Origin of the sequence: Maribacter huludaoensis (genome assembly GCF_029350945.1) — a bacterium.
GTDB lineage: Bacteria > Bacteroidota > Bacteroidia > Flavobacteriales > Flavobacteriaceae > Maribacter > Maribacter huludaoensis.
In genome coordinates this window covers 1-230,686 of record NZ_JARKMS010000004.1, presented here as the reverse complement: position 1 = coordinate 230,686, position 230,686 = coordinate 1, and the positions used below count along the sequence as shown (strand labels likewise).

Annotated in this window: 199 protein-coding genes, 2 tRNA genes and 1 other RNA gene (1 of these 202 cut by a window edge); 95 read left to right on the top strand and 107 right to left on the bottom strand. The window is 36.1% G+C overall.

Translation table 11 applies throughout. From position 1 onward, the window contains the following. The 3 genes in view from PXC01_RS13310 to PXC01_RS13300 are tightly spaced (at most 7 nt apart) and all read left to right on the top strand, a layout consistent with a single transcriptional unit that may run on beyond the window. Window positions 1–739, top strand: the 3' end of a protein-coding gene (locus tag PXC01_RS13310) for a VCBS repeat-containing protein (RefSeq protein ID WP_276472777.1). The gene continues 2,591 nt to the left of window position 1, outside the view; 739 of the gene's 3,330 nt are visible here — the last part of the coding sequence; its start codon lies off the left edge, out of view; it ends in the stop codon at window positions 737–739. A 6-nt stretch (window positions 740–745) separates the two neighbouring features. Further along, window positions 746–1,588 carry a family 16 glycosylhydrolase gene (locus tag PXC01_RS13305; protein ID WP_276472776.1) on the top strand — a complete coding sequence of 281 codons (843 nt, stop codon included), beginning with the start codon at window positions 746–748 and terminating at the stop codon, window positions 1,586–1,588. Between the two features lie 7 nt (window positions 1,589–1,595). After that, window positions 1,596–3,125: a sulfatase family protein gene (locus PXC01_RS13300; protein ID WP_276472775.1), complete on the top strand. Its 1,530-nt coding sequence runs from the start codon at window positions 1,596–1,598 to the stop codon at window positions 3,123–3,125. Window positions 3,126–3,154: 29 nt separating this feature from the next. Here PXC01_RS13300 and PXC01_RS13295 read toward each other — a convergent pair whose 3' ends face one another. The 12 genes from PXC01_RS13295 to PXC01_RS13240 form a co-directional block, all read right to left on the bottom strand. Beyond that, the gene (locus PXC01_RS13295; protein WP_276472774.1) at window positions 3,155–4,159 is read right to left on the bottom strand and encodes an L-rhamnose/proton symporter RhaT; all 1,005 of its coding nucleotides are present in this window, start codon (window positions 4,157–4,159) and stop codon (window positions 3,155–3,157) included. 33 nt (window positions 4,160–4,192) lie between these two features. Next, complete coding sequence (locus PXC01_RS13290; RefSeq protein WP_276472773.1) at window positions 4,193–5,236, bottom strand: aldose epimerase family protein; 1,044 nt, start codon at window positions 5,234–5,236, stop codon at window positions 4,193–4,195. Window positions 5,237–5,244: 8 nt separating this feature from the next. Next, window positions 5,245–6,690 (bottom strand): sulfatase-like hydrolase/transferase, encoded by a 1,446-nt coding sequence (locus tag PXC01_RS13285; protein WP_276472772.1) that lies wholly within the window; start codon window positions 6,688–6,690, stop codon window positions 5,245–5,247. A 16-nt stretch (window positions 6,691–6,706) separates the two neighbouring features. Continuing rightward, the gene (locus tag PXC01_RS13280) at window positions 6,707–7,909 is read right to left on the bottom strand and encodes a glycoside hydrolase family 117 protein (RefSeq protein WP_276472771.1); all 1,203 of its coding nucleotides are present in this window, start codon (window positions 7,907–7,909) and stop codon (window positions 6,707–6,709) included. Between the two features lie 238 nt (window positions 7,910–8,147). After that, entirely contained in the window at window positions 8,148–9,935 is a 1,788-nt protein-coding gene (locus PXC01_RS13275) for an arylsulfatase (RefSeq protein ID WP_276472770.1), read from the bottom strand. 8 nt (window positions 9,936–9,943) lie between these two features. After that, window positions 9,944–11,509, bottom strand: coding sequence for an alpha-L-fucosidase (locus PXC01_RS13270; RefSeq protein ID WP_276472769.1), 1,566 nt, complete (start codon window positions 11,507–11,509; stop codon window positions 9,944–9,946). 174 nt (window positions 11,510–11,683) lie between these two features. After that, entirely contained in the window at window positions 11,684–12,928 is a 1,245-nt protein-coding gene (locus PXC01_RS13265) for a family 16 glycosylhydrolase (RefSeq protein WP_276472768.1), read from the bottom strand. A gap of 47 nt (window positions 12,929–12,975) precedes the next feature. Next, window positions 12,976–15,897, bottom strand: coding sequence for a glycoside hydrolase family 2 protein (locus tag PXC01_RS13260; protein ID WP_276472767.1), 2,922 nt, complete (start codon window positions 15,895–15,897; stop codon window positions 12,976–12,978). Window positions 15,898–15,914: 17 nt separating this feature from the next. Further along, window positions 15,915–17,594 carry a sulfatase-like hydrolase/transferase gene (locus PXC01_RS13255; RefSeq protein ID WP_276472766.1) on the bottom strand — a complete coding sequence of 560 codons (1,680 nt, stop codon included), beginning with the start codon at window positions 17,592–17,594 and terminating at the stop codon, window positions 15,915–15,917. Between the two features lie 4 nt (window positions 17,595–17,598). Then, window positions 17,599–18,927 (bottom strand): sulfatase-like hydrolase/transferase, encoded by a 1,329-nt coding sequence (locus PXC01_RS13250; RefSeq protein ID WP_276472765.1) that lies wholly within the window; start codon window positions 18,925–18,927, stop codon window positions 17,599–17,601. A gap of 258 nt (window positions 18,928–19,185) precedes the next feature. Beyond that, entirely contained in the window at window positions 19,186–20,745 is a 1,560-nt protein-coding gene (locus PXC01_RS13245; protein WP_276472764.1) for a sulfatase family protein, read from the bottom strand. Between the two features lie 7 nt (window positions 20,746–20,752). Beyond that, window positions 20,753–22,183: a sulfatase-like hydrolase/transferase gene (locus PXC01_RS13240; protein ID WP_276472763.1), complete on the bottom strand. Its 1,431-nt coding sequence runs from the start codon at window positions 22,181–22,183 to the stop codon at window positions 20,753–20,755. 246 nt (window positions 22,184–22,429) lie between these two features. Between PXC01_RS13240 and PXC01_RS13235 the strand changes: the two genes are divergently transcribed. The 8 genes from PXC01_RS13235 to PXC01_RS13200 all read left to right on the top strand — a co-directional run bounded on the left by PXC01_RS13235 (window position 22,430) and on the right by PXC01_RS13200 (window position 31,628). Then, window positions 22,430–23,986, top strand: a complete 1,557-nt coding sequence (locus PXC01_RS13235; RefSeq protein ID WP_276472959.1) for an alpha-L-fucosidase — start codon at window positions 22,430–22,432, stop codon at window positions 23,984–23,986. Window positions 23,987–24,082: 96 nt separating this feature from the next. Beyond that, on the top strand, window positions 24,083–25,090 hold the full coding sequence (locus PXC01_RS13230) for a zinc-binding alcohol dehydrogenase family protein (RefSeq protein WP_276472762.1): 1,008 nt from the start codon (window positions 24,083–24,085) through the stop codon (window positions 25,088–25,090). Between the two features lie 69 nt (window positions 25,091–25,159). Then, window positions 25,160–26,812 (top strand): UxaA family hydrolase, encoded by a 1,653-nt coding sequence (locus tag PXC01_RS13225; protein ID WP_276472761.1) that lies wholly within the window; start codon window positions 25,160–25,162, stop codon window positions 26,810–26,812. Between the two features lie 8 nt (window positions 26,813–26,820). Continuing rightward, a complete protein-coding gene (locus PXC01_RS13220; protein WP_276472760.1) occupies window positions 26,821–28,272 on the top strand; it encodes a tagaturonate reductase in 1,452 nt (483 codons plus the stop codon). Window positions 28,273–28,294: 22 nt separating this feature from the next. Next, complete coding sequence (locus tag PXC01_RS13215; RefSeq protein ID WP_276472759.1) at window positions 28,295–29,122, top strand: amidohydrolase family protein; 828 nt, start codon at window positions 28,295–28,297, stop codon at window positions 29,120–29,122. 2 nt (window positions 29,123–29,124) lie between these two features. Next, on the top strand, window positions 29,125–29,919 hold the full coding sequence (locus tag PXC01_RS13210; RefSeq protein WP_276472758.1) for an SDR family oxidoreductase: 795 nt from the start codon (window positions 29,125–29,127) through the stop codon (window positions 29,917–29,919). A 23-nt stretch (window positions 29,920–29,942) separates the two neighbouring features. Continuing rightward, window positions 29,943–31,265, top strand: a complete 1,323-nt coding sequence (gene fucP, locus PXC01_RS13205; RefSeq protein ID WP_276472757.1) for an L-fucose:H+ symporter permease — start codon at window positions 29,943–29,945, stop codon at window positions 31,263–31,265. Between the two features lie 12 nt (window positions 31,266–31,277). Next, the gene (locus PXC01_RS13200; RefSeq protein ID WP_071339869.1) at window positions 31,278–31,628 is read left to right on the top strand and encodes an L-rhamnose mutarotase; all 351 of its coding nucleotides are present in this window, start codon (window positions 31,278–31,280) and stop codon (window positions 31,626–31,628) included. A gap of 119 nt (window positions 31,629–31,747) precedes the next feature. Here the strand turns inward: PXC01_RS13200 and PXC01_RS13195 are convergent, their stop codons facing one another. The 4 genes from PXC01_RS13195 to PXC01_RS13180 all read right to left on the bottom strand — a co-directional run bounded on the left by PXC01_RS13195 (window position 31,748) and on the right by PXC01_RS13180 (window position 40,856). Beyond that, the gene (locus tag PXC01_RS13195; protein ID WP_276472756.1) at window positions 31,748–33,391 is read right to left on the bottom strand and encodes a sulfatase family protein; all 1,644 of its coding nucleotides are present in this window, start codon (window positions 33,389–33,391) and stop codon (window positions 31,748–31,750) included. 53 nt (window positions 33,392–33,444) lie between these two features. Then, window positions 33,445–35,262, bottom strand: a complete 1,818-nt coding sequence (locus tag PXC01_RS13190; RefSeq protein WP_276472755.1) for an arylsulfatase — start codon at window positions 35,260–35,262, stop codon at window positions 33,445–33,447. A 17-nt stretch (window positions 35,263–35,279) separates the two neighbouring features. Further along, complete coding sequence (locus PXC01_RS13185) at window positions 35,280–39,545, bottom strand: hybrid sensor histidine kinase/response regulator transcription factor (protein ID WP_276472754.1); 4,266 nt, start codon at window positions 39,543–39,545, stop codon at window positions 35,280–35,282. A gap of 447 nt (window positions 39,546–39,992) precedes the next feature. After that, the gene (locus PXC01_RS13180; RefSeq protein WP_276472753.1) at window positions 39,993–40,856 is read right to left on the bottom strand and encodes an acyl-CoA thioesterase; all 864 of its coding nucleotides are present in this window, start codon (window positions 40,854–40,856) and stop codon (window positions 39,993–39,995) included. Between the two features lie 460 nt (window positions 40,857–41,316). On the opposite strand from PXC01_RS13180, the gene PXC01_RS13175 reads away from it, so the two are divergent. The 13 genes from PXC01_RS13175 to PXC01_RS13115 all read left to right on the top strand — a co-directional run bounded on the left by PXC01_RS13175 (window position 41,317) and on the right by PXC01_RS13115 (window position 54,469). After that, on the top strand, window positions 41,317–41,919 hold the full coding sequence (locus PXC01_RS13175; protein WP_276472752.1) for a Crp/Fnr family transcriptional regulator: 603 nt from the start codon (window positions 41,317–41,319) through the stop codon (window positions 41,917–41,919). Window positions 41,920–42,086: 167 nt separating this feature from the next. Continuing rightward, window positions 42,087–43,901, top strand: a complete 1,815-nt coding sequence (locus PXC01_RS13170) for an acyl-CoA dehydrogenase family protein (RefSeq protein WP_276472751.1) — start codon at window positions 42,087–42,089, stop codon at window positions 43,899–43,901. Window positions 43,902–44,007: 106 nt separating this feature from the next. Next, window positions 44,008–44,781, top strand: coding sequence for a glucose 1-dehydrogenase (locus PXC01_RS13165; protein ID WP_276472750.1), 774 nt, complete (start codon window positions 44,008–44,010; stop codon window positions 44,779–44,781). A 38-nt stretch (window positions 44,782–44,819) separates the two neighbouring features. Then, complete coding sequence (locus PXC01_RS13160) at window positions 44,820–46,034, top strand: acyl-CoA dehydrogenase family protein (protein WP_276472749.1); 1,215 nt, start codon at window positions 44,820–44,822, stop codon at window positions 46,032–46,034. A 58-nt stretch (window positions 46,035–46,092) separates the two neighbouring features. Beyond that, window positions 46,093–47,160: a phosphotransferase family protein gene (locus PXC01_RS13155; RefSeq protein WP_276472748.1), complete on the top strand. Its 1,068-nt coding sequence runs from the start codon at window positions 46,093–46,095 to the stop codon at window positions 47,158–47,160. Next, window positions 47,118–47,549 (top strand): hypothetical protein, encoded by a 432-nt coding sequence (locus tag PXC01_RS13150; RefSeq protein WP_276472967.1) that lies wholly within the window; start codon window positions 47,118–47,120, stop codon window positions 47,547–47,549. Before PXC01_RS13155 ends, PXC01_RS13150 begins: the two co-directional genes overlap by 43 nt. Window positions 47,550–47,599: 50 nt before the next feature. Then, the gene (locus tag PXC01_RS13145) at window positions 47,600–48,355 is read left to right on the top strand and encodes an SDR family NAD(P)-dependent oxidoreductase (protein ID WP_276472747.1); all 756 of its coding nucleotides are present in this window, start codon (window positions 47,600–47,602) and stop codon (window positions 48,353–48,355) included. 5 nt (window positions 48,356–48,360) lie between these two features. After that, window positions 48,361–49,131, top strand: a complete 771-nt coding sequence (locus PXC01_RS13140) for an enoyl-CoA hydratase/isomerase family protein (RefSeq protein WP_276472746.1) — start codon at window positions 48,361–48,363, stop codon at window positions 49,129–49,131. A gap of 65 nt (window positions 49,132–49,196) precedes the next feature. Then, window positions 49,197–50,201 (top strand): NADP-dependent oxidoreductase, encoded by a 1,005-nt coding sequence (locus PXC01_RS13135; RefSeq protein ID WP_276472745.1) that lies wholly within the window; start codon window positions 49,197–49,199, stop codon window positions 50,199–50,201. Window positions 50,202–50,309: 108 nt separating this feature from the next. Next, window positions 50,310–51,284, top strand: a complete 975-nt coding sequence (locus PXC01_RS13130; RefSeq protein ID WP_276472744.1) for an NADPH:quinone oxidoreductase family protein — start codon at window positions 50,310–50,312, stop codon at window positions 51,282–51,284. Window positions 51,285–51,362: 78 nt separating this feature from the next. Beyond that, complete coding sequence (locus PXC01_RS13125) at window positions 51,363–52,100, top strand: SDR family NAD(P)-dependent oxidoreductase (RefSeq protein WP_276472743.1); 738 nt, start codon at window positions 51,363–51,365, stop codon at window positions 52,098–52,100. A gap of 4 nt (window positions 52,101–52,104) precedes the next feature. Continuing rightward, window positions 52,105–52,569: a MaoC family dehydratase gene (locus PXC01_RS13120; RefSeq protein ID WP_276472742.1), complete on the top strand. Its 465-nt coding sequence runs from the start codon at window positions 52,105–52,107 to the stop codon at window positions 52,567–52,569. Window positions 52,570–52,648: 79 nt separating this feature from the next. Further along, window positions 52,649–54,469, top strand: a complete 1,821-nt coding sequence (locus tag PXC01_RS13115; RefSeq protein WP_276472741.1) for an AMP-dependent synthetase/ligase — start codon at window positions 52,649–52,651, stop codon at window positions 54,467–54,469. Between the two features lie 353 nt (window positions 54,470–54,822). Here PXC01_RS13115 and PXC01_RS13110 read toward each other — a convergent pair. From PXC01_RS13110 to PXC01_RS13100, 3 genes are all read right to left on the bottom strand, one after another. Next, window positions 54,823–54,900: transfer RNA gene (locus tag PXC01_RS13110), tRNA-Pro, on the bottom strand. Between the two features lie 39 nt (window positions 54,901–54,939). Continuing rightward, a tRNA-Ser gene (locus PXC01_RS13105) sits at window positions 54,940–55,028 on the bottom strand. 112 nt (window positions 55,029–55,140) lie between these two features. After that, entirely contained in the window at window positions 55,141–57,201 is a 2,061-nt protein-coding gene (locus tag PXC01_RS13100; protein ID WP_420828592.1) for an HD family phosphohydrolase, read from the bottom strand. A 96-nt stretch (window positions 57,202–57,297) separates the two neighbouring features. On the opposite strand from PXC01_RS13100, the gene PXC01_RS13095 reads away from it, so the two are divergent. Continuing rightward, window positions 57,298–58,473 carry an acetyl-CoA C-acyltransferase gene (locus tag PXC01_RS13095; RefSeq protein WP_276472740.1) on the top strand — a complete coding sequence of 392 codons (1,176 nt, stop codon included), beginning with the start codon at window positions 57,298–57,300 and terminating at the stop codon, window positions 58,471–58,473. A 17-nt stretch (window positions 58,474–58,490) separates the two neighbouring features. Beyond that, window positions 58,491–59,243 (top strand): C40 family peptidase, encoded by a 753-nt coding sequence (locus tag PXC01_RS13090; RefSeq protein ID WP_276472739.1) that lies wholly within the window; start codon window positions 58,491–58,493, stop codon window positions 59,241–59,243. A gap of 47 nt (window positions 59,244–59,290) precedes the next feature. Here PXC01_RS13090 and PXC01_RS13085 read toward each other — a convergent pair whose 3' ends face one another. Further along, a complete protein-coding gene (locus PXC01_RS13085; RefSeq protein ID WP_276472738.1) occupies window positions 59,291–60,553 on the bottom strand; it encodes a tetratricopeptide repeat protein in 1,263 nt (420 codons plus the stop codon). A 39-nt stretch (window positions 60,554–60,592) separates the two neighbouring features. Continuing rightward, window positions 60,593–63,151: a DNA gyrase subunit A gene (gene gyrA, locus PXC01_RS13080; RefSeq protein ID WP_276472737.1), complete on the bottom strand. Its 2,559-nt coding sequence runs from the start codon at window positions 63,149–63,151 to the stop codon at window positions 60,593–60,595. A 259-nt stretch (window positions 63,152–63,410) separates the two neighbouring features. On the opposite strand from gyrA, the gene PXC01_RS13075 reads away from it, so the two are divergent. Next, window positions 63,411–65,963, top strand: coding sequence for an ATP-dependent Clp protease ATP-binding subunit (locus PXC01_RS13075; RefSeq protein ID WP_276472736.1), 2,553 nt, complete (start codon window positions 63,411–63,413; stop codon window positions 65,961–65,963). Between the two features lie 206 nt (window positions 65,964–66,169). After that, window positions 66,170–66,568 carry a hypothetical protein gene (locus tag PXC01_RS13070; RefSeq protein ID WP_036155664.1) on the top strand — a complete coding sequence of 133 codons (399 nt, stop codon included), beginning with the start codon at window positions 66,170–66,172 and terminating at the stop codon, window positions 66,566–66,568. A gap of 6 nt (window positions 66,569–66,574) precedes the next feature. Here the strand turns inward: PXC01_RS13070 and PXC01_RS13065 are convergent, their stop codons facing one another. Continuing rightward, entirely contained in the window at window positions 66,575–68,122 is a 1,548-nt protein-coding gene (locus tag PXC01_RS13065) for an NAD(P)H-hydrate dehydratase (protein WP_276472735.1), read from the bottom strand. A 268-nt stretch (window positions 68,123–68,390) separates the two neighbouring features. Between PXC01_RS13065 and thrA the strand changes: the two genes are divergently transcribed. The 8 genes from thrA to PXC01_RS13025 all read left to right on the top strand — a co-directional run bounded on the left by thrA (window position 68,391) and on the right by PXC01_RS13025 (window position 77,155). Next, window positions 68,391–70,832 carry a bifunctional aspartate kinase/homoserine dehydrogenase I gene (thrA, locus tag PXC01_RS13060; RefSeq protein ID WP_276472734.1) on the top strand — a complete coding sequence of 814 codons (2,442 nt, stop codon included), beginning with the start codon at window positions 68,391–68,393 and terminating at the stop codon, window positions 70,830–70,832. Window positions 70,833–70,854: 22 nt separating this feature from the next. Further along, on the top strand, window positions 70,855–71,781 hold the full coding sequence (locus tag PXC01_RS13055; protein ID WP_276472733.1) for a homoserine kinase: 927 nt from the start codon (window positions 70,855–70,857) through the stop codon (window positions 71,779–71,781). 41 nt (window positions 71,782–71,822) lie between these two features. Next, complete coding sequence (gene thrC / locus PXC01_RS13050) at window positions 71,823–73,118, top strand: threonine synthase (RefSeq protein ID WP_276472732.1); 1,296 nt, start codon at window positions 71,823–71,825, stop codon at window positions 73,116–73,118. Between the two features lie 97 nt (window positions 73,119–73,215). Then, a complete protein-coding gene (gene gcvT / locus PXC01_RS13045) occupies window positions 73,216–74,301 on the top strand; it encodes a glycine cleavage system aminomethyltransferase GcvT (protein ID WP_276472731.1) in 1,086 nt (361 codons plus the stop codon). Beyond that, the gene (locus PXC01_RS13040) at window positions 74,302–75,216 is read left to right on the top strand and encodes a glutaminase (RefSeq protein WP_276472730.1); all 915 of its coding nucleotides are present in this window, start codon (window positions 74,302–74,304) and stop codon (window positions 75,214–75,216) included. After that, window positions 75,213–76,040, top strand: a complete 828-nt coding sequence (locus PXC01_RS13035; protein ID WP_276472729.1) for a sugar nucleotide-binding protein — start codon at window positions 75,213–75,215, stop codon at window positions 76,038–76,040. The genes PXC01_RS13040 and PXC01_RS13035 overlap by 4 nt, the downstream gene beginning before the upstream one ends. Window positions 76,041–76,057: 17 nt before the next feature. Then, on the top strand, window positions 76,058–76,348 hold the full coding sequence (locus PXC01_RS13030) for a 4a-hydroxytetrahydrobiopterin dehydratase (RefSeq protein WP_058105510.1): 291 nt from the start codon (window positions 76,058–76,060) through the stop codon (window positions 76,346–76,348). 96 nt (window positions 76,349–76,444) lie between these two features. After that, on the top strand, window positions 76,445–77,155 hold the full coding sequence (locus tag PXC01_RS13025) for a YebC/PmpR family DNA-binding transcriptional regulator (protein ID WP_276472728.1): 711 nt from the start codon (window positions 76,445–76,447) through the stop codon (window positions 77,153–77,155). 82 nt (window positions 77,156–77,237) lie between these two features. Here PXC01_RS13025 and PXC01_RS13020 read toward each other — a convergent pair whose 3' ends face one another. From PXC01_RS13020 to PXC01_RS12995, 6 genes are all read right to left on the bottom strand, one after another. Then, window positions 77,238–77,765 carry a 1-acyl-sn-glycerol-3-phosphate acyltransferase gene (locus PXC01_RS13020; protein WP_276472727.1) on the bottom strand — a complete coding sequence of 176 codons (528 nt, stop codon included), beginning with the start codon at window positions 77,763–77,765 and terminating at the stop codon, window positions 77,238–77,240. A gap of 60 nt (window positions 77,766–77,825) precedes the next feature. After that, window positions 77,826–78,935 carry an iron-containing alcohol dehydrogenase family protein gene (locus tag PXC01_RS13015; RefSeq protein ID WP_276472726.1) on the bottom strand — a complete coding sequence of 370 codons (1,110 nt, stop codon included), beginning with the start codon at window positions 78,933–78,935 and terminating at the stop codon, window positions 77,826–77,828. 23 nt (window positions 78,936–78,958) lie between these two features. Next, window positions 78,959–79,657: an HAD family hydrolase gene (locus PXC01_RS13010; RefSeq protein WP_276472725.1), complete on the bottom strand. Its 699-nt coding sequence runs from the start codon at window positions 79,655–79,657 to the stop codon at window positions 78,959–78,961. Continuing rightward, window positions 79,648–80,361, bottom strand: coding sequence for a 3-deoxy-manno-octulosonate cytidylyltransferase (gene kdsB, locus PXC01_RS13005; protein ID WP_291963504.1), 714 nt, complete (start codon window positions 80,359–80,361; stop codon window positions 79,648–79,650). Before kdsB ends, PXC01_RS13010 begins: the two co-directional genes overlap by 10 nt. A gap of 26 nt (window positions 80,362–80,387) precedes the next feature. After that, on the bottom strand, window positions 80,388–80,957 hold the full coding sequence (locus PXC01_RS13000) for a DUF4126 domain-containing protein (RefSeq protein ID WP_276472723.1): 570 nt from the start codon (window positions 80,955–80,957) through the stop codon (window positions 80,388–80,390). Window positions 80,958–81,019: 62 nt separating this feature from the next. Next, a complete protein-coding gene (locus tag PXC01_RS12995; protein ID WP_276472722.1) occupies window positions 81,020–82,453 on the bottom strand; it encodes an ATP-dependent DNA helicase in 1,434 nt (477 codons plus the stop codon). A 101-nt stretch (window positions 82,454–82,554) separates the two neighbouring features. On the opposite strand from PXC01_RS12995, the gene PXC01_RS12990 reads away from it, so the two are divergent. From PXC01_RS12990 to PXC01_RS12980, 3 genes are read left to right on the top strand one after another with little or no spacing between them, the layout of a single operon-like run. Further along, a complete protein-coding gene (locus PXC01_RS12990) occupies window positions 82,555–83,205 on the top strand; it encodes a hypothetical protein (protein ID WP_276472721.1) in 651 nt (216 codons plus the stop codon). After that, complete coding sequence (locus PXC01_RS12985; RefSeq protein ID WP_276472720.1) at window positions 83,183–84,019, top strand: DUF3822 family protein; 837 nt, start codon at window positions 83,183–83,185, stop codon at window positions 84,017–84,019. Before PXC01_RS12990 ends, PXC01_RS12985 begins: the two co-directional genes overlap by 23 nt. After that, window positions 84,019–84,555: an RsmD family RNA methyltransferase gene (locus PXC01_RS12980; RefSeq protein WP_276472719.1), complete on the top strand. Its 537-nt coding sequence runs from the start codon at window positions 84,019–84,021 to the stop codon at window positions 84,553–84,555. Before PXC01_RS12985 ends, PXC01_RS12980 begins: the two co-directional genes overlap by 1 nt. A 96-nt stretch (window positions 84,556–84,651) precedes the next feature. Here PXC01_RS12980 and rnpB read toward each other — a convergent pair. Further along, window positions 84,652–84,959: RNase P RNA component class A (rnpB, locus tag PXC01_RS12975), an RNA gene on the bottom strand. Window positions 84,960–85,068: 109 nt separating this feature from the next. On the opposite strand from rnpB, the gene PXC01_RS12970 reads away from it, so the two are divergent. Further along, window positions 85,069–86,928 carry a DNA polymerase III subunit gamma/tau gene (locus PXC01_RS12970; RefSeq protein ID WP_276472718.1) on the top strand — a complete coding sequence of 620 codons (1,860 nt, stop codon included), beginning with the start codon at window positions 85,069–85,071 and terminating at the stop codon, window positions 86,926–86,928. Here PXC01_RS12970 and PXC01_RS12965 read toward each other — a convergent pair. The 7 genes from PXC01_RS12965 to PXC01_RS12935 are packed head-to-tail and all read right to left on the bottom strand — an operon-like array spanning window position 86,917 to window position 93,685. Continuing rightward, window positions 86,917–87,270, bottom strand: a complete 354-nt coding sequence (locus PXC01_RS12965) for a transmembrane 220 family protein (protein WP_276472717.1) — start codon at window positions 87,268–87,270, stop codon at window positions 86,917–86,919. The two genes, PXC01_RS12970 and PXC01_RS12965, sit on opposite strands and share 12 nt — an antisense overlap. A gap of 6 nt (window positions 87,271–87,276) precedes the next feature. Beyond that, window positions 87,277–88,650, bottom strand: a complete 1,374-nt coding sequence (locus tag PXC01_RS12960; protein WP_276472716.1) for an alkaline phosphatase family protein — start codon at window positions 88,648–88,650, stop codon at window positions 87,277–87,279. A 3-nt stretch (window positions 88,651–88,653) separates the two neighbouring features. Further along, on the bottom strand, window positions 88,654–89,847 hold the full coding sequence (gene eboE / locus PXC01_RS12955; protein ID WP_276472715.1) for a metabolite traffic protein EboE: 1,194 nt from the start codon (window positions 89,845–89,847) through the stop codon (window positions 88,654–88,656). 5 nt (window positions 89,848–89,852) lie between these two features. After that, on the bottom strand, window positions 89,853–91,013 hold the full coding sequence (locus tag PXC01_RS12950; RefSeq protein WP_276472714.1) for a 3-dehydroquinate synthase: 1,161 nt from the start codon (window positions 91,011–91,013) through the stop codon (window positions 89,853–89,855). Between the two features lie 7 nt (window positions 91,014–91,020). Then, window positions 91,021–91,920, bottom strand: a complete 900-nt coding sequence (eboC, locus tag PXC01_RS12945) for a UbiA-like protein EboC (protein ID WP_276472713.1) — start codon at window positions 91,918–91,920, stop codon at window positions 91,021–91,023. 3 nt (window positions 91,921–91,923) lie between these two features. Next, window positions 91,924–92,832: a TatD family hydrolase gene (locus tag PXC01_RS12940; protein WP_276472712.1), complete on the bottom strand. Its 909-nt coding sequence runs from the start codon at window positions 92,830–92,832 to the stop codon at window positions 91,924–91,926. Window position 92,833: 1 nt separating this feature from the next. Further along, entirely contained in the window at window positions 92,834–93,685 is an 852-nt protein-coding gene (locus PXC01_RS12935; protein WP_276472711.1) for an EboA domain-containing protein, read from the bottom strand. Between the two features lie 119 nt (window positions 93,686–93,804). Between PXC01_RS12935 and PXC01_RS12930 the strand changes: the two genes are divergently transcribed. Beyond that, window positions 93,805–94,386, top strand: coding sequence for a MiaE family protein (locus PXC01_RS12930; RefSeq protein ID WP_276472710.1), 582 nt, complete (start codon window positions 93,805–93,807; stop codon window positions 94,384–94,386). Window positions 94,387–94,394: 8 nt separating this feature from the next. On the opposite strand, the gene PXC01_RS12925 is transcribed toward PXC01_RS12930, so the two are convergent. From PXC01_RS12925 to PXC01_RS12870, 12 genes are all read right to left on the bottom strand, one after another. Beyond that, window positions 94,395–95,285 (bottom strand): Ppx/GppA phosphatase family protein, encoded by an 891-nt coding sequence (locus tag PXC01_RS12925; RefSeq protein ID WP_276472709.1) that lies wholly within the window; start codon window positions 95,283–95,285, stop codon window positions 94,395–94,397. Between the two features lie 11 nt (window positions 95,286–95,296). Further along, window positions 95,297–97,363, bottom strand: coding sequence for a polyphosphate kinase 1 (gene ppk1, locus PXC01_RS12920; RefSeq protein ID WP_276472708.1), 2,067 nt, complete (start codon window positions 97,361–97,363; stop codon window positions 95,297–95,299). Then, complete coding sequence (locus PXC01_RS12915; protein ID WP_276472707.1) at window positions 97,360–97,848, bottom strand: SixA phosphatase family protein; 489 nt, start codon at window positions 97,846–97,848, stop codon at window positions 97,360–97,362. Before PXC01_RS12915 ends, ppk1 begins: the two co-directional genes overlap by 4 nt. Before the next feature lie 10 nt (window positions 97,849–97,858). Beyond that, complete coding sequence (pdxH, locus tag PXC01_RS12910; RefSeq protein ID WP_276472957.1) at window positions 97,859–98,506, bottom strand: pyridoxamine 5'-phosphate oxidase; 648 nt, start codon at window positions 98,504–98,506, stop codon at window positions 97,859–97,861. 78 nt (window positions 98,507–98,584) lie between these two features. After that, on the bottom strand, window positions 98,585–99,490 hold the full coding sequence (locus PXC01_RS12905) for a ribonuclease Z (protein ID WP_276472706.1): 906 nt from the start codon (window positions 99,488–99,490) through the stop codon (window positions 98,585–98,587). A 42-nt stretch (window positions 99,491–99,532) separates the two neighbouring features. Next, on the bottom strand, window positions 99,533–99,865 hold the full coding sequence (locus PXC01_RS12900; RefSeq protein ID WP_276472705.1) for a ribonuclease Z: 333 nt from the start codon (window positions 99,863–99,865) through the stop codon (window positions 99,533–99,535). A 1-nt stretch (window position 99,866) separates the two neighbouring features. Beyond that, window positions 99,867–100,793, bottom strand: coding sequence for an aspartate carbamoyltransferase catalytic subunit (locus PXC01_RS12895; RefSeq protein WP_058105770.1), 927 nt, complete (start codon window positions 100,791–100,793; stop codon window positions 99,867–99,869). A 4-nt stretch (window positions 100,794–100,797) separates the two neighbouring features. After that, window positions 100,798–101,337: a bifunctional pyr operon transcriptional regulator/uracil phosphoribosyltransferase PyrR gene (pyrR, locus tag PXC01_RS12890; RefSeq protein ID WP_058105769.1), complete on the bottom strand. Its 540-nt coding sequence runs from the start codon at window positions 101,335–101,337 to the stop codon at window positions 100,798–100,800. A 114-nt stretch (window positions 101,338–101,451) separates the two neighbouring features. Then, window positions 101,452–102,180, bottom strand: a complete 729-nt coding sequence (locus tag PXC01_RS12885; RefSeq protein WP_058105768.1) for a LytR/AlgR family response regulator transcription factor — start codon at window positions 102,178–102,180, stop codon at window positions 101,452–101,454. Beyond that, window positions 102,177–103,211: a sensor histidine kinase gene (locus PXC01_RS12880; protein WP_276472704.1), complete on the bottom strand. Its 1,035-nt coding sequence runs from the start codon at window positions 103,209–103,211 to the stop codon at window positions 102,177–102,179. The genes PXC01_RS12885 and PXC01_RS12880 overlap by 4 nt, the downstream gene beginning before the upstream one ends. 6 nt (window positions 103,212–103,217) lie before the next feature. After that, on the bottom strand, window positions 103,218–103,559 hold the full coding sequence (locus PXC01_RS12875) for a DUF4907 domain-containing protein (RefSeq protein ID WP_071339967.1): 342 nt from the start codon (window positions 103,557–103,559) through the stop codon (window positions 103,218–103,220). 74 nt (window positions 103,560–103,633) lie between these two features. Then, window positions 103,634–104,623: a Kelch repeat-containing protein gene (locus PXC01_RS12870; protein WP_215998385.1), complete on the bottom strand. Its 990-nt coding sequence runs from the start codon at window positions 104,621–104,623 to the stop codon at window positions 103,634–103,636. A 241-nt stretch (window positions 104,624–104,864) separates the two neighbouring features. On the opposite strand from PXC01_RS12870, the gene PXC01_RS12865 reads away from it, so the two are divergent. Together PXC01_RS12865 and bamG are read left to right on the top strand one after the other, a co-directional pair. Then, window positions 104,865–106,205, top strand: coding sequence for a DUF4270 family protein (locus tag PXC01_RS12865; protein ID WP_276472703.1), 1,341 nt, complete (start codon window positions 104,865–104,867; stop codon window positions 106,203–106,205). Further along, entirely contained in the window at window positions 106,195–107,445 is a 1,251-nt protein-coding gene (gene bamG, locus PXC01_RS12860) for a BamG family beta-barrel-assembly machinery protein (protein ID WP_276472702.1), read from the top strand. The genes PXC01_RS12865 and bamG overlap by 11 nt, the downstream gene beginning before the upstream one ends. 451 nt (window positions 107,446–107,896) lie before the next feature. On the opposite strand, the gene rpsA is transcribed toward bamG, so the two are convergent. After that, on the bottom strand, window positions 107,897–109,732 hold the full coding sequence (rpsA, locus tag PXC01_RS12855; protein ID WP_276472701.1) for a 30S ribosomal protein S1: 1,836 nt from the start codon (window positions 109,730–109,732) through the stop codon (window positions 107,897–107,899). 265 nt (window positions 109,733–109,997) lie between these two features. On the opposite strand from rpsA, the gene PXC01_RS12850 reads away from it, so the two are divergent. Further along, the gene (locus PXC01_RS12850) at window positions 109,998–110,378 is read left to right on the top strand and encodes a LysM peptidoglycan-binding domain-containing protein (RefSeq protein ID WP_276472700.1); all 381 of its coding nucleotides are present in this window, start codon (window positions 109,998–110,000) and stop codon (window positions 110,376–110,378) included. 51 nt (window positions 110,379–110,429) lie between these two features. Here PXC01_RS12850 and cmk read toward each other — a convergent pair whose 3' ends face one another. Both cmk and lon read right to left on the bottom strand, forming a co-directional pair. Then, window positions 110,430–111,125: a (d)CMP kinase gene (gene cmk, locus PXC01_RS12845; RefSeq protein ID WP_276472699.1), complete on the bottom strand. Its 696-nt coding sequence runs from the start codon at window positions 111,123–111,125 to the stop codon at window positions 110,430–110,432. Window positions 111,126–111,153: 28 nt separating this feature from the next. Further along, entirely contained in the window at window positions 111,154–113,604 is a 2,451-nt protein-coding gene (lon, locus tag PXC01_RS12840) for an endopeptidase La (RefSeq protein WP_276472956.1), read from the bottom strand. A gap of 262 nt (window positions 113,605–113,866) precedes the next feature. Here lon and PXC01_RS12835 point away from each other — a divergent pair, with 262 nt between their 5' ends. Genes PXC01_RS12835 through PXC01_RS12820 form a run of 4 tightly spaced genes read left to right on the top strand, consistent with a single transcriptional unit; the run spans window position 113,867 to window position 116,832 of the window. Further along, on the top strand, window positions 113,867–114,421 hold the full coding sequence (locus PXC01_RS12835) for an RNA polymerase sigma factor (protein WP_276472698.1): 555 nt from the start codon (window positions 113,867–113,869) through the stop codon (window positions 114,419–114,421). Then, the gene (locus PXC01_RS12830; RefSeq protein ID WP_276472697.1) at window positions 114,421–114,984 is read left to right on the top strand and encodes a hypothetical protein; all 564 of its coding nucleotides are present in this window, start codon (window positions 114,421–114,423) and stop codon (window positions 114,982–114,984) included. Before PXC01_RS12835 ends, PXC01_RS12830 begins: the two co-directional genes overlap by 1 nt. Beyond that, window positions 114,965–116,056 carry a DUF4097 family beta strand repeat-containing protein gene (locus PXC01_RS12825; protein WP_276472955.1) on the top strand — a complete coding sequence of 364 codons (1,092 nt, stop codon included), beginning with the start codon at window positions 114,965–114,967 and terminating at the stop codon, window positions 116,054–116,056. The genes PXC01_RS12830 and PXC01_RS12825 overlap by 20 nt, the downstream gene beginning before the upstream one ends. Before the next feature lie 50 nt (window positions 116,057–116,106). Next, the gene (locus PXC01_RS12820; RefSeq protein WP_276472696.1) at window positions 116,107–116,832 is read left to right on the top strand and encodes a head GIN domain-containing protein; all 726 of its coding nucleotides are present in this window, start codon (window positions 116,107–116,109) and stop codon (window positions 116,830–116,832) included. Window positions 116,833–116,980: 148 nt separating this feature from the next. On the opposite strand, the gene PXC01_RS12815 is transcribed toward PXC01_RS12820, so the two are convergent. Beyond that, window positions 116,981–118,507, bottom strand: a complete 1,527-nt coding sequence (locus tag PXC01_RS12815; protein WP_276472695.1) for a polyamine aminopropyltransferase — start codon at window positions 118,505–118,507, stop codon at window positions 116,981–116,983. A gap of 51 nt (window positions 118,508–118,558) precedes the next feature. On the opposite strand from PXC01_RS12815, the gene PXC01_RS12810 reads away from it, so the two are divergent. Continuing rightward, the gene (locus tag PXC01_RS12810) at window positions 118,559–119,125 is read left to right on the top strand and encodes a Cj0371 family chemotaxis-regulating polar lipoprotein (protein ID WP_276472694.1); all 567 of its coding nucleotides are present in this window, start codon (window positions 118,559–118,561) and stop codon (window positions 119,123–119,125) included. Further along, window positions 119,088–120,266, top strand: a complete 1,179-nt coding sequence (locus PXC01_RS12805; RefSeq protein ID WP_276472693.1) for a glutathionylspermidine synthase family protein — start codon at window positions 119,088–119,090, stop codon at window positions 120,264–120,266. The genes PXC01_RS12810 and PXC01_RS12805 overlap by 38 nt, the downstream gene beginning before the upstream one ends. On the opposite strand, the gene speD is transcribed toward PXC01_RS12805, so the two are convergent. The 6 genes from speD to glgB all read right to left on the bottom strand — a co-directional run bounded on the left by speD (window position 120,259) and on the right by glgB (window position 127,876). After that, window positions 120,259–120,633: an adenosylmethionine decarboxylase gene (gene speD, locus PXC01_RS12800; protein WP_276472692.1), complete on the bottom strand. Its 375-nt coding sequence runs from the start codon at window positions 120,631–120,633 to the stop codon at window positions 120,259–120,261. The two genes, PXC01_RS12805 and speD, sit on opposite strands and share 8 nt — an antisense overlap. Window positions 120,634–120,655: 22 nt before the next feature. Next, window positions 120,656–121,192 (bottom strand): hypothetical protein, encoded by a 537-nt coding sequence (locus tag PXC01_RS12795; RefSeq protein WP_276472691.1) that lies wholly within the window; start codon window positions 121,190–121,192, stop codon window positions 120,656–120,658. A 49-nt stretch (window positions 121,193–121,241) separates the two neighbouring features. Continuing rightward, window positions 121,242–122,588, bottom strand: coding sequence for an MFS transporter (locus PXC01_RS12790; RefSeq protein ID WP_276472690.1), 1,347 nt, complete (start codon window positions 122,586–122,588; stop codon window positions 121,242–121,244). 61 nt (window positions 122,589–122,649) lie between these two features. Further along, on the bottom strand, window positions 122,650–123,459 hold the full coding sequence (locus PXC01_RS12785) for a M48 family metallopeptidase (RefSeq protein ID WP_276472689.1): 810 nt from the start codon (window positions 123,457–123,459) through the stop codon (window positions 122,650–122,652). Between the two features lie 36 nt (window positions 123,460–123,495). Then, on the bottom strand, window positions 123,496–125,898 hold the full coding sequence (locus tag PXC01_RS12780) for a glycoside hydrolase family 31 protein (RefSeq protein WP_276472688.1): 2,403 nt from the start codon (window positions 125,896–125,898) through the stop codon (window positions 123,496–123,498). An 82-nt stretch (window positions 125,899–125,980) separates the two neighbouring features. Next, a complete protein-coding gene (glgB, locus tag PXC01_RS12775) occupies window positions 125,981–127,876 on the bottom strand; it encodes a 1,4-alpha-glucan branching protein GlgB (RefSeq protein ID WP_276472687.1) in 1,896 nt (631 codons plus the stop codon). Window positions 127,877–128,048: 172 nt separating this feature from the next. Here glgB and PXC01_RS12770 point away from each other — a divergent pair, with 172 nt between their 5' ends. The 4 genes from PXC01_RS12770 to PXC01_RS12755 all read left to right on the top strand — a co-directional run bounded on the left by PXC01_RS12770 (window position 128,049) and on the right by PXC01_RS12755 (window position 131,171). Further along, complete coding sequence (locus PXC01_RS12770; RefSeq protein ID WP_276472686.1) at window positions 128,049–128,621, top strand: collagen-like triple helix repeat-containing protein; 573 nt, start codon at window positions 128,049–128,051, stop codon at window positions 128,619–128,621. 159 nt (window positions 128,622–128,780) lie between these two features. Continuing rightward, a complete protein-coding gene (gene msrB, locus PXC01_RS12765) occupies window positions 128,781–129,278 on the top strand; it encodes a peptide-methionine (R)-S-oxide reductase MsrB (RefSeq protein ID WP_276472685.1) in 498 nt (165 codons plus the stop codon). 192 nt (window positions 129,279–129,470) lie between these two features. Beyond that, window positions 129,471–130,862 (top strand): dihydrolipoyl dehydrogenase, encoded by a 1,392-nt coding sequence (gene lpdA / locus PXC01_RS12760; RefSeq protein ID WP_276472684.1) that lies wholly within the window; start codon window positions 129,471–129,473, stop codon window positions 130,860–130,862. Window positions 130,863–130,883: 21 nt separating this feature from the next. After that, the gene (locus tag PXC01_RS12755; RefSeq protein WP_276472683.1) at window positions 130,884–131,171 is read left to right on the top strand and encodes a DUF3817 domain-containing protein; all 288 of its coding nucleotides are present in this window, start codon (window positions 130,884–130,886) and stop codon (window positions 131,169–131,171) included. A 119-nt stretch (window positions 131,172–131,290) separates the two neighbouring features. On the opposite strand, the gene aroQ is transcribed toward PXC01_RS12755, so the two are convergent. Next, window positions 131,291–131,707 (bottom strand): type II 3-dehydroquinate dehydratase, encoded by a 417-nt coding sequence (gene aroQ, locus PXC01_RS12750; protein ID WP_276472682.1) that lies wholly within the window; start codon window positions 131,705–131,707, stop codon window positions 131,291–131,293. A gap of 67 nt (window positions 131,708–131,774) precedes the next feature. Continuing rightward, a complete protein-coding gene (locus tag PXC01_RS12745; RefSeq protein WP_276472681.1) occupies window positions 131,775–132,293 on the bottom strand; it encodes an outer membrane beta-barrel protein in 519 nt (172 codons plus the stop codon). A 211-nt stretch (window positions 132,294–132,504) separates the two neighbouring features. Here PXC01_RS12745 and xerD point away from each other — a divergent pair, with 211 nt between their 5' ends. Further along, entirely contained in the window at window positions 132,505–133,407 is a 903-nt protein-coding gene (gene xerD, locus PXC01_RS12740; RefSeq protein ID WP_276472680.1) for a site-specific tyrosine recombinase XerD, read from the top strand. Here xerD and PXC01_RS12735 read toward each other — a convergent pair. Together PXC01_RS12735 and PXC01_RS12730 are read right to left on the bottom strand one after the other, a co-directional pair. Further along, window positions 133,404–133,919: a hypothetical protein gene (locus PXC01_RS12735; RefSeq protein ID WP_276472679.1), complete on the bottom strand. Its 516-nt coding sequence runs from the start codon at window positions 133,917–133,919 to the stop codon at window positions 133,404–133,406. The two genes, xerD and PXC01_RS12735, sit on opposite strands and share 4 nt — an antisense overlap. A gap of 137 nt (window positions 133,920–134,056) precedes the next feature. Continuing rightward, a complete protein-coding gene (locus PXC01_RS12730) occupies window positions 134,057–135,349 on the bottom strand; it encodes an NAD(P)/FAD-dependent oxidoreductase (RefSeq protein WP_276472678.1) in 1,293 nt (430 codons plus the stop codon). Between the two features lie 100 nt (window positions 135,350–135,449). Between PXC01_RS12730 and PXC01_RS12725 the strand changes: the two genes are divergently transcribed. From PXC01_RS12725 to PXC01_RS12715, 3 genes are all read left to right on the top strand, one after another. Further along, window positions 135,450–136,877 (top strand): amidohydrolase, encoded by a 1,428-nt coding sequence (locus tag PXC01_RS12725; protein WP_276472677.1) that lies wholly within the window; start codon window positions 135,450–135,452, stop codon window positions 136,875–136,877. A gap of 123 nt (window positions 136,878–137,000) precedes the next feature. Then, window positions 137,001–137,495, top strand: coding sequence for an RNA polymerase sigma factor (locus PXC01_RS12720; protein ID WP_036155776.1), 495 nt, complete (start codon window positions 137,001–137,003; stop codon window positions 137,493–137,495). Window positions 137,496–137,499: 4 nt separating this feature from the next. After that, window positions 137,500–138,150: a hypothetical protein gene (locus PXC01_RS12715; RefSeq protein ID WP_276472676.1), complete on the top strand. Its 651-nt coding sequence runs from the start codon at window positions 137,500–137,502 to the stop codon at window positions 138,148–138,150. Here PXC01_RS12715 and PXC01_RS12710 read toward each other — a convergent pair. Together PXC01_RS12710 and PXC01_RS12705 are read right to left on the bottom strand one after the other, a co-directional pair. Beyond that, window positions 138,147–138,953 (bottom strand): lysophospholipid acyltransferase family protein, encoded by an 807-nt coding sequence (locus PXC01_RS12710; protein WP_276472675.1) that lies wholly within the window; start codon window positions 138,951–138,953, stop codon window positions 138,147–138,149. The two genes, PXC01_RS12715 and PXC01_RS12710, sit on opposite strands and share 4 nt — an antisense overlap. A gap of 26 nt (window positions 138,954–138,979) precedes the next feature. Then, a complete protein-coding gene (locus PXC01_RS12705; protein WP_276472674.1) occupies window positions 138,980–139,621 on the bottom strand; it encodes an NUDIX hydrolase in 642 nt (213 codons plus the stop codon). On the opposite strand from PXC01_RS12705, the gene PXC01_RS12700 reads away from it, so the two are divergent. Beyond that, window positions 139,620–140,339, top strand: coding sequence for a peptidylprolyl isomerase (locus PXC01_RS12700; protein WP_276472673.1), 720 nt, complete (start codon window positions 139,620–139,622; stop codon window positions 140,337–140,339). The genes PXC01_RS12705 and PXC01_RS12700 overlap by 2 nt on opposite strands. Before the next feature lie 128 nt (window positions 140,340–140,467). Here PXC01_RS12700 and PXC01_RS12695 read toward each other — a convergent pair whose 3' ends face one another. Next, complete coding sequence (locus PXC01_RS12695) at window positions 140,468–141,079, bottom strand: trimeric intracellular cation channel family protein (RefSeq protein ID WP_276472672.1); 612 nt, start codon at window positions 141,077–141,079, stop codon at window positions 140,468–140,470. Between the two features lie 3 nt (window positions 141,080–141,082). After that, window positions 141,083–141,808: an RDD family protein gene (locus tag PXC01_RS12690; protein WP_276472671.1), complete on the bottom strand. Its 726-nt coding sequence runs from the start codon at window positions 141,806–141,808 to the stop codon at window positions 141,083–141,085. Between the two features lie 33 nt (window positions 141,809–141,841). On the opposite strand from PXC01_RS12690, the gene PXC01_RS12685 reads away from it, so the two are divergent. Genes PXC01_RS12685 through PXC01_RS12660 form a run of 6 tightly spaced genes read left to right on the top strand, consistent with a single transcriptional unit; the run spans window position 141,842 to window position 148,004 of the window. Beyond that, a complete protein-coding gene (locus PXC01_RS12685; protein ID WP_276472670.1) occupies window positions 141,842–142,828 on the top strand; it encodes a stage II sporulation protein M in 987 nt (328 codons plus the stop codon). Continuing rightward, window positions 142,791–143,729: a hypothetical protein gene (locus tag PXC01_RS12680; protein WP_276472669.1), complete on the top strand. Its 939-nt coding sequence runs from the start codon at window positions 142,791–142,793 to the stop codon at window positions 143,727–143,729. The genes PXC01_RS12685 and PXC01_RS12680 overlap by 38 nt, the downstream gene beginning before the upstream one ends. A gap of 1 nt (window position 143,730) precedes the next feature. Then, entirely contained in the window at window positions 143,731–144,453 is a 723-nt protein-coding gene (locus PXC01_RS12675) for a hypothetical protein (protein WP_276472668.1), read from the top strand. Window positions 144,454–144,496: 43 nt separating this feature from the next. Beyond that, window positions 144,497–145,675, top strand: a complete 1,179-nt coding sequence (locus PXC01_RS12670; protein ID WP_338089473.1) for a DUF4350 domain-containing protein — start codon at window positions 144,497–144,499, stop codon at window positions 145,673–145,675. Further along, window positions 145,665–146,663, top strand: a complete 999-nt coding sequence (locus PXC01_RS12665) for an AAA family ATPase (protein ID WP_276472666.1) — start codon at window positions 145,665–145,667, stop codon at window positions 146,661–146,663. Before PXC01_RS12670 ends, PXC01_RS12665 begins: the two co-directional genes overlap by 11 nt. A gap of 6 nt (window positions 146,664–146,669) precedes the next feature. Continuing rightward, the gene (locus PXC01_RS12660) at window positions 146,670–148,004 is read left to right on the top strand and encodes a DUF58 domain-containing protein (protein ID WP_276472665.1); all 1,335 of its coding nucleotides are present in this window, start codon (window positions 146,670–146,672) and stop codon (window positions 148,002–148,004) included. A 1-nt stretch (window position 148,005) separates the two neighbouring features. Here the strand turns inward: PXC01_RS12660 and PXC01_RS12655 are convergent, their stop codons facing one another. Then, window positions 148,006–148,476 carry a hypothetical protein gene (locus PXC01_RS12655; RefSeq protein WP_276472664.1) on the bottom strand — a complete coding sequence of 157 codons (471 nt, stop codon included), beginning with the start codon at window positions 148,474–148,476 and terminating at the stop codon, window positions 148,006–148,008. A 168-nt stretch (window positions 148,477–148,644) separates the two neighbouring features. On the opposite strand from PXC01_RS12655, the gene PXC01_RS12650 reads away from it, so the two are divergent. From PXC01_RS12650 to PXC01_RS12640, 3 genes are all read left to right on the top strand, one after another. Further along, the gene (locus PXC01_RS12650; protein ID WP_276472663.1) at window positions 148,645–149,358 is read left to right on the top strand and encodes a pirin family protein; all 714 of its coding nucleotides are present in this window, start codon (window positions 148,645–148,647) and stop codon (window positions 149,356–149,358) included. A 246-nt stretch (window positions 149,359–149,604) separates the two neighbouring features. Next, window positions 149,605–150,987 (top strand): sensor histidine kinase, encoded by a 1,383-nt coding sequence (locus PXC01_RS12645; RefSeq protein WP_276472662.1) that lies wholly within the window; start codon window positions 149,605–149,607, stop codon window positions 150,985–150,987. 65 nt (window positions 150,988–151,052) lie between these two features. Then, on the top strand, window positions 151,053–151,274 hold the full coding sequence (locus PXC01_RS12640) for a putative signal transducing protein (protein ID WP_276472661.1): 222 nt from the start codon (window positions 151,053–151,055) through the stop codon (window positions 151,272–151,274). Window positions 151,275–151,332: 58 nt separating this feature from the next. Here PXC01_RS12640 and PXC01_RS12635 read toward each other — a convergent pair whose 3' ends face one another. After that, window positions 151,333–152,268: a 3-keto-disaccharide hydrolase gene (locus PXC01_RS12635; RefSeq protein ID WP_276472660.1), complete on the bottom strand. Its 936-nt coding sequence runs from the start codon at window positions 152,266–152,268 to the stop codon at window positions 151,333–151,335. Between the two features lie 195 nt (window positions 152,269–152,463). Between PXC01_RS12635 and PXC01_RS12630 the strand changes: the two genes are divergently transcribed. Continuing rightward, window positions 152,464–155,892: a DUF7133 domain-containing protein gene (locus PXC01_RS12630; RefSeq protein ID WP_276472659.1), complete on the top strand. Its 3,429-nt coding sequence runs from the start codon at window positions 152,464–152,466 to the stop codon at window positions 155,890–155,892. A 1-nt stretch (window position 155,893) separates the two neighbouring features. On the opposite strand, the gene PXC01_RS12625 is transcribed toward PXC01_RS12630, so the two are convergent. Continuing rightward, window positions 155,894–156,835, bottom strand: a complete 942-nt coding sequence (locus tag PXC01_RS12625) for an NAD(P)H-dependent flavin oxidoreductase (protein ID WP_276472658.1) — start codon at window positions 156,833–156,835, stop codon at window positions 155,894–155,896. Between the two features lie 153 nt (window positions 156,836–156,988). After that, window positions 156,989–158,179, bottom strand: a complete 1,191-nt coding sequence (mnmA, locus tag PXC01_RS12620; protein WP_276472657.1) for a tRNA 2-thiouridine(34) synthase MnmA — start codon at window positions 158,177–158,179, stop codon at window positions 156,989–156,991. 305 nt (window positions 158,180–158,484) lie between these two features. Between mnmA and PXC01_RS12615 the strand changes: the two genes are divergently transcribed. Continuing rightward, on the top strand, window positions 158,485–160,512 hold the full coding sequence (locus PXC01_RS12615; protein ID WP_276472656.1) for a fasciclin domain-containing protein: 2,028 nt from the start codon (window positions 158,485–158,487) through the stop codon (window positions 160,510–160,512). Between the two features lie 247 nt (window positions 160,513–160,759). Here the strand turns inward: PXC01_RS12615 and yidC are convergent, their stop codons facing one another. The 3 genes from yidC to PXC01_RS12600 form a co-directional block, all read right to left on the bottom strand. After that, window positions 160,760–162,613 carry a membrane protein insertase YidC gene (gene yidC, locus PXC01_RS12610; protein ID WP_276472655.1) on the bottom strand — a complete coding sequence of 618 codons (1,854 nt, stop codon included), beginning with the start codon at window positions 162,611–162,613 and terminating at the stop codon, window positions 160,760–160,762. Between the two features lie 69 nt (window positions 162,614–162,682). Beyond that, window positions 162,683–164,320: a CTP synthase gene (locus PXC01_RS12605; protein WP_276472654.1), complete on the bottom strand. Its 1,638-nt coding sequence runs from the start codon at window positions 164,318–164,320 to the stop codon at window positions 162,683–162,685. A gap of 50 nt (window positions 164,321–164,370) precedes the next feature. Next, window positions 164,371–164,613, bottom strand: coding sequence for a DUF3820 family protein (locus PXC01_RS12600; RefSeq protein ID WP_276472653.1), 243 nt, complete (start codon window positions 164,611–164,613; stop codon window positions 164,371–164,373). A 48-nt stretch (window positions 164,614–164,661) separates the two neighbouring features. On the opposite strand from PXC01_RS12600, the gene PXC01_RS12595 reads away from it, so the two are divergent. Further along, entirely contained in the window at window positions 164,662–165,531 is an 870-nt protein-coding gene (locus tag PXC01_RS12595; protein ID WP_276472652.1) for a hydroxypyruvate isomerase family protein, read from the top strand. Window positions 165,532–165,710: 179 nt separating this feature from the next. On the opposite strand, the gene PXC01_RS12590 is transcribed toward PXC01_RS12595, so the two are convergent. Genes PXC01_RS12590 through guaA form a run of 4 tightly spaced genes read right to left on the bottom strand, consistent with a single transcriptional unit; the run spans window position 165,711 to window position 170,385 of the window. Then, entirely contained in the window at window positions 165,711–166,247 is a 537-nt protein-coding gene (locus PXC01_RS12590) for a DUF922 domain-containing protein (RefSeq protein WP_276472651.1), read from the bottom strand. Further along, window positions 166,235–166,639 (bottom strand): OsmC family protein, encoded by a 405-nt coding sequence (locus tag PXC01_RS12585; protein WP_276472650.1) that lies wholly within the window; start codon window positions 166,637–166,639, stop codon window positions 166,235–166,237. The genes PXC01_RS12590 and PXC01_RS12585 overlap by 13 nt, the downstream gene beginning before the upstream one ends. 1 nt (window position 166,640) lies before the next feature. Continuing rightward, complete coding sequence (locus PXC01_RS12580; protein WP_276472649.1) at window positions 166,641–168,842, bottom strand: LysM peptidoglycan-binding domain-containing protein; 2,202 nt, start codon at window positions 168,840–168,842, stop codon at window positions 166,641–166,643. A gap of 10 nt (window positions 168,843–168,852) precedes the next feature. Beyond that, window positions 168,853–170,385: a glutamine-hydrolyzing GMP synthase gene (gene guaA / locus PXC01_RS12575; RefSeq protein WP_276472648.1), complete on the bottom strand. Its 1,533-nt coding sequence runs from the start codon at window positions 170,383–170,385 to the stop codon at window positions 168,853–168,855. Window positions 170,386–170,576: 191 nt separating this feature from the next. On the opposite strand from guaA, the gene PXC01_RS12570 reads away from it, so the two are divergent. The 4 genes from PXC01_RS12570 to PXC01_RS12555 all read left to right on the top strand — a co-directional run bounded on the left by PXC01_RS12570 (window position 170,577) and on the right by PXC01_RS12555 (window position 175,551). After that, entirely contained in the window at window positions 170,577–173,009 is a 2,433-nt protein-coding gene (locus tag PXC01_RS12570; protein WP_276472647.1) for a TonB-dependent receptor, read from the top strand. A 3-nt stretch (window positions 173,010–173,012) separates the two neighbouring features. Then, the gene (locus PXC01_RS12565) at window positions 173,013–173,900 is read left to right on the top strand and encodes a DUF4249 family protein (RefSeq protein WP_276472646.1); all 888 of its coding nucleotides are present in this window, start codon (window positions 173,013–173,015) and stop codon (window positions 173,898–173,900) included. 78 nt (window positions 173,901–173,978) lie between these two features. Then, entirely contained in the window at window positions 173,979–174,704 is a 726-nt protein-coding gene (locus PXC01_RS12560; RefSeq protein WP_276472645.1) for an SIMPL domain-containing protein, read from the top strand. Between the two features lie 301 nt (window positions 174,705–175,005). Continuing rightward, window positions 175,006–175,551, top strand: a complete 546-nt coding sequence (locus PXC01_RS12555; protein ID WP_276472644.1) for a pyridoxamine 5'-phosphate oxidase family protein — start codon at window positions 175,006–175,008, stop codon at window positions 175,549–175,551. Here PXC01_RS12555 and PXC01_RS12550 read toward each other — a convergent pair. Both PXC01_RS12550 and bshC read right to left on the bottom strand, forming a co-directional pair. After that, window positions 175,548–176,924 (bottom strand): ArnT family glycosyltransferase, encoded by a 1,377-nt coding sequence (locus PXC01_RS12550; protein ID WP_276472643.1) that lies wholly within the window; start codon window positions 176,922–176,924, stop codon window positions 175,548–175,550. The two genes, PXC01_RS12555 and PXC01_RS12550, sit on opposite strands and share 4 nt — an antisense overlap. Then, window positions 176,925–178,529: a bacillithiol biosynthesis cysteine-adding enzyme BshC gene (gene bshC / locus PXC01_RS12545; protein WP_276472642.1), complete on the bottom strand. Its 1,605-nt coding sequence runs from the start codon at window positions 178,527–178,529 to the stop codon at window positions 176,925–176,927. A 171-nt stretch (window positions 178,530–178,700) separates the two neighbouring features. On the opposite strand from bshC, the gene PXC01_RS12540 reads away from it, so the two are divergent. The 5 genes from PXC01_RS12540 (at window position 178,701) to PXC01_RS12520 (ending at window position 186,264) form a co-directional block, all read left to right on the top strand. Then, window positions 178,701–181,154 carry a M14 metallopeptidase family protein gene (locus PXC01_RS12540; RefSeq protein ID WP_276472641.1) on the top strand — a complete coding sequence of 818 codons (2,454 nt, stop codon included), beginning with the start codon at window positions 178,701–178,703 and terminating at the stop codon, window positions 181,152–181,154. A 6-nt stretch (window positions 181,155–181,160) separates the two neighbouring features. Continuing rightward, a complete protein-coding gene (locus PXC01_RS12535) occupies window positions 181,161–181,355 on the top strand; it encodes a DUF4177 domain-containing protein (protein WP_276472640.1) in 195 nt (64 codons plus the stop codon). 157 nt (window positions 181,356–181,512) lie between these two features. Next, window positions 181,513–183,879 carry a DUF2339 domain-containing protein gene (locus PXC01_RS12530; protein ID WP_276472639.1) on the top strand — a complete coding sequence of 789 codons (2,367 nt, stop codon included), beginning with the start codon at window positions 181,513–181,515 and terminating at the stop codon, window positions 183,877–183,879. 49 nt (window positions 183,880–183,928) lie between these two features. Continuing rightward, window positions 183,929–185,089 (top strand): DUF3999 family protein, encoded by a 1,161-nt coding sequence (locus PXC01_RS12525; RefSeq protein WP_276472638.1) that lies wholly within the window; start codon window positions 183,929–183,931, stop codon window positions 185,087–185,089. A 218-nt stretch (window positions 185,090–185,307) separates the two neighbouring features. Then, complete coding sequence (locus tag PXC01_RS12520; RefSeq protein WP_276472637.1) at window positions 185,308–186,264, top strand: lipid A deacylase LpxR family protein; 957 nt, start codon at window positions 185,308–185,310, stop codon at window positions 186,262–186,264. Here the strand turns inward: PXC01_RS12520 and rimO are convergent, their stop codons facing one another. Continuing rightward, entirely contained in the window at window positions 186,265–187,569 is a 1,305-nt protein-coding gene (gene rimO, locus PXC01_RS12515; protein ID WP_276472636.1) for a 30S ribosomal protein S12 methylthiotransferase RimO, read from the bottom strand. Between the two features lie 51 nt (window positions 187,570–187,620). Between rimO and PXC01_RS12510 the strand changes: the two genes are divergently transcribed. Together PXC01_RS12510 and PXC01_RS12505 are read left to right on the top strand one after the other, a co-directional pair. After that, complete coding sequence (locus PXC01_RS12510) at window positions 187,621–188,811, top strand: serine hydrolase domain-containing protein (protein WP_276472635.1); 1,191 nt, start codon at window positions 187,621–187,623, stop codon at window positions 188,809–188,811. An 84-nt stretch (window positions 188,812–188,895) separates the two neighbouring features. Continuing rightward, window positions 188,896–189,498, top strand: a complete 603-nt coding sequence (locus PXC01_RS12505; RefSeq protein WP_276472634.1) for an NAD(P)H-dependent oxidoreductase — start codon at window positions 188,896–188,898, stop codon at window positions 189,496–189,498. A gap of 12 nt (window positions 189,499–189,510) precedes the next feature. On the opposite strand, the gene PXC01_RS12500 is transcribed toward PXC01_RS12505, so the two are convergent. The 14 genes from PXC01_RS12500 to recR form a co-directional block, all read right to left on the bottom strand. Beyond that, entirely contained in the window at window positions 189,511–190,356 is an 846-nt protein-coding gene (locus tag PXC01_RS12500; protein ID WP_276472633.1) for a metallophosphoesterase, read from the bottom strand. Between the two features lie 15 nt (window positions 190,357–190,371). After that, window positions 190,372–192,051 (bottom strand): amidase family protein, encoded by a 1,680-nt coding sequence (locus tag PXC01_RS12495; RefSeq protein ID WP_276472632.1) that lies wholly within the window; start codon window positions 192,049–192,051, stop codon window positions 190,372–190,374. A 4-nt stretch (window positions 192,052–192,055) separates the two neighbouring features. Then, a complete protein-coding gene (locus tag PXC01_RS12490) occupies window positions 192,056–192,880 on the bottom strand; it encodes a DUF2911 domain-containing protein (protein ID WP_276472631.1) in 825 nt (274 codons plus the stop codon). A gap of 59 nt (window positions 192,881–192,939) precedes the next feature. Further along, window positions 192,940–193,896, bottom strand: a complete 957-nt coding sequence (ftsY, locus tag PXC01_RS12485) for a signal recognition particle-docking protein FtsY (RefSeq protein ID WP_276472630.1) — start codon at window positions 193,894–193,896, stop codon at window positions 192,940–192,942. Between the two features lie 86 nt (window positions 193,897–193,982). Then, on the bottom strand, window positions 193,983–194,135 hold the full coding sequence (locus PXC01_RS12480) for a DUF4295 domain-containing protein (RefSeq protein WP_071340023.1): 153 nt from the start codon (window positions 194,133–194,135) through the stop codon (window positions 193,983–193,985). Window positions 194,136–194,171: 36 nt separating this feature from the next. Next, window positions 194,172–194,354 (bottom strand): 50S ribosomal protein L33, encoded by a 183-nt coding sequence (gene rpmG, locus PXC01_RS12475; protein WP_058105695.1) that lies wholly within the window; start codon window positions 194,352–194,354, stop codon window positions 194,172–194,174. Between the two features lie 21 nt (window positions 194,355–194,375). After that, window positions 194,376–194,615, bottom strand: coding sequence for a 50S ribosomal protein L28 (rpmB, locus tag PXC01_RS12470; protein ID WP_076549269.1), 240 nt, complete (start codon window positions 194,613–194,615; stop codon window positions 194,376–194,378). Between the two features lie 69 nt (window positions 194,616–194,684). Next, the gene (locus tag PXC01_RS12465; RefSeq protein ID WP_276472629.1) at window positions 194,685–195,935 is read right to left on the bottom strand and encodes a competence/damage-inducible protein A; all 1,251 of its coding nucleotides are present in this window, start codon (window positions 195,933–195,935) and stop codon (window positions 194,685–194,687) included. Further along, window positions 195,935–196,273, bottom strand: a complete 339-nt coding sequence (locus PXC01_RS12460) for an Hpt domain-containing protein (protein ID WP_276472628.1) — start codon at window positions 196,271–196,273, stop codon at window positions 195,935–195,937. Before PXC01_RS12460 ends, PXC01_RS12465 begins: the two co-directional genes overlap by 1 nt. After that, window positions 196,273–196,884, bottom strand: a complete 612-nt coding sequence (locus PXC01_RS12455) for a fumarylacetoacetate hydrolase family protein (protein WP_276472627.1) — start codon at window positions 196,882–196,884, stop codon at window positions 196,273–196,275. Before PXC01_RS12455 ends, PXC01_RS12460 begins: the two co-directional genes overlap by 1 nt. A 6-nt stretch (window positions 196,885–196,890) precedes the next feature. Then, complete coding sequence (locus PXC01_RS12450) at window positions 196,891–197,805, bottom strand: carboxypeptidase-like regulatory domain-containing protein (RefSeq protein WP_276472626.1); 915 nt, start codon at window positions 197,803–197,805, stop codon at window positions 196,891–196,893. 2 nt (window positions 197,806–197,807) lie between these two features. Beyond that, window positions 197,808–198,584, bottom strand: a complete 777-nt coding sequence (locus PXC01_RS12445) for a 3'-5' exonuclease (RefSeq protein WP_276472625.1) — start codon at window positions 198,582–198,584, stop codon at window positions 197,808–197,810. 240 nt (window positions 198,585–198,824) lie between these two features. Beyond that, entirely contained in the window at window positions 198,825–200,276 is a 1,452-nt protein-coding gene (locus PXC01_RS12440; protein WP_276472624.1) for a dihydrolipoamide acetyltransferase family protein, read from the bottom strand. A 90-nt stretch (window positions 200,277–200,366) separates the two neighbouring features. Next, complete coding sequence (recR, locus tag PXC01_RS12435; protein WP_276472623.1) at window positions 200,367–200,987, bottom strand: recombination mediator RecR; 621 nt, start codon at window positions 200,985–200,987, stop codon at window positions 200,367–200,369. A 202-nt stretch (window positions 200,988–201,189) separates the two neighbouring features. On the opposite strand from recR, the gene PXC01_RS12430 reads away from it, so the two are divergent. Continuing rightward, window positions 201,190–202,677 (top strand): sodium:solute symporter, encoded by a 1,488-nt coding sequence (locus PXC01_RS12430; RefSeq protein WP_276472622.1) that lies wholly within the window; start codon window positions 201,190–201,192, stop codon window positions 202,675–202,677. Here PXC01_RS12430 and PXC01_RS12425 read toward each other — a convergent pair. From PXC01_RS12425 to PXC01_RS12410, 4 genes are all read right to left on the bottom strand, one after another. Further along, entirely contained in the window at window positions 202,674–203,033 is a 360-nt protein-coding gene (locus tag PXC01_RS12425) for a CoA-binding protein (protein ID WP_276472621.1), read from the bottom strand. The genes PXC01_RS12430 and PXC01_RS12425 overlap by 4 nt on opposite strands. A 397-nt stretch (window positions 203,034–203,430) precedes the next feature. After that, the gene (locus tag PXC01_RS12420; RefSeq protein WP_276472620.1) at window positions 203,431–204,441 is read right to left on the bottom strand and encodes a 3-oxoacyl-ACP synthase III family protein; all 1,011 of its coding nucleotides are present in this window, start codon (window positions 204,439–204,441) and stop codon (window positions 203,431–203,433) included. A gap of 116 nt (window positions 204,442–204,557) precedes the next feature. Next, window positions 204,558–205,868, bottom strand: a complete 1,311-nt coding sequence (locus PXC01_RS12415; protein WP_276472619.1) for an ABC1 kinase family protein — start codon at window positions 205,866–205,868, stop codon at window positions 204,558–204,560. 15 nt (window positions 205,869–205,883) lie between these two features. Continuing rightward, window positions 205,884–206,537 (bottom strand): TetR family transcriptional regulator C-terminal domain-containing protein, encoded by a 654-nt coding sequence (locus tag PXC01_RS12410; protein ID WP_276472618.1) that lies wholly within the window; start codon window positions 206,535–206,537, stop codon window positions 205,884–205,886. Between the two features lie 370 nt (window positions 206,538–206,907). Between PXC01_RS12410 and htpG the strand changes: the two genes are divergently transcribed. The 5 genes from htpG (at window position 206,908) to PXC01_RS12385 (ending at window position 213,291) form a co-directional block, all read left to right on the top strand. After that, on the top strand, window positions 206,908–208,797 hold the full coding sequence (htpG, locus tag PXC01_RS12405; protein WP_276472617.1) for a molecular chaperone HtpG: 1,890 nt from the start codon (window positions 206,908–206,910) through the stop codon (window positions 208,795–208,797). 92 nt (window positions 208,798–208,889) lie between these two features. Then, the gene (locus PXC01_RS12400; RefSeq protein ID WP_276472616.1) at window positions 208,890–210,299 is read left to right on the top strand and encodes a hypothetical protein; all 1,410 of its coding nucleotides are present in this window, start codon (window positions 208,890–208,892) and stop codon (window positions 210,297–210,299) included. Window positions 210,300–210,462: 163 nt separating this feature from the next. Continuing rightward, the gene (locus tag PXC01_RS12395) at window positions 210,463–211,098 is read left to right on the top strand and encodes an MOSC domain-containing protein (RefSeq protein ID WP_276472615.1); all 636 of its coding nucleotides are present in this window, start codon (window positions 210,463–210,465) and stop codon (window positions 211,096–211,098) included. Between the two features lie 16 nt (window positions 211,099–211,114). Then, entirely contained in the window at window positions 211,115–212,908 is a 1,794-nt protein-coding gene (locus tag PXC01_RS12390) for a DUF885 domain-containing protein (protein WP_276472614.1), read from the top strand. Window positions 212,909–212,931: 23 nt separating this feature from the next. Then, window positions 212,932–213,291, top strand: coding sequence for a DoxX family protein (locus PXC01_RS12385; RefSeq protein ID WP_276472613.1), 360 nt, complete (start codon window positions 212,932–212,934; stop codon window positions 213,289–213,291). A gap of 52 nt (window positions 213,292–213,343) precedes the next feature. Here the strand turns inward: PXC01_RS12385 and PXC01_RS12380 are convergent, their stop codons facing one another. Beyond that, the gene (locus PXC01_RS12380) at window positions 213,344–213,928 is read right to left on the bottom strand and encodes a hypothetical protein (protein WP_276472612.1); all 585 of its coding nucleotides are present in this window, start codon (window positions 213,926–213,928) and stop codon (window positions 213,344–213,346) included. A 215-nt stretch (window positions 213,929–214,143) separates the two neighbouring features. Between PXC01_RS12380 and PXC01_RS12375 the strand changes: the two genes are divergently transcribed. Both PXC01_RS12375 and PXC01_RS12370 read left to right on the top strand, forming a co-directional pair. Further along, window positions 214,144–215,016, top strand: coding sequence for an AraC family transcriptional regulator (locus tag PXC01_RS12375; protein WP_276472611.1), 873 nt, complete (start codon window positions 214,144–214,146; stop codon window positions 215,014–215,016). A 154-nt stretch (window positions 215,017–215,170) separates the two neighbouring features. Beyond that, window positions 215,171–215,449, top strand: coding sequence for a TIGR03643 family protein (locus tag PXC01_RS12370; protein ID WP_276472610.1), 279 nt, complete (start codon window positions 215,171–215,173; stop codon window positions 215,447–215,449). Between the two features lie 12 nt (window positions 215,450–215,461). On the opposite strand, the gene PXC01_RS12365 is transcribed toward PXC01_RS12370, so the two are convergent. Continuing rightward, window positions 215,462–216,238 carry a S1/P1 nuclease gene (locus PXC01_RS12365; RefSeq protein ID WP_338089470.1) on the bottom strand — a complete coding sequence of 259 codons (777 nt, stop codon included), beginning with the start codon at window positions 216,236–216,238 and terminating at the stop codon, window positions 215,462–215,464. Window positions 216,239–216,322: 84 nt separating this feature from the next. Between PXC01_RS12365 and PXC01_RS12360 the strand changes: the two genes are divergently transcribed. The 5 genes from PXC01_RS12360 to PXC01_RS12340 all read left to right on the top strand — a co-directional run bounded on the left by PXC01_RS12360 (window position 216,323) and on the right by PXC01_RS12340 (window position 223,788). After that, on the top strand, window positions 216,323–218,584 hold the full coding sequence (locus tag PXC01_RS12360) for a transglycosylase domain-containing protein (RefSeq protein ID WP_276472609.1): 2,262 nt from the start codon (window positions 216,323–216,325) through the stop codon (window positions 218,582–218,584). A 113-nt stretch (window positions 218,585–218,697) separates the two neighbouring features. Next, window positions 218,698–220,896, top strand: a complete 2,199-nt coding sequence (locus tag PXC01_RS12355; protein WP_276472608.1) for a DUF5916 domain-containing protein — start codon at window positions 218,698–218,700, stop codon at window positions 220,894–220,896. A 1-nt stretch (window position 220,897) separates the two neighbouring features. Further along, window positions 220,898–221,701 (top strand): Cof-type HAD-IIB family hydrolase, encoded by an 804-nt coding sequence (locus PXC01_RS12350; protein WP_276472607.1) that lies wholly within the window; start codon window positions 220,898–220,900, stop codon window positions 221,699–221,701. A gap of 34 nt (window positions 221,702–221,735) precedes the next feature. Further along, complete coding sequence (locus PXC01_RS12345) at window positions 221,736–223,010, top strand: DUF819 family protein (RefSeq protein WP_276472606.1); 1,275 nt, start codon at window positions 221,736–221,738, stop codon at window positions 223,008–223,010. A gap of 82 nt (window positions 223,011–223,092) precedes the next feature. Then, window positions 223,093–223,788 carry a DUF4369 domain-containing protein gene (locus PXC01_RS12340; RefSeq protein ID WP_276472605.1) on the top strand — a complete coding sequence of 232 codons (696 nt, stop codon included), beginning with the start codon at window positions 223,093–223,095 and terminating at the stop codon, window positions 223,786–223,788. A 75-nt stretch (window positions 223,789–223,863) separates the two neighbouring features. Here PXC01_RS12340 and PXC01_RS12335 read toward each other — a convergent pair whose 3' ends face one another. From PXC01_RS12335 to PXC01_RS12305, 7 genes are all read right to left on the bottom strand, one after another. After that, on the bottom strand, window positions 223,864–224,133 hold the full coding sequence (locus PXC01_RS12335; RefSeq protein ID WP_276472604.1) for a hypothetical protein: 270 nt from the start codon (window positions 224,131–224,133) through the stop codon (window positions 223,864–223,866). Window positions 224,134–224,190: 57 nt separating this feature from the next. Then, the gene (locus tag PXC01_RS12330; RefSeq protein WP_276472953.1) at window positions 224,191–225,153 is read right to left on the bottom strand and encodes a type I phosphomannose isomerase catalytic subunit; all 963 of its coding nucleotides are present in this window, start codon (window positions 225,151–225,153) and stop codon (window positions 224,191–224,193) included. An 80-nt stretch (window positions 225,154–225,233) separates the two neighbouring features. Next, window positions 225,234–225,641 carry a 6-pyruvoyl trahydropterin synthase family protein gene (locus tag PXC01_RS12325; RefSeq protein WP_276472603.1) on the bottom strand — a complete coding sequence of 136 codons (408 nt, stop codon included), beginning with the start codon at window positions 225,639–225,641 and terminating at the stop codon, window positions 225,234–225,236. A gap of 2 nt (window positions 225,642–225,643) precedes the next feature. Then, the gene (gene idi, locus PXC01_RS12320) at window positions 225,644–226,171 is read right to left on the bottom strand and encodes an isopentenyl-diphosphate Delta-isomerase (protein ID WP_276472602.1); all 528 of its coding nucleotides are present in this window, start codon (window positions 226,169–226,171) and stop codon (window positions 225,644–225,646) included. 58 nt (window positions 226,172–226,229) lie between these two features. Continuing rightward, the gene (locus PXC01_RS12315) at window positions 226,230–227,123 is read right to left on the bottom strand and encodes a PorP/SprF family type IX secretion system membrane protein (RefSeq protein WP_276472952.1); all 894 of its coding nucleotides are present in this window, start codon (window positions 227,121–227,123) and stop codon (window positions 226,230–226,232) included. Between the two features lie 66 nt (window positions 227,124–227,189). Then, window positions 227,190–229,160 (bottom strand): T9SS type B sorting domain-containing protein, encoded by a 1,971-nt coding sequence (locus tag PXC01_RS12310; protein ID WP_276472601.1) that lies wholly within the window; start codon window positions 229,158–229,160, stop codon window positions 227,190–227,192. An 83-nt stretch (window positions 229,161–229,243) separates the two neighbouring features. Continuing rightward, the coding region (locus tag PXC01_RS12305; RefSeq protein WP_276472600.1) for a hypothetical protein at window positions 229,244–230,686 on the bottom strand (1,443 nt) is incomplete at its 5' end.

The following is a 230,686-nucleotide window of genomic DNA, read 5'->3' as shown; positions in this document are numbered from 1 at the left end:
ACAAAATGAAACTACCTCTTATGGTTTAGGCAAAACTAACGGCTGGTACAACTGCATTACTGTCGCAGACCTTGATCAAAATGGAATTAACGAGCTTTTAGTAGGTAACCTAGGTCTCAATTATAAGTTTACAGCAAGTGATAAAAAACCTTTTAAAGTTTTTGCAAGCGATTTTGATCAAAACGGAACCAATGATATTTTTCTGGCGAAAGACTACAAAGGCAGACAAGTACCGATCAGGGGGTTACAGTGTAGTTCAGAACAGCTCCCCGGATTGGATAGAAAATTTCAAACCTTTACTCAATTTTCCAAGTCCAACCTAAGACAAATTATAGGTGAAGGCATTGATAATGCCCTACAGCTTAATGCTTATGAATTTGCTTCGGTAATCGTTAGTTTCAATGATGGTAATGCCAAACTCACTCCTTTACCCTACCAAGCACAATTTTCTAGTATTAACGGCTTTGTTACAGGGGATTTCAATGCTGACGGAGTAACGGATATTGCTTTGGCAGGAAACAAATTTGAATCTGAAATTGAGACTACACGCGCAGATGCTTCAATCGGGTTGATACTCTTGGGCACAAAAGAGGGACACTTTACACCCCAAAATAGATTAACAAGCGGATTTTTTGCTCCAAAAAATGTAAAGGCATTAAAGTCCATAAACTTCGCAAATGGCAAAACTGGACTGCTAGTAGGCAATAACGATGACGAGATACAACTATTTAAAAATTAACGTAATATGAAATTTACAAGGACACCAATACTATTTATCACCTTTATTTTCTGCTCAATTTTATCTGCCCAGACCCCTGAACCTCCTGTGGGTTTTAAATGGGTGATAAATGAAAATTTTACCGATGAATTTGAAGGCAATGCATTGGATACCGGTAAATGGCATGCAAGATCCCCATATTGGGTAGATGGAAGACCTCCTGCTACATTTAGGGATTATTCCGTTTCTGTAAAAAATGGTAATCTGCAAATAAAAAATTCAGTTTTAAAAAACGATGAAAAATATACTATTGCTGGCGGAGCCGTGGCTTCTGTGGCAAAAGATGCCCTATATGGCTATTTTGAGACTAGAATGAAAGCTTCCAGTATAAGTATGTCCTCTACATTTTGGCTAAAGAATAAACCCGATACTAAAGAATGCCCGTTTGAAGTGCAGGAATTGGATATTGTAGAAGTTGTTGGACAACAAAAAAAAGGTGGTGATTTTAGAACAAAATTAAGATCCAATACACATACCTTTTATACGGATTGCGATGGAACAAAAACAGTGAAGTCACAAAAAGGTGTAGTATCTGAAATCAATCCTCCGGCAGATGAAGCTTACCACGTATACGGATGTTGGTGGGTAGATGCCAATACTATTAAAATCTATTTGGATGGGGAATATAGAACTACCATGCATCCTAGCACCTTTTTTAGGGACACACCTTTCAACAGACCTATGTACATGCATCTGGTAACGGAAACCTACAATTGGGAAACTGTACCAACACCGGAAGAATTGGCAGACGATAGTAGAAACACCTCCTATTATGATTGGGTAAGAGCTTACACTTTAATACCAAATTAATAAAAATATGTATCCATCATATCGTACAATTACCTTATTACTATTTCTTTTCACGGTAATTCTTAACGCACAAGAAAAGCCTAATGTAATCGTGGTTCTGGTGGACGATTTAGGTCTAGGCGACGTATCTTATTACAGAAAATTACATTCAGACAATATCATTGTAGAAACTCCCGCTTTAGATGCTTTAGCAGAAAATGGTACCGTTTTCACTAATGCACATGCTCCTGCAGCACTTTGTGCACCATCACGATATGCGATTATGACAGGAAACCACTGTTATAGAAGTGATGCACCGTGGGGAGTTTGGGGAAGTTATGAAAAAAGCCCTATTAAAGAAAACCAGCTAACACTTGCCAAATTAATGAAACAAGCGGGTTACCACACCGCCTTTTTTGGCAAATGGCATATTGGCGGCGATTTTCTTAGAAAAGATGATCCAAAAACTATTTATCGAGGTCCAAGAAACAAACCAGAATTAGATGTAGATATCAGAAAAATTGTAGGTGGCGGACCACGCTATCATGGATTTGATTATGCGCTTTCTTTCCAAGCCGGAATACAAGATGTACCCTATGCTATTTATGAGAATAGTATATTTAAACCTATTGCCAAAAATTCTAAGATCACTTTTATCACCCAAGCTAAAATGGATAAAATTGGTGTGAAATTGGATAAAGCCGAAGGTCTAGGCGATAGTCATTGGAACCCGACACATATGGGCCATATGCTTATTTACACCGCAAAAAACTATATTGAAGAAAACGCGAATAAAGACAAACCGTTCTTTATGTACTACTCTGCCCTAGCCGTTCATTTACCACATACTCCAACCGATGAATTAAATGGAATGAAAATAGCCGGCACCACACCATCCAAACATTTAGACTTAGTCAAAGAATTGGATGTACAAATACAAATGCTGATCAATACCTTGAAAGAGCAAGGTATTTATGATGACACCATCATTATGCTAACTTCTGATAATGGTGGACTTTTAAGAAAAAACACCTTGAAATGCGGTCATCAACCCAGTGATATATATCGCGGTGGAAAAAATCAAGCTTATGAAGGTGGTAATCGCGTACCTTTTATCATTTCTTGGAACAACCATCTAAAACACCAGTTAAATGGCAGTCCGGTTTTAGGTCTTGACATTATGGCGACATTGGCAGATTTAACCCAAATAGATTTACCAGATGACCAAGCTTTAGATTCTTCAAGTTTTTTGCCTATGCTTAAAAATGAAACGGAAGTTTTAAATAGGACCATCTATTCCCAAAGCGGAACTAGAAAAGAGGTAATGCTTATAAAAGATAATTTTAAACTCATCATGCAGGTAGATAAAACGGATTTAAGTAATAATACCCAATTACCTATTGCACTGTTCGACCTTAAAAATAATCCTACTGAAACAGAAGAAGGAAATTTAATTTTAAACAAAGAATATCAATCTAAAATAAAAGAATTGGCAACACTTTACCATACCACACGAAAAAGCGGAAGACCTACAGCCTCCCGCTTTTTGAACAATTAGCACTTAAGCTATTTAAAACAAAATCTTCACTAGTTTATTCCATTGGAATATGCAACTACCACAATACCCGTAATCATCAACGCCAGTCCTGCATATAGAAATCCTTTCGCTTTTGAAGAGGCATTGATCCATTCTTTGGTAATTAGACCGCTAACAATCGCCGTGGCCACTGAGGATGTATTAAAAATTGCATAACCTACGGTATTGCCTGAGCTACCCAATTTAAAAGCGGCGTACGCAAATAATGCCGATGCGGCATAATGGAAAACTGCCATGACCAAAATTAATACTACATTCTTACCGAATGCCGGAGTCTTAAAGTTGCCCCAAGCATTGTTCTTACTTAATTGCCATAAGAAATATGCGGTCATCACAATACCTCCACTTAAAAATATAGGGAACATTACCGCTACGGCAGTTATCCAATCTGCATTTCCTTGAGCTATACTTGCTTCATGTAAATAAGGTCTACCTGCTGCGTTTGCATAACTGAAACCGGTTGCCAATAACCCACCAACTACGGCAATCATAATACCGGTAACCATAGAACCTTTTTTATCACTGGTACCGGCTTCATCCTTTTCCCTTAAAATACCTGCCCTACCATTTAAGATAACGCCGACCAACACAATAAAAATTCCAATTAAAATAAACGTAAGTACATTGGTTGGCGGTAGACCGTCTTCTATAAAAGGTAATAATGAACCCACTAGAATTATGGTTCCTATAAAAATGGAAAAGCCTAATGAAAGCCCTATGTGATTAATTGCCTTGCTCCACATCATTACCCCTATTCCCCATAAGAAGCTGGTAAGTCCCATCTTTACCCATATGTCCATAGGCATATTGCCGAATATTTCACCAAATCCGTTAATGAGCGTTAACGAGGCTATTATTGGTACAACGAACATTGTGAGCAGAAAAAACAAACTCCAAGTGTTCTCATATTTAAAGTCTTTGGTAAACTTTTCTGGCAGGGCATAAAGACCCAGCATTAATCCGGCAAAAATTGCCAACGATACTCCTTCTATCATCTTAGTTAATTTTTGGTTTAGTTAATTTTATGGTTACCAGCCAAATTTGAAAATGGTCGTACTTTGGTAGGTTTCGTCTTTATCTAAAATAGATTTGGGGGCATTGTCAATATTTGGTCCGTTCGGGTATCTGTGTGTCTCTAGGCACAATCCCCTAAATTTTCCATATTGCAAGCCTGTCTCCCTATTTAAATCGTCTGAAGTATACTTACCGGTGTAAAAAAGCATACCAGGCTCGGTCGTATATACTTCCAAACTTCTACCGCTGTTTTCCTCTTTAATTTCAGCTACCTTACCTAGCTCAAAACCTTTTTCATCAAACAGGTAATAATGCTCAAAACCGTCTCCCATAGCGTCATGAACATCACCTATTTTCTTAGGTGTTCTTAAATCGTCCGGCTTGCCTAATACTGAAATATTATTGCCCGTTGCCGCTCCCGTATCGTCCCAAACTTGTTTTTTATCCGATGCTATTTCAACGGTGTGTTGCAAAACATCATCTTTAAATCCTGAAAGATTAAAGTAAGAATGATTGGTGATGGTAAACGGTGTATTCTGATCTGTAGTAGCTATATAATCTATCTGTAGTTCATTGGTATTGGATATGGTAAAAGTTACCCAGACAACCACATTGCCAGGAAAGCCTTCTTCTAAATGCCCACTTTCCAATTTCATGGTAACCAATGCCTTGTTTTCATCATAGGTATCCACGGTCCAAATTTTCTTATCGAACCCTTTTTTGCCTCCGTGAAGATTATTATCACCAACTATTTTATTTAATTGATAATCAACACCTTCCAATGTAAATTTTGAATCTTTAATTTGAGAACAATATCTCCCTACGGTACTTCCAAAGTATGGTGCGTTACTGGTATATGCCGGTGAAAAGTAACTATCTAAATCATCAAATCCGCACACTATTTCATCAATATTCCCTTCTTTATCCGGTACTTTAATAGAGGTTATGGTGGCTCCATAGTTTGAAATTTTAATTTCTACCCCATGGTCATTTCTCAATGTAACCAACTGTATTTCATTATCCTCAATAGTCCCAAAATGTTCTACGTTTGTTTTCATGTACTGTTTTAGTCTTTATTCATTCTTATTTTTGGAGCACTATACGCATCCATTCTTTCTGCGGCCTTTCCTTCAAACTTGCGCTGTAGTTGCCATTTTGGTCGTTCTAGACCTAGCTCCCACTGAAATAGCTTTTTGTACATTGCCCTAACTCTTTTTGGATATTGCAATGCCAAATCATATTCCTCTGCAGTATCTTTTGATACATCGTAGAGCTCTGCAGGTCTATCTGGATATCTAATTAATTTCCAGTCCAATTCTCTGATAGCAGCCCTAGTTTCCTTTTTCCAATACAAAGTTTTATGTGGGCGACCACTCTTATTTTTTTTCAAAAAAGGCAAAATATCAACTCCGTCCAACCCCTTTAAACCAGCTGCTTCAACACCGGCAATTGTGCTGAATGTTGGGTACATATCCAGCAAAGAAATAGGATAATCGTATGCTGTATTGCCCTGTAAAATTCCCTTCCAAGAAATTAAAAACGGAACCCTAATACCACCTTCTAAATGATTTGCCTTGGTGCCACTTAAGGGTTTATTCAATGACGCATTGGCATCACTTGGTCCTCCATTATCATTGGTAAATACAATGACGGTATTATCCAATAAATCTAGCTTCTTCAATTGATCAAACACCTTACCGCATGCCCGATCCATGGCCAAGGTCATTGCTGCCAGTTGTTTTCGCTTTCCGGTTAAATTTGGAAATTGATCTAAATCTTCATTTGTTGCCTGCATTGGCGTATGCACGGCATTAAAGGACAGATATATAAAAAATGGACGGTCTTTGTTTTGAGCTATAAATTGATTGGTTCTATCTGCCAGTACATCCGTTAAATATCCTTTGTGCTCTAGATAATTACCAAAACCTTCCTCTAATCTGTTTTTGTTCTTATCCATTTTATTGGTTTCATCATAAGGCATAAAACTACGAGCCCCTCCCCTAAATCCGTAAAACTCATCAAAACCTCTATTGGTGGGGTGAAACCTATCTGCGTTGCCCATGTGCCACTTGCCAAAAATGGCGGTAGTATAACCCTGTTGCCTTAATTCATCGGCAATGGTTCTTTGATTTAACGGTAAACCCATATCATAACCTGTTACTCCAGAAGTACTCATATAGCCGGGCACATTGTTTTCCTCAAAACCAAAGCGCTGTTGGTACTTACCTGTTAAAAAACCTGCTCTTGACGGACCGCAAACGGCAGCACTTACATAGGCTTGAGTGCAACGAACGCTCTCTTTGGCAAACTCATCTAAATATGGGGTTTTGAACTCTTTACTTCCTTGAAAACCAAAATCTGCATAACCGGCATCATCGGCAAGGATAAAAACGATATTGGGTTTGTTCTGCGCTGAACACCATTGCCCAACAACTAGAAATACCAATAGAATGAGCTTGTATCCATGAAGCGCTAATTCTTTATTAAAACCGTTACGGATTTTTACTACCATATAAAGTAAATAGATTCTAATATTTCTCTTTTTTACGAGAGGTAAAACGCATTATACTTTGATAGTCCCTACTATTATATACGTGTGTTAACCCCCACTTTAAAACCTCTGTAGGTTCTTTTTCACTATCTACCGCCCTGTTTAAACCTATAGCGTGCGGCGGACTTGGAATTGACGCCATGATGTTGAAGTTTACGCCGTCTTCCGCCCATTGAATGGTATTTTTCTCGGGTCCGTCCGTTGTGATCAGAGAGGCAATTCCTCCGTTGTACGGCCATACACAAATTTCATGTCCGCTATTACTAATTGGATTATATGGAGATTTCACATATGGTCCTTTTGGATTATCGGCAATGGCGACGCCGTGTCTTATTTGACGGCCTCCAAATGTAATGTCCTCGCCCATTTGCTCACCTTTATAATACAGGTAGAACTTACCTTTAAAAGGAAGAATACAGGGGTCATGAACTTTATGGCTATCAAAGTCTCCCTTTTTCTTAACCGAAAAGCGATCATTAGGATCATCACCTTCCCAAATACCATTGTCTGCAGGACTCAAAATTGGTTCTTTGCTCTTGATCCAAGGACCATTAGGAGATGTTGACCAAGCCAAACCTATTTGGTTCTTAACTCTTTTATTGTACGGTGATTTTACAGTTTGATAGGTTAAATAGTACATATCTTCATGCTTCATAATCTCTACCGTAAAAACAGATCGATCATCATAGGCGCCCTTTTCTCCTCTTGCAACGGCAATTCCTTCTTCTTTCCAAGTAATACCATCTGTAGAAGTTGCATACCAGATATCACAACGATCCCAAGGAAATACTTTTTCGTTTTCTATATCGCCATCAAAACCTTGCGTAGGTCCAACACCTTTAGAATACCAAACGTAGTATTTACCATCTTCTTTGACCATGGCACTTGGGTCTCTTCTAATCACCCCTTCTTCATATGCCAAATCGCCTTTTAATGGTTCTAGTTGATTAAATTCTAAAAACCACTCGTTTCCTAAATCGGTTGGCCAAGCTAATGCTCTTTTTGAAGCCGCACTTAAATGCTCAACATCCGTTATACCCAAGTGATCAATTTGCTCTTGTGTAATAGTCGAATTATCTTCTTCGCCCGTATTACTTTCAGTTGATTTTATAGCTTTTTCTTGGCAACCTATAAATACCAATACAACATAAATACCTAGTAATGTTTTAATTATTCTCATTTCTGAAATAAATATTTAGATTTAATTAAATTTTTTAGCGAAATTTTTATGTATCCTATAAAGATGGAATTTAAAATACCTTTCTCAAAGCCCATTATTTCACAACTAGACATTAACTGAACAAATAACTAACACATTCAACAGCAATTAGTTAAACAATACAATACCCAACCTTAAGGTATCTTAATTCACTACCCGTTTATGATAATTCTCTATTCTATCTTATTAATAAACCATATCAAATTTTATTGATATAGATGTAATAGACTCCGTAGGTTTCTGTAGCAGAAATAAAGTCCGCTACCAAAAATGTTTTACCTTTTTCCAAGAACACCTTAAAATCTGTTGACTGGTCATTTGAGTTAATAGTCTTTTCAAAAATTTGATTGGCTATCCGTAATCTTACCTTATCCGGAGAAATAGACACATACTCAAAATTTGATTTAGGAAATTTACTTGGCACCCCTAGAATAGGCCCAGGTACTTCTTTGGACCAGCGCATGCATGAAATAGTATACATACCTTCTTTTGCAACCTCTATAGCATGTGTATTATTTTTATTTTTTACACCCCCAGCCACTTGTTCGGTTTTCCAAATACCGTTATCGTCACCGATGGCGTGTTGAATAGTTAATTTTATTTCTTTTTGATGTTCCGTGCCTATAATAGCTACCGGTATTTCATTAATTACATCATTACCCAAAGCCGATGTATAAAAGGTTGCATTCTCACTTTGTAAATCTTTAACCAATTGCGGATGTTCTTTTGCTATGTTTTTCTTTTGCTTGGGGTCAGCAACTACATTGTAAAGCTCTTTGCCCTGTAGTAATCGCCATTCGTTACGTAAAACAAGTCCGTCAGATTCTTGTCTGGGCGGTCTCCAGTCTTGCCGATTATGTAGAAAAAGCGTTCGATCTTTTAAAATTGCATCTGTATTTTTTAATACGGGAGAAAAATCAACCCCCTCTAAACCCAATGTATCGGGCGTATCTAGTTTACATAAACTTGCCAGCGTTGGTATAAGGTCTATGTGAGCCGCCAACGTATTATTGTCTTTACCCCCATTAATTCTTGCTTCAGGATATCGAATAAAAAAAGGAACTCTATGTCCGCCTTCTTGTTTGCTACCTTTTATTCCGCTATAGCCTTTATTGTAGCCTAAATTATCAGCTTCTTGATACCCATAGCGTGTACCGTTATCTGACATAAAAATGACAATCGTATTCTTTTCTAATTTTTCCGCTTTTAAAAACTTGGTCAGCTTGCCAAAATTATGGTCAATATTGGCTATCATTCCATAAAGATTAGCACTAACTATTTCCTTGCCTTCTAAATGTCTGTACGGGGCAGCATATTTTTCATCCACATATAACGGATCATGAGGTGCATTCAATGGCAAATACACAAAAAACGGTTGATCCTTATTGTTCTTGATAAAGTTTATGGTCTCATTGAACCAAACATCGGTACAGTACCCTTTAAATTGTTTAGGTTGATTGTTTACATAGTATACATCATCAAAATAATCGTTTCCCCAATAATCGGACAATTCACCAATACCACCTGCCAAATGATGAATAGCCGTGTCAAAACCAGAATCTGTTGGTCTGTTGGGATAATTGTCCCCTAAATGCCATTTTCCGAACAAAGCGGTTTTGTAGCCATTTTTCTTAAATACATCTGCCATGGTCACCGGATTGGAAAGGGCATCTCTACCTTTGTATGTTGCCCACGCCCCATTGCTTATTGGATACTTACCGGTCATTATTGCGGCTCTAGTGGGCGTGCATAACGGAGACACATGAAAATTGGTCATTCTTACGGCATCATTATAAAAAGCATCAATTTCGGGTGTTTTTAACCACTTATTGCCATGCGCACCCAAATCGCCAATACCTTGGTCATCGGTTAGTACCAAGATAACATTTGGCCTTGACTGTGATTGCAAGGAAAATATACAGCCAAGACCTATACAGTATAGACCTATTAGCATCTTTTTGATAGTAAAGACCGAATATTTCATCATCGAAAAAATTAATCTATATGCGCCTCTACATCTCCACCAATATTATTCTCTTTGTAACCTTCTAAAGTAATTTTAAAAGCATGGGCATATTCCGTAGGAAAAGAGGATGGTTTTTGAATGACCAAACCTTTCTCATTGCGCTCCCATTTTAATTTCTCGGCACTACCAATTAGTTGCACCTCTAGAATAGCTGAATTCAATGCTCCAATATCAGTAGACAACGTTTTCATGATTACATCGCCTTTGGGCTCGTCTAATACAATGGCAAAAAATTCTTTATCGCCTTTCTTGGTATATCTTATGTCGTTCTCATTGTATTCTATTTTTAGCTTCTCCTCTACTTTATGCCCACCTTCTGGCAATCTAGTGGGCCCTTCACCAAAAACGGTCCATGGACGTGTATCATAAATTGCCTCGCCGTTAATTTCTAACCAAGCTCCCATATCTGTCAATAATTTTTGCATTTCCGGTGGAATGCTACCATCTGGGTTTGGTGGTACGTTCAACAACATTAATCCGTTTTTTGCTACTATATCCGCAAGTATATCTATGAGCTCATTGGCTGTTTTAAATTTGGCATTGGGTCTATAGAACCACGCTCCCGGTGAAGTATCCGTTAGCCATGCATTCTGTTTGGGTTGATTTGGTCTACCGCGTTCATAATCTTTGATAGCAACATCTTCGTTAAAGGTTGCTTCTTTATAACAAACGGCTACTTCCTTACCCCACTCCTTTCCCTTGTTATAGTAGTAAGCTAAAAACTTAAGTCGGTCTTCTTCCGGTAGATTCTCTAACCACCAATCGAACCAAATAATATCCGGTTGGTAATTATCAATATATTCCTTTAAGGCGGCCCACCATGCTGTCCTAAAAGCTTCATCTGGAGTGTCATTATCCAAACTGTGCGGGTTGGTATACAAATCATAATCTTTAGGATCAATGTTACCGTGTGCGTGTGCAGGACCAAAATATTTCCAGGTAAATGCGTGGTGAAAAGATCCTATAAATCGCATTCCTTTTTCATTTATTTCCTTTTTTAGTGCTGCAGACGGATCAATACCTCCATAATTCATAGCATTCCATCGGGTTACCTTACTATCCCACATCGCAAAATTATCATGGTGCATGGCTACAGGACCGGCAAACCTTGCCCCCGATTTTGCAAATAAATCTGCCCACTCCTTGGCGTCAAAAGCTGTTGGAGAAAAATCTTCTATGATTTCTATATATCCTTTTTTTGATGGTTTACCGTATTTCTTTTTATGATGGAGGTAATTGTTACTGGGTTTACCGTTTTTGGTTTCAACTATTTTACCATCATTATACATCATCATACCATGCCAACCTGCATAATGCTTGCTTGGTTCGGTTCCCTCAAAAGCACTTGATACCGGACCCCAATGTGCATAAATACCCAATTTGGCATCTAAAAACCAATCTGGCGTTGCATTTGCCTGGGCTATAGACTCCCAAGTTTCTGCATATTTATCGTTTTGTCCATATATATGTGATTGATAGCTTGCTCCTAATATTATAGCAATAATCCCTAGTTTTTTACCGATGTGTTTTATCATTTGAAATAGATTTAATCCTATGAACAATTAATCTCCTGTATCAGTCTAGCTATGAGACCTTAGCACTGATAACTAACTGATAGGTCTATAACAAGATTAGGATGATTTGCACGAAACCAGCACTACATATGACCCATTTAGGAATATAAATGGTTCTAAAAGACGATTATTAAGCTATTTAATCTTTAAAATAAGGTTGTTACGGTCTAAAATAGTATTATCATCGTCTTGAACAGGTTGTAATTTGGCAAGTAGACGATATTCTGTATCTGCATTCAACGTGTTGTTCAACTTTAATTTATGGCGAAAATGACCATAACCAGCAAGCAACTGTACCTTATCCGTAGCTATTTTTTCATCGGCCATATTATAAACTTCCAAAACCAATTGCCTTGGTTCGTTTGCTTTATAGGAAATCGGAATTTCCAAGTTAGACACCTTGCCTAAGGTAATTTCCGTAGTCTCAAAAATGACACTTTCATCATACAATTGTAATTCCTTTTCTAAAGAGCTATGAGATATCTTCTTTGAAATATCCTCTAATTTATACGCGCGTACCCAATCATAATAAACTACGTTTTTACTTGGATCGGACAACTCTTTTTCGTTTGGAAGTTCTATCCAAGGAAAAGGATAGGTTTCAGATACCAAACGCATGTACATGGGTTGATCAAATGGTTTTTCCTTTACCTTATCATAGAATTTTTGATGTTTTGGTTCTCTATGGTCATAATAGTAACTAGCGGAACTTTCATTACGCCACCAACCACCATATACATGAAAATTTTCTGAGGTTACCTCGTTATCTTCAAATCTTACCTGAGCAGCCCTGCGGTCATGTCGCTCGCCTTCGCAATCAGTATACCAAAAGTGACTGTTGGAGTGCATTCCACTTGCAAAATAGCTACCACTGTAATCGCCTGATCTACCAACCGATTCATGAATATCCCATTCTAGGCCATATGTATCACAACCGTTAGGTCCTTTAAAACTACCTACGGTAGAAAACCAAAATGTAGTAGACATGGTAGTTGCCGCGGCTTTTGCCTTTGTTTCAAAATACCCGAACTGTGTTTTCTTCTTGGAAACTACCGCAGCACCGGCAATTGAAAATGTTCTGTTGCTACCATAGGCATTTATTGTGGTGTCCTTTTTCATCATTTCGCCTTTCAGCTGTAAGTAACCATCACCAACGGATACTTGTGATTTCATAAATAGTCCCGGTTCTCTTCCTATCCAAGTAGGGTGATGATCCAACCATTTTGTAGTATCTAACGCTGTACCATTAAATTCATCTGAAAAATCCGGGTTCATGACCCATCTTTTTCCTAGTGGCGGTTTTGGCGGTCCAACCCGTACATCTTCGTTTTCTGGGCTATAACGTTGCCCATGCACTTCACCTATAAATAGAAAGAGCATGCAACACGTGATAATACATTGTATAATATTTCCCGACTTTCTACTGATTATTTGTTCCATTCTTGCAATTCTATTCCGTTTAACCAAATTCCTTTTCCTGCTGTTCCTTGAATATTAACTTTTGCAGTACCATCATCTTGTACATTAAATAGGATCGTACTTTTACCTGGTTCTTGAAACTGCATCATTTTACCTTCCGTGACTTTAACTTCTTTGGTATTCTCCCCGGTCGATATGGTTAATTTGCGTTCGTAGGGAATATTCAAAATTCGTATTTCTTTCAACTTATCCTTATTGGGATCCATTTCATCAGAATTACTTTGTGGTGCATGGTGGTACGTGGTCAACTTGTATTTTCCCTTTGATAGTCCTTTAAAGTTAATGCTTAACCCATTTTCATCTATACCAAGGACACCATCGCCATACACAAATCCGTATTTACCTATAACGTTCATTTCACCCAACCAGCGCAAAACACCATCAGTGCTGTTTGTTGCCAGGTTTACTTCGGCGTTTTTGAAAAGGGGTAGTTTATAGCTACTTTTTTCCTCGTCCTTACCATGCCAAAAATCCCATCCGAATTGAACTAACTGGTCATGGGCACCCATGTCTATTTTAACTTTCTTAAAATCATAAATAGCTTTTGCATGCGTTGCCAAAACATTTGGGTCATAGGCTGTTAATTGCACATTTGCATTGGCAGATTTTAAACCTTTGGCACTTGCCGTAATTTTGACCTCACCTGCCGTAGTACCTGCTCTAATCAATGCTGGTGCAATACCATATTCCGTGAACATAGGGTTGGCATTGATATTCGCATTATCACCTACCACCATGGCATTCTTACTTACAGAAAAAGTAACCTTACCATTGTACTCTTTAATTGCAGTGCCGTTCTTATCTACCACAGTAGCGTAGGCCATAAGAATATCAGCACCATCTGCCGTAAACTTTCTACCTACGGTATCTACCATTAATTCTATGGCATGGGGTTTTCCCGGAGTTTTATGAACTACTTCTTTGGTTTTTCCATCTTTAAAAATGGCTTTGGCCTTAACCTCACCATCGGCATATTTTAAATTTTTAAATATAAAAGGCGCATGGTGTAAACCATCATAAATAGTATCTTTTGAGGAGGTTTGGGTAGCTACCGTTTTACCGTTTACACTTAATTCTACGTTTTCTGCATTGCTATAGACCGTGATGGAATCCTGCCCTTTTTTCCAGTCTTCCAGCATATATATAAAAGGTTCTTTTCCGAGCTCTGCCTTATACCAATGTAACTCTGGTCTTGGATTTCTAAAAATGGTCATTCCGCCACTTCTTGTTCTGTCTATTTTGTTGGAAGCTTTATCGTGTGTTGGGTGAAAGGTATAATAGGCATGGGCCGTCCATGATATTAATCCTGTCATTAGGGAATCTTTTCTAAACGGTGCCAAGGCTTCCGGTCCATGATGCCCTTCCATAGCGAACATAGGTTCTGCACGGTCCCAGATAAATGGTCCGTAAAGCATATTTGCATTAATATCCGTTAGTCCAGATGTTTGCCAACCTGTCCACCGTGAACCCTGTGAGGCGGTAAGCCTTGTTGGATCTTCTTGTTTGGCGGTATTGTGCGCTACAGGCACATACCCTCTGTGGTTGATTCCTCCTCCCCAAATTACTACGGAAGGGTGATTTCTATGATTGCGGATCATAACGCGTTCCGATTGTTCAAAATTGTTCCACCACTCCTTATCCGTACTCATCGATATCCACGACGGTGCTTCTTCATATACCAAAATACCCAGCTTATCACAGGCGTCTAAAATGGCATTATCTTGCGGGTAATGAGCGGTTCTCATAATGTTAAAACCGAACTCTTTAAACTGCAACATATCTTTATAATGTAGGGCATCTGGTACCGCATCGCCTATATATGGAAAGTGCTGATGCCTATTGAAACCCATAAGTTCTATTGGTTTGCCGTTAAGCATAAATCCACGATCGGGATTCAATTCAAACTTTCTAATCCCCAAATTGTTCTCCACGACATCTACAGATTTGCCATTTACCAAAACCTCTGTATTTACGCGATACAAATAAGGATTCTCAACATCCCATAATTGAACATTATCTTCTAAACTTCCTATTTGGTCAAACTCATAGTTGCTATTTTGAGCAACGTTTGCATCATCGATCAACTTTAGCACCACCAGACCTTCAGCATCTATAACTCTTGTGATCACTGTCACATTTTCAGTTTTGCCACTGGTATTTTTTACGACGGATTTAATATCTATGGTCGCATTTTTGTTCACCACATCTACCGTTGGCGTAGTTATGGTTACCCCGGCACGCTTAGCTTCCCAATTAAAACCAATATGCACCGGATGCTTTTCTACCAAATACACATCTCTATACAGACCACTAAATTTTACATAATCAAAAGGACCTGGATCTGGCGGAACTACCATACTTCTTCTATTATCTGCCAAAACGGTTACTTGGTTTTCTTTTCCTTTATCCACATACCGCGTAATATCAAAATGAAATGGTGTATAACCACCTGTACCATGCTTACCAACATGTTTACCATTAACCCAAACATCGGTTACTTGATGTACCCCCTCAAATTCTAAAAAAACTTTATTGTTGTTCTCTGGTACCATTATATTCCTTCTGTACCAACCTACATTTCTATGAAACTTAAGCTGTGTTTTTTCATCTTGCAAACCATCTAAAGCCAAAGAGGTCAATGCCAAGGTATGTGGTACGTTCACGGTTTCCCAGGTGATATCATCCGTATTTTTTTCAAAATACGCTGCATCAGGATTCCCTAAGTGAAATTTCCAACCTTGATTGATACTTATTTTGGTACGCTCAGTATCTGGATAGCCAAAAGGTAGTTCTTGAGAGAAAGCCTGTGCCGTTAATAATAGTATGAATAAAAGACTATATAGGCTTTTGATGATATTTTGTTCGGTCATTGCTGGTAAATTATCTATTATTTTGGTTCTATGATTACACCACGTTCCGCTTCACTATCAGAGGTATACCGTAACACTTTTGGTGCCTCATTTCCTCTGGCAAAGGTTATTTTCTCTTTCCACACGGTTCTCAATTTTTCCAACATTGGAGCATGTTCCGATACCCCTGCTAAATTGGTAGTTTCATCTGGGTCATTTTCCAGATCGAACAGTTCTTCATAAACTGCTTTTTCGCCCTGTAATGGTCCCTCTACAAATGAGCGATATAGGGCGATATCCGGGTCATGGACTTTGTATAACATCGCCGTCATCTTAATGCCCATTTGCTTTGCTGTCTCAATCTTTTTTTGTGCCGAAAAATTTTCGTTCTTGTAGTATTTAATATATTTCCAGCGCTTGTCTTTAACAGCTTCGCATCTTGGATTCCCAAACTGGGTAGACCATAAATTTTCTGTGTATAAATAGTCTCTGACGTCGCTTACTTTTTGTGCCAATAGTGGTGATAAATCGCTACCTTGATACGTATCCGGTACCGGAATACCTGCTTTTTTAAGTAAAGTTGGCGCAATATCTATGCTTTGTACCAGAGCGCTCGACTTTCTACCCCTATTCGATTTTTTTTCGTTCGGATCATAAATAATTAACGGTACATGCGTAGTTATTTCATAACAAAGGGCTTTACCACCAATACCAAATTGCCCCATAAATAAACCGTGATCAGATGTAAAAACGATAATGGTATTCTTATCTAATTTTTGGGCTTTTAGCGTTTCCCTAAGTTCGCCCACCATACGGTCAATGCCTGTCATTGCCTGTAATTGTAACTGATACCTTGTCAGCAGGCTATCTGGATAATCTACATAATCATACCCCTCTTGTCTATCATTTGTTTTGTGAATTTCCGGTGGTAATTTAGGATGTACAATATCTTTTTTAGCAATGTAATTCTTAGGCAATTTTAAGTCTACATCATCATACAAAGTTTTATAGATTTCATCATCGGTTTCTCGCTGTGCCATGGTAGATACGCTTGCACCATGTGGTAAATTAAAGTTGACCGAAAGCACGAATGGTTTATCTTTTGGTCGCTGATCTAAAAACTTTTGTGCACCTTGTAATTTTTGCTCGTTAGACAGGAAATCTGAAATTCCTTCGCTTATAATCTCTACCTGAGTATCATCTTTTGCATGCTTGAATATCTTATGTCTGTCTTTTGGGTAAAAGGTCAAATGACCGTGCCCGGCATACCAATAATCAAAACTTTTATCCATTAAACCACTGGTATAACCACCATCACCAACAGGCAAATGGTTTTTACCTATCCACCCAGAATAATATCCGTTATCACGAAGCACCATAGGATAGGTATTATTCCACCCTTCCTCTGACATACTCGTACCAGAATTAAAATTTACGCCGTGTTTACGTTCAAACTGGCTCGTTAAAATACTTGCCCTACTTGGCGTACATATGGCACTGGTAATATGTGCGTTCGTAAAAAGTACACCGTCTTTTGCCAACTTATCAATATTGGGAGTCTGTACTACTTCATTACCGGTACAGCCCATCATACCATAAGATTGGTCATCGGTTAAAATGAAAATAAAATTAGGTTGTTCTTGTGCCTGTACCACTCTAAAGATCAGCGTAATAATCAAAATAGTTAGTGATCTGGCAAAATGGGTATTTACATTCATATACTTAATTTTTTGGTCTAAGTGATTTTTCTCTGATCATTCTAAAATTCTTCTCCTCTTTAATGACATTTTCCGGATGCGGGTCTACCCAACCTGGTGCCACATTTTTGCTATCCCACGCTGTGTATAAGGCTTTTAATTTTGTCATAATCTCAGGATGGTTTTCAGCAATATCATGACGTTCCAAGGGATCTTTTTCTAAATTAAAAAGCATAGTTCTGCCTTTGTAAGCGCTCTTGTATAATTTGTATTCTTGGTGTCTTACGGCATACTCAAATCCGCCAACGCTCCGCCAGTATAAAGTCTCATGAGGCTTTTTATTCTTTTGATCTAAAAATGGTAAAAGGTCTACGCCATCTAGCTGTTTTTCACCTTTAACATTACCCCCTGCCGCATTGAGTAGCGTAGGAAATAAATCTAAGGAACTTACAATCTCATCATAAGCTTCGTTGGGTTTAATATGATTTTGCCAAACCATTAAGAACGGTACTTTTAAGCCACCTTCAAACAACATTCCCTTATGCCCTCTATTTGGACCATTATTGGCATGCATGGTACGCCCGCCATTGTCGCTCAAGAATACCAAAATGGTATTCTCTTTTAACCCTTTTTCCTTTAAATAGGCATCAATTTTACCAACACCTGCATCTACCCCGTTTACCATGGCCGCATAAACACTTCTACCGCCATATTCAATATGCTTAGTTTTTTCTAAGTATTGCTGGGTTGCGTGGTCTGGAGCATGTGGCGCATTGTACGCCAAGTAAATAAAAAACGGATCTTGCTTGTTATTTTCTATAAATGAGATGGCTTCATTGGTAAAATCATCCGTTAAATAAGATAATTCGCTTTCCGGTACTTTTTTTTCATTTCTGAATATGGTGCGTAATGGTCCATTGGATTTTCCCCAATAATTCATTGCACCGCCTGCAAAACCGAACCAATGGTCAAAACCTTGCCGAGGAGGGTGTAAATCAGCATGATCGCCTACATGCCACTTACCTATTGCGCTTGTAGTATAACCTTGCTCTTTTAAAGCTTCCGATATCATCTTTTCAGATAGTGGCGTACCTACAGATGCATTATTTTCACCATCATATGGCATATTACAATCATGCCCAAAACGTGATTGATATCTACCGGTCAACAGCCCGGCCCTGGATGGACTGCAATACGGATGCGATACGTAGCCATTTTTGAAAATGACACCTTCTTTTGCCAAATTATCCAAATTTGGCGTGGGAATATCGGTGCTTCCATTAAACCCCACATCTAACCAACCTTGGTCATCGGTTAAGATTACAATTATATTCGGCTTATTACTATTCTTCAAATTTTGGGCATTGCAGGTAATACTCAAACAGCCAAATAGTAAAATGCATAATTGAAAAGGTTTTGTCATATTTGCGTTCTAAAGCTCTACACCAATAAAACTAAGGGTTAACTTCTTATGACTAAAACTTTTAAAACATGTGTTGCATGGTTTAGAACATTTGTTCTTGCAATAGAAACTTACAACTGAAACGACTTCTGCTTAAACGAAAAAGCACCCTCTCGGGTGCTTCTAACAAAATAAAACTAACAATTACCATTAATGTAATTCCAACTCAGGTACCGTTGCATTATCGTTCCCTCTAATTCGTTCATATACTGATTTTAGTTCTTGTAATTTTTCAGGATTTTCTGCCGCTACATTTGTTTGTTGACCTAGATCATTTTTAAGATCATACAATTGGTAAGATTCATCATTACCCAATTCTATATTCACCTGTGTATTTACGGCTGCGCCCGAATATGGCGGAATAAATGCCCAATCGCCTTTTCTAAGAGCGGTTCTACCACCGGCCTCAATAATCAGCTGATCTCTGCCTTTTTCTGATTTCCCCAGAAATGTGCTGAGTAAATTTTTGCTATCGGGTAACTTAGACTCTGCTCCTGTTAGTTCGGCAAGAGATGCATATAAATCTATTTGGCAAACAAGTGCATCAGATGTTTTGGGTGTTATCTTTCCTTTCCAATAGACCGAAAATGGCACTCTTGTGCCCGCTTCGAAAAGACTATATTTTCCTCCTCTCAATCCCCCTGCCGGAGTATGTTCTCCCAACTTTTCTACGGCATTGTCATAATAACCGTCATTTAGCACAGGACCATTATCACTCGTAAAGACAATTAACGTGTTCTCCAAGATACCTTGTGTTTCCAGTTCTTTTAAAAATTCGCCGATTACCCAATCCGCCTCAACGATTACATCGCCCCTTGGTCCCATACCCGATGCACCTACAAATCTAGGATGTGGCGTTCTTGGCACATGTGGTTGTTGTAAGGCATAATACAGGAAAAATGGAGCGTCTTTATGACTAGCTACGTATGTCTTAGCTTTTTCCAAAAAATGGTCTGCCATATCAATATCTTTCCACTTGGCGGCTTCTCCACCTTTCATATAGCCAATTCTAGGCACACCATTTACTATACTTTGGTTGTGGCCATGGTGCCATTTCATGGTGGTCAACTCAGGATTATCCTTACCTGTTGGTTCACCTTCAAAATTTTCCTCATAACTGACTTCTATAGGGTCGTTAGGGTCTAAATTATCTACCTTTTCATTATCTATATAAACTGTTGGCACCCTGTCTTGCGTGGCAGCTAATATGTACGAATAGTCAAAACCTAATTGATTGGGACCGGGAGTAATTTCTTGGTTCCAGTCTACATTACCGTCGCCCAATCCTAAATGCCACTTACCTACGATACCTGTTTGATATCCCTTCTTCTTTAGCATTTTAGGAATTGTGGGTTGATCGGTATCTATTATCAATGGTGCCGTCCCTGGCAATATCGCCGCATTTACTCGCCATGGATATTCACCTGTAAGCAATGCATACCTACTAGGCGTACAAGTTGCAGAACTGGCATAACCGGAAGTAAACTTTACCCCCTCATTGACCAACCTGTCCATATTCGGTGTTTTTAATTCGGTTGCGCCATAAGCCCCTACATCGCCATAGCCCAAATCATCCAAATAAATGATGACAATATTCGGTTGTTCGTTTTTTGAGGGCTGTTCTTCCTTTTTTTCTTTCTGCTCACCACAGCTTGTTGCAATAAAGATGGCGATTATACACCCTATTTGTTTTAAAAAAACATTTTTCATACTACTATTATTTGATAGTTTCCTTGTATTCGTTTGACATTTTGTGAAACCCAATTTCTTCCCCAGCCAACATTCTTTGGTAATCTTTTGGTCTCTCTTTTTTAACCCATTTTAAAACATCTACAGACTCGGCGTGTACAGGGTTATAAGTCTCACCGATTGGTTTAAAGGCTTTATTATAATCTAAGGTTTGCTGTCTCATTTTTTGTACTACGGCAGCATATTCAACATCCAAAACCAAATTATTCAGTTCAAATGGATCCTTTTCTAAGTCATACAGTTCTTCTGCCGGTTTTAATCCGAAGAAAAGTAATTCATTTTTATTCAATTTACCCTGTTCTTTTAAGCTTCGCATTACGTGCACGGCAGGCCTATAAAATTCTAAATATGCTTGATGGGCATCCCAAGGAATCTCTGGTTTAAAATTTCTGATGTACTTGAACTTGTTGGTGGTTATGGCTTTGCTTTTTTCCGGAATTTCATCCCACAAATCGCGAGATGCAAATACCTCGGTTCGGTCAAAATCTTCATCCAAAAATGATTTTCCGGTCATAAAATCAGGAATTTTAACCTGTGCCAAATCTAAAATGGTTGCCGTTATATCTGTTGAACTTACTATTCGGTCATCTATCTGGCCCTTGTCTATTCCTTTTGGCCATTTCACCAATAACGGAATTCTTAAGCCAGAATCGTGTAAATATCCCTTTCCCCTAATATTACATCTACCATTATCACCTATAAAAATTACTACTGTATTCTCGGCAAGTCCTTTTTGTTCCAGTTCTTTAAAAAGCATTCCAATTTCAGCATCCATATATTCCATCTGATCTAAATACTTCGCCCAATCTAACCTAATTACGGGATCATCCGCCAAATATGGTGGCAGTTCCACATCATTGGGGTTTACAGGATGTTTGGATTTTGCACGGATTTCATCCCACCAATCGCCCCTGTGTGTTACGTTCAAGGTTATCTGCGAAAAAAATGGTGCATCTTTTGGCAGAAACTCATCGTACTTATCATAAATACCAAAATTTGATTCACCGTCCCAAGTACCAATAGCTGAATGTTTAAAATTCACATCGATTTTTCTTCCTTTGCCACGTACGTCTTTATGTCCCAAAATAGTGGTGTAACCCGCATCCCTTAATAATTGCGTAAAGGGAACAATTGGTTTTGGCAATACTACATCCCTATTACTACGGTGATTGTGGGTATTGCTTTTTTGTTGATGTGTACCCAAAATCATGGCTGATCTACTTGGTGAACAAATAGGGTTGGTCACAAAACAATTACTAAAGCGAATGCCATCTGCCGCCATTTGGTCCAAGTTGGGCGTCTTAACCGCTTTGGTACCATAACACGCCAAATCTAAACTAATATCTTCTGCCATAATCCAAATTATATTAGGCAAATTTTTGCTGTTATCCTGACTCATCAAAAACTGAACAGCACATAAAAGCACGCACAAACATCGTATTTTCAACTGCATATGAATTTTACTTTTTATTTAAACATTAATAACATTAATTATATATATCTCAAAGAAATACATATAAAACCTAATAAAAAACAAGGATAACCATTTGTTGTAATCATTAAAACATCTGTTACGAACTTGATTAAACAAAAAACGGAATTTAGCAACTCTTACTTAGATATACCTTTTATAAATCGTTACCATATGAATATGAGCAAGTACTTTGTATTACCATTGATCGGTCTATTGATACTGACGGGATGCAAATCTGAATCGAAAAAAAATAACAATGAAACCGTTGAAACCGAAATACATTTTGAGCCTAATTGGGAATCCATAAAGAAAAATTATAAGGACCCAGAATGGTTTAATGATCAAAAATTTGGAATCTTCATTCATTGGGGCGCATACGCAGTACCGGCATATAGTTCTGAGTGGTACCCTAGAAGAATGTATATGGATACAGCTACATTTTCAGCGCAATTGAACCACCAACAACTTGGTCCAAATGAAGTGTACCTATATCATAAAAAGAAGTATGGCGATCAAAAGGAATTTGGGTACAAAGATTTTATACCCCAGTTTAAAGGTGAAAAGTTCAACGCTGCAGAATGGATAGATATTTTTAAAAAATCTGGCGCTAAATATGTCATACCCGTTGCAGACCATCATGATGGTTTTGCCATGTACAAGTCCAATACCACACGTTGGAATTCAGTAGACATGGGACCTAAAAAGGATATTCTGGGCGAATTATTTAAAGAAGGCCGCAAAGAAGGTCTTATTATGGGCGCTTCTTCGCACTATGCGTTTAATTGGTCTTTCTATAATAAAAAGGACCACTTTGACACTACAGATCCTGAATTTGCGGATTTATATTCTGCAAAAGGTAAAGATCTGACCGAACCTGTTTCTGAAGAGTTCAAGAAATTATGGTGGAATAGAACGGTGGATTTAATTGACAATTACCAACCAGATATTTTGTGGTTCGATTTCTATTTAGACATACCAGATTTTAAGGAATACAGACCTAAGCTTGCTGCTTACTACTACAATAAGGGTATAGAATGGGGCAAGGAAGTAGTCATAAACGATAAGAATTTTGATCATGAGGCTTTTCCCGAAGGAACTGTTATCTACGATCTAGAAAGAGGAAAATTGCCAGGTATTAGAAAATTGCCTTGGCAGACCGACACTTCCATAGGTAAAAACTCATGGGGCTATGTTACCAATTGGGAATCTAAAAACACCAATGAACTAGTTGACGATTTAGTCGATATCGTTTCTAAAAATGGAAATCTACTTTTAAACATAGGTCCTAAAGCAGATGGAAGCATTCCAGAAGATCAACAAAAAATACTTTTTGAAATTGGAGATTGGTTAGAAGTAAATGGTGATGCTATTTACAACACCGAATATTGGACCGTTTTTGGTGAAGGACCTACCGAGGTTAAAAAAGGGCACCATTCTGAAGGTGAAAACAAAGGGTTTACGGCTCAAGATATTAGATTCACTAAAAAAGACAATAAACTTTATGCCATTCTATTGGCCTGGCCAGAAAACAATTCGGTAACCATTGAATCCTTGGCTTTAGGAAACACCAACGCAGAGGGTCTAGATATTAAATCTATTACATTATTGGGATCAGATAATGAAATTGCATATAAGCAAACCAATAACGGTCTTGAAATAGCAAACCTTGGAGAAAAGAAAGGTGACCACGCCTTCTGCCTAGAAATTACCCTAGGCGATAAAATTTAGATTTAAAAATAATTGTTTGTGTTAGTTTTAATTAAATGATGCACCCCTAACGGGGTGCGTTTTTAAACGACCACTTGCATTTGAACATTTACGATAATGAAATATATAACTTGCGAAGAACCCGGCACGTTTACCTTAAAAGATAAAGAAGCACCTGTAGCTAAACCTAATGAAGCTACTCTAAAAATTAAGAGAGTAGGTATATGTGGTACAGATTTGCATGCCTATGCGGGCAATCAAGCTTTTTTTAGCTATCCACGAATTTTAGGTCATGAACTTGCTGCTGAAATTATTGCCATTGAACCTAATTCAAAAGGGCTTAAACAAGGTGATAAAGTTGTGGTTATGCCTTATATAAGTTGTAATGCTTGTGTGGCTTGCAAGGCCGGAAAAACAAATTGCTGTACCAACATTAAGGTTTTAGGCGTTCATACGGACGGTGGTATGCAAGAAATTATCAACGTGCCTATTGCACTACTGCTCCCTGCGAACAATCTTAGTTTAGAGCAAATGGCAATTGTAGAGCCATTGGCCATTGGTGCGCACGCTTTACGTAGGGCACAGATCGTAAAAGGAGAAACCGTTGCGGTTATAGGTTGTGGCCCAATAGGCATAGGAATCATGAAATTAGCACAATTGCAAGGCGCCAAAGTAATTGCCATTGATGTTAATCAACAAAGGTTAAACTATGCCAAAGAAAAAATTGGAGTAGACTATACTGTAAAAGCAGATGATGATGCAGTAGCCAAAGTCAATGAATTTACCAATAATGATTTGGCAACAGCGGTTTTTGATGCATCAGGCAATAAATATGCCCTGGAAAATGGTCCTAATTATATGGCGCATGGTGGTCGCTATGTATTAGTAGGATTATCCAAGGAATATTTAACCTTCAATCATCCGGCAATACATGCAAAAGAAACAACCATCATGTGTAGTAGAAATGCCACCTTGGCAGATTTTGAATATGTTATTGATGTAATCGACCAATTCCCAATTGAATCTTTTGTGACACATACCGTAACATATAATGAAATGATAGCCAATTTTGACGCATGGCTAAAACCTGAGACCGGTGTCATCAAAGCCATGGTCACTTTCTAAATCAAAAATGAAATAGAAATAAACCTATGCGGCCCTATTTCTATTTTTTGAAAGCTTGTAAACGAATTTATGGATAAGACATTTTTACACATTCATACAAAAGATAATATACTAGTTGCCTTACAAGATATTCCTGAAGGCACGAATATTCAACATGATAATATTACTTTTCGTATTCCAAAAAAAGTAAAGGCGAAACACAAGTTTACGTTTACCGATTTGGAAAAAGATGCTTTAGTCTATATGTACGGTTCTATTGTAGGCAAAGCGGTTGTGCCTATTAAAAAAGGAGAGGCTATTACCACTGAAAATTTAGTACATGCAGCATCTACCTATCAAATAGAAAACCAACAATGGAACTTTACCCCTCCAAATATTGATGCTTTTAAGAACAGAACTTTCATGGGCTATCACAGAAAAGATGGTAGCGTAGGTACCGCTAATTACTGGCTAGTTATCCCTCTAGTATTCTGTGAAAATAGAAATGTTGAAGTATTGAGGACAGCGCTTTTAAAACCGTTAGGATATAAAACTTCAGCAGCAGACATCATCTCTACAGAGACGCTTGTAAAGCAGTATAAGAAACAAGCTACTAATGAAGAATTATTAAAAAGCAACATTCTAAAACCTGAAATTCCGAATACGGACGAGCAGGTTTTCCCCAATGTAGATGGCATAAAATTTTTAACACATGATGGTGGTTGCGGTGGCATTAGGCAAGATAGCGATACTCTTTGCAACCTTTTAGCTGGCTATATTACCAACCCAAATGTTGCCGGTGCTACGGTGCTAAGTCTTGGTTGCCAAAATGCGCAGATTCCTATACTAGAAGATGCCATTAATAAAAGGGATGCTCAGTTTTCTAAACCACTTGTCATACTAGAACAACAACAAAGTAAAAGGGAACAACATTTTATTGAAGATGCAGTTAAACAAACCTTTTTAGGTTTAATAGAGGCCAATAAAACCAAACGTGCTCCGGCACCACTGAACAAACTGACCCTTGGGCTGGAGTGTGGTGGATCTGACGGATTTTCAGGTATCTCTGCCAACCCAGCACTAGGCCATGTTTCAGATATGTTGGTGGCACTTGGCGCATCTACGGTTCTTGCTGAATTTCCTGAGCTAAATGGTGTTGAACAGGAACTTCTGAATAGATGTGAGTCTAAGGAAAATGCAAAAAAATTTGCGGGACTAATGCAAACCTATGCCAAACGTGCCGAGGAAGTGGGTTCAGGTTTTGAAAACAATCCTTCACCCGGTAATATAAAAGACGGACTCATTACGGACGCAATGAAGTCCGCCGGAGCGGCAAAAAAAGGTGGTACTTCCACAATTACCGATGTGCTTGATTATACCGAACCGGTCACGAAAAAAGGCTTGAATTTACTCTGTACTCCTGGTAACGATGTAGAAAGTACGACGGGACTTGCAGGTTCTGGCTGTACTATTATTTGCTTTACTACGGGGTTAGGTACCCCTACCGGCAACCCCATTGCCCCTACCATTAAAATAGCAAGTAATACGCAACTCAGCGAGCGTATGGCAGATATCATTGACTTTAACACTGGTGGTATTATAGAGGCTACGGCAACTATAGAAAGTAAAGGTGAAGAGCTTCTAGAATACATCATTGCCGTGGCAAGCGGAGAAAAAATACCTAACGCAGTACGTTTGGGACAAGACGATTTTATTCCTTGGAAAAGAGGAATATCACTATAACAATACATATGGAAATTTTAAACAGTAATGCCATAACCGATCGTAAATCATTACCCATAAAAGTAATGCAATTTGGAGGTGGTAATTTTCTAAGGGCATTTGTAGATATTAGTATTCAAAAAATAAACAACGCTACGACCTTCAATGCCGGTGTTGCCGTAATTAAACCCACTGCACGTGGTGACTATCAAGAGCTAAAATCACAAGATGGTTTGTTCTCCGTGCAATTAGAAGGATATGAGAACAATATTTTTGTACAAGATTTAACCGTTGTTGATTGCATTCAAAAAGTTATCAATCCTTATTCTGAATGGCAAAAATATATTGACCTTTCAAAAACTCCTGAATTGCGGTTTATTATATCGAACACTACGGAAGCGGGTATCGTTTTTAATTCAGATGATACCTTTGACCATACACCTCCCAAAGAGTTTCCGGCAAAACTTACCGTTTGGCTATTTCATAGGTTTACACACTTTGATGGCGCTTTGGATAAAGGATGCATTCTTTTACCTGTTGAACTTATTGATAAAAATGGGGAAGCATTAAAACAATGTATTTTGCAATACGCAGATCACTGGTCCCTTGAAGAATCGTTTAAAAATTGGATATTAGAAGCATGCATATTTTACAATACCTTGGTAGACCGTATTGTATCTGGTTATCCTAAAGATAAAATTGAAGAGATGGAAGCCAAGCTTGGCTTTAAAGATCAACTTGCCGTTGCAGGTGAACTGTACCAAAGTTGGTTATTAGAAGGACCTGATGACATTTTAAATGAATTTCCTTTCAATAAAACAGATTTAAATATTGAATTGGTTTCAGACTTAGAATCCTATAGAAATTTAAAAGTGCGCATTTTAAACGGTGCCCATACATCAATGGTTCCAGTGGCATACCTATTAGGTGAACGCTTGGTTAAAGACGCCATGAAGAATACCCTAGTCGCTAACTTTATTCATCAAGTATTGATGAGCGAAGTGTTGGAGACTTTAGATTTTCCACAAGATTACAAAGAGCAATTTGCAAATGACGTCGTTAACAGATTTAAAAATCCGGCACTTGAACATCAACTGATCAGTATTGCATTGAACAGCACCTCAAAATTTGTAACTCGTTTATTACCTAGCTTAAAAGATTATTTGAAAATAAAAGGAAGTCTTCCCGCAAATATCACATTTGCATTGAGTGCTCTAATTCGCTTTTATGAAGGAAGTTTCAACAATGACAAAATTGATTTAAACGATACTACTTCGGTACTTGAATATTTCTCTAACACCTGGGAACAATTTAGAGAAAACGACATTGACTTAAATACATTGACTACCAGATTATTGGGCAATTCTGATATTTGGCAAGAGGACCTGAACCAAATAACCGGTTTAACTAACATGATTTACAAAAACCTTAGCAATATTGAAAAATACGGATTTGAAGAAGCTCTTACAATGATAAATTAAGGTAACTATTGATCAATTGACTATGACCATAGACGCACATCAACATTTTTGGCAGTATGAGCCCGTAAAGCATTCATGGATCGATGATGATATGAGGATAATTAGAAGAGATTTCATGCCTAATGACCTCATTGGTGAATTAAAAGCCAATGCCATTGACGGCTGTGTTGCGGTACAAGCTGATCAAACGTTAGCGGAAACTGAATTTTTAATTAATCTAGCCGCAGAAAACAATTTCATAAAAGGTGTTGTGGGCTGGGTAGATTTACGTGCTTCTACCATTAAAAGCGATTTAGAAAAGTTAAGCAACCATACTATATTAAAGGGATTTAGACATGTGGTACAGGGAGAACCTGATCATAATTTTCTATTAAGAAAGCCATTTTTGAACGGTATAAAAGAACTTGAACCGTTTGGATATACTTATGACATTCTAATTTTTCCGCATCAGCTTGGGGCAACTTTAGAGTTTGTAAAGCAATTTCCAAATCAAAAATTTGTGATTGATCATATAGCTAAACCCTACATAAAAGACGGTTTTTATGACGGTTGGGCTACCATGATGAGAGAAATAGCATTACTGGAAAATGTTTACTGTAAACTATCGGGTATGATTACAGAGGCCGACTACAAAAAATGGAAGCCTGATGATCTCTCAAAATATCTAGACCTTGTCCTGACCTCTTTTGGTTCAAAAAGATGCCTTTTTGGTTCTGACTGGCCTGTTTGCTTGGTAGCGGGAAATTATAGCCAGGTTAAAAACTTAGTCACAGATTTCATTTCTGGTCTAAGCGATAACGAACAACATAACATTATGGGAAACAATGCAGTTGAATTTTACAATTTATAAGTATGGATTTAAGACTAAAAGATAAAGTAGTAGTAATAACGGGTGCAGCCGGTCTACGAGGAAGCATTGGGCAAACCATTGTAGAAGAATTAGCTAAGGAAGGCGCTCTTCCTGTTATTGTTTGTAGAAATGATCGCGGATTTGAATATGAAAAAGAGCTACGTGATAAAGGTATAGACAGCATATTTGTAAAGACAGATTTAACCGATGTTGTACAAATAGAACAAGCGGCGAAAACCATTGGTGACAAATATGGAAAAATAGATGCCTTAATCAATAATGTTGGTGTTAACGACACGGTTGGACTGGAAGATAGCATAGAGAAATTTATGCGCTCTTTACAGCTTAATCTGGTCAGTTTTTTTGCCATGACCAAGTTTTGCCTACCCTACTTAAAAAAGGCGAAAGGCAATATTTTAAACGTAGGTTCCAAAGTTGCACTTACGGGACAGGGCGGTACTTCTGGCTATGCGGCATCCAAAGGTGGTGTTCTTGGCTTAACCCGTGAATGGGCGGTAGATTTAATTCCGTTCGGCATTCGTAGTAATGCTTTGATCATTGCTGAAAGTTGGACACCAGCCTATGAAAACTGGATCAACAGTTTAGATAATGGCGATGAAAAATTACAATCTATTGTAAAGAACATTCCGTTTGAAAACAGAATGACTTCTCCCTTAGAAATTTCCGATGCCGTATTATTCGCTATATCCGAAAGATCATCACACACCACTGGCCAATTTATAACTGTTGATGGTGGCTATGTGCATCTAGACCGATCTTTATTATCCGAAAAATAATTCTACAAAACCGACCAATCCTTATGAACACATCTGAAAAAATACCTGTTGTTGCCAAATCAGTATTGGTGCCATTTATATTGATTACTTCTCTGTTTGCTTTGTGGGGCTTGGCAAATGATATGACCAACCCCATGGTACGCGGTTTTCAAAAAGTACTGGAATTATCCAACAAGCAAGCATCTTTGGTACAGTTAGCATTTTATGGTGGTTATTTTACCATGGCTATTCCCGCTGCTTTATTCGTAAATAAATACTCTTATAAAAAAGGGGTTTTATTAGGCTTGGCATTATATGCCATAGGCGCATTGCTATTTTATCCGGCAGCTGCCTATGAAAGCTACCCTTTCTTTTTATCAGCATTGTATGTACTAACTTTTGGGTTGGCGTTTTTAGAAACTACATCTAACCCGTACATTCTTTCTATGGGTGCAGAAGAAACAGCCACCAGACGTTTGAATTTTGCCCAAATGTTCAACCCAATGGGTTCTATTTTAGGGCTATTGGTGGCTCAAAACTTTGTATTGGGCGCATTACAATCCGATGACACAACAGTAGATGGTGTTCCTATTTTTGACACATTGAACGAAAGTGCCAAAGCCGTCATTAGAACATCTGACCTGGAAATTATTAGAAATCCATATGTACTCTTAGGACTTGTAGTTTTGATATTTTTTGTATTGATCAGCGTGGTTAAGATGCCACAAAACAAACATCAAGAGGCAAAGGTGGTTTTTAAAGACTCCGTAAAACGATTATGGAAACAACCAAAGTTTGCTTTTGGTGTGGTCACACAAGCTTTTTATGTAGGTGCCCAGATTATGTGTTGGACCTACGTGTACCAATACGCCGAAACACTTGCCATTGACGCAAAATCTGCCGTTTGGTACGGTTTAGCCGGCTACATTGTTTTTCTGATAGGTAGAACCATAGGTACTGCCCTTATGGCCAAAATAGACTCTGGAAAATTATTAATGCTTTTTGGATTAGGTGGAATGCTAACCCTGCTGGGCGCAATATTTTTACCGGGTATGTTAGGTATATATTCATTAGTGACAACCTCGTTGTTCATGTCCATTATGTTTCCCACCATTTACGGTATTGCTTTAGAAGGCCAAGGTGAAGATGCCAAATTTGGAGCTGCATTTTTGGTCATGGCTATTGTTGGGGGAGCACTACTCCCCTTTTTACAGGGTTATATGCTAGATTTAGGTGGTGTTGGATATGAGGACATTACTATTTTTGGAGTTACAGAAATGAGATTTTCATTTGTACTATCACTTATTTGTCTTGGTGTAGTTGCCTTTTACGGAAGAACAGTTTATAAAAAATATCATACCAACTAATTAATCCATTTTATGAGTTTAAATAAACGTCTTTGTTTTGCTTGCGATTTAAAAGATAACCCAGAATTAATTGTGGAGTACAAAAAGTACCATGCAGAAGGCAATGCATGGCCAGAAATTACAAAGAGCATTAAAGATGCCGGTATCATAGATATGCAAATCTACCTTACAGGTAATAGAATGTTCATGATTATGGAAGTCGATGCTTCTTTTGATCCCGATAAGAAGTCTAAAATGGATGCGGAAAACCCAAAGGTTCAAGAATGGGAAGAACTGATGTGGGGATTTCAACAAGAACTTCCATGGGCAAAAAAAGGTGAAAAGTGGATAGCTTTAGAACAAATATTTCAACTAGAAAAATAATAAACGCTACGTAAAACCATTTTAAAAACTATCAATCAATTTACTAGCAGTCTGTCATAGCTTTAACAAAAAAGCCAACTTTAACAAGTTGGCTTTTTCTATTTATGGAACTATGGCTATCAATCATTCCAATGGGCATCAATTACCTTTTGTATGTGTGGGTAATTTATATCGGTTTCATTTAATTCTTCCCTAACCTTTATCAACTCTTCTTTTAATTCAGCAATAACTTCTGTATAGTTTGGGTCATTATAAGCATTGTTCATTTCCTTTGGGTCGTTCTTTAAATCATAGAATTCCCACGCTACCGGTGTTTTATTGCTAAAATCATTACCCCAGCTAGCTTTATTATATTCAGCGTTGGGGTCGTCCGTATCTACCCAATACCTGCCGTAAAAAAATATCAACTTATAATCTTTAGTTCTAAGCCCAAAATGTGCCGGATTCTGATGTCTGTGTGCCATATGCATCCAATAACGATAATAAGTAGATTGCGGCCAATCTGCCGGTTCTTCCCCTGTTTCCAATATTGATTTAAAACTTCTCCCTTGCATGTAATCTGGCGCAGACCCACCTGCCATTTCAATTAAGGTAGGAGCAAAATCAGTATTATTTACCATAGCATTTGAGCGCGAACCAGCTTTAATTTTTTCAGGATAACGAACAAAGAATGGCATACGCATAGATTCATCGTACATCCATCTTTTGTCTATATAATCATGTTCGCCCAACATAAAACCTTGATCACCGGTATACACAATAATTGTATTCTCTAACAGATTATTTTCCTCCAAATAATGAATCAGTCTTTTTACATTATCATCTACACCCTTTACGCAACGCAAATAGCGCTTTAAGTAATCTTGATACACCGTTGAGGTGATTTCTTTTTCCTCTGGTGTCAACTGCCATTTTTTATGCTCATCTATCCCAATAGTATTTTGATCTCTATATTGTTTATAAATAGAGCTATCTGTATAAATATTCATGGCCTGATTACGAATTAAATTGCGTCTAGAGACCGATGAACCAATAATGCGCGTTAGGGAATCGTTCGATCCCCTAGTAGCTACCGAACCATTGTTCTTATTATCATATAAACTCTCTGGTTCCGGAATAAAGGTATCTGCCAGATAATCATTGTAACGTGGGGCATTTTCAAAATCGTCATGTGGTGCTTTGTAATGGTGCATTAAAAAGAAAGGTTTAGTTTTATCTCTTCCTTTATCTAACCATTCAATAGTATTGTCCGTAATAACGTCTGTAGAATGCCCTTCTGTCTGTACTACATTGTTTGGCCATTCTTGCTCTCCACGAACTCTAAAATCAGGGTTAAAATATTTGCCTTGTACCGGTAGCACCTTGTAATAGTCAAATTCCGCAGGTTCATCATGCAAATGCCACTTACCTATAATTGCCGTTTGATAACCTAATTTTTTCATCTCTTTTGGCAGGTATTGCTTCGCTGGTGGTAAGGCACCTTCCAAATCTAGCACACCGTTGGTCTGTGCTCTTTGTCCTGATATAATGGCCGCCCTACTTGGTACGCAAATAGAATTGTTTACAAACACATTTTCCATCAACATGCCTTCATTTGCCAATTTATCCAATGTTGGCGTTGGGTTCAATGATGCCAACCTGCTACCATAAACGCCCAACCCCTGAGTAGTATGGTCATCTGCCATAATGAAAATGATATTTGGCCGTGCTTTATTTATACCAGCATCTTTAGGTTTTTCATTGCACGCCATAAGAGAAAACATTACGACGAACATTATACAATTGGAAATTCTTTTCAATACCATTTTTAGTTCTATTATTTTTTAGTAATTGATATGTAGTATGCAGGAAGCTGTTGATCATCTTCAGTAGTAAAACTAGCGGAAAGATGATACGACCCTTTTTTTAAATGCTGGTTCAATTGAACATTATTGCTATTGCCATTGGCCAATACTTTGGTTTTATATTTCCCTATTGTAACACTTGCCGATACTATTTCTTTTCCAACACCTGCCGATAGTCCGTCTTTATTGATTGTGGATAGAACAGCATCCGTAGTTTCATTGATGTTTAAATTAGACTCTTGAGGATATCTACCCAGTTTAAATTGATACAGGCCGTCTTCTTCCACCCTTACCAAATAATACCCCTTAGGTGAAAACTCCCCTTTTCTTATCAAATCTTGATTCCACGGTATTGGATCCTCTGAATGTAGATCATGAATGGTAAGCAACACGTTTTCATTGTTTGGCGTGTTTAAAGGAATGCTTGCATAATGCATATCCGCCTCCGTACTTTTCCACCATTCATCATAAAATGCCTGCATATTTTTCACCCGCTCAGGAAACTTATCACTAAGGTTTTCTGTTTGACTTATGTCAGTTTCTATATTATAGAGCTCATCTCCATTTACCAAGCGCCACACCCCTTGCATGACACAACTATTTCTATCTTTTTTGGGCCATTGCAATCGTTGGGTATCTACCACCAACATACGATCTTCCAATTTTGTATTTGATTGGAATACTTGGGAGACATCGGTACCATCTAAATAGTTCTTAGGTGTATATTCTAATTTGCATAACGCGGCAAAAGTGGGCAAGATGTCTACATGTGCCACCAAATCATTACTTTTCTTTTGGTTCTTTGAAGTTATATTTCCCTTGGGCCAATGAATTAAGAACGGCACCCTATGACCACCATCATACGGGCTACTTTTGGTTCCTCTGAGATTTGCATTATACCCCGTAGTCAATCCATTTTTTTTACCAATGCCGGCAGCAGTGCCATTATCCGTCGTAAATACTAAAATTGTATTTTCCAGCTTTCCAGATGTTTCTAGATATTTTAAAAGCTTACCTATGTTATCATCCACATTACTGATCATACCATAAAACCGTTTTTGGGTATCGGTAAGATTTGCATCTGCATACATATCTAAATACTCTTTCGGTACGTTAAATGGACCATGAGGCGCATTTAAAGCTAAATATGCAAAAAAAGGTTTATCCGCCTGATCTTCAATATATTTTATAGTTTCATTGAACCAAACATCTGTACAATAGCCTTTAAACTTTTCTGGAATACCGTTTCTGAAATAAGTATCATCAAAATAATCATTATTCCAAAAATCCGGAGTTTGTCCTACACCACCGCCGCCGTGATATAATGCGTTATCAAAACCTCGATCATGCGGTCTAAACGGGTAATTATCCCCTAAATGCCATTTGCCGAACATTGCAGTTGCATATCTATTTTCTTGAAAAACCTCGGACATGGTTTGCTCCTCTTCATTTAAAATAGAGCAGCCCCCAATGGTATGCCAAGCATTGTTTCTATTACTATTTCTACCTGTCATTAATCCCGCCCTAGAGGGCGCACAGGTAGTACCTACATGAAAGTTGGTCAACTCGGTAGACTTCGCCGCTAAAGCATCAATATTGGGCGTTTTTATAATAGTATTACCATGAAAACCTACGTCGCCATAGCCTTGATCATCTGTGATTATAAAAATAACATTAGGTCGTTCAAAATCGTTCGCTTTTTTCTCATCAACCGTATTCCTATCCTTACAGGAACTGAATATCAATACCAATACAGAAAATTTTAAAAATAGGTTGTTACCGAGTTTCATATTTGATTGAAGGTGTTTTAATCTTGTTCCACTTTTGTTTTCTTAATGTATTCACTAGGTACTACACCAAATTCTTTTTTAAAACATTTAGAAAAATAGGAGGCGGTATTGAACCCCGTTCTGAACATAATTTCCTTTACGGAAAAATCGCTATTGTCCAGAAGTTGAATGGCTCGTTTTAATCGAATATTCCTTATGAACTCACTTGAAGACAAACCGGTAAGCTCCTTGAACTTTAGGTAAAGATTACTTCTACTATGCCCCATTTCCTTCACCAACATCTCTACATTAAAATCAGTATTCATCATATGTTTCTCTACCGTCTCAACCGCTTGCTGCAAAAACTTTTCATCTAATGAGGTTACGGTAACTTCTTTGGGCTGTAACGTAATTTCTTTCTTGAATCTTTTACGCAACTCTTCCCTATCTTTAAGAATATTGGCTACTTTAAGCTCTAGTACCTGTACATTAAACGGTTTTTTTAAATAGGCATCTGCTCCGTGTGACAAACCTTCTATCTCACTCTCTTGCGAAGTCTTGGCAGTCAACATTATTACCGGAATATGACTGGTGATATTGGTTGTTTTTATCATTTCACAGAACTCAATACCGCCCATTACCGGCATAACTACATCCGTGATTATAATATTGGGCAACACTTTTTTAGCTATCTCCATACCCCGTTCTCCATTATTGGCTTCAAAGACCGTGTAGGTTTTACCCATGACCTGTTTTATGAACTGTATGATATCAGGATTGTCATCTACAATAAGCAATACGGGGTTTTTAGATCTAACCTTAGATAAATTGTAATCTTCCAGTTCATCATTCAAATCTATTGCCAAGGACTCAGCTTCAGAAGATCTTACCAAATAATCATTATCGGTTATTTCTTTACAGCTGATATCTTCCGCATTTTCGTATGCTTGTTTATCCGTTGGTAGGGTCACTATAAAACAAGACCCTCCACCTTCATTATTTTCAACGGAAATACTGCCTAAGTGTAACTCTACCAAACTTTTGGTAAACGCAAGGCCTATACCTACACCTTTGGAATTTACTTTTTCGTTCTCTTTTTCCGTATAATACTTCTCAAAAATGATATTTTTCTTAACATCTGAAATACCCAGTCCGTTATCCTTTACTTTAATGATAACATTTTCTTTTTCTGTAGGTCCATTTTTGTCAACATCGATTTCTACTATAATCTCACCACCCTCAGGGGTAAATTTAAAGGCGTTGGACAAAAGATTGTTTATCACCTTTTCCAATGCATTATGATCGAACCAAGTTTTAAAATGCTCTTGACTTGAGACAATGTTGAACTTGACCGATTTTTTAAATGCCAATAACTGAAAGGGCTCCGCTACTTCCTTTATAAAAAATACAATATCCGTATGCCTAACAACAAGTGACATTTTACCTTGGTTGATTTTTCTAAAATCTAACAATTGGTTCACCAACCTTAAAAGGTAGTTGGTGTTCTTATGCATTAATTGATATTGCTCTTTCAGATTAGATGCCCCAATTTCTTCTTTATTGCTTAACAAATACTCCAAAGGAGCTTTGATCAAAGTAAGCGGGGTCTTGAACTCGTGCGAAATATTGGTGAAAAAATCAAGCTTTAAGGTTTGCAGTTCATCGTTTTTCTCTTTCTCCAAGTGTTCCAGTTCCAGTTGATGTTTTTTGGTATTACTAATTATGGTAAACCTCCATAAACCGGCCAAAAGAAGCAATAGTAAAAGGCCATAAATAATATATGCCACCGTAGTTCTGTAAATAGGCGGTCTAACAGTTAATTGTAAGGTGTACGGTGTATTATCCCAAAGGCCATCGTTATTGGATGATTTTACCTTTAAGGTATAATTACCAGGTTCAATGTTAGTATAAGTAGCAAACCTTTTGTCCGAACTTGTATATACCCAATCATTATCAAACCCTTCTAACTTATATGCGTATTGGTTCTTTCTTGGTGCAGAAAAATGTAAGGAAGAAAATTCAAATGAAAAGCTATTCTCGCTATACTCTAAGGTAATATCCTTTACCTCGGATATATTTTTCTCCAATAAAACCCTACCGTTTATCTCTTCGCCTACAGCTACCTCTTCGTTGAAAATAGATAGTTTGGTAACTACCGTTTCCGGTGCTGTTTTGTTATCATTTATTTCCCTTGGATAAAATGCGTTAAAACCGTTGATCCCGCCAAAAACTAATTCACCGTCTTTTCTTTTTAAAGAGGCCAATTCTTGAAACTCACTATCCTGCAAGCCGTCCGAGACATCAAAATTCTTAAAGATTTCTTGTTCAGTATCAAACATGGACAGTCCTTTATTGGTAGAAACCCATAAATGACCTTGTTCATCTTCTAGAATTGCCTTTATTACATTGTTAGGCAAACCTTGGGCTATACTATAGTTCTTGAACGTCGCTTCTTCACCATTTTCCCCTGGTATAAGTTTATTTAATCCACCACCAAAAGTACCTATCCAAAGCTCTCCTTTTCTATTTTCAAAAAGTGATAAAATATAATTGTGGCTTAATGAACTTGGATCATCTTCATCCTTTTTGTAATTTTTGAATTTTGGGTGTTCTTTATATTTTTCGGTAATAGTTAGCTGACTAAGTCCATCTCCCGTTGCAATCCAAATATTCCCTTTACTATCTTCATAAATATTTCTTACAATATTGTTGGCCAAGGAGTTAACATCACTGGTATTTTCCTTAAAATTCTGCTTTGAATACCTTCCATCCGGATTTTTTATCCATCGGTACAAACCACCTGAATAGGTACCTATCCATAAGTTATCTTGAGAATCGTTCAAGAGACTGAATACACTTCTGTGAATACCTTCTAGTCTAGTAATTTTAGGAGTGTTGTCTTTAGGATTTGTAATATCTATTTTAAACAAGTACGGATGACTTTGACCGCCCGCCAAAAGAAATTTTCTATTTTTTATGGTAATCTCTTCAAGGGCAAAAACTTTTCTTAATTCATTAGTTGAAGTAAATGCGGCATATTTCTCTTTATCAGATTCACCTTTATTTAAACCACCACCTTCTGTACCTACCCAAAATGTACCGTTACTATCCTCAAAAATTGATCTTATTTTATCATAACTAAGACTGTTCTCTTTTAAATTGCGCTTAACGTGTTTAAACTTTTTTCTGTTTGGATCAAACTTGTTTACTCCGCCACCATTGGTACCAACCCATAAAATACCCGTTCTATCTATGAACAAAGAGGTAATAATATTTTTGCTAATGCTATTTTTAACTTCTGGCTTATAGCTGAAGGTTTTTATTAACCGGGGTTGCTTTAAGCTAGAAGAATTATCAAAATATAACAGTCCATTATCAGTACCGGCCCAAATGTGGTTCATATCATCAAAAGCCAAAGACGTAAAGTTTCCTTCTCTTATTTTTATAAATTTTTGTTCCTTATCATTATTTTGGACAAACAACCCCTGCCCTGTTCCAACAATATATTTGTTATATCTGTCTTGCGCTATTACACCTACCGATTCTGTACCAAAACCGATTTCATCACTAATCAGTTTAAAATAGGATTTGCCACCAGCGTCAAGTTTTAGCTGATATATTCCTAAATGACCGCCCAAAAGTATCTCGCCATCAGAATTTTCATATATAGAATTGATTACACTACCATCTTGTCGCTCATCGGTGTCCTTGATAACAAACTTGAACTTTTCAAACTTTACACTATCCACAGATACCGAGAGGTCAACCATGTTCACATCTTCTTTAGTAGCTATCCATAATCTATTTTTGCTATCGATGTATAATCGCGTTATATAATTGTTAGAAATACTATAGTCGTCTTCTTTATTGAATTTAAATTGTTTGAAAGTCTCCTTCTTTTTATCATAATAAAATAATCCATCACCAGTACTACCAATCCACAGATTACCATTTTGATCGCCTGTCATGGCGTAAATAAGATTACTATTTATGTTCGTGCTTTTTTGATCAGGTTTAAAAACGGCGAAAGAATACCCGTCATATCTATTTAATCCATCGTGTGTACCAAACCACATATAACCGTATGAATCTTGATATATACAGTTCACATCACTTTGCGAAAGACCATCGTCCGTGCCTATTTGTTCAAAATAGAAGTTTTCTTGACCTTGTGCCAAAAGACCGAATAATAAAGCGACAAGTACGAGATATGATTTCATATTTACGGAAACTATTAGTGCCTTAACCACTTCTGCATACAATTTATTTTTAATATCAAAAGCTAAAATTGGGAGAATATTCATGAACTATAAAAATGATAAAGTTTACTTTAAGACACTGAACGATATGATTTCATATGTAGAAGATATGGTTTAAATAATAATAATTCAATAACCATTTATCATTCTAATATATGTTGATATCAATAACTTACATATTTAAATGTAAACTAAAGAATTTTATGAATACTACATATGCGTACTATGCAACTATCATTAGGGAAGAAATAGTACCATGTAATCATTGAATTCTTAAACCATTACAGAGAACTATAACATTAAAAAATCAGCATAGACAAGAGCTATCCATATACCGTTTTAAAAAAATTGACACTAAAACTTTAAAAAGACTTCTTAGGCAATTTATGGAAAAACCTGAAAAAAATGGCTTTCTTTCATTATTACGCATTTAAAAGAATAGCAGTGGCCTACTAACAGAAAACAAGCAAAGAATCTATTAAAAGAAACTACTTACTTTATGCTTTGGCGCATTAACCCTTCTTGTGCTACAGAAGCTACCAATACCCCTTTTCGGTCATAAACACTACCTCTAGCAAAACCTCTAGAATTAGATGCGCTAGGGCTATCCATACTATAAAGCAGCCATTTGGTGATATCAAAATCTCTATGAAACCATATGGCATGGTCCAGACTTGCGTAAAAAGTTTCCCCTTTGTTCAACTGCTCGCGGTGTGGCAAGGTTGCCGTTGTCAGCAAATTATAATCAGACGCATAGGCCAAAAGTTGTTGCTGCATGGGTAAACTAATTTCAGAAGTGTCAGAGGTTTTAAGCCAGGTGTTAAAAAAAGGAGAACCGTTTTCAACTAACTGAGTGGTGAATTTTTCTACTGGCTTAAATTTGAAAACCCTAGGTTGTATTGCTTTAAGTCTTTTATAAGCCAATGGATGCAACTCTTTTATCTCTTCTACTTGTTCTAAACTTGTTGTTAATTTCTCCGGTGGAATTAAATTGGGCATAGGAAATTGATGGCTGACCCCATCGGCTTTTACCTGAAAAGATGCCGCCATATTAAAAATAGCCACTCCGTTTTGTTTCGCTACTACCCTTCTTGTAGTAAAGCTGCCTCCATTTCGTATAGTATCTACCTCATACCTAATAGGATATCTTAAATCTCCACCTAAAATAAAATAGCCATGTAAAGAATGGGCAATACGATCTTTGGGTACGGTTTGATATGCCGCATGTAAAGATTGTGCAAGTACCTGACCACCAAATACCCTTCCCCAAGGTGCCTGATAATTCTCCCCTTCAAAAATGGTCTCATCAATTTTATTCAGAGTTATCAACTCTATTAATTCCTTTATTGTCTGCATGGCTACTAACTAATTGTAAGTGGAACAATTTAGGTATAAAAAAAACAAAAGTTGCCGGTAAATCCTATTCCACTTTAAAAATTGTCTTGAAATACCGAGCCTAAAATTTTAAAATTTGCAGCATACTTTTATTTTTTTTGGTTCGTATATAAATTAGTAGATCTCTAACCTGCACTATACCAATGCCATGTACAAAAGTAACGTTAACTTCAAGTTTGTGCATTACAATCCAATGCCCTATAATATCATGACGGCAACATTAGCTGCAAAATAAATTTCACAAAATTCGTCACGTATTTCTATAGTTTATGGTCTAAAGGTATATTGTAAGTTGAAAAACAGTTGCTTAAGTAAATTTTATAGAATTGATTACAATTAATATGACTTCAACTGTTCTTTATAAATTTCTTAATGGAACAAAATTGTTATATTTATAAGGTCCCAAAGGTATAAATAGGTAATGACTAAATCTGTTCCCATAAATTATTTACAAAATCTTAAAAATAAAATTCTTTCATATACAGATGTTGATGAAATCCAATTGAACCATTGGTTACAATTTTATCATGAAATAAGGGTAAAAAAAGGGGAAACCTTAATTTCTCCCGGTCAGATGGTAGACAAGTTTTATTATGTTGCAAAGGGATGTATCTATTATTACAAGCTAGAAGAAGGTGAGCAAAAAGTTCTTGAATTCTATACGGATGATGTCTTCTTTACAGATTTACCTGCCTATGTAAAAGAAACCCCTTCAAAATATTACCTTAAAGCTTCTGAAAATACTATCGTCTATGCCATATCCAAATCGGACGGTGAAAATTCGTTTAAAAAATCTCACCAGTTGGAGCGGTTTGGGCGCTTGTCAATGCAAGAGGCCTTTATGAAAATTTTTACACGGGTAGAAAGATTAAGTAATAGAACCAACGAAGAACGATATCTGCGATTATTAGAAAAACGACCAGATCTGCTCCAAAGGGTTCCCCAGTATTTAATTGCCTCATATCTAGGACTAACTCCAGTAGGTCTTTCCAAAATCAGAAAAAGAATAAGCACTTCTTTATAATTCTTTAAAATAACCAAACACTTAACACTTTATTATTTTGTTACCAATTAAATTATTATAATCTCAAAATTTTAACTTTTTACTATCTATTTATTAAACTGGTTTAATCAATTTCATATGATTTAATTCTAAATTGTCTTTCGATAATTTCTAAGATAAAATTCAATATGGCAAACCAATATGTAGATTTAGAAACCCTTAAATTTTTATTATATAAGGTACATAATGTACAGGAAGTACTTGAACAAGAGCGCTACTCAGAATATGATAAAGAGTCAATAGAAATGTTATTGAACTCGGTTAAGGATTTTGCTGACAAAGAAATGTTTCCCTACTTCAGGGAAATGGATGAAAACCCCGCACATTTTAAGGACGGTGAAATAATAGTACATCCTCAAGTAAACAAATACATGAAAGCTGCGGGAGAAATGGGTTTTATTTCAGGCTCGTTCTCTATTGAAGATGGTGGTATGCAATTGCCTCAAATGGTTTTAAACGCTTCTGCTTTCATACAAGAAGCTGCCAATAACTATTTACCAGGTTATGTTGGTCTAACGGTGGGATCCGCAGAATTGATTACACATTTTGGCAACAAAAATTTGAACGAAACATATGTGCCTAAAATGTTAGAAGGAACATGGGGCGGTACTATGTGTCTAACAGAACCGCAAGCAGGTAGTTCCCTATCGGATATTACTACATCGGCCACGCCAGATGGGGATTCTTATAAAATTCATGGACAAAAAATCTTTATCTCTGGTGGAGATTACGTTGGTGCAGAGAATATTGTACATCTAGTTTTGGCGAGAATAAAAGGTGCACCCGCAGGTACCAAAGGAATTTCACTTTTTGTAGTGCCAAAAAGAAGGCCTACAGAAGATGGAGGTTTAACGGCGAACGATGTTACCACAGTTGCGGATTTTCAAAAAATGGGACAACGAGGGTATTGTACTACGCACTTATTTTTTGGAGATAAAGAAGATTGCAAAGGTTGGTTGGTAGGCGAACCCCATCAAGGTCTTAAATATATGTTCCTAATGATGAACGGTGCAAGAATTGGTGTTGGTAGAGGCGCCGCGGCCATTGCAACCGCAGCTTACCAAGCTTCATTGAATTATGCCAATGAAAGACCGCAAGGCCGTAAATTGACCAGTACCGGAAAAAAAGATGCAAACCAGGAACAAACTTTAATCATAAACCATCCAGATGTACGACGCATGTTATTGCTACAAAAAGCGGTATCCGAAGGATCTTTAAGCCTCATTTTTTTAGCAGCAAAATATCATGATCTTTCTTTGGCCGCTACAAGTAAAGAAGAACGTGAGAAATATAGACTTTTACTTGAAATAATGACTCCGGTTGTAAAAACATATCCATCTGAAATGGGAAAAACGGCCGTAGATAACGGTGTTCAAGTATTAGGAGGATATGGTTTCTGTTCTGATTATATTTTGCAACAATATTTAAGGGATATTAGAATTTTTGCACTGTACGAAGGCACAACGGGTATTCAATCACAAGATCTATTAGGCAGAAAAATTACTATGAACAATGGGGAAGCTTTGAAATTACTTTCGGCGGAAATTAAAAATTCTATTGAAGCCAGTATGACCCATGAATCTTTAGTGCCCTTCGCCAAAAAATTGGCAAGTAAATTAGAGTTGACACAAGAGGTGCTGCAATCTCTTATGGGTTTTGCCATGAAAGGAGATTATGAGCGCTTTTTGGCAGATGCAACCCCGTTTATGGAATTTTTCAGTACTATTCTAATAAGTTGGTTATGGTTAGATATTGCAAATGAAGCTACCAATGCACTAGTGACTGGCAATAAGACAAATAGTGTCGCATTTTATGAAAGCAAGATACATACCATGCAATTTTTCTTTAAGTATGAACTTCCAAAAACCACAGGTTTGGCAGAAATTTTAATGGATAACAAAACGGCACTGACCATAGGTACCGACAAAGAGGTACTTGCTTAACATACCATAACGATCACAAATGTGAGAATAGCTGTAGAAGTACCTATTATAGATACTTCTACAGCTAATATTAAACATATCTAACAAGAAGAACCAATATTATAAAATGAGTATAAAAAAAAGATTTGATCTTTCTGGAAAAGTAGCTATTATAACAGGATCTAGTAAAGGTATAGGACTTTCAATTGCCAGAGGGCTAGCAGAAAACGGAGCTAAAGTGGTTATCAGTAGCCGTAAGCAAGATGCCGTAGATGCCATTGCTAAAGAATTCAATGAAGCAGGTTTAGAAGCTATAGGTATTGCATGTCATATTGGTGAAGCAGATCAGCGCGAAGCACTAATAGCTAAAACTATAGATAGCTATGGCAGAATAGATATTTTGGTGAACAATGCAGCAATCAACCCCTATTACGGACCATTGGAAGCTTCAGATGAAGAAATTTTTGACAAGATCATGAATGTTAATGTCAAAGCTCCCTGGATTCTTTCAAATTTGGCCCAACCCCACATGAAAACACAAGGCGGCGGCAGTATCATCAATATTTCTTCCGTTGAAGGTGTGCATCCAGGATTTAACCTTGGCCTGTACAGCGTTACCAAATCGGCAATGATCATGTTATCTAAAAACCAAGCGAAGGAATGGGGCAAACATGGAATACGTTCCAATGCGGTTTGTCCGGGACTGGTAAAAACAAAACTTAGCGAAGCCCTATGGTCCAACGAAAAAATGGTTGCCGGTTATACCGGTATCGTACCACTAAAAAGAATAGCTGAACCAGATGAACTGGCTGGCGTTGTAATGCTTCTAGCTTCAGATGCAGGTTCGTATATGACGGGCGGTGTGTATACCGTTGACGGTGGTTACTTGATTTCCGGATAGGTGAAAACTCATTATTAAGTTGATAAAAGAAAAAGCTAATGAATTTTGAACACAGTGAAAAAGCAATAGCATTACAGCAAAAAGTACAAGCCTTTGTTGATGAACACATTCTTCCGGTGGAAGCTGAGGTTGATGCTTTTCATCACCATCCGGATAATGCTTGGAAAAAATGGCCAGGATTAGAAGGCTTAAAGCAAAAAGCAAAAGATGCTGGTTTATGGAATTTATTTCTACCAAAAGCTTACGGTGATCTAAGTGCAGGGTTGACCAATTTGGAATATGCACCGTTGGCCGAAATTATGGGCCGCACCATATGGCTTCCTGAAATATTTAATTGTAACGCTCCTGATACGGGCAATATGGAAGTGCTTGCCAAGTACGGTAATCCTACCCAGCAAAAAAAGTGGCTACAACCTTTAATGAACGGCGATATACGTTCCGCATTTTTAATGACCGAACCAGAGGTTGCTTCTTCTGATGCAACCAATATAGAAACCTCTATTGTTGCCGACGGCGATGAATATGTTATTAACGGTAGAAAATGGTGGTCATCTGGCGCAATGGACCCCAATTGCAAGATCAGTATTGTCATGGGAAAAACAGATTTTAATGCTCCAAGACACCAACAACAGAGTATGATTTTAGTGCCAATGGATACACCGGGCCTAAAAATCATAAGACATTTACCGGTTTTTGGATATTCTGACTCCCCTGAAGGTCATGCAGAAATTCTTTTGGAAAATGTTCGCGTACCAAAAGAAAATCTATTAGTAGGCGAAGGCCAAGGTTTTGCCATTGCCCAAGGTAGATTGGGACCAGGTAGAATACACCATTGTATGCGCCTTATTGGTATGGCACAAAAGTCTCTTGAAATTATGGCAGAGCGCACCACACAGCGTAAACCTTTTGGCAGAACCTTGGACACTTATAGTAGTGTACGCCAAGATATTGCCAGTTCTGCGTGTGAAATTGAGCAAACCCGTTTATTGGTATTGTCGGCAGCGGATAAAATGGACAGACTTGGAAATAAAGAAGCAAAAGATTTAATCGCAATGATTAAAATTGTTACTCCAAAAATGACGCTTAAAGTCATAGATAGGGCAATTCAGATTTTAGGCGGATTAGGAGTAAGCAACGACACTCCTTTAGCACACTTTTACGCAGCGGCAAGAACTTTAAGGTTAGCAGATGGACCTGATGAGGTGCATATGAGTCAACTTGGTAAAAATGTCATAAAAAGATATGCCAAATAAATAGAAGGATAATCAAAATTTAAAAGCTTCCCTCCTACTGGGGAAAGAACATTACAATATGAATATAAAACCGGTTAGAAAAGGTGAAGAATTACAAGAAATTAATCTTAGGAAATTTCTTCTTGAGCACAACTTAATTGCAGATAGCAAAAGTACACTTCAAGTAGAACAATTTGCCAATGGTTTTTCTAATCTTACTTATTTATTGAAAATTGAAAATAAGGAATACGTCTTACGTCGACCTCCATTTGCCGCACCAAAACGAGGACATGATATGAGTCGAGAATACAAGGTTATTTCAAACTTAAATACCCTATTCGATAAAACCCCTAAAGCATATACATATACTGAAGACACTACAATTATTGGAGCCCCATTTTACATCATGAGTAAAGTAAAAGGGATTATCCTGACTGCTAAAGAAGCACATAAATTACAAATTACTCCACTAGAGTTTAAGACCATTTCCAATACCTGGCTAGATTCTTTTGTAGCTTTTCACGCTATAGATTATAAATCAGCAGGATTAGAAAACTTGGGACGCCCTGAAGGTTATGTGGAGCGACAAGTAACCAATTGGAGCAAACAATACGTAGCTGCCGCAACAGATGATGTCCCTACTGCCGGGAAAGTAATGAAATGGATGGCAGAAAATCAACCCAAAACATATGATCACACTTTAATACACAATGATTTTAAATATGACAATGTGGTTTTCAAGGACAATAGCTGGAAAGAAATTGCAGCTATTCTAGATTGGGAAATGTGTACCCTTGGTGATCCTTTAATGGACCTAGGTACTTCTTTGGGCTATTGGACTACGTACGCAGATCCAGATTTCATGAAGCAAGGCCTACAGTCTCCAACGGTTATGGAAGGCAATCCTCTTCGTGCAAAAATCGTACAGCAGTATGCAGTAAAAAGTGGACGAAATGTAGATAACCTAATTTTTTATTATGCCTACGGATTGTTCAAAATTGCCGTAATCGCACAGCAAATTTACTATCGCTATAAACATGGACACACGAGCGATCCAAAGTTCGCTCAACTGAACAAAGCATCTGAGCTATGCTGTAAAACCGCGTGGGAAGCGATACAAAAGAAACAAATAGACAATTTATTTTAGAGAAGTTGAAAACAACATACCATAAAACAATCAACAAAGAACAGTTAAAAGCCCTTTCGCTATTACCTGCAGACAAACCTGTAGTAATGATGAACTTGCTAAAATTCAAAGATACGGTTGCAGAAACCGGATTATCCGGAACGGAATCTTATAAAGGCTACATGAAAGCTGCAATGCCCTTTTTTATAAAAGCCAATGCTGAAATTCTTTATTTAGGAAAACCTCAACGAACATTGATCGGACCAGAGAGTGAAGCTTTATGGGACAAAATATTACTTGTAAAATATAAAACTCCCGTTGATTTTTTGGAAATGATTACGGCAAAAGGCTATCCTACTCACTTAAGAGATAAAGCTTTGTTAGACTCAAGGTTGATTCAATGTAATTAAAATTCAAAAAAAAAAAATCAAATAAACCTAAGGCAATAAAAATACAATAGATGAATTTAGAAGATAAAGTAGTAATCATTACAGGTGGTGGAAGCGGTATAGGTGCTGCAGCGGCCAAACTTTTAGGTGAGCGAAAAGCAACTGTAGTAGTTTCGGACATCGACCTCGAAAATGCACAAAAAACTGCTGAAGAAATAAAGTCCAACGGTGGTAACGCAATTGCCCTAAAAACCGATGTAACCAAATTTGATGAAGTTCAAAATTTAATATCACAAACGGTCTTAAATTATGACCGCGTAGATGTAATGGTGAATAATGCCGGTATTGGAGGTAAAAATCTTTTGAAAACTGCCGAGCACACCCATGAAGATTGGCACCATGTCATTGCCGTAAACCAGACCGGGGTATTCTATTGTATGCAAGTAGCGCTTAAACAGATGACCAAACAAGGCCAAGGCAACATTGTCAATATAGCCTCCTTGGCCGGACTCAAAGCTTCTGGCAACAATCTGTCTTACAGCGCCAGCAAATTTGCCGTTGTAGGCATGACAAAATCTGCCGCACTGGAGTATGGCAGTAAAAATATTCGCATCAATGCAGTTTGCCCGGGCTATACACATTCTGCATTATTGGACCAATTACTTAGTTCTAGACCAGATATGGGAGATTTGCTAAAAAGGATGGTTCCCATGAAAAGATTTGGTGAGGCCGAAGAAATTGCAGAAGGTATTTGCTATCTGGCTTCTGACAATTCAAAATTCATGACAGGACAAACATTAACATTAGACGGAGGAACTTCCTTATAAATAATATGAAAACATTAAAAATTACATACAAAAACGAGTACGCCATTGTACAAATGAACCGTGGAAAAGTAAATGCTATAAATGCTGAAATGGTGGCAGAATTGCGAGAAACTTTTAAGTCTATAGCAGCAAATGATGAGGTAAAAGGTGTAATACTATTCGGTCAACCTAATTACTTTTCCGCAGGTTTAGACTTAATAGAACTTTTTCAATATGACAAAAATCAAATAGAAGATTTCTTTGCAGCGTTCGGTACATTATACTTAGAACTGGTACAATTTAAAAAGCCTTTTATTTCTGCAATTACCGGTTATTCTCCTGCCGGCGGATGTGTATTGGCAGTTGCCAGTGATAATCGTTACATGGCCAACGGAGATAAATTTGTCATAGGTCTTAATGAGGTTGCCGTAAACATTCAAATTAGTCAAAACCTAACAGAAGTTTATGCTTTTTGGATGGGTGATGGTTTGGCTAGCAGATATATTTTAGAAGGTAAACTATTGACCGGAAAAGAAGCAGTGTCCGCTGGTCTGGTAGATGAATTGGTTCCCTTGGAAAATGTTTTGGAGCGTGCAGAAAAGCAAATGCGCCTGTACATGAAAGCTGACCAACAAATTTGGATGAATACCAAGGCCAAAGTTAGAAAACACCTTCTTGAAAAATTGGATAATAATGGTCAAAACTCTTTAAAAGAAGCCGCTGAACTTTGGTGGAAACCAGAGATACGTTCCAAAATGAAGGCTTATGTTGAAAGCTTTACCAACAAGAAAAAATAACTAGAATATTAGTAGAAAGCTATAAGCTAAAGACAGGTTTAGAACCTACATAAAAAATTAAACTCATGAACAAACAATTATTATTTGTAAAAAGACCCACTGGTGATGCCGATGCTTCAACATGGTCGTTAACGACCAATCCTATTCCAAAAATAAATGAAGGTGAAGTTTTAATTCAGCAGCATTATGTTTCATTAGACCCTGCAATGCGTGGCTGGATGAACGATGCCAAATCATACATACCACCTATGGAAATCAATTCGGTAATGCGAGCCGGTTCCGTTGGTCAGGTAATAGAAGCCAACAATCACCCTATTTTTAAAGTTGGCGACTACGTTGCCGGTTACGCAGGCGTACAACAATATATTGCTACAAAAGCAGATGGCTATTATAAAGTAGACCCAAAGCTGGCACCATTACCTACATATATTGGCACTTTAGGTATGCCGGGCATGACAGCTTATTTTGGTATTACCGAAGTGGGCAAATTAAAAGAAGGTGATATTGTTTTAGTTTCTGGCGCAGCTGGTGCCGTGGGCAGTATTGTTGGGCAAGTTGCCAAAATAAAAGGATGTAAAGTAGTAGGTATTGCAGGTGGTGCAGAGAAGTGCAAATATGTTGTTGATGAATTGGGTTTTGATGCGTGTATAGATTATAAAAATGAAAACGTAAAGGACCGGCTAAAAGAAGAATGCCCTAAAGGTCTGGACATCTATTTTGATAATGTTGGTGGAGAAATATTGGATGCCGCCTTAGGTAGATTACGTATGAACGCTAGAATTGTTATTTGCGGAGCAATTTCCCAATACAATAATAAGACCGCGATAAAAGGTCCAAGCAACTATCTATCGCTATTGGTCAATAGGGCGAGCATGACGGGCATGGTCGTTTTTGACTATGCGGACAGATACGCTGAAGGAGCCAAAATCTTAGGTGGCTGGATGTCGCAAGGAAAACTAAAAAGCAAAGAGGACATTTATGAGGGAATTGAAAATTTTCCGGAAACTTACAGCCGTCTTTTCTCTGGTGACAAAATGGGAAAATTGGTTTTAAAAATTATAGAGGATTAAGAAGTACATAGCGCAAATTTAGCTATACAACCAATCTTATGTTATCGTTCAGTAGCTAATAATGCATTTTTTCTGTCCACCTAAAAACTAAAGATTAAAAACTTACAAATGAAAGCTATACGATGTAAAAAATTTGGTCCTCCGTCCTCTTTGGTATTGGAAGATGTAGACAATTTAAACCCCAAAGCTAAAGAGGTTTTAGTAGAAGTAAAAGCATGTGGCTTAAATTTTCCAGATACTTTGATTATCCAAGGTTTATATCAGTTTAAACCAGAGCTGCCCTTTACCCCTGGAAGTGATGTGGCCGGTGTCGTTAAAAAAATTGGCGAGGATGTTTCCCATTTAAAAGTGGGTCAAGAAGTATTTGGCTTTGTAGCCCATGGAGGCTTGGCAGAAGAAGTACTCATACCTTCAAATGCATGTTTCCCAAAACCTCCACAAATGGATTTCCCTACAGCCGCTTCTTTCTTAATGGCCTATGGTACATCATATCACGCATTAAAGGACAGGGGTAATTTAAGTAAAGGCGAAACACTTTTGGTTCTAGGCGCCTCTGGAGGTGTTGGTTTGGCAGCTGTTGAACTTGGTAAACTTATGGGCGCCAAAGTAATTGCAGCAGCCTCCACCCATGAAAAACTGGCTTTATGTAAAGAATATGGAGCAGACGAAACCATAAATTATACTTCTCAAGACCTTAAAGCATCTATAAAAGAATTTACAGGTGGTAAAGGCGTTGATGTTATATATGACCCAGTAGGAGGAATATATTCAGAACCAGCTTTTAGAGGTATAGCCCGAAATGGCAGATATTTAGTAGTAGGTTTTGCAGCTGGCGATATTCCTAAGATTCCGCTTAACCTTCCTTTACTTAAAGAAGCTGCAATAGTTGGAGTTTTTTGGGGTGCCTTTGCCATGAAAGATAGTAAAGCTAATATGCAGAATACTATGATTTTAATGAAATGGCATGCAGAAGGTAAACTAAAACCACATATTCATGCTATTTACAATTTGAAGGATACCGCCACGGCTCTTGAAGAAATGACCGATAGAAAGGTAAGAGGTAAATTGATCGTTACCATATAATCAGCTAAGGAAATTATAAACATAACGCTGTCAACTTTACGTCAGTAATAAATAATTAGAATTTAGAAATAGAACAATATGAGATTAGAAAACAAAATAGCAGTAGTAACAGGTGGCTCTAGAGGTATAGGACAGGCAATTTCTGAACTATTTGCAAAAGAAGGCGCTACCGTAATTATAGTTGACCTTTTACCAGAAGGGCAAGCAGTTGCAGACAGTATTAATTCTAGTGGTGGTAAGGCAGAGTTTCACTCGGTATCCGTAACCGAAAAATCAGCTATAGAAACCTTATTTGCCGCTATTAACGATAAGTACGGAAAATTGGATATCCTGATCAATAATGCCGGAATTACACGGGACAAAACTCTTGAAAAAATGAGCGAAGAGGAGTTTGACTCTGTCGTAAACGTAAACTTAAAAGGTGTCTTTTTGTGCACCCAAGCTGCAGCACCATATATGAAAGCAAACAAATATGGGCGAATTGTTAGTGCCGCTTCTAATGTAGGTCTACGTGGAAACTTTGGGCAAACAAATTATGCAGCTACCAAAGCAGGTGTAATAGCCATGTCAAAAACTTGGACTATGGAACTTGGTAAGCATGGCATTACCGCGAATGCAATCGCTCCAGGTTTTACCATGACAGATATGGTTGCCAAAATACCTAAGGAGCACTTTGCAGCAATAGAAGCAAGTATACCGTTAAAAACCGTTGCTCAGCCTATAGACATTGCCTATGGATATTTATACCTGGCATCGGACGAGGCTAGGTTTGTTTCGGGAACATGTTTAACCATAGATGGTGGAACTTCAAGATAAAAACATGGCAAAATTAGAGATAGAAGATTTTGAGGCATTTAGAGCACTAGAGGGCAAATCTTTGCCCGAAGGTAATTGGATAACCGTTTCCCAAGAAATGATCAATGATTTTGCAAAAGCAACTGGGGACCACCAATGGATTCATGTAGATGTTGAAAAGGCAAGAAAGCATTCCCCTTTTAAAAAACCTGTAGCACATGGCTTTATGTCCGTATCCATGCTTTCTAAACTACTAGAGGACCTTATTAAGATCAAGTCCGTAAAAATGGGCGTTAATTATGGTTTAAACAAAGTTCGTTTTCCAAGTCCTGTGTTAGTTGACAGTCGCTTAAGATTAGTAGGTAGTATTGCCCATATAGAAGAATATGGTGACAAAGGCCTAAAAGTAATATGGAACTGTACCGTAGAAATCGAAGGTAATGACAAACCGGCCTGTGTAGCAGAATTTATTAGCCTAATGTTCTCATAAGCACCTAATTATCATAGTTATGTAAGTAGAATCTGATTGAATTTTTTCGTATTTTAAACTAGTAAAACAAACAGAAGCAATGACCAGACTTTTTGACCTTTTATACCATCAACTTGAAAATTATCCTTTAGAAAAATCCATAAACGGTAGAGATGATGCTGGTATATGGAAATCGTATAGTTCACAGCAAGTTAAAGAGGCCGCCGAAAGTATGGCATCTGGACTTTTGCACCTTGGCCTTAAGCCTGGCGATAAAGTTGCATTGGTAGTTTATAAAAATAGACCGGAATGGATGATTTTGGATTTTGCCATGCAAATGGCCGGCATTATAAGTATTCCCTTATACCCAACCATAAGTGTTGGCGAATATGAATATATTTTAAATGAGGCAGAGGTAAAAATAGCTTTCTGCGGTGCCGGGGATTTATATACCAAGCTAAAAGCGTCACAGGAAAATGTAGCGACTTTAAAGCAGATATACACATTGGATAAGCAAGATGACAAACCTTATTGGGAAAATGTTTTTAATGATTCGCACAAGAATGAGATAGAAAAAATTAAAAACGCTACAACGGCCGAAGATTTAGCTACCATTATCTATACCTCTGGTACTACAGGAAATCCAAAAGGTGTAATGTTGTCACACAAAAACATAATGCATATTGTTTTAAATACTTCTCCACATTTACAGGCAAAATCTGGCGAAAATGTACTTAGTTTTTTACCCCTATGCCATATATATGAGCGCGCAGTGTCCTTTGTATATTATTATAAAAGCGCTAAAATTTTCTTTGCAGGTACAGATAATCTAAGTGGCCCCGAGGGCGATTTAGCAGCTGTTAAACCTGCTACATTCACTACGGTTCCAAGATTGTTAGAGAAAATTTACGAAGCTATTTATAATAAAGGCCTAGCCTTAGATGGCGTAAAAAAGAAGCTATTCTTTTGGGCATTGGCATTGACCGATGATTATGAATTGAATCAAAAACTATCCTTTACCTCTAAACTAAAATGGAAAATTGCGGATAAACTCATCTTCTCTAAATGGCGCGATGCACTTGGCGGAAATTTAAAAGCCGTAATTACCGGAGCGGCACCATGTCCTGTAAAAATTATGCGTGTTTTTTGCGCCGCAGGAATTCCTATTAGAGAAGGGTACGGCCTAACGGAAACTTCACCTACCTTAAGCGTGAATACCATGGGTCCAGATGGTGCACTATTAGGTTCCGCAGGTCCACTTATTAATGGTATTGACATAGTGATCGATAAAGAAGGAGGGGATTATAGAGAAGGAGAAGGTGAGATTTTAGCACATGGACCAAGTGTAATGATGGGTTACTACAAGAAACCAGACGTGAATGCCCAAGTTTTTTGCCAAATTAATGGCAAACGCTATTTTAGAACCGGCGATATTGGTACTTTGTTAAAAGGACCAACGGGACGTGAATTTTTAAAAATAACGGATAGAAAGAAGGAACTACTTAAAACTTCAGGCGGTAAATACGTAGCACCTGCACCTATAGAAAATAGAATAAAAGAAGAATTTTTAGTGGAACAGATGATGGTAATTGGAGATAAGCAAAAATTTGTCTCTGCTTTAATAGTACCTGCTGTAGAAGCTTTAAAAAGCTACTGCCATAAAAAAGATATTATATGGACAAGTTTAGATGACATTATAAAGCACCCCAAAGTAATTAAACGCTACCAAAAGATTATTGACAAATACAACCCAGAATTTAGTCATGTAGAACAAATTAAGAAGTTTAAACTTATTTCCCGAGAATGGCTCCCGGTACATACAGATGGTGCAGCTGCAGAGCTAACACCTACTCTAAAATTAAAACGTAGGGTCATTAGAGAGAAGTTCAGTACCGAAATTTTGGATATTTATGCCGAATAATAAAAATCGATATAGAATACTTTGGCAAGAGCTTTAAAGTAAAATACCTCAGGGCAAGCCCATGAAGCAAACAAAGTGAACAAACTTTTAAATTTGAGGCAAGCCTCGGGGGAATTATACCCTTTGGCTGCGCCAATAAAACTAGTTCACAAATTTAATTATGGAGTTGATTAAATGAGTGTATCATAATCATTACCATAATTCCTTACAAGAAGAAGCTGAAATTTTAGTTTTATAAGATCTGGACTTATTGCGATTTCTTATTACATCTACCAGCTATTTTTGTAGATTTCATAAACCCTTAAAAAGAAAAAACCCTCGTAAATCTTATGATTTACGAGGGTAATTAAAATTGGTCGGGGTGGCAGGATTCGAACCTGCGACCTCCGCGTCCCAAACGCGGCGCGATAACCGGGCTACGCTACACCCCGAATTGGTTATCAAAAAATATGTCTCTCAACATATTGTTGCGGAGAGACAGGGATTCGAACCCTGGGTAAGTGTTTCCACCTACGACGATTTAGCAAACCGCTCCTTTCGGCCACTCAGGCACCTCTCCAGTAATTCTTCAATGAACTGTTGCTCTAAATAGCGGATGCAAATGTAGTAAGTATTACTGATTATACACAACTATTTTTAATGTTTTTTTTCAATAAAAAAATACATCCCTGTTACTCAGGATATTCCACACGCAAATGATAAATATTTATTAGCTTTTGCTTGAATATTTTCTTTATCGTTTCAATTTCTTTGAACGTAATGTCTGCATTTAAAAATTGGTTTGCCTTCATCTGACCAGAAATTATTTTGTCAACAAACTCATCAATAATTAAAAAAGTTGGGTTCTTTAAACTTTTAGATGCCGCTTCAACAGAATCTGCCATCATAAGAATAGCGGTCTCCCTAGAAAATGGCAACGGACCGGGGTACCTAAAATCTTCTTCATTTACCTCTTCTTCCAATTCTTTCTGTTTCTTATAAAAATAAAATACCAACGTGGTACCATGATGAGATCGTATAAAATCTATTACACGGTCAGGTACATTGTTCTTTCTAGCTATTTCTATTCCTTTAATGACATGATCAATTATAATACGGGCACTGTCCTTAGGCGTAAGTTCATCATGCGGATTAACATTGGTCACCTGGTTCTCTGTAAAGTACGTAGGGTCGTTCATTTTGCCAATATCATGATACAATGCCCCTACCCTTACCAGCATTGCATTTGCACCAATTTCATTAGCGGCGGCTTCAGCTAAATTGGCCACCTGTAACGAATGATGAAAAGTTCCCGGTGCTCTGTTCGATAATTCCTTTAAAAGCTTTGAATTTGTATCTGACAATTCCAATAACGACACATCTGACACCAGCCCAAAAACCTTCTCATAAATGTAGATCAATGGCTGTACAAAAAGGGTAATCATACCATTTAAAAGAAAAAGTCCCAATGTGTACCATTCAATATCGCTTAAATCTCCCTCATGTATGGTATGAAAAGCTAAATACCCAACAATATAAATAAGAGTAATTTGACCCACACTAACAAAAAGATTTGCTCTTTTGTACAATTCCGATACAGTCAAAATAGTAACGATACCTGTGATAATTTGGAGAAATATATACTCAAAACTATTAGGCACTACAAAACCTAAGATCAGAATGGTCAATACATGTACAAATAGCCCCAATCTGGCATCAAAGAACGTTTTTAAAATAAGCGGAAGTATACATAGCGGTACAACAAATACCAGTTGATCATTGTACTTTATAACCATGGTGGTAATGAATACCATCAAGAGAATATTGAAAAATATAAAAGTGACCTTTACATTATTTTCGTATACCGTTCTCCTATATTTTTTCAAGAACAAGAAAAGCATAATTAGCACTAAAGCAACTAGCACCGTATACCCAATTAGTATATAATAATAGTTATTGGCAGTCCATAGTTCAGATTCATACTCGGACTTTAAAGATTCTAATATTTTTAGATTTTCAGCCTCTACGACTTCTCCCTTGGCAATAATCAATCTACCTTGATCAACAGTACCTCTTGTATAGGATAATTTGGACAAAGCTTCTGCTCTGGCTTTTTGTGTAAGACTATTATCAAAACTTACATTTGGCGAAATAATATCAAAGAACAAAGCCTGTATTTCTTTCTCAAATTCAAATAGGTTGTTCTCGGAGAGCACCTTACTCACCAAACTGGTAATTTCATTTACCCTATAAAAATCTGAAACCCTTACTTTTCTTGCTTCATTGTCCTTTACCAAATAAATAAAGTTACGCTGAATTTGTTTTCCATTGTTTTGTAAAATGCCCTTGGCATAGACAGAATCTAGCACTATCTTGGAATAATACTTTAAACGAGTTTTCTGGTTTTCACTAAGAACGCTTTGCCTCCATATATCCTGAAACTTCTCCTCAAACTCTTCTTCTACCCTATTTACTTCAGCTTGATCATATCTATAGTAGGGTAACTGATTACTTTCAATAACCTGTTTTTCTTTCTCAATTTCTGCATTGGTTTTTTGAATTGAAAAATCAAAGGGTGCATACAAGTTTTCGAACTGCCAAGGTTTCCCTTTTTGAAATTCGTATTTAAACTTCCCTCCCTTAGGCAAGAAAAACACTATAAATGCCACCGCTGCAAAATAGAGTATATACTTGAAAATGAGCGATTGCTGTTTGTAAAGATTATCCAAAAGAAAATTTATTAGGTTCTTCAAAAATAGAAAATTATAAACTGATAACTAGTAATTTAACCGATATCCCTTGGGTTGCTATAGAATTTAGTAATTTCGTGTAATCAAATAATATAAAACATGAAAGAAGTCGTTATTGTATCAGCCGTTAGAACTCCAATAGGTAGTTTCATGGGTGGATTATCAACAGTTACCGCTCCAAAATTAGGGGCGATCGCTATTGTAGGCGCATTAAAAAAAATAAACTTATCCCCAACTTTAGTCGATGAAGTTATAATGGGAAATGTAGTACAAGCAGGCACAGGTCAAGCACCTGCCAGACAAGCCGCTATATATGCCGGCATACCAAATACAGTACCTTGTACTACCATTAATAAAGTATGTGCCTCGGGCATGAAATCCGTAATGCAAGGGGCACAGGCAATTGCTCTAGGCGATGCAGATGTAGTTATTGCCGGCGGCATGGAAAACATGAGCTTAATACCACATTATGTTCATATGAGAACCGGTACAAAATTTGGTCCCACTTCTTTGATAGACGGTATGCAAAAGGACGGTCTTGTAGATGCATATGATGAAAATGCCATGGGAGTATGTGCAGATGCATGTGCTACTAAATATGAATTCAGCAGAGAAGATCAAGATGCTTACGCTATTCAATCTTACAAAAGATCTGCAGATGCATGGGAAAATGGCAAATTTGATAATGAAGTTATACCCGTTGCCGTACCACAAAGACGCGGAGAACCTAAAATGATTACAAAAGACGAGGAATTCAGTAATGTATTTATTGAAAAAATTCCAAATTTAAGACCCGCATTTTCAAAAGACGGAACAGTTACCGCTGCCAATGCATCTACCATAAACGATGGTGCCGCTGCATTAATATTAATGAGCAAGGAAAAGGCGGAAGAACTAAGTTTAAAACCACTGGCTACAATTAAAAGTTATGCCGATGCCGCACACGAACCCGAATGGTTTACCACGGCCCCAGCTAAAGCACTGCCTAAAGCCTTGGCAAAGGCAAACCTTAAATTAGAAGAAATAGACTTTTTTGAATTTAACGAAGCCTTTTCAGTTGTTGGTCTTGCGAATATGAAAATATTGGGCTTGAACGATAAAAATGTGAACGTAAATGGTGGCGCTGTATCTTTGGGGCACCCGTTAGGTTGTTCTGGCGCACGTATTTTAATTACACTTTTGAACGTTTTGGAACAAAACAATGCTACATTAGGTGCTGCCGCAATATGTAATGGCGGTGGTGGTGCTTCCGCTATAATTATTGAAAAAGCTTAAGCGCATAAAATAATTCTATGCAATACGGTATTTGTCAATTAAGCATTGTTCCTGTAAGAAGCTCAGCCGATGAGGTATCTGAACTAATTACCCAACTTTTGTTCGGTGAACATTACAAGGTGTTGGAAAGCAGAAAAAACTGGTCTAGAATTAAGACTATTGCAGATAAATGTGAAGGGTGGATATTAAACAGCCAACTAAACTTTATAGCAGAAGACGAGTTTACCACCATACAAGCAAACCAAACAAAAAACCATGTTGCAGAATTAATATCGTTTGTTGAAGATTCCAATCAAATTTTAACCCCAATTTTAATTGGCTCCTGCATACCGAATACACCATCAATGCCAGTAAATTTTAATGGCACCGCAATCAGCAAACCTCAAATAAAGGAAAGCCTTGTTAAAATAGCGTTGCTATACCTAAACTCCCCTGAATTAAAAGGAGGTAAATCTCCTTTCGGTATTGATAGTGCCGGTTTTACGCAAATGGTCTATAAAATAAATGGTTATCATCTTTTAAGGACGGCAGAGGAACAATCTACACAAGGCTCTGCTTTGAGTTTTGTTGAAGAAAGCGAAGCGGGAGACTTAGCTTTTTTTGACAATGCCAGCGGAGAAATTGATCATGTAGGCATCATAATGAATGACAACTACATTATTCATGTTAACGGTAAGGTTAGAATAGACCGTCTTGATCATACAGGCATCTTCAATAATGACCTTAGAACCTATACCCATAAATTGCGGGTCATTAAAAAGGTAGTATAAAAAAAGGCCCTTAAAAGGGCCTTTAATTTTTATTGACGAGCTAGGGATTATTCTCCTAACATCTTCTTCATTTTCATGAAGTTTTCATTGTCACCCATTGCTCCGTAAATATTCTTTAGCTGGGTCATGATATTTTCGTTATCAGGGCTGCTCTTTAACGCATCTTCCAATACATCTGCACCTTGCTTGAACAAACCATCTTTTTTCTCTTTCAACTCATCATATCTAGCAATATCCGCTCTAGAGTTACCTAATGAATTCATTTCATCAATTAACTTGTTACCTTCATTTACATATGTAGTAGAAAGGTTTAAATAAGCATTCGTATATTCAGGGTTAAGCTCAATTGCCTTTTTATAAGATACACGTGCATCTTCGTAATTCTCCTGCTCCATACTAATTACACCAACGTTGTAATGTAAATCTGGATTGTCCGGAGCCAATGCAATTGCCTGAGCCATTAATTCCTTGAACTTATCTTTATTTCCTTGATTAAAGTATAGATTAGCTTCGTTCAAAATTAAGTTTACATCTTCTGGATCATTCTGTCTAGCAGCTTGATAAGCCTCTAAAGCCTTTTCATCTTGACCTAATTGTGTGTAGATCAATGCAGTGTTCTTAACGATCTCAGCTTTTTTGGATGGTGTTTTTTCATCTACAGGATTTGAATATGTACCTGACTTAACCATAAGGTCGCGCTGAACTTTATCCATTTCTTCAACTTCACCAGTTGCCGCATTGGTAGCCTTATAAACCATACCACCACCATCATAACCAACTTCTTGTAGTTTATTATAATAATCAAGCGCCATCTCGTAATGTCCACCGTTTACCGCACTACCTGCTGCATAATACAAGTAAGAAGTATCTTTTGGACTAAGCGTGTAGCTCATATACAATTTTTCAGCAGCTTCTTTAAATTTGTTGTTACCGTTATCGCTAACAGCAGAGTTTACCAGATCAGCGGTTAATGCCGCCATATATTGGTTAGTTTCTGCAGTATATTTCTGCTTACCTGAAGCCTCTTCTATTTCTACGACTTTCTTGAAAGAATTTGCCGCTTTTTCAAATGCATCGTTGTTTCCTTTTTTGGCAAGGTCATTATATATCTTACCTCTGGTAAAATAATATTGAGCTTGGGTCTTTTCGTCTGCAGCAGCAATTGTACCTGAAGCAGCCTCTAAGGCAGTTTGAGCAGCAGCAGCATCTCCACCTTTCAACGCCTTCTCTGCAGCCTTTATTTCATTTTTTTGAGCAAAACTGACCATTGTAAATGTCAGTGCCGCCACAAGTAATAACCTATTTTTCATTTTAATTATATTAATTATTAGTGTTTAAGATTTAATTTTTTATTCTTCCGTATCTGGGTTTTCTGTTTTCGTCCCCTCTTCTGCATCATTAGTATCAACCTCCGTGCCATTTTCAGTTTTCACTTCAATATCAAGTATTTCAGCTTCTTCCAAATCATCCTCATCTTTCATCACCTTGGCAACGGCAGCAATAGAGTCATTACCCTTAATATTGATCAAACGTACACCTTGAGTTGCCCTACCCATAACACGTAGATCTTCTACGCTCATACGAATTGCAATTCCAGATTTATTGATAATCATTAAGTCATCAGAATCGGTAACGTTTTTAATAGCTACTAGTCCGCCCGTTTTATCGGTTACGCTAATAGTCTTAACACCTTTACCTCCTCTATTGGTTACTCTATAATCATCAATACTTGAACGTTTACCATAACCTTTTTCAGAAACAACTAATATTTCATCTTCAAAATTATGAACGCTAACCATACCAATTACCTCATCATCGTCGTTAGCCAAAGTAATACCACGTACACCAGATGCATTTCTACCCATTGGCCTAGTTTTGCTCTCTTCAAAACGAATTGCCTTACCGGATTTAAGTCCTAAGAAAATCTCACTTGAACCTGTAGTTAATTTAGCTTCTAACAATTCATCACCATCACGCACGGTAATGGCATTAATACCATTTTGACGTGGTCTTGAATATTGCTCCAACGATGTTTTCTTAACAACACCTTTTTTGGTAGCCATTATTACATAATGCGCATTGATATACTCTTCATCTTTTAAATCTTGCGTGCAAATGAATGCTTTTACACTATCATCTTGCTCAATATTTATAAGGTTCTGAATTGCCCTACCTTTTGATGTTCTACTACCTTCAGGAATTTCGAATACCCGCATCCAGAAACATTTTCCTTTTTGCGTAAAGAACAACATATACTGGTGATTGGTTCCTACAAATAAATGCTCTAGAAAATCTTCATTTCTGGTTGAGGACGCTTTTTGACCGACTCCTCCCCTATTTTGTGTTTTATATTCGCTTAATGGAGTTCTTTTGATATAACCTGCGTGAGAAATGGTAATAACCACTTGCTCATCGGGTATCATATCTTCCATGCTTAAATCACCACCCGCTATATTTATTACAGATCTTCTTTCATCTCCATATTTATCTTTGATTTCAAGAAGTTCATCTTTAATGATTTCCATTCTACGCTCCTTCTTATCAAGAATATCTTTCAAATCGGCAATAAGAAGCATAATTTCATCATACTCCGTTCTTAACTTGTCCTGTTCAAGACCGGTAAGTTGACGAAGTCTCATTTCTACGATCGCCTTGGCCTGAATTTCACTTAATTTAAATCTTTCAATTAAGTTGGTTCTTGCCTCATCAGCATTTTTAGAAGCCCTAATAATGGCAATTACTTCATCTATATTATCCGATGCTATAATCAACCCTTCTAATATATGCGCACGATCTTCAGCTTTCTTTAACTCAAACTGAGTACGTCTTACCACAACCTCGTGTCTATGCTCAACGAAATAGTGTATCATCTCCTTCACATTCAACAACTGCGGTCTTCCATTGACCAGAGCTATGTTATTGACACTAAAGGAAGTTTGCAAAGCCGTATACTTAAAAAGCATATTTAAAACGATATTTGGTATAGCATCTCTCTTTAAGATGTACACAATACGCATACCGTTACGGTCAGATTCATCTCTAATACTAGAGATACCATCTAATTTTTTATCATTGACAAGATCCGCCGTTTTCTTGATCATGTCCGCTTTGTTAACCTGGTATGGAATTTCGGTAACAACGATACACTCACGCCCTTGAACTTCTTCAAAAGTTGCTTTTGCTCGCATTTTTACACGCCCCCTACCGGTATGAAAAGCCTCTTTTACACCATCATAACCATAAATAATACCTCCTGTAGGAAAATCTGGAGCTTTAATATGTGTTATTAACTCATCTATTTCTATGTCATTATTATCAATATATGCAACCGTACCATCTATAACCTCTGATAAATTGTGTGGAGGCATATTGGTAGCCATACCTACAGCAATACCGGAAGCACCGTTAACCAACAAACTTGGCACCCTAGTAGGTAGTACCGTTGGTTCTTTTAAAGAATCATCAAAATTCAACTGATAATCTACAGTTTCCTTTTCAATGTCAATAAGCATATCATCTGCGATCTTGCGCATTCTAGCCTCTGTATAACGCATTGCCGCAGGGCTATCACCATCAACAGAACCAAAGTTACCTTGACCATCTACAAGCATATAACGCAAGCTCCATTCTTGAGCCATACGAACCATGGCATCATAAACCGAAGTATCGCCGTGTGGATGGTACTTACCTAAAACTTCACCAACAATACGTGCAGATTTTTTATGTGAGCTATTACTTCTAACTCCTAATTCATGCATTCCGAAAAGAACTCTTCTGTGCACGGGTTTCAACCCATCCCTGACATCTGGCAGGGCACGTGACACTATGACCGACATTGAGTAATCAATGTAGGCAGATTTCATTTCCTCTTCAATATTAATGGGAATCAATTTTTCACCGTCAGCCATTTTAAAATCTTCTGTTTTTTAATTAGTAAAAAAGCATGCCAATATACTTAAATCCTGAGCGTTTTAAGAATAAGTGGATTTAATAATATTATTTTTTATTAACACTGGGCATAGTTATGTTAATTTTTACTTTCTAAGCGTATTTAGACACTATAAAAGCCGTATTTAATGGGTTTTACAATAACTTTAACGATTATAGGTACGGTATTTGCCATTGATTGAATCATATTTAGTAATTTTATAGTAGATAATATAGTATATGGATGATAATTTTTCCCCAAGAGTTAAGGATGTAATTGCTTATAGCAAAGAGGAAGCATTGCGTCTTGGTCACGATTTTATCGGTACCGAGCACCTCATGCTAGGGCTTCTTAGAGATGGAAACGGGAAGGCTATAAGCATTTTAGATGCTTTAGAAGTTGATCTTGAACACCTACGTAGAAAAGTAGAAATACTTAGTCCTTCTAACCCTAACGCCAGTGGCGTACAAAAAGATAAAAAGAATTTACACCTAACAAGGCAGGCAGAGCGTGCATTGAAGACAACCTTTTTAGAAGCCAAGCTTTTTCAAAGTTCCTCAATCAACACAGCACACCTATTACTTTGTATTCTTAGAAACGAAAACGACCCTACTACGAAGCTTTTACACAAATTAAAGGTGGATTATGACGGAGTTAAGGAACAGTTTAAATTTATGATTACAAGCGACGACGATATGGTTGACGGGCCTACGGCCGAGTCTTTCCCTAGTGATTCTGAAGACGCTAATGAAGGTAAAGAAAGTACTTTCGGAGCTTCTTCTAGCCAAAAAGGCACCAAGAAATCCAAAACCCCGGTGTTAGATAATTTTGGTAGGGACCTTACCCAAATGGCAGAGGAAAATAAATTGGACCCAGTTGTTGGTAGAGAAAAAGAAATAGAAAGGGTTTCTCAAATTCTTAGTAGAAGAAAAAAGAACAACCCATTACTTATAGGTGAGCCCGGTGTTGGTAAAAGTGCCATTGCAGAAGGTCTTGCCCTAAGGATCATCAACAAAAAAGTTTCTAGAATTCTTTATAACAAAAGAGTTGTTACCCTTGATCTAGCTTCATTAGTTGCCGGTACAAAATATCGTGGACAGTTTGAAGAGCGAATGAAGGCCGTAATGAACGAACTGGAAAAAAATGATGATGTCATTTTATTTATTGACGAAATTCATACTATTGTAGGCGCAGGTGGTGCTACAGGAAGTTTAGATGCTTCAAACATGTTTAAACCAGCTCTTGCAAGAGGTGAAATTCAATGTATAGGTGCCACTACCCTTGATGAATACAGACAGTACATTGAAAAGGACGGTGCTTTAGAAAGACGTTTTCAAAAGGTTATTGTTGAACCTACCTCTGTTGATGAGACAATTGAAATCTTACACAATATAAAAGGTAAATACGAAGATCACCATAATGTAACCTATACGGACGAAGCTATTGAAGCTTGTGTTAAATTGACAAATAGGTACATGACCGATCGTTTTTTACCGGACAAAGCTATTGATGCCCTTGATGAAGCGGGTTCTCGAGTACACATTGTAAATATGGACGTTCCAAAACAAATTCTTGAATTGGAAAAGAAATTGGAAGATGTACGCGAGCTAAAGAACAGCGTTGTCAAAAAACAAAAATACGAGGAAGCCGCAAAGTTACGTGACGATGAAAAAAGTCTAGAAAAGGAACTGGCCATTGCCCAAGAACGTTGGGAAGATGATAGCAAGCTCAACAAAGAAACCGTTAGCGAAGATAATGTTGCAGACGTAGTTTCCATGATGAGCGGCATTCCTGTCAACAGAATTGCGCAGACCGAGAGTAACAAACTTGCAGGATTGCCAGAGCTTATCAAATCTAACGTGATTGGTCAGGATGACGCGGTCGCAAAGGTCTCAAAAGCGATACAACGTAATAGAGCCGGACTTAAAGATCCTAACAAGCCAATTGGTTCGTTTATATTCTTAGGTCAAACGGGAGTTGGTAAAACACAACTGGCAAAAGTATTGGCAAAAGAGCTATTTGATTCTGAAGATGCACTTATTCGTATTGATATGAGTGAGTACATGGAGAAGTTCGCCATTTCTAGATTGGTTGGTGCACCTCCAGGGTATGTAGGTTATGAAGAAGGTGGTCAGCTGACCGAAAAAGTTAGAAGAAAACCTTACTCTGTAATTCTTTTAGATGAAGTTGAAAAAGCGCATCCAGACGTATTTAATATGCTTTTGCAAGTATTGGATGATGGTTTCTTGACGGATAGTCTAGGACGTAAAATTGATTTTAGAAATACCATTATTATAATGACTTCTAATATCGGTGCCAGACAATTAAAAGATTTTGGCCAGGGTGTCGGTTTCGGTACATCTGCCAAAAAGTCACAAGAAGATGCACATCAAAAAAGTGTCATAGAAAATGCTTTGAAAAAAGCTTTCGCCCCTGAATTCTTAAATAGAATTGATGATGTAATCGTTTTTAACGCGCTAGAAAGAAAAGACATTCACAAAATCATTGATATAGAATTAGCGAAGTTGTTCAAGAGAATCAAAGATATTGGTTACCATTTGAACCTTACTGACGAGGCTAAAGATTATATCGCCGAGAAAGGTTTTGACAAACAGTATGGAGCTAGACCGTTAAAAAGAGCAATTCAAAAATATATTGAAGATGCACTTGCGGAAGAAATAGTGAATTCTAAACTTAAGGAAGGGGATAGTATTTACATAGACCTGGATAAAAAAAGTGAAGAATTGACCATTAAAATTGAAAAAGCAGAAGAAGAATCACCTAAAACATAGGTATTCCCACTTTATTAATATTTGAAAAGGAGCCCTTTGTAGGGCTCCTTTTTCGTACAATTCATTTTCTATTGTAAGAATACAAATACACTGTTAGGTAAGCATACGCAGTACGAACGATATTTTAGCGTTTAAACTAAAAATTTACCTAGAAAATGGAGTTCCTTTTACTTTCGCTTCAGACACACTATATAATAAATTTAAGAATGAAGTTAGGATCTACCAAGAAAAAGGTAATTGTGCGGGAGTACGAATTAGAAACTGGAAAAATTCAAGTATATGATAATTACATGGTATCAATTTTTGATGAGGGAGCTACACTAACTTTAGAGAGAGCATATCAAATAATTGGTATATCAGAGATTCATTTTAGGGACAGAAATTTTGGTTTTATCAGTTTACGCAAAAATTCCTTTGCCATAGATCCTACCATCTATAACTATCTTAAACAATTAGACAACCTTAAAGCTTTTGCAATTGTATCTGTAAAAGAGATAGATATGCATAACTTTAAGATTGAAAAACTGTTCTATAAAAAACCAATGAAATTTTTCATTGAATTTGATAATGCCTTAAAATGGGTAAAAAGAAGAGTTAATTCTTAGAGAAAATCAACTTTGTTGATTTTCTTCCTCTACAACAGGCTGTTCAGGCATTTTAAATAAATCTAAATATGCACCAGCTATATTTTCAATTAAATGAGAGGCCGTTAAAGATTGAAATCCTGTAGATTCTACAGCAATATCACCAGATTTACCATGTAAATAAACTCCAAATATTGCCGCATCTAAAGCAGCATAGCCTTGTGCGCACAAACCTGTAATTACACCCGTTAAAACATCACCACTTCCTGCGGTTGCCATACCAGGATTACCGGTCGTATTCACATAACCCTTGTCATTCTTAACTACCATAGTATGTGCTCCTTTAATTACCACGATACATTTATGCTTTTTAGAAAATTTCTTGACCTTTGCCAGTTTATCAAAATCATCTTTCCATTTACCAATTAATCTCTCCAGCTCTTTTGGATGCGGAGTCAAAATTGCATCTCCTGGTAAATCTTTTAATAAGACTTTGTTTTGTGATAGAATATTAAGAGCATCCGCATCGAGCACCAATTGTTGCTCATTACTTTTTAGGAAAGCCGATAATGCATTCACAGTGCCCTCACTAGTACCCATACCTACTCCTACCCCAATGACAGATGGCTCTATATCATATTTAATATCCGTTAGTTCTTTTTCGTTAACATCAGTTAACACCATAACTTCCGGTAAAGATGTCTGTAGAATATTGTAACCTATTCTAGGTATAAACGATGTTACCAGACCACTACCTGAGTAAAGCGCCGCTTTAGACGAAAGACAAACAGAGCCCATTTTGCCATAACTACCACCAATGATCAATGAATGACCGTAGGTACCCTTATGCCCGTATTTCTCACGAGGTTTATACATGGTAAGGACTTCATTCTTACCTATTAATTCATAATCGGTTTCCGTTTCCCTTAAATATTCCGGATCTAAGCCAATATCCAATACTTCCCATTGTTCTACATACTTTCCGGTTTCCGGCAAGAAAAAAACTAGTTTGGGAGTTTGAAAACTCAATACAAAATTAGACTTGATGATGGCATCAAAATCCTTAGGTCCTTGATCGGTGAATAATCCTGAAGGAATATCTATAGAAAGAATAAATGCTTGAGAATTATTTAAATGCTGAATTACTTTAACGACCCATTCATCTGGAGTTCTATTTAATCCTATTCCAAAAATTCCGTCCACAATTATATCTTCCCTTCCTATTACCGGTAACTCATCATCACAATTCATAAAATTAGGCCACACCTTACGATCTTTCAGTCTATCTAAATTTATCAGAAAATCCTTTGATCGCTTTTCGCTGTAATTAACAACATAGACTTCTACATTGTAACCATGATCCACAAGATGTCTTGCAAGCGCTATTCCATCGCCACCGTTATTACCTATACCACAGAACAAATGTATTTTAACAGGCGCCCCTTGCATGCGCAAATGCATCCAATTAAATACTTGTATGGCAGCACGTTCCATTAATTCGTTACTACCTATTTCTTCTTTCTTTATAGAAATTTGATCTGCCTTATAAATCTGTTTTGCACTATATAATTTCATTCTTTATTTTTTTTATAGCTAAAAAGTAACGATTCCGTAAAAAATTGTGGAATCATTTGATTAAGATATCAAATGTACTACATTTGATTTTCAACCATTAGTATTTATGGACTGCTCAATAACAGACATAACATTAGATTTCACTTCAGCTACTATTACTTATGGTACAGCTACGGCGCGTTTCACCCTTTGGGGTTAAAAACTATATATCTCCGTACCCGTGTTTAATTACACCATATCTTAAATTACAAAGTCAATATTACACATCATGAAAGTTCTAAAATTCGGTGGTTCATCTGTAGCCAAGCCTGAAAATATAGTTAAAATTAAAAATATAATCTCCAAATACAACGACCCTATAATTTTGGTCGTTTCAGCTTTAGGAGGTGTTACCGATCTATTATTGGAAGCCGGCACATTAGCTGCTAACCAAAATCAATCCTATAAAGAAATTTTAAACACTTTAGAAGAAAGACATTTATCTACTATAAAAGAATTGATGCCGGTTACGGCACAAAGTAAAGTGCTCAGCAAAGTAAAAAGTGAGTTCAATGTGCTAGAAACCCTTTTAGAAGGTGCTTTTTTTATTGGGGAAATCACCCCAAAATTATCAGATAAAATTGTGAGTTACGGAGAACTTCTCTCCTCATACATCATTAGCGAATACCTTATCAGCGAAAAACTAGATGCTGAATTTAAAGACAGTAGATCGCTTATTGTTACACATAAACTTAATGGTAAAAATGTGGTTAATTTTGCTAAAACCAATGCAAACTGCATCAACTATTTTAAAGCTTCAACCAAACAAGTAATCGTATGTCCTGGTTTTATAGCCACATCAGAAGAGGGTATTTCTACTACATTAGGTAGGGGTGGCTCTGACTATACGGCCGCTATTTACGCTGCCGCCATAGATGCCCAAGTTCTAGAAATTTGGACAGACGTTAGTGGAATGTACACCGCAAATCCTAAAATGGTGAAGCAAGCCAAAGCAATTCCGCATATTTCGTACGAGGAAGCCATGGAGTTGTCCCACTTTGGCGCCAAGGTACTTTACCCACCTACTATTCAGCCGGTATTGACCAAAGGAATATCAATAGTTATAAAGAATACTTTTAGTCCTGATGAAGCCGGAACATTAATTACAAAATCCAAGAACGAAAAAGGTAAGACTGTTCGTGGAATAAGCCATATAGGAAATATTGCGCTGCTTTCTTTAGAAGGATCTGGCATGGTAGGTATTCCGGGAATTTCAAAACGCTTTTTCGAAGTACTTTCTCAAGCTGATATTAGCGTAGTATTAATTACGCAAGCTTCTTCTGAGCATTCTATCTGTGTAGGTATTTCTGCCGATGATGTTGAAAAAGCAGTAAGCATAGTTAACGAAGCCTTTGAATATGAGATCGAAAGAGGTCGTATTAAGCAGGTAATTCCTGAAAATAATTTAGCAATTGTTGCTTTGGTTGGTGACAACATGAAGAGCCATCAAGGTTTAAGCGGAAAAATGTTCAGCACACTTGGTAAGAACAATGTAAATATTAGAGTAATTGCCCAAGGTGCATCTGAAAGAAATATTTCTTGTATTATAGATGAAAAGGATGTCAAAAAAGCGCTTAACGCACTGCATGAAGAGTTTTTTGAGGAGAACATTAAACAATTGAACCTATTTGTAATGGGTGTTGGTAATGTTGGCGCTAAATTTTTAGAGCAAATTAAGGAGCAGCGTAAGTTCTTGAAAGAAAACTTAAAGTTGAATATTCGAGTAATAGGAATGTCCAATTCAAGAACCATGCTTTTTGATGAAAAAGGGATTGATTTAAATAATTGGTCTGCAAAACTTGCCGAGGGAGAAAAAGCCGATAAAGTCAAATTCTTAGAGTTGGTAAATAATTTAAACTATAGAAATAGCATTTTTGTTGATAATACTGCAAGTGAAGAGGTTTCTAAAACGTATAGCGAGTATTTGGGCAACAGCATTTCTGTAGTAACCTGTAATAAAATTGCATGTTCCTCTGCATTTGAGAACTATTCACATTTAAAATCTTTAGCGAGAACATATAACGCACCGTTTTTATTTGAAACCAATGTTGGCGCCGGTCTACCTATAATTGATACACTTAAACATTTAATAGCTTCTGGCGATAAAATATTAAAAATACAAGCTGTACTTTCTGGAAGTTTAAATTTTGTTTTCAATAATTTTAATGACCAAACTACCTTTCATGACGTGGTAAAACAAGCTCAGGAAGAAGGCTATACGGAACCTGATCCAAAAATTGATTTAAGTGGCGTTGACGTAATGCGTAAAATTTTGATCTTAGCTCGCGAGAGTGGAAATCAATTGGAAATTAGTGACATTACCAACAATCCGTTTTTACCTGAAGAGAGTTTAAATACAAAAAATAACGAAGAATTTTTTGCTTCTTTAATAAAGCATGAAGCGCATTTTCAATCTTTATTTACCAGCGCCGAAAATGCAAATAGTAAATTAAAGTATGTGGCGCAATTTGATAATGGCAAGGCTAGTGTTGGTCTTCAGGAAATACCTAAAGGCCATGATTTCTATAACTTAGAAGGTAGTGACAATATTGTTCTTTTTTATACGGAAAGATACCCTGACCAACCAATGATCATAAAAGGGGCAGGTGCCGGTGCAGCGGTTACAGCCTCTGGTATTTTTGCGGATATAATACGTATTGGAAACTTCTAAATTTCACAACAACAGTCTCATTATGAACCAAAGCGAAATAAAAGTTTTTTGTCCGGCAACTGTTGCAAACGTTTCATGCGGATTTGATGTTCTTGGCGTTGCACTTGACTCGGTCGGTGATGAAATGGTGGTTAGAAAAGTGCCTCAAAAAGGAATTAAGATCACCAAACTTACCGGACAAGATTTACCAAAAGAGACCTTGAACAATGTTGCCGGTGTGGCAGGTAACGCTTTTTTATTGGCGTCTGATTATGATGGCGGATTTGAAATTGAAATTGACAAAAGAATAAAACCCGGTAGCGGTATAGGTAGTAGTGCAGCAAGTTCTGCGGGTGCCGTTTGGGCCATGAACCAATTGTTGGGCAACCCTTTCGGCAAAACAGAGTTGGTTAAATTTGCAATGGAAGGTGAACGTTTGGCAAGTGATGTTGCCCATGCAGATAATGTTGCCCCTGCCCTTTTTGGTGGTTTTACACTGGTACGTAGTTATGATCCTTTGGATATTATTGCAATACCGGCCCCAACGGAGCTTTATGTAACGGTAATACATCCACAGATAGAAATAAAAACTTCAGATTCTAGAAAGATTTTAAAGACGACTATTTCTATGGAAACCGGAATTAAGCAATGGGGAAATGTAGGCGGTCTTTTGGCAGGTTTATTCAAACAAGATTACGAACTTATTGGCAGATCTCTTGAAGACCATATAGTAGAGCCTATTCGCTCTATCTTAATACCAGGTTTTGATGAAGTTAAAAAAGTTTCTCTAGATGCCGGTGCCCTAGGTTCTGGAATTTCTGGCTCAGGACCTTCCATATTTGCATTTAGCAAAGGAAACGATACTGCAATAAAAGTGGGCAATGCAATGAAAACCGTTTATGATAAAATTGGAATTGCTTATGAAATACATATATCCAAAATTAATATGGAAGGCGTAAAACTTATATAAGTTGGCCAGTAGTACATAAATAACATTAAAATATATTCAGCTTGAAATTCTATAGTCTAAACAACAAAGCACCCGAAGTTTCCTTTGATACTGCCGTAATTAACGGTATAGCACCTGATAAAGGTTTGTATTTTCCAGAGAAAATCAGTCCATTATCAAGCTCTTTTTTTGAAAATATTGAAAATTTATCGAATGAAGAAATTGCATTTAAGGCAATACAGCAATTTGTAGAAGGGATTGTACCCAATGATGTATTGAAAGATATATTAAAGGAGGTATTGGATTTTGCTTTTCCGGTAGTTGAGATTACTCCCAATATTGCTACATTAGAACTGTTTCACGGTCCTACCATGGCCTTTAAGGATGTTGGCGCTCGTTTTATGGCGCAATGTCTAGGTTATTTCTCTAGATCTAGCGATAATGAGGTTACCGTACTCGTAGCTACTTCCGGTGATACCGGCGGTGCCGTAGCCAATGGTTTTCTTGGCGTAGACGGAGTAAATGTCGTTATTCTTTACCCTAGCGGAAAAGTGAGCGATTTTCAAGAAAGACAACTTACTACTTTAGGAAAAAACATTACTGCTTTAGAAGTAGATGGTACTTTTGATGATTGCCAAGCTATGGTAAAGAATGCCTTTTTAGATAAGGAACTTCTTGACCATATGAAGCTGACTTCTGCCAATTCTATAAATGTAGCCCGTTGGTTACCACAATTATTTTATTTTCTTTTCGCATATAAGCAAGCAAAATCAAAAGATAAAGAAATTGTTTTCTCTGTTCCTTCGGGCAACTTCGGTAACATCTGCGCAGGATTAGTTGCTCAAAGATTGGGTATGCCCGTTAAGCACTTTGTTGCCTCTACAAACGTGAACGACACCGTACCACAGTTTATGCTTACAAAAGAGTACACTCCCAAACCTTCTACAGCGACAATTTCAAATGCTATGGATGTTGGTGACCCTAGCAACTTTATAAGAATAAGACATCTGTTTCAAGATAATTTTGAAGAGCTGAAAGAGCACCTTTCTTCTTTTTCGTTTAACGATAATGAAACCAAAGATGCTTTAAAGGAAATTTACGATATAAAAGGGTACATTGCTGATCCTCACGGCGCTGTAGGCTACTTGGGATTGAAAAAATATCAAGAACAATATCCTGATACTTATGGTATTTTTTTAGAAACTGCCCACCCGGTAAAATTCTTGGACGTCGTGGAAGAAACCCTAAATGAGAAATTAGAAATCCCTTATCAAATCCAGAAAGTAATGGGTAAAACTAAAAAATCAATTAAGATTTCTACCTATGGCGGACTCAAGGATTTTCTATTAAAATCTTAGAACTTACTTAAAGAATAATATTTTCCCAATTCAAGGTTTAGCCACATTTGCTTCTATTTATTTTCGATAAATTTGTATCGCTAATAAATAGACTAAAATGAAAAATACTGCGCTTACCACAACACACGAATCTCTTGGTGCCAAAATGGTACCGTTTGCCGGTTATAATATGCCTGTTTCTTACGAAGGTGTAAATGCTGAACATGAAACAGTACGTAATGCTGTTGGGGTTTTTGATGTATCTCACATGGGCGAGTTTTTAATTTCTGGACCAAACGCGTTAGCCTTGATTCAAAAAGTATCTTCTAACGATGCCTCAAAATTAACTATTGGCAGAGCACAGTATAGCTGCTTACCTAATGAAACGGGTGGTATTGTAGATGATCTTATCATATATAAAATAAAAGAAGAGCAGTATTTGTTGGTGGTAAACGCCTCTAACATTGAAAAGGACTGGAACCATATTTCTTCATACAATGCGGATTTAAAAGCAGATATGAGAGACTTGTCCGAAGGTTATTCCCTTTTGGCAATACAAGGACCAAAAGCAGTGGAAGCTATGCAATCATTGACCTCCATTAATTTAGCCGATATTAAATTCTATCATTTTGAAGTATCTGATTTTGCCGGTATAGAGAATGTAATTATTTCAGCTACAGGATATACAGGTTCTGGTGGATTTGAAATTTACTGCAAAAATGAAGAAGTAAAACAAATATGGGACAAGGTTTTTGAAGCCGGAGCTGATTTTGGTATTAAACCGATCGGATTAGCTGCAAGGGACACTTTACGCCTAGAAATGGGCTACTGCCTTTATGGAAATGATATTGACGACAACACCTCTCCGTTTGAAGCCGGTTTAGGATGGGTTACAAAATTTACCAAAGACTTTGTAAACTCTGAAGCTTTAGCAAAAGAAAAACAACAAGGTCCAGCACGTAAATTAGTAGCATTTGAATTAGATGAACGTGGTATACCTAGACATGGTTACGATATTGTAGATAGTAGCGGAAAAACCATAGGCGTGGTAACATCCGGTACTATGTCTCCTTCTATGGGAACCGGAATAGGATTAGGTTACGTTCCTCCTGTATTTACTGAAATAGGTAGTAAAATCAATATTCAAATTAGAAAGAAAGCTGTGCCTGCAACTGTGGTTAAATTACCATTTTACAAAAAATAAATGATAGATTTTCAAAGTGTTCTCACCGCTATAAATGAAGCTGCATCCAACGAGAAGGAAAGGGGAGAAATTGCTGATTATATTCCAGAATTGGCAAAAGTAGATGTAAACAATTTTGGTATACACCTTATTGATAGTCAACAGAACGACTATGCTGCAGGAGATTCTAATGAACTGTTTTCAATTCAAAGTATCTCAAAGGTTTTAACATTATCCATGGCATTGAGCCTTATTGGTGAAAATGTTTGGGAACGTGTAGATGTAGAGCCTTCCGGCGACCCATTTAACCATCTATCATTATTGGAGCTTGAAAATGGAATACCTAGAAATCCGCTAATAAATCCGGGTGCAATTGTCATTACGGATATTTTGGTTTCCAAATTAGAAAACCCGAAAGAAGATTTTCTAACCTACGTTAGGGATATTGCAGGTGATAATACAATAGATTATGATGAAACCGTAGCACTTTCTGAAAAGAAAACAGGGTTCAGAAATTTTGCAGCTGCCAACCTTCTAAAATCTTATGGCAATTTAAATAATGAGGTAGATGTTGTTTTAGACTTCTATTTTCATCAATGTTCACTAGCCATGAATTGCGCACAACTAACGCATATATTCTATGTTTTCATGAATCATGGTAAATGTAGAAGAAACAAATCATACTTGACCTTATCCCAGGTAAAACGTATTAATGCCATAATGCTAACATGTGGATTCTATGATGAAGCAGGTGAATTTGCTTTTGAAGTTGGTCTGCCTGGCAAAAGTGGCGTTGGCGGTGGCATTGTAGCATTGCTACCAAATAAATTCTGTGTAGCCACATGGTCTCCAGGACTCAATGCCAAAGGGAATTCCAAATTAGGAATGCTAGCCCTAGAAAAATTAACTACAGATACAGAACTTTCTATTTTTTGAAATTAGACTCTAAAAAAATATTGATTCTTGGCGGAAGCGGATTCATAGGTAATGCAATTTACAAGGAACTTTGTAATTATTTCGATACCTATGGTACCTATTGCCATGCCGCGAATTCATTTTCCTCAAACAAGCAATTTGTACATTATAACCTTGAAGAAGACGATATCGTTGAAATTTTAGAAGAAATTAAGCCACAAGTAATCATTTCAGCCGTTAGGGGAAATTTTGCCGCTTTGGTCATTGCCCATAATCATATTGTAGAATATGTTTTAAAAGAGGACTGCAAGATATTCTTTATTTCTTCTGCCAATGTTTTTGATGCATATAGCAAGTATCCATCTTACGAACTGGACAAGACTTTATCCGAAAGCATTTATGGCAGACTTAAAATTAAAATTGAGAATATGCTACTTAGGTTACCAAAAAACAAAATGGCAATACTACGGGTACCTATGGTGTTTGGCAACAGTTCTCCAAGGGTTAGGGATATGAAAAAGGCCATCCTAGAAAATGAACCGGTAGAAGTGTTTCCTAATTTGATATTGAATGTTACCAATGATGACAAGTTAACGCAACAAATTCACTACCTTATAAATAGAAATAAAACGGGTATTTATCACTTAGGCAGCAATGACCTTACTCATCATGAAGATTTTATAAAAGAAATATTAGAGCGTGTCGGTAATTTTAATCCTATTATAAAAAGGGTGTATACTACCAATGAGGATAGATATTTGGCTGTTTTGCCAAAGACCTATACCTTACCTAAAAATTTACAATTTAACTTTCAGGAAATTATTGACCATCATGTTTTAAATTAATAACAATTATGAAAGAAATGGAAAAATTTACGGATCAGCAAATAGCGGACTATTTGGGTCAACTAGACGGATGGGAATATGTGGATGGAGCCATAGAAACCACTTTTGAATTTAAAAATTTTAAAGAAGCATTTTCTGTAATGACAAGAATTGCATTTGAATGCGAAGCCCAAGGTCATCACCCAGATTGGAGCAATGTGTACAACACCTTAAATATTCGTTTAAACACTCATGATGCCAACGGCGTTACTGAAAAAGATTTTGTTCTAGCAAGAACAATTGAAGACATAATAGAGAGTGAATTTTAATAACCGATAAAAATAGTTAAAAATGGCATTCATGAAATTCATTTTATGATTTCTGAACATTGACCGTTTTTGTACATTTGTTAAAAATAATATACCATGGGAAGAGCTTTTGAGTTTAGAAAAGCACGTAAAATGAAAAGATGGTCCGCAATGTCCAAAGCGTTTACACGTATAGGCAAAGATATTGTAATGGCCGTAAAAGAAGGCGGACCGGATCCAGATTCCAATTCAAGACTAAGAGCAGTTATACAAAATGCCAAATCGGTCAACATGCCAAAGGACAATGTTGAGCGTGCAATAAAGAGAGCAAGTGACAAAAGTCTTGGAGATTACAAAGAAGTTCTTTTTGAAGGTTATGCCCCTCACGGAATAGCTGTTTTAGTAGAAACTGCTACCGACAATAATACTAGAACTGTCGCCAATGTTAGAAGTTACTTTAACAAATGTAACGGTAACCTAGGCACATCAGGTTCTGTTGAATTCATGTTTGATCATACTTGCAACTTTCGCATTCCAGCGGAAGGTATTGACCCAGAAGAATTGGAACTGGAATTGATCGATTTTGGTGCAGAAGAGGTATTTGTTGATGATGACGGAATATTAATTTACGGATCTTTTGAGAGTTTTGGCGCTCTACAGAAAGAATTGGAAAACCGTGAAATAGAAATTTTATCTTCAGGCTTTGAACGTATACCACAAGTGACAAAAGCACTTAACGAAGAAGAAGCCGCAGATGTTGAAAAGCTGCTAGAAAAATTAGAAGAGGACGATGATGTACAAAATGTATATCACTCTATGCAAGAATAAACTTTACATATTCTATAAAAAAAGGAGACCTATTTGGTCTCCTTTTTTTTGTTTATAAGATTAGAATACAAAAATGAATTCATCAATACTTCCCCTCCACTCCTTCAAAAAAAGCATGATATTTTTTGAAGTCGGCTTCTTTATCTTCTGTTGGGATAAGAGGTTCTGATAATTTTATTTCTTTTTTGCCGTAGTCAAACGCTACTAATACAATAGGTACATTGGCGGTTTTAGCAATGTAGTAGAAACCTGTTTTCCATTTTTCTACTTTTTTTCTGGTACCTTCCGGTGATAGCGCTAATCTGAACTTTTTTCGTTCACTGAATATCTCCGCTGTAGCTTTTACGGTATCATTGGTTTTAGTACGATCTATTGGTGCACCACCTGTCCATCGAAAAAACCAACCAAAAGGAGGTTTGAATAAACTCTTCTTGCCAACAAAATTAATTTCTTCTTGCCAGACTGCACGAATTAACAATCCTAAGAGGAAATCCCACCAACTGGTATGCGGCACTACGATAGCCACAAATTTATCAAGATGGGAAGGAAAGGCTCCGTTCAATTTCCATCCTAAAATTTTAAAATATATAAATTTTGCTAATTGTTGCATATAATATGATTGTAGATTCCCCTAATTGAGAAATACTACTAAATAAATAATTGAAATAAACTATATTTTTTGATAAATAGCTTTAAGCTTTTCGGGGGTAATTGTGGACTTCCAGTCCTCACCTAAGGCATTTTCCCATAGCGGTTCCATACCCATAGCAACGGTAATCATGGTGTCCATTTCGCCGTCTGACAGGTTTGCGCAAATTCCTTTTGGCAATTCTATATCATGCTTTTTGAGCATCTTATTAAATAATAATACTCCTTCTGGATAAAACTCCTCTAAATATTGAAAAACAAGACAATTGCCTATGCCATGTTTTACACCTAAAACGTAACCTAGACCATAACTCATGGCATGTGCTACACCCACCTGTGAATAGGCTATGCTCATACCACCATGCCAAGATGCCATCATTAGCTTCTCTCTACTATCCGATTCTTCCAAATCTTCTAAAAAAACCTCTTTACAAAGTTCTAACGATTTCTCGCCATAACTTTGGCTAAAGGCATTTAAAAATGTTCCATTTAGCGATTCTATACAATGTATAAAACAATCCATACCAGTATAAAACCATTGTTCTTTTGATACTCCTTTGGTTAAATCTGGATCTAACAAGACCTGATCAAAAGTGGTATAGTCCGAGTTTATCCCTAATTTTTTTTCGGGCCCCATTAAGACCGTTGTCCTTGAGACTTCTGCTCCTGTGCCGCTTATAGTTGGTATACCTACGTGATAGATAGCTTGTTTATTTACCAAATCCCATCCTTGGTAATCTGATGCACTACCTTTGTTGGTAAGCATGATAGCAACCGCCTTTGCCAGGTCTAGCAAAGTACCGCCACCGATGCCAATAATGCCTGATGGCATTTCAGTGTACTTCTCCCGTATCATTTTAACAAGAGCGTCCACTTGTTCTGTTTTTGGCTCTTCTTCGGCAGATATCAATACAATCTGGTCACAAAAGATATTTGGTATTCTATTTATAAGGTCTGCGTTTTCAAAAACATCATCGACCAAATAAATCATGGGTGCTTCTGAGTGTTTTCTCTTTGGCATCAAAATATCACCTAGGGTATCAAAACTTCCTTTGCCATAGACCACCCTGGGTACCATAGGAAAGTTACGGAACTCTTGTGTAGCCTTAGTGGGTATATTTTCTTTCGCCATCTTTTTATTCACCTCCATAGTCATTAAACATGCTTCAAAATATCTACCAATGAACTCATTGTAGTATATCCTTTATTCTCTACCACACCTGTAACCTCTTCATGCTGCCATGTTGTATGAAAAGGAACATGAACTGCTCGCGCTCCTATTTCCACTAAAGGCAAAACATCAGATTTTAATGAATTTCCTATCATTAAAAACTCGCTTGGCTTTATTTGTAAATGTTCTAACAAATCACTGTAATTCTTTTCCTTTTTATCGCTCAACACTTCTACATGATGAAAATATTGGGACAAACCTGATCGTTCCAATTTTCTTTCTTGATCTAAAAGATCTCCTTTTGTCAAGACAATTAACCGGTATTTATCCTTCAAACTTTTTAATACATCTTCCACCCCATCCAATAATTCTACAGGCTGCGTTATCATTTCCTTCCCCAGCTCTAAAAGCGCTCCGATAGTTTTTGATGAAATCTGATTATTTGAAAGTTCTAAAGCACATTCTATCATAGATAGCATAAAGCCTTTTATGCCATATCCATATAGATCTAAATTCTTTATTTCTGTTCTAAAAAGCTCTTGATCAATTTTATTCTTAGTTTCATACTTCTCCAATAAATTGGCAAACTTATCTTCAGTATCTCTAAAATAGGTCTCATTTACCCATAAGGTATCATCTGCATCAAAACCGATAACATTTATTCCTTCAAAATCTATTTCCATGCTGCTTGGGCTTTCTTTAGGTCTTCAGGAGTATCAATTTCTATGCCCTGAACATTGGTTTCTACCATTTTAATCTTCTTGCCATATTCCAAATAACGTATTGCTTCAATTTTCTCGGTCGCTTCTAATTGTAACATGGGCAACCGCTGAAAATCCATTAAGGCACTTTTTCTAAAAGCGTAAATACCTTTATGCTTATAATATATGGTCTGATCACTTTTTGCTCTTGGGTAAGGTATGGGCGACCTTGAAAAATACAATGCAAAGTCTCTATTATCAACTATAACTTTTACGGTATTCGGATTATTTATTTCCTCTTCATCCGTTATCTTGACCATTAGAGAAGCCAAATCTATTTCTTTGTGAATATCATCTTCAAAAACCTTCATTACACCTTCCAAACTCTCTCTATCTGTAAATGGTTCATCACCTTGCACATTAACTATAATATCCACATCCATTTGCATCACCGCTTCCGCAATGCGATCACTACCACAATCATGCTCTTTTTGACTCATGATAGCCAAGCCGCCCGCATTAGTAATAGTATCATAGATTACATCGCTATCCGTAACTACATAAACTTCATCAAACAATTTGGTGTGTACCGCAGCTTGGTATGTTCTTAAAATGACCGGTTTACCAGCTAGATCTTGCATTAATTTTGCAGGAAATCTAGATGCCGCATAACGAGCAGGTATCATTGCTATTTTCTTCAACTACTTTTATTTTATGTTTTTGCCTTTGGTCGTAAGCTTCTGTATATCCTAAAAATGACAACTAAGATGATAATGACCAAAACTGCCGCTAAGATAGGTGCAAATATTGACGCGACCGATACCACTGCAGCAGTACCTGTCTCTACCGTAGTAATCACAGGATTTGCCAAACCGCCTGTTGTGGCAGTAGATGCCAACCTACCTGTTGCACCTGCTCCTTTTATGGCCGTGGCAGTACCGCCACCGGCTATAATGGCCAATGACCAGGTTATTACCGGATCTAAATCCGCTACCGTTGAAACCATTACCGCTGTACCCGCAATTGCTGCCAAAGGCACTGCAATACTATCCAATAAATTATCGAACCAAGGAATGAAATAGGCGAATATTTCTAAAAATGTAGCTACACCCAAAGTCAATACGGCCACAAAACTTCCTATCCATTGCCAATTGTCATTTAGTTCCCATACTCCAAAATAAGAAGCCAAGCTCAAAGCGAACAATGGCAAAAAAACCCTAAAACCTACAGATGCCGCTAGACCTACCCCTAAAAATATACTTAATACCGTATCTGTTGTCATATTATATGTACCGTTTGCTAAACATTTTTTACTGCTTCAATAATCACTAAAATAACCTTTTCTTAATCAAGAAAAAAATCGTCCTTAAAACCAATAAGATACAACTTGCTCTTGGCCCTGGTCACCGCGGTATACAACCAACGCAGATATTCTTTATCTATACCATTGGGCAAATATGGCTGTTCCACAAAAACGGTATTCCACTGCCCTCCTTGAGATTTATGACAGGTTATGGCATAAGAGAATTTCACCTGTAACCCATTAAAATATTTGTTATTCTTTACACCCAAAAATTTCTTATACTTAGAACTTTCATGCGCAAAATCTTTCATTACTTCTTGATACAACCTATTACCATCTTCATAAGACAATGAAGGCGATTCTGCCGTAATAGTATCAAGTAACAAAACGGTTTCAAATGGTGCCATATTCGGATAATCGACCATTTTAACCTTGACCTCAGCAAACTTAAAAGTGTAAATTTCCTTAATATCATATATTTCAAGAACCTCTATGATATCTCCGTTCGCTATAAATCCAGCCTCGGAACTTGGTTTCAACCAATAATAGTTATTCTTGACCACCATCATAAAATCGCCTACGGCAATATCGTTTTCAAGAAATAAAATTCGTTCCCTAATATTTTGATTATAAAGATTTGCCCGTTTATTGGAGCGGACGATAAATGCAGTTTCTTCTTTTCCGTTTTCCGAATACGAGCTATCAATGGCTTCTTGAATCTCATTACCGTCTATTAATCTTACTATATCGGTAAACGGATCAACATCAAATTTAAAGTCTTCAAAAAATTCACTTTGCAACTGCTCCCTTAATAAGGTAGCATTTGCCAGAATTCCTGAATCGCCAGCTTGCCTTACTACTTCATTTAATTCTAAACGAACCACTTCTTTATTATAATTTAAAGAAAGTTTATCACCGTCCAGAGCCGGACTCAATACCAAATGCACCGGAGGTAATTGTGCAGTATCGCCTATTAACAACAACTTACATTTGTGACCAGAATAAACGAACATCATTAAATCATCTAATAAAGATCCGTTTTCAAATAATTTAGAATCGGCCGCGGTATCCGGTATCATTGATGCCTCATCAACAATGAACAAAGTGTCCCTATGCTTATTAGGTGCCATAACAAACTGCACCCCACCACCGCTCTGCTTCTTGGGAAAATAAATTTTTCTATGGATGGTAAATGCCTGTGTTTTTGAATAATTTGACATCACTTTTGCCGCTCTACCAGTTGGTGCCATAAGCACAGCTTTCTTTTGAACCTTCCATAAACTATTAACCAAAGTACCTATTAAAGTAGTTTTACCAGTACCTGCGTAACCTTTTAATAAAAAAACTTCATCTTTGACCGTTGAAAGGGTAAACTCCGCCAATTTTTGCAAAGCCACTGATTGTGTGGCAGTTGGTGTATGAGGAAATTTGTTTTCTAGTATACTATAGAATGATGCGGGTGTTGTTGGTTTCATGTGCCTTCAAAGATAAAGATGATTTTTAGCCTAAAAACTTTTACGATTAAAAAAAAATTGTAGATTTGTGAAGACCACTAAATAAAAATAACACATACGAAATGAAGACCATTATACAAATTGTACTTTGGATTGGATGTATCGCTTTAGGATACTTTATTTACAACTCCATTACTGGACCAATCAAATTTAAAGAAGTAAAAATAGAGCGTTATTCGCAGGTTATTGCCAAATTGAAAGATATTAAAAACTCTCAAGAAGCTTATAAAACCGTAAACGGTAAATACGCCAATGACTTCAATAGTCTTATTCGTTTTATCGACACTGGTAAATATGTTATTACACAACAAAGAGATTCTTCTTTTATGGAGTTTGATAAAGCTTACGGTATAGATATGCTGAAAGAAGTTAAGATCATTGATACTTTAGGGACAGTTTCTGTAAAAGATTCACTTTTTAAAGCGGATACCAGATACAAAACCTTAATGGACGTACCTACCGCAGCAAATGGTGAAAAATTTACGATGAAAGCTGGTTTTGTTGAAAAGAGTGGCTACAAAGCTCCTGTTTTTGAAGCAAAAGTGGACAAAGATGTTGTTCTTTATGATCAGCCAAAAGATTTGTTATCTCGTGAAAAAGCTGCATTAAGTGTAGAAGAAGTAAATGGACCATCAATTTACGTAGGTTCTTTAGACGAAGTTAGTACAAGCGGTAACTGGCCTTCCATATATGACAAAAAAGTTAAACAATAGTAGCTTAAACATAGCGGATAAAAGTTTTAAAAAATTGTCCATTCAGGTTAGCTTGAATGGACTTTCTTTTTGTGTAGCAGACACTGTTTCGCAAAAATTGTTGATTTCTGACAGAATTGATTTTTCTGAAGAAAAAAATCCAATGACCGCTAAAGATGAATTGGAAAAGCTTTTTCAAAGGCATGATATTGAAAACATGCAGTTTGATGAAGTGGTAGCCGTTCATAGAAATACCCTTTTTGGCCTGGTCCCAAAATCTTTGTTCAATACAGATCATTTAAATGAATACCTAAAATTTAACACCAAGGTATTGGCTAATGATGTTTTAGCTTATGACGAGGTAGAAAACCATGATCTAGTTAATGTATATGTACCCTATGTAAACATTAACAACTATATCTATGATCTTTTTGGGGAGTTTGATTTTATGCATAATGGCACGGTATTATTGCAATCTTTATTAAACAACCAAACACAAAACCAAGAGATTACGTGTTTTGTACATGTGAATAAGGATCAACTGGATATTACGGTTCTAAACCAGCGTAAACTACTATTGTACAATAGTTTTAAATATCAGACAAAAGAAGACTTTGCCTATTACTTACTTTTTGTAATTGAACAATTGGAACTAGACCCTAAAAACGTAATTGTAAAATTATTTGGGGATATTGAAGAAGACGACGAAACTTTTCAACTTTGCTATAATTACATTCAACATATAAGCATTTTTGAACCATCGGCGGCCCAACTATTAAAACTTGGAGAACCTTCATCAGGCTCCATAGATTTCACCCTTATCAATACTATATAATGCGCATCATATCTGGAAAACATAAAGGACGTAACCTAATGGCTCCTAAAAAACTACCTGTTAGGCCCACGAAAGATATGGCCAAAGAGAGCTTGTTCAATATTTTAAATAATAGCTATTATTTTCCAGACATTAAAGTCCTTGATCTTTTTGCAGGTACCGGTAATATAAGTTACGAATTCTCTTCTAGGGGCGTTGATGATATACTCGCTATTGATGCTCACTCCGGATGCATACAATTTATTGATAAAACGGTTGAAATGCTAGATATGGATATTCGCACTTTAAAGAGTGATGTATTTACCTTTCTACAAAGAAATACCGAAAAATTCGATATTATATTTGCAGATCCTTTTTATGATATGGAATTAGCCGATTTTGAAAAACTGCCACAACTGGTTTTTGAAAATGACCTTCTTCTGGAAGATGGGGTATTGATTATAGAACATTCCAACAGAACTAGTTTGGCCGAATTTCCCCACTATAAAAATTCTAGAAAATACGGCGGAAGTGTTTTTAGCTTTTTTGAAAAGTAAATTCTAAAAGCATAGACCCAATTATTAAAGTGTAAAAAACCGTCGACTATGCTCAAGGTTTTTTACATTAGGTAAATTAAAGATTTACTATCTTAATAAAAAAGCAGGCCATAAGCCGGATTCTGTATTCTGAAAAATCAGAATTCCTTATCATTTATCTAGGCAAAGGGTTACCCCTAAGCTCTAACCGCCTACCCTTCGATTTGGGCGTGCAGCCCTCAAACACCGATTTACATGACGTTTCACCGTATAGAGTTTACCTGGTTTCACTACAGCCTAACTGTACTTGCTTTCTGTTGCACTTGTCCTCACATCTCTGCGGACGGGCGTTACCCGCTATACTGCACTATGGTGTCCAGACTTTCCTCTCCCAATTACTTGGCAGCGATAAGGTGGCCTGCTGTGCGCAAATGTAAGGCAATTGTTGATAACTATAGATGATCTCTTTTCTTAATTCTCGCTATAATTAAAGGCTATATTTATATTTGTATAAGTTTAATCAGAGATAACATTTTGGAACCATTTATTGTATCGGCCAGAAAGTATAGACCCCAAACATTTAAAGATGTTGTGGGCCAGCAATCTATAACCAATACCTTACAAAATGCAATAGACCAAAATCACTTGGCACAAGCTTTATTATTCTGCGGACCAAGAGGTGTGGGTAAAACTACCTGTGCCCGTATTTTGGCAAAACAGATAAATTCTGATGGTACCGAAAAGGAAAATGAAGATTTTGCCTTTAATATTTTTGAACTTGATGCCGCTTCTAACAACTCGGTAGACGACATTCGTAACCTTATCGATCAAGTTCGTATACCGCCACAAGTTGGTAAATACAAAGTATATATTATTGATGAGGTACACATGTTATCCCAATCTGCTTTTAATGCATTTCTAAAAACCCTAGAAGAGCCACCAAAGCATGCTATTTTCATCTTGGCCACAACAGAAAAGCATAAAATAATACCTACTATTCTTTCTAGATGTCAAATTTTTGATTTTAAAAGAATTACGGTCAAAGATGCTGCCGAGTATTTAAAATATATTGCCGAAAGCCAAGGTGTCAATGCCGAAGATGATGCACTACATATCATAGCCCAAAAGGCTGATGGTGCCATGCGAGATGCCTTGTCCATTTTTGATAGGGTAGTAAGTTTTTCCGGTTCAGAACTTACGCGTAAAGCGGTAACCGAAAACTTAAATGTCTTAGACTACGATACTTATTTTGAGGCAACAGACTTAATATTAGAGCATAATATACCAGGGTTATTATTGTTGTTCAACAAAACCCTATCACTTGGTTTTGACGGGCATCATTTTATATCTGGCCTTGCCTCCCATTTTAGGGATTTAATGGTTTGCCAACATCCTGACACCATCAACTTATTGGAAGTTGGCGAAGCTGCACAACAATTATATAGAGACCAGAGTAAAAAGACCGCTCCCTCCTTCCTGCTTAAAGGATTGGAAATTTCAAACGACTGCGATCTAAAATATAAAACAAGCAAAAATCAGCGCTTACTTGTTGAACTTACACTTATGAAACTTGCCTCTATCAATTTTGATGGAGAAAAAAAAAATCCTGAATCCGTAGCCCTTAACAATAAGACTGTTGATTTTATTGCTCCCTCGGCATTTTACAATCAAGTACCAAGAACATCAAAAAAAGAATCCGATGTTAAACCGGTTACCGGAAATCAACCTGCCGTAACCCAAACCGATATTCCTAAAAAAACAAGTTCTATAAACGAAACTACCGATGCACAGGTTGAATTCAAATCTGCTGTAGGAAATATTGAAAAAGAAGTTGCACCGGTAAAAACTTATGATCCTGAAAAAAAGGTTGTGACCTCAACGTCTGCAGAAATAAGTACCGATGCTAAAAAACCTATTATCAATAGGCCTACAAAACGGGTGTCAGGCCTTTCAATTTCTAGCTTAAATGCTAAAAAACAGCACGAACTCAATAAAATCGAGGTCGTTATTGACGAAAATAATTTGCCTAAAGAGAATTTTACAGAAGAAGAACTACGTAAACATTGGGCAAACTTTATAGAAATCATTGATAAGAAAGGTCAAAAAATTCTAGCATCTAACCTACACTCAGACGTTCCAAAATTAAAAGAAGGTTTCGCTATTTATTTAGAGCTACCTAACAGCACCATGAAAAAGGAAATAGAACGTGAACAGTTCGAATTAATGGAGTATCTACGTGCTAAGCTGAACAACCACTTCATTCATTTAGACATTAAGGTAAATGAAACCACCGCAACAAAGTTTGCTTTTACACCTGAAGAGAAATACGAGAAGTTAAGAGAAAAAAATCCGGTAATAGATTTATTGAGGCAGGAATTCGATTTATTCCTGTAATCTTTTCTTGCTTAAAAAAGCAAACACCAATAGCACTATTGAAATTATTAGAAGTCCAAAAGCCTCTCTCCCCAATTCTACAGTAACAATGTCTCCATCAGTTAAATCAAATCCTTGGAAATTTGTAGGATATAGATATACAAAACCAATAAACGCAAGTACTCCTAAAACTAACGGCACAATATATCCTATCTTATTTAACGCAAATAATAACGATACCACAGCGGCAGTTCCGTAAATAACGATCCAATGTAAAGAGTCTGGATCATTGTACTGCAAGACTGCACCCACAGTAAATAACAATGCAAAAACGTAGCCTAATATCTTAAATAATAGATTCATTTGAATTTAGTTTAATAAGTGATCTTCAATAAGATCACGCACTTGTACTGCACTAATTCTCTGATCGTTATCACCAGTTACATAATTGCTTATAAAGATTGGAAAATCTTCTTGATCTTCAGTCAAACGACCGTGAGAACCCTTTATTAAACTGGCATCAATTGGTATAATATCCATCACTGTTCTAAAACCCAATTTTTTCTTTATGAGCTTTCCGGCAACTTTTGCCATAACCAATTTATCTTTTGGATCAGTCATCATTTCAACTGGATCATAACCTGGTTTTTTATGAATATCCACCATTCTGGCATAATCAGGTGCCTTGGCATCATCTAACCAGAAGTAATATGTGAACCAAGAATCTTTATCAGCTACTACTACAATATCACCACAGCGGTCGTGATCAATGTGGTAGTCTTTTAAATCATCTCCATATAAAACTTTCTCCACACCTTCAACTGCTTTTATCAATGCAGCTATCTTACCAATATCTTTTTCATTTTTGCAATACACATGGGCAATTTGATGATCTGCAACAGCAAAAGCATCACTTGCTCCGGCATCTAAAAGCTCCAGTCCACGCTCTTCACGTATGGCTATATATCCTTCTTTTCTTAAAATTCTATTGAGATGAATTGGCTTGTTTACATTTGTAATTCCATACTCGGAAAGAAGTATCACCCTGGTGTCCAAAGACTCATAATGTTGTACCAATTGTTTTACCACAGCATCTATTTCATTTAAATCCTTAGAAATTATTTTAAAATCAAGACCATAACGTTGTAAGTTGTAATCTAAATGGGGTAAATAAATCAATGTTAGATTAGGATTATGTTTCTTATCCGTCAACAAAGCTGCATTTGCGATCCATTTAGATGAGTTGATGGTAGTTTTTGGCCCCCAGAATTCAAAGAGCGGAAATGTTCCTAAAGTACTTTGCATTTCGTCCCTTAATTCAGCAGGATAAGAATATACATCTGGAATTTTTCTACCATCTGCCAAATAATTAGGTCTTGGCGTAATACTAAAATCAACGTTGCTATACATATTGTACCACCAAAAATGGTTGGCACAGGTAAAATTGGGGTATTTTTCTTTGAGATCGTCCCATATTTTTGGTTGTTCTACCAGTTTGTTAGACTGTCTCCAAAACTTTACTTCACACTCATCTTTAAAATACCAACCATTACCAACTATACCATGTTCAGATGGCCATTTACCGGTTACATAGGTAGATTGTACAGCACATGTAACGGCAGGTAGCACAGGCTCTATGTATGATGCCTGCCCTCTCTCTAAAAATGATTTTATAAACGGTGTATGTTCACCTATCAATCGTTTTGTTAACCCAACTACATTTATGACAACCGTTTTCTTCATATTTTACATGTGTGACTTAAGCCACTCTAGTTCTCGTATTATTGATACCGATAAATCCTGTTTTAAATCTGCCGGAAGCACATCCCATGTATAAGTTTCTATTTCTAGATGTTCCGATATAGGATCAGTTTCTAAATATTCCATCGTTTTTAGAATATGATCTTGCGTTGAAAACAACTTGCCATATTTTTCTAAAAAAATAGGAACATGATAATGTGCTCTAAGTTCCGTGTGATTTCTTTCCCCTTCCAATACCAAAGGCAAATCACTATATGTCTTAACCTTTCCGTCTACTTTTTCGGTTACCTGATGTAAATAGGTAGGCTCATTAAATTGTGAAAGTTCTTCCCAAATACGTTCATCATCGGTACTATTGAAAAGAATTTTCAACGCGGCACTTATTTGAATTTTTCCTACCCTAATATCATTCGCCTTAAACTTTGCAAATGTAACGGTCGGCTCCTCATAGGCCAATGAAAAATGGCAAACATCATAACAAACTGTAATATATTTTTTAATTAAAGATTCTGCTTCATCTGCATTTAAATCTAATTCCTGCTTAAAATAAGCTCTACCTATAGGAACCAAGTAATCCGAATAAAACAACAAAACCTCATCGCTATTTTCTAGCAAACCATCTGGTTCAGGTTCAATATCCATATGCAAATAGTTTCCTGTATCTTGTTCAATTTTGAACAATTGCTTGGCAACTTCAAGCATATTCTTAGCACCGGCTTCAAATGCATTTTTTGTTTCCGAAAGGGTCTTATGCCAGTATTTATAAGTGATTGGAGATGTTGAAATTCCGCCGTTCAATCCCGCGGGAATTAATTCTGAAAGTTGACGAAACAGTCTTTTGGTATAATTTAAGCGGTCATCTGTAGTCCAGTCTGGCGCATGTACCAAATCTTTTACACGCTCGTCATGAAAATTTCCATAAGGAAAACCATTCATTGTAAACACGTACAAATCATTATCATTTAACCACTTTTTAAAGTCGGTCAAATTATTGCCCATGTCAAGCTCTTCGCTGGCTTTATTTGATAGACGCAGTCCTAAACCAAAAGCTTGATTCTTTGAAACTTCTTTTTTGATACCTAGCACATGATGCTCAATACTTTCAAAAGTATTTTTCCAATCTTGCCCAGGGTGAATGTTTGTACAATATGTTAGGTGATAGTTTTTTTTCAGTTGCATTGCATTTAATTTAATGCGAATTGATGATTAAGTTTAGTAATGGCTTTGGACATTAACTCCATATCAATAGTATGTACGTCGTGCTTTACGCCCAAATCAGAAATAAGGGTTATTGTTAATTGTCCCCCTAAATGCTCTCTAAACTCTTCTATACCGTTTAATAACTGCTCAATTTCATCATTGCTCTGCACCGGGAGTGATAAATCAAAACCAATAGCGATCATTACATCCAAAATGTGCTGTAAATCCTCTTCAGAAATCAATCCAACTAACTGCGCATAGGTAACATCTAATGCGATGCCTTTAGCTACAGCTTCACCATGTCGCAACTCATAATTGGTCATGAATTCCATTTTATGTGCAGCCCAATGCCCAAAATCCAGAGGTCTAGACGATCCTGATTCAAATGGGTCTCCACCTTGTGCAATATGATGCATGTGCATTTCGGCACATTTGTAAATAACATACTGCATGGGCTCCATTTCCCTATTTTTTAATGCAACTGCATTATCGGCAATATATTTAAAAAAAGTTTTATCCTTGATCAATGCCACTTTAATGGCTTCGGAAATTCCGGAAATCCAATCGCGCTGTTCTAAGGTTTCAAGAAAATCACTGTCGTTAATTATGGCGAACGGCGGTGCAAATGTTCCTAAAAAATTTTTTTTCTTAAATGCATTTACACTGTTCTTTACCCCTACTGCAGAATCGTTCTGTGATAATACCGTTGTAGGTATTCTTATCAATTTAACGCCTCTATGTGCTATAGCTGCCGCATAACCGACCATATCAATTACAGCACCACCACCAATGACTACCACAAAAGAATGACGACAAATTTTATTATCGTTTACCCCTTTTAAAACTGTTTCAATAGCCTTATCACTATTCTTTACTCGTTCTCCCCCTGGCAACACTAAAGTGTCGGTATATTTTATAGTTTGCTTATGTTTATTGCAATAATTTTCAATTTGGCTTACTAGAGCTCGATGATGATTTTTAACTCCGTCATCCAACACAAAGAGAAGTTTAACTGGCCCAAAATCTTTATAATCCGAAATAAGATTTGCGAATAAAGGATTTTCTAAAGCAAATAGTCCAGAAGTAAAATATAATTGATAATCATACTGTACTTGAAAAGACTGTTTTATAGGTTGTAATTGCATATTCATTTTATGTTACTGCAAATAATTTTGACAAAAGCATGGATAATGGTAACAATAATAAAACGACCAATGCCAAATACCAATTAGAAAAACCGGCCACCCAACAAGCGTTCATTACTACTAGCGACAAAACACCACCCATTACCGCACTTTTAATATTTTTAGGCGAATTTTCTTTATATGCCTTAATCAAGGGCTTAAAAATCAAATACCCAAACAAAAATAAAAATGGAACTATAGCTAAAATTTGAGAAGTTTGCCACATTACCGTGAACAATATAGAAGTTATAACCAATGCATACAAAATACCCGCCCATACAATGTGCTTTTTATTGTTGCCATGCACCTCGCCCCTACTTATCAAAGTAATGGCAAAAATATAAACTACAGGAACCAATGAAATGTACCACTGATCTAAACTTCCCAGAATAGACATACCCATTAGAAGGTTTAATCCACGGCAAATCCCCATATTTAAGGGTCCGAAAAAATTAAATTTCTTAAAATAGCCATCATAAGTTAAGATTGCCATAGTCAGAGCAACGGATATTAAACCTGATAATACAGTAGTTTTAAATGCCAATGTTATACCGATCAGCATGAGAATTGTCCCAAAATAAATAGCTTCCTTTTTGGGCACAAGTCCGCTTGGAATTGCCCTCTCCGGTCTTTCGACCGCATCTAGATCTGCATCGAAAACATCGTTAAATACCACACCGCCTGCATATAAACTTACAGATGAAATTACCAATAGCAAAAGATCAACATTATGCTCCTTTAAAAAATCAATTACAACGATGTTCTTTAGATACAAGGCAATAGCGAATCCCGCCATTATATCCGCTGCGGCAGTTGGCAAATTCGCAGGTCTTGCCAAACGGGCAAAACCCATTAACTTCTCTTTCATTTGTTAAATGATTTGATCTTCGTCAATACGAGGTTTTTGCCCTCTAAGAACACTATTATCGTTAAAAAGCTGTGATTGATTAATACTATCCGGTTGTAACCAATGTGCTTCTTTCATTTTACCATTTTTACTAAAAGCATCCAAGGCATTTTGATAGCAGGTTTTTCTAACATCTTCTAAAGCTATACCTCTTTTCAACATTAAGGATGCTGTTTTTGGCACTGCTAAAGGGTCACTCACACCCCAATCTGCAGAACTATCCACTATAATATTATCACTTCCATACTTCTTAACAACTTCTACCATACGCTCGTTGCCCATTTTTGTTTTAGGATAAATGGTAAAAGCAGCAATAAAACCACGGTCAAGAACCTCTTTTACGGTTTCTTCATTATTATGATCTATTATAACGTTCGATGGGTCCAAACCATGTTCCAAACAAACCTCCATACTCTTTATGGTTCCTGCTTTTTTATCTCGGTGTGGTGTATGCACCTGTACGGTCATGTTAAGTTCTTTGGCCATATCTAGCTGCATTCTAAAAAACTTATCCTCTGCAGGTGTTTGATCATCATATCCTATTTCCCCAATAGCAACTACATTCTCTTTATGTAAGTATAAAGGCAATAATTCTATTACTTGTTCAGCCAAAGCTTCGTTATTAGCTTCTTTGGAATTTAAACCAATTGTACAGTAATGTTTAATTCCGAATTGGCTGGCCCTAAATGGCTCCCAACCTACCAAACTACTAAAGTAATCCTGAAAAGACCCTACTTGGGTTCTAGGCTGACCAAGCCAAAATGAAGGCTCTATAATCGCAACAACCCCCGCAGCAGCCATAGCTTCATAATCATCGGTCGTTCTTGAAGTCATGTGTACATGCGGATCTATAATCATCATTTTATCTTCCATTCTAATGTTGTTTTATCGTATTCCAAGTGGTGTGCCCGTCGGCAATTTTATGTTTTAGCTCTGGCTTTCCATTTAATAGCGCAAGGGCTTTTTCGTTTTCTGAATAATAACAGCAAAGAGCTCCGGCTAAATTTTCTACAACATCACTACTGTTAAGTAAGGTCTTCATATCACCTAAAAGCTGCTCATTTAAAAATTTTGAAACAGGTCTCCAGAACAATGGATCTATTTTTCTGCCTGCAGCCCATCTTTCATGTGCATAATCGGATATTATTCTAGCTAAATCTTCATTTGCCCTTTCGTCCACAGATTCTATTTTTGAAAGGTCACGCTCCATAAATGCGGCTTTTAAATACATTTGATTCCATTGTTGATCATTGAAATATTCAGCCGGATATGGATTGTTCATTGATATGGCATCAAAAACAGTAGCTATGTTCGTTCTCAAAGCTTCTACTGCCGCATTCTTATAAGCTTCTGGGTTTGGCAGTAATATCAAATATTTTAAAAAGGTCTTTAGCTCTCCAGTATCAGCCACCTGAATGATATTTGCTATTTTAGGCGTAAAGAAATCCAAATCTTGTGAGAGTACTTCTGACAACAAAAAAATTCGCGCTATTTCCAAAACATTGGCTTTATGTTCGCTAAAGTAATATGCACTTTTACATTTTTGACTTTTAAATACTAGTGGTTCTACACCGTCAAATTTCATATTTATTAAACTGTAAGCCATGAACAAATCTTTTGAAGATTTTTCTAAAGCTAACTTTTCAGTTTTGCCCATTAACCAAGCGACACTTTCTGCCGGTCCGTATTGGATTAAAATATTCTGAATATCCTGTCTATTATGCATTTTGATGTTTGATCGATGGTATCTCAAAAATAATTATTATTCAGCAGTAAGACGCCTAGGTTTTTGATTAAAATTCGTTTGATCTTTAAAATCTTTCTAATTTTGAAAAAAAGAAAATTATGCTAGGATTAAAACTACCTACAGATCCAAGATGGGTGAATATTGTCGAAAAAAATATAGACGAAATATTAACAGACCATGCATATTGCGAGCAAAAAGCTGCTAGTACGGCAATATCCCTAATTGTATCTTTTCCCGAATATACCGACCTTGTTACTGAAATGGTCGCGTTATCTAGAGAGGAGATGGGGCATTTTAAAATGGTGCATGACCTTATTTTACAACGCGGCAATACATTAGGCAGAGACAGAAAGGATGACTACGTAATTGAGTTGATCAAATTTTTCCCCAAAGGAGGAAGCAGAACTACACAATTGGTACATCGTTTACTTTATGCGGCATTAATAGAGGCTAGAAGCTGCGAACGTTTTAGACTACTTTCTGAAGAGTTGGAAGATAAAAAATTAGCGGACTTCTACCATAAACTTATGGTCAGCGAGGCAGGTCATTATACCATGTTCTTAAAGTTTGCACGTAAATACGGGGATCTTGAAGAGGTCAATAAAAAATGGGACAGCCTTCTAGAATACGAAGCCCAGATCATGAAAGATTTAGGAACCAAAGAATCTATTCACGGTTAAATATCTATCTACTTATTTTCAGAATTGTACAAATCTTTAATAATACCATCGGACAGTCCTATTTTGGGTACATGTATTTTTTTTGCACCGCTCCATTTTGCAGCCGAAAGGAAAATTTTGGTTGCCGGTATTATTACATCTGCCCTATCTGGATTTAAGCCCAGTTCCGATATTCTATCATCATAACTTAAGCTATCCAAAAAATGATATTGCGCATTCAACCAAATATACGATAATGGCTCACCCTCTTTTCTACCAGATAATTTATGTAATTTGTTGATGTTACCGCCAGAACCGATTATAGATATTTTAGGCCTATCCTTTAAATTTACCTTTATCCATTCTTCTAATTTTTTCCAAGTTTCTGGCTTTACCATATCATTTAACAGCCTTACCGTACCTAGTTTAAAGGACTTTGATACTTGAATCTTGCCCTGAGAAAATACGGTAAATTCCGTACTACCCCCACCAACATCAATATACAAGTAAGATTGATCCTTGGTAATAAGATTCTTTAGGTCTGTTGAAGCTATTATAGCTGCTTCTTGTTTACCATCTATGAGATCAATTTGAATTCCAGATTCTTTGGAGACCTTCTCTATAATCTCATTTCCGTTATTCGCTTCTCTCATTGCAGAGGTGGCACAGGCTCTATATTTCTCCACTCCAGCGACTTCCATCAAAAGCTTAAAGGCTTTCATTGCTTTTATCAACCTTGTTTCGTTTACTTCTGATATTTCACCAACCGTAAACGAATCTTCACCCAGTCTTACAGGAACCCTAACCAAGGCACTTTTTCTAAATTGGGTCTTTTTACCCTTATCTTCAATCACGTTATGTGTGAGTAACCTTATGGCGTTGGAGCCAATATCTATTGCTGCAAATTTTCTAACCTTCAAAAGATTCTATTTTATAATTCCTGTCTATTCGCGTAGTACTCATATGTTGCAAATTGAGACCTAATTCTAGGCAACGTAGTCTTTCTATAGGCATTATCTTGTGCAGCATTGAACACACGGGCTTTCGTATTATCCTTCCAACAGATATCAAAAGTATCCATCAATTCTTTTTTAATATCCTCGTCATAAATAGGACAACCAACTTCTACTCTGTAATCAAGATTTCTCGTCATCCAATCTGCAGATGATATATACATTTTAGTATCGCCACCGTTTGCAAACGCAAAGAAACGAGTATGCTCTAAAAATTTGTCTATAACACTTATGGCTTCTATGTTTTCACTCATACCCTCAACCCCTGGTATTAAGCAACATATACCTCTTATGATCAACTGGATCTTTACCCCTGCCCTACTAGCCTCATACAGTTTATCTACCATTTTGTAAGAGGTAAAACTGTTCATTTTTATTTTGATAAAAGCCACTTTGCCCTGCTTGGCATTTGCTATCTCATTATCAATTAATTTCATGAACGCATTTTTGGTATAATGCGGAGATACTATAAGATGTTTATACTTGTTGATCTTGTAGGTAGTCTCAAAAAAGTCAAAGACTTTATTCAACTCTTTAAGTATAGAATCATCTGCTGTAAAAAGAGTAAAATCTGTATAAATTCTTGCGGTAGATTCATTAAAATTACCTGTACTCACAAAACCGTATCGCTTTAAAGCTCCATTTTCTTCGCGCTCAATTAAGCATATTTTACTATGTACTTTTAACCCTGGAACACCAAATATTAATTTAACCCCTTCTGACTGTAACTGCTCTGCATATTCAATATTTGCCTGCTCATCAAAACGTGCCTGAAGTTCAATTTGAACGGTTACCTGTTTACCATTTTTAACCGCATTGATCAAACTTGCCGCTATTTGCGAGTTACTTGCCAGTCTATAAACCGTAATCTTTATGGTACGCACTTTTGGATCAAGTGCGGCTTCTCGTAAAAATTTCAGTACATAGGTAAACGTATGGTAAGGTGTATATTGTAAATAATCTTTTTTAGCGATACTTTCAAGAATACTACCTTCTACACTAAGCCCTTTAACCGGTAGCGGAGTTATTTTGTCATACAACAAATCTTTTCTACCCAAGCTTGGAAAACCCATATAATCTCTACGATTGTGATATCTTCCTCCAGGAATTACACTATCCGTATCCTCTATATTCATTTTCTCTTTCAAAAATGTCAAAGTATCCCTGCCAATACTCTTATCATATACAAAGCGTACAGGATCACCTATTTTTCTATGTTCAACACTAGAAGATATTTTCTCGATAAAACTTTTACTTAAATCATTATCTATATCTAACTCTGCATCTCTAGTAATTTTTATCATGTGGGCAGAAATAGATTCATATTCGAACATGGTAAAAATATTACCTAGGCAGTATCTTATTAAATCATCTAAAATAATGATATAGCTTTTTTCTCCTTCATCAGGCAATACCACAAAACGATCTATACCCTTTGGAATTTCAATAAGTGCATATCGTTTTTCTTTCTTACTTTCATCACTTTTAATAACCATTTTAACCGCCAGATACGCTGCAGTATCTTTTAAGGTAGGGAAACCGGTTAGATCATTTAAGATTATGGTCATTAATTGCGGACTAACCTCTTTTAGGAAATAGGCTTTTACAAATTCCTTTTGATTATCGTTTAATTCGGTTTCCTTTAAAATGAAAATGTTTTTACCCTCAAGTTCATGCTCAATTCTTCTCAGAATTGTTAAACTCTTAGTCTGTTGTTCAATTACAATATTCGTAATTTCTTCCAGAAGGTCTTTTGCTTTTTCTCCTCCCAATACACTTTTACCAGTTTTACCGGCTTCAACTATACGTTTAACGGTTGCATACCTAACCTTAAAGAACTCATCTAAGTTGTTGGAAAAAATACCTAAAAAACGTAATCTTTCAATTAACGGAACATTTTTGTCCGCACTTTCCTGCAGTACACGCTCGTTAAACCATAACCAACTTATTTCTCTATTTACGTACTGGTTGTTATTTTTAATCATGCTTTTAGTTGCTTAGGAAAAATGGTTTGTATCGTTGAGCCTTTTATAACTTTAGCCCAGGTATTTTCGTTGAATTGCAAATGAACGAATCCGCTAGTTGGCACATTGTCAATATGCTTATTACCCATAGAATTTGCCAAATGAGTAAAAGTATGGTTGTGCCCAAACAGAAGTACATTATCTAATTTATCGTCTAAATCTTGAATAAACTGAAACACTTGATTTCCTGAAAAATCATACAGGTCTGCGGTAACATTACAATTCTCCAGTGGATAATATAGTACTCGTAAGCAAATCATACACGTATGAAAAGCTCTATTTGCCGGGCTGGTATAAACATGATCTATTTTCAAATTTAATCTTTGCATCTCTTCGGCTACCAAACGGGCATCAGAAATTCCTCTTTGTAAAAGAGCCCTGTCCTGATCACTTACATTAAGCTCCCAAGAAGACTTACCGTGACGCATTAAAAATAGATTCTTCATTTTCAAATAGTTAAGGAGCCAAACGCTCTATTTTCCAATCATATTCACTGGTAAGTGTGTACCTAATTCTATCATGTAGTCTGTTAGGTCTACCTTGCCAAAATTCTATAGATTGCGGTCTTACCAAATAGCCACCCCAATGCTTAGGCCTTTCTATTTCTTTACCGTTATATTCTTTTTCCAACTTAGCCAATTTATCTTCCAATACGGCTCTGGAATCTATTACAGTACTTTGATCCGATACCAATGCCCCTAATTTACTTCCTTCAGGTCTTGACTCAAAATAACCATCAGAAAGATTTTCGGGCAATTTTTCGGCAACACCTTTTATGATTACCTGGCGCTCTAAGTTTGCCCAAAAAAAGGACAGACAGAGATTTGGGTTTTCACTAATAGCTTTCCCCTTTTCACTATTGTAGTTCGTATAAAAGATAAAACCCTCATGCGTATATTTCTTAAGAAGTACTACCCTACTTTTGGGAAAACCATCTAAACCTACCGTAGAAACCGTCATAGCATTAGGTTCAACTACCCCATCGGAATTTTCAACCTCATAAAACCATGTTTGAAACAGCTGTATTGGATTATCAGATATACTGTCTTCTACCAACGCACTTTTCTCATAGGATTTTCTATAATTACCTAAATCTTTCTGCATCATTTTCGTGTTAAAAACAAGATAAACAAAGTTCTAAAAAGAAAGGAAAATAAACGTTATAAAAACGTATTAAAAGGTTTAAAATTCGAATGTTTTTCCGTCGTCAGCAAGAAGCACATTATTGAAGATAGTTGAAGCTTCTTCTTTAAACAATGCTATTGATTTATAACGGGTAGAGTAATGACCTAACACTAAGGTTTTTACATTAGCTTCTTTTGCAACCATAGCGGCTTGTTTAGCGGTAGCATGCTTAGTTTTCACGGCAAGATCTGTCTCTGTTTCTAAAAATGTGGATTCATGATATAAAACGTCTACATTTTTAATCTTTTCAGCCAAACTTTCATCATAAATGGTATCACTACAAAATGCATAAGATTTTGGCTCAGGCGGATCAAAGGTTAATTCACTATTGGGTACAATAGTACCATTATCCAAAGTTATATTCTTTCCGTTTTTTATATTGTTATAGTAAACTTTGTCAATCCCATACTTTTCTGCCGCAGTAACATTCAGCTTTCTCTTGCCTAATTTTTCTCTGAACAAGTAGCCATTTGTATATACCCTATGATCTAATGGTATGGTAGTTACACTTATCTTTTCATCTTCAAAGATAAGCTCCTGTTCCTTACTGGTAAGTTCATGAAATAACAATGGGTAGTTTGTCCAAGAATCTCCCAATTTCAAAAGCAATGTAATAGCCTCTTTAATTCCTTTGGGGCCGTATACATGAAGTGCTTTCTCCCTACCCAATAATCTCATGGTAGAAATAAAACCTGGGAGTCCAAAAAAGTGATCTCCATGCAGGTGAGAAATGAAAATATGGTTTATTCTTGAGAACTTTATTTTATGCCTTCTAAGCTCTACTTGGGTACCCTCACCACAATCAATTAATACAACTTGATTGTTAATTTCTAAAACTTGTGACGTAGGATTCGTAAGCGTTCTTGGTGTTGCCGCATAACAACCCAATACAGTAAGGCGCATAAAATAAGTACTTAAGTTTTCTTATCTGTGCTTTGCGTATTGTTATATACCCAAATCACGTTCTATTTCTTCCATTTCAACAACATCTCTAGCTTCTTGAAGGGTTGGCACAAGATTAATTTCTTCAGGAACATCATCGTAAGACACTTTATCCGATACCAAAACGAACGACTGTCCGTTCTTTTTATGCATTTTTGCTACTTCTAAAAATGAGATAACATTATAAGGTGTCAACTTTGAGAAGCTTAACAAGTCTAACACCAAATTATCGTTTTTTAATTTTGCATATTCCTTCTGCAAATTCTCTAAAAAACGCTCAATTGAAATTTCTTCTTGAGATACAATAATCAACGATTCTTCTTTAGTGAAAATCATATTATTTTATTTTAGAGGCCAATAAATAAATTACCGCCATACGAATGGCAACTCCGTTTTCTACCTGATTTAATATTATAGATTGCTTGGAGTCTGCCACATCACTTGTAATTTCCACACCTCTATTTATAGGACCTGGGTGCATTATTACAATTTCCTTATCCAAGCTATCAAGCAATTTTTTATTCACCCCAAATTGTTGGGTATACTCTCGTGTGGTCGGGAAATAACTTATATCCAATCTTTCGTTTTGTATGCGCAGCATGTTAGCTACATCGCACCACTCTAACGCTTTTCTTAAATTGGTTTCTACACCGACCCCTAGAGATTCTATGTACTTAGGAAGCAATGTTTTAGGACCACACACCTTAACATTTGCTCCTTGTAATTTTAGCGCAAAAATATTTGAAAGGGCAACCCGTGAATGAAGAATATCACCAACTATCACTACATTTTTGCCTGCTACGTCTCCTAATTTTTCACGTATGGAGTAAGAATCCAACAATGCTTGTGTTGGATGCTCATGTGCGCCATCGCCAGCATTTACGATTGATGCATTTACGTGTTTGGATAAAAATATGCCCGCACCAGGGTTAGGATGCCTCATCACCACCATATCTACTTTCATAGATAGAATGTTATTTACCGTATCTATTAAGGTTTCACCTTTTTTAACCGAAGACTGACTTGCGGAAAAATTAAGCACATCTGCAGATAAACGCTTTTCCGCCAATTCAAAAGACAGTTTAGTCCTAGTACTGTTCTCAAAAAATATATTGGCAATAGTAATATCTCTAAGCGAAGGCACTTTTTTAATAGAACGGTTGATCACCTCTTTAAAATGATCGGCAGTTTCAAAAATAAGCTGAATATCGGTTTCCTTTAGGTATTTAATTCCCAGTAAGTGTTTAACACTCAGTTCGCTCATTTTCTTATCTATTTACTAAGTATATTATATCTTCCCCGTCATTTTCTTCCCACATCACCTTTACCTTCTCATCATTAATGGCGTCTACCTGGCGACCTCTGTAATTGGGTTGTATAGGCAAATGTCTACTGAATCTACGATCTATTAAACATAACAACTCTACATCTTTTGGTCTGCCAAAAGATTGCAAAGCAGTTAAGGCCGCATTTATACTTCTACCTGTGTACAGCACATCGTCAATTAAAACAACATTTTTGTCCTCTACCAAGAAATCTATCTTTGTTTTTGTGGCCTCTAGGGTCTTTTCCCCTCTTCTAAAATCATCACGATAAAAAGTAATATCCAAAAACCCTAAGTCTATCTTCTTTACCTTATACTCCTCCTTTAAAATCTTATTCAAGCGTTCAGCAAGAAATTTTCCCCTTGGTTGAATTCCAATTAAAACTGTGTTTTCAAAATTTAAATGGTTTTCAAGCAATTGGCAAGCCAATCTGTGCAGGATGATATGTATTTCTTTGGAAGAGAGTAAAACTTTTTGACTCATAATGGGCACCCGTGCTTTTAGCTTAACAAAAATAGATAATTCTATCTAAACTTTGACAGCCAAAATAAGGAAGTAAAATCAAAAAAAATAAATTTAGATCAATGAACGTGAAATCTATAAGCCCAAGATAGAAAAGAAGGCTTCTTTATGGCTTTCACCAATAGGTATGCGCATGTCATTAATAACTATTCTGTTACGCTGTACCGTTTTAATGTAATTTACATTGACCACATAGGATTTATGCACCCTAAGAAATTGATTTGCAGGTAACTTACTCATAATCTCCTTAAAGCTCATTAACGTTAAAATGGTTTTATTGGTGTTGGCAATATGAATTTTCAAATAATCTTTTAAACCTTGTACATATTCAATTTGGTCCAAATCTATTTTTATACTTTCATATTCCGCCTTCACAAAAATGAACTTTTTTTCTACTGTACTATCACCGGTAGATGAGAAAACGTTTGCTTCCATAATTGGCTTTTGTTTTTTTGAAATTAAATCTTGTACTCTTGATACTGATTTTATAAAACGATGATAAGGTATAGGTTTCACCAAATAATCTACTGCATTCAACTCAAACCCATCTACCGCATAATGTGAATAAGCAGTGGTAAATATGAACAATGGTCTGTTATCTAAAGTGCCCATAAAATCTATACCGTTTATTTGGGGCATTTCTATATCACAAAAGATCAAATCTATTTTCTTTTCCTTGATTTCCGTAATAGCATCGAGCGGATTGGTATATGAGTTCACTAACTCTATAAAGTCTAGCTTTTCACAATAGCCCGTTAGTATTTCAATCGCCAAAGGCTCATCATCTATAATTATACATTTCATAAGCTTGATTGTTTTTGGTAAATGGTCAAAGAAACTTCATAATCTTGGCCGTCATTACTAACCTCTAAGTTGTGCAGACCTGGATATATTAATTCTAATTGATTTCTAATATTCTCAAGTCCGATACCCGAGTTCTTGGTGGGTTCTCTAAAAATTCCAATTTTATTCTTAACGTTCAAATAGATAGAGGCATCTGTAATTATCAATGAAATTTTCACATAGGTCTTACCCTTGTAATCCGTACCGTATTTAAAGGCATTTTCTATAAACGAGATGAATAGCAAAGGCGGCACCGCACGCCCTCTATCTTCCCCCGTAATCTTTAAGGATACATTTTCACTATCAGATAGTCTTAATCGCTGTAACTGTATATAACTTTTTATATAATCTAGTTCTTTATTTAAAGGCACCAAGTCTTTATCTGCCTCATAGATCATATACCTCATAAGTTCCGATAAATCAACTATCGCCTCTGAGGTGTCTGGAGATTTTTTTACAGATAAGGCATAAATGGTATTAAGTGAATTGAACAAAAAATGTGGATTTAATTGCGCCTTTAAAAATTGTAGCTCAGACTTAATATTTTCCTTTTCAACTGATAAACGTAAATTCTCATTACGTTTCCATTCAACATACATTCTTAAAATGGCACTGATCACATAAGGTATTCCAAGATTTACGAACGTTCTATAAAACGGCATAAAACCAAGACCTCTTGGTCTTTCTTGTTCCATAAAGAAATTATCGGGTATTCTTGGCGGAAAAAAATGATTGAGCAAATACACCGAAAAAATCAAAAGTCCCAGTGAAAGAAATAAATAAAAGAGCACAGTCTTTTTCAGTAAATACTCTGGTACCAAGTAAAAATAATTGAAATAGAATAGTACTATAATTACAATGAGCTTTGGAAACACATCTGAAGGAATAGGTCTTGCATCATTTAGTACAGGATAAAATGTGAGTCCATAAAACAGAATCCAAATGCTGATATGGACAACTATCTGAATTCTATTATTAATTATCGATCTCATATACTATCAATGACCTACTTGGGTTGAAATATTCAATTTCGCCAGATCTGTCGGTAATAAAATTGGCGATTTCCCCTCTTCTAATTTAGATAGTACCAAGTTTGCCGTTTTCTGAGCTTCTTCTTTAGAAACAAATTGTTGCTTACCTGGAAGACCGGGAACGAACTCTTGTACAATCACTATCTTTTCTCCTCTCAAAATCTTATAACCAAATCCATCATCTAGACTTACTATTTGACTTTCAAATATTTGGTTTTGGCTGGGCTCAGATTGGATATACATAACAATGCCAAAGCCAAGTACCAAAAATAGCACAATAGCAAGCGAGTATTTTACAGTAGAACTCATAAATAAATGTTTAAAAATGGGCCAACCTTCACAGATTGACCCAAAAAATTAACAATTGCACTCACTATGAAAAATTAATCTTCGTCATCGTACTCATCCAATGGAAAAAATTCATCTAAATCATCTAGGTATAATGTTCCAGTTCTACCCATTCCTATAAATACTCGACTTCCATTTGAAAAAGCAATGGCATCTTGCCTTGTAGCTCCTTCAAAAGATGTTTTTTGTTCCCATTCATCCGAAGCTGGATCGTACTCCCAAACTGTATTGGTAGCACCACCTAATTCTCCGGTTGCTATATAACCGTATCCGTTTAACGTAAATCCAACAGCATTACTTCTTGCAATAGCATAATCATCTTCTTCATCAAGGTCTAACTTTGAAGTCCAACTTTCAGTAGCAGGATCAAATACCCAAAAATCATCTAAGTATACCCCGTTGGACACTCCAGTACCTAAATACACTAAACCATCTATAGTAAAAGTGGTGGCAGATCTTCTTTTATTTCCTCCAAAACCTACTAATTCAGTCCAAGAATCGGTTGCAGGGTCATACTTATAGAAATCCTTTCTATCATTCTCGCCATCATATCCTGTACCCACATAACCATAGCCGTTAATTCCAAAACCTACAGCACTTCTTCTTGCTGTTGGTAAAGAGGCAATTTCCGTCCATGTATTAGAGGCAGTATCATAGCTATAAAAATCCGTCAATTCATCTACACCATCATACCCAGAACCTATATAACCAGTACCGTCAATCTCAAAACCTACGGCCGCATTTCTAGCAGCTCCAGGAAAATCAGCTTTTTGAGACCAGTAGTCACCTTCAATATCGTATGCCCAAAAGGAAGCCAAATAATCGTCTCCATCATAACCAACACCCATATACCCAGTATTACCTATTGTAAAACCAGATACACTACTTCTTGGGCTACCATCAAATACAGATTTATCTACCCAGTTACCTAAATCGTCGTCATCATCACTTGAACAACTTGTAACTACCATGGCCAAAAGCGCCAAACCGGTAATTTTGTATACATACGATTTTCTTTTATTCATTACTTTTTTGTTTTAAGGTTCTTTCTTTGAGAAATCAAATCTACTAGAGACCCCAGGGTTCTAAAAAACACAATAGATTAAGATTGATTTTTAACATACCAATCCTAGGTTTTCATCTACGAACACAAACATTTCATTAATAGTTTAAATAATAGATTTCATCCCTTAACATTACGGATTCGTCTATTCAGGTTTTTACAACCGCATTGGGTATTTAGCTTTGTTGAAAACTAAATTTTAAATGAAGGTGTTCTTAAACAAACTACGTGCACTCCACATCATAATGATCAGTGGTTTATTTACAATAGTCGTTATCTCTTGCAGTGATGACATATATAATGATACCGATTTTGTAGCCGGTGAAACATTTACCGATAGTAACATTCGCCTCATATTGATCGATACATTAACGGTGAGTACATCCACCATGAAGTTCGATAGTTTAGCTACTTCTGAATCTACAAGAATTCTTACAGGAAAATATTCAGATGCTGTTTTTGGTACCGTTAGGGCATCTAGCTACATGCAATTTTTACCAGAGACCTATACCATAGATTCTGAGGCGGTATTTGATAGTTTGGTAATGGTCTTGGGCTATGATAATTACTACTACAATGACACGCTACAGAAAAACACCATTCACATTAAAAAAATTATAGAAAACCTGAATCCAGAAAGTGATGATTATTTCTACAATACGAGTAAAATCAGCTATGATGAAGATGACCTGGGTTTTTACGAATACAACCCAAGACCTTTGGCAGGAGACTCTATAACCATAAAAATGATAGACGATTTTGGTACGGATATATTCTCCAAACTACAGGAGAAAGACATTGTAAATTCTGATGAATATAGGGATTACTTTAAAGGCATAGCGCTCTTACCTGACGAAACCGACAATGGCTCAATCATCGGTTTTTCAAAATCTTCCGAGAATACTTACATGCGCTTATATTACAGTACAGAAACCGAATATGAATCTGAACAGGAATATTTTGATATTCAAATAAACGCAACAACCACACCAATTCCTTTCTTTAATAGCATAACCGCAGAAGACCCTATTACACCGCTACAGGGCTTAACAGATAGTAAGGTCAACTTAGAAAGTTCGGATTCTAACAACGAGAGTTACATTCAATCTGGTGTAGGAATAGCCATGAGAGTACAATTTCCAAGTATTACGAGTCTTTACGACATACCTGGCAGTGGCACCATATTGGACGGCACCCTTAAAATAAAACCAGTTGCCCAATCTTATAACGATAACCTAAAACTAAGAGACACCCTTGCGGTATATGTCGTTGACCAAAACAATGATTTGACCGAAACCCTGTCCTCTACTTCCTATGCTATTTTAAACAGGGACAATCAAGAATTTAACGACATCTATTATGAAATATCCTTGTCTTATTATTTAGAAGAGCTTTACCTAAAGGACAGGGATATTGATGATGCTTTAATCTTACTTCCTGTTGATTATAATTCTACTGTAGATCGATTTATTATGAGCGGAAACGGTAATGGGGAAAACGAAACAATTTTAGAATTAACATACGGTATTTACGATGAAGATTAACCAAATTATAGTGGTCACCATAGGAGCTTTTCTTGGCATACAGCAAATTTCAGCACAATCAGAAGCATTAACCAGTTCTCCTTATTCCTTATACGGACTAGGTGTTATTAACCAAACCAGTATTGGAAAGTTCAATAGTTTAGGCTATAGCGGTATTGGTATTAAATCGTCTTACGAGTTGAATAACTTAAACCCTGCCAATTACGCCTTAATACCCCAAAACTCTTTCCTGTATGATATTGGGGTTACCGGAGAATTTAATAATTACAGCAATACCTCGGACACTGAAGAAAAATCAAATGTCAATTTTTCCAATATCGCCTTTGGTTTTAGAATTGCAGAAAATTTTGGTGCAGGCATAACCATGGTACCTTATAGTGATGTTGGATATTCCCTACTTGGTGTAAGTAGCAACATTGAAGGGTCTACAAATTCATTTGAAAGTAACGTAACCGGTTTGGGCGGTCTAAATGATATTAAACTTAATATTGGTTATGCCTTAATTCCTAAGCTTAGGTTAGGTCTAAGTGCTTCATTCCTATTCGGTAACATTGAAGAGACGGAATCTTTTACTTACAATGCAACTGCTTTTGAATCTATAGAAAAAACAAATTATAGTGGTGCAAGACTTGGCTTTGGGCTGCAATATGATGTTAACGAAAAAATTACCATAGGTAGCACTGTACAACTACCTACAAGTTTAAACGGCAATTTAAAAAGGTCTATCAACAAGTCGTTATCCGGTATTGAAATTACTGTAGAGGACGAGAGTTCAGATACCGTATCAGACTTTAAATTACCCCTTGAGTTGGGATTTGGCATGAGCATTAAACCTATTGAAGAGCTGACATTTAGCGCAGATTACAAAAAGAATTTTTGGACCAACACCGATCAATCTGAAAATATAGGTAGTTATGAAGACCAAGACATCTATGCTTTTGGATTAGAATATATTCAAGACCCAACCAGCTATAAATATGGTCAAAGAATAGCATATAGATTAGGTTATAATTATGACAATGGATATTTAGCCATTAGTGATGAAAAAATTGAGGGCTACAATTTTACAGCAGGTATTGGTATACCAACAAGTAGAGGAACCCATTCTATGATCAACCTTTCATATAGCTATGGATCTAAAGGTCTATTACAAAACGTTTTGGTAAAGGAGAACTATCACTTACTTTCCTTGAACTTAAGCCTTGAAGATATCTGGTTTGTAAAGAAGAAGGTGTACTAATTAAAAAAAAGAAATACTTATTAAAACAATAAATTATGAAGTGAATTATACTTCTATTATTAAAATCTCCATTAGTAATTCATTTTTTTTGGAACCCTAATAGGAACTGAGAATTATGGATATTGAAAAAAGTCTAGATGAACAATCTAGGCTTTTACTATTTACCCTATTAACAAAACATTTAAATATATTCATTTCTTCAACATATCTATGTTGTTTACTTATTTCAGAAATTAAAATTCTAAACTTAAAATAGTAAAACCTATTTGCTTTGTTGATAGCCTTTTGATTATCATCTATTCCAAAGGCAAAACGAAATTAATTAGAATGACGTGTAGTTCCGTTGCAACTTACCTTTACGAAACAACAAACATTCATAAATACAAAAAGCCCGGATTATGCATCCGGGCTTTTATAAACTATCCTTTTTCAAGGATGTATGCTAATGAAATTACTTCTTCTTAGAATCAGCTTCCATTTTGTCTTTCAACGCTTGTAACGCATCGTTAGCATCACCTAAAGTAGGCTTAGCTTCATCTGCGCTAGCTGCTTGTCTTTTAACAGCCGCTTTTACATTACGTTGCTCTTCTTCACGGAAAATAGCAGTATGACTAGCTACAACACGTTTGAAGTCTTTGTTGAATTCAATAATCTTGAATTCAGCTTCATCACCTTTACCTAGTTTCTTACCATCTTCTTTTTCTAAATGACGTTGAGGAATAAATGCAGTAATATCATCGTTAAATTCAATTGTTGCACCTTTATCAACTACATCAGAAATGGTTGCTGTATGAACTGTACCCAATGCGAATTCAGTTTCATATTTATCCCATGGGTTTTCAGTAGTTTGCTTATGACCTAAGCTTAACTTACGACCATCAACATCTAATTCCAATACTTCAACTTCTAAAGTATCACCTACGTTAGTAAACTCAGATGGATGCTTGATTTTCTTAGTCCAAGAAAGATCAGAGATATAAATTAAACCGTCAATACCTTCTTCTAGCTCCACAAAAACACCAAAGTTTGTAAAGTTTCTTACAATACCTTTATGCTTAGAACCTACAGGGTATTTAGTTGTAATATCAGTCCAAGGATCTGGAGTCAATTGCTTGATACCAAGAGACATTTTACGATCTTCACGATCCAATGTCAATACAACCGCTTCAACCTCATCACCAACTTTTACGAAATCCTGTGCAGAACGCAAGTGCGTAGACCAAGACATTTCAGAAACGTGGATAAGACCTTCAACACCTTCAACAACTTCAATGAATGCGCCGTAATCAGCTATAACAACAACTTTTCCTTTTACTTTATCACCAATCTTAATTTCATCGGATAAAGCTTCCCAAGGGTGCTTCTCCAATTGCTTAAGACCTAATTGAATTCTAGATTTGTTTTCATCAAAATCAAGAATTACAACATTTAATTTCTGGTCAAGCTCAACAACCTCGTTCGGGTGGTTGATTCTGCTCCAAGAAAGGTCAGTAATGTGAACTAAACCATCAACACCACCTAAATCAATAAACACACCGTAAGAAGTAATGTTTTTAACAACACCTTCTAATACTTGTCCTTTTTCTAATTGGCTAATGATTTCTTTCTTCTGCTCTTCAATATCAGCTTCAATAAGCGCTTTATGAGAAACAACAACGTTCTTAAATTCGTGGTTTATTTTTACAACCTTGAATTCCATTGTTTTGTTAACATACTGATCGTAATCACGAATAGGCTTAACATCAATTTGAGAACCTGGTAAGAAAGCTTCAATACCAAATACGTCAACGATCATACCACCTTTAGTTCTGCACTTCACAAAACCACTAACGATTTCTTCTTTGTCATGAGCCGCATTTACACGGTCCCAAGCCATAATAGTTCTCGCCTTTCTGTGAGACAATACCAATTGACCACTTTTATCCTCACGAATATCGATCAATACCTCTACTTTGTCACCAACTTTTAAACCTGGGTTGTAACGGAATTCGTTCAACGAAATTACACCTTCAGATTTTGCGTTAATATCAATGATAGCTTCTCTATCCGTAATATAAACAACCTTACCTTCTACTACTTCCTCATCGGCAGTATCTACAAAGTTTTCGGCAACTAATTCTTCAAATTCCTTTAATTTAGAATCATCTACACGCTCAATTCCTTGCTCGTATTTTTCCCAGTTAAAGTTTTCTAAGAATTCTTTTGGATCTTGCTGTGGAGTTTCAACAGCTTGTTGTGTTGCTTCAGTAGTAGCTTCTACCTCAGCGTTTGTTTTTTCTTCAGCCATTTGCTGATTAATAATTTGTATTCCATAACCTTATCAAGACTTAGGCAACAACTATGAAAGTAGTTATATTTATTTGTTTATCTAATCCCTTTTTTTCTTGACTTCCTTGCAAAAAAGGTGTGCAAAAATAATCATTTTATTTAAATTAGACAACAGAACGACTTATTACACGTTCAATTATGAATTATGGCATGATTTTGGAGTAAAATATCCTAAATATGCTTATCTTAGAAGTATTATAATAACCATTAAAAAAAGTAAAATTATGAGTGTTAAGGCAAAATATCAAGGTGTTTTAGATCTTGGTGAGCAATTAGGTATAAAAGACGGTAATGTAACTGTTGAAGGTGATGTTCTTAAAGTTAAAGGACAAGCAAAAACACCTTATGAAAAAGACCTAATGTGGGATAAGATTAAACAACTAGGCGGCGAAAGCCCTTCTGATATCAAAGCCAACATTACGGTTGAAGATGATTCCGTTTATCACAGACACGTAGTTAAAGGTGGTGAGTCTCTTAGTAAAATAGCTAAGCACTATTATGGTGACCCTATGAAATACAAGGCAATTTTTGAAGCGAACACCGGTATCTTAAAAAATCCGGATGTAATTCACCCAGACCAAGTGTTGGTTATACCGAACAAATAATATTCAATAGAATATAAAATGAAAAGAGGTTAGCAATGCTAACCTCTTTTTTTATGCTTGCTTCTCTATAACCCGAAGCGAATGTTCATAAATTCTTTGAAATTGATCTTCTAGCCCTAGATCACTATTATCAAACTCAATGGCATCTTCTGCCTTTTTTAAAGGCGAAATTGCCCGGTTACTGTCTATATAATCTCGTTTTTGAACATTTTCAAGAATATCTTCATAATCAACATCCTCACCCCTATCCAGTAATTCTTTATATCTTCTTACCGCTCTTTTTTCTGGTGAAGCTGTCATGAAAATTTTAAGTTCTGCATTTGGGAATACTACAGTACCAATATCCCTGCCGTCCATCACTATTCCTTTACCATCACCCATTGTTTGCTGCATTGCAACTAATTTTTCCCGTACAGCTTTTATTATAGAGACTTGACTTACATTCTTAGAAACCGGCATGGTTCTAATCTCTTTCTCTACATTTTCACCATTCAAGTACATTTCCGCAAAACCTAGTTCCGAATTAAAAATAAAATTCAGCTCAATGTCGCCTAATGACTTTACCAATGCATCTTCATCGATCTCACCAGCATTTACAAATCCTGATTTCATAGCGAACAAAGTGACTGCACGGTACATGGCACCCGTATCTACGTAAACATATTCCAGCTTTTTAGCTAGTTGCTTTGCCAAGGTACTTTTTCCCGTAGAGGAGAATCCGTCAATTGCAATGGTAATTTTTTTCATTGTTCCAAAAATATAAAGAAAAGCAAGATTATAGTTCCTTTGCGTTTTTTACATTAACATCGGTAATGGCAATATCTATTACTTCAGACATTTCTTTTACATAGTGAAAGGTAAGCCCTTTTAAATAAGATTCTTTAATCTCCTTGATATCACGCTCATTATCCGCACAAAGAATTATCTCTTTGATCTTTGCTCTCTTGGCCGCAAGAATCTTCTCTTTAATTCCGCCAACCGGTAACACCTTACCACGTAGCGTAATTTCTCCGGTCATCGCCAAACTCTTTTTAATGCGCTTTTGTGTAAATAATGATACCAAAGAAGTTAACATAGTAATACCTGCACTTGGACCATCTTTCGGAGTAGCACCTTCTGGTACGTGTATATGCACATTGTATTTTTCAAAAATAGAAGGATCAATACCAAAACGTTCTGCATTAGATTTTATGTATTCCATTGCAATGGTGGCAGACTCCTTCATGACTTTACCAAGGTTTCCGGTTATACTCATGGACCCTTTACCTTTAGAAAGAATAGACTCTATGAATAATATATCACCTCCTACACTAGTCCAGGCCAAACCTGTGACTACGCCAGCAACTTCATTATTTTCATATTTGTTACGCTCCATTTTTGGTGCTCCCAATACTTCAATTATATCTTCATTGCTGACCTTAACATCATATTCTTCTTCCGTAGCAATAGATTTAGCTGCATAACGTACCATTTTGGCAATTTGTTTTTCCAAAGAGCGTACTCCAGATTCACGTGTGTACCCTTCAACAATCTTTTCTAATTGCGGCTTACCAATTTTTAAGTGGCTAGCATCTAGGCCATGCTCGGTCAATTGCTTAGGTAGTAAATGCTTCTTAGCGATCTCTACTTTTTCTTCAATGGTATAACCGGTTACATTAATGATTTCCATACGGTCTCTTAATGCCGGCTGAATACTACCTAGATTATTTGCCGTAGCAACGAACATTACTTTAGATAGATCATAACCCAACTCCAAGAAGTTATCATGGAAGTCACTGTTCTGCTCCGGGTCTAACACCTCTAACATTGCCGAAGAAGGATCACCTTGGTTACTATTGGATAACTTATCTATCTCATCCAGTATAAAGACAGGGTTTGATGTACCTGCCTTTTTAAGACTTTGAATAATTCTACCAGGCATTGCACCAATATAAGTTTTACGGTGACCTCTAATTTCAGCTTCATCTCTTAATCCGCCCAATGACATTCTTACATACTCTCTTCCTAAAGCCTCTGCAATAGATTTGCCCAATGATGTCTTACCCACTCCCGGTGGACCATATAGACAAAGTATAGGTGATTTCATATCGTTGCGCAGCTTCAGAACCGCTAAGTATTCAATGATCCTTTTCTTTACATCTTCTAAGCCATAGTGGTCTCTATCAAGAATTCTTTCCGCTCTTTTTAAATCGAACTTATCCTTAGAATATTCTTTCCATGGCAAATCCAATAACAGGTCCAAATAATTTCTTTGAATAGAATATTCTGCCACCTGCGGATTCATCCGCTTCATTTTGGATAATTCCTTATCAAAATGCTCTTTTTCTTTCTTGCCCCACTTCTTTTTCTTGGACTTCTCCTTCATTTCCTCAAGCTCCTCATCATAAGAAACCCCACCTAATTCTTCTTGAATGGTCTTCATCTGCTGGTGCAAGAAATACTCTCTCTGTTGTTGGTCCAAGTCATTCCTGACCTTAGACTGTATATCATTTTTAAGTTCAAGCTTTTGCATTTCAACATTCATATATTTCAATGTTGCCAATGCTCTTTCTTGCAAACTACCAATTTCCAATAGCTCTTGCTTTGCCTTAACATCTAGGTTTAAGTTGGACGATACAAAATTTATCAAGAACGAATTGCTCTGAATATTTTTTATGGCGAAAGATGCTTCACTTGGTATATTAGGGTTATCCCTTATGATTTTTAAAGCCAATTCTTTGATAGATTCAATTATGGCCAAAAATTCTTTGTCGTTCTTTTCTGGTCTTACTTCCTCGGTCTCTCTAACAGTTGCCGTAAAATATGGCTTTTTGGTCAAAACCTCAGCAATCTCAAAACGCTTTTTACCTTGTATGATTACGGTAGTATTACCATCCGGCATTTGTAGTACGCGTAATATTCTTGCTACCGTACCCAAGGTATTGATATCTTGAACATCTGGGTTTTCCGTTTCCTCATCTTTCTGGGAAACCACACCTATGACCTTAGATCCATTATTGGCGTCTTTTATCAATTGTATACTTTTATCCCTGCCAGCAGTAATAGGAATTACTACACCAGGAAAAAGCACGGTGTTTCTTAAAGGTAAAATCGGTAATGTTTCTGGCAGTATCTCACTATTCATTTGCTCCTCATCTTCCGGGGTCAATAGTGGTATAAGCTCAGAATCTTGATCAATTCCTTGTAAAGACATATTGTCAAAATTTGAAAATTTAGAATCTCCCATACTCATATATCGGTCATTCTGTCATTAAACCAACAGAATTTAGTTTTTATAAATTATACATAATTGCCGTAAAAACAATGAAAATCAGTGAAATACGGCTTTTTGCACTTTCATTTGCTATTATCTATTTCAATTCTTGTGCCAACTGAATTATTTCGTTTTTAAAAAATGAAGTTTACCATTATAAAGAATTTTCAATAATAATTCTAACAAACTGTAACAAACCGTAAATTGAATCATCTTTCAATAAACCAATCACTTTTTGAGCCAACAAAGAGAACATATTGATGAGCTAGTGCAATTGTGCTTAGCCGGTAAACAAAGTGCACAGCTAGAAGTGTACAACAGGTATTACAAGGCTATGTACAATACATCACTTAGAATTGTAAAAGATACTGCCCAAGCGGAAGACATTATGCAAGAATCGTTTTTAAGCGCATTTACGAAGCTGCATACTTTTAAAGGGGAAGTAACTTTTGGATCTTGGCTAAAGCGTATTGTTATCAATAACAGTATACATCAATATAGAAAGCAACAAAAAAAGAACGAAGTTGCTTTAGATGAAGTATTGTACAAGGTCGAAGATAATGACGGAATTGCATCTGACCATGTGTTTACAGAACTAAAGGCTCAAAAAGTGATGGAAACCATGAAAGATTTAAAAGACAACTACAGAATTTCTTTGACCTTACATCTAATTGAAGGGTTTGATTATGATGAAATCAGTGAAATTATGAACATTAGTTATGCCAATTGCAGAACTACCGTTTCTAGAGCAAAAGAAAGTTTAAGAAAAAAACTAACACTCGTAGTCTAATGAAGAAAGATACTATTGACGAGCTTTTTAATAAGCTACAGGACCAATTGGATTATGCCGAACCCGCCAGTGGGCACCAACAGCGATTTTTAGAAAAACTAAACGAATCTAAAGGCGTAGTTACACTTGAAACCAAGAAAAAGAACAATTGGTTACTATTTCTATCGGTTGCGGCATCACTTGCCATTTTATTAACGGTTGGCTTATCCCAATTCAAAACAGCATCAAGTATTGAAGAAAAAGTTGCCGAGATTTCGCCAGAAGCATCAAAAACGCAATTCTATTTTGCCAATTTAATAGAAGAGCAAGTAAAAGAACTGAATTCGGAAAAATCACCCGAAACAGAAAAAATTATTAATGACACCATGGTCCAATTAAAGAAGCTACAGCTGAATTATACCCAAATGGAGCAAGACCTTTTAAATGGAGGTAACAGCAGGTTAATTTTAAGTGCCATGATCACCAATTTCCAAACAAGGATCGACCTATTAAATGAGGTTATGATTCAAATTGAAAATATTAAATCAATTAAAAAAGCAAATGATGAAAACTTTACTATATAAATATACTTGGCTACTTATGCTTGTATTTACTACTGCTGCCAATGCCAATGACACCTCTTTTGACGGTAAACACACTAGAGAAAAAACCATAAAAAAAGAATTCAACGTCAATGCCAATGCATTGCTTAAGATCAACAATTCTTACGGCAATTTAAACATTACTTCTTGGAACGAAAATAAGGTAGTGATAGAAGTACATATTAAAACTAACGGCAACAACGAAGATAAGGTTCAGAAAAAATTGGATGAAATATCCGTTGATTTTGAAGCTAGCAGCGAACGCGTTTCCGCAAAAACCATTTTTAACAAAAATAACAATGGTTGGGGATGGAGCTGGGGAAATAATGGTAATGTAAATATGCAGATCAACTACACCATAAAAGTCCCTGTCAAGAATAATGTAGACCTAAGTAACGATTACGGAAATATTATATTGGACAGAATTGATGGGCATGCAAGAATTAATTGTGATTATGGCAGATTGGAACTTGGTGAACTTAGAGGCAGAAACAATAAATTAAACTTTGACTACACTTCTAAATCTACGATAGGGTACATTAATAGTGCAGAAATTAGAGCCGACTATTCTGGCTTTACTATTGAAAAAGCCGGTAACCTTGCTATCAACGCCGACTATACAAATGCAAGTATCGGCACCATGGATAATTTAGAATATACCAGTAATTATGGAAATATGGATGTTTCCGAATTGAACAATATAGATGGAAATGGCGATTACATTACCATAAAACTGGGCACCATTCATGGAAACGTTTCTATCGTGGCAGACTATGGTTCTGTTCGTATAGACGAATTGGCGGCAGATGCGGGCAATGTAGAAATAAGAACGGATTATACAGGTATTAAAATAGGATATAACAGCCAATATCATTTCGATTTTGATATATCTACCAGTTATGCGGGTGTAAGCGGAAAAGACGACTTTACCATTAATATTAGCACAGAAAAATCTTCGGACAAGCATTATGAAGGCTTTTATGGCTCTAAAGGAAAGGGAAATAAAATGACGCTTTCAAGTGATTATGGCGGAATAAGTTTTACCAAAAAATAAATATCAATCAATCAATCAATCAATCAATCAATCAATTAAAAATGAAAATCATGAAAAAATTAAGTGTATTACTAAGTGCAGCATTAATCTCATTTTCTTGTTCTGCACAATGGGGAAAGACCATTAAAGGAAACGGAAACAATATTACCATTGAAAGAAACACCGGCGATTATGACGGAGTAGCAGTATCCGGCTGGTTTGATGTTGACTTGGTTTCTGGTAACGAAGGGGAGATTACCCTAAATGGCGAAGAAAACCTTTTAGAATATATTATTACAGAAGTAAAAGATGGAAAACTAATAATCAGGACGGAAAAAGGTTTTAATCTAAAAACCAGCAATTGGAAATCAAAAATTCTTATTACCGTTCCAGTAGAATCTATTGACCATGTTGCCCTATCAGGTTCAGGTGATATTGTTGGAAAAACAAAAATAAAAGCCGATAATTTCAGTACGGCAATGTCCGGTTCTGGAGATATTACACTAGATATAGATTCTAACTCACTTTCTACTTCAATGTCAGGGTCAGGCAATATAACCTTAAGTGGTACTACAAATAACTTTGAAGCTACTATCTCTGGTAGTGGAGATATAGAGGCATATGATCTAGAAGCGGATAATGTAGAAGCTACAGTTTCCGGTTCTGCAGATATAGAAGTGACCGCAAACAAATCTATCAAAGCCCGTGTATCTGGCTCTGGTGATATTTCATATAAAGGCAATCCAGATAAAGTAAACACAAAAAGTTCTGGATCGGGCAGTATTTCTAAAAACTAAAAAGCAAAAAACCTCGTGGCAGATACTAAATGCAAAGTACCAAAAACTAGATATAGACCTATACTTAAGTTTCAAAATTTATAGTAGCGCTACGAACAATCAAAAATCGAACAGCAACTAAGGCTTCTTTTTCTATAAAAGGAGCCTTTTATTTTGTACCCGATTGCAGATCGGTTTTCCATTTATTCCAATCATCAATGAAATAATTCAAAATTATGGGGCTATCAAGAGTATTGACCTTAGTTTCTTTAATGGTAATATCTTTTGGAAATTGAAAAGCCATTTGAAATTGGTTTTCCGTCAAAAATTTTAAATCTGAAGGCAGTACAGATTTTATATTCTCCTCTTCTATTTCTTCATCACTTGCCATTACAAAACCCCAATCTCCAAATGACGGAATATAAGAATGGTATGGCTTTACATAATTAAAAATTGGCGCTAAGGTATTGTTGATACAACTGAACACAGAATTGGAAAAGTATATTTCACCAGATTGGGTTACGAACAACCCATCTTTATTTAAACATTGCTTGGCCAGAAGAAAAAATTGTTTACTGTACAACCTTGCCAAAGCTTCATTTGTAGGGTCGGGCAGATCGGCAATTATAATATCATATCCTTTAGCTTCATTATACAAAAACGTAAAAGCGTCTTGTGCAATTAAATTTACACGTATATCCTTCGCTGCACCTTCATTTATTTTCGTAAAATATGGATCTCTTTTAGCTAAATGAAACATTGTACTATCAATATCCACAACATCTACGCGCGTAATACCAGGGTGCTTCAACACTTCCCTACTTGCCAAATTTTCACCACCACCAAGGATCAATACTGATTTTGGATTTTTATGTAAAGAGATCGGTATATGCACCAAAGGTTCATGATACCTATATTCATCAGAAGAAGAAAATTGTATGACCCTGTTCAAATACAACCTAACATCTTCCTTTTTTTTTGTAACTACTATTTTTTGATAGGGCGTTTGTTCATTTAAAACAATGGGGTTTTTATATATAGCTTGGTCCCATATTTTCAAAAATTTACCTCCAAAGACTACCAAAATAACTAGAACGGTCATAGAAGCTATACCCAACACCAATGTTTTTTTAGATTTTTCTAATAGAAAATGATTTAAAACCAACCCTAATAGAATATTGATTATTCCAAAAATTAATGAGGAATAATACAACCCAACAAATGGCAATAAAATAAAAGGAAACAATAATGTAGCGATCAGCCCGCCTATATAATCCAAAGACAGAACATTGGATAAATTATTTTTAAAATCAACTTCATTAGACACAAATGTCAACAAAGGCACTTCCATACCCGTTAAAAGACCTATCAATAATATTATTACCAAACATATTATTTGTAAGGCAAGGGCATTGACCGACACAAATGAATAAAAAAGTAACGGTACCGATATGCCACCTATTAAACCCAATAAAAATTCTATGTGTACAAAAAATTTCAAAGGCATTTCTCGTAGAAATTTTGATAAAAATGCCCCAATACCCATTGAAAACAAGTAAACACCTATAATTATCGAAAATTGCCTAACACCATCACCTAAAAAATAAGTTGCTGTAGTACTGATCAAAAGTTCATATATGATGGAACAAAGACCGGCAATAAAAACAGCAAACGAAATAAGTACTCTATTTCTCATAAAATTTAGTTAAGTTTGATTACTATTCTACAATAGAAAACCGTTTCAAAGATGAATAAAAAAATGATGACTGGATTGGCATTTTCAAGAAAATTAATGCTAACCACCGCTTTAGGCACTTCTATTTTATTGACCAGTTGTGGTGATAATGACGGAAGCCCAAGAATTAAAGACTCTGAAGAAAAAACAATTTACGAGGCTACAAAAGGTACAGTTACCGAAGTTGAGGAAATTGAACCGGGCGATGACTATAAAATTATAGACGAACGCATTATTGACAAGAAAGAAAATTCTATTGCTATAGTACATGGTCTAGATGGCCAAATAGATACTTTGTCATTGGCCAAAATCGATAATAATTCTAACGAAACAAATTACCGTAACAGATCCGGTCTTAGAACTATTTTATATTACTCATTAGCTTCTTCTTATTTCAACAGAAATTTATCTAACGTAACACCAAATTCCAGTTACTATAAAAATTCTACTGCCTATAACAAATCGACAGATTTAAAAAATGATTTAAAAAGTTCCGCTACTTCAAGAAAAATTAGAGTTGCAGGAGCATCATCAAAAGGATATGGAAGCGGAAAATCGTTTAGGTCGTTTGGAGGATAATCGTTTTAAAGAAATAAAACGATTAAAAAAAAAGCATGTCTCCCATCATTTACTTTGGTACTTAAAGCAAGATTATTTTACGGATGAATTACTAGGGCTTTATAATTTTGAAATAGAAAATTATAAAAAACTAAGTACAGGGGCATATGATTTATTTGAAAAAGCTACCGATAAAATTATCAACGAGAACAAGTTAACAGACTTGGGTATACCTGAGTTCTTTCATGACTGTATACGGCATACTTGGAAAAACAGAAGCAAGCATCCTTTTTTATATGGACGATTTGATATTAACGGAGGTATAAAACAGCCGGAATCCCGTATAATTGAATTTAATGCCGATACATGTAGCACATTACCTGAAACCATTCATTGGCAATCTTTACAGAACAAAGAATTAAAAGGCAATGACCACAGCCAATTCAACAATCTGACCAAGGATATAGGCAGTATATTACACAGTTTAAAAAGTACCATCAATCATTCAAACCCATTTATACTGGGCTCTTCATTTGGGTATAAAGAAGATGTCTTAAATGTAAATTCTATATTGGATATTGCGCATGACCAAGGGTATAAATCATTCTATGTAAATCTTGAAGATGTCATTTTCTCTGAAGAAAACGGAATTCTATATGAAATAAACGGGGAATACCAAATGGTAGATGTCTGGTTTAAAATGATTCCTTGGGATTGGATGTTCAATGAAGAACCTCAATTGGCAAAAGAGCTCTCCACTATAATTTGCAAAGATCTTTGCACAGTATTTAATCCTCCTTATAGCGCTATCTGGCAAAATAAAAAATTCATGAGCTATATTACCCAGCATTTTCCTAATGATACAATAGCGCAAACATTTTTAAACCCTCCTAGTCTTGAGAATTACGTAACTAAGCCAGTGTACGGGAGGTTGGGCGAAAACATAACCATTACGGGTAAATTAAATTCTAAATCTAAAGGTGATTTTGATGGGCAAGAAAAAGTGTATCAAAAGTTTTACCCTTTAGAAAAAGACATGGAGAATTACTACTATCAAACAGGACTGTTTTTTACGGATAAGCCTTCTGCCCTAAATTTACGAGCAGAAGAAAACCCGATTATATCAGATGATTGTGAATTTATTTCCCATTATATTATCTAATATCCAAATTGGAAGGTTTCACCAAATCCAATGAGCCCCTGTTCAATTTGTTCAGCTCTATTTTATTAGATTCAAATAGCTTTTTCAACAATCCGGTAACCACATTGGCATCAAATTCTTTACATGAAAATACATCTACAGCTGCATAATTATGCTCTGGCCATGTATGAATACTAATATGACTTTCTGCCAAAAGAATAAAACCTGTTACACCAATAGGTTCAAATTGCTTGAATGCTTCATTTAGTTCTTCTAAATTAAGAGTAGCCGTAATTGTATGTAAAGATTCCTTTATATAAGGGACAAAAGAAAGCTTTTCTGCATTACAATTATACACATCCCAAGTAGCATGAATACCTATGAACAAAATTTAAAGATTTAAGTTTTAATTACTCTAGCTCTCTTGATGCAGAAACCAAATTGATGAATTCTATGGGAGAAAATAGTTTTTGAAGCACCTCATAACCAGCAGTAGATTCCATTTGCACTGTCTCTGGTAACGTTTCCCGTGGTCCATAATCCCAAGTAACCGGGTTGATCAGACCATCAACAATTGCATAATCGCCTTCAAGCTCAACACCTAAAAACTCAACAGTTCTTTTATTGGTCAATTGATATATAGAGTAAGAATTATTACTGCCGTAATATTCACCAGCCATTAAATATTCCGTTAAAGTTGGATTGACCATATACACATCTTCCTGAAAATTAAAATCTACAATACTATCGTTCTTTAAAGTCAAAGAATGCATACCCTTACCCATTTCAACCCAAACTACTTGTTCTGCAGGTATTTCAACTTCTAATGAATCTACTTTGATAATAACAGGTTCGGTCGTTGGGTTGTCAATAGCCAAATCTACACTGTTGGTACCACAAGAGACTAATAGTAACGATAAACTTAGGAGACTAAATAAATATTTCATTGTTAATGGTTTACTGGTTGTACTAGGTTATTTAATGCTAATATACTTATTAATTTTCAGGTTCCCCCTTTTCTTTTGGTACTCGTAACAACAACAAAATACCGCCCAAAAAGAATATGAATAAAAACAGTATTGCATTTCGCATGTTACTTACCTGGTCTATTATGGCAAAGAGTGCCATACCTATAACAATACCAATTTTCTCCGCAACATCATAAAAACTAAAATATGACGTAGTGTCGTCTGTTTCCGGTAAAAATTTTGAATATGTGGAACGGCCTAACGATTGTACACCTCCCATTACCAGACCAACAAAGCCCGCCGCAATATAAAATTGCATGGGCGTTACCATAAAATATGCATAGATACAAAGCAACATCCAAATTGCATTTATTACGACAAGGGTTTTAATATTGCCATATGTATCAGAAGCCTTAGATGTTATTACAGCACCCACTATAGCTACTAACTGTATGACCAAAACACTAATGATCAAACCTGTGGTTTTTTCACCATCCGTACCCCATGCAATTTCTTTTTCCCCAAAGTATACGGCAACTAGCATAATAGTTTGTACTGCCATACTAAATACAAAAAAAGCATTTAAATAACGCTTTAATCTTTCGTTCTCTTTTAATTGAGCCCAGACAACCTTAAGCTCCTTAAGTCCGTTAAACAGAATATCTCGCGTTATTTTATGACCCTTGCCAACTCCCTTGGGCAATACCCAAAACGTATATTGACTAAAAATCAGCCACCACACACCAACTGTTATAAAAGAAATTCTCATAGCCTCTACCTTAGCCATATTTAACGTGTCTTCCGTTTCACCAATATTAAATCCGAACCATTCCGGTTTCATGACCATTGCCAGATTTAATAATAATAGAAGAACACTACCAAAATATCCTAATGAAAAACCTTTAGCACTAATACTATCTTGCTGATGTTCATAAGCTATATCTGGCAAATAAGAATTATAGAAAACAAGGCTACCCCAATACCCTATCAATCCCATAAAATAAAACAAAAGGCTTAAATGAATTTGCCCAAGATCAAACCAATACAATCCAATACAACCAACGCTACCCGTATAGCAAAAGAACTTCATAAACATTTTCTTATTACCAACGTAATCTGCTATACCTGATAATATTGGCGATAAAAAGGCAACTACAAGAAAGGTAAAAGCGGTAACGATAGAAATAAGTACCGTCTGTTTCATTTCAAAGCCAAAAGCAGAAACCAATTCCTCTTTATCGGCAAAGAGCGTTGCATAATAAATGGGAAAAATAGAGGAAGCTATGGTCAAGGTATACACTGAATTTGCCCAATCGTAAAAGGCCCATGCATTCAACAATTTTTTACTTCCTTTTGCAATAAGTGTCTTTCCCATATATAAAAATAAAAAGCCGTTCATTTCTGAACGGCTTCAATATACAATAATCCTTTACGTTTTACTTAAAATTTGTTACTCCAAATTTTGCTGCCTCCGCAGCGGCATCTGGTGCCCAAGCCGTTAGGTTATTTATTCTTGTATCATTTGAAGGGTGCGTGCTCATAAATTCCGGTGGAGCTTGCCCCCCACTGTTTGCCTTCATTCGTTTCCAAAGCTCTGCAGCTTCATAAGGATCATAACCGGCAATAGCCATAATCTGCAAACCAATTCTATCCGCTTCGGTCTCATGGCTTCTACTAAATGGAAGCATACCTAAATATTGCGTACCTACACCGTAGGCTTGGTTGAACAACCCTAAAGTTTGTTGGTTCTTAATTGCAACATTACCTGCCACAGCACCTAACTGTTGTAATGTACCTGCACTCATACGTTGTGCGCCATGATCTGCCAATGCATGGGCTACCTCATGACCCATAACTACGGCTACACCTGTTTCTGTTTGGGTAATTGGCAAAATACCGGTATAAAATACAATTTTACCCCCTGGCATACACCAAGCGTTTACCGTTTCATCTTTTACCAAATTATATTCCCATTTATAGTCAGCCAAATAACCCGGATGCCCATTTGCGGTCAACCAACGCTCCGCAGCGCTTGAGATTCGCTGGCCTACCCTTGTAATCATTTGAGCGTCTGCCGTACCGCTTACCACGTTGTTCTCTGTCAAGAACTGATCATATTGTGCAAATGCAGACGGAAACACCTGACTATTAGGATAAAAATTCAATGTTTTTTGACCTGTAAAGGGGTTAACCTTACAAGCGCTTACGCCTAAAAAGACGAATGCTATTAATACTAATTTTCTCATATTATTAAATTTAGTTAATGGTATTAAACTACAAAGTTATTGATTTCCTGATAAATGCAATAGCGTAAAATTTTTGTCTAAAAGCAAATCATTACTTTCATTGGTTGCTATGGTATGCAACAGCACCTCTTCATTATCTATCATAACCTTATCAATTTTAAACGGTAGACCATGAAAATTTAGTCTCATTTTCTCATATTCCGTCTCAAAGGTGCCATCCTTAAAAAGCTGTATGGTCAACGAATTATCCTTTCCTGTCAACTTATAATTACTTAAAGAATATCTTCCCTTCTTATAATCATAACCGTTGGCCGCATCTTCATACACCTCTGACGTTTCCGTACCTTCTTTGTAATATACTTCTAGAACCAATTCTTCAATCCTCTTTTCCCCAACATATTGTTGAATTGGATATTTTGGAATTATAGCTCCTGCTTTTACAAAAATTGGAAGCATATCTATTTCTGCCGTTACCCATTTCTCTTTTCCCCCTTCTACATGCTCGTTTGTCCAAAAGTCATACCAAAACCCTCTGGGAATGTACATTCTACGTCCTTGAGCATTAGGTTCCTGTATGGGGCAAACCAGTATTTTTTCTCCAAAAATAAATTCATCTGTCCTAAAATGGGTCTGGTTATCTTCTTGATCAAAGAACACTAAAGACTGGATCATAGGTATATTCTCTTTTGTGTACTTATAGAACATTGTGTACAGATAAGGCATTAATTGATAACGAAGGTTCACGAATTTTCTAACAATATCCGTAATTTCCGTACCAAACGACCATGGTTCTTGATCGCCATGATCACCACTTGAATGCACCCTACAAAAAGGATGAAAAATTCCTAATTGCACCCATCTTGCAAACAACTCTCCATCTGGCTGTTCTGCAAAGCCTCCAATGTCAGATCCCACAAAAGAATATCCACTTAAGCACATACGCTGTACCTGTACGTTGGCTATCCATAAATGCTCCCAAGTAGCCACATTATCTCCTGTCCAAGTAGAAGAATATCTTTGAGTACCCGCAAAGGCTGCCCTTGTAATTACAAAAGGTCTTTTAGGATAAACATATTTTTTAACTCCCTCATAGGTAGCCCTTACCATTTGCATACCGTACACATTGTGTGCCTTACGATGTGTACAAGGGTGACCATCATAATCATGACGGGTATCTAACGGTGCCGTTTTTGTTGGTACCTCCATCACTGCGGGTTCGTTCATATCGTTCCAAACGGCATGCACACCTAATTCTGACATAAACTCTTTATAAAGCTCTGCCCACCATTCCCTAACGGCAGGATTTGTAAAATCCGGAAAATTACATTCTCCAGGCCACACTTTACCATGCATTAAAGGACCATCTCCCCTTTTACAGAAATAGTCTTTTTCCAAAGCTTCATTATAAATCCAGTAATTACGATCTACCTTTATACCCGGATCGATCATTACAACGGTTTTAAATCCGTCATCTTCTAACTCTTGAATCATTCGCTTTGGATCGGGAAAATGATTTTTATCCCAAGTAAAGCATCTAAAACCATCCATATAATCAATATCCAAATAAATGGCATCGCATGGTATTTGTAATTTTCTAAATTCGCTAGCTATCTCTTTTACATTACTCTCTGGATAATAACTCCATTTAGACTGATGAAAACCTAAAGCCCACATAGGCGGTAACTCCGGTGTACCGGTAAGACTAGAATATGAACTAACTACTTTTGACATATCTGGACCAAAAATGAAATAATAATTCATTTCTCCACCATCTGCCCAAAAGCTGGTAATATTTCTTCGTTCTTGCGAAAAGTCAAAACCTGTTCTAAAACTGTTATCAAAATAAATACCATAGGCTTTTCCCTTATTTAAGCCTACATAAAATGGTATTGCTTTATAAAGCGGGTCTTGCTCTTTGGCAAATGCGAATTGATCGGTGACCCAATTTTCTACTCTTTTACCTTTTAAGTTACTGTGCATGGCTTTATCACCCATGCCGTAAAAACTTTCTCCTGATTGAGTTATTTTACTCAATTTTACGGTATTACCTCCGTACTCATAATTCTCTTCCCAATGAAAACCTAGTTCATCTTCGCAAATTATGTTGCCCTCCAAATCAGAAATTTGGGTTCTCAGGGTCATTTTGTCTACTAGGATACTCAACCTTGCCGTAGAAATAACATAATCCGTATCATTTTCTACCACTTCCAATTTACTATAACCCATTGTGGCATCTGGATCTATGGCATATGAAAAATCTGGTTGAAAATTATAATTGGTAGCATATCTAAAGCGAATGATACTGCCCCTTAATATGGTTATTTGCAAAACCACACCGTTGTCCGTAGTGAAATATAATTTATCTGAGTCTTGTGAAAATTCAACGATATGGTTTGGGTATAAATTACCTTTATACTCAAGCTCTGTATTTGTAATCATGAACTTTTATATTAATAAATATCAAATTATAATAACTACAGAAATACTAAAGAATTGCATAAACACTATGCAATTGACTAAGTTATTTCAGTATTACAATACCTAAAGGCGGAATTGTAATTTCAAACGATTTTTTAAACCCGTGCGATGGCTTACTAGATGATTTTACTTTGCTGTTAACATTACCGCCACCTCCATATTTGGTAGCATCACTATTTAAAACCTCTGTCAATTTCCCTTTTTTAGGATTACCTATCCTGTAATTCTCTCTTGGTATAGGGGTAAAATTACATGCTATGACCAAATCGTTCTCTTCGTCATGTCCTTTACGCACATAAGTTAAAACAGAATTTTCATGGTCACTATAATCTATCCACTGAAAGCCTTCTGGGCTAAATTGTTTTTCATACAAAGCCGGTGCGCTTTTGTATAAATGGTTTAAATCTATTACAAAATCCTGAATTCCTTTATGCCCATTGTACTGTAACAAATGCCAGTCTAAACTTTGCTCAAAATTCCATTCTGCTGTTTGACCGAATTCACCGCCCATAAACATTAATTTGGTACCCGGGTGCGTAAACATATACCCAAACAACAATCTTAGATTTGCAAAACGTTGCCATTCATCACCTGGCATTCTATATACCAACGACTGTTTGCCATAAACTACCTCATCATGTGAAAAAGGCAGCATGAAGTGCTCCGTAAAAGCGTAGGTCATACTAAAGGTTAGATCGTTTTGATGATGTTTTCTGTAGATAGGTTCTTTTTGAAAAAATTGTAATGTATCATGCATCCAACCCATCATCCATTTCATACCAAAACCCAAGCCACCATGTTCAACAGGTTTTGATACACCTGCAAATGCCGTAGATTCTTCTGCAATGGTCTGCACGCCATCAAAATTAGCATAAACGGCTTCGTTCAATTCTCGAATAAAGGACATTGCCTCTAAATTCTCGTTGTTACCGTACATATTAGGCTCCCACTCTCCTTCTTCCCTAGAATAGTCTAAATATAACATAGACGCAACTGCATCTACACGAAGGCCATCTACATGAAATTGATCTAACCAAAATAGGGCATTGCTTATAAGAAAGGCCCTAACCTCGTTTCTACCGTAGTTGAAGATCAAACTCTTCCAATCTGTATGGTAGCCTTTTCTTCTGTCCGGGTGCTCATACAAATTAGAACCATCAAAAAAACCTAGACCATGGGCATCCTCTGGAAAATGAGACGGCACCCAATCTAAAATTACACCTATATCGTTCTGGTGAAAAGTGTCTACCAAAAACTTAAATTCTTCTGGAGAACCAAATCTTGACGTTGGCGCAAAATAACCGGTAAGCTGATATCCCCAAGATGGATCGTAAGGATATTCCATCACCGGCATAAATTCTACATGGGTATACCCCATTTCCTTTACATAATTTACAAGGTCTACCGCAAACTGTTTATAGGTTAAAAACTTGTTGCCGGCATTCTTTTTCCACGACCCCAAATGAACTTCATATACGGAATAGGGTTTATCCAACCCGTTTTTATCTTTTCTATACCCCATCCAAGCATCATCTTTCCAATCATGTTCTGCATTCCAGATTATAGACGCCGTATTTGGTGGATGCTCGCAATACCTGGCAAAAGGATCTGCTTTCTCAGTCCAAATATCATTATTGTTAGACTGTATTTTGTATTTATAGATCTCACCCTTTCCAATATTGGGAATAAATCCTTCCCAAATACCGCTAGAATCCCATCTAACATTTAATTGGTGTTCTGCTGCATTCCAGGAATTAAAATTACCTACAACTGAAACAGATTTTGCAGAAGGAGCCCACACAGCAAAGTACGTACCGGCTACACCATCAACTTCTACTAAATGTGAACCCAACTTTTCATACAGTCGATAATGCTTTCCTCCTTTAAAAAGATCAATGTCAAAATCTGTGAAAAGTGAGTGAACTTGTACGTTAGGCATATAGAGTGTTTATTTTTGTAAAGCTAACCATCTTTTATAGACGACGGACTTTAATTATTTTTTGTTGAAAATATAAAGGTTAATATCCGATTTAAATATCTAAATACCAAAAATGGAACGCTTTTTGAAATAACTTTCAAAAATTAAAACTCAAACCGAAAATTTTAACATTATGAGAAAACTGAATTTATTTATTGGAGTACTTGCCGCCTTATTTATAATTTCCTGTGAAGGACCACAGGGACCTCCTGGTTTTGACGGCTTTGATGGTGTGGATGGTTTGGATGGTCTTGACGGCCAGGACGGGATAAACATTCTAGGTAAGGTAATGGACATTGAAGGTACCTTTACTTTAGAAAATGACTATTCTATATTTTATGAGTTTCCGCAAACGGTAGAAGTTTTTGAAACTGATGTAGTTTTGGTTTATATGCTTTGGGACGTAACCGAAGATAGCAATGGTGAATCTGTTGATATCTGGAGATTGATGCCACAAACAAGAATTTTAGATCAAGGGTTGCTACAATACAACTTTGACTATACCTTTTTAGACGTAAATATATTCTTAGAGTCAGATTTTGACCTTTCAACTTTACAGCCTGGAGATACTGACAATCAAGTTTTTAGAATTGCCGTTTTACCAGCAGAATCAACAACTGGAAAATTAGATACTTCTAACATCAATTCTGTAATGGCACATTTGGGTGTTACCGAAGATGATGTACAGAAAGTAACCTTACAATAATATCCCTGGGTAATTAACCTATTTAAGCTAAAGCCTTTGAGCATTTCTCAAAGGCTTTTTTATACCCATTTATTAAAACTTTAACTCTAAAAACCTCGTAGATATAATACCTTGAAAGGAATTGATAATTTCACCGACAGAAATAAAAAAATTGAAAAGATGAAAATAAATATTCTAAGTGCCCTATTGGTACTTTTTGTAAGTTGTAAGGGTACATCACAAGAAAAAGAAGTAGCCACCAAAACAGAAGCAGGTGATAAAAAAGAATTTGCTATACAAAAAACCAATACTGAATGGAAAAAAGAATTGACAGATGCGGAATATTACGTACTACGGGAAGCTGCTACAGAAAATCCGTTTACAAGCGAGCTTTTAAAGAATAACGAAAAAGGGACATACGTTTGTGCCGCATGCGCAACGCCACTATTTAAAAGTTATACTAAATTTGACTCAGGTACCGGATGGCCAAGCTTCTATGAGGAGATAGAAGGCAACGTTGCCTATGATGTTGATTATAAAATTGGTTACAAAAGAACCGAGGAACATTGCGCTACCTGTGGAGGTCATTTAGGCCATGTATTTGAAGATGGCCCAGAACCAACCGGTCTACGACACTGTATAAATGGTGTTGCCTTAGATTTTGTACCGGCAGAATAGTATTGGAATAAATTAAAAAAAAGAGACTTGATCAAGTCTCTTTTTTATTCCTATCATTCATATTAAAATAGTATTGGCACTGTTTTAAAATATCACAATTTCAACATAAAGGTCATATTTTAAAAACCTACAATCAATCTCAATTAGGTTTTGTATTTTTGCACTTCAATTAAAACTACAAAAAATCAAAATATGAGCACTTTCGATATTATCGTTTTAGGTAGTGGTCCAGGCGGATATGTTACCGCTATCAGGGCTGCACAATTAGGCTTTAAGACTGCCATTATTGAAAAAGAAAGTTTAGGCGGCGTTTGCTTAAATTGGGGTTGTATACCTACCAAAGCTTTGTTGAAATCTGCGCAAGTATTTGAATACTTGAAACATGCAGAAGATTACGGTTTAAAAATTAAAGGTGCAGATAAAGATTTTGATGCCGTTGTAAAAAGAAGTCGCGGTGTTGCCGACGGAATGAGCAAAGGTGTTCAATTCTTGATGAAAAAGAATAAAATTGAAGTAATTAAAGGTTACGGTACTTTAAAACCAGGAAAGAAAGTTTCGGTTAAGGCTGAAGATGGTTCTACTTCTGAGTACAGTGCAACTAATATCATTATCGCTACTGGCGCAAGAAGCCGTGAACTACCTAGCTTACCACAAGATGGCAAGAAAATTATTGGCTACAGACAAGCAATGACGCTAGACAAGCAACCAAAGAAAATGATTGTTGTTGGTAGTGGTGCAATCGGTATAGAGTTCGCTTACTTCTACAACTCTATGGGAACCGAGGTTACCGTTGTTGAATATTTACCTAACATTGTTCCTGTTGAAGATGAAGACGTTTCCAAACAATTGGAAAGAAGCTTTAAAAAAGCTGGAGTTAAGATTATGACTTCTGCAGAAGTTACCTCTGTTGATACTTCTGGTGATGGTGTAAAAGCTACGGTAAAAACTGCCAAAGGGGAAAAAGTTCTTGAAGCTGACATAGTAATGTCTGCCGTTGGTATTAAAACCAATATTGAAAATATAGGATTAGAAGATGTTGGTATTGCTACCGATAAAGATAAGATTTTGGTAAATGATTATTACCAAACGAACATACCAGGATACTTTGCTATTGGTGATGTTACACCAGGACCGGCACTTGCACATGTTGCCTCTGCCGAAGGTATCTTATGTGTTGAGAAAATAGCGGACATGCATGTTGAGCCATTGGATTATGGAAATATACCGGGTTGTACTTACTGTTCTCCTGAAATTGCTTCTGTTGGTTTAACGGAAAAACAAGCTAGAGAAAAAGGTATTGACATAAAAGTTGGTAAATTTCCTTTCTCTGCAAGTGGTAAGGCCAAAGCTGCGGGTGCTTATGAAGGATTTGTTAAGGTTATCTATGATGCCAAGTACGGTGAATGGCTAGGTTGCCATATGATCGGTGCAGGTGTTACCGATATGATCGCAGAAGCAGTTTTGGGCCGTAAACTTGAAACTACGGGACACGAAGTGTTAAAAGCAGTTCATCCTCACCCAACTATGAGCGAAGCTGTTATGGAGGCAACTGCAGCTGCTTATGACGAGGTTATTCACTTATAATTAATTACAATTTAGTATAGCATGTTAAAATTATTTCGAGCAACGGCAATTTTAGAAGGAATTTCCTATTTGGCGTTGTTCGGAGTAACCATGCCATTAAAATATTGGGCAGAAATACCAGAACCCAATAAATACGTTGGCTACGCCCACGGCGTACTTTTTATCGCGTTCATAGCACTAACGTTAATAGTAGGTTTTACCCATAAGTGGTCATTTAAGAAAGTTTTCATTTTTGGTATAGCTTCACTTCTACCCTTTGCAACGTTCTACGTAGAAGAGAAATATTTAAGACCTGAAGACAACGCTTAAGGCTCATTCCCCATTTCATCATTACTATCTTGTATAAGAAATGATCAAAATGGCTCTTAAAATCCATTTTAAAAATATAGAAGTAGGTACTAAAATTGCTTTTTTAAATATTAGGCTACTTAAAATAAAAAGCTCTCAATAGCCAAATCATAACTTTTTAATCCAAAACCAAGTATAACACCACTTGCTGCTGGAGAAATATAAGATATATGCCTAAACTCTTCGCGCTGGTGTGTATTAGATATATGAACTTCTATTACAGGAGTTTCTACCGCCTTTACCGCATCGCCAATGCCTACTGATGTATGTGTATATGCCGCTGCGTTCAACACGATACCACCATAAGAAAAGCCGGTTTCCTGTATTTTAGAAATCAACTCACCTTCAATATTTGATTGAAAATATTCCAATTCAACATTTTTATATTTGAATTGTAGTTTTGAAAAGTAATCTTCAAAAGTTTCTGAACCGTATACTTCTGGCTCCCTTTTTCCTAAAAGATTTAGATTGGGACCATTTATAATGATAATCTTCATATTTCAAAAATAACGAATGTTACCTTACAATGAATTAGAAATACTAGAAGTAAACTAAAGTATTTCTCTAGCGACGGGTTCTATACTTAGGCTCAAAATTATAAACGATACCCAAAGTAACTGTAGACCAAGTGGTATCCTCAACATCAATACCTGTATAGGACAAGTTAACCTCTACACTTGAACTCATTAAATATGCAATTGTAGGTCTATAATAAAGACCACCTTCATTACCATCATTTACACCCATGGCATAACCTATATTTCCACCAAATGAAAAATAGTTTGATGTCCAAAAACGAACACCGGCAGACAATGGTAAAAATTGTACAGCTTCCTGTTCTTCCCTAACAATGGTTGTTTGAAACGTTTCTGCAAAACCATGTATATAACCTACTGCAGGACCAACATCTACCACCTCGCCCAATGGATACATATATGAGAAATCTGCTGCAAGTACAACACTTACCGCTTCATTATAATCATCTAGAGGAATACCGCCTTGAATTCCGAATTTAAACCCTTCTTGAGCAAAAATTCCGGTTGAAAGACCTAAGGCTAATAATAAAATGAAATACTTATTCATGGTTTGATTGGTTTGTTTTCTGCAAAAATAAAGGTAAGACTATGGTTACCGACATATTTGTTGTGAATGCCATTAAAGTAGTTGTGCATCTTACATTTAAATAGGTTGCATAAAATATGAACCAAAGAATCTAACCTACCTCTTATCATTTTCACAGTTATAGAATATATATTATACCCAACAGAAATAATGTATTCTTTATCTTTAAACCATGAAATGGAAACATGCCCTGAAAGATTACACCACCTATCTTAAGCTTGAACGTGGTCTATCTAAAAACTCTATTCAGAGCTATACTATGGATATTGAAAAATTAATGTCCTTTCTTGAAATCCATGACATTAATACTACCCCAATACTAATTGACAAAAACATTGTACAACAGTTTATTTATGAAATTGCCAAGGTGGTGAATCCAAGGTCTCAAGCACGTATCATATCTGGACTAAAAAGTTTTTTCAATTATTTAATTTTTGAAGATTACCGCAAAGACAATCCCTTAGATTTAATTGAATCTCCTAAAATTGGACGCAAATTACCTGATACCCTTTCTGAAAATGAAATAGATAAATTAATAAGTGCCATTGATTTAAGTTCTGCAGAAGGAGAACGTAATAGGGCTATGCTAGAAACTTTATATGGTTGTGGACTACGAGTTTCCGAACTTATCGGGTTAAAGATATCCGACTTATATTTTGAAGAAGACTTTATTAAAGTTACGGGCAAAGGTGACAAACAACGCTTTGTACCAATAAGCGCTGTCAATAAAAAATACATTGATATTTATAGAAATGAAGTAAGAGTCCATTTAAATATCAAAGAAGGTTATCAAGACATTCTTTTTCTTAACCGACGCGGCAGGCAACTTACCAGAGCAATGATATTTACCATTGTAAAGAATTTAGCGGTAACAATCGGGTTGCAAAAAAGTATAAGTCCACACACCTTTAGACATTCGTTTGCTACGCATTTACTTGAAAATGGAGCCGATTTAAGATCAATTCAGCAAATGTTAGGCCATGAAAGTATTACCACTACAGAAATATATATGCATGTAGACCGCTCTCATTTAGCCGAGGTCATGAATACATACCACCCAAGAAAGAGTTATTAAAATTTCAATTTACTACCAATGGTATAAACAGATGGCATTACAAATTGAGTTTCACCAAAAGCACCAATGGTAGATTGGTTTAATTGTACATTACTTTTCAATTCAATCATAAAATTCTCACTTACATCATAACCAGCACCAGCTACAAAACCAAGACGATACGGTATTTGTCCAACTCCCGCATTTTCTGTAGCTATCTCTGCTTCTACACCACCCAGTAAATATAATCGCTTATTCAAATACACTTTAGCTAATACGCTAGATCTAAATCTTTCACTTAAAATATATGTATCATAAAAACCTTGAAGTTCTAATTGAAACGATTTTGAAATACCATATTGCAACATAAAAGACTTATGAACATCACCAATTGCAGATACAGGGTACGCGTGCCCTGTAATTGATAATCCGGTTAATGAAGATGGTAAATTTGTTACTGGTGGCTCTTCTATTGTCTGACCCTTTGAAACAATTAAAAACAAGAATAGAAAACTATGTATAAGAACTTTCATAGGTCAAAAATCGGTTATTGAAATAAATTCCTACAAAAGATATTTGAATAACAGGACCTAACGAAATACTTAGCAAAAAATTAACTCTTACACAAAAAAACGCTTCGTACTGTAATGCAATTGTTTATCAGTGTTTATTAATCCTTAAACTGGCCGTAATCTCTTTTATACGGGCGTATTATCAAACGTGCCTCGCGATCAAACCGAATATAATTATAGACCCAGTTTATAAATACTACCATTCTATTTCTAAAGCCGATCAAAAAGAACAGATGAACGAACATCCAAACAAACCAGGCAAAAACACCTTGGAACCTAAATTTCTTAATATCACAAACCGCTTTGTTTCTACCAATGGTAGCCATGCTTCCTTTATCAAAATAGACAAAGGGTTTCATTGGTTTGTTCTCTATTAAATTTACTAAATTTTCACCCAATAGTTTGCCCTGCTGAATTGCCGGTTGCGCCACCATTGGATGGCCACGAGGGTTATCTTCGGTAGCCATACAAGCTATATCACCTATTGCAAAAATATTAGGATGTCCTACAACCTGGTTAAATTCATTGACATTTATTCTATTTCCACCTGCAATAACATCTTCGGCATCCAACCCTTTAATTCCGGCCCCTTTTACTCCTGCCGCCCAAACCACGGTTGCAGCATCAAACTTTAAATCGGTTTTTGTGGTTACCGTTTTACCATCATACCCGGTAACCCGAACTCCTTTCCATACTTGAACCCCAAGTTTTTCTAAAAAATCTTCTGCCTTTTTAGATGCTTGCGCACTAAAACCTGGCAATAAGCAATCCCCACCTTGTACAATATTTATCTGGGCCCTTCTAGTATCCAAATCCGGATAGTCTTTTGGCAATATCCCTTTTTTAATTTCCGCCAATGCCCCGGACAATTCTACACCGGTAGGCCCGCCACCTACGATCACAAAATTCATCAACGCATCTCTTTCGTGATAATCATCTGTTAAAAGCGCTTGTTCAAAATTCTCTAAGATTAAACTACGAAGATTCAACGATTGTGGAATAGATTTCATGGACATAGCATTCTTTTCAATCTCCTTATTGCCAAAGAAATTGGTCTCAGAACCGGTTGCCACCACTAAATAGTCAAAACTAATATCCCCAATGTTTGTATTCACCTTTTTATTTGCGGTATCTATATAATCAACTTCCGCCAAACGAAAATAAAAATTGTCGTATCCGATCAATACCTTACGTAATGGGTACGCTATAGAATCCGGCTCAAGACCACCAGTTGATACTTGGTACAATAAAGGTTGAAAAGTATGGTAATTGTTCCTATCGATAAGAACTACCTGTACTTCTTGTTTACTTAATTTTTTAGCCAGAGAAACTCCGCCAAAACCACCTCCTATAATTACGATTCTAGGATAGCTTGAAAGGGGTATGTTCATAGTATAAATACTTAAATGCTAAATTAAACAAATGGACTCCTACTTTAAAATAATAATGTGTTTTTAGTATCTTTAAGCTCTAACTCAAACAAACACAAAAATGCGTAACTCCCTTATTTTATTGGCGATACTCGGTACTACCGTTTATTCGCTGAACGCTCAAAAGAGCGAAAAGGATATTATTAAAAATTTAGAGCAAAAAAGTGAAGATTACGGAACAATAGCGCAGAATATTTGGGAATTCGCAGAAATGGGATACCAAGAAGAACAGAGTTCCGATCTTCTTCAAACAACATTGAAAAATGCCGGTTTTACAATTAAGGAGGGAGTTGCAGGTATACCAACGGCATTTATAGCGGAATATGGCAGCGGCAGCCCTGTAATTGCCATTATGGGCGAATACGATGCACTACCGGGCCTTTCCCAAAAAGCGGTTCCAGAGAAAACATCTGCAGGCGCTGCTGCAGGCCATGCATGTGGTCATCATTTATTCGGTACCGCATCTACAGCTGCCGCCATATCTACCAAAGAGTGGCTAGAAGCAAACAACTCCAAAGGTACCATTCGCTTTTACGGTACACCGGCAGAAGAAGGTGGATCAGGAAAGGTATATATGGTTCGTGAAGGACTTTTTAACGATGTAGACATTGCTTTACATTGGCATCCTGGAGCCCAAAATGCCGCAAGTGCCGGTGCTGCTTTAGCAAATAAGTCGGCTAAATTTAGATTTCATGGTATTTCCGCTCATGCCGCAGCATCACCTGACAAAGGGCGTTCAGCATTAGATGGTGTTGAAGCTATGAACATGATGATCAATATGATGCGTGAACACATTCCGCAAGAAGCTAGAATCCATTATGTAATTACAGATGGCGGTAAAGCACCGAACGTTATTCCTGATTTTGCGGAAGTATATTATTACGCTCGCCACAATAGACGTGACGTAGTTATAGAAATTTTTGACCGCATGGTAAAAGCTGCCGAAGGTGCCGCACTAGGTACCGGTACTACTATGGATTATGAAATGATCGGTGGTACACATGAGTTATTGCCAAACCTTACTTTACAAAAAGTGATGCATGATAACTTATCTGAAATAGGCGGAATGGACTATTCTGACGAAGAAAAAGTCTTTGCAGACAAAATAGCAAAAACCTTGGGCCAAGAAAAGGCCGATCTTGCAACCGCTAAAAATGTACAGCCTTATAAGACAGAAGCTAAAGCATTTGGATCTACTGACGTTGGCGATGTTAGTTTTACCGTACCAACGGTTGGCTTTAGTACAGCAACATGGGTACCGGGCACGCCGGCACATAGCTGGCAAGCTGTTGCCGCCGGCGGAACTTCTATTGGCAATAAGGGTATGATGATCGCTGCAAAAACATTGACCATGACAGCAATAGATTTATTTAAGGACAAAAAACTAGTGGCAGCGTCCAAAACTGAGTTCTTAGAAAAAAGAGGGGCAGATTTTAAGTATATTCCGCTTTTGGGGGATAGAGCTCCAGCACTAGATTACAGAAAATAATTCTAAAAAATATACTATAAAAAGTGCCAAAGTCAATTTTGGCACTTTTTTTATTTTATTAAAGAATTCTTGTAACAAAATAGACTTTTGTTAGACTAACAAGCTAACAACAACCAACCAATAGTGAAGAAAGACCTTGAACACAAATTTGTGACCGAGTTACAGGATAATCAAAATATTGTCCATAAAGTCTGTACCCTGTACACAAATGACCGCGACTCTCACAATGATCTGTTTCAAGAAATTACTATTCAACTATGGAAAGCGTATCCTAAATTTAGGGGAGATGCAAAGTTTAGTACATGGATGTATCGTGTGGCATTGAACACCGCCATTACGTTATACCGAAAAAATAAAAGAAGAATTGATACCGCCGATTATGAGTCTATTATTTTTAAAATAAAGGCAGATGAGTATGACGAGACCGAAGAATTGCAATTAAAGCTTATGTATAAAGCCGTTAAGCAATTGAACGATGTTGACAAAGCTTTGGTTTTTTTATATCTGGAGGATAAAAATTATACTGAAATTTCAGAAACTTTGGGTATTACCGAAGTAAATGCACGTGTGAAGATGAACCGTATCAAAACAAAATTAAGAACCATTTTGAATCCATAAGCATATGACGGACGAACTGGAATTATTGAAAAAAGACTGGCAAAAAAAGGAATTTAACGTTCCTAAATTGAGCTATGATGAAATACATAAAATGATATGGAAGAAATCTTCCTCTATTGTAAAATGGATTCTCATCATTAGCATTTTAGAATTTACCGTACCTCAACTATTGTATCTTCTACCATCGTTTCAAGAGGGCATGGAAATCTATGAGAATATAGGTATTGCCAAATACTTAAAAGTATTATCTGGCTTAACTTATTTGGTAGCATTTTACTTTATCTTCCAATTTTACAAAAGGTTTAAGGAAATCTCAGTTTTAGATAATTCCAAGAACTTGATGAAGAAAATAATAAAGACCAGAAAGACCGTTAAACACTACGTCATCTTTTCATTATCCATGATTATGGTTACCATAATCGTAATGATCATTGGTGTCTATTTGAACGATAATATTATTTCTGCTTTTCCTGAACTAAAAGATAGTCTAGAAAATATATCTGCAGAAAAACTAAAAATAACCGTAATGCTTTCCATAGGTATTTTTGGTATTATCTTAACTTTGGTAATGGGCGGAATATACTTTTTACTCTATGGCCTGCTACTAAGAAAACTGAAGAAAAATTATAGTGAACTAAAACATTTGGCAGTTTAAGACTGTCTCCATTTTCGTTGTTTGTTCTCTTCTTCAACAGCCAATAAATCTTTCTTAGAGATTACCTTTAAAAATGAGGGATGCTGCTCTATGGCATATTCTAATTTTTCAATAATAGATTCTGAAGATTCATTTTCATAATCTATTTGTAACGGCTCTTTAATAACCATAGATTGAAGAATTCCCTTTTTCTTGACACGCAATCCTTTTTTATCAAAAGAACGTCTAAATCCATCAATAACCACTGGTACCACTACTGGTTTATATTTTTTAATAATATGTGCAGTTCCTTTTCTTAAAGGTTTCCAAGGTGTAGTGGTTCCTTGAGGGAAAGTAATTACCCAACCATCGTTTAAAGCTTTACCAATACTAGAGATATCACTCATTTTTACTTGACGCTTAACATCTTTACCTTCAGATCTCCAAGTTCTCTCTACACTAACAGAACCGGCATAGGCCATAATCTTGGTCAAAAGACTTTTTCTCATAGTCTCTGCCGCCGCAACATAATACATATTCAATTTAGGCTGCCAAATATACCCTAGGTTTTTAATGGAATCTTCCCTACCGCTTAAACTAGCGTTGAATACATGGAACATTGCTACAACATCTGCAAAATACGTTTGATGGTTACTTACGAACAATACATTCTTATCTGGCAGATTTCTAATAATATCCGAACCTTCGATCTCTAACGTATTAAATCTTTTATAACGCTGATGCGAAAGCACTGCCAATATTCTAATTAGCCACTTTTTAATGAATAAGTTATGCCCAAAAGGGTTTTTATCAAATAATCCCATAGAATGCTAAAATAAATAAATATGACTTACAACACCTGCTTTAATAACTCTTTAATCTCATTCAGCATCATTGCCGTTGCTCCCCAAACTATATAACCATTTAATTTAAAGGCAGGTACTTCAATGTCTACGGCATAAGAGGTGGTAATTTTTTTACTAACTACTTTTGCTTCGTCCAAAAAATCATGTACCGGTACCTCTAAGATCAATTCTACTTCTGACTCTTGTTTTACAAAAGGTTTTGGCTCTTTATATAAGCCAATATAGGGCTGTACAATGAAATTGCTTGGCGGTATAAATATTTCGGATATTTCCTTTACCAAGGTAACATCGTTGGGGGCTACCCCTACTTCTTCATAAGTTTCCCTAAGTGCCGTGGTCAGTAGGCCATCATCTGACTTCTCTGCTTTACCACCCGGAAAACCTACTTGGTTAGAATGTACACCTTCATACGTTTTTCGTAATATCAACAGTAAATTGGTGTTTTTATTTACCGTTGGATAAAACAATGCCATAACTGCCGCCTTCCTTGGGTTCTTCTTTTTTAGATTTATTCTTTGTAAATCTTCAATTCTACTTTCTGGAGCCATTTTGTACTGCGAAGCTTCTCCCGGTAGCGGCAGATCTTTTATTTTTGATATTCGTTGTTCAAAAAAATTGAAATCCATGCGTTCACTTAAATTCTATATATCGCTTTTTGTGGCTACAGTCACTTTTGCTAGCTGCAAAGATACCCCTAAGAAAGCAGACAGCACAACTTCTAACGCTACACCTACTATAGACTCTACTAAAATTACGGAAAAAGGGGTTACTAAAGATGCGCAAGAAGAAGCTTTTGAACTTACCGAGGACAATGCCATAGACTTCTTTTATAACTATGAAAAAACTTTAAAATCAAACAAAGTTAAGATAACCACCAGCTTAGGTAGCTTTACCATAGAATTATATGAGAACGTACCCTACCACAGGGCCAATTTCATTTACCTTACCGAAAACGGATATTTTGATTACACTCAATTTCATAGGGTAGTTAAAAATTTTATTATTCAAGGCGGAAATTCAGACGATGAAAGAACCGGAAAAAAAAGAAATGATCTAGGAAGATATCTTTTACCGCCAGATACACGAAAAGGCCATAAGCACCATCGAGGTACGGTTTCTATGCCAAGTAGTGAAATGGACAACCCACACATGTTAGCAAGCCCATTTGAGTTTTTTATCGTGGTAACCGATCCGGGCTCTTATCATTTAGATGACGAATACACACCTTTTGGAAGAGTGATAGAAGGCATGGATATAGTAGATAAAATTAACAATGTGCCTGTAGAAAAAGGAGATTGGCCGTTACAGAACATTTATATTCAAAAAGCCGAAGTTTTAGAGTAGCAGTTGGTTGTGGGTTGTGGGTTGATGGTTGATGGTTGATGGTTGATGGTTGATGGTTGATGGTTGATGGTTGATGGTTGATGGTTGAAATTTAGCTATTTGGCTTCGCCAAATAATCAAAAAAAATTTTACACTTCTTCTCGATAGATATTTGGTAGCGAGATTTTAAATCGCACTGCCAATACTCTCATAATAATGATAGTTACAATTGCCATGCTATAAGCTATGGTATTTTGTATTGGAAATTGAATTAAAAGAAAATATACCAAGCCCCCTAAGATACAAACGGTTGCATAAATCTCTTTTCTAAATATTACCGGTATTTCATTACACAAAATATCTCTGATCACACCACCAAAAGATGCTGTAATAGTACCCAGGGCAATACACATAACCGGTGGTAGATCTGCTGCCAAACCTTTTTCAATACCAACCATAGTATAGAGACCAATTCCTATAGTATCAAAAAGAAATAGTGATTTCCTCACATATTTCAATTGCTTAAAAAATATGATAGCCAACAAAACAGTGATTACAATTATCATTAAGTGCATGGGTGCATTTAACCATCCTACGGGTCTTATACCTATTAATAGGTCCCGTAAAGTTCCCCCACCTACTGCCGTTACAAATGCAATAATAAATACACCAAAAGCATCCAGTCTTTTATCCATAGCAACCAAAACCCCGGAAATTGCAAAGGCAATGGTTCCTAAAATATCAATGATGAAATAGAACATTCATTATAGCTTTTGAGTAAAGTAATTATAATCTTTTAGAACAGTATCTAAATACTGTTTATCATACAGATCTGAATTGGTCTGCAATATACTATCTACTTTGTCCCTAAGCGCTTTCATCGTTTTAAAATCATTACTTTTTTGGGCTATACCAAAGGTTTCCTTGATCAGTCTTACATCTTTGTCGGTCAGCATGGTAACGTTTACAAATTTAGGTACATATGTATCTTCTACCTCTTCTAAGATGGTATGTGAAACTTTAGTTTTATTCTTAGTACTGATCACCACGGTACCTGCCGCGGCATCGCCCAATCTTTGTCTTTTTTCTGAAAATAAGATGGTTAGGATACCTATAGAACCCACAAAAATCCAAATATCTACCAAACGAAGCATCCATCGAATTAAAAAATTACTCCAATTTACGGGCGACCCATCGACAGATACGACCCTCATCTTCATAATCATTTTACCTACAGTTCTGCCATTGAAAATAATGTGCATAAGCAAACTGTAAAACATTGCAGGTAACGCAATTAAACCCATAACACCTCTCTGTGTCCAGCCATCATCATATATGTAACCTATGGCATCGCCTACTAAATTCACTAAAAAATAATAGAGATATAAAATAAATGCATCTATAAAAAAAGCCACTATTCGCTCACCAATACTAACAATAGTATAATTAAGGTTCACATTTTGCGTTGTATTGATTTGAAGGTTATTCATTAAGTCTTAAATTTAACAAGGTAAATATAGTTTATGCGCGAAGCCGCTTTTGTAAAGCAAAATAAGGAAAAATGGATAGCATTTGAAAAAGCTGTCAACCTTGGTGCTACTTCAAACCCAGATGAACTTGCCAATGGCTACATTCAACTGACCAATGATTTAGCTTACGCGCAAACGTATTACGCAGAAAGTAAGACTTTATTGTATTTAAATGAATTAGCTTCACAGGCACACCAAAAAATTTACAAGAACAAAAAAGAAAGCAAAAACCGTATCAAAAGTTTTTGGGTTACGGAATTTCCTCTTTTTTTTAAACAATACCACAATACGCTGGGCATCGCTTTTTTAATTTTTGCCATTGCTACCGCCATTGGTTCTTTATCTGCCTTGAACGACGCTACATTTGTTCGTTTAATTTTGGGTGATGCCTATGTAAATGAAACCCTTAACAATATTGCTAACGGTGATCCTGCCGCTATTTACAAGGGGGGCAGTGAAATTGGTACATTTTTAGGGATTACCATTAATAATATACGTGTTGCATTCTTAGCATTTGCATTTGGGGTAATTACCAGCATTGGTACCGGTTATATTCTTTTTAGTAACGGGGTAATGCTAGGTGCCTTTATAACTTTTTTTTATACAAAGGGTGTATTTTTTGAGGCGAACAAGCAAATTTGGTTGCATGGTACCATTGAAATTTCAGTAATTATAATTGCCGGTTGCGCCGGTATAATTATGGGAAACAGTATTCTTTTTCCAAAAACGTACTCTAGGCGCGTTTCTTTTATGAAGGGTGCTAAAGACGCCCTCAAAGTTGTAGTTAGCACTATTCCGTTTTTTATCATTGCAGGCTTTATTGAAGGGTTCATTACCAGATATACGGATATGCCAAATTGGTTGGCATTTCTAATTATAGGCGCTTCTTTATTCTTGATCATATTCTATTACATAGTATACCCCACCATACTTAACAACCAACATGAAAGACAATTACATACCGTTACAAGTAAACCGTGATTTTAGCGGATTAGTAACCGTTTATTTCGATTTTTTTAAACAGAATATTAAAAACTTCACCAATGTTTTTATAAGCTATAACGGTGTGTTCATAATAGGACTTTTAATTACCAGTTACTTATTGGTATCCGGATTTTTAGGCATGATCGCCCAAGAATCTAGCAGTAATTCTTTTGCCGCCGGAAATGAATTTGAACAGGATTACTATTTGTACCTGGGAATAGGTGGTTTTTTGTTCGTCATCATTTTTTTAGGTGTAGCGTTCTTGAACTATTCATTATCTACCAGCTACATGATCAAATATATTGAGACCAAGGACAAAAATGTAGATAAAAAAGAGGTTTGGCACCTAGCTAAAAGTCAATTTGGCAATATCTTTCTATTTGTATTATTGTTAATACCCATTTACCTGGTATTTCTTATTGTAGCTATAATATTGGCCATTATTCCCCTCTTGGGTTTTATTGGGCAATATATAGTTCAGTTCTTTTTGACCGCTTGGGTAGGTGTATCGTTTTTTGACATGCTTCAAAAGAAAAAAGGAGTTACAGAGGCGTTAGGCGAAGGTTGGAAACTAGTGACCACTAACTTTTGGAAATCCGTAGGCGTCAATTTTATATTGGGAATTTTACTAGGCATCTTACTTATGATAGCATTGATCGTTCCAGGCATTATTATAGGCATCTACACCTTTCATGTGGTAGAAAACAATGTAGACTACTCCCACTCTATTGTGTCTACCATAGTGTACACTTTAGGCACTTGTATGGTTTTAATAATTGCAGTTTATGGGCAGTGCCTATCGCAATTTGTAAACGGTATTCTTTATTATGCATTACATGAAAAAGCTTACAACGAAAATACTAGGGCAGCAATTGAACAAATAGGTCAAAACGATTAAGTTGAGGTATACCGTTTCTATCATATTCTTTTTATTGATCACCTTGGTGTCCGTTGCACAAGGTACAAATGACAGCATCGTCAAAATAGATTCGTCATCTGTACTTACCGTACGTACTATTAATGAAAATCTCTCTAATAAATATACGGGAGATGAGTTTGATTATACTTTTAAAACCGGGGAATCCCAAAATCTACTTGCCCGGTTTATTAATTGGGTGGGGCAAGGACTAAGTAATATTTTTGGTATCAATATATCGCCACAATTACTGGAACTTATAGAATACTTTATCTATTTTTTATTGATAATCTTGGTAATATACCTTGTTGTAAAGTTGTTGATCAACGAAAATTTCAATTCCCTTTTTCAGAAAAAAGCAAAAACGGTAAACGATATCAATTTAACCGAAGAGCATATTGAAGGTATTGATATCAACAAATTATTGCATGAAGCCGTTGAACAAAAAGACTACCGTCTTGCCATACGTTATCAATTTCTGCTTACGCTTCAAAAATTATCTAAAAATGATATTATAACGTGGCATTTTGATAAGACAAATACAGATTATTTCACGGAAATCAAGCAACCTGAAATTAAAAGAGGATTCAAAAAAATAGCTTACCTATATGATTATATATGGTATGGTGAGCAGATTATAGATGATGTTAAATACACGAAATCGGTTTTGGATTTTGAATCGATAAACAAACAAATTCAACCATAATTTGGGTAAGCGTTCTAAAATAATACTCGGGCTTTTGATTGCGGTGCTAATTGGTATCATCGTTATAGAAATTGTGCGTCCTAGACCCATTAATTGGAGACCTTCATACACGTCTGTTTCTAAAATACCCTTTGGCTGCTTTGTGCTGTTTAACGAACTACCTAATATTTTTTCCAATAGCGAAGTAAAATCTGTTGAAAGTAGCATGTACGATGCCTTATTACAAAGAGATAGCACAATACTTTCTAATTATCTTATCATAAACGATTATATCTACTTAGACGAACAGGAAACAAATCAGGTTTTAAAATATGTTGCCAACGGTAATCACGTTTTTATAGCTACCAATAATCTTACAGGAAAATTAGCCGATACTTTAAACATTGAAGTTACACAACAGTATGGTATTCAAGAAGATTCGGTCAAAGCTTCTTTTACGAACAAAAGTTTCCAGCAGAAAGATTTCTTTTTTACCAGAGGGGTCAACCCCAGCTATTTTGTAAGTTTGGATACCTTAAATACAGAAATATTAGGACACTTGGAATTCAAATCTTCCTCATTGTTAGAGACCAACGAAGAAGAAACCAATGTGCGCCCAAATTTTATAAAAACATCTTTTGGAAAAGGTAATTTCATCATTAACACCTTACCGGTCGCTTACACCAATTTTTACATTTTAGGCAATAACAAAAACTATACTACCCAGAGTCTTTCTTATCTAAATAATCACTTTTTATATTGGGACGATTATAAAAAATCTGGAAGAAAAGTGATTACTTCGCCTATGCGATTTGTATTAAATCAGCCCGCATTAAAATGGGGTTATTATCTATTGGTAATCGGTTTGTTATTATTTGTAGTGTTCAAAGCAAAACGAGAGCAACGAATTATTCCGGTAATAAAACCATTAGAGAATTCATCTGTAGCATTTGCAAAAACTGTTGGATCTCTCTATTACCAGAACAGGGATTATACCAATTTAAACAACAAAAAGATCACCTATTTTTTAACCTACATTAGAAATAGGTATTACGTCAACACTACAATTTTAGATGAAAATTTAATTACACAATTAAGTGCCAAGGCTTCAAAATCCAAAGATGAGACAAAAGCATTGATAGAACTTATAGAAAGTCTAAAAAATAAACCTGTACATACAGAAAAAGACTCTTTAGTACTGGTACAAAAAATAAATACATTTAAACAATCTTATGGAAGATAACACGCAAGATGACAACAACGTAGAATTTAATTCGCGTATAGATCTCACCAAACTTCAAGAATCCGTTGCCAAGGTAAAATCAGAATTGGGCAAGGTTATTATAGGTCAACAAGAAATGATCGAGTTATTGATCGTTTCCATTTTGGCGAACGGGCACTCGCTTATTGAAGGTGTACCTGGCGTAGCTAAAACGGTAACGGCAAAACTTTTGGCAAAAACAATGAATGTAGATTTTAGTAGAATACAATTTACGCCAGATTTAATGCCAAGTGATATCTTAGGTACTTCTATCTTCAATGTAAAAACATCTGAATTTGAGTTTAAAAAAGGACCTATTTTCTCTAATATTATTCTAATTGATGAAATAAACCGTGCACCCGCAAAAACCCAGGCCGCCCTTTTTGAGGCCATGGCCGAAAGACAGATTACCATTGATGGAAATGAATTTGACATGCAACCGCCCTTTCTGGTCTTTGCAACTCAAAACCCCGTAGAACAAGAAGGAACATACAGACTACCGGAAGCGCAATTAGACCGGTTCTTATTTAAAATTAACGTGCACTACCCTACATTAGAAGAAGAAATTCAAATACTGGAGAACAAGCATCAACAGAAAAATACCAATGTTGAAGCAATGATCAATTCCGTTCTTTCTGCAGAACAAATTGCCGCATACCAACTGGTGATAAAGGATATCATTGTTGAAGATAATCTACTACGGTATATTGCCGCCATAGTTGACAATACCAGAACTAATGCCAATTTATACCTAGGTGCTTCTCCAAGAGCCTCTATTGCCATTTTAGACGCTTCCAAAGCGGTTGCCGCCATTAATGGAAGGGACTTTATTACACCAGATGATATCAAGAAAGTAGTGGGTCCAATACTAGGACATAGAATTATTTTGACGCCGGAAAGGGAAATGGAAGGCTATACGGCCGAAAAAATGATCAATGACCTTATACAGACCATAGAAATTCCTAGATAAACAATTGTGAAAAACATATTCAAAAATATATTTCTTAAAAAAAGGTTTTTTCTGGTATTAACAGGGATTATCCTTTGCTTTTTGCTATCCTATATTTTTGAGAATATCCTATTTATCGCCAAATTACTTTTTTACTTGTTCTTGGCGCTTACAATTGTAGATATCATACTTTTATTTTTATCAAAAGGAAGTGTCATTGCCGACAGAATAGTACCTGATAAACTCTCTAACGGAGATGAAAACAAAATAGAAATAAAGGTTACCAATCAGTATCTTTTCTCTAGTAGCGTCAATATAATAGATGAGCTTCCGTTTCAATTTCAAAAGCGAGATTTTAATTTCCATAGCTTATTAAAATCCGGAGAACAAAAGTTCTATTCCTATACTGTTAGACCCGTTGAACGAGGTGTGTATAGCTTTGGCAACTTAAACGTATTTGCTACTTCACCTATTGGTTTTTTAGCTAAAAGATATGCGTTTGATCAAGGTAAAGAAGTACCTGTATACCCATCGTTTTTGCAACTTCGCAAATATGACCTTTTAGCTTTTAGCAATCGCTTAATGGAGTTTGGAATTAAAAAAATAAGACGTATTGGGCATACGATGGAGTTTGAACAGATCAAAGATTATATACAGGGTGATGATATTAGAAATATAAATTGGAAGGCGACCGCCAAAAGAGGTCAATTGATGGTCAACCAATTTCAAGATGAGAAATCACAGCCCATATATTCAATTATAGATAAAGGAAGGGTGATGAAAATGCCCTTTAAATCTCTTAGCTTATTAGATTACGCCATAAATGCAACATTGGTCATCAGTAATATTGCCTTGAAAAAAAACGATAAGGCAGGTATGTTTTCTTTTAGCAATAAAATAGAGAACAGGGTGGTTGCAGAACGTAGAAGTTCTCAAATGAACCTTATTCTTGAAACGCTTTATAACCTAAAGACCAATTTTGTAGAAAGTGATTTTAGTAGATTATATATTGATGTAAAAAGACATTTACCTCAACGCAGTCTTTTACTATTATATACCAATTTTGAAACCTTAGATGCGTTGCACCGCCAACTACCTTATTTGCAGGCTATAGCAAAACAACATTTATTGGTCGTTATTTTCTTTGAAAATACGGAGCTCTTCTCTTACGCACAAGAGAGCCCAAAAAATACCTTGGAAGTCTATGAACAGGCTATTGCAGAAAAATTTATCTATGAAAAACAATTAGTAGTCAATGAACTAAGAAAGTATGGTATACAGACTATTTTGACCAAACCTGAAAATTTGACCATTAATACCATTAACAAATACCTGGAGATCAAAGCGAAAGGACTTCTATAAACTACCTAAGAAGATACGCCGCCTGTAATTCCGAAGTAATATCCCCCGTTCCATTTTCAACAAAAGCGGGTAGCTGAATTTGATTTAAGTGGTCTACTTGCACCACAAGGCAACCACAGCTTTTACCTCTTCTATTTCTACCCCTACCACTACCTCCGTTACCAGTAAAAACTTCTAAGGCTAAAGCAGATATAACTCCGCCCAGTGTGGTAAATACTACGTCTCTTGTTTCCCAAACACCTCCTCTAGAAGAATCATAAATAGCTTCTTTTGCCAAACCTGCCGCAAAAGCACTACCTACCGCACCTGCCCAGGTCCATGCCCTTTCTCCATTAGATAGTTTATGTGCCGTGTAACCGCCAACGCCTCCAATTACTATACCAGCGCCCAAGTGTTTAACGGCATCTGCGCTATCTTGCGCATATATATTGATCAAAAAAAACAACAGTAATGTAGTAATGAAATATTTCATAATACCGAGGGATTTTTTTTGTGAATAACGTTTTTATTCAATGAAAAGTATGCAAGCCTTAATTTGGAAGTTGTAAAAAAATCACTTAACCTTTATACTATAATAGGTATTAGCTTTGGTAATGTTTAATACCAAACTACGACTAAATCACCATCAAAAAATAGCAGAATGAAAACTATAGTACATAAATCTAACTCTAGAGGACATGCAGATCACGGTTGGTTAAATTCTTACCACAGTTTTAGTTTTGGAAATTACTATGACCCCAATCGTATGAACTTTGGGGCGCTACGTGTTCTAAATGATGATACGGTAGCTGCTGGCCGTGGGTTTGGAACTCACCCACATAAAAATATGGAAATCATATCTATACCATTAGAAGGAGACCTTCAACATATGGATGATTTGGGAAATTCTACAGTTATAAAATCTGGAGATGTGCAGTTAATGAGTGCAGGAACAGGTGTAGCGCATAGCGAGTATAATAAGAACCAAGATAAAGAGGTCAAATTTTTACAGATATGGATTATTCCAAATAAAGAAGAGGTTACCCCAAGATATGATCAAATATCAATTAAGGATCTTGCAACAAAAAACAGTCTATATCAAATACTTTCTCCCAGCCCAGATGATGCCGGTGTATGGATTCATCAAAACGCATGGTTTTATCTTGGCGACTATGAATCTGGAAAAACAGACTCATATCAATTAAAGAACAAAAAGAACGGAGTATACATGTTTGTCTTAGAAGGTGAAGTAGAAATAGCAAATGAAATACTTGATAAACGTGACGGATTTGGAATTTGGGATACCACAACGTTTAATTTCAAAGTACACAAAGAATCCAAGCTCCTTTTTATGGAAGTTCCTATGACTTTTTAAAACGTTTTACATTAAAAGTGATCACTAAAAATGTACTAAAAAAGAGTTTTTTTTAGCTAATAATGCTATCACTTTCTTATATTTAAGTAAAATCTGACACTAAAACCTCTCCCCCCAGTTAAACATATTTTTTAATTCAGATTTAACGTAAACAACAAAATATTTATTTTTAAGTGTAGTTTTTAAAATTATATAGAACATACATACAATAAATTAAAAAAGTCACTATACACTAACTTGAATAGCTTGTCTAAACTTAATTCGACATCAGAAAATAACAATTTCAAAAGCAGAAACTTTTTAGACGAATTTGGTCTTATAACCATTGTGTCCACTGTTTTCACCTTTGTCGTATTCATTTATACGCTTGTATTTCATTCTGCTACCGAACAGATTCTAGCAGGTATAGTAGCTATTGGTTTTGCAATAGGCTTTTTACTAAACCGCTTAAAACGTCATCGTGCAACCAGAATTTACATGACATTGTTTCCTCCAGTGATGTTCATGACCCTTATTTTTTTGATAGGTGGCTTTTTTGGTCAAGCAGTGGCATTTGCGACAATGGGTTTTTTAGCTTTTATAGGCTTTAGAAGAAACCCTAAATTACGCAATGCCATTATCGCCTTTGATATTCTAGCATTCATTGTACCCACAGTTTATATTTCTATTTATGGACCAATTTTAGGTACCATAGATGTACCTTTTGATGAAATTTTTGCTTTTTTGGCTTGTTTGGGCTGGCTATCGTTAACCTTTAGAATGTACGATCAAAACAAAACAAGAACATACACTACAGATTTAGAAAATCATTTGGAAGCTCTAAAAGAAAGCGAATTGAATTTAAAGAAAGCCCAAAATGATCTTAAACTTCAAAACAGCAAATTAGCCGTTTTGAACAATGAACTGGAATTAAAAAATACACATATAGAGGAATTTACTTTTATAGTCACACATGATTTAAGGGGACCGCTCAATAATATAAATGTTATTGCCAAAGAATTGGAAAAACAACATGACACTTCTAATTATACAAATTTCAACAGCTATTTAAAGCATTTACAAAGTAGTTCTACCAGATTGACAAATTTGGTGGAGGGACTTTTAAAATATGCCGAAATCGGTAATTCTAGCGAAATGGAAAGCGTGGACATTTCTAAAGTGGTACGCCTTGTGGTAGATGATTTTTCAGAAATAATTAAAGAAACGAATACCACGATTACCATTGGCGAATTACCTATAATTACCGTAAGACCTAATGATATAGGTATGCTTTTTCAAAACTTGATCCATAATGCATTAAAATTCAGGAACACTGGCACAGATCCTATAATTACCATAGCTTCTGAAAAAAAAGAAAACGAATATCTCTTCAGCGTTACCGATAACGGTATAGGAATACCTAAAGAGCAACAAGCTAAAATCTTTAATGCTTTTCATAAACTACACAATCAGTCTAAATTTGAGGGATCGGGTATTGGTCTATACGGCAGCAAAAAAATAGTGGACCATCACCTAGGTAAAATATGGGTAGAGTCAGAAGAAAATAATGGTAGTACTTTTTATTTTACGATTAACACCAATTCTTTGGAACTTAAGCAGAATGAAAAACAGCCTACAGTGCTCAATTAAAAGAATACTTCTAAAATTCGAAGTAAACATTATTCGTATTTTTAGAACAATTCAATTATGGAACTATGGACAAAAATTATATAAAAATATTTGGTGGCAATTCTATTGAAGCAAAACGGATAGAACTAGCATTAATAGAGAATAACATCTCACCTATACTAAAAGATGAAAAGGAATCTGCACGTTTGGCAGGCTTTGGATCACCATTGCCCGATCTCGTTGAAATCTACATTAATAAAGATGAAGAAGAAAAAGCTTTGGCCATAATTGCAGAACTTAATAGTTGATTATATAAAAAGCCTCTATAAATAGAGGCTTTTTATATTGTCCGATATTAATTTGAAATTATCCCTTGGTTAAAGGAACTATTTCCAATTTTCTAAATTCTACAGGTCCGTGATCACCTTGTATCATTATAGGTCCGGCCTCTGCTTCATTATTATCTAAAGCTCCACCAGTCATTGCTACAATATTTTGATTAGAGATAATTGTTTTTCCATTTGCTACAATAGTAACTCTTCTACCTATCAGCGTAATATCATAGGTTTGCCATTCGCCCGCTTTCTTAGCGGCATTTTCATTTGGGGTCAACAATCCATAGATTCCTCCAAAATAAATTGAAGAAGGTTCCAACCCAATGTTATCAGCTATTTGCACTTCATAACGCCCTCTTAAATAAAGTCCGCTATTACTATTTTCAGGATACCTAAATTCTGCATGCAATTTAAAATCCTTGAATTTTTCTTCAGATACTAAATTGACTCCAGGTTTAGAACTGGTCAATATACCATCTAACACCGCCCATTGATTGCCTGGTTTCATCTCCCATCCATTTAAGTTCTTTCCATTAAAAAGTTTTATGGTCTTCCCTTCCTTTGCATTTTCATAATATGGAAGTTTTGGTGATTTTATTGCTGTCCAATTATATGTTTTACCATCTGCATATATCATGGTTCCTTCTAGCCCTTCTCCAACTATTTTTCCTTCAAATTCCATATTGGCAGCTCCCGGCTCCCATTGCGGCGGTATCATAAAAGAAAATAATTCTCCGTGCTTTTCAATTTCGGCTATAGGTCTTGCGCTACCAAAAGCATATGTAAATCTTCCGATCAATGTATTGGTACCTGAGTGCCTAATTTCTAACCATGAAGGTAGTTTCTTTCCTTCTTGGTCAATTGTCAAATTCCATTTCCCCTCTAAAGGATGACCTTCTTGCGCTTGTACAAGTGTTAAACCGATAGTCATCAGTAAGGCAAATACAGCTGTTTTAATAGTATTCATATCATTGTTAGTTTTATAAAAATCAAATATAGCAGAACTTTTAATTAGACTTTCATCACACGAATTTAAATGTCGTCTATATTTCAAATTGATAAATCTATATCATATATGGTTAATAACTTAACAACTATTCAATTTCTTACCTAATTATCTCCATTATTCGCTACATTTAAGTTTCAATTCAACCAAACAACAATGACATTTTTAAGAAAATTCCTTTTAGGGATAATAGCCCTATCTTCTTGTGTTTCATGTTTCAATAAAAAACCCGTTGAAATTCCATTAACCATTCAACAAGATAGTACCGACCTTATTGAAATGGCAAAATTGGCACGGGAAACTATTACTGCTGAAGTTGCAGACGGACTAGAACTAAGTCTTTGGGCTTCTGATTCCTTAGCTCCAGACCCCATTGCACTTGATATTGACAATGAAGGCAATGTATACATTACACGTACCAATAGAGCCAAAAACTCAGAATTTGATATTAGGGGCCATAGAGATTGGATGACAGAATCTATCTCCCTAGAATCTGTGGAAGATAGAAGAGCTTTTCTTCATAAAACTTTTGCTCCTGAACTTAGTAAAGAAAATGAATGGTTACCTGACCTAAATAATGATAGCATTCACGATTGGCAAGATCTTGCCGTTGAACAAGATGAAATTTGGATGTTACAAGATACCGACAATGATGGTATTGCAGATATTTCTACCCAGATCATGAACGATTTTAGTGATGAAATCAATGATGTGGCAGGCGCACTCTTAGTACGTGATAATGATATTTTTGTTGGTATTGGTCCAGGTATGTATCGCTTAACAGATACTAATGGCGATAAAATTTTAGACGAAAAAACCAGTATTGCAGAGGGTTTTGCCGTACATATAGGATTTAGTGGTCACGGTATGTCCGGTGCCATAGAAGGTCCAGATGGTAAAATATATTGGGGCATTGGTGATATTGGTGCAAATATTACTACCGTTGATGGTGAAAACCATAAGTACCCAAATGAAGGGGTAATTGTAAGAAGTAACCCAGATGGTAGCAATTTTGAGGTTTTTGCTCACGGTCTGCGCAATACGCATGAGTTTGTTTTTGATGCCTACGGAAATATTATTTCTTCCGATAACGACGGTGACCATAAGGGTGAAAGTGAACGCCTGGTTCATATCGTAGAAGGTTCAGATGCTGGGTGGAGAGCCAACTGGCAGTATGGAAAATATACGGACCCAAAGAACAATAGCTATAATGTTTGGATGGATGAAAAACTCTTTACCCCACGTTGGAATGATCAAGCCGCGTATATCATACCTCCTATTCAGAATTTTCATAACGGACCTACGGGAATGATCTATAACCCTGGTACCGCGTTGGGCAAAAAGTGGATGGACAAATTTTTCTTAGTAGAATTTGTAGGTGACCCCAGCAGATCACATATTTGGTCTTTTGATCTAAAACCGAAAGGTGCCTCTTTTGAACTAAAGAGTGAGGAATCCATCTTATCCGGAGTATTGCCTACAGGTATTGATTTTGGTCCAGATGGCGCACTATACCTTGCCGATTGGGTAAATGGTTGGGGAACCAAAAACTACGGAAGAGTATGGAAATTAGACGTTACGGACCAAACCAATGATCTTGAACAAGAAAGGTTAGAAACACAACGGTTAATGACCCATAATTATGAAGATGACAAAACTGATAATCTTATAAAACTACTCTCATATGATGATATGAGAATTCGGCAAAAAGCACAATTTGAACTTGCCAAAAGAACTTTTTGGGGATATAGAGCCTTAGAAAAGGCTTTAACTGAAGAAGAAAACCAATTTGCACGTATTCACGCCATATGGGGTATTGGGCAAATTGCGGCAAAAGATGTTGATGATGCTCAACCTTTATTAAATCTATTAAGTGACGAAGATCCTGAAATTGTTGCGCAAAGTGCAAAAGTTCTTGGTGATGTAAGGTACGGGAAAGCTGCCGATAGTTTAATAGCATTGACCACCCACCAGAACGATCGGGTTAAGTTCTATGCTGCCCAAGCATTAGGAAGATTAAAACATGAAAACGCCATTGAACCACTTTTGGCAATGATCGAAGCAAATAATGATCAAGATCTTTACCTAAGACATGCCGCCGTATTGGCTCTTGCAAGAATAGGAAAAGCAGAACCAATTGTAGCGCTTGCTAATAATGAGAACAGAAGTTTGCGTATTGCAGCAGTTCTTGTCTTGAGAAAATTACAAGACCCTAATATTTCAATATTTTTATCTGATAAAGATGAGTATATAGTAACGGAAGCCGCTCGTGCCATAAACGATGATCTTTCTATAGAGGCTGCATTGCCGGCATTGGCAGCTACACTTAATAATGAGAAATTCACCTCAGAACCATTATTGAGAAGAGCGATCAATGCAGCTTTACGCGTTGGTGGTGATGAACAACTAGATTTCCTTATCAATTTTGCAAAGCGTAAAAGTGTTTCCAGCGATTTACGTGGCGAGGCTCTTGCCGCCTTGGGAACTTGGAACAATCCTTCTCTCTTAGACCGTGTAGATGGTAGATATAGAGGGGAAATAATTAGGCAAAACGGTCAACTAGAAGAGAAGATCAGAAAAGATATCCCTTCATTTTTAAATGAACGCCAACCTGAAATTTTAATTGGTATTTCAAAGACATTGAGTGCAGTAGGTATTACCAATTATAACAATGAGTTATACGCTATCTTTAAATCGAACAAATCTGCAGATGTACGTGCTACAGTATTGAACACTTTAGGGCAATTAAAATTCGAACAAATGGAAACTGCCATGTCCATTGGTATGAAAGACAGCAATGAAGAAGTAAGAACAGCAGCTGTAGGTCTATTGGCGCAATTAAATATACCTAAAGAAAAACTTCCTAATATTGTAGACCCCATATTTAAAAGAGGCTCTATATCTGAACAACAAAGAATGTTAAATGTTTTAGGTGACCTACCTGTAGAAAACAGCAATGCATTACTATCTAGTTTAATTAATAAAGCCAGTAAAGACCAACTTAAACAGGGTATATTATTAGATTTAATGGAATCTGTAAACGCAACCGAAAACCCAAAATTAATAGCTCAATTAGACAAACTTAAGGAGGCTGGTTATTCTGCCGATTCTTATCAAGAAACATTATATGGCGGAAATTGGTGGGCCGGGCGATCTGTATTCAACAATAACCCCACGGCACAATGTGTACGTTGCCACTCAGTAAATGGTTCCGGTGGAGAGGTTGGACCAAAATTGGACAATATTGGCAAGATCTTGAACAGACAACAATTGCTAGAAGCGCTTATAGAACCTAGTGTACGTTTGGCACCAGGCTATGGCACCGTAACCATTACGCTGAAAGACGGACAAAAAGTACAAGGTGTTCTTATTGAGGAAAATGACAAAGAATTGCTACTAAGAACTTCTGAAGCGGAGCCTTTAAGAGTTCCTTTAATGAGAATTGCCAGTAGAGAGAATTCCATGTCGGCAATGCCTGCAATGGGTAGAATGATTTCAAGAAGAGAACTTCGTGATCTTATAGAATACCTTGGATCTTTGAGAAATAAAAAGCGGGTGATCGAAGGGGAAGATAAGGAGGTTTAATTTATAGAGAGGAAAGTTCTGCTTTCCTCTCATTAAACTCTTTCATCAGCGCCCTAACAATTTCACCAGCCGGTTTTATGTCATGTATCAACGCAGATACTTGACCTATTTCTAGTTCGCCATCTTCTAAGTCGCCTAAAAACATACCTTTTTTGGCACGCCCCCTTCCTAAAAGAGTTTTTAGTTCTTCAATATTTGCTCCGGTAGCGTAGGCTTTTTGTACATCATTATAGAACTTGTTCTTTACTAGTCTAACAGGGGCAAGCTCCTTTAACGTCAAATGGGTATCACCTTCTTTGGCTTTAACCACAACTTCTTTAAAGTTCATATGGTTAGACGCTTCTTCACTTGCCACAAACCTACTACCAACCTGCACCGCATCTGCACCTAAGACCATTGCCGCTAACATTGCTTTCCCAGTTGCTATACCACCGGCGGCTATTAGGGGAATATGAATTTTCTCTTTAACCGCCGGAATTAAAACCATAGTTGTTGTTTCATCACGACCATTATGTCCACCTGCCTCAAAACCTTCTGCTACAATGGCATCTACTCCCGCATCCTGTGCCTTTAAAGCAAACTTTAAACTACTGACCACATGTACAACCGTGATGCCTTTTTCCTTTAAAAAGGATGTCCACGTTTTTGGGTTTCCCGCGGATGTAAATACGATTTTGACGTTTTCCTCAACAATAATATCCATCAACTTATCAATATCAGGATACAACATTGGTATATTCACTCCAAAAGGTTTTGAAGTCGCTTTTTTACATTTTTGAATATGCTCGCGTAAAACACCTGGATACATACTACCGGCACCAATAACTCCCAGACCACCAGCATTGGACACCGCACTGGCTAATCGCCATCCGCTGGTCCAAATCATACCTCCTTGAATTATTGGAAATTCTATTTTGAAAAGTTCAGAAATTCTATTTTGCATGAGCTAGGTAAATTACCCTGGAAAACACCAAAGGGTTATAATGAATAGTTACTATAGTTTTCAACGCAAGCATTGATTCTACTTAATACCTACTATGGAATAATATGATACAGATTTAGATATTATGAATCCTCCTATAACGCCATATATATTTTAAGAAATAACCCCAGACCCTATAAGGTCATCTTCTAAATACCAAGCTACGAACTGACCTTCGGTAATGGCAGATTGCATTTCCTTAAAATCTACGTACATACCACCTTCTACTCTATATATGGTAGCTTCCTGTAGTTCTTGTCTGTATCTTATACGTGCTTTCACCTCTAACTTCTCATCAATTTTCAAAGCCAAATCTTCACGAACCCAATGTATTTCTTCATCCTTTACAAACAAAGTTCTTCTATACAAACCTGGGTGTGCCTTGCCTTGACCTGTATAAATGATATTCTCACTAACATCAGTATCAATTACGAATAAAGGTTCTTTTGTTCCACCAACATGCAGACCTTTACGCTGCCCTTTGGTAAAATAATGTGCCCCTTGGTGCTCACCTACTACTTTACCATCATTTAAATGATATACCGGTTTCTCCGCATAGTAGGCCAACTCTGATTTTTTATCGTCGAAACTTGGCGCTATTTGTTCATAAGCACCAAACCCGGCAGGAACCTCAACAATTTTACCGGTCTTAGGTTTTAATTGTTGTTGTAAAAATTCAGGCAATCTTACTTTACCAATAAAACATAAACCCTGAGAATCTTTTTTATCAGCAGTGATCAAATTCATTTTTCCAGCAATTTCCCTCACCTGTGGCTTGGTCAACTCCCCTATGGGAAATAAGGTTTTTGATAATTGCTCTTGCGATAATTGACATAAAAAGTAAGACTGATCTTTATTACCATCTTTCCCTGCCAATAACTGATAGGTTTCCGTACCGTCTGTATTTTTGATGGTGCCTTTTCTACAGTAATGACCCGTAGCTACATAATCTGCCCCAAGCTGCATAGCTATTTTCATAAAGACATCAAATTTGATTTCCCTATTGCATAACACATCAGGGTTTGGGGTTCTCCCCATTTCATATTCCCTGAACATATAGTCAACTATACGTTCTTTATATTCAGCACTTAAATCAACCGTTTGAAATGGAATACCCAACTTCTCCGCAACAATCAAGGCATCGTTACTATCTTCTAACCACGGACATTCTTCTGATATGGTTACCGAATCATCATGCCAATTCTTCATAAACAGGCCAATAACGTCATAACCTTGCTCTTTTAAAAGGTATGCCGCTACACTTGAATCTACTCCCCCAGAAAGTCCTATTACTACTTTTTTCATCTCTTCATCTTGGTCGCAACAAAATTACAAAATTTCAATTCAAACCTTCTTTTTTTACATCGGCACTTTTCATGTAAACCTTTAACAATAACCTTAGTAAAAACAGATATCTGAAAACCTTTTTTTTGAATTCGTAATTTTTTTGAGTTAAAAATATTTTGTTAAACTTTTTTAAAAATTAGTTAAACAATAAATATCTATTGTATTTTTAGCATTGTAGATGTTTTAATATCATAAATGTAATTTATAGTATACAATGTTAAACATCTTTCATTTTTAATTAAACAATCTTTAAAAACACAATTATGAAAAAAATGTTACAACTAAGAAATTTTATGTTGTTGCTCTCCATTACCATGATTACATGGTCTTGTAGTAACGATGATGATGTAGAACCTATGGCCGCCAATGATTTGACTATCGTTGAAACGGCACAGGCAGAAGATGCACTTTCTTCTTTGGTTTCTGCCCTTACTACTGCTGACAACTCAGAAGGCACTGATTTAGTAGGCACATTAAGCGGCGACGGTCCTTTTACCGTTTTTGCACCGACCAATGATGCCTTTACCGAACTATTGAATCAATTAGATGATTTTGATACTTTGGCAGATTTTGATACGGACGAAGAGAGAGCGATTTTAACTTCAATATTAACGTATCATGTAGTTGCAGGTGTTTCAGCTAGTTCTTCTGATCTATCTAACGGTATGATGGTCACTACGGTACAAGGTGAAGATTTAACCATTAATATTGATGGTGATGTTTTTATCGATGATGCAACGGAAATCGATGCCAAAGTTGTTATTGCAGATGTAGAGGCCAGTAATGGAGTTGTTCATGTTATTGATAAAGTATTACTACCACAAGCTATTATAGATGCTTTGAACGGAGAGGAAATGCCTGAAGAAAATGGCACATTGGTAGATATTGTTGTAGCTACTGAACCTTTATCCCTTTTAGAGGCAGCGGTAATTAAGGCTGATTTAGTCGCTACTTTAAGTTCTGATGGACCATTTACCGTATTTGCACCTACAGATGATGCCTTTGTAGCATTGTTAGAAGTTTTAGGCGACGACTATAATAGCCTTGATGATTTTGATACGGATGAGGAAATTGCCTTGCTAAAAAACATATTGTTGTTTCATGTGGTTGCCGCAGAAGTAAAATCTACCGATTTGGCCGCAGGTCAGGTAGCTACTGCATTTGAGAACAACAGTGTTGAAATAATATCTTCTGGAGATACTTTTGTGATCGGTGATGCTTCAGACACAAACGCAAATATTACAGGTGTAGATATTATGGCGTCTAACGGTGTTGCACATACTATTGACAAAGTGTTATTGCCACAAGCAGCTATTGATTTTGTTACAAGTTTACAATTGAAGACTATTGTTGACACAGCAGTTGCAACCGATGACTTAAGTTTACTGGTAGAAGCATTGATACAAGCAGATGCAGGCTTAGTAGAAACATTGAACAGTGAGGGACCTTTCACAGTTTTTGCCCCCACGAATGCAGCCTTTGTAGCATTATTAGAAACTCTTGGCGATGATTTTAACAGCGTTGCTGATTTTGATACAGATGAGGAAAAGGCATTATTGACAAAAATTCTTACCTATCATGTAGTAGCGGGTGTTTCTGCCTACTCCACTGATTTAAGCAATGGTCAAGTTATAGAAACCGTGCAAGGTGAAACTATTAGTATTGCATTGACAGATAATGGAGTTGAAATTATGGATGCTACAGAAACCAACGCCAACGTTGCCTTAGCGGACGTTGCTGCCACCAATGGTGTTGTTCATGTTATCGATAAAGTAATTTTACCTCAAGAAGTGTTAGACATGTTGGCGGCAATGAGTCTAAGAACTATTGTTGAAATTGCAGTTGATACAGATGACCTTAGTGTTTTGGTCGATGCATTAGGGCAAGCAGATGCCGGATTGGTTGAAACCTTAAGTGGTGACGGTCCATTTACCGTTTTTGCACCAACTAATGATGCCTTTGTAGCCTTATTGGATGCTTTAGGTGAAAATTATAATAGTATTGCTGATTTTGATACCGAAGCTGAAAAAGAATTATTAACTACTATTTTAACTTTTCACGTAGTATCTGGAACAGCTGCTTTTTCTACGGATTTAAGTGATGGCCAAGCTATAGCAACCGTACAAGGTGAAAATGTAGGTATTAATATTAAAGACGGTACCGTACATGTAGAGGATGCAAGCGAGGACAATGCATCAGTTGTTATTGCCGATGTTGAGGCTAGCAACGGTGTTGTACATGTAATCAACAAGGTACTTTTACCACAAGCAGCTATTGACGCTTTACATTAAAAAAATATTTCTCCATATTTTAAACCTTCTAGAATTCTAGAAGGTTTTTTTATGTCCAATTTCTGCTAACATCAGTACAGACTCTTTTAACATACAATAACCCACCCTTTACAACTTACTTTTTATAAAACTTTAATTTAATTACATCTTTAACATCCCAAATCTTACCAAACCAAGCCTTAACCAATGGCAAAAGCCCTTTCAAATTTGAAAGGGCTTTTTATTTACTATTATCAGAAGTTTATTTTTAATTTTTTTTCTGCGCTTCTGCTTGTTCCATCATTTCGCGCATTTTCTTTTGGAACTTATTTTCTTTCTTGGGTTTCTTCTTGTTCTCCTGTATCTGTGCATGGATCTTATCATTATCTATAATAACATTCTTGATCACCAACATTATACCTATGGTAATAAGGTTAGATACAAAGTAATACAAACTAAGACCACTTGCGTAATTGTTAAAGAAAAACAACATCATAAACGGCATTAGGTACATGATAAATTTCATGTTGGGCATACCTGGCTGCGTTGGCATATTCTGACCCGTAGTCATATTCATATAAAAGAATATAGCTATAGAAGCCAAAATTGGAAATAAACTAACATGATCACCATAGAATGGAATAGAGAATCCTTCTGGAAATTGATAAATAGTATCAAAAGAAGAAAGGTCATCTGCCCATAAAAATGGTTTTTGGCGTAATGCGAACGATGTGGGGAAAAACATGAACAGTGCATAGAAAATTGGCATTTGTATGACCGCGGGTATACAACCGCTCATAGGACTTACCCCTGCTTTACCATACAATTTCATGGTTTCTTGCTGCTTTTTCATCGCATTATCCTTATACTTCTCCCCTAGCTCCGTAATTTCCGGTTTTAAAACCTTCATTTTTGCCTGAGACAGGTAAGACTTATAAGTTACTGGCGACATTGCCAAACGTACCAATATGGTCATAATTACAATGGCAATACCATAAGGAAAATACGAACTGATCAAACTATAAAATGGGGTGAAAAAGTAACGGTTGATCCAACCGAATATTCCCCAGCCAAAAGGAATGGAATCTACCAGACCTAAATCCTCGTACTTAGATAAGGTATCTACATCAGTAGGGCCAAAATACCAATGTAAATCTTTAGATAGTTCTCCACCTTCTAAATCTACCGCTAACTTTGAACCATACTTTTTTGTGAAACCGAAAGTTCTACTTTCTTCCTCAACTAAATTTACAGATGTTAAATCACCATTTTTAAAAGGCTCATCTGCCGCTAGAATACTACTAAAAAAATGCTGCCTATAAGAAATCCACTTTATATCTTCCTCAGTTTCCTCATCATCACTTCCTTCAGACAATTTGCTAATTTTACCATCTTCATGATTATAGGTCAATCTTGTATACCTATTCTCATACTCAATACTTTTTGAGTGGCGTATACCTTTTAACTTCCAATCTAAAGTTACTGGCTTACTAGTACTGATAACATTATCCAAACCTTTAGACTTAATGGTAAAATCTACCAAATAGTCGTTCGGTTTAATAACATATCTATATTCTAAATATTGACTATTAGATGTTTTTGCCTTCAATGATAACACCTTGTTACCATTGTCATTTGACATTGTAGGCTCAAAGTATAGATCTTGAGTATTCAACATTCTATTATCAGATGTCGCAAAATCTAAACCAAATGAAGCATTACCATCTTTTACCAAATATACCGGCACAGAATCATAAGTAACAAATTGTTTCATTTTCGCTTCTACAATCTGCCCACCTTTGTTGCTGATCTTCAGTAATAGAACTTCATTCTCAAAAGTAGTAATGTCGTTAGAAGGTTTTGTAAAACCAAAAGCACCAATTTTTCCTTGGTAATTGGCAACTGCAGTAGAATCTTTTAAATCTAATTGCGGTACATCATTAATAACAGTTTCAGTTTCTGAATTTTCTGATGCCTTCGCAGCCTCTACCTGTTCTTGCTTTGCCTTTTCTGCCTCAATCTCTTCCGGGGTTGGCTGATTTTGGTAAAACATAAAGATGAGTATTCCAAAAATAAGCACAAAGCCTATGATGGATTGTACATCAAATTTCTTTTCTTCCATGTGGTATTTCTAATTAATTGGGAATATTTTGAATTTTTAAGAAAGCAAATATATGTCCAAATATCATGTTTATGCCATTGTGGCATTACTTTGTGCCTTTTTATGCGCTAAAGCGGCCTTGACCAAGCCTACAAATAACGGATGCGGATTAGCGACAGTACTTTTGTACTCTGGATGATATTGTACACCAATAAACCAAGGATGGTCATTTAATTCTACAATTTCAACCAAATTGGTTTCTTTATTAAAACCTGTTGCTTTCAACCCTGCATTCTCCAACTGCTCTAAATAGGCATTGTTAAATTCATATCTATGACGGTGGCGCTCAGAAATTTGAGATGCTCCATCATACATTTCCTTCACCAGGCTACCATCTTTCAATTCACAGTCCCACGCACCTAAACGCATGGTTCCTCCCATATCCGTCACGGTTTTTTGCTCTTCCATTATGCTAATAACTGGATCAGAAGTTTCCTCATCCATCTCGGTAGAATTTGCATTTGCCAAGTTCAACACATTACGTGCATACTCTATAACCGCCATTTGCATACCTAAGCAAATACCCAAAAACGGAATGTTCATTACACGTGCATATTCAACAGCTTTTACTTTACCCTCTATACCACGTTCACCAAAACCTGGTGCAACCAAAATGGCATCAAGTCCTTTTAGCTTGCTTTCATAGTTTGCGGCAGTAATGTATTCAGAGTGAACAGATTTCACGACAACCTTAACCTCATTAGCCGCCCCTGCGTGTATAAAAGCCTCTAATATAGACTTGTAAGAGTCCTGCAACTCTACGTATTTACCAACCAAACCTATAGTTACTTCATCTTTTGGGTTCTTATGCCTAACCAAAAACTCGTTCCAACGACCTAGGTCTGGAGCTTTATCATTAGGCAATGCCAATTTCTGCAAGGTTACAGTATCCAAACCTTCTTCTTGCATTAACAATGGCACATCATAAATAGTAGATGCATCAATACTCTGTATAACCGCTTCACGCTTTACATTACAGAAAAGCGCCAGCTTGTCTTTTATATCATTAGAAATCTCATGCTCTGTTCTACAAACCAAAATATCGGCTTTTATACCGCTTTCCATTAAAGTTTTTACAGAGTGTTGTGTTGGCTTGGTCTTTAACTCACCTGCTGCAGATAAATAAGGCACCAAGGTCAAATGAATAACGATAGCATTGTTATCACCCAATTCCCAAAGAAGTTGACGAACCGCTTCTATGTAAGGTAGCGATTCAATATCACCCACGGTTCCTCCAATTTCAGTAATTACAATATCATATTCACCGCTTTTACCTAGTACTTGAACACGTTCTTTAATCTCATTTGTAATGTGCGGAACTACTTGTACCGTTTTACCTAAAAATTCTCCTCTACGTTCTTTTTCTATCACGCTTTGGTAAATTCTACCGGTCGTAACATTATTTGCCTGCGAAGTACGAACATTTAAAAAACGCTCATAATGCCCTAAATCTAAATCTGTTTCTGCACCATCATCTGTAACATAACATTCGCCATGCTCATAAGGGTTTAAGGTTCCAGGATCTACATTTATGTAAGGATCCAGTTTTTGAATGGTAGTTTTGTAGCCGCGAGATTGCAGTAATTTCGCCAAAGATGCAGCAATTATGCCTTTTCCTAACGAAGAAGTAACGCCTCCCGTAACGAAGATGTATTTGGTTTGTGCCATGTATCGAATTCTATGTTACGGGACACAAAGTTACAAATTGAGGTGAGAACTTAACGGGTTTCCTTAGGAAAATGTTTTTGTATTTTCCGAATTATCGATTCTAGACCGTTTGTTTTAATTTCTAGCATAGATTGCAACAAATCTCCCAATTTACCATCAGGAAATCCTTTTTGTTGAAACCAAACCAAGTAAGGCTCTGGTAAATCTACCAAAAACCTACCCTTATATTTACCAAATGGCATACGGTAATGTGCCAATTCAATTAATTTTTCCTTATCAGGATTAATTTCCATTTTTTAATCTAAAAAATTATCTTTAAAAAATCAACATCTCAAAACAACATGAAAAGAAGAAATTTTATTGGTACCTCGGCCGCCGCGTCCGTTGGTCTGTTAACTACATCTGCGGCAATGGCAAACAATACCCAAACTTCGGCAACCGCCAAATTAAAATACAATATTAACCATAGTGTTTGTTATTGGTGCTATGGAAGCATTCCTTTTGAAGATTTTCTTAAAAATTTAGTTGAACTGGATATACGATCAATAGACCTTGTAGGACCAGATGAATTTCCGCTTTTAAAAAAATATAACATCCATGCCTCTATGTGTTGGGGCGCCGGCATGGGAATTACAAAGGGCTTTAACGACCTTTCTTTACACGATGAATTAATTGCAGACTACGAACGTGTTATTCCTTTGGTAGCCGAGGCTGGTTATACCAACCTCATCTGTTTTAGTGGCAATAGAAATGGAATGAACGACTTAGTAGGATTGCGCAATTGTGCCATTGGACTAAAAAAATTAATGCCTTTGGCAGAGAAGCACGGCGTTGTTTTACAAATGGAACTTCTGAACAGTAAAGTTGACCACAAAGACTATATGTGCGATACTTCTGAATGGGGCGTATCTCTTTGTGAAGCTATTGGTTCTGAACATTTTAAGCTCTTATATGATATTTACCATATGCAAATAATGGAAGGTGATATTATTAGAAACATTGAAAATTACCACCAATATTACGGTCATTATCATACTGGAGGAAACCCTGGAAGACATGAAATAGATGAAACTCAAGAAATTTTCTACCCTGCAGTAATGAAGGCTATTTTAAAGACTGGCTACAAAGGCCACGTTGCACAAGAATTCGTACCTAGCTGGGAAAACAAAATTGATGCTCTAAAACAAGGTGTCACTATTTGTGATGTGTAGTTCGTTAGTGTGCTAGTGTGCTAGTGTGCTAGTGTGCTAGTGTGCTAGTGTGCTAGTGTGCTAGTGTGCTAGTGTGCTAGTGTGCTCTTTATCAAAAAACAGCTTGCTGTTTTTTGATAAAGACTATTTCACTATTTCACTATTTCACTAACGAACTAATTCACTTTCAAACCATTAAGCTAAGATTTGATTAAAGCCTCTTCTATTTCTTTGGCCCAACGTTTTTGTACCGGTAAATTTCTTGAATAATTTGTTTCTGAATCGTATTTATTTTGGAAGTCGTTCAGCTGGCGAATGGTAGCTTTATAGATTTTACGAATTTCTTCCTTTACATTTTTGGTAAATTTAGTCTCCGCCAATTTCTTACGCAGTTTACGGGCGTAGAGCTCTGTAATATCAAAATGCAACTGTTCGTGCAATAAGGTTACCTCATTGCAAAGCTCGGGTTTGTACCATGATTTTGTTGGATAAAAATAGGCAAACACTTTACAATCTACCTGAAGTTCATTATTCTCGTAAAATGTAGAAAAGCGATAGGTTATACCACTTGCCGTGGTTGCTGCAGCCCTTGAGGTAATTGGAGCTTCACCTTTAAAATCATTCCAAGTAAATCTAAAATCTGGTTCCCATGACACCACTTCTTGACCCTGAACATTAAAAATGGTCAGTAGCGTTAGAAAAAAGAAAATGAAATGTGCCCTTTTTATAAGTCCCAATTATAAGTGATTACTTTCTCTATATCTGGATGCAAACTATAGTGCACAGGGCATGTATTTGCCGTGTGCACCAATATTTTTCTATTCTTATCTGAAATATCTTTTGGCAAATGTACTTCTACTTCAATCTTAGATATTCTTCTAGGTGAAGCCGCCATGTGTTTTGTTACGGCGGCGGTAGCACCTTTCAGGTCTACTTTCAACCCGTTTGCCTTAATACCCATCATTGTCAACATACAACTTGCCAAACCTGTTGCAACGGTATCGGTAGGTGAAAATGCCTGTCCCAATCCGTTGTTATCTACTGGTGCATCCGTAACAAAAGAATCGTTGGATTTTAAATGAACACACTCAGTTCTTAACTCACCGTTGTACGTTACTTTTGATGTCATACTACTCTATTGTTTTAATTCGTAAATCGTCTATCATCATAATATAAGAAGACTGGTTATAATACCCGGCAACACCTTTTCTTTGGTAATTGAACTTATTACCGCTATACTCCGTTTCACCAATAAATCTCGAAACATCTATCAAACTGTTATTGTAAGCCAATTTCAGTAAAAGGTCATATGTTAAGTCAAATCCTCTTACGGCATATTTATCCGGATCGTCACCAAAGCGTTTTCTATAACGTTCAACAAATGAATTATTGGCCACCTGGCGATTTACGGAAGGATATGTAAATTTTAAATTAGACAAATGTGTATTTGAAATTACATCGTTTTCAAAGCCCGAGTTCATATCTGTCGTAAACATTCTTACACTCACTTTATCTTTACCTAACAAAGGATCAAAAGCGGTATTGTTAAATGAATTTAAAATAGAGACAACACTGGCAATTAATTTATAATTATCAGACTCTACAAACACCCAATTTGGAACTTGATCAGATAATAACGTTTGTAGTTTATCCCTGTTGATACCAATATTTTTCTCCTCTTCTTTTACAACGACCACTTTTGCCATTGGAAATCTTTTAAGGATAGCATCTTTCTCCTTACTATTATCCTCATCCGCTATTATTAAAAGCGTTTCTATCGTATGATTGGTCTCTACATAATCCAACATATGCTTCCACAGTACTTCTTCGTCAGTATAGGAAAAGAATACATTGTCTAAACTTAAATCACTTTTGGCAGGTACGGGAGCAATTACAGGAACATTAAATTTTGAAGCCTGTACAGCAGTTTCTTTAAGCGAAGGCATATCCAAAGGACCAAAAACGGCACTATACCCTCCAAGTTGTTCTCCTTGTAAAATTTGTTTTGTTTTACCTAAATCTAATTGATTATCAAAAGTCTTTACATCTATGGAAACGCCCAAAGATTTCATAGAATCAATAGCGACCAACGCTCCAGAATAAAGGCCAAGGCTGTATTTTAAACTATTTCTATTGTCAATAATTCTTTCTGTCTCTTCCTTGTTACTAAGGTCAAGTTTATCTAACCTGAAAGGTAACAAGAACAATACTTTGGGTTTTACGGCAATATTTATGCTATCCAACAAGTTTACCTTATCTAAAACCAAGGCATTTCTCACTTCAAAATCACCAACTTTGTTTTTTGGTAATTTGAGGACCATACCAGCCTTTAGACCGTCCTTTAAATCAGGATTCAAGGCTACCAACTCTGCCCATGTCATCCCGAATTTTCTAGTCAATCGAAACTCGTTCTGTTTTGGCTTTACCTCGTAAAAAATGTAGTTATCCGTATTAATTTCCCCAGTCTCTACTTTTTGCTCAGGAATACGTATAACCATACCTTCTTTTAATCCGCCACGTTCCGTTATCTCTGGGTTTAAACGAACAATTTCATCTGACTTTACCCCAAACTCCTTTTCCAAACGATAAAAATTCATTTTGGCAGGTACGGTGTATGAAGTATAAAGTTGGGTTACCTGGTTCTTTACGGTACTACCGGCTATTTTGGGCATTAACAGCTCATAGCCTTCAGACAAATAGTTATTTGCTGCGGACAGACCCGGATTCAATTCTAGCATACGTTCAATAGTAATACCATATTTATGGGCAATACTCCACCTAGTTTCCTTTGCCGCAACAATGTATTTTTCTAAATCACCTTGATCTTCTACAACTTCTGCAACTTTGGGTTCGCGGTATTTAGGAATACGTAAATCCATTTTCTTTTGAAGTGGCGAAGCATACAATTTTGGGTTATATTTCTTTAGCTCATCTTCCGTAATATTATACAACTGGGCAATACCGAAAATAGTTTCCTTTTTCTTTACACGATGCTCTGTATAACCAATTGGCTCCCTTGTTTTAACCGAATCTTGAACGACCGTCGTTTTTGTTTGGGCAGACATGGTCGTAGGCGTATTGGAAATAGGTGCGCTTGTTTGCTCTACTATTTTCTTACCCGGCACTACCAATATCGTATTTGACCTCAGTTTTTGACCTTCTTTGATTTCTTTATTGTACTGAAGTATACTTGACGTTGAAACTCCGTACATTTTAGAAATGCTTTCTAGTGTTTCTCCTGATTTTACTTGATGCGTATTGAATTTTTGTGCCATTGCCGTACAGGACACCAATAAGCAAAACGACCCAATTAAGTAAATTTGATTGAACATGTATTTCATACTATTCCCATTCTATTGTTGCTGGTGGCTTTGAACTTATATCATATACGACACGGTTGACACCAGGGACTTTATTTATTATATCATTTGATGTTTTTTGTAAAAACTCATATGGTAGGTTCACCCAATCGGCAGTCATACCATCTGTACTTTCTACAGCTCTAAGCGCAACACATTTTTCGTAGGTACGCTCATCGCCCATTACACCAACACTGTTTACAGGTAATAACATGGCACCTGCCTGCCAAACTTTATCATATAAATCCCATTTTTTTAATCCGTCTATAAAAATGGCATCTACTTCTTGTAAAATAGCCACTTTCTCTGGCGTGATATCCCCAAGAATACGAATTGCCAAACCAGGACCAGGAAAAGGATGTCTACCCAACAATGCCTTATCTATACCCAAACTTGCCCCAACCCTTCTTACTTCATCTTTAAACAACATCTTCAAAGGCTCTACCACTTTCAATTTCATGTAATCTGGCAAACCACCAACATTATGATGACTCTTTATAGTTTGTGACGGACCACCGGTTGCAGAAACAGATTCTATAACATCAGGATAAATAGTACCCTGTGCCAACCATTTTGCATTCTCAACTAAATGTGACTCATCATCAAAAACTTCTACAAATACACGACCAATTGTTTTTCTTTTGGTTTCTGGATCACTCTCTCCAGCCAGATCATCCAAAAAACGTGCCGAAGCATCCACACCTTTTACATTTAAGCCCATACCCTCGTACTGCTTCAATACATCGGTGAATTCATTTTTTCTTAAAAGACCGTTGTTTACAAATATGCAATGCAGGTTTTTACCTATCGCCTTATGCAATAATACTGCTGCAACAGAAGAATCTACCCCGCCAGATAATCCTAAAATTACCTTCTCATCTCCAATTTTTTCTTTTAACTCTGCAACCGTTTTATCAACAAAGGCATCTGGGGTCCAAGTTTGTTCCATTCCGGCAATATGTACCAAAAAGTTCTCCAGTACTTGTTTTCCGTCTTTAGAATGATATACTTCTGGATGAAACTGAATTGCATAGGTTTCTTCTCCCTCAAACTTAAAGGCTGCGTTTTCCACATCATGGGTACTTGCCAATAAGGTTGTATTCTCAGGTAGGTGCTTAATAGTATCGGCATGGCTCATCCATACTTGGCTACCTGTACCTACTTTATCAAAAAATGGTTCGTTTTCCTTAATAAAGCTAAGGTTGGCACGACCATATTCCCTTGTATTGGATTTTTCCACACTACCACCGTGAAAATGTGCCAAATACTGTGCGCCATAACAAACGCCCAACAATGGTTTTTTACCACGTATTTCAGACAGATCCGGGTGAACGGCATCCTCACCTCTTACAGATAAAGGTGATCCAGAAAGAATCACGGCCTTATACTCGGAAAGGTCTTCGGGTAATTTATTATAAGGTTTAATTTCAGAGAAAATATTTAGCTCACGTACGCGTCTTCCAATCAATTGGGTGTATTGTGAACCAAAATCTAGTATCAGGACTTTATTTTGCATGGGCAAAAATAGCAAAAACCAAATGTTGAAACCATCTTATTTCAGTTATATTTTTTAACAAATAGTTTTAAAATTGAAATTCTCTTACTGGCCATTAAATCTTAAAAAAAGATGAATTGTATTTTTCTTAACAATCAGTGTAGGAAAAATCTACCTATTTTTAGACAACATCAATAAACAACACTAGCCTTTTGAAAAATAAGATATACCACAGCTTATTTTTCCTAGGACTTATTTGTAAGTCTTATGGAAAAGTAGCCCACACAAGTTCTACCGAAAATCGCTTTAATGTAGATATTAACAATTTTCAAGAACCAAAAAACAATTTTACCATTAGTGGTTACATTACCGAAAGCGGTAGTGGAGAAAATCTCTTAGGTGCTTCTATTTATGTTCCTGAGTTAAAAAGAGGAACAACGACAAACGACTACGGTTTTTATTCACTTTCACTGCCAAAAGGTAAGCATACTGTTTACATTTCTACAATTGGGTACACTACAATTATTAAAAAAATAGAAATTAATAACGACCTCTCTTTAAATTTTAAACTTGAAACAGACACGCAATCACTTGATGAAGTTACAGTTAGTGCTGACAGTAAAGTAAAAGAAAGTAAGGTCACCCAAATGAGCAAAATACAGATCAACCCATCTACAGTAGCTGATATACCTGCATTACTGGGTGAAAAAGATGTATTAAAAACATTGCAATTATTACCCGGTATACAAGCAGGATCTGAAGGAAGTTCCGGTTTCTTTGTTCGTGGCGGTACGCCAGACCAAAACTTAATTATTCTAGATGATGCAGTGGTTTACAATTCAAATCACCTATTTGGATTCTTCTCTGTATTTAACGGTGATGCCATAAAATCCGTAGAAGCATTCAAAGGAGGATTCCCTGCCAGATTTGGAGGTAGATTATCATCTGTCATTAAGATAGACATGAAAGATGGAAATAAAGAAAAGATATCAGGTAAAGTAAATATTGGTCTTATATCTTCATCTATGCTTTTAGAAGGACCTATTAATAAAGGTAAAACATCATTTATTTTTAGCGGAAGACGCACCTATGCAGATGTTTTGGCCCAACCGTTCCTTTCTGAGGAAAATGGTAAAGGCGGTTACTATTTTGCCGATTTAAACTTTAAAATACATCATATTTTTAGCGAAAAAGATAAGCTATATTGGAGCAACTATTACGGCAGAGATAAATTTTATAGTTCATTTAAAGACCAGTTTACTGATGAAAAAGTGAAGCTTGGGTGGGGAAACATTACCTCTACATTACGTTGGAATCATCAGCTTAACGATAAACTATTTGCCAACACGTCATTAATATATAGCAATTACGACTTCAAAATATCTGATGAATATACAGACACTTATGATGATAATGTAGTTGAGTATTTATTTAAAACTAGTTCTGGCATAGAAGACCTAACTCTAAAAAGTAGCTTTGACTATTATCCAAATAGTAAAAATACATTGCGTTTTGGAGCAGAAATCACTAATCATAGTTTTACACCGCAACGAGTACTTTTAAAAGATACGTATGCCGAAGATATAGACAAAACAGAAGAACTGAATTCTTTAGAAGGGGCTCTATATATAGAAGATGATTGGAAAATAACCGATAAGCTTAGGTCTTCGCTTGGTTTAAGACTAAGTTATTTTAATTATAATAACACAAACTATATTAATCCAGAAACAAGATTGGGTTTATCATATAGTTTAAAACCAGATTTGGCACTAAAAGCTTCTTATGCTAAAATGAATCAATACATTCATTTATTATCTAGCTCTGGAATTGGACTACCTACAGATCTATGGGTCTCCTCAACAGATAACGTAAAACCACAAACTTCCCAGCAATTTGCCGTAGGTATTGCCAAAGATTTTTTTGAAAAAGATTATTCCCTATCCCTTGAAGGATATTATAAAAACATGAATAATATTATTGCTTACAAAGAGGGCGCATCATTCTTAGCGTTAGATAATCTAGAATCTGGTGCAGACTTAGATTGGGAAGAGAATATTACCGCCGGCGAAGGTTGGGCCTATGGTGCAGAAATACTTTTTAGAAAGCAAACAGGCAAGCTAACAGGTTGGTTAGGTTACACACTTTCATGGTCAGAAAGACAATTTGACGAACTGAACTTTGGTAATAAATTCTATGACCGTTATGATAGAAGACATGACATTTCTGCGGTGGGTATTTATAAACCTAGTGATAGATTTACATTTTCTGCTACTTGGGTCTTATCTACGGGTAACAACTACACCTTACCCAATTTACAAAGAATTGGAGGTAATTTCCCTATTGGCGGTTCTAACTTTTTCAATAGAGGTTTACAAGATATTACAACGCAACGAAATAACTTTAGGGGAGAAACAAGCCATAGGCTAGATTTAGGATGGCAATTTCATAAAAAGAAAAAGAAAGGACGGGAACGCACATGGGCTATTTCATTATATAATGCCTATGCAAGACAAAACCCGTTTATTTATACCGTAGACACCAAATATCCTAATTACAATGACCCTAATGGAACAGAAGAAAAAGAACTCACAAGAACTTCTGTACTAATTTTAATTCCTTCAGTAAATTATATATTCAAATTTTAAGATATGAGAAAAGCAGTACTTGCACTATTAGGATTATATATTTTATTAATGGGATGTCAAAAAGTTGTAGATGCCGATGAACTTTTAGACACAGAAGAGCAGGTTTCTATAATTGGATACATTTCTCCGCACGATACCATTTTAAAAATATCGGTCACTAAGGCGTTACCCTCAATTGGCACTCCAATAAAAGCTAACCAAGATTACGCTTTTCCCGAAGAATTTTTAATTAAAGATGCCGTAGTCACCTTATCAAATACAGAAGGCAATAGTGTTGTTTTAAATTATGACAACAAAACAAATACTTACATTACTAGCGCCTCAAATTTAACTATTTTGCACGGTGCTACTTATAATTTAAAAGTAATTGTAGCAGAAAAAGAGTTTAATGCTTCTTGCCAAATTCCTAAAAAGTTAGACACAATAAATGAAATCATTGAATTTCAGCAAGACGAGTTTGGTTATGAACTTGCCGTAATCAATATAAACTTTAAAGATTTTGCAGATGAAGACAATTACTACATTTTAGGCGGATTTATTAATACCACTTTAAAGTATGAAAACGAAGAACCATTTCCCTATGAATATCCTATATACTTTGGTGATGATGAGTTTTTAATAGATAATATAAATGAAGGAGCAGAATTAAATGGTAAAACCGAAATTTCTGTTGATAACGAATATTATTCTGACACAAAGATAACCTTACAAGTTGCACATGTAGAAAAGGCTCTATTTGAAAATGTAAAAACCACTAGAACAAATGATGATGTAGATGGAAACCCATTTGTAGAATATGTAATTGCTCCTAACAACATTTTAGAAGAAGGTGCCATTGGTGTTTTTTCTGGATACAGTGTTACTGAAAAGGTTATTGACCTTAAAGATTAGTTATTGCCATTACATCCCTATTGAACATAAAAATAATGACTAGCTTAGCATAAGATGATTTGACAATACTATTTTTTCATGAAACACATTAGCGCAATTATTTTTGGAGCAGCAATTGTTATAGCCGCATATTTTTTGGGCAACGCATATATACAAAGGGCAAACCCGCCACAAATGATATCCGTTACCGGTTTGGGCAACGAAAACTTCACCTCTGATTTAATTGTTTGGGAAGGTCAATTTTCTACAAATAGCACTGTATTAAAGACTGCTTTTGATCAATTAAACCGTGACAAGGAAATTGTTCGTCAATATTTAACCTCTAAAGGTATTGATGCGAACAGCATAATTTTTAATAGCGTGCAGACTACAGAAATGCGAGATAACCAATATGAAAATGGTAATTACGTTGGCAGTATGTTCAGGGGCTACCAATTAATTCAAACCCTAAAAATAGAATCTGAGGATGTTGCTTTAATTGAAGGTGTGTCTAGAGAAATAACAGAATTATTGAATAAAGGGGTCCAGTTCAACTCTTCACCACCTAGATATTATTACACCAAATTAGCGGACCTTAAAATTGAAATGATTTCAAAAGCTACCGAAGATGCCAGAATACGTGCAGAGAAAATAGCCGAAAATGCAGGCAGTAATTTAGGTGATTTGGTTTCTGCCAACATGGGGGTATTTCAAATAACCGGTCAAAATTCTGGTGAAGACTACAGTTGGGGCGGTGCATACAATACCTCATCTAAAAACAAAACAGCATCTATAACTATGCGCTTAGAATACAAGGTAAAGTAATGCTTTACTTTGATCAAATTCATTTACCGATCTGGTAAAGAATATATTAAATATAAAAGCCCGGTAATCACCCGGGCTTTTCAATCAACCAATTATCAAACCGAATACTTAAAAAATCTTTTTCATAACAATCTGTATTCACACGCTAAGTCGCAACATTTACACTAACCTTACAATTGTAAATAAACTTTGCAGATGACACCAATTTCCTGTTGTATTGACTATCATATAACAATATCTTTTTTGTAATGATATCTCCTTAATTATTATCACAGTATTTTTACTATTTACAGACATTAATATGATCGATTCATTTTTTGAAGAATTAAGTACCGAATTACATAATGGTGTTACTGAAAAAGGACACCCGTTCAGATTCATAACCATGGCAACGGTAGGCAACGAATCTACTGCTCGGCTACGCACCGTAGTGTTACGAGAGGTTAACAAAGATTTACGACTAACGATTTATACAGATAGCCGCACACAGAAGATAAAACACATTGCGGAAAACAATCAGGTAAGTTTTCTACTATATCATCCTGAAAAAATGCTACAGCTAAAAGTGGAAGGTACAGCTGAAATGGTAACCAATCTTGAAAGATTAAAATCAACATGGCAAAATATTCAACCCAACAGTAAAAAGGATTACATTACAGAAACTAGCCCAGGTACAACAATTAAAAATCCGGATCATGTGGAATATGTTGAAGACAAAAACTATTTTACCATAATCGATATTTTTCCAACTAAAATTGAATATCTAAAACTAAAAAGACCTAACCATATTAGAGCTCTTTTCACAAAGACCGATAACAACTGGAAGGGTGAATTCCTAGTTCCTTAATTGATATAGAAATATAGATTTTCTTTTTCTTTCCCAAAACCTATGAGACTGTCCACAGGTGTGGTCTGTTTTACTACAGATGAATCTATAGTTGTTTCAACTGATTTTTCTTCTTGCAATTCCGAACCGGTTAGCGAATAATCATCTACGGAAAGTATAATTCGATCAGGATACAGTAAACGCACGTTACCGGCATACGTAACGTTGGGCAGCACCCATTGATAGGCACCATAATTCTTACTCAACTTATTAGCAACTGGACCAAAACCAAAATGGACAGATGAAGGGATGTTTAATACTCTTTCTATTGGTGTTCTTATGGTTTGAATTCCTATAACGAGTACAAACAACCAATACCCAAGTGTTACGACTTTTTTACTATTCCTAATATTAACTTTCTCTAAAAGCAAAACCACAAAAGGGATAAATAGCGGCAATAACCATCTAGTCTCCACTTTTTTGCTTTGAAAAATGAGAAAAAATAAACCCAATACCAGCAATTGGGCAAAAAACATTTTAACAAACCAATTGATTTTCAAATTGTTAAAACTTGACTTTTTAGACAAATAGCCAATACTACATATTGCAATAATTGGAAACATTAATGCAAACAACCCTTTTAAGTAGACTATAATGGGTAGCAACGAAAATCCCAATTCTGCTTCTTCCGTTCCTATTTTCTCTTCGACACTAGATGCCAAAAATGTTTGAAATTCACCAGGACCTAATAACCAATAGATATGTGGCGCTACAATTAAAGCAGAAACAAAAACCGATACCAATATTTTAGGGTTGAAAACAATTGCTCTTAATTCCTTATCCCAAAGTACAACCAGCGCAAAGGTTACCAGAAAAAATGCATAATTGTATTTAGACATCATGCCCATACCTACAAACAAACCAAATAAAAGATAATTTGTAATAGATTTCCTTGCTATTAATACTTGTATGCAGTAATAAGAAGCTATAACACTGAAACATAACAAGCTGGTATGCGAAAGCCTACGAAAGGTAAAATCTATATATACAGGTATAAAAACCAATGCCAGCACGGCCAATTTAGATTTATCGGCATCTATAATTCGCAGTCCAGAAAATTTATATAACAATAATAATGTACCTGAAAACAATGCGCCTCTAAGTAAAGAGAATGCTAACTTTCCTACCCCAAATATAGCATTGATTCCATATTGCAACCAGGTATATAGTGGCGGCTGGTCATCGTAACCCCAACGAAGCCATTGCGAATAATATGCTTGCTCCGCATCTTCTAGCTCTAACGCACTTTTAAAAAAAGTGATCAATGCAATGGCCAAAAATGAAAGTATGGCGAGTATCGCTATTTTATCTAGTGATACCTTTTTTCCTACCATTTATTTTTGTGAGATAATAGTAAAACTCAAATTTAACGGATTTAAAGCTTCAAATAACATAGGCACTAAATCTTCCCCATATGCCAAATAAAATTCTGAAAAGTTAGATTGTCGCTCTTGAAGCGATTGGTTGGGAAACATTTCGTTTTGTAGTTCCGTCATACGTACTACATGATCCTTTAACTTTCTTTTCTGTGCTTGCAGTAATCGTTTTTCTAAAGCATCCAATCCTTTTTTTTGCTTTACTTCTTGTGCTTTTACAGCTCCTAGAAAAGATTTATCGGTCTTTTCCGCAAGTTCATACATATTTTTAAACTGCTCATGAAGTAGTTTCTTTTGTGGCGAAAAATCAATATCTATATTTGAAATTTCTCGGATCTTTTTGTTGATAAGGCTATTTTGCTTTAAGAAAATGTCTGCCTTTGAGATATTCATTTTCTCTAACTTATCGGCTTGCTTCTCGGTAATGATCAACGCTGAATTTCTTACCAATAAAATTGGAAATGGAACATTCATAGCTTCAAAAGCCGCTTTTAATTCTAACCAATACGCAATCTCACCGCCACCACCAATATAACAAAGGTTTGGTAAAATAACTTCTTGGTATAAAGGTCTAGCGATTACATTAGGTGAAAAACGCTCTGGGTGCGTGTTCATCTCTTCTACCAACTCTTCTTTAGTAAAAGAAATGGATGTTTCGTTTACAATATATTGCTCTTTACTTTCTATGATTCTTTCTCTTATACCTTCTTTTAAATAGAAATAATTGATTTCTCGCGGATTTACCTGTACTGGATAATCAGATGAAATATTTTCGATTTCCTTAATGGTTTCTGATACTTTTTCGAATGCCGTCCGTTCAAAAATATCTTTCTTCATGAATGGCACTAGTAACTTTTTTAAGTCAGCATCATCACCATCAACAATAACTAATCCGTAATCCTTGAAAATTTCATTTGCCAAAAATCGGGTTGCATCGGTTAGATTATCATGCTTTAAATACGCATTTTCAAATAGATCTTTTAACACCTTAGCGTTCTTACTGTCCCCAATAGTTCTGGAATACAGCGAAAAAACCTCTTCTAATCCCTCCGTTGGTAAATGCCCTACTGCACCAGATGCCTCTTTGTTCCACTGAAATTTTAATCCTTTGAAGTTGAAATAATTAATTTCTTCAAAATCATGATCTTCCGTAGCCATCCAATAAATAGGCACAAAATTACTATCCGGAAATTCTTTTTTTAATTGCTTGATCAGGTTGATCGTAGAAATGATCTTGTACAAAAAATACAATGGTCCGGTAAAAAGATTTAACTGATGACCGGTAACTATGGTATAGGTGTTTTTCTCTTTTAACAGCGCTATATTAGCAGCTGTACTGTTAGAAGTATCAGTACCTTTATATTGGTTTTGCATTGAAGAATACAGAACATCTCTTTGTTCTTGGGTAAAATGCCTTCTCTTTTCTTCTATCTGACCTTTAAATCCTTCAATATCGGGAAACCGATTATATAATGGTTTAAGCTTAGTATCTGCTGCAGTGTAATCGCAAATTAATTTCGAAAAATAACCCGTTTTTGCTAAGGGCAAACAATCAATATCCATATAAAAAGTAAATACTTGGTAAATATAAAACCCTTTCGTTTTACATTTCCTAAATATAAGTTAATTACCGTTAGTATAAATTGTTGGAATTCTCGTCAAAATACGCGGTAATTAGGTTTCAATTTGTATTAATTTTAATAGATTTGGCTCACTCACAACACAAATTACTATATGAAACTAATTCTACGCTACGCATTACTTTTTATTCCACTTTTAGGTTTGGCCCAGTTAAAATCTCCGTCAGAGTTTTTAGGCTATGAACTAGGCACCCAATTTACAAGACATCATGAAGTTGTTGATTACTACCAGTATTTGGCCAAAGCCGAACCTCAGCGTATGAGCCTTATGGAATATGGTAAGACCAATGAACGCAGACCTTTACTTTTGGCTACTATATCTAGCAAAGAAAATATTCAAAACCTTGATAAAATCAAGGAAGAGCATATGAAAGGAATCAATGGCGAAGGTTCTCCGGATAAAGCCATTGTTTGGCTTAGTTACAATGTTCATGGTAACGAGAGCGTAAGTACGGAAGCTTCAATGCAAACTATTTATGATCTGTTTACTACAAAAAGCAGCTATCTAGAAAATATAGTAGTGTTAATTGATCCGTGTATTAACCCAGATGGTAGAGATCGCTATGTTAACTGGTACAACCAATTTAAAAATACCCCCAACCAACTAGACCCTAACAGTAAGGAGCACCATGAACATTGGTGGAGCGGTCGAAGCAACCACTACATGTTTGATCTTAACAGGGATTGGGCTTGGCTTACGCAAGTTGAAAGCCAGCAACGCTTAAAGCAGTTTAATAAATGGTTACCTCATGTTCATGTAGATTTTCATGAGCAAGGTGTTGACAACCCGTATTATTTTGCTCCTGCCGCAGAGCCTTTTCATGAGGTAATCACAGATTTTCAAAGAGAGTTTCAAGAAACTATTGGTAAAAACCATGCTAAATATTTTGATGAAAATGGTTGGTTCTATTTTACAAAAGAGGTATTCGATCTACTATATCCTAGTTATGGTGACACCTACCCTACCTATAACGGTGGCATTGGTATGACTTATGAGCAAGGTGGTAGCGGGCGTGCCGGTTTAGCTATTACAACAAGTATTGGTGACACCCTTACCTTAAAAGATAGAATAGCCCATCACTTAACTACCGGTCTATCTACCGTAGAAGTAGCTTCTAAAAATGTTTCTAAATTAAATGATGAGTTCAAGAAATTCTACCTCAACAAAAATTTTAAATACAAAAGCTATGTATTGAACGGTAATCCTGATAAAATTGAAGAGTTGGCAGATTTATTAAGCAAACATGAAATTGAATATCAAGCGGGAACAAATGCTACTATTAAAGGTTACAGCTACGCCTTAGGGAAATCTGGCTCTTTAAAAAGTAACGAGCAAAGTTTAGTAATTTCATCAAACCAGCCAAAAAGTACCTTGGTCAAGGTATTATTTGAACCAATGGCAAAATTAAGTGATTCTGTTACCTATGATATTACTGCATGGTCCTTACCTTACGCATACGGATTGGATGCTATTGCCAGCGAAAGCAATTTAAACGGCTCATCTTCCGTACTAAATAAACCTGTAGCAACTAGTTTTGATGCTGACAAGTATGCCTATTTAGCAGACTGGAACAGTATGAAAGATGCTAGATTTCTGGCAGAATTATTACGTAACAATGTACGTGTACGTTACGCACATAAGCCTTTTACCTTAGACGGTATTTCTCATGATCGCGGTACATTGATCATTACAAAAGGTGATAACAAGCACCTAAAAAACTTTAATGAGGTTCTTAAAACAGCATCTACCAACCACTCTAAAAATTTGATTTCCACCAACACAGGTTTTGTTGAAAGCGGTAAAGATTTTGGCTCCGGTTATGTTGATGTGATTCAGAATTTAAACATTGCCGTATTATCTGGAAAGCCTACCTCAACGCTTCGCTTTGGAGAAATATGGAACTTTTTTGAACAACAACTAGACTACCCGATCTCTGTATTGGACGAAGCCTATTTTGACCGTGTCAACCTTGCTAAATATGATATCTTAATACTACCTGACGGTCATGGGTACAACAGTTTTTTAAGCTCTTACAATAAAGAAAAAATTAAGGAATGGGTAAAAAATGGCGGTAAACTTATTGCCATGGGCGGAGCAATTGACGGAATTACAGCATCGGACAAAGATTTTGAAATTTCCGAAAAAGAAATGCCGAAAGATTCTTCTTCCACAATTGAATCTTATGAAATTTCTGAAAGAGAACAGATCAAATCAGCTATTACAGGAGCTATTTTTAAGGCTACCGTAGATAACACAAATCCTTTGGCATATGGGTATAACGATACTTATTTCACCCTTAAACTAGGTGCACGTTCCTATAATTATCTAGAAAACGGAAGTGCTGTTTATTTAAGTGAAGGCGCCAACGAACCTGTATCTGGTTTTGCCGGTAGCGAAGCAAAGAAAAAGATTGCGGAAACCTTAATCTTCGGTACCGAAAATATGGGTCGCGGTCAAGTAATTTACATGGTAGACAATCCTTTATTTAGAGGTTTTTGGGAAAATGGAAAACTATTTTTTGCCAATGCCTTATTCATGGTTAAATAAAAAAATATGAAAGAGTATAAAGTTGAAACGCTTATTTTCTATTCGAAATTTACGTTTGATAAAAATCATTTAGCGAAGTCATCCAACAAAGCAATTCAAGAAAAATTGAACGAATACGCTAAAAATGGCTGGCGTTTGGTATCTACCGATACTACAGAATTTGGAATGGCCATGTATATTTATTTATATTTTGAAAAGTAATTAAATTAAAAATCAACTGGATTAGATATCCCTGAAGCAACGTTAATTGTTTCAGGGATATTTTATTTTATGGTTGCATGGCACTCTTTCCAACATATTTGTATGTTTTACGTTTAAAATATAAGACACTGAGCTATTAGTGCAAAAACCACCACCAATGCCAAACGACCAAGAGCAAATAAATGCATTAATGCAAAAGTTAGAACTGCTTTTGAAAAAGCAGCAAGACTTTAATATTGAAGTAAATGAAATTCGTAGGGATATTCAAATTCTTAGAAATACACAGGCAATAAAATTCAACGAAAATACTTCTGAACATACCACTAAATCTTCAGAAACAACTATTGCAAAAGAGGATGCATTAATTGATAAAGCAGTTGAAATTGAAACACCCACTCCTGTTCAAGCTCCAATAGAAATTGCTTCTATACAAGAAGAGCCTAAAAAGATTCCTGAAAAGAAAATAAAGCTTCCAAAAGGCAAATCTAACCTAGAGAAATTCATTGGAGAAAATCTTATTAATAAAATAGGGATATTGATTACCGTAATAGGTGTTGGTATCGGCGCAAAATACTCTATTGAAAATAATTTAATTAGTCCACTTACCAGAATTATTCTTGGCTATTTGGTAGGCTTGGGCCTTTTAGGATTCGGATTTAAATTAAAAGCCAAATATGAGAGTTATAGCGCTGTTTTGGTGAGCGGTGCATTGGCTATTCTTTATTTTTTAACTTATTTGGCATACGAACTTTATGGGCTATTACCGCAAATGGCAGCTTTTGGCCTAATGCTTCTGTTTACCGTTTTCGGTGTGGTTGCGGCCATCAACTATAATAAGCAAATCATTGCACATATTGGTCTTGTAGGCGCTTACGGCGTTCCTTTTTTACTAAGTAACGATTCTGGAAACGCTACTGCCCTATTTAGTTACATTGCTTTGATCAATGTTGGTCTTTTGGCAATTTCATTTAAAAAATACTGGAAAGCTCTTTACTACGTTGCCTTCACCTTTACATGGCTTATTTACGGATCGTGGTACGCATTCTCAAGTTATGATGAAGATTTTACTATGGGCTTTAGCTTCTTAGCAATATTCTTCTTTTTGTTCTATGCCACATTCTTAGCTTTTAAATTAATAAAATCTGAGAAATTTCAAGTTGCAGATATTATTCTGATCATGCTAAATTCTTTCATCTTTTACGGCTTTGGTATTGCTTGGCTCTATGATTATGAAGGCGGAGAGTTTTACCTAGGCTTATTCACCCTATTGAATGCACTTATTCATTTTGTAATAACGGTAATTATCTTCAAAAGAAAATTAGCCGACCGAAAGCTGTTCTTCTTAACATCTGGGTTTGTACTTACGTTTATTACCATAGCGGTCCCTGTTCAGTTAGATGGCAATTGGGTAACGTTATTTTGGGCTTTTGAAGCCGCTTTATTATTTTGGATAGGACGCACCAAAAAAGTCAAATTTTATGAATATCTATCCTATATTTTAGTTGCTCTAGCATTCTTTAGTTTAACCATGGACTGGGCAGCAAGGTACTCTTATATGAATACTAAAGATGAATGGAATCTATTATTAAACACTACGTTTTTAACATCTATACTTTGCGTTGCCGTATTCGGATTCATGAGTTGGATACAAACAAAATTTAGCACTGAAAAACCTTCAATAGTTCAACAGCTAATGACATTTGGTATTCCCGCTCTGTTTATAGGAACCCTTTACTTTGCCTTCTATCTTGAAATTGAACAGTATTGGAACAATGCCTTTCAGTTATCTAAAATTGAAATATCAAGTACATCTGGCCAATACCCGGAATACAACTACAATCTCAAAGATTTTGAAACTATTTGGTTAATTCTTTATACCATGTTTTTCATTGGCGTTTTAAGTTTTGTACATATTTTAAAAATCAAAAACAAGATAATAGGTATTGTAGCCTTAGGCGCTGTGCTTTTAACAACTTTCATATTCCTTACAAACGGACTTTATACCTTAAGCGAGCTGCGTGAAAATTACCTAACCCAGCAACTTACGGAATTTTATAATGTAGGAACATATAACATATACATACGCTATATTTCATTTGCATTTCTTACATTTCTTCTATTTGCCATTTATAAATTAGCACAGCAAGAGTATTTAAAATTTAACACTAAAATACCGTTTCAAATTCTAATGCATACCACCATTATATGGGTTTCAAGTAGCGAATTATTAAATTGGATGGATATATCCGGATCTGATCAGTCCTATAAATTAGGTCTTAGCATACTTTGGGGTGTTTATGCCCTTTTATTGATCGGTCTTGGTATTTGGAAAAAGAAAAAATACCTACGTATTGGTGCTATTGCCCTATTCTCAATTACTTTGATCAAATTGTTTTTCTATGACATATCATCGTTGAACACTATTTCTAAGACCATTGTATTTGTGTCATTAGGAGTATTATTATTGATTATTTCATTTCTTTATAATAAATACAAACACATTATTTCTGATGAAACTAAATAGTTTTCTAACCATAATTGCTTTTCTGTCGATTTCATTTTGTTTCGCACAGATGGATTCCTATTCCAAAAAAATAGAATTAAAAGGAATAGACAGTCAATGGCATGCCATAGAAATACCAAATGATGTATTTTCAGAAGTGAATACCAATATGTGTGACATTCGTATTTATGGGGTCACCGCCAACGATACTATTGAAGCACCTTACCTTCATAAAGTTTCTAAAGCAGAAAATTCTAATTCAGAGATATCCTTTAACTTATTGAACAGCGTCAATACCCAAAAAGGTTATTTCTATACCTACGAACTGCCCCAGAAAGAAACTATTAATGAGATTCTATTAAACATTGAAGACCTTAATTTTAATTGGGAAATTACCCTTGAAGGAAGTCAACATCAAAAACAATGGTTCACTATTTTAGAAGACTATCGCATTTTATCGATTAATAATGACCAGACAAACTATTCGTTTACCACATTAAAGTTTCCAGATGCAAATTATAGATACTACAGAATACTGATCAGAAGTACCGAAAAACCGAATCTGGCATCAGTAACCATCTCTAAAAAAGCAAAAAAAGCTGCAGAATATCGTAATTATAACATACAATCCTTTAAGGTTTCACAAGAGGAAAAGAAAACAATCATAGATATTGAACTAAATAAACGCGTTCCATTAAACTTATTAGAATTAACAGTTGATGACAAAATTGATTATTACCGATCCATTTCTATTCAATATTTAGCAGATAGCGTAAAAACGGATAAAGGATTCTATTACAACTATAGACCATTAGCTACCAGGACACTTTCATCCATGGAAAATAATAGTTTTCAACTACCTGGAACCTTAGCAACTAAAGTTCGAGTAATTGTTGTAAACAATGACAATCAGCCTTTAAAAATATCAGGGACCAATGTAAAAGGTTATGTGCATACTTTGACCACACGTTTTACAGAACCGGCTACATACTATTTAGTTTATGGCAAACAGAACGATAATTTTCCCAATTATGATATTACCAAAACCAACGTTTCATTACCTGACACCATTACAAAACTAAATTTTGGCAGTGTGGAAAAAATACCAAAACCCCAAACCGAAACAACAGACCCTCTTTTTGAAAACAAATGGTGGTTGTGGCTTATCATTGGGGTAATAATTGCCCTATTAGGCTACTTCACTATTGGGATGTTAAAGAAAGAGCTTTAATGGTTTAAGTAAAAAAATCATTCCGAAAATACGCTAAATTAAAATCTACAAACAGTTCTCTATAGTTTGCTTGACCTATATTTTATTCACCTCTCTCTGATCTGGGAATCAACAACTAAACCATTGTTATATAAATTATAATATGATGTAAAGCTGGTTGATTTAATTTTACTTATTAATAGGCAAAACCTTCATGAAATTATAACGTAAGTAGTGTGATGAAATATTATATTCTATTACTGCTCCTACTTCCAACGGTTCTTTTAAGTCAAAGAATAGACCATCTTGCCTCATTTAGAGATATGGGTAGTGAAAGGTATTTCCGATTTAATTATGACAATGATTTCTTCGCTGCATCAGATAAAAATTACACACAAGGTTATAGTTTTAAGTATGCGAATCCAAGCTTATCCAAGAATCCGGTAAACTATATATTCTTCAAGTTTAAAGGTAATTACTATACTTACGGATTAGCATTAGAGCATATTGGCTATACACCGAGTAATTTCGTAAGTCCAGATATACAAATTGATGATAGACCTTTTGCCGCAGCTATCTACTTTAAGAGTTTTGTTGTCGCAACAGATACCATTACCAAATCAAGACTATCTCAATCATTAAGCTTAGGACTTATTGGTCCAGGGGCATTTGGTAAAGAAATGCAAACAGCAATTCATAAACTTATCGAAAACAAAACTCCCGGCGGTTGGGATAATCAAATTCAGAACGATTTAGTGTTGAATTATGAAATTGGCTACGAGAAACAAATTTTTAATTATAAAAACATAGTAACTGCACAAGCAATATCTTCACTACAACTAGGCACCTTATTTACAAATGCATCGGTGGGATTTAGTTCTACTGTCGGACTATTAGATGATCCGTTTTCTAGAAACAGCACACCATCGAAGTTTAAATTTTATGCTTTTGTACAACCAACCGTCAATGTAGTTGGTTTTGATGCCACCTTGCAAGGCGGCATTTTCACCAATGACAATCCTTATACCATTTCTTCGAAAAATATAGAAAGGTTGACCGCACAAGTCGACTACGGACTCATACTCAAATACAGAAAACTGTATTTAGAATATACTCGAACAACGATTACCAAAGAATTTACCTCTGGTAATTCTGCCAATTGGGGCGGTTTTAGAGTGGGATTTCTATTTAATTAATTACACAACTGGCTCTCCGTAAAGGTCAAAATCAGCAGCTTCCGTAATCTTTACATTGACAAACTCTCCCTGCTTTACGTAGTGCTTGGTAGCATCTATTAAAACCTCGTTATCCACATCTGGCGAATCAAACTCGGTTCTTCCAACAAAGTGGTTTCCTTCTTTACGATCTATAATACAACGAAACGTCTCCCCTACTTTCTTTTGGTTCAATTCCCAAGATATTTGAGATTGTATTTCCATGATAATATTAGCACGCTCTTGTTTTACTTCTTCCGGAACATCGTCTACTAAAGTATAAGCATGAGTATTTTCTTCATGACTGTAGGTAAAACAACCCAAACGTTCAAAACGCATAGCGGTTACCCAGTTTTTAAGAATCTCAAAATCTTCTTCTGTTTCACCAGGATACCCAACTATCAATGTAGTCCTAATGGTCATTTCAGGCACAGCTGCCCTAAATTCCTTAAGTAACTTGGTAGTTTTAGCTTCTGTGGTACCTCTGCGCATACTTTTAAGAATACGGTCAGATATATGCTGCAATGGAATATCTAAATAGTTACAAACCTTGGGTTCTCTATTCATTACATCTAACACATCCATTGGAAAACCAGCCGGAAATGCATAATGTAAACGTATCCACTCTATACCTTCTACCTTTACCAAAGCTTCTAAAAGCTCTGCCAGGTTTCTTTTCTTATATAAATCTAACCCGTAATACGTTAAATCTTGCGCAATTAAAATAAGCTCCTTTACTCCTTTGGCGGCAAGCTTTTCCGCTTCTGTAACCAATTCTTCTATAGGTGTGCTTTTATGCTTACCTCTCATCAGTGGAATTGCACAGAAAGAACATGGACGATCACAACCTTCCGCAATTTTTAAATAAGCATAATTTTTGGGTGTCGTCGTTAAACGTTCTCCAATTAATTCATGCTTATAATCTGCACCTAAAGCTTTTAATAGTCCCGGTAACTCGCTTGTACCAAAATACTCATCTACATTAGGAATCTCTTTTTGCAAATCTGGTTTGTAACGCTCGCTCAAGCAACCGGTAACAAAAACCTTATCTACTGCACCTACTTCTTTCTTTTGAACATATTCTAAAATGGTATTAACACTTTCCTCTTTTGCATTGGCAATAAAACCACAGGTGTTAATTACAACTATATTTCCTTCTTCTTCATGTACAACTTCTTTGTCGTTGGCCTTTAATTGGCCCATGAGTACTTCAGAATCATAAACATTCTTTGAACAACCTAGAGTTACTACGTTGATTTTGTTCTTCTTAAGAGTTTTTGTCCTCATAATTTAAATTGGGGTGCAAAAATACGATTTGGCTATTTAAAAACGTTAGATATGGACAAATTTACTTGTAATCTTTATTTGATTACAGTTTATGTACACCCAAATCTTAAATTAACCATGAAATTCTCCCAATATTTCAGGCTGTTTGCCCTATCTCTAATTATAGCATCGTGCTCCAGTGATTCTGAACCTAGTTCAGAGACTGGAAAGAGCGGTACACCCCCGGTAACGGCAGCAATACCCACAGAAACCTATTTCCCTCCTATATCCCGATCTAATGAATGGGAAACCATATCAATGGAAACCCTAGGATGGAACGAAGCAGAAGTAAGCAACCTCTATTTCTTTTTGGAAAATAACAATACCGATGCCTTTATAGTGTTAAAAAACGGGCGCATAGTGATTGAAAAATACTTTGGTGATTTTAAGTCCGATGATAACCATGCCTGGAATTCCGCCGGAAAAAATTTAACCGCCATGTTAACGGGTATCGCTCAAGAAGAAGGGTATTTGGATATTACGGATGCAACTTCTACACATTTAGGTGAAGGCTGGTCTAATTTGCCTTTAGAACAAGAAATGAACATCACCATAAAAAATCAATTGACCATGACTACCGGTCTAGATTATACCGTAGATGATATTTTTTGTACCGAGCCCCAATGTTTGAATTATTTAAACGAACCAAGCACTTTCTGGTATTACCATAATGCACCGTATACCTTACTAGATAATGTCATTGCAAATGCCACGGAAACCGATTTTAATTCATATTTCTCAAAAAAAATAAAAGAACCCATTGGTATGCAAGGCTTGTTTCTTGAAATTGGATACAACAATGTGTTCTTTAGTTCTGCAAGAAGTATGGCACGTTTTGGCATTCTTAATTTAACTAAAGGTAACTGGGACGGAATTTCAATTCTCGATGACCAAGATTACTTTAATGCCATGACAAACACTTCGCAAAATTTAAATCATTCTTACGGTTACCTCTACTGGTTAAATGGCAAAAGTAGCTTTAGATTACCAAGCACCATAGATGAATACTCCGGAAGCTTAATACCCAATGCACCTGACGATCTATATGCCGGACTTGGACTTAACGACCAGAAATTATATATGGTACCAAGTTTAGATTTGGTGGTTGTACGCATGGGCGGAGCAAGCAACGAAGAACTTTTAGGACCTTCTAGTTTTGATAATGAAATTTGGGAATTACTAAATGCCATCATGGAGCAATAGCATTTTTATTTATTTAAGTAACTTCTTGATCACCTAGTTATTACTTAGCTAGTAACAATGCTTATTTTTGTATAAAATTGCAAAATGGATTTTAGAAGCATTGCCGAAGAAAGATATACGACCAAAAAATATGATGCCACAAAGAAAATTTCCGATTCACAGATCGAAGATTTAAAGCATATATTAAAACTAAGTCCGTCTTCTATAAACAGCCAGCCTTGGCTGTTCACCTTCGTATCTAACAAACAGATAAAAGACCAATTAGCCGATGCCTCATATTCCAACGCCTCTAAAATTAAAGATGCCAGCCATTTGGTAGTATTCAGCGTATTGGACAATCTTGAAGAATTTGAAAAACGCGTTGAAGAAAATTTACATGAAGGTTCAATTAAATTTTACAAGCAAGTTGTAAAACCACAACCTGAAGAGAAAACTATAAATTGGCTGTCACAACAAGTATATATTACTTTAGGGTTCTTCTTGGCAGCATGCGCTACCATGAAAATAGATTCTACGCCAATGGAAGGTATAGAACCTAAGAAATATAAAGAAATTTTAAAAATTGAAAATCACAAAGTTCTCTTCTCCGTTGCTTTGGGCCACCGTCATTTAGAAGACAACACACAACCAAGCTTAGTCGGCAAATCTAGATTGGGCGCTGATGTAGTCATTCAATCCATTGATTAATTCAGCATCACATTAGACCTCTTTTAAAAGCTTAAACACTGTAATTTCTGGCCTAACATTAAAACGTACTTGTCGTAAACAGCCCAAAGCACGATTAATGTATAGGGTTCTCCCATCATTTAAATCTTTGATACCTGCATCATAATTTTTGTTTTTAACAGGTAAAATAAGTGGTGGCAAAAAAGGTGGTTTAACCTGTCCGCCATGTGTATGACCAGAAAGTATCCAACCTGTAAAATTATTCCAAACGGGAAGATCACATACATCCGGATTATGACATAGGGTAATATTTGCTTTAGTGGGGTTATATTTTTCTATAGTCTTTTCTGGATAAAAATTACTTCCCCAAAAATCATCCATTCCTAAAAAATTGAGTCCGGCAATCTCTACCGCATCATTACGCAACATGGTTACCCCTACATCTTCTAAACTTTCTGTTATACTTTTTGCTATCGGCTCCTCTACAAAATCAATTCCGTAGTCATGATTACCCAATATCCCAATAGTACCCAAAGTACCTTTAACAACAAATTTTAACACCTCTCTTAATTGTGTTATTTGCTCATTGTCTTCATAGGTAACATAGTCGCCAGTATACACCACAAAATCTGGACGTAACTCTTGAGCTTCTTTAAATGCATCTATAATATATTGATAATCAAAAGAATTACCGATATGCACATCACTAATTTGCATTAGCGTTTTACCAACTAGTGCATCTGGCAAATTCCTTAACGGCATTTTTAGATGCACAAATTGAATCCAAAACGGTTCTATCTGCCAACTATAAAATCCTGTCAGTAAACCCAAACCCGCTAGCCACCGAAAAGACTTTTTTATAAAGCTTCTTCTTTTCATTTTAAGCCATCAAATTTAGTTTTGGTAGTCTTTTGGTAACACTCGGTTTGGAAACTTTTCTTCATAAGATTTACCTAATCGCAATAAATTTGCTTCTGAGAACTGTTTTCCTATAAATGTTAAACTAATTGGCTCACCAGATGTTTTATAACCCATTGGAACCGTTAAGGCTGGATATTTTGCAACAGCTGCATAACCCGCATGATAATTATTTATGGACAATACGGCATCTAGCTTATGTTTATCCAGTGCATTATCAAAGAATGTGCGTCCATTTTTTTCAAGATTAGATTTTATCTCTTCTAATTCGGCAGTAGTGGTAGTATCATTAATTATCCCTTCAAACAAAGCTTGCCCATACGGAATTCTAACCAACGAATCTAAATTATTGAATGATACCGCATCTAAAATTGAAGAAATTTTAACCAATTCAGGATTTGCATGTTGTTTAAGATAAGACTTTAAATCATTTCGCATATCTATATTCAAAATACTTAAAAAACCGTTCATAGCTACTTCTGGTGGAGTAAATTCAACTATTGTTGCGCCAGCTTCTTTTAAATCCTCTATGGTCTTTTTATAAATACTATCGGTTTGTACCAACTCTTCAATTACACCTAATCTCATTTCAGAAAAAGGTGTTGCATGTAAGCCTGCCGATAAAATACCTGGATAATTTTCTTTTACAGAGGCAGCATCCAACTCATCATATCCCAACATAGCAGATAATAAAATGGCATTGTCCTTTACATTCTTTGTCATAGGACCCGGAGTATCCAATGTACTGGAAATAGGCACAATACCCGATCTACTCAACAAACCAATGGTAGGTTTTAAGCCAACTACGGAATTTTGGCTACTTGGCGATAAAATTGAACCTGAAGTTTCCGTACCTACCGCTGCCACTGCATAATTTGCAGCAACGGCCGTACCGCTACCCGAACTTGAACCTCCTGTCTCAAATACCTTACGCCCATACGGATTAAGCGTTTGGCCGCCATAGGCACTATAGCCCACGGGACAGCCCGAGCATAAAAAATAAGCCCACTCACTTAAGTTGACCTTACCTAAAATTAAAGCCCCGTTCTTCTTCAATTGCCGAACTATAAATGAATCATCAACCTCATTATTCATTAAAGCAATTGAACCTGCAGTGGTTTTCATACCCAATGTATTTATGTTGTCCTTCAGTAAAATAGGCATACCATAAATAGGGTGTTGAGTCTGCGTTGCTACCCCTTTCTCATTCAGTCTATCTAACTCTCGCGCTTGTTCTACTACATCTTCATTTAAAGCTATTACCGTATTTAACGTAGTTGCATTATCCAACTCATATTTATAGATGCGATATAAATAAAAGAGTACTAGCTTTTCATATGTAAGGTTGCCTTCTTTAATATGTTTACGTATTGTAAAAATATCCTGCTCCAAAATCATTGGGAGCAACTTCTGATACTCCGCCTCCGTCACCTTAGAAGTTTCTTCATATAGCGGTAGAAACACCTCATTTTTATCTAAAACTTTAGATTGTATCAACTTGTACTGCATACGCCCATTTTCATGATCGGCATTAGCGGCAACTTCGGTAGAATCATTATACGCCGTCCAAAGAACTACATTTTCATTAATAGTTTCTTGCTTGTTTTTACAAGCACTTAATATAATAATGACCAGTAATAAAACATGCTTTTTCATACCATTATCTATTTTTAGTTTGTAGTGCTTTCCAGCTATAAATATCATTTTTGTTCAAACGAACAAATTCATCTTTACCTTGCTTTTCAGCTAACTTCATTGAAATCTCAGATGCCTTTATAGCTTCTTTATACTTTTTTAAATCTGCCAATAATAAAGACCTAACTCTATGAAAGAAATAGGTATCCCCATCCATTTTTATTGCCTTGTCAACAAAGCCAAGAGCTTCTTTAGGTTTCATACCCTGTTCTTGATAATATCTAGCAATTTCGTAATACGTTTGTGCGGTAGGTTCAGTTGAAAGCATTTCATCTATTTGCTCTTGCATTATAGAATTAGTGTCAAATAGTAGCGGAATAGTAATCTGGGTTGTTCCCCAATTCAAATGCATAGATGCACCGTTATGATTAATATTATCGAATGAAATTAGAAAGGTCTCTTGAAAATCTTTTTTATGAGAGGGTACAACTTTAATACGCAAAGCATCTTCTTCCGTATTATAATTTGACCTACCATCTCCCCAATGTGTAGTATTGTTATGAAAAACTATTTGCCATTCTTCTTCCTCAGGAAAAGCATATAGGGCATAAGTACCTTTAGCAAGTTTATTTCCATCTATTAAAACATCAGTACTAAAAGTAATTTTGGTAGATTCATTGGCACCTACCCTCCAGATACGACCGTTAGGTACTAGACCAGGTTCACCATTTGGTTGATTACCAAATAAAGTACGCCCCTTGGCAGATGGCCTTGAATATTCTACAGTAATTTTTGAGAGTCCTACGTGTTGTTCGATCTGGGCGAACGGACTGGCTTTTGGGTGGTTCATTTGCCCCCAACTCAGTTTACATAATAAAAGAGGAAAAATGAACCAGCCGTATCTCAATTTTAAATTTTAAAGAATGAATCTACAAATTCGTACTTATTGAATGCTTGCAAATCTTCAATACCTTCCCCTACACCAATATACTTCACCGGTATTTTAAATTGATCGGATATACCGATAACCACACCACCTTTTGCCGTACCATCCAATTTGGTAATTGCCAATGCAGTTACCTCTGTTGCTTTTGTAAATTGTTTTGCCTGCTCAAATGCATTTTGTCCCGTAGAACCATCTAGCACCAACAATACTTCATGAGGCGTATCTTCAACTACTTTTTGCATAACACGTTTAACCTTGGTCAACTCATTCATTAAGTTGATTTTATTATGTAAACGCCCGGCAGTATCTATGATAACCACATCTGCATCTTGGGTAACGGCAGAACTTAAGGTATCAAAAGCAACAGAAGCGGGATCACTACCCATTTGCTGTTTTACAATAGGTACATCTACCCTATCTGCCCAAACCTGCAATTGATCGATTGCAGCTGCCCTAAAAGTATCCGCAGCACCTAATACCACTTTTAAACCTTGGTTTTTAAATCTATGTGCCAACTTACCAATAGTGGTGGTTTTACCAACACCATTTACACCAACTACCATAATTACATATGGTTTTTTATCTTTTGGTATTTGAATATCGCCAGTTTCGCTGTCGTTAGTCTCAGAAAGAAGACCTGCTATTTCAGCTCTTAAAATAGAATTTAGCTCATCTGTACCTACATACTTGTCACGAGCAACCCTTGCTTCTATTCTTTCTATAATCTTTAATGTAGTATCTACACCAACATCTGAAGAAACCAGTACCTCTTCAAGATTATCCAATACGTCATCATCTACTTTAGACTTACCGGCAACTGCCTTTCCTAACTTAGAAAAAAAGCTAGTTTTTGTTTTTTCCAAACCTTTATCCAAGGTTTCCTTTTTCTGAGAAGAAAATATTTTTTTAAATAAGCTCATTGTTTATCCTATGGTTATTCAAATATAAAAATTAAAAAGCCCCTTTCGTAGGAAAGGGGCTCAATAACTACTAAAAGTTATATTTCTTATTTCTTGGCAATCCAAGCATCTACCAATTCTGGTGGCATTACTTGTTCTACAAAAACGTAAGCACCTGATTTTGGTGACTTAACCATTTTTATAGCTTTTGTCAATCTTTTAGAACTTGTCTGTAAACTTGCTACGGTCTTCTTAGCCATGACTTATATTATTTTGTGATTCTCTAAAATGAAAATCTATTTAATTTCTTTATGAACGGTCATTCTCTTAAGAATAGGATTGAATTTTTTAATTTCCAATCTCTCAGGAGTGTTCTTCTTATTTTTGGTAGTGATATATCTTGAAGTACCTGGTTGACCAGATTCTTTATGCTCAGTGCATTCTAATATAACTTGTATTCTATTACCTTTCTTTGCCATCGTATCGCTCTATTTTCCAGATTACTTAATAACTAATCCTTTTGCTTTTGCTTCTTTTAAAACAGCAGATATACCTTTCTTATTGATACTTTTTAAAGCTCTTGCAGAAACTTTAAGTGTTATCCAACGGTCTTCTTCTGGAATGTAAAAACGTTTTTTAGAAAGATTTACATCAAATCTTCTTCTAGTTTTATTAATGGAAAACGAAACATTGTTCCCAAACATCGCCTTCTTACCCGTAATTTCACAAACTTTTGACATCGTGCTGACTTTTTCTTTTAAACAGGGTGCAAATTTATATCTTTTTTATCGATCCAACAACAATAAAGATCACATTTTTAAAATTTCTTTTTGAAGGAGCTCAAAAGCCTTATTTACAGACTTTTCCACAACCCTCTCGCGGGTGCTTCCCATTTGAAATTCTTGCACATAAGTAGACACTGGACCATTGATAGCAATAAATACCGTTCCTACATCTGCGTCTGAATCTCCTTTTGAAGGTCCTGCGTTACCAGTGGTAGCTATTGCAAAGTCGGTTTTCATTAAATCTTTTGCCCCTTTTGCCATTGCCAAAGCAACTTCTGCACTTACCACAGAATGCTCATCCACAATATTTTTGGGCACATTTAACACATTGATCTTGGCCTCTGTAGCATAACTGACCACACTGCCTTTAAAATATTTGGATGCACCAGGTATAGAGGTTATTTTTTCTGCAATTTTACCACCGGTAAAACTCTCGGCAGTCGACAAAGTCAAATTTTTATCGGTCAACAATTTTGCAACGGTCTCCTCTATACTTTCATCATCCTCCAATCCAAAAACAATATCGCTTATTAATGGATGTAATTTTTCAATTTCGTTGTTTATAGCAGACTCAAGCTCATCATAATCCGGTCCTTTACCGGACAAACGCAATCTTACCTTACCCAGATTAGGTAAATAGGCCAACTTAATGTTTAAAGGCAATGCATCTTCCCAAGCCTCTATACGTTTGGCAATAGCACTTTCCCCCATACCATAGGTCACTACGGTTTTATGGATAATATGTGGTCTTTTATAATAAGCCGCCAATTTAGGAATTACAGATTCTTTCATTAGGTGCTTCATTTCAAAAGGCACACCGGGCATTGAAACAAACGTTACATCATTATGTCTTATTAACATACCGGGCGCAGTACCATTGGCATTATGCAAAACCTCTGCCTTGCTTGGCACCAAGGCCTGCATTCTATTGATATCAGAAATAGGGGTGTTACTTATATATTTGGCGAACAATTCTTCTACATGCGCCAATACCTCTGCATTCTCTACAAGTTCATCATTAAAGAACTCACATAAGGTATGCTTGGTAATATCATCTTTTGTAGGTCCTAGACCGCCTGTAATTATAACGATATCTACACGTTCTGACGCATCTTTAAAAGCATTTAATAAATGTGTACGTTCATCTTGTATAGAGGTGATTTGATAAACTGAAACACCGATCTTATTCAGTTCCTTACCAATAAATGCGGAGTTGGTATCTATAACTTGACCGATGAGAATTTCATCGCCAATAGTAATTATTTCAGCAAGCATTATAACTGAAAGTCATTTTTTAATTCTGCCACCACTTGATTTATATCTGTCTTTAGCATTGGAAATCTTTTCTCTATCTCTGCCATATTGGCCTCTTGCTTTCCCAAGGTTTCTAATTCTAGGGCTATAGCACGAGTTTGCTCCATTCCCAACAAATCTACATTAGGTTTTATTTTATGTGCAAGTTTGTACACTTGATCATGGTCTTTTTCTTGAAGTGCTTTTTCCAAAGCTTCCAAATCTTCGGGTACTTCTTCCAAAAAAACAGAAATAACAGAATTTATAAAATCCTGATCCCCCTCTGCCATCTCGTTAATCTTATCCAGGTTATAAATCATTATTTAATTTTTAAGGTAAAAAGCTCTTTATCTTCCAAACTACCCGTAAGATAATCATTTGGACTTATTTTGCCAACACCTGCAGGTGTTCCGGTAAAGATAATATCGCCTTTTTTTAACATAAAGAACGTTGAAACATAGGCAATTATTTCATCTATCTTCCAAAGCATAAAACTTGTATTGCCGTCTTGAACAACTTCGCCGTTCTTTAGCAACTTAAAATTAAGGTCATTAACATCTTTAAATTCAGTTTTAGGTAGCCACTCTCCAATTACCGCTGCACCGTCAAAACCCTTGGCTTTCTCCCAAGGCAACCCTTTTTCTTTTAATTTAGATTGTAAATCTCTTGCCGTAAAATCAATCCCCAGTCCCACTTCATCATAATATGAAGGCGCAAATTCTTTACTGATATGCTTACCAACTTTTTTGATTTTGACCAAGACCTCAACTTCATAATGCACATTATCCGAAAATTCTGGAATATAAAAATCTTGCTGTTTTGGCAATACCGATGAATCTGGCTTTATAAATACAACAGGTTCTTCTGGTCTTTCGTTCTTAAGCTCATCAATATGTGCTGCGTAATTTCTACCTATACATATAATTTTCATCGGTACTTATTTTTTCTTTGACAACTTTAAACTAATGGCGGGTATCAAATTTTCATTGTTGCCAGGTGCTTTAATCGCAAAATCATTCCATTCACCCATACCATAGACCATAGTTTTAAAGTTTTGGTTCTTTTGATATACAGCAGCAAATGTAGGTGCAAAACGATCTTCTACCACTTTCTTATTTGTTATGGCATGTTTATAGGTATTGGTATACCAGTTGTACGGGAGGAAAATCCACTCTAGTCCTATGTACACTCCTTCATCTGGCATTCTTATACCCATGCTTGAAAGATCTATTGAAACATAATCTTCTTTAGTAGAGCTCTCTAAAATAATGCTTTTGCGAATTAGATCATGGTTTGGCTTGCGTGTCTTCTTATCTACATCATACACTCTAAGTCTAAATTTAGACGACGCCCTTTTAAACTTACTGTTCTGCTGTACATGAATAGTTATTTTCTCCAAATATTTTTTAGCAGCGCCTATATTAGGAAAATATAATGCCAATACCCAAGGGGTCTCCGCGGAAGAAAATCCGCTTTTAATACTATAGGAACTCACAGGATTCAATACCTGCGAATCTCCTAAACTTTGAGAAACCACCACTTCTTCCAGCTCAAAGGTCTCTTCTTGCATGTAAATTTTCTTCTTTTGGGAAATTACTTTTGCCGATATGATAGTATCCTTAAAACCTAAAGCGGAAATATGAACTTCTTTTTCCAAGTACGTTTCAGGTACATCAATATAAAAGTATCCTTCTTCATCACTAGAAGTTCCCTTTAGGGTTTTTAAAAAACTGATATTGGCATAAGGAACAGCCGTTTTTGTTTTATCATCATAAACGTGACCTTCTACCAAAACTTCCTGAGCATGACCCATGCACATTACCAAAAGAAACAACACTACACAAATTCTCATCTTCAACTTAATTTATTATTCAGCTTGCTCAGCTTAATTTGTGTAAGAATCTTTTTTGTGTACAATGGAAAATCCGCATTTAGCATCCAACCAAAATAACCTGGCTCATTTTCTAACACTGTATGAACCTTTTTGCCCTTATGTTTACCGAAGGCAAAGATTTCTTCTTCATCTTCATCCAAGGCAATAAAACCTGCGAAATCTACCGATTGTTTTCTTCTAGAAAATTCTGATAGTTTTTTAATATTGTTTTCTAGATCAGGATATCTATCTAACTGAGAAAGCAACACCTCATAGGTAGCGTTGGTGTCTGCCGCAGCACTATGGGCATCTGTAAGATCTTTGTCACAGTAAAATTTATAGGCAGCTTCTAGGGTTCGTTTTTCCATTTTGTGAAAAATGGTCTGTACATCTACGGATACCGTATTTTTCATATCAAAATCAATACCTGCACGTAGCAATTCTTCTGCCAGCAAAGGAATATCAAATCGGTCTGAGTTGAAACCGCCCAAATCACTATCCTTTATAATTTTATAAATTTCTTTAGAAAGCTCTTTAAATGTTGGTTCGTTGGCCACTTTTTCATTGGTAATACCATGAACGGCAACCACCTCTTCCGGTATTTCCATTTCAGGGTTCACCAACCATGTTTTACTTTCCTTATTCCCGTTAGGGTACACCTTTAATATCGCTATCTCAACAATACGATCTTTTGCTACATTGACCCCGGTCGTCTCCAAATCAAAGAAACAAATAGGTCTGGTAAGCTTTAATTCCATACAAGTTCTACTTTCAACAAAAATACACTTTCGTTTTTAGCCATATAAAGTTACTTGCGATTAATTTTATTTCAAAATTAAAAATGTAACGAAAAAACAAATATTTTGAAATATTCATTTTATTCATATTTCACGTAACACAACTTATACATATGCTTACCAAAACAGACCTTTGAAATAGCAAAACACCCCGTTATACAATTTGTATAACGGGGTGCTGCAATTATAATATTACTTTGGTTACACTTCTCTATTTACGTCCCAAGCTTCAAGATAATCTGCCACAGCTTTTGCGAACATACTACCCAAAGCACCATTTACGACCCTATGATCATAACTGTGAGATAAATACATTTTACTACGTATACCTATTACATCGCCTTCCGGTGTTTCTATTACGGACGGAATTTTTCTAATAGCACCCAATGCCATAATACCTACTTGTGGCTGATTGATAATTGGCGTTCCAAAAACACTACCAAATGTACCCACATTGGTAACGGTATAGGTACCACCTTGTACTTCATCAGGTTTAAGCGCATTGTTTCTAGAACGGTCCGCCAAATCATTTACAACCTTCGCTATGCCCAATAAATTCAATTGGTCGGCATTTTTAATTACCGGCACGATCAAATTACCATCAGGTAGCGCTGCCGCCATTCCTATATTTATATTTTTCTTTTTTATAACGGTATCGCCATCAACAGAAATATTCATCATAGGATATTTCTTCAATGCTACGGCAACGGCTTCCATAAAAATTGGGGTAAACGTAAATTTCTCACCTTCCCTTTTGTAGAAAGCGTCCTTTATTTTATTTCGCCATGTAACTATATTGGTTACATCCACCTCTATAAAACTCTGTACATGTGCAGATGTTGCTACACTATCTGCCATATGCTTGGCTATCAATTTACCCATTCTGGACATGGGTATTACTTCATCACCACGAGAAACTTGCGTCTTCGGTTTTTCAGGAGCCGGGGTGCTCGCCGGTTTTGGCGCAGTAGTACTAACCGGAGCTACCGGTGCAGTTTTAGCAGCAATATCCGGTGCCGCAATTTTTTCTTGTACCGGTCGCGGGGCAGCAACCTCTACCGGTGCCTCTACCCTATCTTGTACAACTGCTTTTTCTGGAGCAACCGCCTTTTCAACAGGCTTACTATCCCCTGTTTTAACAAAGTTCAATATATCATCTTTTGTTACCCTACCATCTTTTCCTGTTCCAGGAATTGTTTCGAGCACCTCAAAAGAAATACCCTCTTCTTTTGCAATGTTCTTAACCAACGGAGAATAAAAACGATCAGAGGTTCCGTTTAATTGAACCGTTGCCGTTTCCGCCCTTGCATGCATTACCGCAGATTCTGCCACGGCAACCATTTCTTGAAGAACCGGTTCCGGCTCCTCTATATGTTGTACATTATTAGTGGTATCGCCCAAATCAACATCACCACCTACCTGAATAATAGCTACTGTTTGACCAACTTCTACAACATCATCAACATTAAAGCATTTTTCAATTAAAACACCATCTACTTCACTTGGCACTTCACTATCAACCTTATCCGTAGCAATTTCAAAAATGGGCTCATCCATCTCAATTGTATCACCTACCTCTTTCAACCATGATGTCAATGTTGCTTCTGCAACACTCTCTCCCATACGCGGTAGTTTCAATTCAAATTTTGACATATCGATAATTTAAAGCTTGTTTTGTTTATGTTTTTTGCAAAAATAATAAAATAAATACCTTTTTATTGATATTTAAACGAAAAACAGCCGTTAATCTTGTCTTAACGACCCTTCAAATGGAACTCTATTTAAAATACTTCTGCCTAAAGTGACCTCATCTGCATATTCCAATTCATCCCCAACCGCTATTCCTCTTGCTATGGTAGATGTTTTTACTTCCATCCCTTCAATTTGTCTAAAAATATAGAAATTAGTAGTATCACCTTCCATTGTAGAACTCAACGCAAAAATCAATTCCTTTATTACGCCCTTTCTTACTTTGTCAATCAAAGTCCCTATTTTCAAATTCTGAGGACCTATACCTTCCATTGGTGAGATTTTACCACCTAAGACATGATACTTACCTCTAAATTGCCCTGTATTCTCAATGGCCATTACGTCCCTAATGTCCTCAACCACACAAACCAATGCACCATCCCTTTTAGGATTTGCACATATTTCACACAACGCCGTATCAGATATATTGTGGCAATTTTCGCAAAATTGAATCTTACTTCTTAAATCTACCAATGACGTAGATAGATTTTCTGTACGCTCCTCTGGTTGTTTTAACAAATGCAACACCAAACGTAATGCGGTTCGCTTACCAATACCAGGTAACTGCGAAACTTCGTATACTGCGTTTTCCAATAATTTTGACGAAAAATCCATAGGCTTATATGGCCATAAATTTACGATTAAACTTAATAGACCAATCGTATAGTTTTCTTAAAATTAACAAAAACACGAACATAGTGACTACCGTTAGTTTCTGCATTATGCCCAAATTCATATTGGCCCATAATTTTATTAGGAAGCGATCTATTTGACCTACGTCATTTAAGTTTTTGTAATTTGCCTCAAATTTTACAACATGAACGCCTCTCATATCTTACTACTCATTACCGGTTACTTTGTATTGCTTTTGATTATTTCATACTTCACAGGGAAAAACGACTCTAATGAAGATTTTTTCAAGGCCGGTAAACAATCGCCTTGGTACTTAGTTGCCTTTGGTATGGTAGGAGCTTCGCTTTCTGGTGTCACATTCATCTCCGTACCTGGTTGGGTAGACGCATCCCAATTTAGCTATATGCAAGTTGTTTTTGGATATTTTTTAGGGTATTTGGTAACAGCTTTTGTATTGCTACCTATCTATTATAAACAGAACGTTACTTCAATTTACGAATATTTGGATGATAGATTTGGCTTTGTAAGCTACAAGGTAGGTGCTATTTCATTTTTCATATCTCGGGTACTTGGCGCAGCGTTTCGGTTGTTTTTAGTTGCCATTGTTCTGCAGCAGTTCGTATTCGATGCATGGAAGGTTCCGTTTGAAATTACCGTTATTCTTTCTATTTTACTCATTTGGATATATACTTTTAAAGGAGGAATTAAGACCATAGTCTGGACAGATACACTACAGACCTTATTCATGTTAGTTTCCGTAGGACTATCTATATATTTTATATTGGATAAAATGAACTGGACATTCATTGAATTTCTGAACTCAGCAGAACTAGGACAATACAGCAAAACATTTTTTACCGATGACCTTTCTTCTAAAAACCATTTGATAAAATCATTTTTAGGCGGAATGTTCATTACCATATGCATGACCGGTCTTGATCAAGATATGATGCAAAAAAACCTCACTTGTAAAAATTTAGGCGAAGCTCAGAAAAACATGGTCAGTTTCAGTGTAGTTTTGGTACTAGTCACTTTTATTTTCATGTTACTTGGAGCTCTACTGTTCATTTATGCGGATGCACACAATATTGCATTGCCAATGATGGACGGCTCACCAAAATCCGATCTTTTGTTTCCAGAAATAGCTTTGAACAGTGGTCTAGGCATAACCGTGGCAGTAACTTTTATGTTAGGTTTAATTGCCGCGGCCTACAGTAGCGCAGACAGCGCGCTTACATCACTGACAACTTCTTTTTGTGTAGATTTTTTAGGTACCGAAAAGAAATCTGATGAAGTAGCGAAAAAAACACGCAGAATTACACATATTGGCATGAGCGTGCTTTTAATTTTAGTGGTAATCTCTTTTAAATACATCTTGGATAAAAATGTAATTGACGGGCTCCTTACAGTTGCCTCTTACACCTATGGTCCTTTGTTGGGATTATTCTCTTTTGGCATCTTTACCGATCATCAGGTAAAAGACAAATATGTTTGGGTAGTTGCACTTGTTTGTGTAACCATAATTCTACTTTTAGCAAAGTTGCCAAATGACTTTTTTGGTGGTTATATCTTCGGTTATGAACTATTACCGTTGAATGGTCTGCTAACCTTTGTAGGATTATTGCTAATCCGCAAAAAAAATACTACCGCTAAAATTAACGATATCGCTTAATATTGATGCGTACTTAAAAGAACTAAAGTACACGCTATTTCAAACGCTATACCATTGTTTTTTAGTAATTTATAAAATTCAGGATTTTCAGTTCCCGGATTAAAAATTACCCTTTTTGGAGCCAAAGAAATGATCTGTTCATAATATTCTTCTTGTCTTTTTGGATTTATATATAGGGTTATTGTATGAATATCACTAATTTTGTCTAAATTATTATTGATATTGACACCGGAAACCTCACCTTCTCTTAATCCATAAGCCAAGGTTTCTATACCCGAATCTACTAGTCGATGTATTGCAATATTGCTATATCGATTTGGTTTTAAGGAGGCTCCGAAAACTAGGGTCTTTTTCATAATAAAAAAATGTTAAAACTTTACTTATATGTAACTTATTAGACAATATTTCGTCTATTAGTAAAGTTTGATACTCTTACGAGTTTAAAAAATTGTTGGTAACGCTATATGTTTATAGTTAATGGTTAGTGTTTAGTATAGCCTATCAGCATTTGAAACCCGGCTTCCAATTATTTTGGAATGTTCGGGTTTCTTTTTTTTTTTAGATATGCTGTTAGAAGCAAGCTTACTACCACAGATACAAATTGCTTACATTAAACGCAAGTTGCAGTAACATTTAATACATTATTAAGTCTATTACTATATATAGGGTTTTTCAATACAGAAGATTGGTTGGTTTTTTCTTATTGAATAAAACTATATAGCACCCATAGCCAAAACTATGGGTGCTTTATTTTTACCATCTAATAATTACACTGCCCCAAGTAAAACCACTACCAAATGCAGCCAAAACCACCAAGTCGCCACTTTTAACTTTACCCTCTTGCCATGCCTCTGTAAGTGCTATTGGAATAGATGCAGCCGTAGTGTTACCATATTTCATGATATTATTGAAAACTTGGTCATCACTTAACTGAAATTTCTTTTGAATGAATTGTGATATTCTCAAATTGGCCTGATGCGGTACCAATAAGTCGATATCGGTAGATTTTAATTTGTTTTTTTCCAGACCTTCCACAATTACTTCACTGAAACGTACCACCGCATTTTTAAAAACAAATTGTCCGTTCATATATGGAAAGTAAGATTCATCGTTAGGATCGTTGTCTTCCATAATATCCGTCACCCATCTATTACCCATACCAGGGGCAATTAAAGATAGTTCTTCTGCATGCTGGCCCTCTGAATGTAAATGTGTAGACAAAATACCTTTGGTAGTATCTTCTTCCCTAGTCAATACTGCCGCACCGGCACCATCTCCAAAAATTACCGATACCGCCCTGCCTCTGGTAGTCATATCCAGTCCATGAGAATGTAATTCTGAACCAATAACAAGTACATTTTTGTACATACCCGTTTTTATATACTGGTCTGCTATAGAAATTGCATATACAAAACCGGAACATTGATTACGTACATCTAATGCCCCTACAGTCTTAATACCTAAATCTCTCTGTACTAAAACACCCGGACCAGGGAAATAATAATCTGGACTCAAAGTAGCAAATACGATAAAATCTATGTCATCTTTATCTATACCTGCCCTTTCAATAGCTATTTTAGCCGCTTTTACACCCATAGAAGTGGTAGTATCGCCATCACCTCTAACCACATGTCTTCTTTCTTTAATACCGGTTCTTTCTTGAATCCAAGCATCATTTGTATCCATCACTTTTGACAAATCATCATTTGTCACTACATTTTCAGGTACATAATGACCTAAGCCGATTATTTTTGAATTATACATAGTAATATTTTAGTCCTGATCTAGTCCAGGTTGAATTAGTGTTGCAATATAAACAACTATTAAGAATTTTTTTGAAAATATAACTATCAACCTTTTAACCAAAAGCATCAAAAAACTTAACTCAAATACTTCTTAAAATCGTTAACCTTTACATTTGCCTTAAGATCATACAACAAGTTGTATAGACCAAAAAATGTACGGTTCATATATAAGAAATGCTTTGAACCTCTATTACCGTTCATTTTACGTATTTGCTTGTCCGATGAGAATTGCTCTCCCAATGCTGCAATTTTACCCCAAAAAACTTCATCACCAAAATTGAAATTGTCATTATGGAAAGGTGATGTAAACAAGCTTAACAATTGATAAAAGATAGATTTAAAAAACACTATTTCCTCTGCGGTATCTGCCGGCATCAAGATTTCTAGCTCGTAAAGTTTTTCTGTGAATTTTTTATCATCCGAGATTACTTCTGGTCTAGCAAGTTCAAAATAAGGCACATAAAAAGAATCTGGAACCTCTTTAATACAACCAAAGTCTATAGCTATAAGCTCCTCATTTTTACTTATCAAAAAATTACCTGGATGTGGGTCTGCATGGACTTTTCGCAACCCGTGAATTTGAAACATATAGAAATCCCATAAAGCTTGACCAAGTTTATCTCCAGTAGCCTGAGAGAAACCTGTTTTTGTAAATTCACTTAGATGCATACCTGTCATCCAATCCATCGTAATAATGCGCTGACTTGAAAGATCTGTATAATATTTAGGAAAATTTATGTTTGGTATTACTTTGCACGCCTCTGTAATCTGTTTACTCTGAGCCACTTCCAAAAGGTAATCCGTTTCTTCAATTAACTTATTTTCAACTTCTTTAAAATATTTATCAGAATCTTTTCCTTGCAAGTTGAACATACGAATTGCAATTGGCTTTACTATGGCCAAATCACTGCTAATACTTTGTGCAACACCCGGATATTGTATTTTAACGGCCAAGTTTTTACCATCTTTAGTTGCCTTGTGTACCTGACCTATACTGGCAGCATTTATAGAGTCTTTTTCAAATGTATCAAAAACCTCTTCTGGATATTTGTTCAAATATTTTTTAAAGGTTTTACGCACTAACGGTGCAGATAACGGAGGAACCGAGAATTGCGACAATGAAAACTTCTCAACATAAGCGTTAGGCAGGAGATTCTTTTCCATACTCAGCATCTGAGCAACTTTAAGAGCACTACCCTTCAATGATTTTAATCCGTCATAAATATCTGCGGCATTATCTTCATTCAACTCATCTTTGGTAGTATCAGGATTTATAATTTTTTTACCAATATACTTAGCGTAATTACCACCAATTTTTGCACCGGTTCTTACCAACTTACTTGCCCGTTCTATCTTTCCGGTGGGTATTCTGTCTAGAGTTTTCATATTGTAAGCGTTAGATTAGGCAAACTTTTCTTTGTAAAGGAATTTTCCAAAATCCAGAATATTCTCCAAGGGCGTATTATCGAATAAATCAAAAATTGTATTTACGGATTTTTCTATGGCCACATCTGTTTTTTCAAATGAAGCAGAGTCATCAGATTTCCAAAAATTCATTAAAAACATTGTCTGTAGCCAAGCTCCTTCAGAAAATAATTGTGGATTATGTTTTGTAATCTTCAGGTTTTTATCGGCATTGCCATCATTGATCAAACCTTTGGCAAATTGCTTGACACTTTTTCTTAAACCTTTTAACTGTTCCAAATTTTTAAGCGGACTGCCCGCATTATCCATAACAAACAATACATAGCTCCTATTTAAGGTAAGCACCTCAAAAAAAGTGTAAAAGAATGTAAGCATTTTATCCCTATTGGTAAATTCTTGGTACTCCGCATTTTTATGGATTACGTTTATCGTATTCTCGAAAAAAGTATCCCATATTCCCTTTTTAAGAGCATCAATAGAACCATAGTACAGATAATAATCCGATTCTTCAATATTGTTCACTTTACAGAATTTATAGACCGTCTTTGGTAATTTTTCGTGCTCAAGCACATAGTCCATAAACATAGTAATGATTAATTCTTTTGTTACTTTTTTAGCTTTAGCAGACATATCTAATTATTTTATTATAAGGTACAATGCAGATTTCACAGTTAGAAGTTTTTATGAAACATTAGCTTATATTTAATAAAAACGTGCTATCAGGTGATAGCACGTTCCTAAACAACCTAACCAATAAATAATCAACATGTGATTATGCTGTAAATTCTTTTTCATAGCAATTTCTCATAATCACCCTACAAATATACGTTATGTTTAACTTTTTTAAATAAAATTTAAACAAAAATATTTGTTAAACTTTCATAGGTCCATAACTGTCAGTTTGTCACAATAACCTATTGTGGTATTTTTTTTGACCAATAGCAACGAACAATCATTATTAACAATGGCCGCGCTGACCGTGGCATAAAAAATATAAAAAATGGCAACAGGTAAAATTAATGTGTCCGTAGACAACATTTTTCCACTGATCAAGAAGTTTTTATACAGTGATCACGAAATTTTTCTAAGAGAGTTGATTTCGAATGCAACCGATGCAACTTTAAAAATGAAACATTTGACCACTATTGGCGAAGCTAAGGTTGAATACGGCAACCCTATTATTGAAGTTAAAGCGGACAAAGAAGGAAAGAAACTACATATCATTGACCAAGGTCTTGGTATGACAGAGGAGGAAGTTAAGAAGTATATTAATGAAGTAGCTTTTTCCGGTGCCGAAGAGTTTTTAAATAAATATGAGGATACTGCTAAAGATTCAGGAATAATAGGGCATTTTGGACTTGGCTTTTACTCTGCATTTATGGTTGCCCATAAAGTAGAAATCATTACAAAAAGCTTTAAAGACGAACCAGCAGTTCACTGGTCATGTGACGGTTCTCCTGAATTTATTATGGAGCCTGCCGACAAAGAGACACGTGGTACAGAAATTATACTTCATATTGCAGATGACTCTACCGAGTTTTTAGAAGATAATAGAATAAAAGAACTGTTAAGCAAGTATAACAAGTTTATGCCTATTCCAATTAAATTTGGAATGAAAACAGAAACATTACCAAAACCAGAAGGTGCAAAAGAAGAAGACCCGGCTCCTACTAAAGAAGTAGATAATATAATTAACAACCCTAATCCGGCCTGGACAAAACAACCAGCCGATTTAGAAGCAAAAGATTACCAGGAGTTTTACAGAGAATTGTACCCAATGCAATTTGAAGAGCCATTGTTTAATATTCACTTGAATGTTGACTATCCTTTTAACTTAACGGGTATTCTGTACTTTCCAAAATTGACGAATGACCTTAATGTACAGAAAGACAAAATTCAGTTGTACCAAAATCAAGTTTTTGTAACAGATAATGTTGAAGGTATTGTTCCTGAATTTTTGACCATGCTACGTGGAGTCATAGATTCTCCAGATATTCCATTGAACGTTTCTCGTTCTTATTTACAGGCTGATGGCGCCGTTAAAAAAATATCTTCCTACATCACAAGAAAAGTTGCAGATAAGCTAAATTCCTTATTTAAAAACAATAGAGAAGATTTTGAAGCTAAATGGAACGATATTAAAATAGTTATTGAATACGGAATGCTTTCTGAAGATAAATTCTTTGACAAAGCGGACAAGTTTGCTCTATACCCAACTGTAGATGGCTCTTATTTTACATTTGAAGAGTTACAAGAGAAAATAAAAGATACACAGACGGATAAAGACGGAAAAACGGTTATTCTTTACGCATCTGACAAAGAAGCACAGCACAGTTATATTGAAACTGCAAAAGCTAAAGGTTATGAAATACTGTTGTTAGATTCGCCAATTATAGGTCACTTAATGCAAAAGCTAGAAGGATCTAAAGAGAATATTTCTTTTGCCCGTGTAGATGCCGATCATATTGACAAATTGATACAAAAGGAAGAAACTCAAATCTCTAAATTATCTGACGATGAAAAAGAGACTTTGAAAAAAGAATTGGAAGAAGCTATTACAGATAAAAGCTTTACGGTTCAGTTAGAAGCTATGGACAGTGATTCTTCTCCGTTCACTATTACGGAGCCTGAATTTATGCGCCGTATGAAAGAAATGCAACAGACCGGCGGTGGCGGTGGTATGTTCGGTATGGGTGCCATGCCAGAAATGTATAACCTGATCGTAAACACAAACCACCCATTGGTAAGTGAATTCTTAAACACGAAAACTGCGAAGAAAAAAGAGCGATTGATCAATCAGTCACTTGACTTGGCGAAGTTATCTAAAGGCTTACTTAAAGGTAAAGCTTTAACTGAGTTTATTAAACGTAGCTACGAGATGGTGAAGTAATTTCCATTTCTTATAATTTTGAAAAAGCCACTACATTTTTTGTAGTGGCTTTTTTGTTAAATGTTGTTATCTTTCTTGAAATAATCAAAACCATGAATAACAACCATAGCTCTACTTCTTTTAAAAAATTATTAGACAAGCTACAAACCGAAAGCTGGCAACTTGAGCTTATAATATCAGGTTTTGCAATATATGGGCTTTGGCAATCACAAGATTTTTTACAAATTGAATACCTAAAAGCCTTAAAGCAAGATGACGAAATCTATAAATTTTTGCTTGGACCTACCATTAATGGTGTATACATATTGATGATCGTCCTTTTAATCCATGTGATTTTAAGAGGATTATGGATTGGCACTTTAGGCTTGCGTTATGTTTCTGGAGAAATTGATTATGAAGAACTTGGTTACACCGATAAATTCACAAACTTCCTTCAAATTAAAGTAGGTTCTTTTGATAGATATATCTCTAGACTTGAAAATATTTGCAGTTCTCTATTTGCATTAGCCTTTTTAATGGTTTTTTATTTTTTATCCTATTTTTTAATAATGGGTATCTTTCAATTTTTAGTCTACCTAATCTTCATGACCGACTGGTTTTCAGAAACCACGTCTATAATTTTAATGTGCTTAATTGGAATACCATATGCTATTTGCATTTTATTTTTAGTTGTTGATTTTCTGGGTATGGGAATTTTGAAGAAAAATGAGATAACCGCTAAGTTTTATTATCCCATTTATAAAGTTTTCAATATTATTTCACTCTCCTTTATTTATCGCCCATTGGTTTATAATTTTTTAGATCAAAAAAAAGCTAGATGGGTTGCTATATATATTCTACCCTTTTACTTCGTGATTTCACTATTTTTCGGATTAACTGGAAATCAAAATTCAAATTTTCAAGTAATTAATCAGGCTTCATCTAGCACATTTATTAATAAATTAAATTATGAGGACCAATTAATCGAAAAAGAAGATATGATTGATTTTATCTCAATCTCATCTAAAGTAATTGAAAAACCTTACATGAAAATATTTGTTGGTTTTAATAATTTCATTGAAGATGCAATTATTGAAACCGATACTACACTAAAACCAGAGAGTGATAAAAGAGGATTTAGTTTTCAACCAGAAAAAATGTTTCAAGAAATGGGGCTAACAAGTGACCCTGAAGAAGCAATACTAAAAAAACAGCAAAAATTTTTAAACATAATGAACCAGATTTTTAAAATAAAAATTGATACTATGTTTTTTGAAAAAGAATTTATTCTGACAAATAATAAAAATGATAGATTCGGGTTTGAAACTTATATAGATTTAGAGGGTTTAGAAAAAGGCAAACACCTTTTAAGAATAATTGGACCTGCTAACAAAAGACAAGAAGGAACAAAAACGGAAATAGATACGTTAAAAACCATACCCTTCTGGTACTTCCCAGAAAACAGCACAACGTCAATTAACCAACATAGCATTGTATTACGAGACAGCGTGACAACCAACTAAGACACAAAAGCTAACTACTGAATTTAGAAATAAGCAACAAACAGACGAAAAAATCATAGGTTACTAATAAATACCCTACGTTTTTAACCGATTTAATACCAGTTTGGTCAACTTTAAGTAAACCTTTTATCATAAATACTAGTGCTTTTTTTATCTTCACCACATGAAGGTGATTTCAACGAACATAGGAGATGCAGTAACTTTTGAATGGAACGGTGCTACCGAGCAAACCGGTATCTTCAAATACCCAACTTCTAAGGCCTTATTTCTCACTAAAAATGATGTCAGAGATGACACTGTTATAGACCGTGTGCATCATGGCGGCGTACATAAAGCATGTTATCTCTTTTCTGCCGATTACTATGATTATTGGAAACAACTTTACCCTGAACTAGAATGGGATTGGGGCATGTTCGGTGAAAACTTAACCGTTGAAGGTCTTGATGAATCTAAAATTCGTGTTGGCGATATATACAAAATAGGAAATGCCTTAGTACAAGTATCACAACCGCGAGAGCCTTGCTATAAATTAGGTATACGCTTTGGCACACAAAAAATATTAAAAGAATTTATTACACATAATCACCCTGGCACCTACGTAAAAATTCTAGAAGAAGGTCTTGTATCGGCCGGAGATGAATTTATACTAGTAGAACAATCTAGAAATAGATTTACCACACAACAATTTTATGAATTGATTTTTGCAAAAGAAAAATCTAAAGATTTGCTAGAACTTTTCATGAGCAATGAAGCTGTACCACAATATAAAAAGGACAGGTTCAAGAAATACCTATCATAATTTTAATACACAAGTAATGAAAAATTTTATTATAACATTTGCCCTCATCCTTGGGCTTAAAACTCAAGCGCAATTAAGAACAAACGGGGAAGTTTCTTCTAATCCTACTATACACAATATTGGTTTCATGACCCTATTGGCGCATTATTATGATGACGGATTAAAACTGAATCCGTTGAACGCCACTTTTCAAGGAGATAACAGATACAACGACACACTACCAAATTTTCTATCTGATAGTTACAAGAAAGAACTGGTCAACTACTATCAAACTTATTTGGAAAAAGCGGAGAAATTTGACGACGCCCAACTTTCTGAAAGTGAGCTGATGTCCAAATCTATTCTAAAATGGGAATGCAAAGTAAATTTAGAAGGTCTAGCTTTTGAGCAATATACTCCAATAGACCAAATGTGGTCCATGAATTTAATGATGGGGCAATTAGCCGGTGGTTCTAGCGCCCAACCCTTTAAAACTACGAAAGACTATGAAAATTGGAGCAAGCGTCTAGAAGATTATGAGGTTTGGTTGCAATCCGCAAAATCTAAAATGCAAGCAGGTATTAAAGCTAAAACCGTATTACCTAAATCTCTTATTAAAAAAGTTTTACCACAACTTGCAAGTGTAGCAAATACCAGTCTTGAAGACAACCTCTTCTATACCCCTATTAAAAACTTTCCTGCAGATTTTCCAGAAGCCGACAAACAAAGGCTGACCGAAATTTACACGGCTGTTATCACCAATAAAATAATACCGGCATACAAAGAATTGCATGATTTTATGGCAGCGGAATATTTAAAGGCCGGTAGAGAAAGTAGTGGTATACAAGGTATCCCAAATGGTGACGCTTATTATGCACATCAGATAAAGTTATATACTACAACAAATATGACGGCTTCAGAAATTCATGAAATAGGATTAAAGGAAGTAGCCAGAATTAGTGCTGAAATGGAAGCTGTTAAAAAACAAGTTGGTTTTAAAGGTGATCTTAAAGCATTTTTCAATGAGGTACGCAACAAAAAAGAGCTGATGCCTTTTAAAGATCCGCAAGAGGTTATTGCTAATTTTAATGCCATCCATAAAAGAATGATGCCCAAAGTAAATGCCTTATTTAGCAAACAGCCTAAAACTCCTTTTGAGGTAAGACGTACAGAGGCTTTTAGGGAAGCTTCCGCCAGTGCAGAATACAACCCCGGTTCTTTAGATGGTACCAGACCCGGTATTTTCTATGTTCCTATTCCAGATGTTACTTCTTACAACACGTATTCAGATGAAGATTTATTCTTGCACGAGGCTATACCAGGCCACCACTTTCAAATTTCACTGACACAAGAAAATGAAAATCTACCACAATTTAGAAAAACACTTTGGTATAGTGCCTACGGAGAAGGTTGGGCTTTATATACTGAATCTTTAGGTAAAGAATTAGGTCTATATACAGATCCATATCAATACTTTGGTATGCTTGGAGCGGAAATGCACCGTGCAGTTCGCTTGGTGGTTGATACAGGGCTGCATTCAAAAGGGTGGTCTAGAGAAAAGGCTATTCAATATTCCTTAGATAACGAAGCAGAATCCGAAGCTAGCATTACTTCTGAAATTGAACGATATATGGCAAATCCTGGTCAGGCTTTATCCTATAAAATAGGGCAACTTAAAATCATGGAACTTCGTGCTAAAGCAGAAGCTAACCTTGGTAAAGATTTTGATATTAAAGTATTTCACGAAAAAGTGTTAGAAGTTGGTTGTGTACCGTTAGCGCTACTTGAAGAAAAAATAATGAAATGGATTTCGGCAAATACCAAAGCTTAAAATTCTAATCTTTTAAATTATCTATGATCTACCCATGGCACTTATATCTAATGGGCGCAATCTATATTTTTGCGGGCATTATGCATTTTATAAAACCGAAGGTCTACCTTAGAATTATGCCACGCTACCTACCTGCCCATAAAGCTCTGGTTCTATTAAGCGGTGTGGTCGAGATTTTATTAGGTATGGGTCTGTTTTTTAAAGCGACAAAAAACTTTAGTATTTATGGCATTATAGCAATGCTTGCCGTATTCTTATTAGTGCACTTTTATATGTTATCAAGTAACAAAGCAAGTGCAGGTTTTCCTAAGTGGTTACTTTTATTAAGATTGCCAATACAATTTGCTTTAATGTATTGGGCTTTTATGTACTTGAACTTATAGCAAAAAAAAAAGGGGACGCTCCCGTCCCCTTCTTAAATCAACTTAAATCAACTTAATTAACAACAAACTCTTCAGTATATGTTTTACCTGCTGACTTCACCGTTACAGTGTAAGTACCAGGGAAAGCATCTGTGAAATTGAATGCTTTCTCAACAATCAACTCATCTGCTACCTCTTGTGTAAATACCGTTCTACTTTCTGTATCGTAAATCTTGATAGACATGTCCGCTCTATCTAAGTTTAAATAGTTCATGAAGATCATGTTATCGGTCTTTCTAAAGAAAGGCTTGATTTCTTCATCAGATTCTACGATTTTCACATTATCGTTATCTAAAACGATTGTATATGAATATGCTGTCATATTATCATCGGCAGATAAGAAGTATACTCCATCTGTCAAATCTTTAAGATTTAATTTTTTGCTAAACTGACCTTCGGTCATTTTTTCTGAATAAATAACATTTAAATCAGAATCCATTAACTTAACCTGAACACCCTTAGTAGATGCATTCATAGTTAAAACCACACTTTTGGCTTTACCTGCAGATAATAGGTTTAATTTCGGCTCTCTTGCCATGCCTGCTACTGTAGCGAACATAAAGGCAACAACTGTTGTGAATTTTACTAGGTTTTTCATAATATAAATTATTTAAGGGTTAATGATAATTTACACTACAAACATACAGCCGTTAAAAAGCTCTTACTACATCATATTTTCCCAATTTATGTGCTATTTTAACCACCTTAAATATCCATTATTACCCTATGGTTAAGATTCCACATATTTTGGTTAATTTTGTAAAGAACATAGAAATTAGAAGGTTTAATTTTATAGTATAATCCCCTAACGTCATGGTAAAACAGAAACCTACATTTGAAGCGATCAAACCAGATTTTGGTCATTCTTTCACCTATCAGAAGTTTGATGAGCATAGATTGAACAAAAACAATCTATGGCATTACCACCCAGAACTTGAATTGGTATATGTTAACGGTGGATCTGGTAAAAGACAAATTGGTAGCCATGTATCTTATTACACAAACGGTGACCTTATATTAATAGGTAGCAATTTACCCCATTGTGGCTTTACGGACGCCCTTACCGGCAATACCAGTGAAACGGTGGTACAGATGAAGTCAGATTTTTTGGGACCCGATTTCTTTAGCCTTCCTGAAATGAAAAAAATTCAAAGCTTGTTCAACAGTGCTAGTGGCGGAATTGCTTTTTCAGGAAAAACAAAAAGAAAAATAGGTGATAAGATGGAAGTGTTGGAATATCAGACAGATTTTCAAAGATTACTATCTATCCTAAATATATTAAATGAACTGGGCAATTCTGATGACATGCGATTATTGAATGCCGAAGGTTTTTCATTTACCACGGACGTAAAGGATAACGACCGTATCAACATCGTATTCAATCACGTAAAGAACAATTTCAAAGAAGAATTGACGCTAGAAGAGATATCCTCAATGGTAAGTATGACGATACCATCTTTCTGTAGGTACTTTAAAAAAATTACCAACAAGACATTTGTTCAGTTCGTTAATGAATATAGATTGGTGCATGCCTCTAAATTACTTGCAGAAAAGCCAATGAGCATTACAGAAGTATGCTTTGAATGCGGATTCAACAACTTTTCTCACTTCAACAAATCTTTTAAAGCATTTACAGGTCAAAATCCGTCAGAGTACAGAAATGAATTAAAGAACGTTTTAGTGTAATACTTATACCTTATATATAGAACTATATTTTTTTAAGAACCGGATGGTGAAAAATCACCATCCGGTTTCTTTTTTCTTTCATTTCTTATTGAGCTACAAAAAAATGGATACGCAGTCTTTACATTTTATTATCATGTAGTACCTTTATATCGCTATGATAAAAGAATTTACAGAAAGAGAATTAGACCGTATTATTGAAATGGCATGGGAAGACCGTACGCCATTTGAAGCCATTACTTTTCAATTTGGTATTAGCGAACAAGAGACTATTGAAGTCATGCGTCGCGAAATGAAACCAAGTAGTTTTAGAATGTGGCGTAAACGTGTACAAGGCCGCGCTACAAAACATGCCAAGTTGCGATCAGATGAAACTGACAGGTTTAGATGTTCTAGACAAAGACACATCTCCGGTAATAAAATATCTAAACGTTAACAGTTGCGCTTATTATTTAAAGGTCTCGTTTAAAACGGCAGCTAACCTAACACCGCCTTTTTGCAATTGATCTTCAACAGTATGCCACCAGTCATAACTATAACGATAGCTTAACTTTTCACCTGACTCAACAGAGGCATATACTTTTTCTGCCAATAAGTGAGATTCTTCTACCCAATCAAGTAGGCTTCCACTTTGTAGAAATTTAATCTGTTGTTTTGACATTTCAGGGTATTCCGTGGATAGTTCCGTAAAGCTCATTCCATTTTCATCGATCAAATTGGAATCCCATACTCTATGCAAATTGGTACCGTTACCAAACCATTGCAATTGAATATCGTTACCGCCTTTATCCTCTGCCCTGCCAACATGCATTGGTTGGTGCAGATCACCTATTAAATGTACCAAAAATTTTAAATAGAAGGCTTTATCTTCTTTACTACTGTTCTTATCCTTTATAACTTCAATACAAGTATTTACCCCTTGTACCAAATCACCATACTCGCTCTTTTCTATTTCTGCATAAGTCTTACCAAAAGGTATATTTACATAGTGCCAAGCGCTGAACTTACGGTATGCGCGATCAGATTTTATCTCATCACCAAAATTAGCTACTGCTGCCAAACTCTCCCCATCAAGCAAATTTTCAATTGCGCGCTTTGCCTTTTTACTCAAATGTTGTTCTGCAACTTCACCCACAACCCTATGCCCTGTCTTGGACCAGAACATATCATTTGCAAAAGTGAAATTAGACACCAAAAACAGTAAAATAATATACTTTATCATCATTAAAATTTTCTCAAAAATAGTACAACAAACTTTAAGGCATTGTTAAAACTTGGTAAGATTAAATTTATATCTGAACTTGCGGTTATGAAGAAGAAGACGAGAAAATCATCTAAAAGACAAATTAGTATCCGTAAAGTAATTGGCCTTGGTGTTTTGGGTCTATTTGCTTTGCTAATTTTGTTCATTGCCAGTATTAATATGGGCTTATGGGGGCAAATACCTTCTAAAAAAGAACTTTCAAATTTTCAATATCAAAGGGCTTCTGAGGTTTTTACCGCAGATAGCGTATTGATCGGCAAGTACTACCTTTATGACAGACAACCTGTTTCTTACCAAGATTTTCCAGAACATTTAATACAGGCATTGATCGCTATAGAAGATGAACGTTTTTACGAGCACTCTGGCGTAGACCTTAGAAGTTTGTTAAGGGTAGGTTTTAAAACGGTGCTTTTGGGCGATAATTCTTCTGGTGGCGGTAGTACCCTAACCCAACAATTGGCAAAAAACCTATATCCTAGAAAAGAAAGGAATAAAACCAATATTGTGGTCAACAAAATCAAAGAAATGATCATTGCCAAAAGACTGGAGAAAATTTTTACGAAAGAAGAAATTATAACCAATTACCTAAACACGGTTTCTTTTGGTGACAACACCTTTGGTATTGAAAGTGCCGCACTTAAATTTTTTAATACCAGAACAAAAGATATAAGCGCCACGCAAGCAGCTACTTTAGTAGGTATGCTAAAAGCTACTTATGGGTACAACCCAAGAATATTTCCTGAAAAAAGTCTTGGTAGACGTAATCTGGTACTACGCGCCATGTATAACAATGATTTTATTTCTGAAGAACAGGTATCTAAATTTTCACAAGAAAAACTTGATCTTGATTATAGGGATTTTGATTACAATGCCGGTATTGCCCCCTATTTTAGAGAAGAGGTCCGTAAAGAAATGCTGAACTGGATCAGTAAACAGAACAAAGCCGGTACCAATTATAACATCTACACCTCTGGACTTAAAATTTACACGACCCTAAACTATAAGATGCAAAAATTGGCAGAAGAGGCCATGGTAGAACATATGACCAAGTTGCAACATAGTTTTGAAAAAAGTTACGGTACCAATGCACCTTGGTTGAAGGATAAAAAATTGATGGAAAAAATAGCCAGACGTACTTCTGCTTACAATAGATTACAAAAATCTGGACTGACTCATGAGCAGATAATTGATAGTCTATCTAAAGACAAACAAAAGAGAATTTTTAAATCTTGGCAAAGTGACGAAGAACAAATGGCAAGTACTATGGATAGTATTCAACACTATACCAAATTCTTAAATACAGGTTCACTAGCGGTAGACCCCACAAACGGTGACATCTTGGTATGGGTTGGTGGCATTAATTTTGAACAGTACAAGTATGACCATATTTCTCAAAGTAAACGCCAGGTGGGCTCTACGTTTAAACCTATTGTATATACCACAGCAATAGATCAAGGTGTTTCTCCTTGCACCTATTTCTCTGCAGAAGAAATTGAATATGATAATCTAAAAGGTTGGTCTCCTTCTAATTCTGGCAATAAAGATGAAGCATACCTCAACTACTCAATGGAAGAAGGGCTTAGCAACTCTATCAATACAATCGCTGTAAAAGTTTTAGAAAAAGCCGGTATTGAAAACGTAGTTGAGATGGCAAAAAAAATGGGCATTGAAGATAAGCTACCTAAAGAAGCATCTATTGCGTTAGGTACCGGTGAAATAAAAATTATAGATTTAGCACAAGCATATACAAGTTACGTCAATAATGGTAAGCATCTAAAACCTAAAATCATTAAAAGCATATCTAACTATAAAGACTCCGTTTTGGTTGAATTTAAGTCAGAATTGAACGAAAAAGCTGCTTTTTCTAAAAAAACCAGTGAAATTATGATTGAAATGATGAAATCTACAATTAATTCCGGTACGGCATCTAGATTAAGAAATACTTACGGACTTAAAAATGACATTGCCGGTAAAACCGGTACTACACAAAATAACAAAGATGCATGGTTTGTTGCCCTTACCCCAAAACTTGTACATATTAGTTGGGTAGGTCTTGATCAACATGAAATAGGTTTTAGCAATACAAGTATTGGGCAAGGTGCAAATGCCGCACTTCCTTTATTTGGGCTATGGATGAAAGAATTGAACAAAGACAGGGATTTTGACACCTATACCAAAGTCAATTTTAAAAAACCTTCTTTAGACGTACAAAAAGCATTGAATTGTGCCCCAGTTAAACGTGACGGATTTTTTAAACGCCTTTTTAAAAATCCGAATAAAAAGAAGAGTAAAGATTTTAAGGGTTAGTTATAGCCAAATTCCACACTGTATTCATATCAATTTAGCACCTAAAATTTAGTTTAGCATTTATTTAACAGAACAAAAACTTAAATTTGGTCAACTACCAAACTTTTACCGAAATGACCAAATACTTAGGTACACTTGTACTTATATTTTTTTTCTATTCTTTAAATGCTCAAATAGATGAAAAATCATTTAACGTTAAGAAGATAGCTGCAAAAATAACCCCAGATGGTGTTCTTGACGAACCAATTTGGACAGAGGCAGACCAAGCCGATCAATTTTGGCAATTCTTTCCCCTAGACACTGTACAGTCAAAAAAACAGACAGAAATTAAAATGCTGTACGATGAAATGAACCTATATGTAGGCATTACCGTTCATACCGCTGGTACAGATTATTCCATTCAATCACTTAAACGAGATTTTAGAGCGGGCAACAGTGATAACATCACCTTACTTTTTGATACGTTCAATGATGGCAACAATGCTTTCTTATTTGGAATAAACCCTTACGGAGTACGTCGTGAAGGATTGGTTTCCGGAGGTGGTTTAAACTTAAATGGTTTTACTATTTCATGGGATGTAAAATGGCGCGGAGATTCCAAGATATATGATGATTATTATACCGCAGAAATGGTAATTCCCTTAACGGCCTTTAAATTTAAGGAAGGAGAAACAAAATGGCGATTCAATAGTTACAGATTTGATACACAGTCTAACGAGAATAGTACGTGGATGAACATCCCCCAAAACCAGAACATATACGGACTCACGTTTATGGGCGATATGGTTTTTGAAAAACCGTTAGGGAAATACCGCACTCCTCTTGCAGTCATACCTTATGTAAATTTCGGTTCTCAAAAAGACTTTGAGCTAAACGAGCCAGAAACTAAAATAAACTTTGGTGGAGATGCCAAGATCGCCATTGGCAATAGTATGAATTTAGATGTTACGGTAAACCCCGATTTTTCTCAAGTGGAAGCTGATGACCAGGTTACCAACTTAACACGTTTTGAAGTTTCGCTACCTGAAAAAAGGCAATTTTTTATTGACAACAGTGATTTGTTCGGAAGCTTCGGTGGTGGTAGAGATGCAAATCCGTTCTTCTCTAGACGAATTGGAATAGCCAAAGATACAGCGGACAATACCATAGAAAATAAAATTGTTGGGGGCGTTAGATTAAGCGGTAAAATAAACAAAGGGCTACGATTAGGTTTTTTAAACCTACAGACCGCAGAAGATCTAGAAAAAAACATTGCGTCCAACAACAATACCATGCTGGCCCTTCAACAAAATGTTTTTGGCAGATCTAATATTGGTATGTTCTTCATCAATAGACAAACGTTCAAAGACTACGATTTTCAAGATGATGAAGATCGTTATAATAGGGTTGCCGGTATTGATTACAATTTAATATCCGATAATAATATTTGGAACGGTAAATTCTATTTGCACAAATCTTTTGCCCATGATGCGGGCAAGGCTAATCTTTCATCAGGGGCATTTTTGCAATATAACTCTAGAAACTGGAACTTTTTTGAAGACATAGTCTACATTGGTGAAGACTTCAGGTCTGATCTTGGTTTTATACGTAGAACTGATATTTTTAAAACGGCCACTATGATAGAGCGTGTGTTCTGGCCTGAAGATAGTGCTTTGCAGAGCCATAGTTTTCAGTTTTTTCCAATCTTGACCTGGAGTCCCGATAATGATTTTCTACACACAGATTATGACTTAATTGGCTCATGGGAATCTAAGTTCAACGATCAGTCAGAAATCAACTTTTCCTATACACATTCGTATACCTATCTTTTTGATGAATTTGACCCAACAGGTTTAGATGACGCCGTACCGTTACCCGGCATGCTTGGATATTATTACAACTTTGTTTCCTTGGAATATCAATCAGATAGAAGAAAACGATTTGCTTATAGCATAGAGCCTACGGTAGGTAGCTTTTTCAATGGTGATAGATTGTCCGTAAGAGGTGAATTATCATTAAGATTTCAACCTAAGGTATTTTTGTCCTTAGCTATGAACTATGATAAAATATCCCTACCAGCTCCATACTCAAGTACAGATATTTGGCTAATAAGCCCTAAAATAGACGTTACCTTTAGTAAATCTATATTTTGGTCAACACTTGTACAATATAGTAATCAACGAGATAATTTAGGTTTTAACTCTAGGTTACAATGGCGTTTTGCCCCGTTATCAGATTTATTCATAGTTTATAACGACAATTATTTTGTAAACTCTTTTGAACCTAAATACCGATCTATAAACTTAAAGCTCACCTACTGGTTAAATATCTAAAATGAAGTATAAAATTCTATGTTCAGATTTAGATGGCACGTTGCTTTCTTCAAAAAGTGATGTTTCTAAATTTGCTATTGAACAAATCAATAAAATAAAAGATGATACTAAAATCATTTTAGTTTCTGCAAGAATGCCAAGTGGCATGCGCTATATACAAGAGGACTTAGGCATTGCCGATCAACCTATAATTTGCTACAATGGCGCTTTGGTCTTGTTAAACAATACAGTTTTAACCTCTGTGTTCATTCCTGTTACCACACTAAAGGATATTTATGAACTATGTAAAGAACATCAAGCTGATTTAGGTTTATACTACAATAATGAGTGGTATGTACCAAAAACTTCTATACGTGTAGAGAAAGAAATAAAATACACAAAATCTAACCCTATCTTTCAAGATACCCATAGCACCTTAACTGATTGGGACCAACGAAATGTTGGCGCTCACAAGATTATGCTTATGTGCACCAAGAACAGTGCCGATGATTTAATGCCAGTTCTAAAGGAAAAGCTGGGAGAACATCTTAATCTGTATAGATCTAACGATACGCTAATTGAGATTGCCCCTAAGACGGTATCAAAACTATCTGCGATCAACCTACTTTTAGAAGCCAATGAATCCCTCACGGATATTATTGCCTTTGGCGATAACTATAATGATATTGAAATGCTTGAAAATGTAGGATGCGGTGTTGCCGTTGCCAATGCCAGAGCAGAAGTTAAAGCAATTTCAGATTACATAACATTAGAGAATACGGCAGATGGCGTAGCGAACTATATTGCCAAAAACTTGGTTAATTAACTATATTTGAACATACCAACTCACCAATACTTTTATGTCTTACCTATATGCACAACCCATAATTACTAATGATACGGTAGTTTTTGGACTCTTGGCACTATGCCTAGGGTTCATCTTTTATACTTCTAGCCTAAAAACCGGATTTTGGAGTAAATTCTACTCCATTGTTCCAGCGGTTCTTATGTGCTATTTACTACCGGCTATTTTGACCAGTACCGGAATTGTTTCTGATGAGATTTCCAATTTATACTTTATGGCAAGTAGGTACTTACTACCTGCGGCACTCGTTCTCATGACATTGAGTATTGATATTAAAGCCATATCAAATTTGGGCTCTAAAGCTCTCATCATGTTTTTAACAGGGAGTGCCGGTATAATTATAGGAGGACCAATTGCTATACTGATTGTTTCAATATTCTCTCCGGATACCGTGGGCGGAAATGATTTTAATGCTATTTGGAGGGGGCTGTCCACTATTGCAGGTAGTTGGATCGGTGGCGGTGCCAACCAGGCGGCAATGTTAGAGATTTTTCAATACAATCCTGAAAAATATGGTGGTATGGTATTGATAGATATTGTAGTTGCAAATGTGTGGATGGCCATTGTACTTTTAGGAGTTGGTAGAACAAAAAAAATTGACGCATGGTTAAAAGCAGATACTTCTGCCATTGAAACTTTAAAAGTAAAAGTGACCGAATTTACCGAGAGAATCACTCGTGTACCTACTCTGAACGATTATATGATTATGCTAGCCTTAGCTTTTACCGCTGTTGGGATAGCTCATTTTTTCGGCGACCATATAAGTACTTATTTAGAAGGTAATTTTGACGCTGTAAGCGATAAAAAGAGTTTTCTATCTTTCTTAGGCTCTGCATTCTTTTGGATGGTAGTTATCGCTACAGGTTTGGGCATAGCGTTATCCTTCACTAAAGCTAAAAATTATGAAGGTGCAGGTGCCAGTAAAATTGGCGGCATGTTTATTTATATTCTGGTTGCTACCATTGGTATGAAAATGGACCTGAACAAAGTACTTGAAAACCCTGGATTAATTGCTGTTGGCTTTATCTGGATTGCCATTCACGCTGGATTGATGATATTGGTAGCCAAACTTATAAGAGCACCTTATTTCTTTTTAGCGGTAGGTAGTCAGGCAAATGTTGGTGGTGCCGCCTCTGCCCCAGTAGTAGCTGCGGAATTTCATCCGTCATTAACTTCGGTCGGTGTGCTATTAGCTGTTCTTGGTTATGTTGTAGGTACCGGTGGCGCTTTACTTTGCGCCTATTTGATGGAAGTTGCATCGAGTTTGTAACCACACATATTTACTAACAAAATAAAGAGTTGGCGTTCTTTATTATCAAATTTTATAGATATTTGCGCCCTAAATTATAATAATGAAGAAAATATTATTTGTTGTTGCCGCACTTTTGGCATTAAGCTCATGTGGCGACAATGCAGAAGAAACTATGATTGTAAGCGGTAAAATAAAAGGATTGAAAAAAGGTACCCTTTATTTGCAACATGTACCGGACTCAGTTCTAATTACTGTTGATTCCCTTGCTATTAACGGAGATGGAAATTTTTCTTTTGAGACCAAATTAACAAGTCCTGAGATATTTTATCTATACCTTGACAAAAAGGATAATAACGATATTAACGATCGCATTACATTCTTTGCCGAACCTGGAACTATTACTATCAATACTGATTGGAATACTTTTGATACTACTGCAAAGATTACTGGTTCTACAACTCATGAAAAACTTGAGGAATACAAAAAACACATGAGCAACATCAATAAAAAAAATGTTGAAATTATGATGAATGCAGCACAACCTAATGGTGAGTTAAGCCAGATAAGTATTGATTCATTAACGAATATCAGTAATAGAAATACACAAAGAGGTTATGCATTTGCAATCAACTTTGCGCTTAACAACAAATCCTCATTTATAGCGCCGTACATTGCATTAAAAGAAATACCAGATGCCAACGTCAAATACTTAGATTCAATTTACAGTGTACTATCACCAGAGGTAGCTGAATCTAAATATGGTAAGGAATTAGCTGAACTTTTGAAAAAGAATTAGAACCATACTAATTGTTCAAAATAAAAAAGCATCCTAATAAATTAAGATGCTTTTTTATTTTAAGATAGTCTTCAATTAAGCTAACTTATTCAAGTCTTCTACCAATTTAGTTGCTTTAGTTTCCAACTCTTTTCTAACTTCTTTGAAATGTGCTTTCTTGTTCTCAACATCATTCTTGTTGATTTTAGCGACCAACTCGTCAAAAGTTACAATTGCTTCATCTATAATGGCAGACCCCTCTTTTGAGTGTGTAGTACCGTTAGTAGCCTCAACTATATAAACTCCTTCTATAATGTCTCCAAGAACATTATTAATATCTTTTTTTAAATTTTTAATACTTGCCATCTCTAATTATTTTTTGCAAAAATACGATTTTTGAACTGCCGTATCGTTAATTAGAACTTAAATAGTAACTTCTAATAATTTAGCACCGGTTGACTGTAAGGAAATTTTTTGGGTTGAAGCTGGTAATAAAGCTGTTTCTCCACTTTTAATAGACACTTCACCCTCTGCAGTACTAATTTTGGTTTCTCCACCAACGCACATAAAAATTGTAAATGAATCGCGTTGTGCCGTATCTAAATCCAAATTATCGGTAAGCTCAATGAAGTTTGTTTTAAAATATGGACAATCTACCATAGTATTTACCTCATTCTTATTATGACCGTATTCAACTTTAAAATCATCTTTCTTTTCATAATCTACAGCATCTAACGCCAACTCTGTATGCAGTTCACGAAGATTACCTTCTTTATCTTTTCTGTTGAAGTCAAAAACACGATACGTAACATCAGATGTCTGTTGTATTTCCGCCAACATCACCCCTGCTCCTATTGCATGAATTTTACCCGTATTTATAAAGAACGTATCCCCTTCTTTAACTTGCTCATAATTAAGAAGATCAAGCAAGGTATCATTAGCAACACTTTCAGCATATTCTTCTTTGGTGACATCTTTATTAAAACCTACGATCAACTCTGCATTAGGATCGGCATCCATAATGTACCACATTTCTGTCTTTCCAAATGAATTATGACGTTCTTTGGCCAGAGCATCATTTGGGTGTAGTTGTATGGATAAGTCTTGCTTTGCATCAATAAACTTTATTAAGATCGGAAATTCTTTTCCAAAACGCTCTACAACGCTCTTACCTAATAATTCTTCTGCATTAGAATCTATTAGTTCTTGAAGAGATTTGCCCTCTAAACTACCGTTTGCAACTACAGAAATATCACCTTTTACGGTAGACAACTCCCAACTTTCGCCGGTAATATCACTTTCAATTGGTTTTCCAAAAACCTCTTTTAGCTTGGTACCGCCCCAAAGTCTTTCTTTTAAAATGGGCCTAAATTTTAAAGGATGTATCATTCTATATTTTTAAGTTGATCTATTTAATAACTATTATAACGTTGAATTAAAAAAAATCTTACAATTAACTTTAAAAACTATCCTGAGAACGTAACGTAATTTCTTGGCGTTTCAAAAAGAACCACTTCAAGTTCATGGGTATCTTGAACATTTGGCCTTAACCTTTTCCATATAACCACAGCTATATTCTCTGCCGTAGGGTTTAAGGTTTTAAACTCTTCTACTTCAATGTTTAAGTTTTTATGGTCCAAATAGTCTTCAATCTCTTCTTTGATCAAATCTTTTAACACCTTCATATCCATTACAAAACCTGTTTCTGGATCTATTTCTCCCGTAACACTTACAATCATTTCGTAATTGTGGCCATGAAAATTAGGGTTATTACATTTACCAAAAACTTCTGTATTCTTAGTGTCTTCCCAGTCTTTTCTATATAAACGATGGGCTGCATTAAAATGTGCCTTTCTACTTACTTTAACTTTCATCTCTATGCCGGTGTGTTAAATAAATGTTCGTAAAATTTGTCAAAGATTATCTTAAACCAAGCTGTATAAGCATTAGGATTATTGGAGATATCTTCTTTAATAGATTCAGGAGACATCCATTTCCATGCCTCTACCTCTTCAATATTAATATTTGGCTCAGCGTTGTAAGTACCTATCATGACATGATCAAGTTCGTGCTCCGTTAAACCGTTATCAAAAGGAGCCTTGTAAATGAAAGAAAACAGTTCTTTTAATTCGGCCTGAAAACCCATTTCTTCTTGTAGTCTACGCTTGCCAGCTTCAATATTGGTCTCTCCTACTCGCTGGTGACTACAACATGTATTTGTCCATAATAATGGAGAATGATATTTAGATGCCGCACGTTGTTGCAGCATAATATCGCCAATGTCGTTCGTTATAAAAACGGAAAAAGCCCTATGTAAAACTGCCTTTTCATGGGCTTCCATTTTAGCCATAGTGCCTATTTGCTCATTATTTTCATTTACGAGAATTACCTGTTCTTCCTTCATAAGGTAAAAATAAGGCGTTTTAGGTATTTAACGTAAAGAAGAATATAAAAAGATAAATCTAGAAGAAACGCGGCGATTTTAAGTTGTTCTTGGTCATAATAAAATCGTATCTAAAAATAACTTCGAACGATCCATTATTAAAAGCCGTATTACCAAGATCTGTAGTTTCTTTGTCATACGCTATACCAATTAAAAACTTATTAGATACGTTAAAACCTGCCATACCACTAAATGCGGCGTCCCACCTGTAGGCCGCTCCCAAAATGAATTTTTCATTTAGCATAAAATTTGCAGATAGATCTACCTGTAAAGGTGCCCCTTGAACAGCCTTGGTAAGTAATGCCGGCTTAAATTTTAAGGACTCGTTTAAATCCCAAACGTAACCAGTTATTAAATAAAGGTTCATTTGTTCTTTGGCCGTAGATAGGTTAGTTTCCTGAAAATGTGTTGTTTCCAAAAATCTAGGTACAGACAACCCAACATAGAATTTATTGGTATGATAATACACCCCGGCGCCAATATTTGGCGAAAGCCTATTATCTATATCTTGTTGTAAAGTAGGGTCAGTGGTATATTGATTTAGCTCTGAAAACCTGATATCCAATAAATTGGCACTGGCCTTTAAACCAAAACTTAACCTACCTTCAGTAGATGTCCAAATCGTATACGAGAAATCAATATCAAAATTGGTTTCTGATGTAGGACCTATTTCATCATTTACTATTGAAAGTCCTAAACCTACACCCCTATAACCAATTGGGGAATGTACATTAAATGTCTGTGTAGTAGGCGCCCCATCTAAACCTACCCATTGAGACCTATGCAAAGCACCTAAACTGATATGTCCTCTAGATCCGGCATATGCAGGATTGACACTTATGGTGTTATACATATACTGGGTATACTGTGCATCTTGCTGACCATAGGCAAACAACCCAAAACATAATGCCATAACGACAACAACTTGTTTTGGAATATACTTTTTAAGTATGTTTATATATGTATTCAACATTCTATTTTATCTATTTATATAAATGTAACCCGAGAGTGTTTCCGCATCTCCGTTTGGCATTTCATATTCCAAAATATAGAAGTATGTACCTACCGGTAATTTACTATCAACATCAACGGTTACCCTACCCTCAGATGTACCATCAAAGACATTACCTTCTGTGTTGTATGCCTTGGTCATATAGACCGCTACACCCCATCTGTTATAGATTTTTAGTGTATTGTTAGGGTAATTTTCCAATCCATTTATCCTTAATACATCATGAATACCATCACCATTGGGTGTAATAACGTTGAAAACTTCAATTTCTTCTTCTAGCTGACCTAAATCTGAATCCAAGTAATTTGGTATACCATCAGAATCAGAATCATCATCAACATAATTTCCGTTAAGATTGATATCCTCATCACGGGTTTCTATACCATCATCGTCATCATCGGTATCCCTGTAATCAGATTCTTCATCACCATCGGTATTTGGAAGTTGAGCGTAAGGATCATCAATTTCATCATTTACATCCGTATCAACCGAAATTGCACCTTCATAACCATCATCCAATCCGTCATTATCCTTATCCGAACCAATCATAACAACATCTGCAATACCATCATGATCATGATCATGAGCTTCAATAGCATCCAGTACGTTATCATTATCACTATCCTCATCTAAATAATCAGGTAGGTTATCTCCGTCCGTATCTACAGGGAACAATCCAGTTAAACCATTAGCTTCATACGCATCATCTAACCCGTTGGTATTCGCATCGATCCCTGAAGGCGGAATATAATCTGCCGTAGCCTGAGCCTCAACATTATCAGGTATACCATCGCCATCTGCATCAATATCCAAATAATCCGGGAAGCCGTCCCCATCAGAATCTGTTGGGTCGGTAGACGGATCATTATCACCATCTAAATTTAAATCTTCAAAGCTATCAACTATACCATCATCATCACTATCCATATCAACACCTAACGGATTAATAAGAATTGTTATGGTCGATGTACTACAGTTACCCACTGTATCACACACGGTATAATCAAAAGTATCTGTACCTAAATAATTATTATTCGGGAAGTATGTCGGAACATCATCGGATGGGTCATTCGGTGTACCATTGTCATCAACAGTTACAGAACCATTGGTTGGTTGCGTTACGCTGAATGTACCATCTGTAGGTAAATCGTTATCATTTACTTGCCATGTATCTATAGCTGTAATTGCATTGATATCTATTGCTATAGAATCATCATTTGTATCCAAAACTGGTAGCACTTCAACAGTTACCGTTGCCGTACTACAATCTCCATATGCATTACAAATGGTATAGTCAAAAGTGTCCGTACCATTGAAATCTACATCTGGAGTGTAGGTGACAATATCATCCATAGGATTGTTCGGCGTACCACTATCATCAATAGTTACCGAACCATTTGCGGGATCTGTAGTTGTCAGAGCCCCTACATCCGGTAAATCGGCATCATTAGCATAAATATCTATAGTTACTGGTACTTCCTCATCCGTAGTTACCAAATCATCTTCTAAATCTGCAGCCTCGGGCAAACATACTACCGTAAAATTTGGTAGGCTGAACGTATTACCCGCCTTTGTTACCATTGCCGTATATCTTACAACGGCATCTGTAGCAATGACCATGGGACTTAGTTGATCTCCCGTTAATGGCGGACTCCAACTTACCGAAGCTGTGCTTGGTACGTTAGAAGTGATATCCATAGTTACTTCATTGTCAGGATTATTACAATCTGTTACAATAAAATACCCTGTTGCATTAGAGCCACATAAGGTACCGTCATAGGTTGCAAAGTAAATACCCGGTTGGGTTACTTCATAAAAAGAATCTGTACCAAGTACGGTTGCTGTATCTGAAGCTTCATACCAACGAAAATTGTTTTGATCACTATCTGTTGGAGCCTGCAATAAAAACTGCGCGTTTGAGACAAAAATCCCCAGCATTGTAAAAACAATGCTTAGGATTATAGTTCTATATGTATAATTTTTTTTCAAATCGATTTGGGATCTTTGTTTCAATTAGCTAATTATTGAGCTACAAAAACTACATTGATCAGTGTATTATAATCCGTTGGAGCCGCTATGACATCGTAAGTCATTATACCCGTAGCGTTCACACTAACATTTGCAAATACAGTTGTATCATAATATGTCACATAATAATACAATTCATTATTCGCATAAGTTGGTATTGCTGTTGGGGCACCTGCGCTAACCACTGCCGGTGTACCGTACTGAGCTAAATACTCCGCATGTAAATCAATTGTTCTTCCTGTACCCGTTGTTGCCACATCTACCTCAATAGAAGGTGGATAGAAAATATCCGGCCTTGTATTGGCAATTAAATATGGATCAGCCGACGTACCAGTTCCAGTAACACTGATATCTGTATCCGGTGCCGCTTCCACTATGGTTTCTGCACCGTTTGCCGTTGGCACGGAAAGGTTATAATTTATTCCATTTGGAGTAACGGTTACCGAACCATCAGTAGACGTAATAGTTTGAATTTCATTACTCGAATTGTTATCATTATCTGCAATCGAAACTGTACCACCACCATTAGATAATATTACATTGGTTCCAGATCTACTTATTGTCTGAAGTTCGTTTGATGCATTTGAATCGGCATCATTTACATTTAATGTAATTGCATTACCTCCTGTAATTGATATTTGACCAGCAGCACCTGTTGTTGCCAATGTTTGATCATCTGTTGCAGGATCACCTGCAGGTCCTGTTGCTCCTGGAGCACCATCAGCACCATCTGCTCCACGTAAATCACCTGTTACAAAACCAAGTCCGTCATCCGAGGTGAACGTTACCACGCCTGTACTTGCATTATAACTTCCTCCTGTAAAACCTTCTCCATCGGCACCTGCTGCTCCTGGCGCTCCTGGCGCTCCTGGCGCTCCTGTTGCACCGTCAGCACCATCTGCACCACGTAAATCACCTGTTACAAAACCAAGTCCGTCATCCGAGGTGAACGTCACCACGCCTGAACCGGCATCATAACTTCCTCCTGTAAAACCTTCTCCGTCGGCACCATCTGCTCCACGTAAATCACCTGTTACAAAGCCAAGTCCGTCATCCGAGGTGAACGTCACCACGCCTGAACCGGCATCATAACTTCCTCCTGTAAAACCTTCTCCATCGGCACCTGCTGCTCCTGAATCTGGATCTACCCATGTATATGTTCCTGAGCCATCTGTAGAAAGTACTTGTCCGATATTTCCTCCTGTTGGTAATTCTATTTCGTTTTGATCATCATTATCACCATCAACATAATTAACAGTATAGTTACCATTTCCATCATCTACAACAGAAATATCTCCTGTACCAACTACAGTTTCTCTATAATCCGATAAATCTATGTCGGTAGCACCGGCATTATTAGTAATCGTTAATATGTCGCCGGTTAAATTTAAATCCTGTATCTCATTATTGATATCAAAATCCGCATCGTTCACCAA

Bases quoted from the DNA above. Each gene is read 5' to 3' on its own strand.
- PXC01_RS13115 (WP_276472741.1), top strand. From the start codon at position 52,649: ATGACCAGACTTTTTGACCTTTTATACCATCAACTTGAAAATTATCCT.
- PXC01_RS12960 (WP_276472716.1), bottom strand. From the start codon at position 88,650: ATGAAGAAAACGGTTGTCATAAATGTAGTTGGGTTAACAAAACGATTG.
- PXC01_RS12895 (WP_058105770.1), bottom strand. From the start codon at position 100,793: ATGAGCGAACTGAGTGTTAAACACTTACTGGGAATTAAATACCTAAAG.
- PXC01_RS12940 (WP_276472712.1), bottom strand. From the start codon at position 92,832: ATGGAAGATAAAATGATGATTATAGATCCGCATGTACACATGACTTCA.
- PXC01_RS12585 (WP_276472650.1), bottom strand. From the start codon at position 166,639: ATGACATCAAAAGTAACGTACAACGGTGAGTTAAGAACTGAGTGTGTT.
- rimO (WP_276472636.1), bottom strand. From the start codon at position 187,569: ATGAGGACAAAAACTCTTAAGAAGAACAAAATCAACGTAGTAACTCTA.
- PXC01_RS12710 (WP_276472675.1), bottom strand. From the start codon at position 138,953: ATGGGATTATTTGATAAAAACCCTTTTGGGCATAACTTATTCATTAAA.
- idi (WP_276472602.1), bottom strand. From the start codon at position 226,171: ATGAAGGAAGAACAGGTAATTCTCGTAAATGAAAATAATGAGCAAATA.
- PXC01_RS12370 (WP_276472610.1), top strand. From the start codon at position 215,171: ATGATAAAAGAATTTACAGAAAGAGAATTAGACCGTATTATTGAAATG.
- eboE (WP_276472715.1), bottom strand. From the start codon at position 89,847: ATGCAACTGAAAAAAAACTATCACCTAACATATTGTACAAACATTCAC.
- cmk (WP_276472699.1), bottom strand. From the start codon at position 111,125: ATGAAAAAAATTACCATTGCAATTGACGGATTCTCCTCTACGGGAAAA.
- PXC01_RS12905 (WP_276472706.1), bottom strand. From the start codon at position 99,490: ATGCGCCTTACTGTATTGGGTTGTTATGCGGCAACACCAAGAACGCTT.
- pdxH (WP_276472957.1), bottom strand. From the start codon at position 98,506: ATGCAGAAAGATTTAGGTAATTATAGAAAATCCTATGAGAAAAGTGCG.
- PXC01_RS12410 (WP_276472618.1), bottom strand. From the start codon at position 206,537: ATGTCTGCTAAAGCTAAAAAAGTAACAAAAGAATTAATCATTACTATG.
- PXC01_RS13275 (WP_276472770.1), bottom strand. From the start codon at position 9,935: ATGATGAAATATTCGGTCTTTACTATCAAAAAGATGCTAATAGGTCTA.
- PXC01_RS12480 (WP_071340023.1), bottom strand. From the start codon at position 194,135: ATGGCTAAGAAGACCGTAGCAAGTTTACAGACAAGTTCTAAAAGATTG.
- gcvT (WP_276472731.1), top strand. From the start codon at position 73,216: ATGAAAAATACTGCGCTTACCACAACACACGAATCTCTTGGTGCCAAA.
- PXC01_RS12900 (WP_276472705.1), bottom strand. From the start codon at position 99,865: ATGATTTTCACTAAAGAAGAATCGTTGATTATTGTATCTCAAGAAGAA.
- PXC01_RS13160 (WP_276472749.1), top strand. From the start codon at position 44,820: ATGAATTTTGAACACAGTGAAAAAGCAATAGCATTACAGCAAAAAGTA.
- PXC01_RS12380 (WP_276472612.1), bottom strand. From the start codon at position 213,928: ATGAAAAACCTAGTAAAATTCACAACAGTTGTTGCCTTTATGTTCGCT.
- PXC01_RS12430 (WP_276472622.1), top strand. From the start codon at position 201,190: ATGAACGCCTCTCATATCTTACTACTCATTACCGGTTACTTTGTATTG.
- PXC01_RS13200 (WP_071339869.1), top strand. From the start codon at position 31,278: ATGAGTTTAAATAAACGTCTTTGTTTTGCTTGCGATTTAAAAGATAAC.
- lpdA (WP_276472684.1), top strand. From the start codon at position 129,471: ATGAGCACTTTCGATATTATCGTTTTAGGTAGTGGTCCAGGCGGATAT.
- PXC01_RS13135 (WP_276472745.1), top strand. From the start codon at position 49,197: ATGAACAAACAATTATTATTTGTAAAAAGACCCACTGGTGATGCCGAT.
- PXC01_RS13215 (WP_276472759.1), top strand. From the start codon at position 28,295: ATGACCATAGACGCACATCAACATTTTTGGCAGTATGAGCCCGTAAAG.
- PXC01_RS12375 (WP_276472611.1), top strand. From the start codon at position 214,144: ATGGTAAAACAGAAACCTACATTTGAAGCGATCAAACCAGATTTTGGT.
- PXC01_RS12385 (WP_276472613.1), top strand. From the start codon at position 212,932: ATGATCTACCCATGGCACTTATATCTAATGGGCGCAATCTATATTTTT.
- PXC01_RS12870 (WP_215998385.1), bottom strand. From the start codon at position 104,623: ATGAATAAAAGAAAATCGTATGTATACAAAATTACCGGTTTGGCGCTT.
- PXC01_RS12650 (WP_276472663.1), top strand. From the start codon at position 148,645: ATGAAAACTATAGTACATAAATCTAACTCTAGAGGACATGCAGATCAC.
- PXC01_RS13260 (WP_276472767.1), bottom strand. From the start codon at position 15,897: ATGACCGAACAAAATATCATCAAAAGCCTATATAGTCTTTTATTCATA.
- PXC01_RS12815 (WP_276472695.1), bottom strand. From the start codon at position 118,507: ATGAGAAATAGAGTACTTATTTCGTTTGCTGTTTTTATTGCCGGTCTT.
- PXC01_RS12420 (WP_276472620.1), bottom strand. From the start codon at position 204,441: ATGTATAATTCAAAAATAATCGGCTTAGGTCATTATGTACCTGAAAAT.
- gyrA (WP_276472737.1), bottom strand. From the start codon at position 63,151: ATGGCTGACGGTGAAAAATTGATTCCCATTAATATTGAAGAGGAAATG.
- PXC01_RS12560 (WP_276472645.1), top strand. From the start codon at position 173,979: ATGAAACACATTAGCGCAATTATTTTTGGAGCAGCAATTGTTATAGCC.
- PXC01_RS12635 (WP_276472660.1), bottom strand. From the start codon at position 152,268: ATGAATACTATTAAAACAGCTGTATTTGCCTTACTGATGACTATCGGT.
- PXC01_RS12880 (WP_276472704.1), bottom strand. From the start codon at position 103,211: ATGAGATCGATAATTAATAATAGAATTCAGATAGTTGTCCATATCAGC.
- PXC01_RS12770 (WP_276472686.1), top strand. From the start codon at position 128,049: ATGAGAAAACTGAATTTATTTATTGGAGTACTTGCCGCCTTATTTATA.
- PXC01_RS12595 (WP_276472652.1), top strand. From the start codon at position 164,662: ATGAAAAGAAGAAATTTTATTGGTACCTCGGCCGCCGCGTCCGTTGGT.
- PXC01_RS12930 (WP_276472710.1), top strand. From the start codon at position 93,805: ATGCTAGGATTAAAACTACCTACAGATCCAAGATGGGTGAATATTGTC.
- PXC01_RS13170 (WP_276472751.1), top strand. From the start codon at position 42,087: ATGGCAAACCAATATGTAGATTTAGAAACCCTTAAATTTTTATTATAT.
- PXC01_RS12685 (WP_276472670.1), top strand. From the start codon at position 141,842: ATGCGCGAAGCCGCTTTTGTAAAGCAAAATAAGGAAAAATGGATAGCA.
- PXC01_RS13095 (WP_276472740.1), top strand. From the start codon at position 57,298: ATGAAAGAAGTCGTTATTGTATCAGCCGTTAGAACTCCAATAGGTAGT.
- PXC01_RS13000 (WP_276472723.1), bottom strand. From the start codon at position 80,957: ATGACAACAGATACGGTATTAAGTATATTTTTAGGGGTAGGTCTAGCG.
- PXC01_RS12780 (WP_276472688.1), bottom strand. From the start codon at position 125,898: ATGATTACAAATACAGAGCTTGAGTATAAAGGTAATTTATACCCAAAC.
- PXC01_RS13020 (WP_276472727.1), bottom strand. From the start codon at position 77,765: ATGCAACAATTAGCAAAATTTATATATTTTAAAATTTTAGGATGGAAA.
- PXC01_RS12980 (WP_276472719.1), top strand. From the start codon at position 84,019: ATGCGCATCATATCTGGAAAACATAAAGGACGTAACCTAATGGCTCCT.
- PXC01_RS12705 (WP_276472674.1), bottom strand. From the start codon at position 139,621: ATGGATTTCAATTTTTTTGAACAACGAATATCAAAAATAAAAGATCTG.
- PXC01_RS12350 (WP_276472607.1), top strand. From the start codon at position 220,898: ATGAAGTATAAAATTCTATGTTCAGATTTAGATGGCACGTTGCTTTCT.
- PXC01_RS13055 (WP_276472733.1), top strand. From the start codon at position 70,855: ATGAACCAAAGCGAAATAAAAGTTTTTTGTCCGGCAACTGTTGCAAAC.
- PXC01_RS12825 (WP_276472955.1), top strand. From the start codon at position 114,965: ATGAAAACTTTACTATATAAATATACTTGGCTACTTATGCTTGTATTT.
- bamG (WP_276472702.1), top strand. From the start codon at position 106,195: ATGAAGATTAACCAAATTATAGTGGTCACCATAGGAGCTTTTCTTGGC.
- PXC01_RS12680 (WP_276472669.1), top strand. From the start codon at position 142,791: ATGAAAGACAATTACATACCGTTACAAGTAAACCGTGATTTTAGCGGA.
- PXC01_RS12500 (WP_276472633.1), bottom strand. From the start codon at position 190,356: ATGAAAAGAAGAAGCTTTATAAAAAAGTCTTTTCGGTGGCTAGCGGGT.
- PXC01_RS12985 (WP_276472720.1), top strand. From the start codon at position 83,183: ATGACAAAAAAGTTAAACAATAGTAGCTTAAACATAGCGGATAAAAGT.
- PXC01_RS12805 (WP_276472693.1), top strand. From the start codon at position 119,088: ATGGAAGCGGAAAATCGTTTAGGTCGTTTGGAGGATAATCGTTTTAAA.
- PXC01_RS12935 (WP_276472711.1), bottom strand. From the start codon at position 93,685: ATGCATAATAGACAGGATATTCAGAATATTTTAATCCAATACGGACCG.
- PXC01_RS12310 (WP_276472601.1), bottom strand. From the start codon at position 229,160: ATGCTGGGGATTTTTGTCTCAAACGCGCAGTTTTTATTGCAGGCTCCA.
- PXC01_RS12915 (WP_276472707.1), bottom strand. From the start codon at position 97,848: ATGAAGAATCTATTTTTAATGCGTCACGGTAAGTCTTCTTGGGAGCTT.
- PXC01_RS13040 (WP_276472730.1), top strand. From the start codon at position 74,302: ATGATAGATTTTCAAAGTGTTCTCACCGCTATAAATGAAGCTGCATCC.
- PXC01_RS12600 (WP_276472653.1), bottom strand. From the start codon at position 164,613: ATGGAAATTAATCCTGATAAGGAAAAATTAATTGAATTGGCACATTAC.
- PXC01_RS12730 (WP_276472678.1), bottom strand. From the start codon at position 135,349: ATGAACATACCCCTTTCAAGCTATCCTAGAATCGTAATTATAGGAGGT.
- PXC01_RS12495 (WP_276472632.1), bottom strand. From the start codon at position 192,051: ATGAAAAAGCATGTTTTATTACTGGTCATTATTATATTAAGTGCTTGT.
- PXC01_RS13130 (WP_276472744.1), top strand. From the start codon at position 50,310: ATGAAAGCTATACGATGTAAAAAATTTGGTCCTCCGTCCTCTTTGGTA.
- PXC01_RS13120 (WP_276472742.1), top strand. From the start codon at position 52,105: ATGGCAAAATTAGAGATAGAAGATTTTGAGGCATTTAGAGCACTAGAG.
- mnmA (WP_276472657.1), bottom strand. From the start codon at position 158,179: ATGAAAAAAGTAGTAATAGGACTTTCTGGGGGAGTAGATTCAAGTGTA.
- PXC01_RS12540 (WP_276472641.1), top strand. From the start codon at position 178,701: ATGAAACTAATTCTACGCTACGCATTACTTTTTATTCCACTTTTAGGT.
- PXC01_RS12690 (WP_276472671.1), bottom strand. From the start codon at position 141,808: ATGAATAACCTTCAAATCAATACAACGCAAAATGTGAACCTTAATTAT.
- PXC01_RS12735 (WP_276472679.1), bottom strand. From the start codon at position 133,919: ATGAAAGTTCTTATACATAGTTTTCTATTCTTGTTTTTAATTGTTTCA.
- PXC01_RS13015 (WP_276472726.1), bottom strand. From the start codon at position 78,935: ATGGCGAAAGAAAATATACCCACTAAGGCTACACAAGAGTTCCGTAAC.
- PXC01_RS12885 (WP_058105768.1), bottom strand. From the start codon at position 102,180: ATGAAATGTATAATTATAGATGATGAGCCTTTGGCGATTGAAATACTA.
- fucP (WP_276472757.1), top strand. From the start codon at position 29,943: ATGAACACATCTGAAAAAATACCTGTTGTTGCCAAATCAGTATTGGTG.
- PXC01_RS12580 (WP_276472649.1), bottom strand. From the start codon at position 168,842: ATGTTCAATCAAATTTACTTAATTGGGTCGTTTTGCTTATTGGTGTCC.
- pyrR (WP_058105769.1), bottom strand. From the start codon at position 101,337: ATGAGTCAAAAAGTTTTACTCTCTTCCAAAGAAATACATATCATCCTG.
- PXC01_RS13265 (WP_276472768.1), bottom strand. From the start codon at position 12,928: ATGCTCTTTCTATTTATAGGTGAAGTGCATGGGCAACGTTATAGCCCA.
- PXC01_RS12630 (WP_276472659.1), top strand. From the start codon at position 152,464: ATGACATTTTTAAGAAAATTCCTTTTAGGGATAATAGCCCTATCTTCT.
- PXC01_RS12425 (WP_276472621.1), bottom strand. From the start codon at position 203,033: ATGAAAAAGACCCTAGTTTTCGGAGCCTCCTTAAAACCAAATCGATAT.
- PXC01_RS12550 (WP_276472643.1), bottom strand. From the start codon at position 176,924: ATGGTAGGAAAAAAGGTATCACTAGATAAAATAGCGATACTCGCCATA.
- PXC01_RS12455 (WP_276472627.1), bottom strand. From the start codon at position 196,884: ATGAAAATTATATGTATAGGTAGAAATTACGCAGCACATATTGATGAG.
- PXC01_RS12785 (WP_276472689.1), bottom strand. From the start codon at position 123,459: ATGAGAAAATTAGTATTAATAGCATTCGTCTTTTTAGGCGTAAGCGCT.
- PXC01_RS12440 (WP_276472624.1), bottom strand. From the start codon at position 200,276: ATGTCAAAATTTGAATTGAAACTACCGCGTATGGGAGAGAGTGTTGCA.
- PXC01_RS12460 (WP_276472628.1), bottom strand. From the start codon at position 196,273: ATGATTTATAACCTGGATAAGATTAACGAGATGGCAGAGGGGGATCAG.
- lon (WP_276472956.1), bottom strand. From the start codon at position 113,604: ATGGGAGATTCTAAATTTTCAAATTTTGACAATATGTCTTTACAAGGA.
- PXC01_RS12365 (WP_338089470.1), bottom strand. From the start codon at position 216,238: ATGATGATAAAGTATATTATTTTACTGTTTTTGGTGTCTAATTTCACT.
- PXC01_RS13230 (WP_276472762.1), top strand. From the start codon at position 24,083: ATGAAATATATAACTTGCGAAGAACCCGGCACGTTTACCTTAAAAGAT.
- msrB (WP_276472685.1), top strand. From the start codon at position 128,781: ATGAAAATAAATATTCTAAGTGCCCTATTGGTACTTTTTGTAAGTTGT.
- PXC01_RS12535 (WP_276472640.1), top strand. From the start codon at position 181,161: ATGAAAGAGTATAAAGTTGAAACGCTTATTTTCTATTCGAAATTTACG.
- PXC01_RS13225 (WP_276472761.1), top strand. From the start codon at position 25,160: ATGGATAAGACATTTTTACACATTCATACAAAAGATAATATACTAGTT.
- PXC01_RS12490 (WP_276472631.1), bottom strand. From the start codon at position 192,880: ATGAACCACCCAAAAGCCAGTCCGTTCGCCCAGATCGAACAACACGTA.
- PXC01_RS13245 (WP_276472764.1), bottom strand. From the start codon at position 20,745: ATGAAAAATGTTTTTTTAAAACAAATAGGGTGTATAATCGCCATCTTT.
- PXC01_RS12725 (WP_276472677.1), top strand. From the start codon at position 135,450: ATGCGTAACTCCCTTATTTTATTGGCGATACTCGGTACTACCGTTTAT.
- PXC01_RS13305 (WP_276472776.1), top strand. From the start codon at position 746: ATGAAATTTACAAGGACACCAATACTATTTATCACCTTTATTTTCTGC.
- PXC01_RS12315 (WP_276472952.1), bottom strand. From the start codon at position 227,123: ATGGCATTATGTTTTGGGTTGTTTGCCTATGGTCAGCAAGATGCACAG.
- PXC01_RS13285 (WP_276472772.1), bottom strand. From the start codon at position 6,690: ATGGTAGTAAAAATCCGTAACGGTTTTAATAAAGAATTAGCGCTTCAT.
- PXC01_RS13195 (WP_276472756.1), bottom strand. From the start codon at position 33,391: ATGTTTTCTCTTATGGCGTGCAATGAAAAACCTAAAGATGCTGGTATA.
- PXC01_RS13295 (WP_276472774.1), bottom strand. From the start codon at position 4,159: ATGATAGAAGGAGTATCGTTGGCAATTTTTGCCGGATTAATGCTGGGT.
- PXC01_RS13155 (WP_276472748.1), top strand. From the start codon at position 46,093: ATGAATATAAAACCGGTTAGAAAAGGTGAAGAATTACAAGAAATTAAT.
- PXC01_RS13255 (WP_276472766.1), bottom strand. From the start codon at position 17,594: ATGAATGTAAATACCCATTTTGCCAGATCACTAACTATTTTGATTATT.
- recR (WP_276472623.1), bottom strand. From the start codon at position 200,987: ATGGATTTTTCGTCAAAATTATTGGAAAACGCAGTATACGAAGTTTCG.
- thrA (WP_276472734.1), top strand. From the start codon at position 68,391: ATGAAAGTTCTAAAATTCGGTGGTTCATCTGTAGCCAAGCCTGAAAAT.
- PXC01_RS13280 (WP_276472771.1), bottom strand. From the start codon at position 7,909: ATGAGAATAATTAAAACATTACTAGGTATTTATGTTGTATTGGTATTT.
- PXC01_RS12510 (WP_276472635.1), top strand. From the start codon at position 187,621: ATGGACAAATTTACTTGTAATCTTTATTTGATTACAGTTTATGTACAC.
- PXC01_RS12700 (WP_276472673.1), top strand. From the start codon at position 139,620: ATGCGTTCACTTAAATTCTATATATCGCTTTTTGTGGCTACAGTCACT.
- PXC01_RS12400 (WP_276472616.1), top strand. From the start codon at position 208,890: ATGAATAACAACCATAGCTCTACTTCTTTTAAAAAATTATTAGACAAG.
- PXC01_RS12415 (WP_276472619.1), bottom strand. From the start codon at position 205,868: ATGAAAACTCTAGACAGAATACCCACCGGAAAGATAGAACGGGCAAGT.
- PXC01_RS12565 (WP_276472646.1), top strand. From the start codon at position 173,013: ATGAGAAAAGCAGTACTTGCACTATTAGGATTATATATTTTATTAATG.
- PXC01_RS12390 (WP_276472614.1), top strand. From the start codon at position 211,115: ATGAAAAATTTTATTATAACATTTGCCCTCATCCTTGGGCTTAAAACT.
- PXC01_RS13025 (WP_276472728.1), top strand. From the start codon at position 76,445: ATGGGAAGAGCTTTTGAGTTTAGAAAAGCACGTAAAATGAAAAGATGG.
- PXC01_RS12715 (WP_276472676.1), top strand. From the start codon at position 137,500: ATGACGGACGAACTGGAATTATTGAAAAAAGACTGGCAAAAAAAGGAA.
- PXC01_RS13220 (WP_276472760.1), top strand. From the start codon at position 26,821: ATGGAAATTTTAAACAGTAATGCCATAACCGATCGTAAATCATTACCC.
- yidC (WP_276472655.1), bottom strand. From the start codon at position 162,613: ATGGAAGAAAAGAAATTTGATGTACAATCCATCATAGGCTTTGTGCTT.
- PXC01_RS12820 (WP_276472696.1), top strand. From the start codon at position 116,107: ATGAAAAAATTAAGTGTATTACTAAGTGCAGCATTAATCTCATTTTCT.
- htpG (WP_276472617.1), top strand. From the start codon at position 206,908: ATGGCAACAGGTAAAATTAATGTGTCCGTAGACAACATTTTTCCACTG.
- PXC01_RS12465 (WP_276472629.1), bottom strand. From the start codon at position 195,935: ATGCTTGCTGAAATAATTACTATTGGCGATGAAATTCTCATCGGTCAA.
- PXC01_RS12360 (WP_276472609.1), top strand. From the start codon at position 216,323: ATGAAGAAGAAGACGAGAAAATCATCTAAAAGACAAATTAGTATCCGT.
- kdsB (WP_291963504.1), bottom strand. From the start codon at position 80,361: ATGATACCTGCTCGTTATGCGGCATCTAGATTTCCTGCAAAATTAATG.
- PXC01_RS12340 (WP_276472605.1), top strand. From the start codon at position 223,093: ATGAAGAAAATATTATTTGTTGTTGCCGCACTTTTGGCATTAAGCTCA.
- PXC01_RS12555 (WP_276472644.1), top strand. From the start codon at position 175,006: ATGATCGATTCATTTTTTGAAGAATTAAGTACCGAATTACATAATGGT.
- PXC01_RS12605 (WP_276472654.1), bottom strand. From the start codon at position 164,320: ATGGCACAAACCAAATACATCTTCGTTACGGGAGGCGTTACTTCTTCG.
- ppk1 (WP_276472708.1), bottom strand. From the start codon at position 97,363: ATGATTAAAAATAACAACCAGTACGTAAATAGAGAAATAAGTTGGTTA.
- PXC01_RS13070 (WP_036155664.1), top strand. From the start codon at position 66,170: ATGAAGTTAGGATCTACCAAGAAAAAGGTAATTGTGCGGGAGTACGAA.
- PXC01_RS12355 (WP_276472608.1), top strand. From the start codon at position 218,698: ATGACCAAATACTTAGGTACACTTGTACTTATATTTTTTTTCTATTCT.
- PXC01_RS13030 (WP_058105510.1), top strand. From the start codon at position 76,058: ATGGAAAAATTTACGGATCAGCAAATAGCGGACTATTTGGGTCAACTA.
- PXC01_RS12345 (WP_276472606.1), top strand. From the start codon at position 221,736: ATGTCTTACCTATATGCACAACCCATAATTACTAATGATACGGTAGTT.
- PXC01_RS12655 (WP_276472664.1), bottom strand. From the start codon at position 148,476: ATGAAATATTTCATTACTACATTACTGTTGTTTTTTTTGATCAATATA.
- xerD (WP_276472680.1), top strand. From the start codon at position 132,505: ATGAAATGGAAACATGCCCTGAAAGATTACACCACCTATCTTAAGCTT.
- PXC01_RS13235 (WP_276472959.1), top strand. From the start codon at position 22,430: ATGAATATGAGCAAGTACTTTGTATTACCATTGATCGGTCTATTGATA.
- PXC01_RS12790 (WP_276472690.1), bottom strand. From the start codon at position 122,588: ATGGGAAAGACACTTATTGCAAAAGGAAGTAAAAAATTGTTGAATGCA.
- PXC01_RS13300 (WP_276472775.1), top strand. From the start codon at position 1,596: ATGTATCCATCATATCGTACAATTACCTTATTACTATTTCTTTTCACG.
- rpsA (WP_276472701.1), bottom strand. From the start codon at position 109,732: ATGGCTGAAGAAAAAACAAACGCTGAGGTAGAAGCTACTACTGAAGCA.
- PXC01_RS12325 (WP_276472603.1), bottom strand. From the start codon at position 225,641: ATGAAAGTTAAAGTAAGTAGAAAGGCACATTTTAATGCAGCCCATCGT.
- PXC01_RS12530 (WP_276472639.1), top strand. From the start codon at position 181,513: ATGCCAAACGACCAAGAGCAAATAAATGCATTAATGCAAAAGTTAGAA.
- PXC01_RS12810 (WP_276472694.1), top strand. From the start codon at position 118,559: ATGAATAAAAAAATGATGACTGGATTGGCATTTTCAAGAAAATTAATG.
- PXC01_RS13085 (WP_276472738.1), bottom strand. From the start codon at position 60,553: ATGAAAAATAGGTTATTACTTGTGGCGGCACTGACATTTACAATGGTC.
- PXC01_RS13240 (WP_276472763.1), bottom strand. From the start codon at position 22,183: ATGAGTCAGGATAACAGCAAAAATTTGCCTAATATAATTTGGATTATG.
- PXC01_RS12615 (WP_276472656.1), top strand. From the start codon at position 158,485: ATGAAAAAAATGTTACAACTAAGAAATTTTATGTTGTTGCTCTCCATT.
- PXC01_RS13065 (WP_276472735.1), bottom strand. From the start codon at position 68,122: ATGAAATTATATAGTGCAAAACAGATTTATAAGGCAGATCAAATTTCT.
- PXC01_RS12625 (WP_276472658.1), bottom strand. From the start codon at position 156,835: ATGCAAAATAGAATTTCTGAACTTTTCAAAATAGAATTTCCAATAATT.
- PXC01_RS13290 (WP_276472773.1), bottom strand. From the start codon at position 5,236: ATGAAAACAAACGTAGAACATTTTGGGACTATTGAGGATAATGAAATA.
- PXC01_RS12450 (WP_276472626.1), bottom strand. From the start codon at position 197,805: ATGAGAATTTGTGTAGTGTTGTTTCTTTTGGTAATGTGCATGGGTCAT.
- PXC01_RS12795 (WP_276472691.1), bottom strand. From the start codon at position 121,192: ATGAAATATTTATTTAGTCTCCTAAGTTTATCGTTACTATTAGTCTCT.
- PXC01_RS12950 (WP_276472714.1), bottom strand. From the start codon at position 91,013: ATGCAATTACAACCTATAAAACAGTCTTTTCAAGTACAGTATGATTAT.
- eboC (WP_276472713.1), bottom strand. From the start codon at position 91,920: ATGAAAGAGAAGTTAATGGGTTTTGCCCGTTTGGCAAGACCTGCGAAT.
- PXC01_RS13125 (WP_276472743.1), top strand. From the start codon at position 51,363: ATGAGATTAGAAAACAAAATAGCAGTAGTAACAGGTGGCTCTAGAGGT.
- PXC01_RS12640 (WP_276472661.1), top strand. From the start codon at position 151,053: ATGGACAAAAATTATATAAAAATATTTGGTGGCAATTCTATTGAAGCA.
- PXC01_RS12850 (WP_276472700.1), top strand. From the start codon at position 109,998: ATGAGTGTTAAGGCAAAATATCAAGGTGTTTTAGATCTTGGTGAGCAA.
- PXC01_RS13090 (WP_276472739.1), top strand. From the start codon at position 58,491: ATGCAATACGGTATTTGTCAATTAAGCATTGTTCCTGTAAGAAGCTCA.
- PXC01_RS13145 (WP_276472747.1), top strand. From the start codon at position 47,600: ATGAATTTAGAAGATAAAGTAGTAATCATTACAGGTGGTGGAAGCGGT.
- PXC01_RS12875 (WP_071339967.1), bottom strand. From the start codon at position 103,559: ATGAGTTCTACTGTAAAATACTCGCTTGCTATTGTGCTATTTTTGGTA.
- PXC01_RS12445 (WP_276472625.1), bottom strand. From the start codon at position 198,584: ATGGAATTAAAGCTTACCAGACCTATTTGTTTCTTTGATTTGGAGACG.
- PXC01_RS12695 (WP_276472672.1), bottom strand. From the start codon at position 141,079: ATGTTCTATTTCATCATTGATATTTTAGGAACCATTGCCTTTGCAATT.
- PXC01_RS12335 (WP_276472604.1), bottom strand. From the start codon at position 224,133: ATGGCAAGTATTAAAAATTTAAAAAAAGATATTAATAATGTTCTTGGA.
- PXC01_RS12865 (WP_276472703.1), top strand. From the start codon at position 104,865: ATGAAGGTGTTCTTAAACAAACTACGTGCACTCCACATCATAATGATC.
- rpmB (WP_076549269.1), bottom strand. From the start codon at position 194,615: ATGTCAAAAGTTTGTGAAATTACGGGTAAGAAGGCGATGTTTGGGAAC.
- PXC01_RS13075 (WP_276472736.1), top strand. From the start codon at position 63,411: ATGGATGATAATTTTTCCCCAAGAGTTAAGGATGTAATTGCTTATAGC.
- PXC01_RS13140 (WP_276472746.1), top strand. From the start codon at position 48,361: ATGAAAACATTAAAAATTACATACAAAAACGAGTACGCCATTGTACAA.
- guaA (WP_276472648.1), bottom strand. From the start codon at position 170,385: ATGCAAAATAAAGTCCTGATACTAGATTTTGGTTCACAATACACCCAA.
- bshC (WP_276472642.1), bottom strand. From the start codon at position 178,529: ATGGATATTGATTGTTTGCCCTTAGCAAAAACGGGTTATTTTTCGAAA.
- aroQ (WP_276472682.1), bottom strand. From the start codon at position 131,707: ATGAAGATTATCATTATAAATGGTCCCAATCTAAATCTTTTAGGAAAA.
- PXC01_RS12995 (WP_276472722.1), bottom strand. From the start codon at position 82,453: ATGAAACCAACAACACCCGCATCATTCTATAGTATACTAGAAAACAAA.
- PXC01_RS13180 (WP_276472753.1), bottom strand. From the start codon at position 40,856: ATGCAGACAATAAAGGAATTAATAGAGTTGATAACTCTGAATAAAATT.
- PXC01_RS12990 (WP_276472721.1), top strand. From the start codon at position 82,555: ATGAAGACCATTATACAAATTGTACTTTGGATTGGATGTATCGCTTTA.
- glgB (WP_276472687.1), bottom strand. From the start codon at position 127,876: ATGCCTAACGTACAAGTTCACTCACTTTTCACAGATTTTGACATTGAT.
- PXC01_RS13210 (WP_276472758.1), top strand. From the start codon at position 29,125: ATGGATTTAAGACTAAAAGATAAAGTAGTAGTAATAACGGGTGCAGCC.
- PXC01_RS12965 (WP_276472717.1), bottom strand. From the start codon at position 87,270: ATGAATCTATTATTTAAGATATTAGGCTACGTTTTTGCATTGTTATTT.
- PXC01_RS12755 (WP_276472683.1), top strand. From the start codon at position 130,884: ATGTTAAAATTATTTCGAGCAACGGCAATTTTAGAAGGAATTTCCTAT.
- PXC01_RS12520 (WP_276472637.1), top strand. From the start codon at position 185,308: ATGAAATATTATATTCTATTACTGCTCCTACTTCCAACGGTTCTTTTA.
- ftsY (WP_276472630.1), bottom strand. From the start codon at position 193,896: ATGAGCTTATTTAAAAAAATATTTTCTTCTCAGAAAAAGGAAACCTTG.
- PXC01_RS12525 (WP_276472638.1), top strand. From the start codon at position 183,929: ATGGATTCCTATTCCAAAAAAATAGAATTAAAAGGAATAGACAGTCAA.
- PXC01_RS12745 (WP_276472681.1), bottom strand. From the start codon at position 132,293: ATGAATAAGTATTTCATTTTATTATTAGCCTTAGGTCTTTCAACCGGA.
- PXC01_RS13165 (WP_276472750.1), top strand. From the start codon at position 44,008: ATGAGTATAAAAAAAAGATTTGATCTTTCTGGAAAAGTAGCTATTATA.
- PXC01_RS12505 (WP_276472634.1), top strand. From the start codon at position 188,896: ATGGATTTTAGAAGCATTGCCGAAGAAAGATATACGACCAAAAAATAT.
- rpmG (WP_058105695.1), bottom strand. From the start codon at position 194,354: ATGGCAAAGAAAGGTAATAGAATACAAGTTATATTAGAATGCACTGAG.
- PXC01_RS13185 (WP_276472754.1), bottom strand. From the start codon at position 39,545: ATGAATATTCTCCCAATTTTAGCTTTTGATATTAAAAATAAATTGTAT.
- PXC01_RS13270 (WP_276472769.1), bottom strand. From the start codon at position 11,509: ATGATAAAACACATCGGTAAAAAACTAGGGATTATTGCTATAATATTA.
- PXC01_RS12395 (WP_276472615.1), top strand. From the start codon at position 210,463: ATGAAGGTGATTTCAACGAACATAGGAGATGCAGTAACTTTTGAATGG.
- PXC01_RS12830 (WP_276472697.1), top strand. From the start codon at position 114,421: ATGAAGAAAGATACTATTGACGAGCTTTTTAATAAGCTACAGGACCAA.
- PXC01_RS13190 (WP_276472755.1), bottom strand. From the start codon at position 35,262: ATGAAACTCGGTAACAACCTATTTTTAAAATTTTCTGTATTGGTATTG.
- PXC01_RS13175 (WP_276472752.1), top strand. From the start codon at position 41,317: ATGACTAAATCTGTTCCCATAAATTATTTACAAAATCTTAAAAATAAA.
- PXC01_RS12665 (WP_276472666.1), top strand. From the start codon at position 145,665: ATGGAAGATAACACGCAAGATGACAACAACGTAGAATTTAATTCGCGT.
- PXC01_RS13010 (WP_276472725.1), bottom strand. From the start codon at position 79,657: ATGGAAATAGATTTTGAAGGAATAAATGTTATCGGTTTTGATGCAGAT.